This is a genomic window from Hydrogenophaga sp. Root209 (assembly GCF_001428625.1).
GTDB lineage: Bacteria > Pseudomonadota > Gammaproteobacteria > Burkholderiales > Burkholderiaceae_C > Hydrogenophaga.
This window is the reverse complement of sequence record NZ_LMIE01000031.1, coordinates 384711-585261: the sequence shown is the minus strand read 5'-3', so window position 1 is coordinate 585261 and position 200551 is coordinate 384711. Positions and strand designations below refer to the sequence as shown.

195 protein-coding genes and 1 riboswitch are annotated in these 200551 nt (G+C 65.8%); of the genes, 85 read left to right on the top strand and 110 right to left on the bottom strand.

Annotated features, from left to right (window positions below):
- Positions 1 to 779 precede the first annotated feature (779 nt).
- Positions 780 to 1076, top strand: coding sequence for a hypothetical protein (locus ASE11_RS21265; RefSeq protein ID WP_056276322.1), 297 nt, complete (start codon positions 780 to 782; stop codon positions 1074 to 1076).
- A 529-nt stretch (positions 1077 to 1605) separates the two neighbouring features.
- On the opposite strand, the gene ASE11_RS21260 is transcribed toward ASE11_RS21265, so the two are convergent.
- The 10 genes from ASE11_RS21260 to ASE11_RS21215 form a co-directional block, all read right to left on the bottom strand.
- Positions 1606 to 1902: a hypothetical protein gene (locus tag ASE11_RS21260; RefSeq protein ID WP_056276320.1), complete on the bottom strand. Its 297-nt coding sequence runs from the start codon at positions 1900 to 1902 to the stop codon at positions 1606 to 1608.
- Between the two features lie 863 nt (positions 1903 to 2765).
- Complete coding sequence (locus ASE11_RS21255; RefSeq protein ID WP_056276317.1) at positions 2766 to 4826, bottom strand: hypothetical protein; 2061 nt, start codon at positions 4824 to 4826, stop codon at positions 2766 to 2768.
- 7 nt (positions 4827 to 4833) lie between these two features.
- Complete coding sequence (locus tag ASE11_RS21250) at positions 4834 to 5691, bottom strand: TRAFAC clade GTPase domain-containing protein (protein ID WP_056276314.1); 858 nt, start codon at positions 5689 to 5691, stop codon at positions 4834 to 4836.
- A complete protein-coding gene (locus tag ASE11_RS21245; protein ID WP_156406436.1) occupies positions 5691 to 6737 on the bottom strand; it encodes a TRAFAC clade GTPase domain-containing protein in 1047 nt (348 codons plus the stop codon). The genes ASE11_RS21250 and ASE11_RS21245 overlap by 1 nt, the downstream gene beginning before the upstream one ends.
- A complete protein-coding gene (locus tag ASE11_RS21240; RefSeq protein ID WP_056276306.1) occupies positions 6734 to 7801 on the bottom strand; it encodes a GTPase-associated system all-helical protein GASH in 1068 nt (355 codons plus the stop codon). The genes ASE11_RS21245 and ASE11_RS21240 overlap by 4 nt, the downstream gene beginning before the upstream one ends.
- An 18-nt stretch (positions 7802 to 7819) precedes the next feature.
- Positions 7820 to 9154 (bottom strand): metallophosphoesterase, encoded by a 1335-nt coding sequence (locus ASE11_RS21235; RefSeq protein ID WP_162258079.1) that lies wholly within the window; start codon positions 9152 to 9154, stop codon positions 7820 to 7822.
- 635 nt (positions 9155 to 9789) lie between these two features.
- The gene (locus ASE11_RS21230; RefSeq protein ID WP_082585912.1) at positions 9790 to 10947 is read right to left on the bottom strand and encodes a tyrosine-type recombinase/integrase; all 1158 of its coding nucleotides are present in this window, start codon (positions 10945 to 10947) and stop codon (positions 9790 to 9792) included.
- A gap of 205 nt (positions 10948 to 11152) precedes the next feature.
- The gene (locus tag ASE11_RS21225) at positions 11153 to 12064 is read right to left on the bottom strand and encodes a DMT family transporter (RefSeq protein ID WP_056276490.1); all 912 of its coding nucleotides are present in this window, start codon (positions 12062 to 12064) and stop codon (positions 11153 to 11155) included.
- 97 nt (positions 12065 to 12161) lie between these two features.
- Positions 12162 to 12662, bottom strand: coding sequence for a methylated-DNA--[protein]-cysteine S-methyltransferase (locus ASE11_RS21220; RefSeq protein WP_056276296.1), 501 nt, complete (start codon positions 12660 to 12662; stop codon positions 12162 to 12164).
- Positions 12659 to 14179: a DNA-3-methyladenine glycosylase 2 family protein gene (locus ASE11_RS21215; protein ID WP_056276292.1), complete on the bottom strand. Its 1521-nt coding sequence runs from the start codon at positions 14177 to 14179 to the stop codon at positions 12659 to 12661. Before ASE11_RS21215 ends, ASE11_RS21220 begins: the two co-directional genes overlap by 4 nt.
- Positions 14180 to 14287: 108 nt before the next feature.
- Here ASE11_RS21215 and ASE11_RS21210 point away from each other — a divergent pair, with 108 nt between their 5' ends.
- Complete coding sequence (locus ASE11_RS21210; RefSeq protein WP_056276290.1) at positions 14288 to 15670, top strand: phosphomannomutase/phosphoglucomutase; 1383 nt, start codon at positions 14288 to 14290, stop codon at positions 15668 to 15670.
- Between the two features lie 6 nt (positions 15671 to 15676).
- Here ASE11_RS21210 and ASE11_RS21205 read toward each other — a convergent pair whose 3' ends face one another.
- Both ASE11_RS21205 and ASE11_RS21200 read right to left on the bottom strand, forming a co-directional pair.
- The gene (locus ASE11_RS21205; protein ID WP_082585911.1) at positions 15677 to 16948 is read right to left on the bottom strand and encodes a 3-deoxy-D-manno-octulosonic acid transferase; all 1272 of its coding nucleotides are present in this window, start codon (positions 16946 to 16948) and stop codon (positions 15677 to 15679) included.
- The gene (locus ASE11_RS21200) at positions 16945 to 18351 is read right to left on the bottom strand and encodes a 3-deoxy-D-manno-octulosonic acid transferase (protein ID WP_056276287.1); all 1407 of its coding nucleotides are present in this window, start codon (positions 18349 to 18351) and stop codon (positions 16945 to 16947) included. The genes ASE11_RS21205 and ASE11_RS21200 overlap by 4 nt, the downstream gene beginning before the upstream one ends.
- Positions 18352 to 18486: 135 nt before the next feature.
- Between ASE11_RS21200 and ASE11_RS21195 the strand changes: the two genes are divergently transcribed.
- From ASE11_RS21195 to neuC, 4 genes are read left to right on the top strand one after another with little or no spacing between them, the layout of a single operon-like run.
- Positions 18487 to 19176 carry a cytidylyltransferase domain-containing protein gene (locus ASE11_RS21195; RefSeq protein WP_056276284.1) on the top strand — a complete coding sequence of 230 codons (690 nt, stop codon included), beginning with the start codon at positions 18487 to 18489 and terminating at the stop codon, positions 19174 to 19176.
- Between the two features lie 16 nt (positions 19177 to 19192).
- Positions 19193 to 20071: a hypothetical protein gene (locus ASE11_RS21190; protein ID WP_156406435.1), complete on the top strand. Its 879-nt coding sequence runs from the start codon at positions 19193 to 19195 to the stop codon at positions 20069 to 20071.
- A 27-nt stretch (positions 20072 to 20098) separates the two neighbouring features.
- A complete protein-coding gene (locus ASE11_RS21185; RefSeq protein ID WP_056276279.1) occupies positions 20099 to 21151 on the top strand; it encodes an N-acetylneuraminate synthase family protein in 1053 nt (350 codons plus the stop codon).
- Positions 21152 to 21156: 5 nt separating this feature from the next.
- A complete protein-coding gene (neuC, locus tag ASE11_RS21180) occupies positions 21157 to 22278 on the top strand; it encodes a UDP-N-acetylglucosamine 2-epimerase (RefSeq protein WP_056276276.1) in 1122 nt (373 codons plus the stop codon).
- Positions 22279 to 22558: 280 nt separating this feature from the next.
- On the opposite strand, the gene ASE11_RS21175 is transcribed toward neuC, so the two are convergent.
- From ASE11_RS21175 to ASE11_RS21135, 9 genes are all read right to left on the bottom strand, one after another.
- Positions 22559 to 23818 (bottom strand): O-antigen ligase family protein, encoded by a 1260-nt coding sequence (locus ASE11_RS21175; RefSeq protein ID WP_156406434.1) that lies wholly within the window; start codon positions 23816 to 23818, stop codon positions 22559 to 22561.
- 54 nt (positions 23819 to 23872) lie between these two features.
- Positions 23873 to 24976, bottom strand: coding sequence for a rhamnan synthesis F family protein (locus ASE11_RS21170; RefSeq protein ID WP_056276271.1), 1104 nt, complete (start codon positions 24974 to 24976; stop codon positions 23873 to 23875).
- Between the two features lie 15 nt (positions 24977 to 24991).
- On the bottom strand, positions 24992 to 26350 hold the full coding sequence (locus tag ASE11_RS21165; RefSeq protein WP_056276267.1) for a TolC family outer membrane protein: 1359 nt from the start codon (positions 26348 to 26350) through the stop codon (positions 24992 to 24994).
- A 41-nt stretch (positions 26351 to 26391) separates the two neighbouring features.
- Positions 26392 to 26742 (bottom strand): rhodanese-like domain-containing protein, encoded by a 351-nt coding sequence (locus ASE11_RS21160; protein WP_056276264.1) that lies wholly within the window; start codon positions 26740 to 26742, stop codon positions 26392 to 26394.
- A gap of 21 nt (positions 26743 to 26763) precedes the next feature.
- The gene (locus ASE11_RS21155; RefSeq protein ID WP_056276261.1) at positions 26764 to 27471 is read right to left on the bottom strand and encodes a protein-L-isoaspartate O-methyltransferase family protein; all 708 of its coding nucleotides are present in this window, start codon (positions 27469 to 27471) and stop codon (positions 26764 to 26766) included.
- 47 nt (positions 27472 to 27518) lie between these two features.
- On the bottom strand, positions 27519 to 30692 hold the full coding sequence (locus tag ASE11_RS21150) for an efflux RND transporter permease subunit (protein ID WP_056276258.1): 3174 nt from the start codon (positions 30690 to 30692) through the stop codon (positions 27519 to 27521).
- A gap of 10 nt (positions 30693 to 30702) precedes the next feature.
- Complete coding sequence (locus tag ASE11_RS21145; RefSeq protein WP_056276256.1) at positions 30703 to 31863, bottom strand: efflux RND transporter periplasmic adaptor subunit; 1161 nt, start codon at positions 31861 to 31863, stop codon at positions 30703 to 30705.
- Positions 31864 to 31891: 28 nt separating this feature from the next.
- Positions 31892 to 32584, bottom strand: coding sequence for a TetR/AcrR family transcriptional regulator (locus ASE11_RS21140; RefSeq protein WP_056276253.1), 693 nt, complete (start codon positions 32582 to 32584; stop codon positions 31892 to 31894).
- 160 nt (positions 32585 to 32744) lie between these two features.
- Positions 32745 to 33938, bottom strand: coding sequence for an acyl-CoA dehydrogenase (locus ASE11_RS21135; protein ID WP_056276250.1), 1194 nt, complete (start codon positions 33936 to 33938; stop codon positions 32745 to 32747).
- A gap of 104 nt (positions 33939 to 34042) precedes the next feature.
- Here ASE11_RS21135 and ASE11_RS21130 point away from each other — a divergent pair, with 104 nt between their 5' ends.
- Both ASE11_RS21130 and msrA (ASE11_RS21125) read left to right on the top strand, forming a co-directional pair.
- Entirely contained in the window at positions 34043 to 34933 is an 891-nt protein-coding gene (locus ASE11_RS21130; protein ID WP_056276247.1) for a LysR family transcriptional regulator, read from the top strand.
- Between the two features lie 63 nt (positions 34934 to 34996).
- Positions 34997 to 35533 carry a peptide-methionine (S)-S-oxide reductase MsrA gene (msrA, locus tag ASE11_RS21125; RefSeq protein WP_056276244.1) on the top strand — a complete coding sequence of 179 codons (537 nt, stop codon included), beginning with the start codon at positions 34997 to 34999 and terminating at the stop codon, positions 35531 to 35533.
- 305 nt (positions 35534 to 35838) lie between these two features.
- Here msrA (ASE11_RS21125) and ASE11_RS21120 read toward each other — a convergent pair whose 3' ends face one another.
- From ASE11_RS21120 to aztA, 4 genes are all read right to left on the bottom strand, one after another.
- Positions 35839 to 36708 (bottom strand): EamA family transporter, encoded by an 870-nt coding sequence (locus tag ASE11_RS21120; protein ID WP_200959395.1) that lies wholly within the window; start codon positions 36706 to 36708, stop codon positions 35839 to 35841.
- Positions 36709 to 36811: 103 nt separating this feature from the next.
- A complete protein-coding gene (locus ASE11_RS21115) occupies positions 36812 to 37741 on the bottom strand; it encodes a metal ABC transporter substrate-binding protein (protein WP_056276237.1) in 930 nt (309 codons plus the stop codon).
- A gap of 14 nt (positions 37742 to 37755) precedes the next feature.
- Positions 37756 to 38661, bottom strand: coding sequence for a metal ABC transporter permease (locus ASE11_RS21110; RefSeq protein ID WP_056276234.1), 906 nt, complete (start codon positions 38659 to 38661; stop codon positions 37756 to 37758).
- Entirely contained in the window at positions 38658 to 39449 is a 792-nt protein-coding gene (aztA, locus tag ASE11_RS21105) for a zinc ABC transporter ATP-binding protein AztA (protein ID WP_056276231.1), read from the bottom strand. Before aztA ends, ASE11_RS21110 begins: the two co-directional genes overlap by 4 nt.
- An 80-nt stretch (positions 39450 to 39529) precedes the next feature.
- On the opposite strand from aztA, the gene ASE11_RS21100 reads away from it, so the two are divergent.
- The 6 genes from ASE11_RS21100 to ASE11_RS21075 are packed head-to-tail and all read left to right on the top strand — an operon-like array spanning position 39530 to position 43710.
- Positions 39530 to 40036 carry a Fur family transcriptional regulator gene (locus tag ASE11_RS21100; RefSeq protein ID WP_082585910.1) on the top strand — a complete coding sequence of 169 codons (507 nt, stop codon included), beginning with the start codon at positions 39530 to 39532 and terminating at the stop codon, positions 40034 to 40036.
- Positions 40033 to 40689 (top strand): ABC transporter ATP-binding protein, encoded by a 657-nt coding sequence (locus tag ASE11_RS21095; RefSeq protein WP_056276228.1) that lies wholly within the window; start codon positions 40033 to 40035, stop codon positions 40687 to 40689. The genes ASE11_RS21100 and ASE11_RS21095 overlap by 4 nt, the downstream gene beginning before the upstream one ends.
- Positions 40686 to 41909: an ABC transporter permease gene (locus ASE11_RS21090; protein ID WP_056276225.1), complete on the top strand. Its 1224-nt coding sequence runs from the start codon at positions 40686 to 40688 to the stop codon at positions 41907 to 41909. Before ASE11_RS21095 ends, ASE11_RS21090 begins: the two co-directional genes overlap by 4 nt.
- Positions 41910 to 41914: 5 nt before the next feature.
- On the top strand, positions 41915 to 42154 hold the full coding sequence (locus tag ASE11_RS21085) for a hypothetical protein (protein WP_056276222.1): 240 nt from the start codon (positions 41915 to 41917) through the stop codon (positions 42152 to 42154).
- Between the two features lie 26 nt (positions 42155 to 42180).
- Entirely contained in the window at positions 42181 to 42735 is a 555-nt protein-coding gene (locus ASE11_RS21080) for a DUF3299 domain-containing protein (RefSeq protein ID WP_156406444.1), read from the top strand.
- Positions 42736 to 42753: 18 nt separating this feature from the next.
- Positions 42754 to 43710: an AEC family transporter gene (locus tag ASE11_RS21075; RefSeq protein ID WP_082585909.1), complete on the top strand. Its 957-nt coding sequence runs from the start codon at positions 42754 to 42756 to the stop codon at positions 43708 to 43710.
- Between the two features lie 125 nt (positions 43711 to 43835).
- Here ASE11_RS21075 and ASE11_RS21070 read toward each other — a convergent pair whose 3' ends face one another.
- Both ASE11_RS21070 and ASE11_RS21065 read right to left on the bottom strand, forming a co-directional pair.
- A complete protein-coding gene (locus ASE11_RS21070; protein ID WP_056276482.1) occupies positions 43836 to 44291 on the bottom strand; it encodes an NINE protein in 456 nt (151 codons plus the stop codon).
- The gene (locus ASE11_RS21065) at positions 44291 to 44821 is read right to left on the bottom strand and encodes a GNAT family N-acetyltransferase (protein WP_056276211.1); all 531 of its coding nucleotides are present in this window, start codon (positions 44819 to 44821) and stop codon (positions 44291 to 44293) included. The genes ASE11_RS21070 and ASE11_RS21065 overlap by 1 nt, the downstream gene beginning before the upstream one ends.
- Positions 44822 to 45006: 185 nt before the next feature.
- Here ASE11_RS21065 and rpsP point away from each other — a divergent pair, with 185 nt between their 5' ends.
- The 6 genes from rpsP (at position 45007) to ASE11_RS21035 (ending at position 48907) form a co-directional block, all read left to right on the top strand.
- On the top strand, positions 45007 to 45267 hold the full coding sequence (gene rpsP / locus ASE11_RS21060) for a 30S ribosomal protein S16 (protein ID WP_056276208.1): 261 nt from the start codon (positions 45007 to 45009) through the stop codon (positions 45265 to 45267).
- Between the two features lie 16 nt (positions 45268 to 45283).
- Positions 45284 to 45883 carry a ribosome maturation factor RimM gene (gene rimM / locus ASE11_RS21055; RefSeq protein WP_056276205.1) on the top strand — a complete coding sequence of 200 codons (600 nt, stop codon included), beginning with the start codon at positions 45284 to 45286 and terminating at the stop codon, positions 45881 to 45883.
- A gap of 9 nt (positions 45884 to 45892) precedes the next feature.
- Complete coding sequence (trmD, locus tag ASE11_RS21050; RefSeq protein WP_056276202.1) at positions 45893 to 46669, top strand: tRNA (guanosine(37)-N1)-methyltransferase TrmD; 777 nt, start codon at positions 45893 to 45895, stop codon at positions 46667 to 46669.
- A 145-nt stretch (positions 46670 to 46814) separates the two neighbouring features.
- Positions 46815 to 47180: a 50S ribosomal protein L19 gene (rplS, locus tag ASE11_RS21045; RefSeq protein WP_056276479.1), complete on the top strand. Its 366-nt coding sequence runs from the start codon at positions 46815 to 46817 to the stop codon at positions 47178 to 47180.
- A 74-nt stretch (positions 47181 to 47254) separates the two neighbouring features.
- A complete protein-coding gene (locus ASE11_RS21040; protein ID WP_056276199.1) occupies positions 47255 to 47932 on the top strand; it encodes a CoA pyrophosphatase in 678 nt (225 codons plus the stop codon).
- Positions 47933 to 47977: 45 nt separating this feature from the next.
- The gene (locus tag ASE11_RS21035) at positions 47978 to 48907 is read left to right on the top strand and encodes a CobD/CbiB family protein (RefSeq protein ID WP_056276196.1); all 930 of its coding nucleotides are present in this window, start codon (positions 47978 to 47980) and stop codon (positions 48905 to 48907) included.
- An 18-nt stretch (positions 48908 to 48925) separates the two neighbouring features.
- On the opposite strand, the gene rsgA is transcribed toward ASE11_RS21035, so the two are convergent.
- The 3 genes from rsgA to ASE11_RS21020 are packed head-to-tail and all read right to left on the bottom strand — an operon-like array spanning position 48926 to position 51466.
- On the bottom strand, positions 48926 to 49873 hold the full coding sequence (gene rsgA, locus ASE11_RS21030) for a ribosome small subunit-dependent GTPase A (protein ID WP_056276193.1): 948 nt from the start codon (positions 49871 to 49873) through the stop codon (positions 48926 to 48928).
- Positions 49873 to 50193, bottom strand: a complete 321-nt coding sequence (locus ASE11_RS21025; RefSeq protein ID WP_056276189.1) for a 4a-hydroxytetrahydrobiopterin dehydratase — start codon at positions 50191 to 50193, stop codon at positions 49873 to 49875. The genes rsgA and ASE11_RS21025 overlap by 1 nt, the downstream gene beginning before the upstream one ends.
- Positions 50194 to 50200: 7 nt before the next feature.
- Entirely contained in the window at positions 50201 to 51466 is a 1266-nt protein-coding gene (locus ASE11_RS21020; RefSeq protein ID WP_056276186.1) for a M48 family metallopeptidase, read from the bottom strand.
- A 101-nt stretch (positions 51467 to 51567) separates the two neighbouring features.
- Between ASE11_RS21020 and orn the strand changes: the two genes are divergently transcribed.
- Entirely contained in the window at positions 51568 to 52173 is a 606-nt protein-coding gene (gene orn, locus ASE11_RS21015; protein WP_056276183.1) for an oligoribonuclease, read from the top strand.
- Between the two features lie 107 nt (positions 52174 to 52280).
- Positions 52281 to 53876, top strand: a complete 1596-nt coding sequence (locus ASE11_RS21010; protein ID WP_056276182.1) for an inorganic phosphate transporter — start codon at positions 52281 to 52283, stop codon at positions 53874 to 53876.
- Between the two features lie 21 nt (positions 53877 to 53897).
- Here the strand turns inward: ASE11_RS21010 and ASE11_RS21005 are convergent, their stop codons facing one another.
- The 7 genes from ASE11_RS21005 to ASE11_RS20975 form a co-directional block, all read right to left on the bottom strand.
- A complete protein-coding gene (locus tag ASE11_RS21005) occupies positions 53898 to 55229 on the bottom strand; it encodes a four-carbon acid sugar kinase family protein (protein WP_056276179.1) in 1332 nt (443 codons plus the stop codon).
- Positions 55226 to 56503 carry a ribulose-bisphosphate carboxylase large subunit family protein gene (locus tag ASE11_RS21000; RefSeq protein WP_056276176.1) on the bottom strand — a complete coding sequence of 426 codons (1278 nt, stop codon included), beginning with the start codon at positions 56501 to 56503 and terminating at the stop codon, positions 55226 to 55228. Before ASE11_RS21000 ends, ASE11_RS21005 begins: the two co-directional genes overlap by 4 nt.
- A gap of 9 nt (positions 56504 to 56512) precedes the next feature.
- Complete coding sequence (locus ASE11_RS20995; protein ID WP_056276173.1) at positions 56513 to 57055, bottom strand: VOC family protein; 543 nt, start codon at positions 57053 to 57055, stop codon at positions 56513 to 56515.
- Positions 57056 to 57086: 31 nt separating this feature from the next.
- Positions 57087 to 57881: a transporter substrate-binding domain-containing protein gene (locus ASE11_RS20990; RefSeq protein ID WP_056276170.1), complete on the bottom strand. Its 795-nt coding sequence runs from the start codon at positions 57879 to 57881 to the stop codon at positions 57087 to 57089.
- A 68-nt stretch (positions 57882 to 57949) separates the two neighbouring features.
- On the bottom strand, positions 57950 to 58681 hold the full coding sequence (locus ASE11_RS20985) for an amino acid ABC transporter ATP-binding protein (RefSeq protein ID WP_056276168.1): 732 nt from the start codon (positions 58679 to 58681) through the stop codon (positions 57950 to 57952).
- A gap of 14 nt (positions 58682 to 58695) precedes the next feature.
- Positions 58696 to 59367, bottom strand: a complete 672-nt coding sequence (locus ASE11_RS20980; RefSeq protein WP_056276165.1) for an amino acid ABC transporter permease — start codon at positions 59365 to 59367, stop codon at positions 58696 to 58698.
- Positions 59364 to 60056 (bottom strand): amino acid ABC transporter permease, encoded by a 693-nt coding sequence (locus ASE11_RS20975; RefSeq protein ID WP_056276162.1) that lies wholly within the window; start codon positions 60054 to 60056, stop codon positions 59364 to 59366. Before ASE11_RS20975 ends, ASE11_RS20980 begins: the two co-directional genes overlap by 4 nt.
- A 134-nt stretch (positions 60057 to 60190) precedes the next feature.
- Here ASE11_RS20975 and ASE11_RS20970 point away from each other — a divergent pair, with 134 nt between their 5' ends.
- Both ASE11_RS20970 and ASE11_RS20965 read left to right on the top strand, forming a co-directional pair.
- Complete coding sequence (locus ASE11_RS20970; RefSeq protein WP_056276159.1) at positions 60191 to 61219, top strand: LacI family DNA-binding transcriptional regulator; 1029 nt, start codon at positions 60191 to 60193, stop codon at positions 61217 to 61219.
- 379 nt (positions 61220 to 61598) lie between these two features.
- Complete coding sequence (locus ASE11_RS20965) at positions 61599 to 63542, top strand: DEAD/DEAH box helicase (RefSeq protein ID WP_056276156.1); 1944 nt, start codon at positions 61599 to 61601, stop codon at positions 63540 to 63542.
- A gap of 94 nt (positions 63543 to 63636) precedes the next feature.
- Here the strand turns inward: ASE11_RS20965 and atzF are convergent, their stop codons facing one another.
- From atzF to ASE11_RS20935, 6 genes are all read right to left on the bottom strand, one after another.
- Entirely contained in the window at positions 63637 to 65475 is a 1839-nt protein-coding gene (gene atzF, locus ASE11_RS20960; RefSeq protein ID WP_056276153.1) for an allophanate hydrolase, read from the bottom strand.
- Between the two features lie 28 nt (positions 65476 to 65503).
- On the bottom strand, positions 65504 to 69214 hold the full coding sequence (gene uca, locus ASE11_RS20955; RefSeq protein WP_056276149.1) for an urea carboxylase: 3711 nt from the start codon (positions 69212 to 69214) through the stop codon (positions 65504 to 65506).
- 217 nt (positions 69215 to 69431) lie between these two features.
- Complete coding sequence (locus ASE11_RS20950; RefSeq protein WP_056276146.1) at positions 69432 to 70097, bottom strand: urea amidolyase associated protein UAAP2; 666 nt, start codon at positions 70095 to 70097, stop codon at positions 69432 to 69434.
- 10 nt (positions 70098 to 70107) lie between these two features.
- Complete coding sequence (locus ASE11_RS20945; protein ID WP_056276477.1) at positions 70108 to 70806, bottom strand: urea amidolyase associated protein UAAP1; 699 nt, start codon at positions 70804 to 70806, stop codon at positions 70108 to 70110.
- A gap of 368 nt (positions 70807 to 71174) precedes the next feature.
- Positions 71175 to 72026, bottom strand: a complete 852-nt coding sequence (locus tag ASE11_RS20940) for an ABC transporter ATP-binding protein (RefSeq protein WP_056276143.1) — start codon at positions 72024 to 72026, stop codon at positions 71175 to 71177.
- A gap of 142 nt (positions 72027 to 72168) precedes the next feature.
- On the bottom strand, positions 72169 to 73026 hold the full coding sequence (locus tag ASE11_RS20935) for an ABC transporter permease (RefSeq protein ID WP_082585907.1): 858 nt from the start codon (positions 73024 to 73026) through the stop codon (positions 72169 to 72171).
- 59 nt (positions 73027 to 73085) lie between these two features.
- Positions 73086 to 73207, bottom strand: a riboswitch (guanidine-I (ykkC/yxkD leader).
- A 304-nt stretch (positions 73208 to 73511) separates the two neighbouring features.
- Between ASE11_RS20935 and ASE11_RS20930 the strand changes: the two genes are divergently transcribed.
- Positions 73512 to 74156, top strand: coding sequence for a PEP-CTERM sorting domain-containing protein (locus ASE11_RS20930; protein ID WP_056276140.1), 645 nt, complete (start codon positions 73512 to 73514; stop codon positions 74154 to 74156).
- A gap of 76 nt (positions 74157 to 74232) precedes the next feature.
- On the opposite strand, the gene mltB is transcribed toward ASE11_RS20930, so the two are convergent.
- From mltB to ASE11_RS20910, 4 genes are all read right to left on the bottom strand, one after another.
- Positions 74233 to 75264: a lytic murein transglycosylase B gene (gene mltB / locus ASE11_RS20925; RefSeq protein ID WP_056276470.1), complete on the bottom strand. Its 1032-nt coding sequence runs from the start codon at positions 75262 to 75264 to the stop codon at positions 74233 to 74235.
- An 89-nt stretch (positions 75265 to 75353) separates the two neighbouring features.
- On the bottom strand, positions 75354 to 77375 hold the full coding sequence (locus tag ASE11_RS20920) for a transglutaminaseTgpA domain-containing protein (protein ID WP_056276137.1): 2022 nt from the start codon (positions 77373 to 77375) through the stop codon (positions 75354 to 75356).
- Positions 77376 to 77476: 101 nt separating this feature from the next.
- Positions 77477 to 78448, bottom strand: coding sequence for a DUF58 domain-containing protein (locus ASE11_RS20915; protein WP_235501378.1), 972 nt, complete (start codon positions 78446 to 78448; stop codon positions 77477 to 77479).
- 101 nt (positions 78449 to 78549) lie between these two features.
- On the bottom strand, positions 78550 to 79470 hold the full coding sequence (locus tag ASE11_RS20910) for an AAA family ATPase (protein WP_056276132.1): 921 nt from the start codon (positions 79468 to 79470) through the stop codon (positions 78550 to 78552).
- 26 nt (positions 79471 to 79496) lie between these two features.
- Between ASE11_RS20910 and ASE11_RS20905 the strand changes: the two genes are divergently transcribed.
- The 3 genes from ASE11_RS20905 to ASE11_RS20895 are packed head-to-tail and all read left to right on the top strand — an operon-like array spanning position 79497 to position 82652.
- Positions 79497 to 80450, top strand: a complete 954-nt coding sequence (locus ASE11_RS20905; RefSeq protein ID WP_056276130.1) for a histone deacetylase family protein — start codon at positions 79497 to 79499, stop codon at positions 80448 to 80450.
- Positions 80451 to 80485: 35 nt separating this feature from the next.
- On the top strand, positions 80486 to 81298 hold the full coding sequence (locus tag ASE11_RS20900; protein ID WP_056276126.1) for an enoyl-CoA hydratase: 813 nt from the start codon (positions 80486 to 80488) through the stop codon (positions 81296 to 81298).
- 22 nt (positions 81299 to 81320) lie between these two features.
- Complete coding sequence (locus ASE11_RS20895) at positions 81321 to 82652, top strand: mechanosensitive ion channel family protein (protein WP_056276122.1); 1332 nt, start codon at positions 81321 to 81323, stop codon at positions 82650 to 82652.
- Here ASE11_RS20895 and ASE11_RS20890 read toward each other — a convergent pair.
- The 3 genes from ASE11_RS20890 to ASE11_RS20880 form a co-directional block, all read right to left on the bottom strand.
- Entirely contained in the window at positions 82629 to 83924 is a 1296-nt protein-coding gene (locus tag ASE11_RS20890) for a TRAP transporter large permease (protein ID WP_056276119.1), read from the bottom strand. The two genes, ASE11_RS20895 and ASE11_RS20890, sit on opposite strands and share 24 nt — an antisense overlap.
- Positions 83921 to 84451 (bottom strand): TRAP transporter small permease, encoded by a 531-nt coding sequence (locus ASE11_RS20885; RefSeq protein ID WP_056276116.1) that lies wholly within the window; start codon positions 84449 to 84451, stop codon positions 83921 to 83923. The genes ASE11_RS20890 and ASE11_RS20885 overlap by 4 nt, the downstream gene beginning before the upstream one ends.
- 77 nt (positions 84452 to 84528) lie before the next feature.
- The gene (locus tag ASE11_RS20880; RefSeq protein WP_056276114.1) at positions 84529 to 85542 is read right to left on the bottom strand and encodes a TRAP transporter substrate-binding protein; all 1014 of its coding nucleotides are present in this window, start codon (positions 85540 to 85542) and stop codon (positions 84529 to 84531) included.
- Positions 85543 to 85890: 348 nt separating this feature from the next.
- Here ASE11_RS20880 and ASE11_RS20875 point away from each other — a divergent pair, with 348 nt between their 5' ends.
- The 4 genes from ASE11_RS20875 to ASE11_RS20860 all read left to right on the top strand — a co-directional run bounded on the left by ASE11_RS20875 (position 85891) and on the right by ASE11_RS20860 (position 90459).
- Positions 85891 to 86640: an electron transfer flavoprotein subunit beta/FixA family protein gene (locus tag ASE11_RS20875; protein WP_056276112.1), complete on the top strand. Its 750-nt coding sequence runs from the start codon at positions 85891 to 85893 to the stop codon at positions 86638 to 86640.
- 11 nt (positions 86641 to 86651) lie between these two features.
- Positions 86652 to 87584, top strand: coding sequence for an electron transfer flavoprotein subunit alpha/FixB family protein (locus tag ASE11_RS20870; protein WP_056276110.1), 933 nt, complete (start codon positions 86652 to 86654; stop codon positions 87582 to 87584).
- A 78-nt stretch (positions 87585 to 87662) separates the two neighbouring features.
- Positions 87663 to 89453 carry an acyl-CoA dehydrogenase gene (locus ASE11_RS20865; RefSeq protein ID WP_056276107.1) on the top strand — a complete coding sequence of 597 codons (1791 nt, stop codon included), beginning with the start codon at positions 87663 to 87665 and terminating at the stop codon, positions 89451 to 89453.
- Positions 89454 to 89478: 25 nt separating this feature from the next.
- A complete protein-coding gene (locus tag ASE11_RS20860) occupies positions 89479 to 90459 on the top strand; it encodes an NAD(P)H-dependent flavin oxidoreductase (RefSeq protein WP_056276106.1) in 981 nt (326 codons plus the stop codon).
- Positions 90460 to 90537: 78 nt separating this feature from the next.
- Here the strand turns inward: ASE11_RS20860 and ASE11_RS20855 are convergent, their stop codons facing one another.
- Positions 90538 to 92847 (bottom strand): penicillin-binding protein 1A, encoded by a 2310-nt coding sequence (locus tag ASE11_RS20855; RefSeq protein ID WP_056276104.1) that lies wholly within the window; start codon positions 92845 to 92847, stop codon positions 90538 to 90540.
- 125 nt (positions 92848 to 92972) lie between these two features.
- On the opposite strand from ASE11_RS20855, the gene creB reads away from it, so the two are divergent.
- From creB to creD, 3 genes are all read left to right on the top strand, one after another.
- Complete coding sequence (creB, locus tag ASE11_RS20850; protein ID WP_082585905.1) at positions 92973 to 93668, top strand: two-component system response regulator CreB; 696 nt, start codon at positions 92973 to 92975, stop codon at positions 93666 to 93668.
- A gap of 3 nt (positions 93669 to 93671) precedes the next feature.
- Entirely contained in the window at positions 93672 to 95111 is a 1440-nt protein-coding gene (gene creC / locus ASE11_RS20845; protein ID WP_056276103.1) for a two-component system sensor histidine kinase CreC, read from the top strand.
- Positions 95112 to 95206: 95 nt separating this feature from the next.
- Positions 95207 to 96559, top strand: a complete 1353-nt coding sequence (gene creD / locus ASE11_RS20840) for a cell envelope integrity protein CreD (protein ID WP_162258078.1) — start codon at positions 95207 to 95209, stop codon at positions 96557 to 96559.
- On the opposite strand, the gene ASE11_RS20835 is transcribed toward creD, so the two are convergent.
- The gene (locus ASE11_RS20835; protein WP_056276101.1) at positions 96553 to 96840 is read right to left on the bottom strand and encodes a DUF1330 domain-containing protein; all 288 of its coding nucleotides are present in this window, start codon (positions 96838 to 96840) and stop codon (positions 96553 to 96555) included. The genes creD and ASE11_RS20835 overlap by 7 nt on opposite strands.
- A 104-nt stretch (positions 96841 to 96944) precedes the next feature.
- Here ASE11_RS20835 and ASE11_RS20830 point away from each other — a divergent pair, with 104 nt between their 5' ends.
- The 3 genes from ASE11_RS20830 to ASE11_RS20820 all read left to right on the top strand — a co-directional run bounded on the left by ASE11_RS20830 (position 96945) and on the right by ASE11_RS20820 (position 98348).
- Positions 96945 to 97322 carry an ArsR/SmtB family transcription factor gene (locus ASE11_RS20830; RefSeq protein WP_056276099.1) on the top strand — a complete coding sequence of 126 codons (378 nt, stop codon included), beginning with the start codon at positions 96945 to 96947 and terminating at the stop codon, positions 97320 to 97322.
- On the top strand, positions 97319 to 97879 hold the full coding sequence (locus ASE11_RS20825; protein WP_056276097.1) for an SRPBCC family protein: 561 nt from the start codon (positions 97319 to 97321) through the stop codon (positions 97877 to 97879). Before ASE11_RS20830 ends, ASE11_RS20825 begins: the two co-directional genes overlap by 4 nt.
- 115 nt (positions 97880 to 97994) lie before the next feature.
- Positions 97995 to 98348: a GFA family protein gene (locus ASE11_RS20820; RefSeq protein ID WP_056276095.1), complete on the top strand. Its 354-nt coding sequence runs from the start codon at positions 97995 to 97997 to the stop codon at positions 98346 to 98348.
- A gap of 7 nt (positions 98349 to 98355) precedes the next feature.
- Here the strand turns inward: ASE11_RS20820 and ASE11_RS20815 are convergent, their stop codons facing one another.
- Positions 98356 to 99381: a LacI family DNA-binding transcriptional regulator gene (locus ASE11_RS20815; protein WP_056276094.1), complete on the bottom strand. Its 1026-nt coding sequence runs from the start codon at positions 99379 to 99381 to the stop codon at positions 98356 to 98358.
- Positions 99382 to 99560: 179 nt separating this feature from the next.
- Here ASE11_RS20815 and ASE11_RS20810 point away from each other — a divergent pair, with 179 nt between their 5' ends.
- From ASE11_RS20810 to ASE11_RS20795, 4 genes are read left to right on the top strand one after another with little or no spacing between them, the layout of a single operon-like run.
- Positions 99561 to 100100: a gluconokinase gene (locus tag ASE11_RS20810; protein ID WP_056276092.1), complete on the top strand. Its 540-nt coding sequence runs from the start codon at positions 99561 to 99563 to the stop codon at positions 100098 to 100100.
- Complete coding sequence (locus ASE11_RS20805) at positions 100097 to 100588, top strand: TRAP transporter small permease subunit (RefSeq protein WP_056276090.1); 492 nt, start codon at positions 100097 to 100099, stop codon at positions 100586 to 100588. Before ASE11_RS20810 ends, ASE11_RS20805 begins: the two co-directional genes overlap by 4 nt.
- A 4-nt stretch (positions 100589 to 100592) precedes the next feature.
- A complete protein-coding gene (locus ASE11_RS20800) occupies positions 100593 to 101885 on the top strand; it encodes a TRAP transporter large permease (RefSeq protein WP_056276088.1) in 1293 nt (430 codons plus the stop codon).
- Positions 101886 to 101931: 46 nt separating this feature from the next.
- Positions 101932 to 102951 carry a TRAP transporter substrate-binding protein gene (locus ASE11_RS20795; protein ID WP_056276086.1) on the top strand — a complete coding sequence of 340 codons (1020 nt, stop codon included), beginning with the start codon at positions 101932 to 101934 and terminating at the stop codon, positions 102949 to 102951.
- A gap of 68 nt (positions 102952 to 103019) precedes the next feature.
- Here ASE11_RS20795 and ASE11_RS20790 read toward each other — a convergent pair whose 3' ends face one another.
- The 8 genes from ASE11_RS20790 to ASE11_RS20755 all read right to left on the bottom strand — a co-directional run bounded on the left by ASE11_RS20790 (position 103020) and on the right by ASE11_RS20755 (position 111226).
- Positions 103020 to 103679, bottom strand: a complete 660-nt coding sequence (locus tag ASE11_RS20790) for a hypothetical protein (protein WP_056276084.1) — start codon at positions 103677 to 103679, stop codon at positions 103020 to 103022.
- Between the two features lie 131 nt (positions 103680 to 103810).
- Positions 103811 to 104824, bottom strand: a complete 1014-nt coding sequence (locus ASE11_RS20785; RefSeq protein WP_056276082.1) for a hypothetical protein — start codon at positions 104822 to 104824, stop codon at positions 103811 to 103813.
- Positions 104749 to 105378, bottom strand: a complete 630-nt coding sequence (locus ASE11_RS26925; protein WP_056276079.1) for a hypothetical protein — start codon at positions 105376 to 105378, stop codon at positions 104749 to 104751. Before ASE11_RS26925 ends, ASE11_RS20785 begins: the two co-directional genes overlap by 76 nt.
- Positions 105379 to 105394: 16 nt before the next feature.
- Entirely contained in the window at positions 105395 to 106033 is a 639-nt protein-coding gene (gene eda / locus ASE11_RS20775; protein WP_056276077.1) for a bifunctional 4-hydroxy-2-oxoglutarate aldolase/2-dehydro-3-deoxy-phosphogluconate aldolase, read from the bottom strand.
- A gap of 15 nt (positions 106034 to 106048) precedes the next feature.
- On the bottom strand, positions 106049 to 107872 hold the full coding sequence (gene edd, locus ASE11_RS20770) for a phosphogluconate dehydratase (protein WP_056276075.1): 1824 nt from the start codon (positions 107870 to 107872) through the stop codon (positions 106049 to 106051).
- 18 nt (positions 107873 to 107890) lie between these two features.
- Positions 107891 to 108589 (bottom strand): 6-phosphogluconolactonase, encoded by a 699-nt coding sequence (pgl, locus tag ASE11_RS20765; RefSeq protein ID WP_056276072.1) that lies wholly within the window; start codon positions 108587 to 108589, stop codon positions 107891 to 107893.
- Complete coding sequence (gene zwf, locus ASE11_RS20760; RefSeq protein ID WP_056276070.1) at positions 108586 to 110076, bottom strand: glucose-6-phosphate dehydrogenase; 1491 nt, start codon at positions 110074 to 110076, stop codon at positions 108586 to 108588. Before zwf ends, pgl begins: the two co-directional genes overlap by 4 nt.
- Positions 110077 to 110212: 136 nt before the next feature.
- On the bottom strand, positions 110213 to 111226 hold the full coding sequence (locus ASE11_RS20755) for a PfkB family carbohydrate kinase (RefSeq protein ID WP_056276067.1): 1014 nt from the start codon (positions 111224 to 111226) through the stop codon (positions 110213 to 110215).
- Positions 111227 to 111355: 129 nt separating this feature from the next.
- Between ASE11_RS20755 and ASE11_RS20750 the strand changes: the two genes are divergently transcribed.
- The 5 genes from ASE11_RS20750 to ASE11_RS20730 all read left to right on the top strand — a co-directional run bounded on the left by ASE11_RS20750 (position 111356) and on the right by ASE11_RS20730 (position 115847).
- Positions 111356 to 112372: a sugar ABC transporter substrate-binding protein gene (locus ASE11_RS20750; protein WP_056276065.1), complete on the top strand. Its 1017-nt coding sequence runs from the start codon at positions 111356 to 111358 to the stop codon at positions 112370 to 112372.
- Positions 112373 to 112388: 16 nt separating this feature from the next.
- Positions 112389 to 113339: an ABC transporter permease gene (locus ASE11_RS20745; protein WP_056276062.1), complete on the top strand. Its 951-nt coding sequence runs from the start codon at positions 112389 to 112391 to the stop codon at positions 113337 to 113339.
- Complete coding sequence (locus ASE11_RS20740; protein ID WP_056276060.1) at positions 113339 to 114130, top strand: ATP-binding cassette domain-containing protein; 792 nt, start codon at positions 113339 to 113341, stop codon at positions 114128 to 114130. The genes ASE11_RS20745 and ASE11_RS20740 overlap by 1 nt, the downstream gene beginning before the upstream one ends.
- A 3-nt stretch (positions 114131 to 114133) precedes the next feature.
- Positions 114134 to 114586, top strand: coding sequence for an RbsD/FucU family protein (locus ASE11_RS20735; RefSeq protein WP_056276058.1), 453 nt, complete (start codon positions 114134 to 114136; stop codon positions 114584 to 114586).
- Between the two features lie 112 nt (positions 114587 to 114698).
- Positions 114699 to 115847: an ROK family transcriptional regulator gene (locus ASE11_RS20730; protein WP_082585921.1), complete on the top strand. Its 1149-nt coding sequence runs from the start codon at positions 114699 to 114701 to the stop codon at positions 115845 to 115847.
- 15 nt (positions 115848 to 115862) lie between these two features.
- Here the strand turns inward: ASE11_RS20730 and ASE11_RS20725 are convergent, their stop codons facing one another.
- The 5 genes from ASE11_RS20725 to mutL form a co-directional block, all read right to left on the bottom strand.
- Positions 115863 to 116513 carry an ABC transporter ATP-binding protein gene (locus ASE11_RS20725; protein WP_056276053.1) on the bottom strand — a complete coding sequence of 217 codons (651 nt, stop codon included), beginning with the start codon at positions 116511 to 116513 and terminating at the stop codon, positions 115863 to 115865.
- 4 nt (positions 116514 to 116517) lie between these two features.
- Positions 116518 to 117483 carry a tRNA (adenosine(37)-N6)-dimethylallyltransferase MiaA gene (miaA, locus tag ASE11_RS20720; protein WP_056276052.1) on the bottom strand — a complete coding sequence of 322 codons (966 nt, stop codon included), beginning with the start codon at positions 117481 to 117483 and terminating at the stop codon, positions 116518 to 116520.
- Between the two features lie 8 nt (positions 117484 to 117491).
- Positions 117492 to 118736, bottom strand: coding sequence for a Bcr/CflA family efflux MFS transporter (locus tag ASE11_RS20715; RefSeq protein WP_082585901.1), 1245 nt, complete (start codon positions 118734 to 118736; stop codon positions 117492 to 117494).
- Between the two features lie 87 nt (positions 118737 to 118823).
- The gene (locus ASE11_RS20710; protein WP_056276048.1) at positions 118824 to 119690 is read right to left on the bottom strand and encodes an alpha/beta hydrolase; all 867 of its coding nucleotides are present in this window, start codon (positions 119688 to 119690) and stop codon (positions 118824 to 118826) included.
- 137 nt (positions 119691 to 119827) lie between these two features.
- Positions 119828 to 121756, bottom strand: a complete 1929-nt coding sequence (gene mutL / locus ASE11_RS20705) for a DNA mismatch repair endonuclease MutL (RefSeq protein ID WP_082585920.1) — start codon at positions 121754 to 121756, stop codon at positions 119828 to 119830.
- Positions 121757 to 121791: 35 nt separating this feature from the next.
- On the opposite strand from mutL, the gene ASE11_RS20700 reads away from it, so the two are divergent.
- Positions 121792 to 122445: a DedA family protein gene (locus ASE11_RS20700; RefSeq protein WP_056276042.1), complete on the top strand. Its 654-nt coding sequence runs from the start codon at positions 121792 to 121794 to the stop codon at positions 122443 to 122445.
- 7 nt (positions 122446 to 122452) lie between these two features.
- Here the strand turns inward: ASE11_RS20700 and ASE11_RS20695 are convergent, their stop codons facing one another.
- The gene (locus tag ASE11_RS20695) at positions 122453 to 123373 is read right to left on the bottom strand and encodes a LysR family transcriptional regulator (protein WP_056276040.1); all 921 of its coding nucleotides are present in this window, start codon (positions 123371 to 123373) and stop codon (positions 122453 to 122455) included.
- Between the two features lie 130 nt (positions 123374 to 123503).
- Here ASE11_RS20695 and ASE11_RS20690 point away from each other — a divergent pair, with 130 nt between their 5' ends.
- The 4 genes from ASE11_RS20690 to ASE11_RS20675 are packed head-to-tail and all read left to right on the top strand — an operon-like array spanning position 123504 to position 126685.
- The gene (locus ASE11_RS20690; protein ID WP_056276036.1) at positions 123504 to 124490 is read left to right on the top strand and encodes a 2Fe-2S iron-sulfur cluster-binding protein; all 987 of its coding nucleotides are present in this window, start codon (positions 123504 to 123506) and stop codon (positions 124488 to 124490) included.
- A 15-nt stretch (positions 124491 to 124505) separates the two neighbouring features.
- Positions 124506 to 125867 carry an aromatic ring-hydroxylating dioxygenase subunit alpha gene (locus tag ASE11_RS20685; RefSeq protein ID WP_056276031.1) on the top strand — a complete coding sequence of 454 codons (1362 nt, stop codon included), beginning with the start codon at positions 124506 to 124508 and terminating at the stop codon, positions 125865 to 125867.
- A complete protein-coding gene (locus ASE11_RS20680; protein WP_200959394.1) occupies positions 125864 to 126352 on the top strand; it encodes an aromatic-ring-hydroxylating dioxygenase subunit beta in 489 nt (162 codons plus the stop codon). Before ASE11_RS20685 ends, ASE11_RS20680 begins: the two co-directional genes overlap by 4 nt.
- A gap of 9 nt (positions 126353 to 126361) precedes the next feature.
- Positions 126362 to 126685 (top strand): non-heme iron oxygenase ferredoxin subunit, encoded by a 324-nt coding sequence (locus ASE11_RS20675; RefSeq protein WP_056276028.1) that lies wholly within the window; start codon positions 126362 to 126364, stop codon positions 126683 to 126685.
- Positions 126686 to 126687: 2 nt separating this feature from the next.
- Here ASE11_RS20675 and ASE11_RS20670 read toward each other — a convergent pair whose 3' ends face one another.
- Together ASE11_RS20670 and tsaE are read right to left on the bottom strand one after the other, a co-directional pair.
- Positions 126688 to 128142: an N-acetylmuramoyl-L-alanine amidase gene (locus ASE11_RS20670; protein WP_056276025.1), complete on the bottom strand. Its 1455-nt coding sequence runs from the start codon at positions 128140 to 128142 to the stop codon at positions 126688 to 126690.
- Positions 128139 to 128708 carry a tRNA (adenosine(37)-N6)-threonylcarbamoyltransferase complex ATPase subunit type 1 TsaE gene (gene tsaE / locus ASE11_RS20665; RefSeq protein WP_056276023.1) on the bottom strand — a complete coding sequence of 190 codons (570 nt, stop codon included), beginning with the start codon at positions 128706 to 128708 and terminating at the stop codon, positions 128139 to 128141. The genes ASE11_RS20670 and tsaE overlap by 4 nt, the downstream gene beginning before the upstream one ends.
- On the opposite strand from tsaE, the gene queG reads away from it, so the two are divergent.
- Entirely contained in the window at positions 128709 to 129806 is a 1098-nt protein-coding gene (gene queG, locus ASE11_RS20660) for a tRNA epoxyqueuosine(34) reductase QueG (RefSeq protein ID WP_056276021.1), read from the top strand.
- Between the two features lie 95 nt (positions 129807 to 129901).
- On the opposite strand, the gene ASE11_RS20655 is transcribed toward queG, so the two are convergent.
- A complete protein-coding gene (locus tag ASE11_RS20655; RefSeq protein ID WP_056276018.1) occupies positions 129902 to 130339 on the bottom strand; it encodes a MarR family winged helix-turn-helix transcriptional regulator in 438 nt (145 codons plus the stop codon).
- 71 nt (positions 130340 to 130410) lie between these two features.
- On the opposite strand from ASE11_RS20655, the gene ASE11_RS20650 reads away from it, so the two are divergent.
- The gene (locus tag ASE11_RS20650; protein ID WP_056276015.1) at positions 130411 to 131217 is read left to right on the top strand and encodes a siderophore-interacting protein; all 807 of its coding nucleotides are present in this window, start codon (positions 130411 to 130413) and stop codon (positions 131215 to 131217) included.
- Positions 131218 to 131358: 141 nt separating this feature from the next.
- Here ASE11_RS20650 and ASE11_RS20645 read toward each other — a convergent pair whose 3' ends face one another.
- Positions 131359 to 132921, bottom strand: a complete 1563-nt coding sequence (locus ASE11_RS20645; protein ID WP_056276012.1) for an acyl-CoA synthetase — start codon at positions 132919 to 132921, stop codon at positions 131359 to 131361.
- Positions 132922 to 133077: 156 nt separating this feature from the next.
- On the opposite strand from ASE11_RS20645, the gene ASE11_RS20640 reads away from it, so the two are divergent.
- The 3 genes from ASE11_RS20640 to ASE11_RS20630 are packed head-to-tail and all read left to right on the top strand — an operon-like array spanning position 133078 to position 135544.
- Entirely contained in the window at positions 133078 to 133884 is an 807-nt protein-coding gene (locus ASE11_RS20640) for an MlaE family ABC transporter permease (protein ID WP_082585900.1), read from the top strand.
- 5 nt (positions 133885 to 133889) lie between these two features.
- Positions 133890 to 134894, top strand: a complete 1005-nt coding sequence (locus tag ASE11_RS20635) for an MlaD family protein (protein ID WP_056276010.1) — start codon at positions 133890 to 133892, stop codon at positions 134892 to 134894.
- The gene (locus ASE11_RS20630) at positions 134891 to 135544 is read left to right on the top strand and encodes a hypothetical protein (RefSeq protein WP_056276007.1); all 654 of its coding nucleotides are present in this window, start codon (positions 134891 to 134893) and stop codon (positions 135542 to 135544) included. Before ASE11_RS20635 ends, ASE11_RS20630 begins: the two co-directional genes overlap by 4 nt.
- Here the strand turns inward: ASE11_RS20630 and ASE11_RS20625 are convergent, their stop codons facing one another.
- Entirely contained in the window at positions 135545 to 136039 is a 495-nt protein-coding gene (locus ASE11_RS20625) for a CreA family protein (RefSeq protein WP_056276004.1), read from the bottom strand.
- A gap of 25 nt (positions 136040 to 136064) precedes the next feature.
- Entirely contained in the window at positions 136065 to 137039 is a 975-nt protein-coding gene (locus ASE11_RS20620; RefSeq protein WP_235501376.1) for an AEC family transporter, read from the bottom strand.
- Between the two features lie 115 nt (positions 137040 to 137154).
- Between ASE11_RS20620 and ASE11_RS20615 the strand changes: the two genes are divergently transcribed.
- Both ASE11_RS20615 and xerD read left to right on the top strand, forming a co-directional pair.
- The gene (locus ASE11_RS20615; protein WP_056275998.1) at positions 137155 to 138132 is read left to right on the top strand and encodes a tripartite tricarboxylate transporter substrate binding protein BugE; all 978 of its coding nucleotides are present in this window, start codon (positions 137155 to 137157) and stop codon (positions 138130 to 138132) included.
- Entirely contained in the window at positions 138132 to 139049 is a 918-nt protein-coding gene (xerD, locus tag ASE11_RS20610) for a site-specific tyrosine recombinase XerD (RefSeq protein WP_056275995.1), read from the top strand. Before ASE11_RS20615 ends, xerD begins: the two co-directional genes overlap by 1 nt.
- 121 nt (positions 139050 to 139170) lie before the next feature.
- Here the strand turns inward: xerD and msrA (ASE11_RS20605) are convergent, their stop codons facing one another.
- From msrA (ASE11_RS20605) to ASE11_RS20585, 5 genes are all read right to left on the bottom strand, one after another.
- Positions 139171 to 139770, bottom strand: coding sequence for a peptide-methionine (S)-S-oxide reductase MsrA (gene msrA, locus ASE11_RS20605; RefSeq protein WP_056275992.1), 600 nt, complete (start codon positions 139768 to 139770; stop codon positions 139171 to 139173).
- Positions 139767 to 140264, bottom strand: a complete 498-nt coding sequence (gene msrB / locus ASE11_RS20600; protein WP_200959393.1) for a peptide-methionine (R)-S-oxide reductase MsrB — start codon at positions 140262 to 140264, stop codon at positions 139767 to 139769. Before msrB ends, msrA (ASE11_RS20605) begins: the two co-directional genes overlap by 4 nt.
- A gap of 66 nt (positions 140265 to 140330) precedes the next feature.
- Entirely contained in the window at positions 140331 to 141197 is an 867-nt protein-coding gene (locus tag ASE11_RS20595; RefSeq protein ID WP_056275986.1) for a PA4780 family RIO1-like protein kinase, read from the bottom strand.
- Positions 141198 to 141230: 33 nt separating this feature from the next.
- A complete protein-coding gene (locus tag ASE11_RS20590; RefSeq protein ID WP_056275984.1) occupies positions 141231 to 141809 on the bottom strand; it encodes a hypothetical protein in 579 nt (192 codons plus the stop codon).
- A 49-nt stretch (positions 141810 to 141858) separates the two neighbouring features.
- The gene (locus ASE11_RS20585; RefSeq protein ID WP_056275981.1) at positions 141859 to 142113 is read right to left on the bottom strand and encodes a DUF3297 family protein; all 255 of its coding nucleotides are present in this window, start codon (positions 142111 to 142113) and stop codon (positions 141859 to 141861) included.
- A gap of 88 nt (positions 142114 to 142201) precedes the next feature.
- Here ASE11_RS20585 and ASE11_RS20580 point away from each other — a divergent pair, with 88 nt between their 5' ends.
- On the top strand, positions 142202 to 144418 hold the full coding sequence (locus tag ASE11_RS20580) for an ATP-binding protein (protein ID WP_162258076.1): 2217 nt from the start codon (positions 142202 to 142204) through the stop codon (positions 144416 to 144418).
- A 41-nt stretch (positions 144419 to 144459) separates the two neighbouring features.
- Complete coding sequence (locus ASE11_RS20575) at positions 144460 to 144888, top strand: VOC family protein (protein WP_056275976.1); 429 nt, start codon at positions 144460 to 144462, stop codon at positions 144886 to 144888.
- 4 nt (positions 144889 to 144892) lie between these two features.
- Here ASE11_RS20575 and dbpA read toward each other — a convergent pair whose 3' ends face one another.
- On the bottom strand, positions 144893 to 146287 hold the full coding sequence (gene dbpA, locus ASE11_RS20570; RefSeq protein WP_056275973.1) for an ATP-dependent RNA helicase DbpA: 1395 nt from the start codon (positions 146285 to 146287) through the stop codon (positions 144893 to 144895).
- A 16-nt stretch (positions 146288 to 146303) separates the two neighbouring features.
- Entirely contained in the window at positions 146304 to 147149 is an 846-nt protein-coding gene (locus ASE11_RS20565) for a ferritin-like domain-containing protein (RefSeq protein WP_056275970.1), read from the bottom strand.
- 50 nt (positions 147150 to 147199) lie between these two features.
- On the opposite strand from ASE11_RS20565, the gene ASE11_RS20560 reads away from it, so the two are divergent.
- Both ASE11_RS20560 and ASE11_RS20555 read left to right on the top strand, forming a co-directional pair.
- Positions 147200 to 147724, top strand: a complete 525-nt coding sequence (locus ASE11_RS20560) for a gamma carbonic anhydrase family protein (protein WP_056275967.1) — start codon at positions 147200 to 147202, stop codon at positions 147722 to 147724.
- A 50-nt stretch (positions 147725 to 147774) separates the two neighbouring features.
- The gene (locus ASE11_RS20555; RefSeq protein WP_056275963.1) at positions 147775 to 148752 is read left to right on the top strand and encodes an Hsp33 family molecular chaperone HslO; all 978 of its coding nucleotides are present in this window, start codon (positions 147775 to 147777) and stop codon (positions 148750 to 148752) included.
- Here the strand turns inward: ASE11_RS20555 and ASE11_RS20550 are convergent, their stop codons facing one another.
- Genes ASE11_RS20550 through ASE11_RS20530 form a run of 5 tightly spaced genes read right to left on the bottom strand, consistent with a single transcriptional unit; the run spans position 148753 to position 153581 of the window.
- Positions 148753 to 149412, bottom strand: a complete 660-nt coding sequence (locus ASE11_RS20550; RefSeq protein WP_056275961.1) for an AAA family ATPase — start codon at positions 149410 to 149412, stop codon at positions 148753 to 148755.
- A gap of 4 nt (positions 149413 to 149416) precedes the next feature.
- Positions 149417 to 149701 (bottom strand): cell division protein FtsB, encoded by a 285-nt coding sequence (gene ftsB / locus ASE11_RS20545; RefSeq protein ID WP_056275957.1) that lies wholly within the window; start codon positions 149699 to 149701, stop codon positions 149417 to 149419.
- 10 nt (positions 149702 to 149711) lie between these two features.
- A complete protein-coding gene (gene eno / locus ASE11_RS20540) occupies positions 149712 to 150995 on the bottom strand; it encodes a phosphopyruvate hydratase (RefSeq protein WP_056275954.1) in 1284 nt (427 codons plus the stop codon).
- A gap of 44 nt (positions 150996 to 151039) precedes the next feature.
- Positions 151040 to 151897, bottom strand: a complete 858-nt coding sequence (kdsA, locus tag ASE11_RS20535; RefSeq protein ID WP_056275951.1) for a 3-deoxy-8-phosphooctulonate synthase — start codon at positions 151895 to 151897, stop codon at positions 151040 to 151042.
- Positions 151898 to 151910: 13 nt separating this feature from the next.
- Positions 151911 to 153581, bottom strand: a complete 1671-nt coding sequence (locus tag ASE11_RS20530; protein WP_056275947.1) for a CTP synthase — start codon at positions 153579 to 153581, stop codon at positions 151911 to 151913.
- 111 nt (positions 153582 to 153692) lie between these two features.
- Between ASE11_RS20530 and coaBC the strand changes: the two genes are divergently transcribed.
- From coaBC to ASE11_RS20515, 3 genes are read left to right on the top strand one after another with little or no spacing between them, the layout of a single operon-like run.
- The gene (gene coaBC / locus ASE11_RS20525; protein WP_056276458.1) at positions 153693 to 154919 is read left to right on the top strand and encodes a bifunctional phosphopantothenoylcysteine decarboxylase/phosphopantothenate--cysteine ligase CoaBC; all 1227 of its coding nucleotides are present in this window, start codon (positions 153693 to 153695) and stop codon (positions 154917 to 154919) included.
- A 12-nt stretch (positions 154920 to 154931) separates the two neighbouring features.
- On the top strand, positions 154932 to 155699 hold the full coding sequence (locus ASE11_RS20520; protein WP_056275946.1) for a DNA-binding transcriptional regulator: 768 nt from the start codon (positions 154932 to 154934) through the stop codon (positions 155697 to 155699).
- 28 nt (positions 155700 to 155727) lie between these two features.
- Positions 155728 to 156732, top strand: a complete 1005-nt coding sequence (locus ASE11_RS20515) for a ketopantoate reductase family protein (protein ID WP_056275943.1) — start codon at positions 155728 to 155730, stop codon at positions 156730 to 156732.
- Positions 156733 to 156812: 80 nt separating this feature from the next.
- On the opposite strand, the gene ASE11_RS20510 is transcribed toward ASE11_RS20515, so the two are convergent.
- From ASE11_RS20510 to ASE11_RS20475, 8 genes are all read right to left on the bottom strand, one after another.
- On the bottom strand, positions 156813 to 157673 hold the full coding sequence (locus ASE11_RS20510) for a hypothetical protein (protein WP_056275940.1): 861 nt from the start codon (positions 157671 to 157673) through the stop codon (positions 156813 to 156815).
- Between the two features lie 19 nt (positions 157674 to 157692).
- On the bottom strand, positions 157693 to 158412 hold the full coding sequence (locus ASE11_RS20505; protein ID WP_056275939.1) for an HpcH/HpaI aldolase family protein: 720 nt from the start codon (positions 158410 to 158412) through the stop codon (positions 157693 to 157695).
- 7 nt (positions 158413 to 158419) lie between these two features.
- Complete coding sequence (locus tag ASE11_RS20500) at positions 158420 to 159046, bottom strand: flavin reductase family protein (RefSeq protein ID WP_056275936.1); 627 nt, start codon at positions 159044 to 159046, stop codon at positions 158420 to 158422.
- 17 nt (positions 159047 to 159063) lie between these two features.
- Positions 159064 to 160008 carry an amidohydrolase family protein gene (locus ASE11_RS20495; RefSeq protein WP_156406430.1) on the bottom strand — a complete coding sequence of 315 codons (945 nt, stop codon included), beginning with the start codon at positions 160006 to 160008 and terminating at the stop codon, positions 159064 to 159066.
- Positions 160009 to 160058: 50 nt separating this feature from the next.
- Positions 160059 to 161045, bottom strand: coding sequence for a Bug family tripartite tricarboxylate transporter substrate binding protein (locus ASE11_RS20490; protein WP_056275933.1), 987 nt, complete (start codon positions 161043 to 161045; stop codon positions 160059 to 160061).
- Positions 161046 to 161074: 29 nt separating this feature from the next.
- Positions 161075 to 161713, bottom strand: a complete 639-nt coding sequence (locus ASE11_RS20485; RefSeq protein ID WP_056275930.1) for a fumarate hydratase C-terminal domain-containing protein — start codon at positions 161711 to 161713, stop codon at positions 161075 to 161077.
- Positions 161706 to 162578, bottom strand: a complete 873-nt coding sequence (locus ASE11_RS20480) for a fumarate hydratase (RefSeq protein WP_056275927.1) — start codon at positions 162576 to 162578, stop codon at positions 161706 to 161708. Before ASE11_RS20480 ends, ASE11_RS20485 begins: the two co-directional genes overlap by 8 nt.
- A gap of 128 nt (positions 162579 to 162706) precedes the next feature.
- Complete coding sequence (locus tag ASE11_RS20475; protein WP_056275924.1) at positions 162707 to 163840, bottom strand: substrate-binding domain-containing protein; 1134 nt, start codon at positions 163838 to 163840, stop codon at positions 162707 to 162709.
- Between the two features lie 153 nt (positions 163841 to 163993).
- Between ASE11_RS20475 and ASE11_RS20470 the strand changes: the two genes are divergently transcribed.
- From ASE11_RS20470 to ASE11_RS26015, 5 genes are read left to right on the top strand one after another with little or no spacing between them, the layout of a single operon-like run.
- Positions 163994 to 164731, top strand: coding sequence for an ABC transporter permease (locus ASE11_RS20470; protein WP_056275922.1), 738 nt, complete (start codon positions 163994 to 163996; stop codon positions 164729 to 164731).
- Positions 164728 to 165489 (top strand): ATP-binding cassette domain-containing protein, encoded by a 762-nt coding sequence (locus tag ASE11_RS20465; RefSeq protein WP_056275919.1) that lies wholly within the window; start codon positions 164728 to 164730, stop codon positions 165487 to 165489. The genes ASE11_RS20470 and ASE11_RS20465 overlap by 4 nt, the downstream gene beginning before the upstream one ends.
- Positions 165489 to 166301, top strand: a complete 813-nt coding sequence (locus tag ASE11_RS20460) for an extracellular solute-binding protein (RefSeq protein WP_056275915.1) — start codon at positions 165489 to 165491, stop codon at positions 166299 to 166301. The genes ASE11_RS20465 and ASE11_RS20460 overlap by 1 nt, the downstream gene beginning before the upstream one ends.
- Positions 166302 to 166307: 6 nt before the next feature.
- Entirely contained in the window at positions 166308 to 167120 is an 813-nt protein-coding gene (locus tag ASE11_RS20455) for a molybdate ABC transporter substrate-binding protein (protein WP_082585896.1), read from the top strand.
- A complete protein-coding gene (locus tag ASE11_RS26015; RefSeq protein WP_321166270.1) occupies positions 167107 to 167271 on the top strand; it encodes a hypothetical protein in 165 nt (54 codons plus the stop codon). Before ASE11_RS20455 ends, ASE11_RS26015 begins: the two co-directional genes overlap by 14 nt.
- An 84-nt stretch (positions 167272 to 167355) precedes the next feature.
- On the opposite strand, the gene kdpE is transcribed toward ASE11_RS26015, so the two are convergent.
- Genes kdpE through kdpA form a run of 5 tightly spaced genes read right to left on the bottom strand, consistent with a single transcriptional unit; the run spans position 167356 to position 175233 of the window.
- On the bottom strand, positions 167356 to 168048 hold the full coding sequence (kdpE, locus tag ASE11_RS20450; RefSeq protein ID WP_056275913.1) for a two-component system response regulator KdpE: 693 nt from the start codon (positions 168046 to 168048) through the stop codon (positions 167356 to 167358).
- A complete protein-coding gene (locus ASE11_RS20445; protein WP_056275910.1) occupies positions 168045 to 170756 on the bottom strand; it encodes a DUF4118 domain-containing protein in 2712 nt (903 codons plus the stop codon). Before ASE11_RS20445 ends, kdpE begins: the two co-directional genes overlap by 4 nt.
- Before the next feature lie 19 nt (positions 170757 to 170775).
- Positions 170776 to 171417: a potassium-transporting ATPase subunit KdpC gene (gene kdpC / locus ASE11_RS20440; protein ID WP_056275907.1), complete on the bottom strand. Its 642-nt coding sequence runs from the start codon at positions 171415 to 171417 to the stop codon at positions 170776 to 170778.
- 17 nt (positions 171418 to 171434) lie between these two features.
- Positions 171435 to 173501 (bottom strand): potassium-transporting ATPase subunit KdpB, encoded by a 2067-nt coding sequence (gene kdpB, locus ASE11_RS20435; protein WP_056275904.1) that lies wholly within the window; start codon positions 173499 to 173501, stop codon positions 171435 to 171437.
- A gap of 10 nt (positions 173502 to 173511) precedes the next feature.
- A complete protein-coding gene (kdpA, locus tag ASE11_RS20430; RefSeq protein WP_056275900.1) occupies positions 173512 to 175233 on the bottom strand; it encodes a potassium-transporting ATPase subunit KdpA in 1722 nt (573 codons plus the stop codon).
- Between the two features lie 291 nt (positions 175234 to 175524).
- Between kdpA and ASE11_RS20425 the strand changes: the two genes are divergently transcribed.
- Both ASE11_RS20425 and ASE11_RS20420 read left to right on the top strand, forming a co-directional pair.
- Entirely contained in the window at positions 175525 to 175929 is a 405-nt protein-coding gene (locus ASE11_RS20425; protein ID WP_056275896.1) for a DUF3597 domain-containing protein, read from the top strand.
- Positions 175930 to 176038: 109 nt separating this feature from the next.
- The gene (locus tag ASE11_RS20420; RefSeq protein ID WP_056276448.1) at positions 176039 to 176296 is read left to right on the top strand and encodes a PsiF family protein; all 258 of its coding nucleotides are present in this window, start codon (positions 176039 to 176041) and stop codon (positions 176294 to 176296) included.
- Between the two features lie 10 nt (positions 176297 to 176306).
- Here the strand turns inward: ASE11_RS20420 and modC are convergent, their stop codons facing one another.
- Genes modC through modA form a run of 3 tightly spaced genes read right to left on the bottom strand, consistent with a single transcriptional unit; the run spans position 176307 to position 178846 of the window.
- On the bottom strand, positions 176307 to 177413 hold the full coding sequence (gene modC / locus ASE11_RS20415) for a molybdenum ABC transporter ATP-binding protein (protein ID WP_056275892.1): 1107 nt from the start codon (positions 177411 to 177413) through the stop codon (positions 176307 to 176309).
- A complete protein-coding gene (gene modB / locus ASE11_RS20410; protein ID WP_056275889.1) occupies positions 177410 to 178093 on the bottom strand; it encodes a molybdate ABC transporter permease subunit in 684 nt (227 codons plus the stop codon). The genes modC and modB overlap by 4 nt, the downstream gene beginning before the upstream one ends.
- A 6-nt stretch (positions 178094 to 178099) precedes the next feature.
- The gene (gene modA, locus ASE11_RS20405) at positions 178100 to 178846 is read right to left on the bottom strand and encodes a molybdate ABC transporter substrate-binding protein (RefSeq protein WP_056275884.1); all 747 of its coding nucleotides are present in this window, start codon (positions 178844 to 178846) and stop codon (positions 178100 to 178102) included.
- A 74-nt stretch (positions 178847 to 178920) separates the two neighbouring features.
- Between modA and ASE11_RS20400 the strand changes: the two genes are divergently transcribed.
- Positions 178921 to 179694, top strand: a complete 774-nt coding sequence (locus ASE11_RS20400; RefSeq protein ID WP_056275881.1) for a TOBE domain-containing protein — start codon at positions 178921 to 178923, stop codon at positions 179692 to 179694.
- A gap of 74 nt (positions 179695 to 179768) precedes the next feature.
- Here the strand turns inward: ASE11_RS20400 and ASE11_RS20395 are convergent, their stop codons facing one another.
- A complete protein-coding gene (locus ASE11_RS20395; protein WP_056275878.1) occupies positions 179769 to 182168 on the bottom strand; it encodes an MASE3 domain-containing protein in 2400 nt (799 codons plus the stop codon).
- Between the two features lie 426 nt (positions 182169 to 182594).
- Between ASE11_RS20395 and ASE11_RS20390 the strand changes: the two genes are divergently transcribed.
- The 5 genes from ASE11_RS20390 to ASE11_RS20370 all read left to right on the top strand — a co-directional run bounded on the left by ASE11_RS20390 (position 182595) and on the right by ASE11_RS20370 (position 187251).
- Positions 182595 to 182996: a GreA/GreB family elongation factor gene (locus ASE11_RS20390; protein WP_056275874.1), complete on the top strand. Its 402-nt coding sequence runs from the start codon at positions 182595 to 182597 to the stop codon at positions 182994 to 182996.
- Positions 182997 to 183068: 72 nt separating this feature from the next.
- Complete coding sequence (locus tag ASE11_RS20385; RefSeq protein WP_056275871.1) at positions 183069 to 183944, top strand: universal stress protein; 876 nt, start codon at positions 183069 to 183071, stop codon at positions 183942 to 183944.
- A 7-nt stretch (positions 183945 to 183951) separates the two neighbouring features.
- Positions 183952 to 184824 (top strand): hypothetical protein, encoded by an 873-nt coding sequence (locus ASE11_RS20380; protein WP_056275869.1) that lies wholly within the window; start codon positions 183952 to 183954, stop codon positions 184822 to 184824.
- Between the two features lie 112 nt (positions 184825 to 184936).
- Positions 184937 to 185548 carry an N-acetyltransferase gene (locus ASE11_RS20375; protein WP_200959392.1) on the top strand — a complete coding sequence of 204 codons (612 nt, stop codon included), beginning with the start codon at positions 184937 to 184939 and terminating at the stop codon, positions 185546 to 185548.
- 293 nt (positions 185549 to 185841) lie between these two features.
- The gene (locus tag ASE11_RS20370; RefSeq protein ID WP_056275866.1) at positions 185842 to 187251 is read left to right on the top strand and encodes a UDP-glucose dehydrogenase family protein; all 1410 of its coding nucleotides are present in this window, start codon (positions 185842 to 185844) and stop codon (positions 187249 to 187251) included.
- Here the strand turns inward: ASE11_RS20370 and ASE11_RS20365 are convergent, their stop codons facing one another.
- Positions 187252 to 188463 carry a glycosyltransferase family 4 protein gene (locus ASE11_RS20365; RefSeq protein ID WP_056276445.1) on the bottom strand — a complete coding sequence of 404 codons (1212 nt, stop codon included), beginning with the start codon at positions 188461 to 188463 and terminating at the stop codon, positions 187252 to 187254.
- 181 nt (positions 188464 to 188644) lie between these two features.
- Here ASE11_RS20365 and ASE11_RS20360 point away from each other — a divergent pair, with 181 nt between their 5' ends.
- The gene (locus tag ASE11_RS20360) at positions 188645 to 189247 is read left to right on the top strand and encodes a hypothetical protein (RefSeq protein ID WP_056275863.1); all 603 of its coding nucleotides are present in this window, start codon (positions 188645 to 188647) and stop codon (positions 189245 to 189247) included.
- A gap of 5 nt (positions 189248 to 189252) precedes the next feature.
- On the opposite strand, the gene ASE11_RS20355 is transcribed toward ASE11_RS20360, so the two are convergent.
- Positions 189253 to 190905, bottom strand: a complete 1653-nt coding sequence (locus ASE11_RS20355; protein WP_082585895.1) for an aminotransferase class III-fold pyridoxal phosphate-dependent enzyme — start codon at positions 190903 to 190905, stop codon at positions 189253 to 189255.
- Positions 190906 to 190964: 59 nt separating this feature from the next.
- On the opposite strand from ASE11_RS20355, the gene asd reads away from it, so the two are divergent.
- Positions 190965 to 191846: an archaetidylserine decarboxylase gene (gene asd, locus ASE11_RS20350; RefSeq protein WP_056275860.1), complete on the top strand. Its 882-nt coding sequence runs from the start codon at positions 190965 to 190967 to the stop codon at positions 191844 to 191846.
- 20 nt (positions 191847 to 191866) lie between these two features.
- On the opposite strand, the gene ASE11_RS20345 is transcribed toward asd, so the two are convergent.
- The 6 genes from ASE11_RS20345 to ASE11_RS20320 all read right to left on the bottom strand — a co-directional run bounded on the left by ASE11_RS20345 (position 191867) and on the right by ASE11_RS20320 (position 196473).
- A complete protein-coding gene (locus tag ASE11_RS20345) occupies positions 191867 to 192295 on the bottom strand; it encodes an FKBP-type peptidyl-prolyl cis-trans isomerase (RefSeq protein ID WP_056275857.1) in 429 nt (142 codons plus the stop codon).
- 258 nt (positions 192296 to 192553) lie between these two features.
- Positions 192554 to 193135 carry a type II toxin-antitoxin system VapC family toxin gene (locus ASE11_RS20340; protein WP_056275854.1) on the bottom strand — a complete coding sequence of 194 codons (582 nt, stop codon included), beginning with the start codon at positions 193133 to 193135 and terminating at the stop codon, positions 192554 to 192556.
- The gene (locus ASE11_RS20335; protein WP_056275851.1) at positions 193132 to 193869 is read right to left on the bottom strand and encodes a hypothetical protein; all 738 of its coding nucleotides are present in this window, start codon (positions 193867 to 193869) and stop codon (positions 193132 to 193134) included. Before ASE11_RS20335 ends, ASE11_RS20340 begins: the two co-directional genes overlap by 4 nt.
- A gap of 252 nt (positions 193870 to 194121) precedes the next feature.
- Positions 194122 to 194631 (bottom strand): DUF1993 family protein, encoded by a 510-nt coding sequence (locus tag ASE11_RS20330; protein WP_056275847.1) that lies wholly within the window; start codon positions 194629 to 194631, stop codon positions 194122 to 194124.
- An 87-nt stretch (positions 194632 to 194718) separates the two neighbouring features.
- The gene (locus ASE11_RS20325; protein WP_056275844.1) at positions 194719 to 195462 is read right to left on the bottom strand and encodes an ABC transporter ATP-binding protein; all 744 of its coding nucleotides are present in this window, start codon (positions 195460 to 195462) and stop codon (positions 194719 to 194721) included.
- A 6-nt stretch (positions 195463 to 195468) separates the two neighbouring features.
- Positions 195469 to 196473: a Bug family tripartite tricarboxylate transporter substrate binding protein gene (locus ASE11_RS20320; protein ID WP_056275841.1), complete on the bottom strand. Its 1005-nt coding sequence runs from the start codon at positions 196471 to 196473 to the stop codon at positions 195469 to 195471.
- Between the two features lie 191 nt (positions 196474 to 196664).
- Here ASE11_RS20320 and ASE11_RS20315 point away from each other — a divergent pair, with 191 nt between their 5' ends.
- The 4 genes from ASE11_RS20315 to ASE11_RS20300 are packed head-to-tail and all read left to right on the top strand — an operon-like array spanning position 196665 to position 200505.
- Entirely contained in the window at positions 196665 to 197672 is a 1008-nt protein-coding gene (locus tag ASE11_RS20315) for a PQQ-dependent catabolism-associated beta-propeller protein (RefSeq protein WP_056275838.1), read from the top strand.
- Positions 197672 to 198874, top strand: a complete 1203-nt coding sequence (locus tag ASE11_RS20310; protein WP_082585894.1) for a branched-chain amino acid ABC transporter substrate-binding protein — start codon at positions 197672 to 197674, stop codon at positions 198872 to 198874. The genes ASE11_RS20315 and ASE11_RS20310 overlap by 1 nt, the downstream gene beginning before the upstream one ends.
- Positions 198856 to 199698, top strand: coding sequence for an ABC transporter permease (locus tag ASE11_RS20305; RefSeq protein ID WP_200959391.1), 843 nt, complete (start codon positions 198856 to 198858; stop codon positions 199696 to 199698). Before ASE11_RS20310 ends, ASE11_RS20305 begins: the two co-directional genes overlap by 19 nt.
- Positions 199699 to 199707: 9 nt before the next feature.
- Positions 199708 to 200505 (top strand): quinoprotein dehydrogenase-associated SoxYZ-like carrier, encoded by a 798-nt coding sequence (locus ASE11_RS20300; protein ID WP_056275835.1) that lies wholly within the window; start codon positions 199708 to 199710, stop codon positions 200503 to 200505.
- Positions 200506 to 200551: the final 46 nt, after the last annotated feature.

The following is a 200551-nucleotide window of genomic DNA, read 5'->3' as shown; positions in this document are numbered from 1 at the left end:
ACGCATCGCCATCACACCCGAGTCGTCATAATCCGACCGTCCTGCCTGGGGGAATTTGGGGTGGCCAAGGGTGGGGGAATTTGACCTGGCCATCGGGGTATGTGCGACAAAAAATAAGTCCGCGCCTGCGGCGGGAGCTGCGCTCCCCGCTACGCGGCCCCCCAGCGCTTCGGCTGCGCCTGCGCGGGAGGGGTAGTGGCTTCGCCCCTATCCCTCCCCGCCTTGCGGCGGCTCCCCACCCATCCCCAACACCTGTGCGCCGCTTCGCGGCTACCTGGGAGGTTTACCGACCGCGCACTGCCGTGCTTGGGCTCGCGCCTGTGCTCCGCACATCGGAAACCTCCCAGGTAGCCGCGAAGCGGCGCACAGCAGTCCTTCGGACGAGGCTCCCGCCTCCCCGGTGGGCCGGGTGCCCTCCGCACAGGTCTTCGACCGGGCTGCCGCCCCCCGCAAGGCGGGTGCCCCCGAATGCACCTGGCGGCGCATTCCTTCCTCGCCGACCACGCGGCGCATGTTCATGGAGCATCTGCATCGAACATGAACGGAGACTCCACAACCGCGTGGCCGCTCCGCAAACTCTTGAACTTCTTGATCCAGCCAAACCCCCCACATGGCTTCCTTGAGTTCTGGATAGATCGACCTTCTTGGCCTTTTTGAGTTGTGCACATATCCACTGCAGTCACCAAGCAACATCGGTAGAACTTCACTTTCTGTGATGAGCTACCAAGTGAGCAGGAGACTATTCAGTTGAATATGTTTAACTTCAAAGGTATTAAGATATGAACCTCACACTCGATCCCGTGCAACTTTCGGAAACGCTTGAAGACATGGAGGGGTTAATAAGATTTCATCAGCATGGTGAATACGATCATCCTGTGGCGATGCAAATGAATCTGCTTGGATGTTTATTTGAGTCACAGCAGAGAGTTAAGGGATTTAGAGAGCTTCTGCTGCTCTGTAAAACCACCAGCCAACTATTTGATGATGAGTATTTTCATTTACTGGGGCAAGTTGATGATTTCTTGATTTTTGTGCATGCCGAAATAAAATCATTTGAAAAACTGACTGCCAGTTAACCCAATCCCGCTTCGGCGGGATTTTTTCGTTTCTGTATGGACATAAAAAAACCACGACGAATCGTGGTTTTTGGTTGTTGGCTTTGTTGATTTGATGAAAATCTACATTGATTGAAGCTTGCTTAGATTGGCGAATGGATGAAAGTGCAGGTGCAGGTTGTGAACTAAGTCAATTTTCATTGGCAGATCCTCTCAGGCACACTGAGACAACAAGAGATGCAAAAGATAATATGGAGATTATTATTACCTTCAGCCATGAAAATTGCTCATTTATGAAAATAACAAAGAAGAGAGCCCAGACTAAACCGATGGCAATCTTTTCGAACAGATCAGCAAGACCAGTCCGTTGAGCATTGTTGATACGCATAGTAGATTTTTCCTTTAAAAGGTCAGGCACATCGCCATGACTGGAAGGGATATGTATCTACGAAAAAAAGTGCACGAAGCCGTATCAACGGCTCGTTTTGAGGTCCCAGCTTGCGGATCCATGGAGTTGACAAGGAGCCTCCATATCGCAAGGCGGTGTGCCTCACCCATCCAGTAGGAGCATCAACGTGCTGGATGAATAAACCGTGTACGATCCGCTCCCCGCCGCAAGTTCGTGGCGAAGAGGCACCGTGGCAGACATCAACCCCGATCCCAAGCAGGGACCTGACGAGCAATACAAGCGCAGCGTGATCTCCATCGAAGACGCCGCCGTCGAGCAGTGGCTTACCGGCTCGAAGAGAACCACCAGGCGGTCCATGATGTAGATTCGTTTTGCCGAGAAGTCCGATGCCGGCGAGGGGAAGCCCGCGTGCACGCTATTGGCCAGGCTGAACGCCATGAGCGATTCTTACGTGAGCAGTGTGGGATCGGAAAGGGGGTGCATGCGCCGCTTGATGGGATGAATAACTACGGCTTGGTGTGCAGCGCTCGTTCGACCAACAAGCTTGACTGACTGCTGTAGCTGCCAAGCGGGTCTCGGGATCCTGATGGCAGCTCTAGACTGACTGCAGCCGGCTGAGCCAACGCCCCGAACGTGCGATCTGCACCACGTTGCAGACATCCAGGAGTTGGCGATTCGTGGCGAGTGCTGTCAGATGGTGTAGCCCAGACTAGACTGCAGCAATCAGCCTTAGGCGGACTTCCGAGAATGAACACTGGAACAGATCACCTTGCTTACTTTCAGTCTGCATCTACGTTATGGACAACTGACGGAGCCTTCGCAGAGCTCCGTTTGATTGGCCGAGTGAGCGCAGGAAGAAACGAGCTACTCAAAGCATCCGTGCAGGTGGGTGTCAACCCGCAGGTGCCGACGGTAATCGTCCGTACAGATGATCTTCTGATCGCAAAGCGAATATTGGGACCCCTTATCCACCTGGTACGCTTTTCAAGGTCGACTGCAAGGTAACTGATCGCGAAGGTACTTCTTTCTTGTATCGCCACTTCTCATGGCCATATGAAGTCGTCACTCTGGAACAAGCAAAGCAGTTTGTTCAATCGCGATTTGCCACTCAGCCGAAACGGACTGAACGAGCATGAAGTACGCACCGTCGTTGGGCAATCTCTGCGGGGTCGACCTTGGCATGTGGTGGGCAACTTCAGACTGATAGCGGTCAGGTGCAGGCAAGCCGACGAGTGACTGCTCTTGAGGGGAAGCCGACGTCTATGTAGAGGAGGCAGCACTAATTCGACGTACCGCCGTCCCTACTTCCACCAATGTGAGTGCCGGTCTATGTAACTAACTAGGAGTCGGAAATGCGGAATCAACTGTGCCCCAGAAGTTTCCTGTAGTTCTTCGGCGACCTTCTTCAGATAGCGTTGACCACCCCAATGATCCCAAGTTGCAGCCATCAGAGACAGGAACACTTGGTCGTCCGCTGTGATCCCGACATAGTCCTCAGCCGGAACTGGCGCCTCGACGCTTCTCTTCGCCGCGGCAAGTCGCAAGCGCAAAGCAACATCCCAAGCATCGGCTTGTTTAACCCAAGGAAGAGAATCGCGAAACTGCTGCCACCTCGCGTCATTAAATGAGCCGGCTATCGCGGAGCAATGCATGGTGTCGAAGGTCAGGCGCAACAGCGGCCCTGCGCTTCGTGTGCGGTAGCCAAGGGCTCGTCTGAATCCGTAGGCAACAAGCTCGAGCGGCAGAGCCCCCCGACTTTGCAGATCGCTCAGGGCCGTGAACCAGGGGTCGACTCCGTAGTCATTGGGAACTGCGTCCGGCGCAAGTTCATTGGCGATGGCATCGACAAGTTGCACGCTTGGCGCCCTGACATGGGCGAGGAAGCTGGCCGCACCACTAACATCGCGGCAAGCATGCATCACCCACGCTAACGCTTGAGGCAACTCTTGCAAGGTCGTCATGAGTCGCTGAAGTGTCTCGAGCACTGCAAGTGCCCCGAAACCTCGGGCGATTGACTCAATGGCGAACTCATCGTGAAGCCCTAGTACAGCTGACTCCAGCGCGATGTCGCCCTGGAGTTTGATCCCTGCATTTTCGATATCAGATGCGCGCGGCTGTGTTCGCCGCCAGAACTCCGGTGTCTCTGTCAGGTCGGGCCGCACCTGAAGCAAGCGCCGCATCCATCCCTCTCCTGGAACCAGACCCTGGGCGAGTTCATCAACGTCGATGTCCTTTACAGCTTCCCGTATCGCAGCCTGCACGGCCGGACGCTGGTCAAAAAGCAACTCCACCAGTCTTGGCGGCGAACTCGCCCAAAGGCTGCGTGTAAGCCGGTTGGCATGTTGGGCGAGTTCTTGGTCGCTCACAAGGTCCAGGTTTGCTACAACATACGCGAGCGCGTCCGGACTGAGTTCGTTCGAGCGCGAGAGCACGGCGTTGACAACCATCACCCGTGCGACCTTGGAGGAAGACAGAGGTGCATTGGACTGAACCGATGCGATGGCTTCCTCGACGGCCGAAGGCTCATGTCGTGCGAGGACAGCTTGCAAGCTGCAAATCGACCGCATTGCATCGCGCCCTCCGAGCACGTCCGTACCCAGCAAGCGTAGAGCCTCTCGGAAGCCGGTGGCGGAGGGACGGTCGGCGTACTCGACGAGTTGTACTAGCCATGGCTCAATAGAGATCGTATTGGCCTCAATGCCGTCGGCTTGCTGTGCAAACCTCAGTCGTGACAAAGACTCGGCACACAGCTGCAGGTCGAACGGTGAGCCCTCCTGTGAACGGTCGCGCGTAGTCAGGGTACAGAACCTGAACGACCGCCTCAGACGCGGCCACTGCAGGTCCCAAAGCCGAAGTACCACGTCGTCAACAAATCTGTCGCCGGCTCTTTTCGCCCACACCTGCTCGTGCGGATGTTCGTACAGCGCGGTCGCGAGTCGCTGGAACAGCGACACCTCAGTTGGCGTGAGTGCGCAGGAGGCGGGAGCGGCCGCAGTAAGGTCCACACTGACGCCGTAGGTTCTCGACGTTTCGACCGATGGAATCCTGAACAATTGCTCGAGCTGTGACGGACTATCCAACAACGCTAGATCGGCAAACTCGATGAACAGCGTATGCGTCCAGACGCATCCTGGCCTCGGCATCTCTGGCGCCGGCCAGGTGCGCGCCAGGGCATAGAGCCCCGACTCCTGTAGCGGGTAGCCCGTAAGGTAGGAGATGCCTTCCGCGGTCACGCCGGCACCCGATGAATCACTCATGACGAGAACTTGGCGCACGTCGTTGGGCGACAGCTTGGCGGAGCAAGCGAACTGCCGGTGGCCCTCAGAATAGCCGTGCAGAGCTTGATGGACGATGGTGCCCACAACTACCTCAAGCCAGAAGCCACTGAAGTGGCTCCGTCAGGTCATGCGACCTACCACCAGCGGAGACGACCGAGATCCGCTCGGACGGAACGTCCATTTCCCTGATGCGTTGGGCCTCATCTTTTGCGGGCTTGCCCTGTTCATCGTAGACCCCGCCTTGAGCGCTGACCCCAAACACCTTCACGGTCCACGCCTTGTCGAGACCGTGCTTCAGATACTGCTGGAGCAGCGGCAGGTGTGCCGCCAGGTAGTCGTCGGGTTGTCTTCCAGAGCCTGCGGCTTTGTCCCATGCGGAGAGCACAATGGCAACGCGGCGGGGACCAGCGTCCAACGGTGCGGACTGCAGTAACTGAAGGAGGTCGACGAGTTTGACCTGTGTAGGTGCAAGGCGTGCAGACCAAAGAATTGGCTTACCGGGTTCGATGTTCAGCCCCATCGCTTCCGCATCTTCAATGTCGTCGATGATCCAGCCGGGAGGTTTGATTTTGTCCGCATGAACGAACAGCAGCACACCGCTGCTACGCATTGATGCCGCGACCTCATGCGAGCATTCGCGACCCTCCCACATCTCCTGAAACGATTCGCCTGCTAGGTCTGGAAACGACAGTTGAAACTCCGGGTCGCCCCCTGCTTGAAGCCACATCGTTACTGTGCGGTCGCCCGCATGGAGGGTGCGCTCCTGAACCTTGGCCTTGCGCCAAAGGGCCGCAATTTCGTTGAGATGCGCAGATTGGTCAGCCTTCAGCCTAACGAGCTGCAACTTTGTGCTGACTTCGCCGGACGTCAGGAGATGCCACAGCGCTGCGAGAAAGGTCGTCTTGCCTGACCCAGGCAAACCCAACACGACGATGTCTTGTACGGTCATTAAACGGTCCTCGCGGCTATTGGAAGAAGTCTTCCGAACGCGCGCTCCGCAGGCACGGTTTCCTTCGCAATAGCGCTAGGCACATTGCGGCAAGGGTTTGCCATCCAGTATCTGAGAAGCTCAGCCATTCCCTCTCCACGGTGAGCGTTGGTAGTTTTGGGCGAGGCGGCAACCTTGAAATCCTGGACCTGAGCGAACTTGGTGGCGTACTCCAGTCGCACATTAGCGACGAGTGTCTCGAAGTGGCGTAGCGCACCGTCGCGAGCTGCGTCGTCCCTGCGGATCGCGTCGAGCTTTGTGAGGACCAGCGCTAGGCGTTGCCAGGGCGGCGCCACGCCGACCTCCACGAACGCTCTCAACGTCATACGAACCTGAGAGCGCACTTGATGGCGCTCGCCAGCATCGAGCAGCTTGGCGCCGTCAACCAACACAGTCAGCACGTCAGAGCGCTTCAGTTCTGGGTAGCTCTTCGCTCGGTCGAGCTCGTCCTGAACGAGTGTGTACTCCTCCCCCGCACGATTGCCAAACAACGCCGAGCGTTTAGCGTCGCGCTCTTCATCGACTAAATCGACGTGGAAGAAGAGCACCTCGCCTCGCTCAGTGCGCTCCATGTGCGCCTCGCCGCGCTCCGACTCGCGCCTAGAGTCGTGGCAAGCACGTTCAAACGAGTGCATCGTGGACGATCCGGCGAAAGCGTAGCCGCCTACCGGCCCTCGTTGGAGCAGGTCGTACATGCCCGCAATCAGGCTGGTCTTGCCTGAATCGAACGGTCCCACCAAGGAAATCACATTGCACGGACCCTTGCCGAGCAGGTTGGTCGCTTCGCTAATGGACAGCGCCTCAGCGTGCGGCAGTCTCACTCCCTGACGAGCGGAAAGTGCGCCAGTTGGCGCCGCAGCTGGGACGATAGGCACAGCCTTACCGTACTGAGGGCATGCAGTGACCTCGGAAAAACCTTCTAGGCAGCGACCACCGGATGCGATCTTGCATTCGAGATTGGAGCATTGGATCGCGGGAGCTTCGTCTTCCTCCTCCATGGCGCTCATCCCAACGTCACCTGGAGCAGCTCGCGGTACAACGCTTCGCAGAGCTGCAGTGCAGACAACGGCTTCGTCTGGTCGATGCCGGTCACCGTACTCCACACCGAGGCCCACGTATCCGCGCCATCAGCCTCTTGTCGCCGACGGACAGCTTCCAGGATCGGTGTCGTTGTCATGGACACCCTGCCTGTGCGATCTTCTGGCAAAACACGCGCGAGCCACTCCTGCGGCAGGCCTTGTACCGCAGCCGGGATGGTCAGTTGAACGGTGTCATCGACTCCCACACGGACCAGTAACGAAGAAAATGCGGTCGGTCCTGGCAGCACCTTCGTCAGCGCCGCCAGTTCGACGGCGAAGACGATTGGGCGGAATTCAGGCTGAACCTCTGCGAAGGGCAACCCGAAGCGAACGCACTGACCGCCTTGCAGCCACCAGAGGATGTCGAGTTCCTCATCCTGCACCCGCACATAGCCCTGTACGGCTGTCTCGAACGATCGCTGTCTTGCCGCCATAGCAGAAAGAACCTTGGTGGTAGCTCCAGTGAGGGCCTCCAACGCTGCGCGTACCGTAGCGATGTTCCCATCCGCCAGCGCGTTGAGGTTGGCAGCGACATCTAGTTGAGGATTGACGAGCTTTTGCTGCTCGAGAGGTGGCCTGCGGCGCGCGGTTTCCGATAGGTAGGCTTGCGCGTTCAAAGCCATGCCCACGAGGTCCATCGGCTGTTGCAACCCTCGAAGACCAGCGCACGCTGAGCCGGTGACAAGGGCAGCAGCTTTGGCGGCCGTCGTGTCTCTTTCATCAAGAATCAGTGCAAGCGCTACTGCAGCGAGTAGAGCCACTTCCTCATCCTCTAGCGCAGGACCGCCCTCGGCCAACTGAGTGCGGACTTGGCCCGCCTCAGCGGCCAAACCCTGTAGCTTCGTACGAAAGGCCAATCGCGTCAGCACTTCCAGCCTCGTGGCGGTCGGGTTGTTTGCGATGCTTTGGATGCTCGCCCACCGCCGCGAGCGGACATCGGCGTTCTCGCTGAATTCCATCCCGCTATACCAACTGTCGAATTGATCCTGCACGGTCTCCCCCTCCTCGTGTTAATGGCTATTTTCAACGCGTTCGATTTCGCTGGCCAGGTCGGCCAGGAGACCGCGGGTCGCGGCCAGTTTGAATGCCTTCTTGTAAAGCTCTGGCTCCGGCACGCGAAGCTCTGCGACGTCGATCAGATCAAGCTTTAACATGATGTCTCGGCGCTCAGCAATTGATAGGTCCCAGAACCGGAAAATGAGGTTGCGCGGGGACGGGCCTTGCATCGTTGCCTCCGGTTTGGGCTCCGCTGGAACTGCGATAGCGGCGGCCGCATGTATGGCCACCGCTACTGCGGTGGCAGGGTATGGCGCAATCGGTTCAACCCTCGCAGCAGCCTCGCCTAGTGGTGGCAGATGCGGAAGCGGCATGCTGTGCGTCCAAACTTCCTGGAATCGATCTGGTTTTAGTGCGACGAACATCTCAGGTGCCTTCTGAAAATGGCGCACAAAGGCGCGGACATCCAAAGTCCGGTCCAGGCCTTCACCGCGCACGGAGATGTCGAGCAAGTTGTAGCCCGGCTTCCAGTCTCGCTCGTAAACGTCCGGGTTCACAGCTCCAGCCTGGAACCGCATGTAGGTCGGCGTGGGTGTGCAGCGCTGTCGATGCTCATGCCCGAAGAACTGCAGTTTGGCTCGGTCATTTATGTTGTCGTCAGTGTCGTCTCGATCAGAGAACCACAAAGGCGGGTGATGGCAGAGCACCAGATTGACTACATCTTGCTCAGGATTCAGAACCGTCTGCAACCTACCAAGGTACAGGCGTCCTGGGCCATCGTCGCGCCCGCCCAACCCAGAAATGAGAGTCGACGTCAGTCCGAAGAGGCGCAGGCGTACGCCCCTATCCAGTTCGACTTCGTCTGTCCAAAAAGGAAGCTCGGGATACACGCTGCAGTCGAACCCCGCAGCGAACTCGTTGTAGGCGGCCAATGGCTGGAACAAGGCTTGGCCCAAGGTTGCGTCTGCGAGCTGACGTTTCAACATCGATTCACGCTCATCATCCGACGCCTTAGCGATAGCGTCCTGCGCAACGGAAATGGTCAGCGACTTGGCGCATACCCCCCGATCGATGTCGTGGTTGCCTGGGACGACGTAGATGCCTTCCGGTGAACAACCGCATTGATGCGCAAGGCCAAGTAGCCATGCGCGTGCCACACGGTATTCTCCGGGTTCACCCTTGTAGGCAATGTCACCTCCGACCAGAATCGCGTCGACCGGACCGCCTTCGCGGCAGAGCTCGACCGCATCCTGTGCAAGCAGCGTTCGGTACGGGTGATTGCGGTCGGTAGCCAGGGTCTCGCAGTCAGGAGAGCGAAAGTGGATGTCAGACAAATGCAGAAGGCGCATCCTGGGCATCTTAACCATCAGTTACCTTGATCGCTGTCGAAGCGTCTGACTTGCGAGCAACTGGTTTGCTCTGCGCCCGTTCGGCGACTCCCGCGGATATGCTGGACAAGTTCAGTTCTTCTACTCCGGGTCTAAAGACATCTCCTAGCAGCGGCGCGGGCGGCATGGGTGTGGGCACCGGACAAAGCAATGCTCCAAGAGCGCAATCAAACCTACCCAGAGCATTGAACGTTCGCAATAAGCCCCAGTGCCGACATCCAGCTTTAGGGTTTGACTGGCGGCAATCGCTGCGAAGCCGAACACCAGCCTCCGAGCTGGTCCAGTCACCGGTTTTGGTGAAGTTTTGTTTTTCGCACAAGTACTGTCGCCCATAAAAAAAAGTAGCTCCTAAGAGCTACTAAAGAAAACTGATCAGGCGAATGACCGTTATCCTTTTGGGTTTGTTAGGGTGCAATGCACGTCGCCATGTGCGCTAGCGGGCAAACGCATTGACGGGATTGTCATGCTGTTTTTGCCCATGGCCGTTCACGTGAGTGGCGGGTGACTGCTTGGGATATGTCGCCAAAAAATAAAGTCCGTTCGACAGAGTCCTGACCTTTTCAGTCGCGCGGGCCTATACGCCAAAAGGCTTCTTTTTAGTCAAGCTTCTTGGCCAAGTCAGCCGCCCGAGGGTGGTAATACCTTGCAAGCATGCGTGTGGTCTTGTGGCCGGTGACTTTCATGAGTTCATGCATCTCCAGTTTCTCGGCGAGGCGCGTGGTGGCTTCATGACGCAAGTCATGGAAATGAAGGTCGACCATCACCCTGTCGTGCTTGTCGATGTCAGCAAGGTGATTGACCGTCGCTTCACTGGGCGCTCGTTTCTTGAATTTCAGTGCGGTGACTTCGCGCTCCTGGGCCTTTTCGTCAAAACCGTCCTTTTCCAGTAGCACACGGAGCAATCCAAACACATGGGTTCTCCTTGCGCGAGTCACTGCCCGTTCCCAGGACAACTGAAGTGCGTTCTGGCTGAGGGGGAGTACTTTTCCTCGCGTTGCTTTGGGAAGTGAGTTGAGCAGTGCCACAGCCCGCCTCGACAGCGGCGCATCTCGGTACTCATCGCCGTTCTTTGTTTTTCCGCCATCCCGACCACGAATACGTGCAACACGTTTCTCCAAGTCGATCTCTTCCCATTTGAGAGACAGCAGTTCACTTTGGCGGGCACCAGTCTCCATGGCCAGCACTGCCGCAGCATGTGGCCACACGCTGGCACACTCTTTCAGAGCATTCAACAGAAGGTCTTCTTCAAGGCTCTCGAGTCTTCTTGCTCGGTCGTTGTTCGGGCTGGGTTTGCGCACATCCTCGACAGGGTTCCCTTTGGGCAGGGCAATGTTCCAGTCCAGCTTGGCCGCCTTGAAAATTCGGGAGACCATGCCCAACTCGTGCAGCACAGTCTGTGGGCTGACAGCCTTCAATCTCTCGTCCCGGTACGCAGACAGCTTGGCCGGTGTGATCGCGGCAAGGGAGTACGAGCCAAACTCTTCGGTCACGCGCTTGAGCACGTAGCCGTCTTGTTGCTTCCCTCGTTTTGAAGGGAGTACATCTGTCCGGTAGCGCTCAGCAGCTTCGAGGAAGGTGGTTCGTTCGGCGTCGTTTCTGGAGATGAATGAGTCCGTATCCATCTCACGCTCCACCGATCTGGCCCATGCCTCCGCTGCCGCCTTTGTGTCGAACGTTTTGCTTTGTGAGGGCCAGCCCTCACGACGGACTTTTGCTTGCCACTTGCCAGATTCGCGTCGCGTGAAATTTGCCATCGAAGTTCAGTGTCCCGGATTTGTCCCCAAAAAAGAAAAATGGGGAGGAATATGTATAAAACATATTGTAAATCATAGACATATGAGATTTGTATTTACGGCCTGTCACGCCGGGGGTCGCGGGTTCGAGCCCCGTCCACTCCGCCAGTCATGAATCAAATCACCGTGGTCGCAAGACCCTGGTGATTTTTTTTCGTCTGTCCGGTCAGGTTGCTCGCTCCAGCCAGCCCAGGCGAACCAGCCCGGTCGACAGCGCGGTGCCGCAGACGATCACGACACCACAGCCGATCATCCAGGGCGTGATGATCTCGTTGAGAAACACGGCGCCATACACCAGTGCGAACACCGGCACCAGGAAGGTCACCGTCAGCGCGCGGCTCGGGCCGGCCTTTTCGATGATGTGGAAGAACAGGATGTACGCGATGGCGGTGCAGAGCAGGGCGACCGCGGCGATCGCGCCCCAGGCGGTGGCACTCACCGGCTGGCTGGGCCAGAGCCAGATGGTGGGGATGGCCAGGCCCAGGGCCGCGCCGATCTGGCTGCCGGTGGCGGTGGCCAGCGGGTGGGCGCCGGTGAGGTAACGCTTGGTGAAACTCGCCGCGATGCCGTAGCACAGAGTGGCCAGCAGGCAGGCGCCCATGGCCACCAGCGTGGTGCCGGACGAGCCCGCACCGGCCACGCCGGTGGCGCTGAAGCCGGACTTGCCGATCACCAGCAGCGTGACGCCGGCAAAGCCGATGGCCAGGCCGAGCATGCGCGAGCCGCCCGGGCGGTCCTTGAGCCAGAGCCAGGCCACCAGCGCGCCCGAGAGCGGCACGGTGGCATTGAGGATGGAACTGAGCCCGGTCGTGATGTGCAGCACCGCATAGGCGAACAGCGCGAACGGAATGCCCGAGTTGAGCAGGCCCACGAGCAGGATGGGTTTGGCACGCGCGCGGAAGTCGGCCCAGACACCTTTGATGAGGAACACGGGCAGCAGAAAGAGGGCGGCGAGCGCAACGCGCATGCCGGCCGTTGGCAGTGCGCCGAGTTCGGCCGCACCCAGGCGCATGAACAGGAAGGACGCGCCCCACAGCGCGGCGAGCAACAGGAATTCAAGGGCAAGGACGGGGTTCATGGCGTGAAAGTATGCATGGGCGTTCGAGTGCGCAGGAGCGGCATTGATGCCGGATAGGTGCGCCATTGATGCGCGGATCGACTCAATGCCTGGCGCTTCACAGCAGGCGGGCACCTTCGAGCGAGAGCAGCGCGGTCTTGCGATCGAGCCCACCCGCGTAACCCGTAAGCGAACCGTCGGCGCCCAGCACACGGTGGCAGGGCACCACGACGCTGACCGGGTTGCGGCCCACCGCGGCGCCCAGGGCGCGCACGGCTGCCGGCTTGCCGATCGAGGCGCTCAATCCGCCATAACTGGTGGTGGCGCCGGGGGCGATGCCCAGCAGCGCCTGCCACACCTGTTGCTGGAACGGCGTGCCCGCGTTCAGGTCCAGCGGCAGATCGAAGTGCTTGCGCTGCCCCGCGAAATATTCGGTGAGTTGTCCTATCGCTTTGAGCAACAGGGGATTCGAAGGATCGCGGCGCCAGGCCGAGGTATCGGGCCCATGGCGCTGGCCATCGAACCACACGCCACTGAGGCCTCGCGGCGTCGCCGCCAGGGTCATGGCGCCCAGCGGACCTTGCCATGAGGTGAAAACAGTAAGGGGATCGTGTTTCATGTGGAGGCTCCTGTGTGTGTGACATGGCCTGCCGACCAGGCCCGGACGACGGCGTAGCTGCGCCAGGGTTTCCAGGCGAGCGACGCGGCTTCGGCCTCGCGGGCCGGGTGCTTGAGTGCCTGCACGCCCATCACCTTGTGCAGCGCGACGTCGCCGGCGGGAAAGGCGTCGGGCCAGCGCAGCGCGCGCATGGCGATGTACTGCGCGGTCCAGTCGCCGATGCCGGGCAGGGCCTTGAGGGCGGTGATGGTGGCGGGCACGTCGGCGCTGCCGTTGAGCACCAGGCCTTGCTCGGCCACGCCCCGGGCCAGGGCCACGATGGCGGCCTGGCGCTGTTTGACGATGCCCAGTTCGCCGAGCGCATCACCGCCGGCCTGCGCCAGCACGGCGGGGGCTGGAAACAGCCGCGTGAGCTGCGCGAAGGGCGTCACCATGGGCTCGCCGAACCGGTTCACCAGCCGCTGAGCCAGCGTGCGCGCGGCCGCCACGGTGATCTGCTGGCCGAGCACCGCCCGCACGGCGAGTTCAAAGCCGTCGAGCGCACCCGGCACGCGCAGGCCGTCGCCGGCCGGGAACGCGCCGTGCAGCACGGCGTTGATCGATGCCGGGTCGGCGTCCAGGTCCAGCGCGGCGCGCAGGCGGTGGATCACCTGCGGCAGCACCTCGCGCAGTTCGTCGCTCACACGCAGCACGAGCTGACTGCGTTCCTCGTCGAACTCGGCCAGCAACCAGCCGCGGTGGCTGCGGCCACCGATGTCCATGCGCAAGGTCTGCCCCAGGCGCAGTTTGTCGTCTACAAAGGCCACGCCCTCGATCAGGCGTTGGCGGAAGAAGCCCAGCGTGGCAGCCACGTCGTACGGCGGCCGATAACCCAGGCGCACGGTCGTGCCCTGACCCTTGTCCCGGCTTCTGGTGCTGCTTTCTCGCCGCAGCTGGGTCGGGTTCAGCCGGTAGTGTTCGAGGAAGGCCGCGTTGAAGCGGCGCACGCTGCCGAAGCCGCTGGCCAGCGCGATCTGGGTCACCGGCAGGTCGGTGTCGGCCAGCAGTTGTTTGGCGGTGAGCAATTTGCGCGTGAGCAGGTACTGCAGGGGCGAGACGCCCAGCCGCTCCTCGAACACGCGGCGCAGATGCCGGTCGCTCACGCCCAGGCGCGTGGCCAGCCTTTCGCCCATGTTGCCGTCGGCGTCCAGCCAGTGCTGCGGATCGTCGAGCCAGAGTGTGGCCTGCTGCGCGAGGATGGTGGAAGCGTCTTCCCGCGACCAGTGGCGGTCCAGCGGTGCCAGCTCGGGCCGACAGCGCAGGCAGGGGCGGAACCCGGCGTGCTCGGCCTGGGCGGCATGCTCGAAAAAGCGGCAGTTCTCGCGCCGCGGCGTGCGCACGCGACACACCGGCCGGCAGTAGATGCCGGTGGAGGTGACGGCGGTGAAGAACTGGCCGTCGAAACGCGCGTCGTGCGAGCACAGCGCGCGGTAGCAAGCGTCCTGGTCGATGCGGTCGGGTGGATTCATGGGTGTCATGGTAGGCCTTGCACCGGAGGTTCGCTGGTCGTTTCCGGACATATGCCTCCCGACCTCTCCAAACCCCCTCCTACAATCGCTTTTTGCCTGTCACCCAAGGGAGTCCTCATGCAAGTTGCCGCGTCCATCTTCAAGGCCTACGACATCCGGGGCGTCACACCCACCGCGCTCAATGAGGGTGTGGCCGAGGCGCTGGGCCTGGCGTTCGGCACGCGGGCCCTGCAGCTCGGTGAAAAGACGGTGGCCGTGGGCCGCGATGGCCGCCTGAGCGGCCCGGCGCTCTCGGCCGCGCTCATCCGAGGCCTGGTGGCCGCCGGGGTGGACGTGATCGACATCGGCCTGGCGACCACGCCCATGTTGTACTTCGCCGCCGCCACGCTGTGCACCAGCGGCATCCAGGTCACGGGCAGCCACAACCCGCGCGACTACAACGGTTTCAAGATGGTGCTGGCCGGGCGCGCCATCTACGGCGACGACATCCAGGCACTGCGCAAGACCATGGAGATGGAGACGCACCAGCGCGCAGAGGGCGGGCGCGTGCGCCTGATCAACGTGCAGGCGGCTTACCAGGCCCGCATCGTGGGCGATATCAAGCTCTCGCGTCCCATGAAGCTGGTGGTGGACTGCGGCAACGGTGTGGCCGGTGCCTCGGCCCCGGCCATCTTTCGCGCGCTGGGCTGCGAGGTGATCGAACTCTTCAGCGAGGTGGACGGCAATTTCCCCAACCACCACCCCGACCCCAGCAAACCAGAAAACCTGCAGGACTTGATGCGCGTGCTGCGCGAGACCGACGCCGAGCTGGGCCTGGCCTTTGACGGCGACGGTGACCGTCTGGGCATCGTCACCAAGGACGGTGCCAACATCTACCCTGATCGCCAGATGATCCTGTTCTCGCAGGACGTGCTCTCTCGCGTGCCCGGTGGCGACATCGTGTTCGACGTGAAGTGCTCGCAGCGCCTGGCCCCGGCCATTGAAGCGGCCGGCGGCGTGGCCCACATCTACAAGACCGGCCACTCGCTGATCAAGGCGCGCATGAAGGAGCTCGACAGCCCGCTCGGTGGCGAGATGAGCGGCCACATCTTCTTCAAGGAGCGCTGGTACGGCTTTGACGACGGTACTTACGCCGGCGCGCGCCTGCTCGAAATCGTGAGCCGCAGCCCGAACGCCAGCGACGTGCTCAATGCATTGCCCACCAGCTTCAGCACGCCCGAACTCAATGTGGCCTGTGCCGAAGGCGAGCCGCACGCGGTGGTGGAGAAGCTGGTGGCCTTGGCGAAGTTCGACGCGCCGGCCAGGCTGTCGACCATCGACGGCGTGCGGGTCGACTGGCCCGATGGTTTTGGTCTGATCCGGGCGTCCAACACCACGCCGGTGCTGGTGCTGCGCTTCGAAGGCCAGACCACCGAGGCGCTGCACCGCATTGAAGCGGTGATGCTGGCCTTGCTCAAGCAGGCCAAGCCCGACGCCGTGGTGGGCGCCAGCGCGCACTGAGGGGGCTCAGCGCGGCAGCAAGGCCTGCACGCGATCGATCACCGCCTCGGCCTGCTCGTCCACCAGGGCGGTGGTGTCCACAGGCCGGTTGGCGCCCCACACCGCGGCCACTTCGCGGGCCACGTCGGCTTCGCTGCTCACCGGTCGGGCCTGGCGCAGGCTGTCGAGCCGTTCGTAGCTCTCGGCAAAATTCCAGACGTTCGGCCCATGCAGCACGGCACAGCCCAACGCCAGCGGCTCGTGCGGGTTGTGGCCCCCCACGCTGGCGAACGACCCGCCCACCAGCGCTACCGGCGCGAGCCTGTACCACAGGCCCATTTCGCCGATGGTGTCGGCGATGTAGACCGGGGCTTCGGTGGCGATGTGCGCACCAGCGCTGCGCAGGGGGACATCTTTTGACACGGAGGCTGACGCAAGCGCCGCCACCTCAAGACCGCGCGCCGGTGCTCGCGGCGCGATGACCAGCAAGGCATCGGGATGCTGTTCACACAGCCGGGCATGTGCGGCGAGCGCCAGGTCTTCCTCATCCGGGTGGCTCGACGCCAACAACCACACCGGTCGGTCTGACAGTGCCTGCTGCCAGGCATCAAGGTCGTCCGCATCGCATGCCAGTGGTGGCACCAGCGCCTTGATCGTGCCGCTGACCGTGATGCGTTCGCGCGGCGCACCCAGCGCCACCAGCGCGTCGGCGGTGGTCTCGTTCTGCGCAAACAGATCGCGAAACCCGGGCAGCAAGGCCTGGTAGAGCCAACGGCCCCAGCGCCGCTTGGCCAGCGACTCGGGGGACATGCGGGCATTGACCAGCGCGCGCGGAATGGATCGCGCGTCGGTCTCGGCGATCAGCGCGGGCCACAAGTCCATCTCGCACCACAGCGCGAGCGACGGCCGCCAATGATCGAGAAAGCGCGAGACGGCTTCGGGTGTGTCGACCGGGGCGAACTGGTGCTGGCAGCGTGGCGGCAGGCCGGTGCGGCGCAACGCGTCACCCGAGGTGCGCGCGGTGGTGGTGATGAGGAAACTGCAGTCGGGCCGCCGCTCGGCCAGCCGGGCGAACAAGCCCGCCAGCGCCATCGACTCGCCCACCCCCACCGCGTGGCCCCACACCAGCGTGCCTTCGGGACGATCGGCGTACTCGCTGCCCAGCTTCTGCCGCACGCTGCGCGGCGTTTCCTTGCCGCGCAGCAAACGCCGCTGCAAACCCTGGCGCCACACTGGAGCGAGCACCCGGGCCAGGACCAGGTAGACCCGCATCGCCCAGGGCTGGCGCGCTGGCGTCATCGGGCTTCCAGCCAGGGCACGAGGGTGGCCATGTGTTTGGTGGTGGCGCCGCCATGTTCGGCGTAAAAGGCCTCGGCACCGTCAATGGCGCGAGCATATTCGGTGGGCGAGGTGAGCAGTTGCACCAGCGCTTTCGACAGGCTGGCGATTGTCATGTGCTGCTGCAGCACCCCAGCGGCCAAAGCCTCCACGCCGGGGTACTCGATGCCCCAGATGCTGGGCCCGACCATCACCGGTTTCTTCAACGCGAGCGGTTCGATCACGTTGTGCGCGCCCAGCGGCACGAAAGAGGCCCCGACCACCACCACCTGCGACAACGCGAGGTAGAAGTACATCTCCCCCAGCGAGTCGCCCACCAGCACGTCGATACCGCTCATGTCGGGCGCGTCCGGCGTGGGCTGCAGCGCGGCATCCAGCATGCGGCTGCGCCGGGCCACGCGCAGATCCGCGCCCTCCATCAGTTGCACCACGGTGTCGAAGCGCTGCGGACTGCGCGGCACATACACCACCAGCGGTGACGGCAGACCCGCGGCCTGCAGGCCCGCCTGAACCAGGCGGATCGCGTCGATGAACTGCTCGTCCTCGCCCACGATGGCGCTCGCGAAACACACCACGGGCCTGAGTCCCGGCGAAGCCGTGGCGAGCTGCCAGGGCGCGAGCAAGGCGTGGGCCGCAGCCAGCTGTTGCGGGGACACGGGCAGGTCGAAGCGGGTCTCGCCCGCGATCACCACGCGCTCGCAGCCCACGTCGCGAAAGCGTTGGGCATGCGTTTTGGACTTGCACAGCACCAGCTCGTAGGCCTGGAAGATGCCCGCGCGAAAACCCCCCCATTTGCGGTCGCGCACGATGCTCTTTTTCGGGTACTGCGCGTTGGCCATGGCCAGCGGCACACCCTGGCGTCGGATGGTGGCCAACAGCACCGGCCAGGTGTCGATCTCCGTCATGAGCGCCGCGCGCGGGCGCACGCGATGGATCAGGCGGCGCACCGCCCAGCCCAGCTCCAGCGGCACATAGCTCACCTGCAGGCGGCGCTGTGCAATGGCTTCGTCAAACAGGGTGTGGGCGGCGGTGCGGCCCGCCGGGGTGAGGGTGGTGATGAAGACGGGATAACCCGCGGCCAGCAGGGCGCGCACCAGCGGTGCGGCACCGCGCATCTCGCCCATGGACGCCGAATGCACCCACACCGGACGGTCCAGACCGGTGAGAACAATGGGTGAGGCACCGAAACGCTCGTCCCAGTGCGCTCTGTACAGCGGCTCACGCTGGCCGCGCCGCCACAGAAAGAGCAGAAACACCGGCAGTAGCAGGTGCCACAGCATTTCGTACACACCGATGAGCACGGACAGCCGCCAGCTGGGCGGAAATGGACGGGAGGCGGTGTGCTTGGAAGAGAGGGATGCCATCGGTGGGAGCGGTACGGTACGGGCGGGGGTGCCTGCACGTCCCACCGAGGGCTCCGGGCGAAGGCCATTCAGTATAGTTACGCCCTTGAGCAGGCCCTTGCCAAGCGGCCCGCCTCCCACACAGGAACACCACCGATGCCCCTTCCCACGCCGGCCTGGACCGCAGTCATCCCACTGCGCGCCGGATCCAAGGGCCTGCCCTCCAAAAACATCCGCCTGCTGGCAGGCAAACCGCTGTACTGCCACGCGGTGGACCAGGCGCTGCAAGCCGGCGCCCAGCGCGTGGTGATCACGACCGACATCCCCGAAGTGCTCTGGGCGGAACTCCCCACCCAGGTGACGCTGGTGGAGCGCCCCACCGAGCTGGCGGGCGACACCGTGCCCATGGCTCCGGTGCTTCAACACGCTCTGCAGGCCGCCGACTGCCACGGCACGGTGGTGCTGTTGCAGGCCACTTCGCCGCTGCGCCAGCGCACCGACATCGAAGCCGCGCTGTCCGTCTTCGCCGGGGGCTACTTTGAACTCGTCATGTCGGTCACGTCTGCCGACCGCGGTGTGCTCAAGTGGGGCACGCTGCGCGGCAACCGCTTCCAGCCCCTGTCGGATCCGGCGCACTGCTTTGCCAACCGCCAGAGCCTGCCGCCGGTGGTGCGCCCCAACGGTGCGCTGTATGTGTTGAATGCCGAACGCTTCGTGGCCAGTGGCAGTTTCGTCTCGGAGCGCATCGGCGTGGTGGAAATGCCTGCCGAGCGCAGCCAGGACATCGACTCGCTGGAAGACTTCCAGCGTTGCGAAGCCGCGTTGGAGGCCGCGCATGGTCAATGAAATGAACACCGACTACGTGGAGCTTTACGCCGCGCCCACCTGGCAGTGCGTGATGATCTGCTGGGGTACGAAGTACTCGACTTCGCTCATCAACAACCTGGCCCGCAGCATCGCAGACAAGGCCTCGTCGCAACCACGCTTCATCCTCATCTCCGACCGGGAACGCCCCGATCTGGCCGATCGAATCGAGCTGGTGCGGTTTCCCGAGTACTGGTTGGCGCCCCCTCTGAGGACGGCGGGGTGTCACGCGAAACTGGCCATGTTTGAACGCGGCATCGTCCCAACGGACCTGCCCGCGATATACGTCGATCTGGACACCATTGTGTTGGGTGACCTCAGTACCGGCCTGGCCTTGATGAAGAACCGCCAGACCGTGGCCATTCTGCCGAGTGCGATCATTCCGTTTGGTTGGGTTGGAAGGACACTGCATCGCTGGACCAATGGCCGCAAGTACGCGCGTGGCAATTCTTCGTTCGTGATCTACCACCCCGGCGAATGCCACTACATTGCGGAGCGGTTCCGGTCGGTGTATGCGAAGTATCCGAAGATGGAGCTCCGGCCCATGGTGGCCGACGAACGATTCATCAGTTGGTCGGCGCAGGAGCACATGGTGGGCATTCCCGCCTCGTTCGCCGTCAAATTTCCTGGCGAGTTCATGTTCTATTGGGGCTTCTGGCTTTACATCAAAGCCTGGTTGCCCTGGGTGCGCACTCGCCGCCGCAAGCTCGTGGCCGTGACGCTGAACGGGCTGATGATCAAGCCGGAGAAGTTGATGTCCCTCAAGGATGGCGATGTGATCGTCGACGAGAAGGCTCGCAAACTGATCTGGAGCCCCAAGACGCTCGGGCACATGCAATCAAAAATCAAGGCGTTCTGCGCCGGTTCACTCCGGTAAGCGTTCAATCCATTCATCGAGACACCCATGAAAATCGCCCACCGCACCATCTCCCCCGCACACCCCCCGCTGGTCGTGGCCGAAATCGGCATCAACCACGGCGGCAGTCTGGACGTGGCCAAAGGCATGGTGCTGGCTGCGCACCGCGCCGGTTGCGAAATGGTCAAGCACCAGACGCATTTCGTCGACGACGAAATGACCGACGAGGCCAAACAGATCTTCCCGCCCAACGCCGACAAATCCATCTGGGACGTGATGGAAGAATGCGCGCTGTCCAAGGACGACGAGATATCGCTCAAGTCCTATGCCGAGTCGCTGGGCATGATCTACATCTCCACGCCGTTCTCGCGCGCAGCGGCTGATTTCCTCAACGACATCGGCGTGTCCGCGTTCAAGATCGGATCGGGCGAGTGCAACCACGTGCCGCTGATCCGCCACATCGCCAGCTTCGGCAAACCCATCATCATGAGCACCGGCATGCAGACCATTGACGGCATGCGGCCCTCGGTCAAGGCGTTGGACGACTCGGGTGTTGAATATGCGCTGCTGGAGTGCACCAACCTCTACCCCTCGCCACCCGAGATCGTGAGCCTGCAAGGCATCACGGAACTGCGCAACGCCTTCCCGCGCGCCGTCATCGGCTTCTCCGACCACAGCATCGGCCCCGAAATGGCGCTCTCCGCCGTGGCGCTGGGCGCCTGCATTCTTGAGCGCCACTTCACCGACACGCGTTACCGCAAGGGCCCGGACATCTCCTGCTCCATGGACCCGGCCGAACTCAAGTTCCTGATTGACCGCTCGCGCGAGATCCACACCGCGTTGAACAACCCCAAGGTGCGCACCGCGCCCGAGGAAGACGTGTACCGCTTCGCGCGCGGCTCCATGGTGGCCGACCGCGATCTGCCCGCAGGCCACGTGGTCACCCCCAGCGATATCTGGGCGCGCCGCCCGGGCTCAGGTGAGATTTCCGTGCAGCATTTCGACCGCCTCGTCGGTGCGAAGCTCACCCGTGCCGTCAAGCGCAACCAACAACTGCTGTGGAGCGATCTCGACGGCGTGAAGCCTCTGGCCAACAGCTGATTCGAATGAGCGCGAAAAAACTGCTCTTCGTCACCGGCACCCGGGCCGATTTCGGCAAGCTCGAGCCGCTTGCGCTGGCCGCGCAGCAGGCCGGGTTTGCCGTGAGCTTCTTCATCACCGGCATGCACATGATGCGGCGCTATGGTGAAACCCGGCTTGAGGTGAAGCGTTTCCCGGGCGCCGAGTTCTTCGAGTTCGTGAACCAGCGCGAAGGCGACGCGCAGGATTTCATTCTCTCCAAGACCATCCTGGGTTTCTCCGATTTCGTGCACGAACACCGGCCCGATCTGGTGGTGATCCATGGTGATCGGGTGGAGGCGCTGGCCGCGTCCATCGTCTGCGCCATGAAGTACATCCCCTCGGCGCACATCGAAGGCGGCGAGGTCTCGGGCACCATCGACGAAAGCATTCGCCACTGCAACACGAAGCTGTGCGCCGCACATTTCGTGAGCTCCGAAAATGCCCGCCAGCGCGTGCTGGCGCTCGGCGAGTCACCCGAGAGCGTCTACAACATTGGCTCACCCGAACTCGACACCCACGCGCGGCCTTCGGGCGTGACGCTGGCGCAGGTGAAGGAGCGCTATGCCATCCCGTTCGATGACTACGGCATCGCGATCTTCCACCCCGTGACCTCGGAGGCCGACACCATCGGTGCCCAGGCGCAGTCGCTGTTTGCGCGGCTGGAAGCCAGTGGCCGGCATTTCGTGGTGATCGCCCCCAACAACGACCCCGGCACCGAGGACATCTTTGCGGTGCTGGAGAAGTTGCCCAAGGATCGGTTCCGCCAGATACCGTCGATGCGCTTCAACTATTTCTCCGAGCTCATGAAGAACGCCTCCGCCATGGTGGGCAACAGCAGTGCGGGTGTGCGCGAAGCGCCGTTTCTGGGTGTGCCGAGCCTGGATGTGGGCACGCGCCAGAACCGGCGAGCCAGTGGGCCGTCAATCACCACATGCTCGGCGTTTGATACCGAAACCTTGAGTCATTTCCTGTCTGACACATGGGGCCATCGGCTCTCGGCGGATACCACGTTCGGCGTTGGCAATGCGGCGGAGCATTTTGTCGCGGTTCTCCAGTCGGCCGATTTCTGGGCGCGGCCCATGCAGAAGGCGTTTGCGGATGAGTGATGTTCCCGCAGAAGTGGTTCCGGCCAATGGCCATTCCCACGCGGGATCAAGCTGGCATGTTGCAGACCTGGAGGAGGTTGGCACCTGCCCGGTCTGTCGCTCCTCGGAGTCTGCCTTGGTACAAGAAGCTGTGGAGGACTGGGCGTTCGGGAGTGCTCCGGGACGCTGAAGGAATGCGCTGTCTGCCAGTCGCGTATCTGGGTTCAAGCCCAATGCCAGAAGTCATCGGGCGCGCCCCTACCATTTGCTGCACGCTTGCTACCAGTAGGTCAGGATTTCATCAGGCTTCTGGCTTGCAAGATCTGAACTTTGTTGCCGTTATCTGGCTGCCTGAAGGCAGGTTGCTGGCCACGATCAGGCCCAGCATTGTGTAGAAGAAATAGCTTATTGCGCGATACCACAGCGGCACGTTGAACAAGCTGTCCACGGCCAGAACGGCAACCAGCGCGTACAGCACGGCGCTTTCTGACGTCGTGGAATGTCGTGCCATGCCCAGCAGTCGCCACAGCAGCCACAAGAACGCAAGCAAGCCGATCAGACCGTACTCCATCCCGAAGAACAGATACTGGTTGTGAGGGTGTGTGCATGTGTATTCACAGTGGCCAAAATGCTGGGCAGCGATCTGGTGGTATGTGCCCGAACCCGTGCCTGCAATGGGATGGTCCACCATCTGGTCGAGAGCCAATTTCCACATGTTGATTCGAAGGCCGAGTGATGTGCGATCGACCGCCTGGTACGACGCAATGTCTTCATACGCCGTTGTCAGCCGACTTTTCATCAATGGACTCGATGTCACCAGTGCGATACCAAGCAGCGTCACACCCAGGGCGGCCGGCCATCGTCTGGATTTGCGCGTGTGCAATGCCAGGAAAGTAGCCACGACCACGACCACGGCCACCAAGCCGGATCGACCCTGCAAAAGAAAGAGAACGCTGCCAATGGCGACCACCGCGCCAATGGCCCATGCCAGGCGCAATTTTCGGTTCGTAACGCAAAGGGTCTTGTTTAGTGCCATTGCAAGGAAGATCGCTGTCATGACACTTTGAGACACGTACTCCATGAAAACACTGTGGTCGGCGCCAATGCCCAGGTTCTGGGTGCGAGACCAAGGCAGGTTCACGAAGACGTTGGCGTAGGTGGACGCCAGGACGATGATCATTGACAGTGTGAAAGCTGACCAGGCGCGCGCTCGCCAGCGGGCGTCGGCAAAGGTGACGGCGAGCATCAAGACCAGCAACAGCTTGCTGTACACCTTCAGGCTGTTGACGACGTCGCCAAACGGTGCGGGGCTGAACGGTGCCCACAACGCGACGATGCTTGCCAGCAGAACCAGTGGCGCTGCCACTGGTAGAGCCCGAATGAAGGCCAGCTTTGAGCGGTACTGACCCGCGCCGACCCATGCAACGATGAAGGTGAGCGCTGCGACGAGAAACAGGGATCTCGATACAGGGGCTGCGAACACGAGCGCCACAGCGCTCCAGCCACACAGATGGTCGAAAGCTTGCTGCCAGCGAGGTGTAGGCTGGATGGAATTGTTCATGAAAGTGGCGTCGGGCGCCGCGGCCCCGAATCGAATGTGTCTAGGCACGGGAGTTCAACGCAGAACGTCGTCGATGTCCCTAAGGATGTCCGGGTGAGCGCTTGCCATGCGATTAGACCGCATGCGATCACGTATCAAGGTCAGTGCCTTGAGGTTGTTCCAGTCTCGCGACTTTTTCAGATAGGGGACTTCGAAAACCTTCAGCGAGGTGATGGGTGCGGTGGCGAGGACGTTTTGTTTCTCGGTGGCCTCCAAGGCCAACGCTAGGGCACTTCCACGCCAATCGTCGTTGTCTGCAAAGCTGGTGATGCGTTGGGCAATGCCTGCCTCGATGCGTTCATCGATCGTGACGAGATCTTCCAGCAGTTCTTTCAGCTTCAAGTTCGACAGCGAACCGATGTACCGATCCAATGCACTTCGTGTGTACATCGCCTCGCAACGGATGCCCGCATCCATCAGTGCATGCGAGAAGCCCCGTTCTCCGCGGCGGATGGTTTTGTATTTGTTGCTGGTGATGCGATAGCGATCCCAGAAACGAATGAATGCCTTGTGTCGCAGGGCGCCACGCTTGACCATCAGAAAGAAGGAGCCGAAGAACGGCCGCTTCTTGGGTGGCAGGTTTTCGGTTTGTCGTAACGGGTCGAGTTGCAGTGCGCCAACGAAATCGGCGGCGCTGCCCTCCATGCGGTCGATCAAGGTCTCGTTGCCGTGCAGTGGGAACCAGATGCTGTCGTTCAGGATGATCAACACATCGGGGTCGATTTTCCACTGTTGCAGCAGCCAGATCCCGTCACGGTACCCGCCGAAGTCATAGCCGAAGTTGGGTCGTTCGGCCATTCGCCAGATCCATGGAGACAGGCGTGTCCTGTCTTCGCTGCTCAGTGGTGCATTGCTGATGATCAGCGGGGCGTAGCCCTTGTGGACCAAGTGCTGGCACGTCCAGACCGTTGCATCTGAAATGCCTGCGGGCTGGTATACGAGCAACAGCGCGACCTTGGGACCCAGGGCAATGGCTCCGTGATCCGCCTGCAGCATGGCGCCACGTTGGGCATCGTGGCGCTGCCTGCGCAGGGGCTCGGTGAAGAACTCCGGGATGCCCTTGAGTTGTTGGCGAATGCGGTTGAACTCGCGCTCCAGCTTCCAGGTCAGCAGGCTCATCGACTTGGGCTAACGTTACTTCGCCAGCAGCGCATTGATCGGCAGCAGATCCTCGGGCACCAGCTTGCCGCTGGCCTGCTTCAGGCGCAGCCCGCCGAGCAACACGTTGTAGCGGGCCTGGGCCAGATCGCGCTTGGTCTGAAACAGCTGGCTTTGTGCATTGAGCACGTCGATGTTGATGCGCACACCCACTTGGTAGCCCAGGCGGTTGGCGTCCAGGGCGCTCTGGCTGGAGGCTTCTGCGGCTTCAAGGGCCTTCACCTGGCCCTGGCCAGACAGCACGCCGAGGAACGCGCTGCGCGTGGCCAGATCAATACCGCGTCTGGCGGCTTCCAGGTCGGTGCGGGCCTTGTCTTCGAGCGACATGGTTTCCTTCACCCGGTTCTGGATGGCGTAACCGGCGAACAGCGGCATGTTGAACTGCACGCCGATGCTGGCGTTGTTGCTGCGCACCGTGTTCTGCGCCAGGGTCTGGGTGGATGGCGCGCGTGCCACTTGGTACTGCGCCACCAGATCCACCGTGGGCTTGTGGCCGGCCTCGGCCTTGCGCGTCTCCAGCTGCGCAATCTCCAGCCCACGCGTGGCTTGCAGGATGGTGGGGTGCGTCTCGTCGTTGAGCGCCACCCAGGCTTGCGGGTCAGCGGGCAGCAGCGGCGGCAGCACCACCGGCGCCACCAGCGGCTTCGGCGTCACTGCCACCCTGCCTACCAACTGATCCAGCGTCAGTTGCTTGACGCGCAGGTCGTTCTCGGCGGCGATCTCCTGCGCCACCACGAGGTCGAAGCTGGCTTGCGCTTCGCGCGAGTCGGTCACGGTGGTGGTGCCCACCTCGAAGTTGCGCTTCGCTGCGGCGAGCTGTTCGGCCACCGCGGTTTTCTGGGCGCGCACGAAGGCCAGTGTGTCGGTGGCTGCGAGCACGTCGAAGTAGGCCTGCGTGGTGCGAACGATCAGGTCTTGTTCGGCCAGTGTGAGCGTGGCCTTGGCCACGTCCACCGAGAGCAGGGCCTGGTCGTTGATGAGTTTGTTGACCGGGCGGTACAGCGGCTGGCTGGCAGAGAGCGTGGTGCTCTGGCTGTTGCTGCTGGTGTCCGCGCCACCGTTGACCTCGCGTCGGGCCCAACTGGCTGCCGCGCCCAGGCCGACTTCGGGCAACAGGCCGGCTTTGGCCTGGTCTGCGCGGAAGAGGTTGGCTTCGAACTGCGATCGGGCCGACAGATAGGTGGCATCAAAGCCGCGCGCTGCTTCGTAGAGCTCCACCAGGCTCTGGGCCTGAGCCCCCGTGACAGCGCCCAGTGCCAACCAGGTGGCCATGGCCAGACGGCTCACAGCGAAGGATCGACCCGGGGTGGGGGCGGGTGCGTGCAGGTCGGTCATGGAGTTCCTTTGAAACGGATGGCGGGACATGGAGTGGTCGTTCAATAGACCGGGACACCCGGATCGCGTTCCTGCGACCAGGCGTGGATGCCGCCATGGATGTTCACGATCTGCGTGAATCCCTGGTTCATCAGAAAGTTCGCCACCTGCGCGCTGCGCATGCCGTGGTGACACAGGCAGGCAATCGGTTGATCGCGGTCGAGTTCGGAGAGCCGCTCGGGCACGCTGCGCATGGGGATGTGGCGCAGCTCGAAACCATCGGCCTTGACGGAGGCGGTCTGCAGCTCCCAGGGCTCGCGCACATCGAGCACGACCGGCAGGCTGCCCGCCGGTGTTTCGCTGGCCGCCTGCTCAAGCCAGGCGTCGAGCTGTGCGGGCTGAATCGCTTTCATGGACATCCTTGAAGGAACACTTCAGAACCGGAAGCGCGAAGGCTCCGGGAAGTTCAGCAGGCGGGGGGCCACCGTGTCCCAGGGCTGCAGTGTCTGGAACGAGGCGTCGCCGATGCGGGTGACGATGGTGGCGCGCATCACCGGCTCGAAGCCGACGATGGCGGCCAGCCGGCCACCCGGTGCCAGCAAAGCGAGCAGCGCCGGAGGAATCTCGGCCACCGAGCCACTCAGCAGAATGGCGTCGAACGGCCCGTTCACGTTGCAGGCGGCAAAGCCCTGCGCCGCGGCATCGGCCTGCTTGATCTCGACGTTGGCGATACCGGCGTTGCGCAGGTTCTCGCGCGCGGTGCCGGCCAGCACTGGGTCGATCTCGATCGACACCACGCGTTGCGCGAGGCTGGCCAGCAGGGCGGCCATGTAGCCGCTGCCGCTGCCGATCTCCAGCACCTTGTCGGTGGGCTTGAGGTCCAGGTCCTGCAGCAGGCGCGCTTCGACCTTGGGCGCCAGCATGCATTGGCCCTCCACCGCGGGGTGTTTCAGGGGAAGTTCCATGTCGGCGAAGGCCAGCAAACGGTGGGCGGCGGGCACGAAGGCTTCGCGGTGCATGCGCGCGAGCAGGTTGAGCACCTGGGGGTCGAGCACCTCCCAGGGGCGGATCTGCTGTTCGATCATGTTGAAGCGGGCGTGGTCAAAGCCGGTGTGGATGGCGGGGGCAGGTGTGGTGGTCATGGCGGGGCTCCTGGGAGCGTCTGAAGAGACGGGGAAATGCATGAATTTTAAGGAGTGGAGCCCAGCGGCTCGGCCGCATGCGGAGCCATGCCGAGCTTGCGTCGAAACCACTGCGCCAGATCGTCCATGTAGCAGTACACGACGGGCACCACCACCAGGGTCAGCAGCGAGGAGGTGATCACCCCGCCGATGACGGCCTGGCCCATGGGCGCGCGCTGTTCCGAGCCCTCGGTGAGCGCAAACGCCAGCGGCACCATGCCGAAGACCATGGCCAGCGTGGTCATGAGGATGGGGCGCAACCGCACGCGCGCGGCCAGCAGCAGGGCCGACTCGCGGTCCATCGGCGCCTCGCCTGCCAGCCCGTTGCGCGCTCGGATCGCGAAGTCCACCAGCAGGATGGCGTTTTTTGTCACCAGGCCCATCAGCAGCACGATGCCGATGACCGAGAACATGCTCATGGTCGAGCCGAACATGAGCAGGGCCAGCGCCACGCCGATCAGCGTGAGCGGCAGCGCCGTCATGAGTGCCAGCGGCTGCAGGAAGCTCTGGAACTGGCTGGCCAGGATCATGTAGATGAAGATGATGGCCAGGGCGAGTGCCGAGATGGCGTAGCCGAACGACTCCTGCATGTTCTTGGTGGAGCCGCCGAATTCATAGCGGTAGCCGGGTGGAAACGGCGTGCTGTCGAGCACCTGTTTGATCTCGGCCGAGACCTCGCCCGCCGAGCGGCCGAACACGTTGGCGTTGATCGAGACCTCGCGGTTGAGGTTGCGCCGGTTGATCTGGTTGGGGCCGGTGCTGGCCACCACCTCGGCCACCTGGCCCAGGCGCACCACACGCGCGGTGCCGTCGGCTTCGGTGCCGACCATGAAGGGCAGTTGCTCCAGGTCACTCGCGCGCTCGCGCCCGGTGGCGGCCAGTTGCACGTTCACGTCGTAGCTCTCGCCGTTCTGTGCGCGCCAGTTGCCCACCGTGGTGCCGGCCACCAGCGTGCGCAGCGCGCCACCCACCGCGGCCACGTTCATGCCGGCGTCCGACGCCAGCTCGCGCCGCATCTTCACGTCCACCGTGGGCTTGTTGGGCTTCACGCTCGCGTCGAGGTCAACCAGGCCAACGATGGGGCGGATGCGCTCCGTCACGGTTGCGGTCAAGCGCTCCAGTTCGGCCAGATCGTCGCCTTGCAAGGAGAACTCCACCTGCTTGTTGCCGCCCACCGCGTCGAGCAGGCCCACGTGCGTGACCGTGATGCCCGGCACGCTGCGCAGGCGCTCGCGCAGTTGGGCTGACATCGCGTCCGCGCTCAGCGTGCGGTCCTTGCGGTCGACCAGGCGCACATAAACGCTGGCGTACATGGTGCCCTGGGCATTGCCGGTGTTGAGCGTGGACAGCGTGTACTTCACTTCCGGGAACTGGCGCAGGATGGCCTCGACCTCGCGCGTCTTGGCCTCGGTGGCCTGCAACGACGAGCCCACCGGCGTGTGAAAGCTCAGCGAGGTTTCCGAGAAGTCGGCCTTGGGCACGAACTCGGTGCCCAGCAGCGGCAGCACGAACAGGCTGCCGACGAAGGTGGCCAGCGCCACGCCCAGCGTGGCCAGCTTGTGCTTGAGCGACCAGCGCAGGGTGGACTGGTAGGTGTCGGCCAGGTCGTCCTGAAGGCGGTCGAACCACCCGGTGACCCGGCCGACTGTTCGGTCGTACAGAGACCGTTCGCCCTGAGCCTGTCGAAGGGTTGACGGGTCGTGCCACACCGACGACAACATGGGATCGAGCGTGAAACTCACGAACATGGAGATGAGCACGGCCGCCACCATGGTGATGCCGAACTCGTGGAAGAACTTGCCGATGATGCCGCCCATGAAGCCGATGGGCAGGAACACCGCGACGATGGACAGCGTGGTGGCCAGCACCGCCAGGCCGATCTCCTGCGTGCCGTCCATGGCCGCGTTGAACGGCGTCTTGCCCATCTGCACGTGGCGCACGATGTTCTCGCGCACCACGATGGCGTCGTCGATCAACAGACCCACCGACAGCGTGAGCGCCATCAGCGTGATCATGTTGATGGTGAACCCGAAGAGGTTCATGAAGAAGAAGGTGCCGATCAGCGCGATGGGCAGCGTGAGGCCGGTGATGACGGTGGAGCGCCAGGAGTTCAGGAACAAAAACACGATAAGCACCGTGAGCAGCGCGCCTTCGATCAGCGTGCGGCGTACGTTGTCCACCGACACGCGGATGGGCCGCGAACCGTCGGCGATCTGCTCCAGTCGAATGCCCGGTGGCAGCTCGGACCGCAAGGCTTGGACTGCCGCTTTCAGGCCATCGGTCACCGCGATGGTGTTCTCGTCTTGCGACTTCTGCACCTGCAGCAGCAGCGTGCGCTGGCCGTTGTAGAGCGCCAGGCTCTGCACCTCCTCTGTGCCGTCGTTCACCGTGGCCACTTGCGACAGGCGCACGGCCTGGCCAGCGCGGCGGGCGACGATGATGTCGCCAAAATCCTGCGGGTTCTGCAGGCGAGAGAGCATCTGCACCACGCGCTCGGCCTCGCCGGTCTTGAGCGTGCCCACCGGCAGGTCCTGGTTTTCGCTGCGCACGGCGGCGGTCACCTGTTCGGTGGTCACGCCCAGGGCCTCCATGGCCGAGGGATTGAGCTCGATGTTGATGGCGCGTTGTGTACCGCCCACCAAGTTGACCGAGCCCACGCCACGCACGTTCTCCAGCCGCTTCTTGAGGGTCTGTTCGGCCCAGGTGGTCAGCTCCACCGCGCTGGGGGACTTGCCGTTCACGGTTTCCGGAATCACGGCCACCGACCAGATCGAGCGCGCTGCCGGGTCGAAGCGCAGCACGCGTGGCTCTTCCACCTCGTCGCGCAGCAGCGGGCGCAGGATGCCGATCTTCTCGCGCACGTCTTCGGCCGCCTTGCGCCCGTCCACCGTGAGCTGGAATTCGATGATGACGACCGAGGAGCCTTCGTAGCTGCGCGAGGTCAGGGTGTTGACACCGGCGACCGCATTGACCGCCTCTTCGACCTTCTTGGTGACTTCCGATTCCACGATCTCGGGCGAGGCACCGGGGTAGGCGGTGGTGACAACGACCACCGGAAAGTCGATGTTGGGGAACTGGTCCACCTGCAGGCGCTGGAACGAGAAGATGCCCAGCACCACGAAGGCGATCATCACCATGGTGGCGAACACCGGGTTGCGCAGGGAGACCTGGGTGAACCACATGGCGGGCTGCTCAGTTGCCGGCGGTGGCGGGCGCGTTCAGGCGCACGGCGGTGCCTTCGCGGATCAAACCGGCCTGGGCGCGCAGCAGTTGCGTGCCGGCGGGCAAACCCTCCACCGCCCGCATGGGCTCGGTGCCCTGCAGGCCGGTGGCACCGGCTTGCAGCGGCACATGCACCACCGCGCCTTCGCGCACCACCTGAACATAGGGTTGCGGCTTGTCGTTGCGCACGGTGGAGGCGGGCACGGCCAGCGCCGTGACCGAACCGATCACGATGTGGCCCTGCGCAAACAGGCCCTGGCGCATGCCGGGCAGCGCAGGCACGCGCAGGTACACCAGCACGCTGCGGCTGGCCGCCTGCACGCTGGGGTTGATGCGCGCCACGGTGGCCTGCACCGGTTCGCTCAGACCTTCCACGGTCAGGCGCGCTGTCTGGCCCACCTGCACGGCCGCGGCATCGGCCGGCGCAATCGCCGCTTCCATCTCGAAGCCCGAGAGATCCACCACGTCGAGCACGCGCGTGTCGATGCCCACGCGTTCGCCGTTCTGCACCAGCCGGGCCGAAACCTGGCCCGTCAGCGGCGAGCGCAGCGTGGTGTCGGCCAGCGACTTGCGCGCGATGTCCAGCGCGGCCAGCGCGGCCTGGTGGGTGGCTTCTGCGCTGGAGAGGTTGGCGGTGGCGGTCTCCAGCGCGGTGCTGGAGATGAAGCCCTGGCGCACCAGGGCCTGGTTGTTGTCGAAGGTGCGCTTGGCGATCGCCACCTGCGCCTGGGCCGATTCGGCCTGTCGCGCGCTCTGGCGCACGCGCGCCTGGGCCTCGGTGCTGTCGATGCGGGCCACCACTTCGCCGGCTTTCACCGGATCTCCTTCGCGTTTGGTCAGGCCCTGGATCTCACCAGCCGTTCTGGCCTTGATGGAGGCGGTCTGCAGCGCGTCCACCGAACCCGACAAGGGCACGGTCTGGGTGAGTTCGATGGTTTGCACGCTCACCACATCGGTGGGTGAAAGCGTGTAGATCGGGGCTTTCTGCAGTGATTCAGCAGCGCTGCGGGCCGCTTCGCTGGTGGCCTTGCGTTTGCCCAGCGCACGCGTGACGCCCAGCGCAACGCCAAGCACCAGCGCGATGAGCAGCAACCACTTGATCCAGAAAGACAACGAATGGCGTGAGGACATGGTGGTCGGTGCGATTGGTGCGATCTGCTCAGGCGGGACGTTGGGTGGACTGGGGCACCTGCATGCCCGAGAGCAGCAGGTCGACCTGCGCGTCGATGAAGCCGATCGGATCGATCTGCTCGGTCGCCGGGCAGCACGGCGCCATGGAGTGTTTCCACATCAGCAGGAAGATCATCGGCGCGATTAGGCTGTAGACGGCGTATTCCATGGACAGCGGTCGGAAATCGCCGCGGTCGACGCCCCGCTGCAGGATGCGGCGGATCAGGTCGTGCCCGGGTTCGATCACTTCCTTCTGGTAGAAGGCCGCGATCTCGGGAAACATGCCGGCTTCGCTCATCACCAGCTTGGTGATGCCCGAGGCGGGCGTCATGCCGATGCGCTCCCACCACGAGTGCATGCAGTAGCGCACCAGCTCGGCGCTGTCGCCGCTGAAGCGCTCGAACTCTTCGTTCCACTCGGTGAAACGCCCGGCGATGTTCTCGCGCACGACGGCCTTGAACAGCTCTTCCTTGCTCGGGAAATACAGGAAGAGGGTGCCCTTGGACACGCCCGCCATGGCCGCCACTTCTTCCACCCGGGTCGCGGCAAAACCTTTCTCCACAAACAGGGTGAGCGCGGCGTCCAGCAACTCACCCGGACGTGCCTCCTTGCGCCGCGAACGACGTTGCGGAGCGTCGGGTTCGACGGGGTTGCTGGTGTCTGACACGGGGGACGAGGGCATGCGGGTGTCTTTAATGACCGATGGGTTATTAACTATAACCCACCCCCGCCGCGCTGCGCGCGTCCCCCTCAAGGGGGCGCACCCTGGGACCGGCGGAGCCGGATCCTCGGGCGCCCTTGACGCGGCACCTCGCTCCGGCGGCGCCCGATCGCACCTTTTTTCAGTTGAACGCCTGGATGCCGGTGATCGCACGGCCCAGGATGAGCGCGTGCACGTCGTGCGTGCCTTCGTAGGTGTTGACCACCTCCAGGTTCACGAGGTGGCGTGCCACACCAAACTCGTCGCTGATGCCGTTGCCACCCATCATGTCGCGAGCCATGCGGGCAATGTCCAGCGACTTGCCGCAGCTGTTGCGCTTGAGGATGGAGGTGATCTCCACCGCAGCCGTGCCTTCGTCCTTCATGCGGCCCAGGCGCAGACAGCCCTGCAGGCCCAGGCTGATCTCGGTCAGCATGTCGGCCAGCTTCTTCTGGATCAGCTGGTTGGCCGCGAGCGGGCGGCCGAACTGCTGGCGGTCCAGCACGTACTGGCGGGCGCGGAAGTAGCAGTCTTCTGCGGCACCGAGCGCGCCCCAGGCGATGCCGTAGCGCGCCGAGTTCAGGCAGGTGAACGGCCCCTTCAAGCCGCGCACCTCGGGGAAGGCGTTTTCTTCGGGGCAGAACACGCCGTCCATCACGATCTCGCCGGTGATGGAGGCGCGCAGGCCGACCTTGCTGTGGATGGCCGGGGCGGAGAGACCCTTCATGCTCTTCTCGAGGATGAAGCCGCGGATCGAACCTTCGTCGTCCTTGGCCCAGACCACGAACACGTCGGCGATGGGCGAGTTGGTGATCCACATCTTGGCGCCCGACAGGCTGTAGCCGCCGGCGACCTTCTTGGCGCGCGTGACCATGCTGCCCGGATCGGAGCCGTGGTTGGGTTCGGTCAGGCCGAAGCAGCCGATCCACTCGCCCGTGGCGAGCTTGGGCAGGTACTTCTGCTTCTGTTCCTCGGTGCCGAACTCGTTGATGGGCACCATCACCAGCGAGCTCTGCACGCTCATCATCGAGCGGTAACCCGAGTCCACGCGCTCCACTTCGCGCGCCACCAGGCCGTAACACACGTAGTTCAGGCCGCTGCCACCATAGGCTTCGGGGATGGTGGGGCCGAGCAGGCCAAGTGCACCCATCTCGCGAAAGATCGCCGGGTCGGTCTTCTCATGGCGGAAGGCCTCGGTCACGCGGGGCAGCAGCTTTTCCTGGCAGTAGGCGTGGGCGGCGTCGCGCACCTGGCGCTCGTCGTCGGTGAGCTGCTGGTCGAGGTGGAAAGGGTCTTCCCAGCTGAAGCTGGCTTTGGCTTTGGTGGGGGAAAGCATGGTCGGTGTCTCCGTGTGTTGGGGTGGCAATGCGCGCATTGTCCGCCGGCCATGAATACCTGTCTAATATCGAATAGGTATCCGTCGATACAGGGAAACTATTCATGGAGTTCCGCCACCTGCGCTATTTCCTGGTGCTGGCCGAAGAGTTGCATTTTGGTCGCGCGGCGCAGCGTCTGGCCATGACGCAGCCGCCGCTCTCGCTCAACATCCAGCAGCTCGAAGCTTCGGTGGGGGCGCAGCTGTTCACGCGCAACAGCCGTGGCGTGCAGCTCACCGCGGCGGGGCAGGCCTTCGTGCCGGCCGCGCGCTCGCTGCTCGATCAGGCCGGTCTGGCTGCGCGCGAGGCGCGCGAGGTGTCGCAGGGCATGCTGGGCAGCTTGCAGATCGGTTTTGCGGGCACCGTGCTCTACCGCGGGTTGCCGCAGATCCTGAAAGGCTTTGCCGCAGGGCACCCCAAGTTGCGTCTGGTGTTGCGCGAGCTGAGTTCCAGCGACCAGTTGATCGACCTGATGCACGAGCGGCTGGACATCGGCTTCGTGCACACCACGCGCGTGCCGGCCGGCTTCTCGCAGATTCTGGTCTCCCGCCAGCCGTTCGTGGCCTGCCTGCCGGTGGGTCATGCGCTGGCACGGCGCAAGACGTTGTCGTTGGCGCGCCTGCAGGGTGAGCCGTTTGCCGTGGTGTCGCGCGCCGTGTCGCCCGACTACCACGAGCGCATCCTCGGCCTGTGTGCCGATGCGGGGTTCTCGCCGGAGATCCGCTTCGAGTTGCGCCATTGGCTCAGTGTGGTGTCCATCGTGTCGCAGGGCCTGGGGGCGGCGCTGGTGCCGGCGGCGCTGCAGCAGGCCGGCCTGCCCGGCGCGGCGTTCGTGCCGCTGGATGTGGACACGCCACCCTACGAGACCCACTGCCTGTGGAAGACCGACAGAGACCAGGCGGCGCTGGGGGCATTTCTGGGTGCGGTGCGCGCATTTGCCCAACCACTAAAGTGAAGCACTGAAAGAATTCTGTGTCTGGAACGACCAACACAGGAACAAACACACATGGAGAACGCAATGAGCGACAGACAGGTGCTGGTGTTGGGTGGTGGCTGTTTCTGGTGCACCGAGTCGGTGTACGTGGGGGTCAAGGGCGTGACCGATGTGGAGTCGGGCTACAGCAATGGCCACGTGAAGCAGCCGAGCTACGAGGCCGTGTGCACCGGCACGACCGGGCACAACGAGGTGGTGCGGCTGGAGTACGACCCTTCGCAGATCAGCACGCGCGAGATCCTGGAGATCTTCTTCGTGATCCACGACCCGACCACACTGAACCGCCAAGGCAACGACGTGGGGACGCAGTACCGCAGCGGCATCTACTTCACCACGCCGGAGCAGCAGGCAGTGGCGCAGGGTTTGATCGACGAGCTCACGAGGGACGAGGCGTTTGGAAAGCCGATCGTCACCGAGGTGAAGCCGCTGGACAACTACTCCGCTGCCGAGGAATACCACCAGGATTTCTTTGAACGCAATCCCAACCAGGGCTACTGCATGATGGTGGCGGCGCCCAAGGTGGCGAAGTTTCGCAAGACGTTTGCGCGGTTGGCCAAGTAGCATCCTCCAGGCATTTCTTGCCTGCACCTCGCGGGCTCACAGACGCACGGCGCTCTGCTCCGCGAATGTCCTCCGGACCGGCTGCGCCGGTCCTCCCCCTTGATTTCGCTGCGCAGAACGCCATGCGTCCGCGAGCCTGAAGGGATCCTGTCGCGCAGCCGTCCGCGCGCAAATGAGGTCATCGGTGATCGGGTGGAACGGCGCAGCGAAATCAAGGAGGAGGTGGCCGCAGGCCGCCGGGGGACATTCGCGGAGCCGTTTCGCCCGGTCGCCGATGACCGCTTCAGCCGGAGAAGAAGAGACCGTCAGCGCCCCGGTCGCCACCGAGGCCAAAGAACGATCACCGCCAGACCCAGAAGCACCAGCGCCGCAGCACCGAGCTTCCAGTCGGGAAGTGATTCACCCAGGGACAGAGCAGAGGCCCCCATGCCGAACACCGGGATCAGCAAGGCGAGAGGCGTCACCGTGGCCGCCGGGTGGCGCGCGAGCAGCCAGTTCCACACGCCGTAGCCAAACAAGGTGTTGCCCACCGCCTGCCACAGCACGCTGGCCCAAACCAGACCTCCCGCCTGTTCAACCGCCGAGCGCATGAGCGCAGGCCCTTCAATGAACCACGACAAGGCGAACAGCGGCGGCACCGCGAACAGACTGCTCCAGACCATGAAGTGCAGCATGTTCACCGGCCCGAGCGACTTCACCACCAGGTTGGCCAGTGACCAGAAGAACGCCGCGCTCAGCACCATGCCGATGCCCGCCATCGTCACGGTGGCGTCGAGATTGGCCGCGATCACCCCCAGGCCGCAGAGCGCGAGCAGCAGTCCGACGATCTGGAAACCCCGCACGCGCTCGCCCATGAGCCACAGCGACAGACCGATGGTGAAGAACACCTGCAACTGCACCACCAGCGAAGCCAGACCGGGCGAGATGCTGCTGCGCATGGCCAGGAACAGCAGGCCGAACTGTCCCACGCCCAGCAACACGCCGAAGGCCGCGAGCTTGCGCCAGGGCGCCGTGGGGCGGGGAATGAACAGCAGCCAGGGCAAGGCCGAGAAGGCGAAACGCAGCGTGGCGAACAGGAACGGCGGCAGTCCGTCGAGCCCCCAGCGGATCACCACGAAATTGGTGCCCCAGACGAAGACCACCGAGAGGGCGAGCAGGAGATGGGTGGTAGGCAAGGTGGTCCTGAGGCGAGGGTTGGGCGCCAAGTGTAGCCACGCCCACCCCGAGCACCCTGCCCACCATGGGTTGCCGGGTCCGGCCGGCGACAGTGTTGACCCGTCACTCGCCGCGCACGGCCGTGGTCAGCGCGCGGGTGTTGAACCGCATCATGTCGATGTAGGTGGGCGCCGTGCCGTCCGCAGCCGACAGCGAGTCGGAGAACAGTTCTCCCGAAGGTTTCACCCCGGTCTCGCGTCCGATCTGCGCGATCAACCGCGGATCGGAAATGCTCTCGACGAACAAGGCCTTGATCTGCTCCTGCTTGATCTGACGCACCAGCCGTGCCACTCCCTTGGCCGACGCCGCGCTTTCCGTGCTCACACCCTGCGGTGCGAGGAACCTCACGCCGAAGTCCCGCGCGTAGTAGCCAAAGGCATCGTGCGAGGTGATCACCTTGCGCTGCGCGGCCGGGATCGGTGCCCAGGCCGCGCGGATTTCGGTGTCCAGCGCGTCGAGTTGGGCCACATAGGCAATGGCGTTGCGGTCGTAGACGTTGCAGCCCGCCGCATCGGCACGGCACAGGCCCTGAGCAATGTTCTTCGCGAACAGCCTGGCGTTGCCCACGCTCTGCCAGGCGTGCGGGTCGGTCTCGCCGTGGTCGTGGGCGTGCCCGGCTTCTCTGAGCGGCAGGATGCCCTGACTGACCACCACTTGCTGACCCTTGTAGCCGGCGGACTTGAGCAGGCGGCTCATCCAGCCCTCGAAACCCAGGCCGATGGAGAACACCACTTTCGCCTGGCCCACCAGGCGTGCCTGCGCGGGCGTGGGCTGGTACACATGGGCGTCGCTGCCGGGGCCGACCAGCACGTTGACCTGGACGCGTTCGCCACCGACCTGGCGAACCAGATCGCCCAGGATGCTGAAGCTCGCCACGACAGGGATGGGTGCCTGCGCCTGCGCCTGTGCCGGTGTCGACAGGGTTGCGATGGTCAGCGCCACCACGGCGAGGAGGCTGCGGCATTGAACGAATGTGGGTGTGGGCAAGGTCATGAGGATCTTTCGGTTCAGGCTTTGAGGTGGAGGGAAGCGGGCCGCTGGTGGCGCAACAGGCCGTGCGGCCCGAACACCAGCGAGAACAGGTAGCCTGTGCCCAGGCTGAGCACGATCACCGGCCCGGTGGGCCAGTCGGCGTGGTACGAGAGCAGCAGGCCGGCCGCGCAGGCCAGCAGGGCGAGCAGCACGGCCAAGCCCAGCAGCGGGCCGAGGCGGCGCACCCAGAAGCGCGCCGTGGCCGCGGGCAAAACCATCATCCCGACCGCCATCAGCGTGCCCAGGGCGTGAAAGCCGGCCACCAGGTTGATCACCAGCAGCGCCAGAAAACCGTAGTGCGCCGCGGCACTCCAGCGGCTGTTGCCGCGCAGGAAGCCGGGGTCCAGACAGTCCAGCACCAGGGGGCGGTAGAGCACCCGCAGCGACACCAGGGTGACCACAGCGATGCCGCCCAGCAGGGTGAGCGCCGCGTTGTCCAGCGCGAGCACGGTGCCAAACAGCACATGCAGCAGATCGACGCTGTTGCCACGAATGGAGACGATGAGCACGCCCAGCGCCAGCGACAGCAGGTAGAAGGCGGCCAGGCTGGTGTCTTCGCGCAGCACGGTGTTTCGTGCGACCAGGCCCGAGCCCACGGCCACCGCCAGGCCCGCCACGATGCCGCCCACCGTCATGGCGCCCAGCGACAGGCCCGCCACCAGGTAGCCGATGGCCGCACCCGGCAGGATGGCGTGCGCCATGGCATCGCCGGTGAGGCTCATGCGCCGCAGCATCAGGAACACGCCCACCGGCGCTGCGCTCACCGCCAGGGCCGCGCAGCCGAGCAGGGCGCTGCGCATGAAGCCGAACTCCATGAAAGGCCCGAGCCACAGATGGGCCCAGAGCAGGTGCGTCGTCACAGCGCCGTCCAGCGAGTTCATGCCGATGCTTCCTGGAGGTGTGCGTGACCGGTTGCCGGTGCGCACAGGGGCGCGTTCTCGTCAAACGGCTCCTGCATGCGCAGCGCACGCTGCCAGTGCGATTCGGTCAGCACCTCGGCTGTGGCGCCCCAGGCCACGGGTTCGCGCGCCAGCAGCAAGGTGAGCGGAAAGTGCGCGCGCACCTGCGCCAGGTCGTGCAGCACCGCCACCACCGTCTTGCCGTGCGCGTGCCAGCGGTGCAGCAGGTGCAGCAGGTCGTCGGTGGTGCGCTGGTCGACCGCGGCGAAGGGCTCGTCGAGCAGCACCACGGGTGCGTCCTGCAGGATCAGGCGGGCGAACAGAGCCCTCTGCATCTGGCCGCCCGAGAGCGTGTCGATGCCGCGCTGCTCGAAGCCCAGAAGTCCCACGGCATCCAGGGCCTCGTGGCAGGCCGCGCGGTGAGCCCGGGTGAAGCGCCCCAGCGCGCCCACCTTGCGCCACAACCCGAGCATCACGAGTTCCTGCACCGAAACGGGAAAGCTGCGGTCGATGCCGCTGTGCTGCGGCAGCCAGGCCACGTGCTGGTGTTCAAGGCCCTCGACCCGGCCCTCGATCGGCCGCAGCTGGCCTGCCAGCGCCTTGATCAGGGTGGACTTGCCCGCCCCGTTGGGTCCGATCACGGCCACCAGTGACCCGGGATCGATGGTGATGGCGAGGTGGTGCACGGCCGGGTGCTGTTCGTAGCCCAGCGTGACGTTGCGCAGTGCAATGGCCGGCGGGCTGCCCAAGGCGTGTGGATTGGCTTGCACAGGGGTCCTTGTGGCGACGATAATGCAACTGACTTGCGATAGCAGGCATCATAACGCAACAAAGTTGCGATAATGCGGAGATGCGTTCATTGACTACCAGCAAACCCAAAGAACTCCTGGGCGTTCCACCCGAGATCCAGTCGAGGCTGGAGAAGGCCGGGCTGCGGCGCACGCTCGCCACCCGCGCCGTGCTCGGCCTGTTCCTGGCCCGTCCTGCCGGTGGTCTGACCCATGCGCAGGCACTGGCTTCGCTCACCGCGCGCGGCCTGAACATCAACCGCGTCACGCTCTACCGCCTGCTCGATCGGCTGGCCGGCTGCGGGGTGCTGCAGCGCCAGGCCGACGACGCGCGCACCTGGCGTTTCAGTCTGGCCCTGCCGGAGCCCGATGCGGTGGAAGAGGGCGCCCTGCCGCGCTTTGAATGCGATGCCTGCCACCGGCAGTTCCGGCTCACGGATGCGAGTGAACCCACCCGGGCCGTGACGCACGATCTCTTTGCGGCGCTGGCACGGCTGGGCCACCACGGCGAGCGGGTGGACGTTTCGATCCATGGCACCTGTGCGGGCTGCGCGGAGCCGGTTGCGTGATTGACTGCAGCGGTCTGCAATACACCTACCCGCGCAGCGAGCCGCTGCGGTTTGGTGACGTGACGGTGGAGCAGGGTGGCAAGCTGCTCTTGCGCGGGCCCTCGGGCGGCGGCAAGTCGACCTGGCTGGCGCTGGCCAGTGGGCTCCTCACGCCCAGCGCGGGCGAGGTTCTGGTGAGCGGGCAGTCGGTGGGTGCATTGCCTGCCGCCGCGCGCGACCGCTGGCGTGCGCGACACATCGGTTTTCTGCCGCAGAAGCTGCACCTGAGCGAAGCCTTGTCGGTGGCAGACAACCTGGGGCTGGTGTTCTTTGCCGCTGGTCTTGCGCTGGACAAGGCCGCTGTCGCAAAGACTTTGCACGCTTTGGACATCGCGGCCCTGGCTGCGCGCAAACCTTCGCAGCTCTCCGGCGGCCAGGCCCAGCGCGTGGCGCTGGCCCGCGCGCTGCTGCTGCGCCCGAGCGTGATCCTGGCCGACGAGCCCACCGCCAGTCTGGACGACGAGGCCTGCGCGGCTTCGCTGAACCTGTTGAGCACTTGCGCGAGCGGACTGAACGCCACGCTGGTGATCGCCACGCACGATGCTCGGGTGTTGCAGGCACTGCCGCTGGCGCGCCAGCTCGGATTCAATACCGCTGCGCAGGTCGCCGCATGAACGTGTTCGGCCTGTCCTGGCGTTATCTGTGGTCGCGCCCGCTCGCCACCGCGCTCAACCTGCTCTTGCTCGCGCTCGGCCTGGCGTCCATGGCCTTCGTGCTGATCGCGCGCGACCAGATCGACCGCGCCTTCGAGCGTGACCTGGCCGGTATCGACGTGGTGGTGGGTGCCAAGGGCAGCCCCATGCAGTTGATCCTCGCAGGCGTGTTTCACATCGACGTGCCACCGGGCAACATCCCGCTGGCCGAGGTGCAGCGGCTTGCGCAGCACCCACAGGTGGCCAGGCTCATCCCGCTGAGCCTGGGTGACAACCTGCAGGGTTTCCGCATCGTGGGCACCACGCCCGATTACGCAGCCCACTATGGCGTGCAGGTGGCTCAAGGGACCTTGTGGTCCAGGCCCATGCAGGCGGTGCTGGGTGCCCAGGTGGCCGGCAGCACCGGTTTGCAAACGGGTCAAGCATTCGAGGGCGCCCACGGTCTGGGTGCGGGCGGCGCCATGCACGGCGAAACGCCCTACACCGTGAGTGGCGTGTTGGCGCCGTGCGGTTGCGTGATCGACCGGCTGGTGCTCACCGCGACCGAATCGGTCTGGCAGGTGCACGACGACATGCACGCAGGCGACAGCATGGACGAGGCCGAGCGCCTCGAACTCGCCCAGGCGCTGGCCGATGAGCGTGAGGTCACGCTGGCGCTGATCACCTACAACACGCCCATGGCCGCGGTGAGTTTTCCGCGCTTCATCAACAGCACCACATCCATGCAGGCCGCCGCGCCGGCGGTGGAAATCACGCGGCTGCTCGGCATGGTGGGTGTGGGCACGAAGGTGCTTCAGGGGCTCGCCGTCGTGCTCCTGGGCGTGGCCGCCCTCTCGGTCTTCATTGCCTTGTGGGGCGCGGTGCGCGAGCGCCGGGGCGACCTCGCCATGCTGCGCATGCTGGGCGCGCCAGCGGCCCGCGTGGCCGTGCTGTTGCTGTGCGAAGCCCTGTGGCTGGCTGCACTGGCCTGCGTGCTCGGCCTGCTGGTGGCGCATGGCCTGGCGGGGCTGCTGGGCTCCATGGTGATGGACAGCCAGTCGCTGGCCATCCATGGCTGGCAATGGGTTCCGGCCGAAGGCTGGGTGCCCGCGCTGGCCCTGGGGGTGGCGGTGGTGGCGGCGCTGGTGCCGGTCGTCAGTGCCTACCGTGTCGACGTTTCCCAACTTCTCAACTCAAGGTGATCCCGATGAAAAAAGCCCTTCTGCTCCTGACTGCCGTGCTTCTGTCCGGCGCTGCCCTGGCCCAACATTCCGACCAGGAAACGCAGGAAGACGTCAAACGCCACCGCGGCATGGCCGCTGCGCACGAAGGAGCGGCCAAGTGCCTGGAAGCCGGCAAAGGAGAAAAAGTCTGCATGGAGGAACTCCAGGCCGCCTGCAAGGGTCTGGCGCTGGGCAAATACTGCGGCATGCGTCACGCCCATTGACACACCGTGCAACCACCATGAACCCGATGTCGATGCAAACCCTCTTCAGCGCCCTGTGGCTGAGCAGTGCCATGGTGGTTGGTGTGTCCGCGCAGACGCTGAGCTCACCGCTGCCACCGGGCACTCCGCCACCCGCCAGCGCGGCTGATGGCTCGGCCTTGCCACACGGGCAGGGTGCTGGCGTGCACAGCCCGCTGAGTCCGTTTGCGCCGCTGCCCAAGCGCACCGACGTGGTGGCCTGGTCTACCCTCACCGACATCACCACCCGGGTGGAAAAAAAGCGGATCGTGCCGGTGTATCCCGCGCCGGTGGCCGCGCTCAACCAGAAGACGCTGCGCCTGCAAGGCTTCATGATGCCGCTGGAGCCGGGCGAGAACCAGCGCCACTTCCTGCTCGCTTCGGTGCCGCTCACCTGCGGTTTCTGCACGCCCGGCGGGCCGGAGAGCATGGTCGAGGTGCGCACAAAAACGCCGGTGAAATACAAGCTGGAAGCCGTGGTTGTCGAGGGCACCTTTCATGTGCTGAACAACGATCCCTACGGCCTGTACTACCGCATCACCAACGCCGTGGGCGTCCCCTAGCGCGGATACCATCGGTGGGTGAACCTTGCTGCCCACCCCGCCGTCGCGTCGCTGACCCCCGTCTTCCTCCTGATGGCCATCGGCTTCATCGCCGGGCGTCTCCAATGGATCCGCGACGCCGCGGTGAAGGACCTCTCCAACCTCGTGTTCCTCGTGCTGATCCCGGCGCTGCTGTTTCGCACCATGAGTGCGGTGCAGTTCGAAGAACTGGACCTGCGGCCGGTTTTGGCCTATTTCCCCGCCGCGCTGTTGCTGCTGGCGGTGTCCATCGCCTGGCGCGGTTTCAACCGCGCCAGCGTGGTCATGGCCATGGCCGGCGTGTTCTCCAACATGGTGATGATCGGCATCACGCTGGTTGAACTGGCCTATGGCAAGGCCGGCCTCGTCACGCTCCTGACGCTGGTGTCGGTGCATGCGCTGATCCTGCTGACCACCGGCTCGGTGGTGTTGGAACTGGCCGTGGCGCGTGAGGCGCGCGCGGGCGGTGAGCGGGCGCCGCACCTGCTGCAGACAGCGACCTCGGCCATCAAAGGCGCGCTGATCCATCCCATTCCCCTGCCCATCCTCAGCGGCCTGCTGTTCTCACAGACCGGCTGGAGCTTGCCCACGGTGATCGACAAACCCCTGCTGTTGCTGGGCAACGCCTTTGGTCCGCTCTCGCTGGTGCTGATGGGGGTGACGCTGGCCAGCACCCCCTTGAGAGGCCACCTTCGCGATGCGCTGTGGATCTCCTTCTCCAAAAACCTGCTGCTGCCCGTGATGGTGGGGCTGAGCGCCTGGGCGCTGGGCATCACCGGCCTGCCGCTGACCGTGATCGTGGTGGCCGGCGCCCTGCCCATCGGCGCCAACGTGTTCTTGTTTGCGCAGCGCTACGACGTGGCCCAGGAACTCACCACCGCCAGCATGGGCATGACCACGCTGGTGTCGCTCTTCACGCTGAGTTTTTTCATGCTCGCCATGTCCTGGCTGACCTGATGCACGACAGCCTTGTCGGCGGCAGCAGTTTCAAGCCAGAACACCGCGGAACCGGCTTTGCCGGGCCGCAGGTGTGCCCCCTGAGGGGGTGACGCGCGACAGCTCGGCGCGGGGGTGGGCCAAAGTCATTGGCTTATCTTGCGGGCCTCTTCGATCTGGTACTCGAAGTAGCGCTGGATGCCGAAGGCCAGGCTGCCCATGAAGGCCACGGTGCCCATGAGGAGCGCGAGCACCAGCGTCCCGATGGTGAGCCAATGGGTGGCGCCGGCGTTGGCGTCCACCGGCAGCGTTGGGTTGAACCAGCGGTTCCATTTTTCGCGATCAGTCAACGCATAGACGATGCCCGTGAGGCAACTCGCGGCAATGGTCATGCCCAACAGTGGGATCAGCACCCACGAGAGCTTGTCGTCCTGCCCGTAGGTGAGCACGCGGTCCACGCCCCACCAGCCCAGCGCCGCGGGGATGGGGTGCAGCCAGCCAATCCAGTCGCCCAGGCCGCGCAGGTAGAAGCGGTGCAGCCCGAGCGTGCCTCCGAGCACCGCCAGCACCGCTGCCAGCGTTTTGTTCTTGCCTCGGCCGATCACGCCGCGCTTTCGGGTGGCGTGGTGTCACCGGCACCCAGTGTTTTCTGCATCAGCACGATGTCGAGCCAGCGGTCGAACTTCCAGCCACACGACTGAACAACGCCCACGGTCTCGAAACCCAGCGCTTTGTGCACACCGATGGAGCCCGCGTTGGCGGAGTCGCCGATCACGGCCATGACCTTGCGCACGCCGCCGCGCTCCAGCGCGGCCATCAGCTCGGCCAGCAGGGCGCGGCCCAGGCCCTTGCGGTGGGCGGCCGGGTCCATGTAGATGGAATCCTCCACCGAGAAGCGGTAGGCTGGTCGCGGCTTGAACCAGTTGCCGTAGGCAAAGCCCACCACTTGCCCACCGTCTTCGGCCACCAGCCAGGGCAGTCCCTTGGACAACACGTCGGCGCGACGCGTGATCATGTCGGCCAGGCTGGGCGCTGTGGTTTCGAATGTGCCGGTGCCGTGCAGCACGTGGTGGCCGTAGATGCGGGTGATGGCGTCGAGATCGTCGTCTCGGCTGGGGCGAATCGTGGGCATGGGGCGTATCAGAACGAACAGAGTGGAGTCGGTGACCTGGGTGGCCACAGACGGGCTATAATCGCGGGTTTCGTGGCGTTTCGCTGACCGGGTGGTCAGTCGTGTGTCTCAAGCGCTGCAGACAAGCGGATCGCAAGATCCAGTGATGTGCCAATTTCGGCACCTCTCCACCCGAAGGATAAATCATGGTCGTCATTCGACTTTCCCGCGGCGGCTCCAAAGCCCGTCCCTTCTACAACATCGTCGTTGCAGACAAGCGCAACCGCCGCGATGGCCGCTTCATCGAGCGCATCGGTTTCTACAACCCCCTGGCCCGTGGCGGCGAAGAGCCTCTGCGCATCGCCCTGGATCGCCTGACCTACTGGACCGGCGTGGGTGCCACCCCGTCCGACACGGTGGAGCGTCTGGTCAAGCAGAACGCCGCCAAGGCCGCTGTCGCGGCCTGATTCTGCTGACCGCACGGTGAGCAGCCCCGCGTCTGGCGCCTTCACGGCGTCGTCCCTCCCGGCCGATGCGGTCGAGTTGGGGCGCATACAGGACGCGTGGGGCATCAAGGGCTGGGTCCGAATCCTGCCCTACAGTGCCGACACTTCGGCCCTGATCGCTTCCCAACAATGGTTCCTGGAGCCGCCCGAAGCCCGCTTCGCGCGCGGCTTTTCGGCGTTTTCGGGCTGCGTGAGCGTTGGGCTTGTTGAAGTCAAACCCCACACCGATGGACTGGTCGCACAGATTGAAGGCGTGAACGATCGCAATTCGGCCGAAGCGCTCAAGGGTGTTCGCCTTTATTTGCCACGCAGCGCCTTTCCGGCCACGCCCGAGGGCGAGTACTACTGGGTCGACCTGATCGGTCTGGACGTGGTCAACCGCGAGGGCGTGCATCTGGGCGTGGTGCGCGACCTCATGGCCACCGGGCCCAATTCGGTGCTGGTGCTCGAATACACCGACACGGTCGACGGGGTCGAGCAGGTGGCCGAACGCATGATCCCGTTCGTGGCGGCCTACATCGACGATGTGGACAAGGCGAAGCGCCGCATCACCGCCGACTGGCAAACAGACTATTGATTCGTCCTGATGCGCTTCGACGTCATCACGCTGTTTCCTGAACTGTTTGCGCCGTTTCTGCAACACGGCATCAACCGCCGCGCTTTTGAATCCGGGCTGGTCGACGTTCACCTCTGGAATCCGCGCGACTTCGCCGAAGGCAACTACCGCCGCGTGGACGACCGTCCGTTCGGGGGGGGGCCAGGCATGGTCATGATGGCCGAGCCACTGTGGCAGTGCCTGCAGGCGGTTCGCGCCGAACGCGCGGAGCCAGACGAGGCATGCGCGCCAGTCGTGTTGTTCTCCCCCATTGGCAAAGCCCTCACCCACACCGGCGTTGAACGCTGGTCTGCCAGCCAGGGTGCCGTTCTGCTGTGTGGCCGCTACGAGGGCATTGACCAACGTTTCATCGACGCCTGCGTTGATCAGCAGATCAGCTTGGGCGACTTCGTGCTCTCGGGTGGCGAAATCGCGGCCATGGCTTTGCTGGATGCGGTGGCGCGTCTGCAGCCCGGCGTGTTGAGCGACGAGGGCAGCCATCAGCAAGACAGCTTCAACCCTGCGCTCGACGGGTTGCTGGACAGCCCGCATCACACACGCCCCGAGGTCTGGCAGGGGCCGAAGGGCCCGATGCCCGTGCCTGAGGTGTTGCTGGGTGGGCACCACGAGCGCATCGCACGGCATCGCCGCGAACAAAGTCTGGCGATCACCGCCCGCCAGCGGCCTGACCTGCTGGCTCGTGCCAGGGAGCAGGGTTTGCTCGATGCCGCAGACCTGTCTTTCCTGCGCGCCCAGGGATTGCTATAATCCAAGGCTTTTCGATCCTCTACCGGCCGCCGCGACCGGGTCAGCCCGCAATCCTCGAGCAGAACGTCTGCAAGAGGTTGGACAGGGCCCCTGCCGGATTCGTGGCCTTTAGTGCAGCGCGGGAATGATCGACGAACAGGAAACCATGAACCTCATCCAGACCCTAGAGCAAGAAGAAATTGCTCGCCTCGGCAAAGTCATTCCGCCGTTTTCTCCCGGTGACACGGTCATCGTCAGCGTGAACGTGATCGAAGGCACCCGCAAGCGTTTGCAGGCCTACGAAGGTGTGGTGGTTGCCCGCCGCAACCGTGGCCTGAACTCCAGCTTCATCGTGCGCAAGATCTCCAACGGTGAAGGTGTCGAGCGCACCTTCCCGCTGTACAGCCCGCTGATCGCCAAGATCGAAGTCAAGCGTCGTGGTGATGTGCGCCGCGCCAAGCTGTACTACCTGCGCGATCGCAGCGGCAAATCGGCACGTATCAAGGAAAAGCTGGGCAGCAAGGCTGCATAAGCCTGCGCTTGCTCTCCCAGTGGAAAGCCGCTCTTCGGAGCGGCTTTTTTGCGTCTGGCCTATGCTGTCTCGACATGACCCAACTGCTGCCCGCCTTCGACCCGCGACTCGTGCCCATCGTCAACGCCGACGAAATCACGCACCCCGCCCATCCCGAGCGCCTCACCGCCAGCGGGCTGCGCGAGCTGTTCGCCAACCCGCCGCTCTGGACACCCGAGCTGGTGCGCGAAGTCAAGTTTGCCGACCGCGCGCCCGCCCATGCGGCCGTGCTGTTGCCGCTGGTGATGCGCGACGAACTCACCTTGCTGCTGACCCAGCGCACCGCCCACCTCTCAACGCACTCGGGTCAGATCGCCTTGCCCGGCGGCAAGCTCGATGCCACCGACGCGGATGCCACGGCGGCCGCGTTGCGCGAAACGTTTGAAGAGATCGGTTTGCCACCCGAACGCATCGAGGTGCTGGGTACGTTGCCGGTGTACGTCACGGGCACCTCGTTCATCGTCACGCCGGTGGTGGGACTGGTGCAGCCGGGCTTCGAGCTGTTGCCCAACCCCGACGAGGTGGACGACGTGTTCGAGGTGCCGCTGTCATTTCTCATGAATCCGCTGCACCACCGCCGCCATGCGTTCGACTTCGAAGGCGTGGTGCGCGAGTGGTACTCCATGCCATACCAGGACGGGGATCAGGAGCGATTCATCTGGGGCGCCACCGCCGGCATGCTGCGCAACTTCTACCGACTGCTCAGCGCCTGATCTTGCTTCGCTGGTCCGCGCCGCGCGGGCCACTATGATCGACCCATGGGTTTCTTCGCCATCCTCATTGCCTTGCTGCTGGAGCAGGCGCGTCCACTGGCCTACGACAACGTGGTGCACGCCGCGCTGCGCGGTTGGTCCCGCGCGGTTCGCCGCAACCTTGATGCGGGCGAGTCCTCGCACGGCTGGGTGGCCTGGGGGCTGGCCGTGGGGGTGCCCGCGATGCTGGTCGCGCTGGTGCACTGGGGCTTGTGGTGGTTCAGTTCGGTGCTGGCCTTCGTGTGGATGGTGGCGGTGCTGTATGTGACGCTGGGCTTTCGCCAGTTCAGCCACCACTTCAGTGAAATCCGCAACGCGCTGGAAGAGGGCAACGATGCGCTGGCGCGCGAGAAGCTCGCCGCCTGGCTTCGGGTGGACGCCTCCAGCCTGCCGCGCAGCGAGCTGCTGCGCCAGGTGATCGAACACTCGGTGCTCTCTGCACACCGCCATGTGTTCGGTGTGCTGGTGTGTTTTGTGGTGTTCTGGGCCTTGGGGCTGGGGCCGGCTGGCGCGGTGTTCTACCGGTCGGCCGAATACCTGTCGCGCAACTGGCGCGCACGCCCCGATGGCACACCGAGTCTGGCCTTGCAACGCGCGGCTGCGCGCGCCTGGGCCTTTGTCGACCATGTGCCCGCCCGCGTGACCGCGCTAGGCTTTGCCGTGGTGGGCAATTTCGAGGAAGCCGTGGCCAGCTGGCGCGGCGACGCCGAGCGATTTGCGCCGGGCAGCGACGGGGTGGTCCTGGCGGCCACATCAGGCGCACTCAACGTGCGTCTCACACCTCAACCGGACCCCACACTGCTGATCGACGAAAGTGATCCTGGTAGCCGACCCGAGCCGCAGCTGGCCCACCTGGACAGCGTGGTGGGCCTGGTCTGGCGTGCGGTGGTGCTGTGGATGCTGCTGCTCGCACTCGTCACGCTCGCGCGCTTCTGAGCCAGCTCAGTACTTGCCTCAGTACTTGCGCTTGTCCGACAGCTCGGCGAACAGCTCTCGGTAGAGCCGGTAACGGTTCTCGCTGATCGCCAGCGGATCGCCTCCGGTGACTTCTGCACCACCCGTCTGCACATGCGCCACCACCGCACAACCTGGCTCGTGCAGGTGGGTGCAGTTGTAGAAGCGGCAACTGCCCAGCGTCGCGTTCAGATCGGGCATCAGGTGGGCCAGCTGCATCGGTTCGATGTGGTTCAGGCCGAATTCCTGGAAGCCTGGTGAATCGATCAGTGCCGTGCTGCGCTCGGTGTCCACCCAATACCAGGTGGTGCTGGTGGTCGTGTGTTTGCCCGAGTTCAGTGCGCGCGAAATCTCGCCGGTGAGCGCCTTGGCCATGGGCACCAGCCGGTTCACCAGCGTGCTCTTGCCCACACCCGACGGACCGAGCACCAGCGTACGTTTGCCGGCCAAGCTTTGTTGCAGGGCATCGAGGCCGTCGTCCCCCCCAGCGTCCTGGCCTACTGCCTTGAGTCGAAGCGGCATCACCGTGCAACCCATGCGGCGGTAGGGATCCAGCCGTGCCCAAGCGCGGTCGAAGGCGGGTTGCAGATCGCTCTTGTTGAGCACGATCAGCACCTCGATGCGCTCTGCCTGCGCGGCGATCAAGGCGCGTGCGAGCTGGCTTTCGGAGAACTCCGGGTCGGCCGCCACCAGCACAAGCACCTGGTCTAGGTTGGCTGCAAACGACTTCGTGCGCATCTCGTCCTGCCGGTAGAACAGGTTGCGCCGCTCTTCCACGCGCTCGATGCTGCCTTCGTCGCCGGTGATCTGCCATTGCACCTGATCACCGACCACCACCTGGCTCTTCTTGCCCCGGGGATGGCAGATGCGGCGTTCGCCGTCGGTGCTTTCCACCATGCAGTGGCGCCCGTGGGCCGCCACCACCAGGCCGGTCTGGAGATCGGCCATCAGGCCTTTTGCAGTGCGTCCACCGCGCCCGCGCAATGGAAGTCGCTCACCGAGATGCCACCCACGTCGTGCGTGTTGAAGCGCACCGTGCAGCGGCTGTAGCCCAGGGCCAGGTCGGGGTGGTGGTCCTCGCGGTGGGCGATCCAGGCCACCGCGTTCACGAAGGCCATGGTTTCGTGGAAGTTGGCGAAGGTGAAGGTTTTCTCCAGCGCGCCATCGATCAGTTTCCAGCCCTGGGCGGATTCGCCATTGAGCTGGGTGAGCTGGCTCACGATTTCGGTGGCCGAGAGGGCGCGGCGGTTCTGGTGGATGGGGTTCATGGGTATTTCAAGCAGCGGCTTGCAGGCGCGTCAGGCGCTCGCTGGCCGGTGGGTGGGAGTAGTAAAAGCGCGCGTACACCGGGTCGGGCGTGAGCGTGCTGGCATTGTCCTTGTAGAGTTTGAGCAAGGCGCTGGCGAGATCGGCCCCGTTGGTCTGAGCCACGGCGTAGGCATCGGCCTCGAACTCGTGCTTGCGCGAGAGCTGCGCCATCAGCGGCGAGAGGAAAAAGGTGAGCAGTGGGACGACCATCATGAAGAGGATGAGCGCCAATGCGTTGTTGGGCGCGTCCAGGGAGGGCATGACGCCCAGACCGGTGAAAAACCACGCCTGGCTGGACAGCCAGCCCAGCAGCGCGAAGCCGGCCAGGCTGAGCGCGAACATCAGCCCGATGCGCTTGATGATGTGGCGGCGCTTGTAGTGGCCGAGCTCGTGCGCCAGCACAGCGTCGATCTCTTGCGGGCTGAGCTGCTTGAGCAGGGTGTCGAAGAACACCACGCGCTTGGCCGCGCCGAAACCGGTGAAGTAGGCGTTGGCGTGGGCGCTGCGTTTGCTCCCGTCCATCACGAACAGGCCCTTGGCCGCGAAGCCGCAGCGCTGCATCAGGGCGTTCACACGCGCCTTCAGGGTTTCATCAGCCAGCGGCTCGAACTTGTTGAAGAGCGGCGCGATCACCGTCGGGTAGAGCACCAGGGCAAGCAGGTTGAAGGCCATCCACACGCCCCAGGCCCACAGCCACCACGCCGGCCCGGCCGCGCCCATGAGCCACAGCACGAGCGCTGCAATCGGCAGGCCAATCAGCGTGCCGACCAGCACACCCTTGAGCAAGTCGCCCAGCCACAGCGAGAGCGTCATCTTGTTGAAGCCGAAGCGTTCTTCAATGCGGAAAGTGGCATACCAGCCCAACGGCAGCGTGATCAGGCCGCCGATGACGGCGAACGATCCGAGCAGCGCGAGCTGTTGCACCATGCCGCCGCCCAGGGCTGCCAGCAGGGCCTGGTTGAGCCAGTCGAGGCCGCCCAACAGGGTCCAGCCGGTCAGCAACGCGGCTTCGATGGCGATCTCCAGCATGCCGAAGCGCGTCTTGGTGACGGTGTAGTCGGCCGCCTTCTGGTGGGCTGCCACTGAAATGGTGTCGCTGAACGCCACCGGCACGGTGCCTCGGTTGCGGGCCACGTGGCGGATCTGCCGACTCGCAAGCGCGGTGCGGATGACCAGCCCCAGCACCAGCAGGGCGCAGAAGAGGGCGGTGAAGGCAAGAGATGCGGTGTCCATGGGGTGGAGTCTATCGAAGACGGCCGCTGTCGCATGCCCTTGGGGGCTTGGTCGAACCGTCCTGTTTCAGGACGTCGCGGCCGATCGGTGAAAATCCCGGCATGACTTCTGCCCCCACTCCGGCCGATACGGCCCTGGCCCCCGCCACCACCGACACCCCCACCCTCGCCAAAAGTGACCAGAACCTGGTCTGGATCGACTGCGAGATGAGTGGCCTGGACCCCGAAAAGGAACGTTTGCTGGAGATCGCGGTGATCATCACCGGCCCGCAGCTCACGCCGCGCATCGAAGGCCCGGTGCTCGTGATCCACCAGAGCGACGCGGTGCTGGGTGCCATGGACAACTGGAACAAGGGCACGCACGGCAAGAGCGGCCTGATCGACAAGGTCAAGGCCAGCACCGTGACCGAGGAGCAGGCGCAGGCCGAGCTGCTGGCGTTCATCGGCAAGTATGTGCCCCGCAGCGGCTCGCCCATGTGCGGCAACACCATCAGCCAGGACCGCCGATTTCTCGTGAAGTACATGCCCAAGCTCGAGGCGTACCTGCATTACCGGTGTCTTGATGTCAGCACGCTCAAGGAGCTGGCCAAGCGTTGGCGGCCCGAGGTGTACGACGCCTTCAAGAAGCACCAGAAACACACCGCGCTGGCCGATGTGCACGAGTCCATCGACGAGCTGGAGCACTACCGCAAGCACTTCCTGCGCTGAGCGCAGGTGCCCTTTGCCGAGAGTGCAGCGCCCAGGCGGATCGGCCCTTGAGCCGATGGGCGTCCCTGATCAACATGACAAAATCGTGACATTCACGCGAGATTCACATGCCCAAAAAAGCCCGTAGCCGCTTCATCTCCAAGCACCAGGAGGCCCTTCAACTGGGCGCCGCAGTGCTGTTCCTCATCCTGGTGGGGGTGTATGCCTCGCTCACCGGCGCTTCCACCATCGGCCTGACCTCATCCGCTGTCTGGCTGCTCATCGTGGCCGCCAGCGTGGGCGCCTACATGGCCATGAACATCGGTGCCAACGACGTGGCCAACAACATGGGGCCTGCCGTGGGTTCGGGCGCCATGACCATGGGCTGGGCCATCGTGGTGGCTGCGGTGTTCGAGGCGTTGGGCGCCATCGTCGCGGGTGGTGACGTGGTTGGCACGATCAAGGGCGGCATCATTGACCCGGCCGCCATCTCCGACCCCGCCCTCTTTGCCTGGGTCATGTTCTCGGCCCTGCTGGCCGGTGCGCTCTGGCTCAACCTGGCCACTGCCGTGGGCGCACCGGTGTCCACCACCCACTCCATCATCGGTGCCGTCATGGGTGCGGGCATTGCCGCTGGCGGCTGGGGCCTGGTCAACTGGGACACCATTGGCGCCATCGTCATCAGCTGGGTGATTTCGCCGCTGATGGGCGGCGCGATGGCCGCTGCCTTCCTCTACCTCATCAAGCGCAGCGTGACCTACCGCGCCGACAAAACCGAGGCCGCCAGTCGTGTGGTGCCGGTGCTCATCTCGCTGATGGTCTGGGCGTACACGACGTACATGCTGCTCAAGGGGGTGAGCCAACTGGTCAAGATCGGGTTCCTGGCCGCCCTGGCCATTGGCCTGGTGGTGGCCGTGGTGGTGTGGTGGCTGATCCGCAAGCCGATTGCGCGCATGGCCATCCGTCAGGACAACAGCAAGGATGGCGTGAACCGCCTGTTCACCTGGCCACTCATCTGTTCGGCTGCGCTGTTGAGCTTTGCGCACGGCGCCAACGACGTGGCCAACGCGATCGGACCGCTGGCCGCCATCTACGAAGCGGTGAAAGAGGGCGCCATCGCCACCAAGGCCGGCACGCCGCTCTGGGTCATGGTGCTCGGCGCGTTCGGTTTGTCAGTGGGGTTGGCGCTGTATGGCGCGCGTTTGATCCGCACCGTGGGCAAGGAAATCACCGAGCTGGACAACATGCGCGCCTACTCCATCGCCATGTCGGCCACGCTCACCGTGATCGTCGCCTCGCAGCTCGGCATGCCGGTGTCCACCACGCACATTTCCATCGGCGCGGTGTTCGGCGTGGGGTTCCTGCGCGAATTGCTCAAGGTGAACTACGCCAAGATGGAAGCGGTGGTGTTTGCCGGCCACCAGGGCGCCGATCGTGCCGAGGTCGAGGCCTACCTGCACCGCTTCGAAGCGGCCGAGGTGCAGGAGAAGAAACGCATGCTCGCCGAGATGAAGCGCCGCACCAAGCAGCGCGAGGCGATCGAAACCGCCGAGGGTGCCTTGCTGGCCAAAAAAGAACAGCGGGCCATGAAGAAGGCGATCAAAAAGGAGATCGTCAAACGCTCGGCCGTCATGCGCATCGTGGCCGCGTGGATCATCACCGTGCCCGCCACGGCAGTGCTGGCGGCCATCCTTTTCTACATCGTTCGCGCCGTGCTCAGTTGAACCGCGCACCGGGCCTGCGGATCAGTCCCGGAGGCCCCAGACAAGTCGTTCGAACACCTCGGGCGGCCCCATTTGCCCCCCCTTGAGCATGAGCTCCAGCCCATTCAGACTCGCGTGGTCGCTGTGTGCTCTGCTCAGTGTTACCCCCGGGGCGAGCACGCCCTGGCAGCTCAGTCCCCAGATGCCGAGTTTCTGAACGGCGAGGCTCGAGGTGTCGCCGCCGGCAATGCCGATCCGCCGCAGGGGGCGGCCTTGGCTGGCCCGCATCCCCACGATTCGGGCCACAAGATCGCCGGTGGCCGAGGCCACCGCCAGCGAGTCGAGATCGGCGTGACGGGCGCTGGCTTGGGTGTGGAGCAACACGTGATGTCCTCCGTCAAGGCCCGCAAGCACGGCCTCGGCGCAATCCGCCGCGTGGCGGGGTTCGCACAACAGCCGGCGAACGTCCAACGGTGTTTTCCGGTACGAACTGGCGGCAGCGACCTGCGTCTCCGTCTGAGGGGAAAGGCTTCCCGCGAAGGCGAACACCGGGCCATCGGCGGGGCGGGGCATATCCAGGGTCGATGCGACTTCCGTGTTGCCCCAATGGGCAGCGAGCGCCTGAACAACGCCACTGGACCCCACGGCCAGCACGGTGGCTTGTCGGGCATCGCGCCAGATGAGACGGCCCACGGCAGGCAGGTCTTGGGGGCCTGAAACATCCATCAGCACCGCGTCGGGTTGTTGCGCGAGCAGCCGTTGCAGCGCAGCGTCCTGCGCGTCTGCGCTCAGGGCGTAGCCCGGATAGTGCAGCGCCGCCACACGATGCAGTCCCTGCGCCTGAAGATGCCGGCGGAGATCGGCCTCGGTCATGGGCGTCACAGGATGCTGGCACATCGTGGGGTGGCGGTCGATGCGGTGCACCTCGCCCTGGGTGCCGGCTGCAGCGAACAACTGGCTGAAACAGCAGTAGCGACCGATGTTGGGTTGGCCGCCGACAACGGGCACCCAGGCGCTGTTGATGTGTCTGTTGAGCGTCCGGATGGCCACCCCGATGTTGCCCACATGGGGGGCGCTGTCAAACGTGGAGCAGCACTTGTAGTGGACCACCGGCGAACGCAACGAGGCGAAGAAGCGGCCCACGGGCTCCAGCTCTTCCGCCATGGCCTGCGGGTCCATTGCACGCGCCGCGCCGGCGATGCCGATGGCGTCCAGCGGCCCGGCTTGGTTCAGGTGCCGCTCGGCCGGCACGCCGAGGAACAGCAGGCTTCGCAGTCCCGCCTGCGCGGCGGTGGCCAGCGTGTCGGTGGCGCCTGTGAAGTCGTCACCGTACCAAGCCAGCCGTGGCGGTGGGTTCTCCGTCGTGAGGCTCACTTCGTTCTGGGACCGAAAAACGCCAGGGCGGCGGCGAGTTCGGGGGCGTCGCGCGCGGCGGCGTCAAGCGACTGGCCAGCGCGCGTCGCGGACCAGGCCTGACGGATGCTCGCCACGCCCGCCTCGGGTCCGCCCGGGTGCGCGAGGATGCCGCCGCCGGACATGAAGAGCAGGTCGTCCGTGCCGGTGGCGGCCCAGGTGGCAGGAACGGTGCCCGCCCACTGGCCGGAGGAAAAAGCGGGCATGACGGTGTCGTTGACGCCGTCGGCCAAGGGCAGGAGGCAGTCGCGGGCAGACTCGGTCACTTCGTCATCGGGCTGGGAGAACTTGCCCTGGAGACCATGCACGTGCATGTGGTCCACGCCGGCCAGACGCCACAGCGTTTGATAGGCCTGAAACCCGATGCCCAGCAATGGGTGTCGCGAGAGCGCGCCAAAGCCATTGCGATGGCCGTGCAGGGCCAGCGGGGTGTGCCGGCGCAAGGTTTGCAGCGCCGAGTAGCCACACCAGTTCAGGCTGGCCATCACGCAGGAGCCGCCCTCGCGCTCCACCAGGTCCGCGTGGCGGCGCATGGCGTCGGTCTCGTCGGTGATGTTGAAGGCCACCATCACATGTTTGCCGGTGCGTTGCTGGTGCTCTCGCACGGCCGCCATGACGGCAGGTATGCGCTGGGCCAGGGGGGCGTGTGCCGGGTCCGCGCAGACCTCATCGTCCTTGATGAAGTCCACACCCGCCGCGCAAAGGCGTGTCACGAGTTCGGCCGTCTGTTCGGACGAGAGGCCTACGTTGGGTTTGATGATGGTGCCCACCAGCGCGCCGCTGCTCACGCCGGTGCGCGCGCGCGTGCCGCTGGTGCCCAGCAGTGGCAGGTCGAATCGCGCGCGGTACGCCGCGGGGAGCCGCAACGACTCCAGCCGCATGCCGGTGACCTCGCCCAGGTCGTACAGGTTGCCACTCACGGTCGCGGCCAGCGTGGGCAGGTTGGCGCCGATGTTGGCGGTTGGAAACGCAATGCGCACGCGCGCGCGCCGCCAGGGTCCCCCGCGGCCCTGCCGCTCCAGCCAGGCGTTGGGCAGGCTGGGGGCGGGGGCATCGGGCAGCGCCTCGATCTGTTCCACCGTGGCCCGTGCGCGTTCGCGCAGGGCATCGGTTTCGCCATGCACGCGGGTGAAGGTGCCGCAGGATTGTTCGCCCGCCATCACCTCGGCCACTTGCGCGGGGTCCAGCGGCGTCTCGATCAGGTAGGTCGCCTCCAGGCGTTCGTGATGCGTCATGAGTGGGGGTCAGAGGGTGGTCAGGTCGGGAAAGGGGCGCACCGGGTCCGTGATGCCGTCCCAGGACCGGGAAGACTCGCGGATCAGGTCGAACATCCGACCTTTGGGGCCGGCCACTTCAGAGAGTTCGATCACCGTGCCCGGGTGGAACTCGGTGTCGAAATAGATGAAGCGGCCGCGTTCACCGACTTCGCCCTGCATCTTCGGTTTGAAGCCCTGCGTCAGCAGGCGCTTCAGGTCCGCGTCGTAGTCGCTGGTCCAGTACGCCACGTGCTGCAGCCCGGTGCGCCCGGCCTGGAGAAAGTCGCGGTACATCGACGGCACGTCGTTGCGGGTCTGGATCAGCTCCACCTGCACGAAGCCCGAGTTGGCCAGCGCCACCGAGTTGTGCGGCTCGTAGTCTTTGCCGTCGTACTGGTAGTTCTTGATCGGCACGCGCGGGTTGTAGTACCACGGGCCCACGCCCAGGGTGCGGCTCCAGTGGTCCATGGCGGCCTCGATGTCGTGCACGACGTAGCCCAGTTGACGAATCTCTCCGAAATGGCGGCTCATGGAATGTTCTTTCCGGTGGGGTGCATGGCGATCACTTGGCGCCGTCGATGATGTCCTTGGGGATGGGCACGCCCGCATGCTTGACGTGGATGTCGTTGAGCTTGCCGTTGGCCAGATTGGTCTTGACCCAGCCATTCACCCAGTTCATCAGCTCCGGCTGGTTCTTGCGCATCGCCACCCCCAACTGGTAGGACTGCAGCACGAACTTGACTTCGAACTCGCGCGCCGGTGCCCGCTTGGCGATGGCCGCGATGATGGGTGGCGTGATGGCCACGATGTCGGTCTGGCCACTGGCGGCCGCCGTGATCGAGGTCGCTTCGTCGTCGAACCGGACCACCTTGGCCTGGGGTGCACGCTCTGTGACCATCTTGTCCTGCGGACCGCCCCGCGTGACGGCCACGGTCTTGCCGGCGAGGTCTTCAACGCCAGTGATCTTCATGCTCTTTGGCGCGCCCACGGCGGCCTGGATGGCGCCATAGGGAATGGAGAAATCCACGGCCTTCTGGCGGTCGGGCGTGATCGACAGCGAGGAAATGATGAGGTCGGCCTTGTTCGACAGCAGGTTGGGGATGCGCGCCGAGTTCGTGGAGTTCACGATTTCCAGCTGCACCCCAAGGTCCTTCGCCAGCAACTGGGCTGCCTCCACATCGGAGCCTGCTGGGTTCACCTTGTCGTCCACGTAGCCATAGAAGGGCGCGCTCAGATCGACGCCGATGCGGATCTTGCCGGCGGCCTTGATGTCGGCGAGATCGGCCAGCGCCGGCAGTGTCAGTGAGCCAAGGGCAGCGACCAGCACAGTGCGGCGCAGGATGGGGAATGTGGACATGGTGTATCTCCTGTTGCGTTGTAGGAAGGGACGGGAAAAGGGATGGGGTGACGCGGGGGTGCGGCGGGTCAGAGACCGTGCGAGAGGAATTCGCGCAACTCCGGCGTCTTGGGATCGCGCAGCATGGTGCCGGGGCCGGTCTCCCAGACCCGGCCTTCATGCATGTAGATGACGGTGTCTGCGACGCGCGCGGCGAAATCCATCTCGTGCGTGACCAGCACCATCGTCATGCCGCCTTCGGCCAGCTGCTCGATCACGCGCAGCACTTCGCCTGTGAGTTGGGGATCCAGCGCCGAGGTGACCTCGTCGAACAGCATCACCTGCGGTTCCATGGCCAGCGAACGCGCGATCGCCACGCGCTGCTGCTGTCCGCCCGAGAGCTGCTCGGGGTACGCCTGCGCCTTCTCGGCCAGGCCGACCTGGTGCAGGGTTCGCTCGGCCACGGCGCGCGCGTCTGCCGCGGACATGCCCTTCACCGCCCTGGGCGCGAGCATGATGTTTTCAGCCACCGTCAGGTGGGGGAACAGGTTGTAGCTCTGGAACACGATGCCCACGTCCATGCGCAGGCGACGCAGGTCGATCGCACTGGCGTCGTGCACCGCGTGACCGCACACCTGGATGCGGCCGCTGTCGATGATCTCCAGCCGGTTGATGCAGCGCAGCGCGGTGCTTTTGCCCGAGCCGCTCTTGCCAATGATGGCCGTGACCTGGCCCTTGGGGATGGCGAAGGACACGCCCTTGAGCACCTGATTGGTACCGAAGCGCTTGTGCACGTCATGGAGTTCGACGACCGGTGGCATAGGGGTGGCTTCTTTCATGTCTCGCTCTGAATGCGGGTGCCAAATTGCAGGCGCTGTTCCAGCCGACGACTCCAGACCGACAGCGGGTAGCAGATCGCGAAGTAGAGGACGGCGATGATCACGTAGACCATGAAGGGCTGGAAGATGGAGTTGTTGATGAGCTGCCCGGCGCGCACCAGCTCGATGAAGCCGACGATGGACGCCAACGAGGTGTTCTTGACGATCTGCACCATGAAACCCACGGTGGGGGGCGTGGCGATGCGAAGCGCTTGCGGCAGCACCACCAGGCGCATGCGTTGCGAGCGCGACAGCGCCAGGCATTCGGCCGCTTCCCATTGCGTTCGCGGCACCGATTCGATACAGCCACGCCAGATCTCGCCCAGGTAGGCGCTGACGTAGATCACCATCGCGATGCTGGCCGCCACCAGGCCGGGCAGTTCCAGGCCGATGATGCTCAGACCGAAATAGCACACGAACAACAAGACCAGCAGCGGCGTGCCTTGAATCAACTGGATCCAGCCGATGGCCAGCCAGCGCAAGGCCTTGATCGGGCTGATGCGGCCCAGCGCCACCACGCCGCCGACCAGGCCGCCGCCGACGAAGGCGATCACCGACAGGCACACGGTCCACATGAGCCCCACCAGCAGAAGCTGGGCGTGGTACAGGTTCAAGCCGCCTTCGATCATCGGGCCACTCCATCCGTGCCCAGACGGCGCTTGCGCGTGAAGACGAACTGTCCGAACAGCCACAGACCCACGCGCATGAGCAGCGAAAGCATGAGGTAGGCCACCGCCACCAGGATGTAGGCCTCGAACGGCCTGAAGGTTTCGGACTGCACGCGCGCGGCGATCGCCGTGAGCTCTTCCACCGAGATCTGCGAGGTGATGGATGTGGCCAGCATCAGCAGCACGAATTGGCTGGTCAGCGCCGGGTACACCTTCTCCATGGCCGGGCGCAGGATCACGTGCCAGTAGATTTGCCGACGCGTGAGCCCCAGGCACTCCGCCGCCTCGAGCTGACCCTTGTGGATGGAGTCCATGCCGGCGCGCATGATTTCGCAGGAATAGGCCGCCACGTTGATCACCAGGGACACCAGGGCCGCCGCGAAGGCCGACACCTTCCAGCCCAGGCTGGCCAGGCCAAAGAAGACCAGAAACACCTGCACGAGCAGCGGCGTGTTCCGGACGACCTCGACGTAGGCGCCACACAGCGTGGACAGCCATCGCACCTGACCACGCCGGCCGATCGCACACATCGTGCCGATGGCGAAGCCCAGCACTGTTGCCGGGAAAGACAGCTGGATGGTCAGCCAGGCCCCTTCAAGAAACTGGGGCCAGGCGGCGAGCACGCTGGCGAAATCGAATTCGTAGTCCACTTGTCTCCAGATTCTTGTTGGTATCTGATCTGATTTGATTTGATGTTTTGATGCATCAAAATCAGCAGCGATGTTATCTTTGAGCCCTCGAAGATGCCAGTTTTTGAGTTGATGGTTTTTGATTGATTTGTCGCATGTCCAAAATCGCTCGCATTCCCGACATCGCCCGCGTGGCGGGCGTGTCCACCGCCACCGTGGACCGCGTGCTGAACCGGCGCGCAGGCGTGCGCCGTGCCACGGTCGAGCGTGTGATGCAGGCCGCCGAAAGCCTGCAGTACCTGCCCGATGCCGACCTGCGGGCCGCGCTGCAACCACCGCCGATGCAACTGGTGTTTCTGTTGCCGGCGGGCAGCAACCGCTTCCTGCGCATGCTCGGCGACACCATTGGCTATTCGGAGCAGCACTGGACACCCTACAACGTGCGCTGTCGTGTCGAGTGGGTGGAAGGGTTCAACCCCGAGGTGCTGGCCAAGGCCCTGCTGCGCCACGGCGCACGCGCCGACGGCATCGCCTTCATGGCGCTGGAGCATCCCCTGGTGCGCGACGCCGTGGACCTGCTGGCTGAGCGCGGCGTGCACACCGTGACCCTCATCTCCGATCTCTCGGGCGCGCGACGCGCAGCCTACGTGGGGCTGGACAACCGTGCTGCTGGCCGAACCGCGGCCTACCTGATCGCCCGCTTCATCGGTGAACGACCCGCTCAGGTGGCCATGATCGCGGGCAGCCTGAGCTACCGCGCCCACGAAGAGCGCGAAATGGGATTTCTTTATCTGTTCAAGGAGTCCTTCCCCCACATCGAGGTGGTGGGCCTGCGTGAAGGCCACGACGACGCCGAGCGCAACCACGCGTTGACGCGCAACCTGCTCGACCAGTACCCCGACCTCGCCGGCATCTACAACATCGGTGGCGCGTCTGATGGTGTTGGCCGCGCGCTCAAGGAAGCCGGTCGTGACCAGAAGGTGGTCTTCATCGGGCATGGCCTGTCGCCCGACACGCGTGCCCTGCTGATCGACGGGACCATGGATGCCGTCATCAGCCAGAACCCCCAAGGCGCGATGCTGACCTGCGTGCGCATTTTCGCGAACCTGCGCGACGGGCGCGATGCGCTGACCGGGGTGGAGGCGGTGCGTGGACAAATCATGTTCCGCGAGAACCTCCCTTAAGGGTCAACCTGCATCCGCCGAAGAAAATTCAGGGTTTTCCCTGAAGTTCAGGCTATAATCAGCGGCTTCGCAGGCAACTGCGATGATTTGTGCATCTGCCTCACACAAGGCCCCCCGATTGCAACGGTGGCGCAGTCCTTCAAAAGACCGCAACACCCGCCAGACTCTTCAGAGCCTGGCCAACGGATGGGGACCATTCGCTCCCCAGCGTCACCGGATTCTTCCCAAGTGACCCCAGGCGCGTAGACCGTTTGATGGTTGATGTTTTGTAACCACGAACGGATCTAGCGCCATGGAGCGGCCACCCCCTTGCGGGTCGGCTGACCTTCCCAGCGTCTTCATTCGATCAATTGCGCATTTTTTTGGCGCATGGACGAACATGAGCGACTCTTTTGAAACGATGGGCGACTTCACGCCTGAAATCCTCTCTGCCGACATCGACGCAGAGATTTCTTCCACCGACACCAACGAGGCCACGCAGCCCGAAGTGCCTGCAGCACCCAACGGCTTCCAGCTGCTGGGTCTGGCACCCGAGCTGGTGCAGGCCTGTGCCGACCTCGGCTACGTGCAGCCCACCCAGGTGCAGAACAATGTGATTCCCAAGGCCATGCTGGCCGAAGGAGAAGCGCGTTTTGCCGACCTGATGGTCTCCAGCCAGACCGGCAGCGGCAAGACCGCCGCCTTCCTGCTGCCTGTGCTGCACACCCTGCTGCAACAGCGCGCCGATGCCGACGCCAAGGAACGCGCCGAGCGTGAGCGCCTGACCGCCGAAGCTCTGGCCCGCGGCGAAGCGCCGCCCAAGGCGCCCAAGCGCAAAGACCCCACCAGCTCGCGCAATTTCAAGGCTGCCACCCCCGGCGCCCTGATCCTGTGCCCCACGCGCGAACTCGCCCAGCAGGTGGCCAACGACGCCATCGACCTGGTGCGCCATTGCCGTGGCCTGCGCGTGGCCAACGTGGTGGGTGGTATGCCTTACCAGTTGCAGATCGCCAAGCTGCAGAACGCCGACCTCGTGGTCGCCACCCCCGGCCGCCTGCTCGACCTGCAGCGCTCGCAGCAGCTCAAGCTCGACCAGGTGCAGTTCCTGGTGGTTGACGAAGCCGACCGCATGCTCGACCTGGGCTTCTCCGACGACCTGGCCGAAGTCAACGACCTCACCAGCCAGCGCCGCCAGACCATGATGTTCAGCGCCACGTTCGCGCCGCGCATCCAGCAGCTCGCCATGCGCGTGATGCACGAGAACGGCAAGCACGTTCAAAAGGTGCAGATCGACAACCCGCAAGAGCAACACGCCAACATCAAGCAGGTGCTGTTCTGGGCCGACAACGCCGATCACAAGCGCAAGCTGCTCGACCACTGGCTGCGTGACACCGGCATCAACCAGGCCATCGTGTTCGCCAGCACCCAGATCGAGTGCGATGGCCTGGCCAACGACCTGCAGCAAGAAGGCTTCTCGGCCGTCGCGTTGCACGGTGCCCTGAGCCAGGGCATCCGCAACCGCCGCCTGATGGCGCTGCGCGCCGGCCAGGTGCAGATCCTGGTCGCCACCGACGTTGCCGCCCGCGGCATCGACGTGCCCACCATCACCCACGTCTTCAACTTCGGCCTGCCGATGAAGGCCGAGGACTACACGCACCGCATCGGCCGCACCGGCCGTGCCGGCCGCGATGGCCTGGCCATCACGTTTGCCGAAGTGCGCGACCGCCGCAAGATCTTCGACATCGAGGCTTACACGCGCCAGCGCATCAACGTTGAAACCGTGACCGGTCTGGAGCCACGCCAGCGCGCGCCTCAGGCCGAAACCTTCGGCCGTGGTCGCCCGGCAGGCCGCTCGAACGACCGCTTTGGCGGCAACGATCGCTTCGGTGGCAACGACCGCCGTGGCCCTGCGCCGCGCTTCGAAGCCCGCGCCGAGGCGCCTCGCGTCGACCACAGCCGTCCCGGCACGCGCTTTGACCCGCGTTTCGAAGGCCGTGCCGAGCCGCAGCGTCCTGAAGGCCGCTTCGACAACCGCGGTGAGAACCGTTTCGGTGACCGTGGCGAGAACCGTGGCGAAGCCGGTGGCTACCGCCCCGACACGCGCCCCGCTGCTGGCCGCAACTTCGCCGATCGTGCACCCGCGCGCCCCGGCTTCGGCCCCAAGCCCGGTGGTTTCTCCAGCTTCGGCCGCAGCGACAAGCCCATGGGTGATCGTGGTGCAGAACGTGGTGGCTTCAGCGACCGTGGCAACGCCGAGCGCGGTGCCATGCGCGGTGGTGAATTCGCACCGCGCCGTCCTGAAGGCGCACCGTCGCGCCCCATGGCCCGCCGCAGCCCGCGTTAAGCCAGTTCAGGCCTCAACGGCCTGACAAAAAAACCAGACTTTCGAGTCTGGTTTTTTTTCGTCTGCGCGCCGCCTCGACGTCTGATCGCTCGCGTCAGCGCGGCGCACCCGCCGCCAACCACGCCCGCCAGCCGCCGAAATGTGTGATGTCGGTCGCGCCGGCGATGCCTTGCCCTTCGCAGATGAAGCCGGGCATTTCGCTGCCATCGGCCAGCTTCACCTTGCCGATGCCCAGCGGCGCCGGGATGCCGGCCACGAAGCTGCCGAAGTGCGCGGCGGGCACTTCCCACACCTCCAGGGCGATGGCCGATCCGCCCGAGGCCACGCGCACCATGCCGGGCCGCTGCACCGGACCGCCGGCCAGGGCGTGCAGCTGGTATTCGGGGGCCGAACGCAGGCTGCCGATGAGGCGTGCGCCGCGCGAGGTGAGCTGGTGGTTCAGGGGCAGGCCCGAGAGGTGGGCGCCGCACACGGCCACGCGCACGGTGCCGCTGCCGGCCGTGCCCACCTCGCCCGAGGGCAGGCCGGTGCAGGCCGGTGCGCCGGCCAACGGCGTGGGCGTGGCGCCGAGCGTGAAGGTCTCGGCGCGGTGGAAGCGGTCGGCCAGGCGCAGCAGCGGGATGTCCTTGAACGCGGGCGCGGCCAGCGTCACGCCCCAGGGCAGGCATTGCGCCGGGCCATCGGCCAGAAAGCCCGAGGGCACCGCCACCGCGCTGTAGTCCAGCAGGTTCATGAAGTTGGTGTAACGGCCCAGGTTCGAGTTGAGCTGGATCGGATCGGCCTGCATCTCCGCGATGCGGTAGATGGTGCCCGCGGTGGGCGTGAGCAGGCAGTCGATGTCGTTCCACACCGCGTCGCACACGCGCTTGAGCGCCTTGAGGCGGTAGCTTGCCGCGAAGGCCTGGGCGCCGGTCACGCCGCGACCGCCTTCGATGATGTTGCGCACGGGGGGAAACACCGCCTCGGGTTGCGCGTTGATGAAGTCCTGGATGGCGACATAGCGCTCGGCGACCCACGGGCCGTCGTACAACAGAAGCGCGGCTTCGAGGAACGGCGTGAGGTCGACTTCGACCGGCGTGCCGCCCAGCGCCTTGAGCCTCTCCACCGAGGTGGCGAACAGTTTCGCCGCCGCATCGTTGCCGAAGAATTCCAGGTCTTGCGCGCGCGGCACGCCAAAGCGAAACGGGCCTTGTGAGAAATCCACGCCGAAGGGCTGGGCCGGGCGGCTGTAGGCATCGGCCGCATCAAACGCGGCTGCCACGCCCAGCACGGCCTGCGCATCGGCGGCCGTGAGCGCAAAGATGGACACCGTGTCCACCGAACGGCAGGCCGGTACCACCCCGGTGCCGGACAGCAGACCCAGCGTGGGCTTGAGGCCCACCAGGTTGTTGAACGACGCGGGCACGCGGCCCGAGCCGGCGGTGTCGGTGCCCAGTGAAAAGGTGGCATACCCCTTGGCCACGGACACGGCCGAGCCCGAACTGGAGCCTCCCGAGATGAAGTCCGGGTCGAACGCGTTCTGGCAAGCGCCGTAGGGCGAACGTGTGCCGTTGAGCCCGGTGGCGAACTGGTCGAGGTTGGCCTTGCCCACCGGCACCGCACCGGCCGCCAGGAGCTGCTGGATGAGGAAGGCGTTCTCGGTGGGTGTGTAGGCAAATTCGGGGCAGGCGGCGGTGGTGGGCACGCCCGCCAGATCGATGTTGTCCTTGATCGCGAATGGCACGCCGAACAGCGGCAGGCTGGATGGGTCCACGCCATCGAGCCGCGCCACATGGGGCGCCACCTCCGCATCGCTCAGCACGTGGATGAAGGCGTGGTGCGTGTCGGCGCGGCAGCGGTCCAGCGCTTCGGCGATCACCTCGCGCGCGGAGGTGCCGCTGCGGTAGGCGGCTTGCAGGCTGGCGAGATCGAAAGAGAGTTGGCTCAGTGACATGGAAACACTCCGTTGTCGTTCTAAAAGTTCAGATGGCTTCGTCGATCAGCACCAGCACGTTCTGCCCGGCCGACACCGCTCCACCTTGCGCACACATGAGGCTGTGCACCGTGGCGTTGGCCGGTGCCAGCAAGTTGAATTCCATCTTCATGGATTCGATCACCAGCAGCACGTCGCCGGCCTGCACCTGCTGGCCCACGCTCACCGCCACCTTCCACACATTGCCCGGCACGCTGGTGGCAAGCACGCGGCCGCCTTCGGGCAAGTCCACCTCGTCGGCCACGCCGGCGCTGGCGGCTGCGTCTTCGCTGGTGTAGTCGGCCTGGCCGGCGGCCACCCAGCGTTCGCGCTCGGCTTCAAACGCGGCCTGTTGGGTGGCCTTGAAAGCCGCGATGCTCTCGGCGTTGTCAGCCAGGAACCGCCGGTAGTCCTTGAGGCTGAAGGTGCCGTCTTCGGTGCGCAACGCATGGCCGCCGTGCGGAAAGTTGGCGCGAATGGTCTTGAGCGCGTCTTCGCTCACCGGCTCGAAGCGGATCTGGTCGAAAAAGCGCAGCAGCCAGGGTTGTTCGAAGGCGCTCCCCGGCGTGCCGTGGCGCCAGCGGTTCCACATCTGCAGTGTGCGGCCGACGAACTGATAGCCGCCCGGGCCTTCCATGCCGTACACGCAGAGGTAGGCGCCGCCGATGCCCACCGCGTTTTCCGGCGTCCAGGTGCGCGCGGGGTTGTACTTGGTGGTCACCAGGCGGTGGCGCGGGTCCAGCGGTGTGGCCACCGGTGCGCCCAGGTACACGTCGCCCAGACCGAGCACGAGGTAGCGCGCGTCGAACACGATGTTGAACACGTCCTCGATCGAATCCAGCCCGTTGATGCGGCGGATGAACTCGATGTTGCTCGGGCACCAGGGCGCGTCGGGTCGCACCGACTGCATGTATTTTTCGATCGCCAGTTTCGTCTGCGGGTCGTCCCAGCTCAGCGGCAGCACCACGGTGCGCGAGGGCACGACCATCTCGTCCACGGGCGGCAACGCGTCGTCCACCGCGCTGATGGTGCGCAGCAGCTCGTCGCGCGGCAGCAGGGCAGGGTCAAAGTGCACCTGCAGCGAGCGGATGCCGGGGGTGAGGTCGATCACGCCCTTCAGTTGACTTGCTTTGAGGCCGTGCAGCAAGGCCTGCACGCGCATGCGCAACTCCAGGTCCAGCGTGAGCGGGCCGAACTCGATCAGCACGTAGCGGTCACCGGCCTGGCGGATCACGCGGCGCGGGCGGTCGCCCTGCTCCGCGCGGTCGTCGAGGATGGGCGAGCGTTGGTGGGTGAGGGCTTCGACAGGCTCAGCCCGAACGGAGGTGGGCTCAGCCCGACCCCATCCCTCCCGTTCGCCCTGAGCTTGTCGAAGGGCATCCAAGCACATCACGTGTTCGTGTGACACCCGGTGAAACCGCACCGTGTCACCAGGCCGCAACTGCCCGACCTTCCACAGCTCTTCGTGCAGCACCACGGCCGGGCACACAAAGCCGCCGAGGCTGGGGCCGTCGGGCCCGAGGATCACCGGCATGTCGCCGGTGAAGTCGATCGCGCCGATGGCATACGCGTTGTCGTGGATGTTGGACGGGTGCAGGCCGGCCTCGCCGCCATCGGTGCGCGCCCACTGGGGCTTGGGGCCGATCAGGCGCACGCCCGTGCGGCTGCTGTTGTGGTGGATCTTCCAGTCGGTGCCGAAGAACATGGTGATGTCGTCGGGCGTGAAGAAGTCGGGTGCGCCGTGCGGGCCATAGAGGACCTTGATGTCCCAGTGGTGGGTGTACTCGGGGGCTTCGACAGGCTCAGCCCGAACGGAGGTGAGCTCAGCCCGAACGCCAAACCCCTCCGTTCGCCCTGAGCCTGTCGAAGGGCTTGCCAACCCTGTGGGCGGGGCTTCGACAGGCTCAGCCCGAACGGTTGATACATGCAGCACATCCCCCGTGCGCAGATGCCGCCCCGCGTGACCACCAAACTGCCCCAGCGTGAAGGTGCTTCGGCTGCCCAGGTACAGCGGCACGTCCAGCCCGCCCGCGACAGCCAGGGCCAGGCGCACGCCGCGCTCGCAGCGGCCCACGGCGAGTGTGGCGCCGGCCGGCACCTTGATGGCCTGCCACATCGGCGCCGGCTCGCCATTCAGCGTGAGCTTGGCCGGTGCCCCTGTCACCGCCACCACGGTGGCGGTGTTGAAGCGCAGCGTGGGCCCAGCCAGCGTGATTTCCAGTGCTGCCGCATCGGCGGTATTGCCCACCAAGGTGTTGGCTGCGCGGTGCGCGTGCATGTCCATGGGGCCGCTGGGCGGAACGCCCACGTCCCAGTAACCCTGACGGCCCGGCCAGTCCTGCACGCTGGTCTGCACACCGGGCTCCAGCACATCGATGGTGGCCGGGTGGTAGGCGAAGGTGGAGAGAAAGCGCGTGACCTGTTTGCCCTCGCGGAACACCGGATCGCGCACCACCTGGCGCAGGTAGCCCAGGTTGGTTTCGATGCCGGCCAGGCGCGTTGCATCGAGCGCGTCTTCCATTTTCTTCAGGGCTTCTTCGCGCGTGTCGGCCGTCACGATCAGCTTGGCCAGCATCGGGTCGTACCAGGCGGGCACCTCGGTGCCGCGCTCCACCCAGCTGTCCACGCGCGCATTGCCGGGGAACACCACCTCGGTCAACAAGCCCGCGCTGGGCTGGAAGTTTTTCGCCGGGTCTTCGGCGTACAGCCGCACTTGAATCGAGGCGCCTTTGGGCACTGGTTGCAGCGTGTGCAAAGGCGGCAGGTCGCCAGCCGCGAGCTGCAGCATCCACGCCACCAGGTCCACGCCACACACCTGCTCGGTCACGCCGTGCTCCACCTGCAGGCGCGTGTTCACTTCCAGAAAGTAGAAAGCGCCGGTGGAAGCGTCGTAGACAAATTCCACCGTGCCGGCGGATCGGTAGTTAACCGCCTGCGCCAGCCGCACGGCGGTGGCGTGCAGTTCGCTGCGCTGCGCGTCGCTCAGGCCGGGCGCGGGGGTTTCTTCAATCACTTTCTGGTTGCGCCGCTGCACCGAGCAGTCGCGCTCGCCCAGCGCGATCACGCCGCCCGCGCCGTCGCCGAACACCTGCACCTCGATGTGCCGAGCCTGTTCCACGTATTTTTCGATGAACAGGCCCGCGTCCTTGAAGTTGGCCTGCGCCATGCGGCCGACGGAGTCGAACGCATCGGTGAGTTCGGCCGCGTTCCACACCAGCCGCATGCCGATGCCACCGCCACCGGCCGTGCTCTTGAGCATGACCGGGTAACCCACGCGCGTGGCCTCGCTTTGCGCCTGCGCCACATCAAGCAGCAGACCCGAGCCCGGCAGCAGCGGCACGCCACGCGACTGCGCCAGATCGCGCGCGGTGTGCTTGAGACCAAAGGCGCGCATCTGCCCGGGCGCGGGGCCGATGAAGGCGATACCCGCAGCTTCACACGCCTCGGCAAACGCCGGGTTTTCCGAGAGGAAACCGTAGCCAGGGTGAATGGCCTGGGCGCCGCAGTCCTGTGCAATCTGCAGGATGCGGTCGGCCCGCAGATAGCTCTCGGCCGCCGGAGCCGGGCCGAGCAGGTAGGCCTCGTCGGCTTCGCGCACATGGCGGGCCTGCGCGTCGGCTTCGGAGTACACGGCCACGCTCTGCACGCCCAGGATTTTGAGCGTGCGGATGATGCGGCAGGCGATGGCGCCTCGGTTGGCAATCAGGACTTTGGTGAACATGGAATTGTTTCTTTGTTGCTCTACACACCGTTCGCTCTGAACTCAGCCACCGTTCGCTTTGAGCTCTCCCACCGTTCGCCCTGAGCTTGTCGAAGGGCATCCCAGTTCTGCTGGCGAGGCTTCGACAGGCTCAGCCCGAACGGAGTGGGACTCAGCCCGAACGGAGTGGGACTCAGCCCGAACGGAGTGGGACTCAGCCCGAACGGAGTGGGTGGGTTCAGGTGGGGTCCCAGACGAGCAGTTGAATCGGCGTGGGGTTGTAGGCGTTGCACGGGTTGTTCAGCTGTGGGCAGTTGCTGATCAGTACCCACACATCCATCTCCGCGCGCATCTCCACGTATTTGCCCGGGCCCGACACGCCGTCTTCAAAACTCAGCGCGCCATCCGCTGTCACCGGCACGTTCATGAAGAAATTGATGTTGGGCACCAGGTCGCGTTTGCCCAGGCCCACGTCGGCGTGCTGCAGGGCGATGAGGTAGTTGTCTCGGCAGCTGTGCATGAACTTCTTCTGCAACGCGTAACGCACGGTGTTGCTCTCGGCCGCGCAGGCGCCGCCCAGCGTGTCGTGGCGGCCGCAGGTGTCGGCCACGATGGTGAGCATCGCTTTGCCGTCGTTGCTGCGAATGACGGAGCCCGTGGTGAGGTAGATGCCGCCCTGGCGCTGCATGGTGTTGGTGGCGCTGTAGTGTTCGGCCGGGTCGTGGCGGTTGTAGAACAGCACGTCGGCGGCCTGGTTGCCTTCGAGGTCGACGATGCGCAGCGTCTGCCCGCGCTTCACTTCAAACAGGATGGGCTCGCCCGCCGGGTGGCGCTGGTTCATCACCGCGTGGGCCGGGTCGAGGGTGCTCTCAAGGATGCGGATGTCGGTGGCTTCGGTGGTCATCAAAGGCTCCTCACAGGTACAGCATGTCGGTGTTGTGCAGGGCGCGCGCGTTCTCCGGGCGGAAGGCGCGGCACACATCGTTGGCCGGCGCGGCGCCGCAGCGCCAGGCCAGCAGGCCCACCCTCTTCGGCGCGTAGGCAGGCGCGGTGTCCAGCCCGTGCGGCGCGGTGCTGATGGCCACGATCACGTCCATGTCGAAACGCAGCTCCACAAAGTCGCCCGCCTTGGCGTGATCCGGCACAAAGGCGAAACGCCCCTGCGCGTCCACCCCCACCTTGCTGAAGAGGTTCACCGGCGCAATCAGGTCGCGCTTGCTCAGGCCGTACTTGCCGATCTCGATCAGCAGGCCGTCCTTGCCGGATCGGTGCATGGCGTTGCGTGCGTGTTCGTAGCGCTTCTCGCCGTATTTCTGCTGCATCAGCTCGGCATCCAGCAGGGCGCCCAGCGGGTCGTGCCAGCCCAGGCTGTCGGCCGTGAAGCTGGCCATGCTGCGGCCCATGTCGCTCATGAGCACATGGCCTTGTGTGTAGTGCGCTGTGTGCTGCGCCTTCAGGCTGTCGGGCATGTTGTAGCGCTCCAGCTTTTCCAGCGCGCTGTAGAGCACCAGGCTCACGTTGGCCCCGGCCTCCAGCGCCACAAAGCGGATGGCGCTGCCGCGCGGCATGCGCCAGCTCCAGTGGCTGCCGCCGGGCACCACCTCGCTCCACATCACTTGGCTCGTGTCCACACCGGCCAGTGCCGGTGCGGGAAAACGTTGCCAGAAGGCGGGCGCGTCCACCGGCGCGGCCTGGGGAGGATTCGGTGGCGCCACGGTAAAGGGGTCTGCAATGTCTTGTGGATTCATGCTTGTCTCCTGTTGATTGAAATTCGATGGGGCTGAACCAACCCCTGTTCGGGTTGAGCCAACACCCATTCGGGCTGAGCCAAAACCCGTTCGGGCTGAGCCAACACCCGTTCGGGCTGAGCTTGTCGAAGCCTTTCCAGCGTTGTTGGTGAGCCCTTCGACAGGCTCAGGGCGAACGGAGATGGGCTCAGGGCGAACGGGTATTCGTTCCAGGCGAACGGAGCTCGCATGGTTCAGTTCTCCGCGCCCACGCCAGAGAGGCGTTGCAGCTGCTCCAGATCGGTCTTCATGCCCGAGGTCTCGCGGATGCGCTCCAGGATGTCGCGCTTGAGGCGCACGAAGGCCGGTTCATGCTTCAAGTCCTGCACGCGCTGGTCGCCGAAGGGCACGTCGTAAATGGTGTCGATGCGTCCGGGGCGCGGCGACATCAGCACCACACGCCCGCCGAGGTACAGCGCTTCCTCCACGTCGTGCGTCACGAACACGATGGTGGCTTTCTCCAGCTTGTGCACGTAGCGGATCAGGTCGTGCATCACCTCGCGCGTCTGCGCGTCGAGCGCGCCGAAAGGCTCGTCCATCAGCACCACGTCGGGGCGGCCCATGAGCGCGCGTGCAATCGCCACGCGCTGCTGCATGCCGCCCGAGAGCTGGTTGGGCCAGGCGTTGGCCACCGGCTGCAGGCCCATCAGGCGCAACAGCGCGTCGGCCCGGCCCGAGGCGGCTTCCACGTCGGCGGATGTGCGGTTGTCTGTGTGGGCCTTGAGTTGGCGGCAGAACTTGATGTTCTCCATCACCGTCATCCACGGGTAGAGGCTGTAGTGCTGGAACACCATGGCGCGGTCGATGCCCGGGCCGTCCACCGCGCGGCCGTCCACCAGCAGGTCGCCAGTGGTCTGCGTTTCCAGCCCGCCGATGGTGCGCAGCAGCGTGGACTTGCCGCAGCCCGACGCACCCACGAAGGTGACGAACTCGTTCTCGGCGATGTCGAGGTTGATGCCTTCCAGCGCGTTGATCGGCGCGCCGTCAAACCGCTTGCTGAGGCTGCGGATAGCGATCTTGGGCAGGGGAATGTGGGCGGTGCTCATGAGCGGCCTTTTTGAATGGATGCCTCGAATGAAGGAACGCCTTTCAGACGTACCGCGGAACTGGCTTTGCCAGGCCCCAGGTGCGGTCCCCCTCCGGCCGAAGGCCAGAGAGGGGGAAGACGCGAAGCGGCGCAGGGGGTGCTCATTTCAGATACAGCCAGGGGAAGGCGCGGCGGTGCCCCCAGCGGAAGAGCTGGTCGGTGACCAGCCCGATGAGGCCGATGACGATGATCCCGGCGAAGATGGTGTCGGTCTGCAGGAAGCGCTGGGCGCGCAAGATCGCGTAACCCAGGCCCGAGTTGGCGGCCACCAGCTCGGCCACCACCAGGTACGTCCAGGCCCAGCCCATGGTGATGCGCAAGGTGTCGAGCAGCGCCGGCTTGGCGCTTTGAAAGATCACCTTCTCGATCAGCTCCAGCCGGTTGGCGCCCATGGTTTGCGCCGCCTCCACCTGCGCGGCCGGCACGCGGCGCACATCTTCGGCCACCATCAGCACCATCTGGAAAAAGGTGCCGATGAAAATGATGGCGATCTTGGAACCCTCGCCAATGCCCACCCACAGCATCACCAGCGGAATGAAGGCCACCGCCGGCATGTAGCGGATGAAATCGGTGAGCGGCTCCAGCAGCGCCTGCACCGAGCGGAACGAGCCAATCAACAGCCCCAAGGGCAGGGCAATCACCGCCGACAGCAGGAAGCCCGCCACCACGCGGTAGATGCTGATGCCCATGTCTTCCAGCAAGCCGGTTTCAGTGGCCCAGGTGAAACTTTTGGTGAGCACCTGCAGCGGCGCCGGCATGAACACCGGATCGATGCCACCCCACAGGCCGACGCCCGCCCAAAGCACCAAAGGGGTGAACAGCCCGGTGAGCGCAAGCACCCAATAGGTGCGCCGCGAGATGCCGGCGCGCACGGTGAACAGCTTGGAACGCCGCTTGGGCCGGGTTGGTGCGCCAGCGGCGCGCGGCGCCGTGGCAGTGGGGGCAAGGGGCAAGGACATGCGGGGCTCCTGAGCGGGGGGACAAAAAGGCGGAGAGGCATGTGCTTTGCAGCGCAAGCGTCTCCCGGGCTTTTGTCCCTCCGTGGAACCACGCGATGGTGGCCGACTGCTCTCGGACCAGACGGCTCCGCGTCAGTCGGTGGTCAACTGCGCGGAGCCCGGAACCCTAGCGGTCTTCAAGGCTGGCGTGTGTGTGGGCACAGCGCCTCTCTGGTTCAGGGTTAGCAAATTCGGTGCCAGTAGCGAAGCTCAATGCGCGCGCAAAGCGTTCCCGTTGGTCTTGCGCCTGCACATTCGCATTTGGTGAGGCGTGAACTCCATCACAGTCGCCCATTTCGGAACTGTCGGAATCGTTTACATGCTTACCGTTCAATGCCAACGCACCCCATACAGGCCCTTGATTCATATAGAAAACACTATGCGGCACAGAAACTGCATAGTCTTTAACATCTCGGTACAAATCAACCCAGTTGGAAACAGTTCACATGACCTTCTCGTTCAAGCACATCGTTGCCACCCTGTCCCTGGCCGCAGCCGCTCTGGCCCCGGCCGGTGCCTTCGCTGCTCCCATTTCCATCTTCAACACCGGCGTGAATGCAGCTGGTCTGGGTCTGGGTGGTCTGGCCCTGGGTGGTTCCGATACGCACTACTCCACCGGCTTGATCACGGCGCCAATCGTGGTGAGCAACGCTGCCTATGTGGCCAACAACGCCACGTCGCAGTGGATCTGGGGCAACACCCTGGGTGGCAACCAGACCTTCACCTTCACCACCACCTTTGACCTGACCGGCCTGGACGCCGCCACCGCTGTGCTGAACGGCCTGTGGGGCGCCGACAACCAAGGCCTGGACATCCTCCTGAACGGCGTGAGCACCGGTGACCAGCTGTTGGGCGTGGTCGTGGCCAACTTCAACCAGCTGCACGCGTTCACGCTGGACAGCGGTTTCATCGCCGGCCTGAACACGCTGTCGTTCGTGATTCAGAACAACGGTGGCCCTGGCGCCTTCCGCGCTGAGTTCGTTGGCACCGCTGACGAAGCTTCGAGCGCAGTGCCGGAACCCGGCACGCTGGCCCTGGTGGCTGTGGCCCTGCTGGCCGCGGGTGCCCTGCGCCGCCGCAAGCAAGCCTGAATCGGTTTGATCGCATGACCAACGGGGGCTTCGGCCCCCGTTTGCATTGGGTAAAGGCTTTTGCCGTGGTGGGGTGTCAGCGGCTGGGCACCAAGGCCCGCACCGCATCCCCCAACTCGATCACCGCCAGCGCGTAGTAACTGCTCCAGTTGTAGCGCGTGACCACGTAGAAGTTGTCCGTGCCGGCCACGTAGGTGGGCGGGGCGCCGGCGTTTTCCAGCAGCACCAGCGCGAGCTTGCCGGGGTGTTGCAGGGCTGGGCCTTCGAGCACGGCGCCTTTGGCGGTGAAGCTCTCCACGCCGAAGCTGGGCAGTATGTCGGGGGCGAGCAGGGTGTCCAGGTCGAGCTTGCTGGTGTCGAAGCTCACCGGGTAGTGGGTGGGCATGCCGGTTTGCCAGCCGAAGGCCTTGAAGTAGTTGGCCACCGAGCCGATCACGTCGGCCTGGCTGTTGAACAGATCCACCTTGCCGTCGGCGTCGAAGTCGATGGCGTATTTCACCCAGCTGCTGGGCATGAACTGCGGCCAGCCCATGGCGCCGGCGTAGCTGCCGCGTGGGGACAACGGGTCGGTGCCGGTGCGCTCGGTCAGGCTCAGGAATTGTTCGAGTTCACTTTTGAAGAACTCCGTGCGCGCGGCGGCGCGCGGGTGGCTGGCGGGGAAGTCAAAGGCCAGCGTGCTGAGCGCGTCGATCACACGGTGGTTGCCGGTGTGCTGGCCGTAGAGCGTTTCCACACCGATCACGCCCACGATGAGGCTGGCGGGCACGCCGTATTCGAGCTCGGCGCGGGCGAGTGTTTCGCGGTTGTCTTCCCAGAACCTTTGCCCGGCGCGCAGGCGAATGGGTTCGATGAAGCGGGCGCGGTAGGCGGCCCAGTTCTTGGGTGTGCCGGTGGGCGCGGGCTGCATGAGGCGCACGACGATGGGCAGGCGCTGCGCCTGGCCGATCTGCTGGCGCACCCAGGCGGGGTCGAGGTTGCGGCGCACGGCGAGGTCGGTGGCAAAAGCCATGGCGGCTTCGCTCTGGTCGTAGGTGAAGACGGGCGCGGCCTTGGCTGCCGTGTTGGGCCGGGCCTTGGCGGGTGACTGGGCCAGGGCCGGTGCGGCCATCAGGAGGGCGGCGGCCAGCGCGGAAAGAAGACGGTTCACAACTTGCAATGGGTGCCTTGATCAGGTGTCGGTGGGGTCAGGTGTCGGGGTCAGGCGTCGGTGTTCCGGGGCCACGCCAGCCGCTGAAACTCGCGCTGCAGGCGGGAGAGCGTGGCGTCGCCAGAGCCGGGGCGCGCATAGCGCTGGGCTTCGAGCTGAAGCAGCCATTGTGCAAGCCGCGCGGCGGCACCGGCGTCCACGGTGTCATTTTTCCAGCGCTGTTGCACGCGCAGGGCCAGTTCGCGCGGTGGGGTGTGGTCGGTACTCTCCAGGCCGAGCTTGTGCAGCCGGTCGCGGGCGCGCCGCAGCAGGCGCAGCCAGGGGTCGTGTTGCTGGCGCTCCCACAGCGTCCACGCCGCGCCAAGCAGGCTCACCGCCATCACCACGCCGATGAGCACATAGGCCAGGTCGGTCCAGCTGGGGGAGCTGAAGCCCAGGTTTTTCAGCAGGTCGAGCTGGCGGCCCTGGGTGTAGTTCAGCACCCACTGGTTCCAGCTGTTGTTCACGGCTTCCCAGGCGGCGCGCAGCTGCGCGGCGAGGTTGGGGTTGAGGTTGCCGATGGCGCCGGCCAGCGCGCCCTGGGGTGCACGCAGGCGTTCGAACGAGCCGATGCGCCCGGGCGCCACGGCAGAAGTGGGGTCGACGCGCACCCAGCCCTGGCCTTGCAACCAGACCTCGGCCCAGGCGTGGGCGTCGCGCTGGCGCACGGTCCAGTAGCCGTCCACACCGTTGATTTCGCCACCCTGGTAGCCGGTGACGATGCGCGCGGGGATGTCGAGCGCGCGCATGAGGATGACGAAGCTGCTGGCAATGTGTTCGCAGAAGCCTTCGCGCTTGTCGAACCAGAATTCGTCGGCGGTGTTCTGGCCGTACAGGCCGGGGTCCAGCGTGTAGCTGTAGCCACCGGTGCGCAGGCGGTTCATCACAGCGTCGATGAGCCGGGGGTTGGCCTCGGGGCCAGTGCCGTGTTCGCGCCGCAGCGCTTGCGCCAGCGCCAGGGTGCGCGGGTTGAAGCCGCCGGGCAGTGCAATCTGGTCTTGCAGGGCCACCACCTGGCTTTGTGGACCGTAGCGGAACGTGGGATAGCTCTCGGCGCTGTAACGCACCAGCGTGTTGATCGGGCGCTGCGTGAACCACTGCAGCTCGTTGCTCATGCGCACCGCGTTGTCGGGCACCTCGGGGCCTTGCGGGGTGGCTTCCAGCACGAACAGCCAGGGCCGGCGGTTGGGCTCCATGGTCACCTGGTAGCGCACGGGCTCGCCCGAGACGCGCAGGTCGGTGGGCAAGGCCATGGACTGCGAGAAACCCGAGCGCAGCGCGCGCCATTCGACGCCGTCGAAATCGCTGAGCACCGGGCCGCGAAAGTACAGCTGGCCCTGCGGTGGCGGGCGGCCTTCAAAACGCACCCGCAAGGCAATGTCGTCGTCGAGCACCAGCTGGGCGATCTGGCCCACTTTCATGGAGCCCGAGAGGCCGCTGCGCCCGGTTTCGTCTTGCCCCGGCATGCCCCAGAGCGGCGACAGGCGCGGGAACAGCAGGAACAGCACCAGCATGATGGGCGCACCCATGAGCGCCATGCCCCCGGCAATGCGCGCGGCCTGCGACAGTGGCGGGCGGCCCACGGGCATGTGGGCATTGACCAGCGCGGTGAGCAGGCCCAGCAGCGCCACCAGAATGCCCGCGGCCGTGAGCAGCGACTGCGAATAGAAGAAGTGGGTGAGCAGCGTGAAGAAGGCGAGGAAGAACACCACGAAGGCGTCGCGCCGCGCGCGCATCTCCAGCGTCTTGAGCGCGAGCAGCACCACCACCAGCGTCACGCCCGCGTCGCGCCCGATCAGGGTGCTGTGGGTCATGAAGGTGGCTGCCAGCGTGAGCACGAGCAGGCCCACGCGCACCGGCCAGCCGGGCAGGGGCAGACCGCGCAGCGCGAGCGTGGTGCGCCACACCAGCACGAGGGCGGTGAGCGCCGTGCACCACCAGGGCGTGTGGCCGACCTGCATGAACGCCACCCAGCCGATGACGGCGAGCAGAAAGAGCGTGTCGCGCGTGTCCCGAGGTAGTGAGGCCCCCACGCTCCACCGCTGCGCGGGTCGCTGCCCCCCGGGGGGGCTGATCCGCCTTGGGGCGGCCCGGCGGCGGATCGGCTCGTCTCCGTCACCCGATATTGGCGTGTTCAACATATGGCCAACGCCTCCAGGCAGCGTGCGCGGTGGGCCGAGCCCTGATCGGGTGGTATCTCGCGGCCGGGAACGCGCAGGCCGAAGTCGAGCCCCTGGCGGTCGGCCATGAGCACCCAGGCCGTCAAGCGCGACAGCCGCGCTTCCAGGCCCGCGCCGCCGCACTGCGCGTGGTCCAGCCAGAGCTGCTGGCGCTGGTGCGACAAGGCGTCGCGGCTGACGAGATCGTCACGCCCGCTTGAGAACGCCTGCGCCGCCTTGCGCCACACCACGGCCTTGAGCGGATCACCCCGGCGGTAGGCGCGCACGCCGTCGAACTCACCGGTGCTCTGCACGCGCGCCGCGCCCGAGCTGCCGGCCTGCGGCTCGCCCGGGGGTAGCGGTGGCGGATGGCTTTCGGGCTCGGGGTAGACGAGCACACCCGAGGCCGGGCGCCACACGGTCCACACGCGAAAGGTGCCGAGCGGAAACAGGGTTTGCGCGCTCAGCGGCGGCAGCGGGTGCAGGCCGCGTTCGGGCGACGGAAAGCTCACCTTCAGCTGGGCGCTGCCTTGTGCGGGCACGTCGGTCCAGGCCAGCGGGGCGTGCGTGGGGTCGGCACCGATCACGCCCATGCCGATACCGTAGCGCGTGTGCTTGCGTTCGCTGGACAGGCGCACGGTCAGCGTCACCGCCTGGCCGGCGTGCACCGGCTCGGGCGGCGTGAGCAGCAGCGTGATGCCGCGCAGGTTGCTGTGGCACACATGCATGCCGACCACCGCGCTGCCGGCCAGCAGGAAGGTGAGCAAGTAGCCGAGGTTGAGCTGGTAGTTGATGCTGGCCACCAGCAGCAGCAGCAAGGTGAAAGCCAGCATCCAGCCCGGGCGGGTGGGCAGGATGTAGACGTTGCGCTGGGTCAGGGTGAGCGTGTCGGACTTGGGCAGGCGGTTGTGCCACCAGGTCTGGAGGTGGGCGCGTATGTATCGCAAGGGGTGCCTCCAACCCAGAGCACCGCGGAACTGGCTTTGCCAGGCCGCAGGAGCTGCCCCCGGGGGGAGGCGCCGAAGGCGCTTCGGGGGGTGTTCATTCGTCACGGGAGGGGTATGGCTTCCAGCATGGCGCGGACCTGCTCCACCGGTCCGCGCCCCGCATCACGCACCGGAATCAGCCGGTGCGCCACGGTCTGCGGCAGGATGGCGGCGATGTCGTCGGGCGCCACGTAGTCGCGTCCGCTCAAGTAAGCCTGTGCCTTGGCCGAGCGCACCACGGCGAGCGCGGCGCGCGGCGACAGGCCTTGCGCAAACCACTGCCCGTTGCGCGTGGCGGCCACCAGGTCTTGCAGGTACTCCAGCACGGGCTCGGCGGTGTGCACCTGGCTCACCGTGTGCTGCAGGGCCGCGAGGTCGGCAGGGGTCAAGGCGGCGGAGAGTTTGTCGAGCATGTCGCGACGGTCCTGGCCGCGCAGCAGTTCGCGCTCGGCCGCGCGGTCGGGGTAGCCGATGGACAGGCGCATGTGGAAACGGTCGAGCTGCGATTCGGGCAGCGCGTAGGTGCCCAGCTGGTCGTGCGGGTTCTGCGTGGCGATCACAAAGAAGGGTTCGGGCAGTGCGCGTGTTTCGCCTTCCACCGTCACCTGCTTTTCTTCCATGGCTTCGAGCAGGGCACTCTGGGTCTTGGGGCTGGCGCGGTTGATCTCGTCGGCCAGCAGCACCTGGGCAAACACCGGCCCAGGATGGAACACAAACGCTTCGCGGCCACGCTCGTAGATCGACACGCCCACGAGATCGCTGGGCATGAGGTCGGCGGTGAATTGCACGCGCGAAAACTGCAGGCCGAACGAGCGCGCCAGTGCGTGCGCCAGGGTGGTTTTGCCGACGCCAGGCACGTCTTCGATCAGGAGGTGTCCACCGGCCAGCAAGCAGGCCACGCAGTCGGAAACTTGCTGGGATTTGCCCACGATCACCGTGTTAAGCTGATTCAGCAACTGTTGGATTTTTGTGTCGGCTTGCATGCCGCGAACCTTACCGTAAAACCGCCATGGGACAGGCCACCGGGTATTTCACCCACAAGGATTGTTGGAGGCACGAAATGGGCGCCGGTCACCCGGAATGCCCTGAGCGTCTGGACGCGATCGAAGACCGTTTGCTCATGAGCGGGCTCGACGTGGCGCTGGAGCGCCGCGAGGCCACCGCCGCCTCCATGGCCGACCTCGAACTCGCGCACGGCCGCATGCACCTGGCGTCGCTGCGCGGCCTGAGCGACAACCTGCGCGACGAGATCAAGGCCGGCGGCCCGAGCCACGCGCAAGTCGACCCCGACACCTCCATCAACATCCACAGCTGGGACGCGATCCTCATGGCAGCGGGCGCCGCCATCGACGCCACCGACGCGGTGATGGCTGGCGAAATGCACAACGCCTTTTGCGCCGTGCGCCCACCCGGCCACCACGCCACGCGCAACCAGGCCATGGGCTTCTGTTTCGTGAACAACGTGGCCGTGGCCGCCAAGTACGCACTGGAGCGGCACGGTTTGAAACGCGTGGCCATCATCGACTTCGACGTGCACCACGGCAACGGCACCGAGGACATCGTCGCGGGCGACGAGCGCATCCTCATGTGCAGCTTCTACCAGCACCCGTTCTATCCGCTGTGTGAACACGCCACCGCGGCCAACCTGGTCAATGTTCCGGTGCCGGCCTACACCAAGGGCATGGACATCCGCGAGCTGATCGACATGACCTGGATGCCCCGGCTCGATGCCCACAAGCCGCAGATGATCTTCATCAGCGCGGGCTTCGACGCCCACCGTGAAGACGACATGGCACAGTTGGGCCTGGTGGAGCAGGACTACGCGTGGATGACGATGCGGGTGAAGGAAGTCGCGCAGCGCCACGCCGAGGGCCGCATCGTGAGCTGCCTCGAAGGCGGATACGCCCTGAGCGCGCTGGGGCGCAGCGTGGAAGCGCACTTGCGGGTGCTGGCCGACGTTTGAACCTGTGCGGCGGACGGGCGTCCGATAATGTTCTGATGACCCACCCCGCATCTTCTCCATCCCCAACGGCCGACGGCGCAGTGCTGCTGCACACCTGCGATGCGCGCGGCGTGCACACCCTCACCCTCAACACCCCGCGCAGCTTCAATGTGCTGTCCGAAGCCATGCTTGCCGCGCTGCAGGCGGCACTGGATGCGGTGGCCGCTGACCCGCAGGCGCGGCTGGCGGTGATCGGCGCCAACGGCAAGGCTTTCTGCGCCGGGCACGACCTCAAGGAAATGCGGGCGCACCCCGAGCTGGCGTATTACCAGGCGCTGTTTGCGCGCTGCTCGCGCCTGATGCTCGCCATCCGCAAGCTGGAGGTGCCGGTGATTGCGCGCGTTCACGGACTGGCCACTGCCGCGGGCTGCCAGTTGGTGGCGCAGTGCGATCTGGCCGTGGCCAGCGAGAACGCTAGCTTCGGTGTGAACGGCATCGACGTGGGCCTGTTCTGTGCCACACCGGGCGTGGCCTTGTCGCGCAACATCCTGCCCAAGCAGGCCATGGAGATGCTGCTCACGGGTGACTTCATCTCCGCCGACGAGGCTTGTACCCGGGGCCTCGTCAACCGGGTTGTTGCCACCGACGCGCTGGACGCGGAAGTGGCCGCGCTGGTGGATCGCATCCTCGCCAAACCGCCCGAGGCCATCGCCATGGGCAAGGCACTGTTCTACCGCCAGCTGGAGACCGGCATCGAGTCGGCCTACCAGCTCGCCGGGCAGACCATGGCCTGCAACATGGCGCACGACGTGGCGCAAGAAGGCGTACAGGCCTTCATCGACAAACGCGCGCCGAGCTGGCGCGCCTGAACTCTCAACCTGTTTTCTTCCCATGGCCACCACCCCTACCACCGCCCCGAAGCCCATCGACGACTTCAGTCTCTGGCTGTCGGCCTTCGCGCAGCCCACCGTTCTGACCGAACTGGGCGCACTGGCGGTGTGCATTGCGCTGGCGCTCGGCATCACCTGGCTGCTGCGTCGCGCGCTGCGCATGCAGGACGAGAAGACGTCGGTTCTGTTTGGCCGGAATCTCATTGATGGCGTGATGTTTCCGCTGCTGCTGCTCACGCTGGCCTATGTGGCGCGTGCCTGGCTGGCGGCCGTCCTGCCGTTGGCGGCTTTCAAGGTCGCCATTCCCGTGCTGGTGTCGCTGGTGGTGATCCGGGTGGGTGTGAAGGTGCTGCAGGTGGCCTTTGCCACCGCACCGTGGGTGCGTGTGCTTGAGCGCACCATTTCCTGGGTGGCGTGGCTGGCCATGGTGCTGTGGGTCAGCGGACTGCTGCCGGTGGTGCTGGCCGAGATGGACCAGATCACCTGGAAGATCGGCGCCACCACGCTGAGCCTGCGCACCATGATCGAAGGCATCCTCACCGCCGGTGCGGTGTTGATTCTTTCGCTGTGGGTGTCCTCGGCCATCGAGACGCGCCTGCTGCGCAAGGCGGTGGGGGGTGACCTGTCGCTGCGCAAGGCGGTGAGCAATGCCACGCGCGCGCTGCTGATGTTCTTCGGTCTGATCATCGCGCTGTCGGCTGTGGGCATCGACCTCACGGCACTGTCGGTGCTGGGTGGCGCCATCGGCGTGGGCATCGGCTTTGGCCTGCAGAAGCTGGCGTCCAACTATGTGAGCGGGTTCGTGATCCTGGCCGAGCGGAGCATGCGCATCGGCGACAACGTGCGGGTGGACAACTTCGAAGGCATCATCACCGACATCAACGCTCGCTACACCGTGATCCGATCCACCACGGGACGCGAGTCCATCGTGCCCAACGAGCTGTTGATCATCAACCGGGTGGAGAACCTCTCGCTGGCCGACGACCGGCTGTGGCAGTCCACCGTGGTTTCGGTGGGCTACGAGAGCGATGTGGAACAGGTGATGGAGTTGCTCAGGGAAGCTGCTCTGACCCAGGACCGCGTGCTCAAGGACCCGGGGCCATCGGTGGCCTTGTCCAACTTCGGCGCCGACGGCCTGGAGTTCACCCTGGGCTACTGGATTGCCGATCCGGAAAACGGCACCCTCAACATCCGATCGCTGATCAACCGCAAGGTGCTGCAGGCTTTGCGCGAAAACCAGATCCAGATTCCCTACCCGCAGCGCGTGCTGCACATCAAGCCACCGCCCGGTGGACTTGACGCAGCCGCTTCAGCGGTTCATGAATCCCGGTAGCCAGAGGGAAATGGCAGGGAAGGCGATCAGGATGGCCAGGCGCACGATGTCGGCCATGACGAACGGCCAGACGCCCTGGAAGATGTGTTTGAGCTTGACCAGCGGCAGCAGCGAGTTCATGACGAAGAGGTTCATGCCCACCGGCGGCGAGATCATGCCGATCTCCACAATGGTCACGATCAGAATGCCGAACCACACCGGGTCGAAGCCCAGGCCGGTGATCACTGGAAAGAACACGGGGATGGTCAGCAGCACCATCGACAATTCTTCCATCACCAGTCCCAGGGCGATGTAGATCGTCATCATCACGACCACCACCATGATGGGGTGCGGACTGAACTGCAGCAGGAAGTCACGCAGGTCACCCGGCATGCTGGTGAAGTTGATGAAGCTGGTGAAGACCATCGCACCGATCAGGATGGTGAAGAGCATGGCCGTGGTGCGGGTGCTCTCGACCAGGATGTCGAGCAGGATGCGTGGCGTGAGCGCACCGCGGAACAGTGCAAAGAAGAAGGCCCCGGCCGCGCCCACGCCCGCGCCCTCGGTGGCGGTGAACACGCCGCCGTAAATGCCGCCGATCACCAGCGCGAACAGCATGCCCACACCCCAGATGCCGCGCACCGCAGCCATCCGCTGCGCCCAGGTGAAGCGCTCGGCGGGTGGGCCGGCAAGCGGGTCGCGCCACGTGATGTACACCACCGCGAGGCACAGGCAGATGATCGCGACCAGACCGGGCAGGATGCCGGCGATGAACAGCTTGCCGATGTCGGTCTCGGTGATGATCCCGTAGATGACGAGGATGGTGGACGGCGGGATCAGGATGCCCAGCGTGCCGCCCGACGCAATGGCGCCGGTGGCCAGCGTGTCCTTGTAGCCGTGGCGTTTCATCTCGGGGTAGGCCACGCGCGTCATGGTGGCGGCGGTGGCGATCGACGAACCACAGATGGAGCCGAAGCCGCCCGAGGCGATGATGCTGGCCATGGCCAGCCCGCCCTTGCGGTGGCCCACGAAGGCGTTGGCCGCGGTGTAGAGCTCGCGCGCCATGCCGGCGCGGGCGACGAGGTTGCCCATGAGGATGAACAGCGGGATCACCGACAGCACATAGGCGAAGCCGGTCTCGAAAATCACCTGGCTGGTGCTGGCAAATGCCGGCTGCCAGCCGCGCATGAGGCCCAGACCCACCACACCGGCGATGGCCATGGCCAGCGCCAGGGGAATGCGCAGGAAGGCCATCGCGAAGACGGCCAGGAAACCCAGTGCCGCCTCGGTCATGGCGTGGCTCCGTCCAGATCGGCGGGCAGCTCGGCGGGCGGTGGGTGGTGGGGCGACGGCACGGGCACCACAACAAACACGAACAGCAGATGCACGGCCGCCGTGGTGGCCAGGAAGAGCGCCATCATCCAGGCCACGGGCGCGATGGAGACCTGCAGGTAGACGGTGGTGTCGCCATATTCGGCAAAACGGTCGGCGCGTGTGCTCATGAGGTAGGCGAGGAAGCCAAAGCCAGCCGCGCAGATCAGGTTGACGAGGCGCGACTGGATGCTGCGCACCCAGTCGGGCAGGAAGGTGTCGAGCGAGTCGAACACCACGTGTTCATTGCGCCACGACACCATGGGCAGCGCACCGAAGATCACGATGACCATGAGAATCTCGGTGATCTCCAGGCCGCCGGGCACCGAATGGTCGAAGAAGCGCCGACCGGTCACGTCCACCAGTGTGAGCCACATGATGGCAAACAGGGCCATGGCGGCCATGAGTCCGGTGGACCAGCGCAACCCGCGATCAATCGTCTTGAGCATGATGAATCTTGATGTGAAAAGGCCGGCTGTGCATTCTGCTCAGCCGGCCCGGCAAGGCCACGTGGGTGGCACGAAAGTTACTTCACCTTGGCGATCTCTGCGCGGAATTCGCTCAGCACAGCCTTGGGATTCTGCAGTCCCTTGACCTGGGCGCTGGCCGCCCACTTGGTCTCCAGGTAGTCCTGCTTGTCCATCACGGCTTTCACGAATGCCTTGTCGGCGGTGATGCGTGCGACGCCCTGGCCTTTCTGCATTTCGCGGCTGGCCGCGTCCACCTTGTCCCAGCCTCCACCGAACAGGCGTGCGGCCGGCTCACCCGAGAGTTTGTCGACCACAGCCTTGTCCTGCGCCGACAGGGCGTTGTACTTGGCCGGGTTCATCATGAAGACGAAGCTGGTGTTGTACAGGCCACCGGGGAAGTCGGTGGCGAACTTGATCATGCTGAGCTTGAACGAGGCGATCGATTCGTCTGGGAAAAAGGTGCCGTCCATCACCCCGGTGGAGAGCAATTCGAACGACTCGGGCGCGGCCTTGAGCGTGGTGTTCCAGCCCATGGCCTTGGAGAGTTCATTGATGTTGCCGCCGCCGATGCGGAACTTCAGGCTCGCGGCCTCGGCGGCCGAGGTCACCGGCTTTTTGCTGTTGAAGATCACGCCCGGGCCGTGGGTGAACACCGCCAGCACCTTCACGCCGCGGTGCTCGCCCAGGGGGGCGAAATACTTGCTGTAGACGCGCTGGTAAGCGACCGAGGTGGCCACGGCGTTGTTGCCGAGAAACGGAAACTCGGCCACCTGGGTGTTGATGAAGCGACCGGGGGTGTAGCCGTCCACCGTATACGAGATGTCGGCCAGGCCGTCGCGCACGGCATCAAATGTGCCGGGTGCCGCCACCACGCCCTTGGGCAGGATGTTGCATTTCATGCGGCCAGTGCTCTCCTTCTCCAGCATGTCGCACCAGGTCTTCTGCGAAGTGCTCAGCGTGTGGCTGGGCGGCAGCCAGCTGGAGACGGTGAAGACCGTCTGCGCCGACACCAAGCCGCTGGCCAGCAGGGTGGACGTCAAGGCGAGGGAAACCAGGGTGCGTGAGGGCATGCGAAAACTCCTGTACCGGCAAATTAAATGGTTACTCAACATAAATAAAAACGCAAAAGAAATATAGGCCAGATCCCTCATTCGGCGTCTCATGGCTTACCCGAATTCACCGACTAAGCGGTCGGTGAATTCGCCGCGGCAGTCGCTTGCCAGGGGCAGGAAATTAGGGCTTTGTGGGTGCGGATCGTTCTTCTATAATCTTCAAAAAGCACGACCGTTCGTTTTTTTGCCGGTCCTGATTTGTCCCTTGCCTGACCGTCCTCGATAGGGGGTGGGGCATACAATCCTCGGGTTGACGTGCACGTCAATTCGTGACGCCATTTTTCCAATCATCAGGAGCAACCCAATATGAAGGTCATCGTCCCCGTCAAACGCGTGGTGGATTACAACGTCAAGGTGCGCGTGAAGAGCGACGGCAGTGGTGTGGACATCGCCAACGTCAAGATGAGCATGAACCCGTTTGACGAAATCGCGGTGGAAGAGGCGGTTCGCCTGAAGGAGAAGGGTGTGGTCACCGAAGTGATCGCCGTCTCCTGTGGTGTCACGCAGTGCCAGGAAACCCTGCGCACCGCCATGGCCATCGGCGCGGACCGCGCCATCCTGGTGGAAACCACCGTCGAATTGCAGCCCCTGGCCGTGGCCAAGCTCTTGAAGGCCCTGTTGGACAAGGAACAGCCGGGTCTCATCATCCTGGGCAAGCAGGCGATTGATGACGACTGCAACCAGACCGGCCAGATGCTGGCCGCTTTGGCTGGCCTGCCGCAGGCCACGTTTGCTTCCAAGGTGGAAGTGGCCGACGGAAAAGCCACCGTGACCCGCGAAGTCGACGGTGGTCTTGAAACCCTCTCCATCACGCTACCAGCCGTCATCACGACCGACCTGCGCCTGAACGAGCCGCGTTACGTGACGCTGCCCAACATCATGAAGGCGAAGAAGAAGCAGCTGGACATCGTCAAGCCCGAAGACCTTGGCGTGGACGTGACGCCGCGCATCAAGACCCTGAAGGTCAGCGAGCCGCCCAAGCGCGGCGCGGGCATCAAGGTGGCCGATGTGGCCGCGCTCGTCGACAAACTGAAAAATGAAGCCAAAGTGATCTGAGGAACCGACACATGACCGCACTCGTTATTGCCGAACACGACAACGCCAGCCTCAAGGGAGCGACCTTCAACACCGTGGCCGCTGCCGCCCAATGTGGCGGTGAGGTGCACGTGCTCATCGCCGGGCACAACGCCGGTGCAGCCGCCGCCGCCGCCGCGCAGATCGCGGGCGTGGCCAAGGTGATCCACGCCGACGCGCCGGGCTTCGAACACGGCCTGGCCGAGAACGTGGCCGCGCAGGTGCTGGCCATCGCGGCCAACTACAGCCACATCCTGTTCCCGGCCACCGCCAGTGGCAAGAACGTCGCGCCCCGCGTGGCCGCCGCACTCGACGTGGCCCAGCTCTCCGACATCACCAAGGTGATTGCCGCCGACACCTTCGAGCGCCCGATCTACGCCGGCAACGCGATCGCCACCGTGCAGGGCCTGGACGCCACGCACGTGATCACCGTGCGCACCACCGGCTTTGATCCGGTGGCGGCCACCGGCGGCAGCGCGGCCATCGAAACCGCCACAGCATCGGCCGACGACGGTAAAAGCAAATTCATGGGCAGCGAGATCGCCAAGAGCGACCGCCCCGAGCTCACGGCGGCCAAGATCATCGTCTCGGGTGGTCGCGCGCTGGGCAGCGCCGAGAAGTTCAACGAGGTGATGACGCCGCTGGCCGACAAGCTCGGTGCCGCGCTGGGCGCCAGCCGCGCCGCGGTGGACGCGGGTTACGCGCCCAACGACTGGCAGGTGGGCCAGACCGGCAAGATCGTGGCACCGCAGCTCTACATCGCCGCCGGCATCTCGGGTGCCATCCAGCACCTGGCCGGCATGAAGGACAGCAAGGTGATCGTGGCGATCAACAAGGACCCCGAGGCGCCGATCTTCTCGGTCGCCGACTACGGCCTGGAGGCCGACCTCTTCGAGGCTGTGCCTGAATTGATCAAGGCGCTCTGAGCCCTCTGAACAACACAAGGGCATCGTTCGCGATGCCCTTGTCGTATCTGCATCCCTGAATTCCGTGGAGACAAGACCATGAGCTACACCGCCCCCCTCAAAGACATGCTGTTCGACATCGAACACCTGGCGCGCATCGACCAGGTCGCGCAGATGCCGGGCTTCGAAGACGCCGGCCTCGAGACCGCGCAAGCCGTGCTCGAGGAGTGCGCCAAGCTCAACGAAGGCGTGATCGCACCACTGAACTTTGAAGGCGACAAGAACCCGTCGTCGTTCAAGGACGGCGTCGTCACCACCACGCCTGGTTTCAAGGACGCCTTCAAGCAGTACGCCGAAGGCGGCTGGCAGGGCCTGCAGCACCCGGTGGACTTTGGTGGCCAGGGCCTGCCCAAGACCATCGGCGCGGCCTGCGGTGAAATCCTCAACAGCGCCAACATGAGCTTCGCGCTGTGCCCGCTGTTGACCGATGGTGCCATCGAGGCGCTGATCACCGCGGGCAGCGACGATCTCAAAGCCATCTACCTGGAGAAGCTGGTGAGTGGCCAGTGGACCGGCACCATGAACCTCACCGAGCCACAGGCCGGCTCGGACCTGGCGGCCGTGCGCAGCCGCGCCGAACCGCAGCCCGACGGCAGCTACAAGGTGTTCGGCACCAAGATCTTCATCACCTACGGTGAGCACGACATGGCCGAGAACATCGTGCACCTGGTGCTGGCGCGGGTGACCGGCGCGCCCGAGGGCGTGAAGGGCATCAGCCTGTTCGTGGTGCCGAAGTTCATGGTGGGCAAAGACGGCGCGCTGGGCGCGCGCAACGACGTGCACTGCGTGAGCATCGAACACAAGATGGGCATCAAGGCCAGCCCCACCGCCGTGCTGCAGTACGGCGACCACGGCGGCGCCGTGGGCTACATCGTGGGCCAGGAAAACCGCGGCCTGGAGTACATGTTCATCATGATGAACGCCGCGCGTTACGCCGTGGGCGTGCAGGGCATCGCCGTCGCAGAGCGCGCCTACCAGAAGGCCGTGGGCTATGCGAAGGACCGCGTGCAGAGCCGCCCGGTCGATGGAACGCTCTCCGCGGCCGCGCCCATCATTCACCACCCCGATGTGAAGCGCATGCTCATGACCATGCGCGCGTTCACCGAAGGCTGCCGCGCCATGGCCGCTGTGGCTGCAGCCGCGTACGACGCCGCGCATCACCACCCCGATGCCGACACGCGCAAGCAGAACGCCGCCTTCTACGAATTCCTGGTGCCCTTGGTCAAGGGCTACAGCACCGAGATGAGCCTGGAAGTCACCAGCCTGGGCGTGCAGGTGCACGGTGGCATGGGTTTCATCGAAGAAACCGGCGCGGCGCAGTACTACCGCGACGCCAAGATCCTCACCATCTACGAAGGCACCACGGCCATCCAGGCCAACGACCTCGTGGGCCGCAAGACCGCACGCGACGGCGGCACCGGTGCCAAGGCGATTGCCGCGCAAATCGAGAAGACCGAAGTGGAACTCGCGAAGCGCGAGAGCGCCAACGCCAAGGCCGTGCACAAACGCCTGAAGGCCGCGCGCGAGGCCTTTGTGGACGTGGTCGAGTTCATCGCCGCCAACACCCGCAGCAATCCCAACGCTGCGTTTGCCGGCAGCGTGCCTTACCTGATGCTCGCCGGCAACCTCATGGCGGGTTGGCAACTCGCGCGCTCACTGATGGTGGCCGAAGACCTGTCAGCCAAGGGACAGGACACGGCCTTCATGCAGGCCAAGATCACCACCGCGCGCTTTTACGCCGACCACATCCTCAGCCGCGCACCGGGCGTGCGCGACAGCATCGTGGACGGCGCCGAGGCCGTGACCGCACTGGCCATCGAATCGTTCTGATCTGCCCCCATCACCCGGAGACAACATGACCGCACCCGCCCGCAGCTTGCCGCCCGTTCTCAAGAACATCAAGTTTCCCGTGATCGGCTCGCCGCTGTTCATCATCAGCAACCCCAAGCTTGTCATCGCCCAGTGCAAGGCCGGCGTGGTGGGTGCGATGCCCGCGCTCAACGCCCGCCCGGCCGCGCAGCTCGACGAGTGGCTGGCCGAGATCACCGAGGCGCTGGCCGCGCACGACCAGGCGAACCCGGACAACAAGGCCGCGCCGTTCGCCATCAACCAGATCGTGCACAAGAGCAACGACCGGCTGGAGCACGACATGCAGCTGTGCGCCAAGTACAAGGTGCCGATCATCATCACCAGCCTGGGCGCGCGCGAAGACGTGAACCAAGGCGTGCACAGCTGGGGCGGCGTGGTGCTGCACGACGTGATCAACAACGTGTTCGCGCACAAGGCGATCGAGAAGGGTGCCGATGGCCTGATTCCCGTGGCGGCCGGTGCCGGTGGCCACGCCAGCGTGAAGAGCCCGTTTGCCATGGTGCAGGAAATCCGTGAGTGGTTTGGTGGCCCGATCGCGCTCTCGGGCGCCATCGCCTCGGGCGGTGCTGTCCTGGCCGCACAGGCCATGGGCGCCGACTTTGCCTACATCGGCTCGGCCTTCATCGCCACCGAGGAAGCCCGTGCGGTGGACGGCTACAAGGAGATGATCACCCAGTCGAACTCGGACGACATCGTCTACAGCAACTTCTACACCGGCATCCACGGCAACTACCTCAAGGGCAGCATCCAGAAAGCCGGCATGGACCCGGACAACCTGCCGCAAAGCGACCCGAGCAAGATGAACTTCGCCACGGGTGAAGGCGCCAACGCCGCCAAAGCCTGGAAAGACATCTGGGGCTGCGGCCAGGGCATCGGCGCCATCCGCGAGGTGGTCCCCGCAGCCGATCTGGTGGCGCGCTTCAAGCGCGAATACGCGGAAGCCAAAGCGCGCATCTGCGCAGGCTGATCAGGCCTCTTCGCTGACAAAAAAAGGCCGGCTTGAAGAGCCGGCTTTTTTGCGTCTGCGGAGCAGTCTTCGTCAGGACTACCGTTCGCCTCTCAACCAGGCACCGAAGCTGCTGAGGGCTTCGCCAATGGCCGCCCCCGGCGTCTGCGCGTACTGCACGCCGCCCACGTCCGAGATCTGTGCCACCGAGCCACTGCTCTGCCACTCGGCGTACATCCAGTCCTCCCCCACACGCGTGAGGCCGTCGGGGACGGCGGGAGCCTGCGCCACCGGCGTGCCCTTGAGCGCAGCACCCATGTAGTCGATCCAGATCGGCAGCGCGATGCGCCCGCCAGACTCACCACCACCCAGGCTGCGTGGCTTGTCGTAGCCCACCCACACGGCGGTGGCCAGGCTGGGCTGGTAGCCGGCGAACCAGGCGTCGACGGCGTCGTTGGTGGTGCCGGTCTTGCCGTACACGTCGGAGCGCTTGAGCGTGGCCTGCGCACGCGCGGCCGTGCCGCTGCGCGTCACTTCGTTGAGCAGGCTGGACATCACGAAGGCGTTGCGCGCGGGAATCGCGCGGTTGGCCTCGGTCAGTGGCTCGGGTGGTGGCGCTTCAAACAGAACCAAGCCCCGCGCATCGGTGATTTTCTCCACCACCACCGGCGCCACCTTCCAGCCGCCGTTGGCCACCGTGGCATAGGCCTGCGCCATCTGCAGCGGCGTGACACTGCCCGTGCCCAGGGCCAGCGTGAGGTCGTTGGGCTGGCGCGCGGGGTCCAGGCCGAAGCGGGCGGTCCAGTCGCGCGCGACCTGGGTGCCGGTGTGTTGCAGCACGCGCACGCTGGCGATGTTGCTGGACCTGGCCAGTGCTTCACGCAGCGTGATCGGGCCGGCGTACTGCCCATTGCTGTTGGTGGGGCTCCAGCCATTGGCGGCGGTGAAGGGCAGGTCGTCGACCAGCGTGCCCGGCATCACGCGGGCTTCGAGCGCGGCCGAGTACAGCAGCGGCTTGAGCGCCGAGCCCGGCTGGCGCCAGCCCTGGGTGACGTGGTTGAACGGCTGACGGGTGAAGTCAAACCCGCCCACCAGCGCGCGCACGCGGCCTGTCTGGCTGTCCATGGCCACCAGCGCGGCTTCGGCTTCGGGCCATTGTGAGATGGCCCAGGCCGGCGTGCCCTTCACCTTGCCCGCGCTCACCACCCTCACGATGGCGCCACGCACGATCTTCAACGGTGCCTTGGCTTTGGGGTCCAGGCCTTTTTGCGCCCAGCGCAGCCCCTGGCCCTGCAAGGTGATGCGCTCACCGCTGGCCAGTTGCACCTGCATGGCCTTGGGGCTGGCCGCGAGCACGATGCCCACGCGCAAGGTTTCGTCGTCGCGGTGGTCCTTCAAGGCCTCGGCGGCCGCGCGCTCCACGTCTGCGCCATTGCCCGACGGGAGTGCCTCAAGGTCTTCCGGTCCACGCCACGGGCCGCGCCGGTCGAAGGCCAGCACACCGCGCTGCACGGCGGCATACGCCGCGCGCTGGTCGGCTGCGCGCAACGAGGTGGTGACGCGCAGGCCATTGGAATAGGCCTCGGTCCCGAAGCGCTCCACCACCGCGCGACGTGCCATTTCGGCCACGTGGGCGGCGTGCACGCTGCGCAAGCCGGGCGTGCGCAGGACGAGCTTTTCAGCACGCGCGGCGGCCAGTTGCGCGTCGGTGATCGAATCGGTGGCGCGCATGCGCTCCAGCACCACGCGCTGGCGCTGCGTGGCGCGTGCGAAGTTGGCCACCGGGTTCGCGTAGTAGGGGTTTTGCGGCAGGCCGGCGAGCATGGCGGTTTCGCCAAGCGAGAGCTTGTCCAGCGGTTTGCCGAAATAGGTTTGTGACGCGGCGGCGAAGCCGTAGGCACGCTGGCCCAGGAAAATCTCGTTGAGGTAGATCTCCAGGATGCGGTCTTTGGACAGTTCGTCTTCCAGTTTCAGGGCCAGCCAGATTTCCTTGGCCTTGCGCTCGGCAGAGAACTCGCGTGTGAGCAGCATGGTGCGCACCAACTGCTGCGTGATGGTCGACGCACCCTGTTTGCGCCCACCGGTCACGGCCGCCACCAGCGCGCGCGCCATGCCCCGGGGGTCCACGCCGTTGTGTTCGCGAAACCGCGCGTCTTCCACCGACAGCACCGCGTCCTGCAGCAGCTTCGGCGTGCGCGACAGCGGCAGGTACTCGCGCCGTTCGGTGCCGAACTGCGCGATCTCCACGCCATCGGTGGTGAACACCTGCAAGGGCAGCTTGGGCTGGTAGTTGACGATGCTGTCCAGCGGAGGCAGATCGAAGGTCGAGGCCTGCAGGGCAGGGGCCACGAAGGCGGCGGGCGCCATGGCCAGGGTGAGCGTGGTGCGACGAAGGAAAAGCATGAGCATGGGGTGAGATTGTCCCGGATCGGTGCGCCGTGCATGTGCAGGCTGTGCGTGAGGGTGGTAACCACCTGTGTCTGACCCCACGGGTAAGATGGCCAGCCGCCCCTGGCCCACCTGTGAAATCGCCCATGCGCAAGCGCATTCTGTTGCTGGAAGACGAACAAGCCATCGCGGACACCTTGCTCTATGCACTGCAGAGCGAGGGCTTCGAGGTGCAGCATGTGCGCCTGGCTGGCCATGCGCTGGAGGCGTTCCGCGCGCAGGCGCCAGACCTCGCCATTCTCGACGTGGGCGTGCCCGACGGCAACGGCTTCGATGTCTGCCGCGCCATTCGCAAGACCAGCGAAATGCCCATCGTGTTCCTCACCGCGCGCCATGAAGAGATCGATCGCGTGCTCGGTCTTGAGCTGGGGGCAGACGACTACGTGGTCAAGCCGTTTTCACCGCGCGAGGTGTGCGCGCGGGTGCGCGCGATCCTGCGGCGCAGCGCAGCGCCGCCAGTGGCGGCTTCGCCTGAGCAGGCGTCTCGGGGCCCGCTGTTGCAGCTCGATGAAGCCGCGCAGCGCATCCGCTGTGGCGGCGAGTGGCTCGTGCTCACGCGCTACGAATTCCAGCTGCTCGCCACCCTGCTGCGCCGGCCTGAGCGCATCTTCTCGCGCGTCGAGCTGATGGATCTGGTCTGGGGTGGTGCGCTGGACACATCGGACCGCACGGTGGACGCGCACGTGAAGCTGCTGCGCGCCAAGCTGCGCGCGCTTGGCGTGGGGGCCGAGCTGATCCAGACCCACCGCAACATGGGCTATTCGATCCGCGCGGTGGACTGAGCCATGCGCATCGGTCTGCGGCTGCTGCTGGGGTTTTTCCTCGTCCTGGGCGTGGCCCTGGTGGTGGTGCTCAACGTGTTCCTGCAAGAGGTCAAGCCCGGCACGCGCCTGGCCATGGAAGACAGCCTGATCGACGCAGCCCATGCGTTTGCCCAGCTGGCCGCCGCCGACATGAAGGCCGGCACCATCGCCACCGGCGGCTTCGCGCGGGCGCTGCACGCTTATTCGGGCGCGCAGCCCGGCGCCAGCATCTGGGGCTTTCAGAAGAACAGCGTCGACTACCGCATCACCATCACCGACGCGCAAGGCATCGTGCGCTTCGACACGCGGCAAGAGGCCGTGGGGCAGGATTTTTCGCGCTGGAACGACGTGCTGCGCACGCTGCGCGGCGAGTACGGCGCACGCTCCAGTCTGGCCAATCCGAACGATCCGAACAGCACGGTGATGCACGTGGCCGCGCCCATCCGCGATGGCGATCGCATCATCGGCGCGCTCACCGTGTCCCGGCCCAACCGCAGCCTGGAGCCCTACATCGAACGCAGCCAGCAACGCATCCTGCGTTGGTCGTGGGCGCTGCTGGGGCTGTCGCTGTTGATGGGTGTTCTGCTCAGTTGGTGGATGGCGAGCTCGCTCTCGCGCCTGCGGGGTTATGCCAACGCGGTGGCCGGCGGCGAGCGGGTGGCGCTGCCGCGCTTCGGGCGCCTGAGTGGCAACACCGAGTTCAACGATCTGGCGCAGGCCGTGGAGCGCATGCGCGTGAAGCTCGAAGACAAGGCGTACGTGGAGAACTACGTGCACACGCTCACGCACGAACTCAAGAGCCCGCTGGCCGCGATCCGGGGCGCAGCCGAACTGCTGGAGGAAGACCTGCCCGGGCCGGAGCGCCAGCGCTTCGCCGGCAACATCCAGCGCCAGACCGAGCGCCTGCGCCAGCTGATCGACAAGCTGCTGCGCCTGGCCGATGTGGAGCAGATGCGCTCACTGAGCAAGCTTGAGCCCGTCGACCTGAGCGCACTCACACGCGAGCTGCTGCAGCGCGCCGAGCCCCGCCTGCGCCTGAAGGGATTGCGTGTGCGCGACGAGCTGGGGGAAGGCCAGATGGTGCGCGGCGATCCGTTCCTGCTCGGTCAGGCGCTGCAGAACCTGCTGGACAACGCGATCGACTTTTCGCCGGAGCAGGGCGAGCTGTGGCTGCGGCTGACCAACGACGGTGGTGCGCTCGTGTGGTCGGTGCGCGACCAGGGTCCGGGTGTGCCCGACTATGCGCAGGCGCACATCTTCGAGCGCTTTTACTCGTTGCCCCGCGGCGAGGCGCAAGAGAAGAGCTCGGGCCTGGGCCTGTGTCTGGTGAAGGAAGTGAGCGACCTGCACCACGGAGACATCCAGGTCGGCAACGTGAGCGATCCGCCCGGTTGCCTGGCGCGTTGGCGCCTGCCGCTCTGAGCCGTTTCACATTCACTGCACAAAACGCCGTGGCACTGCACGGCCGCTGCACACCCGCTTGAGAGACTGGCGCGGTCCCCACCATGGAGCCCGCCTTGAACAAATACCCGTTGCTGAGCAAGTTGCTCGTGATCTTCTCCTTGATGCTGTTGCTGTCGATCCCGTTGTTGATGGTGTTCGACACGATCCAGGAGCGCAGCGCCTACCGCGCCGAGGCCGCCACCGCGGTGGCGCGTGCCCACGCTGGTGCCCAGATCGTCACCGGTCCGGTGCTGTACGTGCCCTATACAGAGACGTTCACGCGCACCGTGCCGGTGGAGGGTGGGCGCGGCGAGACGCGCGAGGAGCGGGTCACGCAGGCCCACGTGGCCTTGCGGTTTCCCACCCGCCTGGACACGCGCAGCCAGCTGGAGACACAAACCCGCTGGCGCGGCATCTTCCCGGTCACGGTCTACACCAGCACCCACCAGAGCACCGGGCGCTTCGTGTGGAGCGGTGTGGAGCCGTTGGAGAAGAACGGCCAGATCACCCTCGGGCAACCGCGCATGATCCTGGGCGTGAGCGATCTGCGCGGCCTGCTCAGCGCACCCCAGCTCACGGTGGCGGGCCAAGCCTTGACCATGGCGCCATCACCCGCGGCGCAGAAACTGCCGCTGCCCCTGGCCGCTTCGGTGAATGTGGCGCTGCTCAAGCCCGGCGCCGCATTCGACTTCGCCCTCAACGTGGAGCTCGCCGGCACCGGCCGCATCGGCTGGGTGCCGCTGGCCGACGAGAACAGCGTGAGCCTGCGATCCAGCTGGCCTCATCCCAATTTCGGCGGGGACTTCTTGCCGCGCACACGCAACGTGAGCGACCAGGGGTTTGACGCCACCTGGAGCGTGCCTTCGCTGTCGACCCAGGCGCAGCAGCAGTTTGTGCAGCAGGGCGAGCGGCGCTCCGCACCCGACAGCTTCTCCGTGGCGCTGGACAACCCGGTGGACGTGTACCGCCTGACCGAGCGCGCCACCAAGTACGCGCTGATGTTCATCGTGCTCACCTTCGCCGCGTTCTTCGTGCTGGAGATGGTCAAGCGCTGGCGCATCCACCCCATGCAGTACCTCATGATCGGCGCGGCGCTGGTGCTGTTCTTCCTGTTGCTGCTATCGCTCTCCGAGCACCTCGATTTCGCCTGGGCGTATGGGCTGGCGAGTGCGGCCTGCATTGGCCTGCTGACGCACTACCTGCGTCATGTGCTGGGTGGCTGGCGGCCCGCTCTGGGCATGAGCGCCATGCTGGTGGCGCTGTACGGCGTGCTCTACGGCATCCTGGTCTCGGAGGACAACGCCTTGATGATGGGTTCGCTGCTGCTCTTCGGCGTGCTCGCGGCCATCATGGTGGTCACCCGCAAGGTGGACTGGTACAGCGTGATGGGCACAGCGCCGCAGACTACCCGGCAGCAGCCTCAGTAGCCTTCGATGGCGAACAGCGTGCCGGTGGAGGCGCGCTGGCGGATCTGGATCAGGCGCTGGTACTCGGGCGAGGTGTAGAAGGCCTGCAGGTGCGCCATGTCGGGGAACTCCAGAATCACCTGGCGGTGCGGCACGCCGCTGCCTTCGAGCACGCTGACCGCGCCGCCGCGCACCAGGTATCGCCCACCGTGGGCGGCGATCAGCGCAGGCACCTCGCGGCGGTATTCCTCGTAGAGGGCGGGGTCGGTGATTTCAACATTGCCGTAGATGTAGGCGGGCATGGGGTCTCCTGTGGGGTGGGTTGCCCTTGAGCTTAAAGCCCGAGTTGCATCGAAGTACAACTGAATGGTTGACCGTTGGATGTGCCGTCGATATATTCAACCACATGATTGAATATAAACCCGCCCAGCTCGACGCCGTGTTTCATGCTCTGGCCGATCCGACGCGGCGCGCGATGCTGCATACCCTGTCTGCGCAGCCGTTGCCCGTGGGCGAGCTCGCGGCGCCGTTCGACATGTCGCTGGCCGCTGCTTCCAAGCACATCCAGGTGCTCGAGCGCGCGGGGCTGGTCCAGCGCAGCATCACCGGCCGAACCCACCTGTGCCAGTTGAACGCGGCACCGATGCACGCGGGGCTGGAGTGGATGCGCCACTACGAGCAGTTCTGGCAGCAGCGCGTCGATGTGCTGGAGGCCTTGCTCAAGGCCGAGGACAAGGCTCGCAAACCGTCCAGACCCACCCACAACCCAAGGAGAAAACCATGAACGACGACTATGGCGTGCTCACCGCCCCCGACACCGTGCGCATCGAGCGCCTGCTGCCCGGATCCATCGATCGGGTGTGGGCCTGGATCACCGAGGAAGACAAGCGCGCCCGGTGGTTCGCGGGCGGCACGATGGAGCTGCGCGTGGGGGGCCGGGTGGCGCTGGCGTTCCGCCACAGCGAGCTGACCCATCCCGACGACCCCGCACCCGCGAAGTACGCGGACATGGCCGACCACGCCGAGCTGCGGGGTCAGGTCACCGTGTGCGAGCCGCCGCATCTGCTGGCCCACACCTGGGGCGGGCAGGGCGAGGTCCGGTACGAATTGTCTGAAACCGCGGGCGGCGTGCGGCTCGTGATCACCCACCAGCGTTTGCCGGGTCGCGACGACGTGCTCAGCGTGTCGGCGGGCTGGCACGCGCACCTCGCCTTGCTGGTTGCGCAGCTTCAGGGTCGCGAGCCGCCGCGGTATTGGCAACTGCACACGCGGCTGGAAGCCGAGTATGCGGCGCGCATGGCTCGGACCTCGTTCGAGCCGCGGAAACGGGTCAGCGACTGACGGCGCAACGCCGATCTCTTGTCGCCACCGTTTCACGACGATCTTGTTACTCCCCGTCGCACGGCCGTTTGACTAGAGTCGGATCTCCCTCCAAACCCACCGAGAGCCAACACCCATGACCACCACCTACACCGGCAGTTGCCACTGCGGCAACATCGCATTCGAAGTCGAAGGCACCATCGACAGTGGCCTGGCGTGCAACTGTTCGATCTGTTCACGCAGGGCGTCGCTGCTGTGGTTTGTGCCGCGCGCGAGCCTCAAGCTGAAGACGCCGGATGCTGCCGCAGGCACCTACCTGTTCAACAAACACGTGATCAAGCACCGGTTCTGCGCCATCTGCGGCATCCACGCTTTTGGCGAAGGCACGGATCCCAAGGGCAATGCCGTGGCCGCCGTCAATCTGCGTTGCATCGAGAACATCGACCTCGCCGCGATCCCGGTGCAACAGTTTGATGGCAAGGCCTTGTGAGGCCCGGTCAGCTGCTCCCGCGCACCATCATCTCGAACCCCAGATCCACCGAATTGCGCACGGGCACCTCTCCGCGCATCAAACCCAGCAGCATCTGCGCACTCGCCTCGCCCATCGCGCGGCGTGGTGTGCGCACCGTGGTCAGCGGCGGCACCATCTGGTCGCTGCCCGAGAGGTCGTTGAAGCCGGCCACGGCGATGCGGCCCGGCACGTCCACACCCAGGCGCAGGGCGGTGAGCAGGCCGCCCTGGGCCAGGTCGTCGTTGCAGAAGAACACGGCGTCCACCTCGGGGCGGGCGCGCAGCAAATCCTCCAGCAGTTCACCACCCAGACGCATGGACGACGGCTGCGGGCTCAGCAACTCAAGCCGCGCGTCATACAGGCCGTGCTCGCGCAGGCAGCGGCGGTAGCCCTCGGCGCGCTGCATGGTGCGCGGGTCGAGCTGGGCGGCCACGAAGGCGATGCGTTTGCGCCCGCGCTGCACCAGGTGCCCGGTGATGGCATGGCCGGCCTCGATCTGCGAGAAGCCCACGCAATACACATTGGGCGCTTGCGTGAGCTCCATCAAATACACACAGGGCACACCGCTGGTGGCGATCATCTGGCGCGCGGCTTCGGTGCGGTCAAAACCCGTGAGCAGCAGACCGGCCGGGCGGTGCGCGAGGTAGCTGCGCAGCAGTTGTTCTTCTTCCTGCGGCTCGTAGTGCGTCACGCCAATCATGGGCTGGTAGCCGTGGGGCAGCAGCGTGCGGTGCACCGCTTCGAGCACGTCCACAAACAGGGCGTTGGACAGCAGGGGAACGAGCACCGGCACCTGCGTGCTGCGCTGCGAAGCGAGGGCGCGCGCGGCCGGGTCGGGCACATAGCCGAGTTGCGCGGCGGCACGCTTGACGCGCTCCACCAGATCGGCGGCCACGCCCCGCTCGCCGCGCAGCGCGCGCGACGCAGTGATGGGGCTGACTTCGGCGGCCTGCGCCACGTCGCTGAGGGTGGTGCGCCCGCTGTGGCGGCGCTTGCGTTCGGTCGGTTCCAAGGGTTTTCCCGGTATTTGGTGCGGATCGTGTGGCGTTAGGATAGCGCTGTCCGTGGCCTTGTGTCACCCGAATTTACCCTGAATCGCGCCGCAGGTAGCCGGGAATTCAACCGGAAAGAGCAGCGATGCCACACAGGGAATTCGCCCATTTTTTTGATTCATCGGGATAGCGCTACCAAATGAACATCCGGCCCGAAAACACCTTCCTCGTCGTCATGGGCGTGGCGGGTTGCGGCAAATCCAGCCTGGGCCAGTTGTGCGCCGGGTCCCTGGGCGTGCCGCTGCTCGAAGGCGACGACTTCCACTCTGAGAGCAACGTGGCCAAGATGCGCAGCGGCACACCGCTGAGCGACGAGGACCGCGCGGCCTGGCTCGACACCCTGGCCGCCCAGCTGCAGGCCCACCCGCAAGGTGTGGTGCTGACCTGCTCGGCGCTCAAGCGGCGCTACCGCGACCGCTTGCGCGCCGCCGCGCCCGGCCTGCGCTTCGCGTTTCTCGACCTCACGCAGGAGCAGGCGCGCGAACGCGTGGCCGCGCGCCCCGCGCACCTGTTTCCGGTGAGCCTGGTGGCCAGCCAGTTCGCCGCGCTCGAAGACCCGCGCCATGAACCCGGTGTGCTGCATCTGGACGCCACCGAGCCATTGGACCAACTGGCCACGTCCGTTGCGCGCTGGGTTCAGGCCGCGCCGGCCACCGCCATCCTGGAGAACCGCTCATGAAACCGGGCCCATTTTTGAAGCACGGGGCCGAAGCCCTGCTCGCGCTGTGCCTGGCCGGCATGGTCGTCTGCGTGTTTGGCAACGTGGTGCTGCGCTACGGGTTCAACAGCGGCGTCAACGCCACCGAGGAGCTCTCGCGCCTGCTGTTTGTGTGGATGGTGTTCCTGGGCGCCACCGCCGCTTACCCGCTGGGCCAGCACATGGCCTTCACCAGTCTGGTAGGTGCGCTGCGCGACAAGCCCGCGCTCTTCGCCACCGCCACGCTGGTCATCCGCCTGCTGGTGCTGCTGGCCTGTGTGTTGCTGGGTCGGGGCGCCTGGCAGCAGGTGGTGGTGGGCATGGACAGCCATTCGGTGGTGCTCGGCTACCCGGTGGCGCTGCTGCCACTGCCCGCGCTGCTGTGTTCGATGGCCATCGGCCTCATGGTGCTGATCGAGATCGTTCAGCGCACGCCGCTGGACCTGGGCCATCAGGCCGAGATGGAGTGATGTGATGACCGTTGAAGCAATGGCCTTCGTGGTCTTCATCGCCGGCATGGTGGTGCTCATGGGCATCGGCATGAACATGGCTTTTGCCCTGTTGCTCACCGGGGCCGCCATGGCCTGGGTGATGGATTTCTGGGACACGCAACTGCTGGCCCAGAACATGGTGGCCGGCGTCGACAGCTTTCCGCTGCTGGCCGTGCCCTTCTTCATCCTCGCGGGTGAGCTCATGAACTCCGGCGGCATCAGCAAACGCATCATCGACATGGCACAGGCCTGGGTCGGCCACGTGCGCGGCGGGCTCGGTTATGTGGCCATTGGCGCGGCGGTGCTGCTCTCGGCCATGTCGGGTTCGGCGCTGGCCGACGCGGCGGCCATGTCGGCCATCTTGCTGCCCATGATGCGCAAGCACGGCTACCCCGTCGCTTCGTCCGCCGGCCTCATCGCCGCGGGCAGCGTGATCGGCCCGATCATCCCGCCGTCCATGGCCTTCGTGATCTACGGCGTGACCACCAACACCTCGATCTCGGCGCTGTTCATCTCGGGCATCGTGCCCGGGCTGATCATGGGCGTTGCGCTGGTGCTGGCGTGGCGTGTGGTGCTGCGCAAGATGACGCTCACCAGCTCGCCTCCGGTGCCCATGGCCGAGCGCCTGCGCCTCACTGCCCGCGCGGCCTGGGCGCTGCTCATGCCGGTGATCATCATCGGCGGCATGAAGAGCGGCGTGTTCACGCCCACCGAGGCCGCCGTGGTGGCAGCCGCTTATGCGCTCGTCATTGCACTCTTCGTGCATCGCGAGATGCGACTGCCCGATGTGTACGGCGTGCTGGTGCGCGCGGCGAGCACCACCTCGGTGGTGATGTTCCTGTGCGCGGGCGCGGCGGTGGCGAGCTACATGATCACGCTGGCCGATTTGCCATCCACGCTCACCGGCTGGCTGGGCCCCTTGGTCGAGCACCCCCGCGTGCTGATGATCACCATGATGGTGGTGCTGGTGCTGATCGGAACCGCGCTCGACCTCACACCCACCATCCTGATCTTCGCGCCGGTGATGCTGCCCATCGCCGTGAAGGCGGGCATCGACCCGGTGTATTTCGGTCTCATGTTCGTGCTCAACGGCGCCATCGGCCTGGTCACACCGCCCGTGGGCACCGTGCTCAATGTGGTGGCCGGTGTGGGGCGCCTGCCCATGCACCAGGTCATCAAGGGCGTGAACCCCTTTCTCTTCACGTACATCCTCGTTCTCGCCCTGTTCATCGTGTTCCCGCAGATCGTCACCGCGCCCGTCGCGTGGATGCGTTGACGCTCAACCCCAGCCCATCCGTTTCACCCACTCCAAGGAGACTGTCATGACCCTGTTCCGTCGCACCCTCATTGCCGCCACCGCCGCGGCAGCATTCGCCGCGCCTTTTGCTGCGCTCGCGCAAGACATCAAGCCGCGCATCATCCGATTCGGCTACGGCCTGAACGAAATCTCCAACCAGGGCCGCGCCACCAAGGTGTTTGCCGACGAAGTCGAAAAGGCTTCGGGCGGCAAGATGAAGATCCGTGCCATCGGCGCCGCGGCGCTCGGCTCGGACGTGCAGATGCAGCAGGCCCTCATTGGCGGCGCGCAGGAAATGATGGTGGGCTCCACCGCCACACTGGTGGGCATCACCAAGGAAATGGCAATCTGGGACACGCCTTTCCTGTTCGACAACGCCAAGGAAGCCGACGTGGTGCTCGACGGCCCGGTGGGTCAGAAGGTGATGGACAAACTGCAGGAAAAAGGCCTGGTCGGTCTCGTGTACTGGGAGAACGGTTTCCGCAACCTCACCAACAACAAGCGCGCCGTCACCAAGCTCGAAGACATGGACGGCATCAAGCTGCGCGTGATGCAGAACAACGTGTTCATCGACAGCTTCAAGACCCTGGGCGCCAACGCCGTGCCGCTGCCGTTCTCCGAGCTCTTCACCGCGCTGGAAACCAAGACGGTCGATGGCCAGGAGAACCCGTACAACACCATCCTCTCCAGCAAGTTCTACGAGGTGCAGAAGTACCTGACCGTGACCAACCATGTCTACAGCCCCTGGATCGTGCTGGTGAGCAAGAAGTACTGGGACGGCTTGAGCAAGGACGAGCACAAGGTGCTGCTGGACGCCGCCAGGAAGAGCCGCGACTTCGAGCGCCAGGACACGCGCACCGAGGCCGACAAGGCGCTGGCCGACCTCAAGGCCAAGGGCATGCAGATCAACCAGCTGTCGCCGGCCGAAGCCAACCGCATGCGCGAGAAGCTGGCTGCCGTGAACACCGGCATTGCGGCCAACGTGGGTGAAGACCTGTGGAAGGAAACGCAGGCGGCGGTGGCCAAGGCGCGCGCTGCGAAGTAAACGCCCAGGCGCCTCCACTGAAGAGCCGATCCCTTGCGGGGTCGGCTTTTTTCATGGCGGTGCGAAGCTCACCGGGCGGGTGGCGCGTGAGACAGCAGTTCGGCATCCAGCACGCCGGGCCCCTGTGCGTGCGTGGCGGGGCGTTCGACATGGCGTTTGACCGTGGCGACGCCCTGCGCCGGGCTGATCCAGCGGGTTTCGGTTTCGCCCGTGCTGTCCTTCCACGACAGCTTCCAGGCCTTGAAGGTGCCGGCTGGCACGGTCACGTCCTCGAATGCCTCGACCTTGAAGTCGCGCTTCATCGGCACCTTGGCGCCGCTCGGGTAGAGCGTCACGGCGTACTGCGTGCTCCAGGTCTGGCCGACGGTCAGCGGCCAGGCGTAGTCGATGGGTGGGTCGAATGCCATGACGGGTTTGCCGTCGGCGGAGAGCATGGCCCGGATGGCGAAGCTCGCCGGATCGTGCAGCGCCACGCCGGCTTGCGGCGCGCCGAACGCAATGACCGGCTGGCCTTGCCAGGTGGCGGGGGCATGCGTCCACACCACCTGACCGTCGTAGGTGCCCAGGCTGCCCGAGCTTTTGCGGTGGTAAGTGAGGACGGTGCCCATGGGCGAGATGACCATGCGCTCGGCCACGGGTGGTGGCGTGGCGCAGCCTGAGACGATCAGGAGGGTGGACCCGGCAAGACCCAGCAGGGCGGCGTACAGCGCGTTGCGTCGTGTGTTCATGGTGGCTCCAGAGTGGTTGGTTTTCAGGGGGGCCATTGCCCCTCTGGGAACCACTCTAGGCAGGAACCGGTGTCGCCCACTGAGCCAACTCAATCACCCGCCGCATGGCTGCCCGGCGGGTTTGATCTGCGTCAAACCTTGCGCTGCTCCATCGCCTTGGCCATCGTCTTGCCCAGCTCCACACCCCATTGATCAAAAGCGTTGATGCGCCAGATGGCGGCCTGGGTGAACACCTTGTGCTCGTACAGCGCGATCAGCGCGCCCAGGCGCATGGGGTCCAGGCGGTCCAGCCACAACACGTTGCTCGGGATGTTGCCTTCGAACGTGCGGTGCGGTGCCATGGCCGCCGCATCGGCTTCATTCAGCCCGTCCTTCATCAGCGCGGCTTGCGTGTCCTGCAGCGAACGGCCGCAGGCCATGGCCTGTGCCTGCGCGCGCAGGTTGAGGTTGACCACCGCGTGGTGCGTGGCGGCCATGGGCAGCGGTGTGTCCTCGTTCTGCACGCCGATGAAGTCCACCGGCACGGTGTGCTGGCCCTGGTGGATGAGCTGGAAGTAGGCGTGCTGCCCGTCGATGCCCAGGCCGCCCCAGACGATGGGGCCGGTGGCCACCGTGGCGGGTGTGCCGTCGGTGTGGGTGCGCTTGCCGTTGGACTCCATGTCCATCTGCTGCACGAAGGGCGTGAAGCGCACGAGCCGCGAGGCGTAGGGCACGATGAGTTGCGTGGGCATGTGCAGGAAGTTGCGGTTCCAGATGCCGGCCAGCGCGAGCTGCATCGGCAGGTTGTGTGCCGGCAGTGCGGTGCAGAAGTGCTCGTCCATGGCGCGCGCCCCGGCGAGGAAGGCGCGGAAGTTTTCCGGCCCGATGGCAATGGCCAGTGGCAGACCGAGCGCCGACCACACCGAGTAACGCCCGCCCACCCAGTCCCAGAACAGGAAGGTGCGTTCGGGTGGATAGCCCAGCCTGGCGGCTTGTGCCGGGCTGGCGGTGATGGCCACCAGGTGTTTGGACAAGGCCTCGGGCGGGCAGCCGTGGTCGGTCAGCCAGCGTTGTGCGCTGGCGGCGTTGGTCAGCGTTTCCTGGGTGGTGAAAGTCTTGCTGGAGACCACGAGGATGGTGCGTCTGGCATCGAGCCCGCGCAGCACGCTCCACAGAGCCCAGGCGTCCGGGTTGGAGACGCAGTGCACGCGGATGCCGGGCACGGCGGGGGCGGCCAGTCGATGGCCATGCGCGGGCCGAGGTCGGAGCCGCCGATGCCGATGTTCACCACGTCGGTGATGGCCTCGCCGGAGAAGCCGAGCACGGCGCCGGCGGTGAGCGCCTGGGCGAACTCGCAGACCCGCGCCAGCTCCCGGTGCACATCGCCCTGCACGGCGTTGCCCCAGGGGCCAGCGTGCAGCGGATCGCCGCGCAGCGCCACGTGCAGCACGGGGCGGTCCTCGGTGGTGTTGATGGTGTCGCCACGGAACATGGCATCGCGCTGCGCCGCCACGTCGGACTGCTCGGCCAGCTCGAGCAGTGCGTGCTGAATGGCGGGCGTGAGGCGCTGGCGGCTGGTGTCGAGCGTGATGCCGGCGGCGGTCGCGCTCATGCGTTGGGCTCGGTGCGGGTCGGCGAGCAGTTCGCGCAGGTGCGGCGTGGGGTTGCCGGCCAGCGTCTGCAGCTCTTGCCAGGCGGGCAGGGTGGTGGGCAGTTTCATGGGTGTGGTTTCCCTTTCAGTGGGGGGCGGCCATCGCGGTGGCCTCGCGTGCCAGCCGCGTGATGCCGGCCCAGTCGCCATGGCGCACGAGATCGGCTGGCGTGAGCCAGGAACCGCCGGCCATGGCCACGTTGGGCAGTTTCAGGAAGTCGCGCAGATTCTCCACGCTGACGCCCCCGGTGGGGCAAAAGCGCACGTCGGGCAGCGGCGCGCCCAGCGCCTTGAGCATGCCCAGGCCACCGGCCTGCGAGGCGGGGAACAGCTTCATCAAGGTGAAGCCGTGGTCGCGCGCGCGCATCACCTCGCTGGGCGTCATCACGCCGGGAATGAAGGGCAGCCTGGCCTCGCGCACGGCGTGCACGAGTTCATCGGTGCAGCCGGGCGACAAGGCAAAGGTGGCGCCAGCGGCCATCACCTGCTTGACCTCGGCCACGCGCGTGACGGTGCCCGCGCCCAGGTGCATCTTCGGCACGGCGCGGGCCACGGCTTCCATGGCCTGCAGCGCCACGCCGGAGCGCAGGGTGATCTCCATCACGTCGATGCCGCCTTCGAGCAGGGCGTGGGCCAGGGGAACGGCATGGGCTGCGTCGTTGAGCACGATCACAGGGACGACGCGGGAAGTGAAGGCGGGGCGGGTGACGCAGGTGGTGGTCATGGTGTTCCTTGTGGTTCAGCCAAACAGCGGTGAGGCGCCAAGCTCGGCCACGCTGGCGTGCTGGCGGAACATGGCGAACAGTTCGCGCCCGGTGCCGTGCTGGTTGGCGCTGAGGTCGGGGTGGTGCAGTTCTCGCGCGTTGAAGGTGGCGACATCCACCTCCAGTTCGAGCACGCCGCGCTCGCAGTCCAGCGTGATCCAGTCGCCGTCTTTCACGCGGGCGATCGGGCCGTTGGCCAGCGCCTCGGGGCTGACGTGGATGGCCGCGGGCACCTTGCCCGAGGCGCCCGACATGCGGCCGTCGGTGACGAGTGCCACCTTGAAGCCTTTGTCTTGCAGCACGGCCAGCGGTGGCGTGAGCTTGTGCAGTTCGGGCATGCCGTTGGCGCGCGGTCCCTGGTAGCGCACCACGGCGATGAAGTCGCGTTCGAGCTGGCCGGCGTTGAACAGCGCCAGCAGGTCTTGCTGGTCACTGACCACCACGGCCTGTGCCCGCACCACGCGGTGTTCGGGCTTCACCGCCGAGACCTTCACCACGCTGCGGCCCAGGTTGCCCTGCAGCAGACGCAAGCCGCCGTCGGCGCTGAAGGGCTCGGCCACGGGGCGCACCACCGAGGTGTCGCCGCTCTGCATGGGTACGGGGCGCCATGCCAGTTGGCCATCGTCCAGCCACGGCTCTTGCATGTAGGCCTGCAGACCGTGGCCCATCACGGTGGCCACGTCGGCGTGCAACAGGCCGGCATCGAGCAGTTGCCGCATGAGGTAGCCCATGCCACCGGCGGCGTGGAAGTGGTTCACGTCGGCGCTGCCGTTGGGGTAGACGCGCGCCAGCAGCGGGATCACGTGCGAGAGCTCGGCGAAGTCGTCCCAGTCGATCAGCACACCGGCGGCGCGCGCCATGGCCACCAGGTGCAGCGTGTGGTTGGTCGAGCCGCCGGTGGCCAGCAGGCCGATGATGCCGTTGACCAGGGTCTTCTCGGTCACGATGTCGGCCATGCAGATGGCGGCTTCACCGGTGCGCCCGGTGTTGACCAGGCTGCGCTTCACGGCCTCGGCGGTGAGCGCGTCGCGCAGCGGCGTGCCCGGGTTCACGAAGGACGCGCCGGGCAGGTGCAGACCCATGATCTCCATCAGCATCTGGTTGCTGTTGGCGGTGCCGTAGAAGGTGCAGGTGCCGGGGCTGTGATAGGCCTGCGACTCCGATTCGAGCAGGGCCTCACGCCCCACCTGGCCCTGTGCGTACTGCTGGCGCACCTTGGCCTTGGCGTCGTTGGACAGGCCCGAGGTCATGGGGCCGGCGGGCACAAACACATTGCTGAGGTGACCGAACTGCAGCGCGCCCATGAAGAGGCCGGGCACGATCTTGTCGCAGATGCCGAGGAAGAGCGCGGCGTCGAACACGTTGTGCGAGAGCGCCACCGCGGTGGAGAGCGCGATCACATCGCGCGAGAACAGCGAGAGCTCCATGCCGGCGGCGCCCTGGGTGACGCCGTCGCACATGGCGGGCACGCCGCCGGCCACTTGCACCGTCACGCCCAGCCCGTGGGCGATGGAGCGGATCTGCTGCGGGTAGGTCTCGTACGGCTGGTGGGCCGAGAGCATGTCGTTGTAGGCGGTGACGATGCCGATGTGCGGCGCGCGCTCGGCGTGGATCTTGAGTCTGTCGGCCGCCGGCAGCGCGGCCGTGGTGTGGGCCATGTTGGCGCAGCCCATGCCGGTGCGTTGCGTGCCGCTCTTGCGTTGTGCGGCCATGGAGGCCAGGTAGGCGGCGCGTGTGGTGGCGCTGCGTTCAGTGATGCGGTCTGTGACGCGTTGCAGCGTCGGGTGCAGTGTGGTCATGATGTTCTCCGATTCAGTTCAGGCTATCCAGACACTCACGGGCGTCTGGTGCTGGTTGAGGATGAGGGACACCGGCAGCGCTTCGTCGGCGCCCAGGCGGGCTTGCTGGAACACGGCCAGCTTGCTGGCGCCACTGATCGACAACGCGAGTTCACGCGTGGCCAGCAGGGCGGGCAGGGTGAGGGTCAGGCGCGCGTGGGGCGCGGTGGCCGGACGCACCCAGGCCACCGGGCCGCTGCTGTGCAGGGCCTGGCGCAGGCCGGGTGCGCCGGGGAACAGCGAGGCGGTGTGGCCGTCTTCGCCCATGCCGAGCACCGCCATGTCCATGGGCCAGGGCTGGGTGGCCAGTCGCCGGTTGGCGGCATCGGCCAGCCGGTCCAGAGCTGCGTCGTCCAGGGTGTCTGGCAGCGTCTCGAAGAACGGCACGAAGGTGGCGGCCGCGGCCGCGTCCTGCAGCAGATGGCGGCGCACCAGCGCGGTGTTGCTCTCGGCGTGGTCGTGTGGCACGCAGCGTTCGTCCACCAGCAGCACGGTCACGCGCGGCCATTCGAGGGGCAGCCGGCGCAGCGCTTCAAACAGCGCGATCGGTGACTTGCCGCCCGAGACCGCCAGCACCGCGTGGCCCCGCAGCGTGATGGCGGCGTGCAGGCGCTCGGCGATGGCGTCGGCCAGTTGCCAGGCCAGCTCGGCCGTCGAGTCACAGACGTGTTCGTTCATGATTCCTCGACCCAGGCGGAATTCTCCCGGGCCATCAGGGCCGACGAGGCGGCCGGGCCCCAGCTGCCGGCGATGTAGGCCTTGGGTTTTTCATTCAGGTTCTTCCAGCCGTCCAGGATGGGCTCGACCCAGGTCCAGGCGGCTTCCAGTTCGTCGCGGCGCATGAAGTGGGTCAGGCGGCCTTTGATGACGTCCATCAGCAGACGCTCGTAGGCTTCGGCGCGGCGCGCGCTGAAGGCGGATTCGAGGTCGAGGTTCAGGCTCACCGGGCGCAGGCGCATGCCGCTGCCGGGTTCCTTGGCCATCATCTGCAACTGCACGTGTTCCTCGGGCTGCAGGCGGATCATCAGGCGGTTGACCGGCTGGCGCGGCGCGTCGGGGAAGATGGTGTAGGGCAGGTCGGCGAACTCGATCACGATCTCCGAGCGGCGCTCGGCCATGCGCTTGCCGGTGCGCAGGAAGATAGGCACGTTGGCCCAGCGCCAGTTGTTGATGTGCGCGCGCAGCGCCACGAAGGTCTCGGTGGTGCTGTCGGGCGGCACGTTGTCCTCTTGCAGATAGCCCACGGCCTTGTCGCCATTGGCGCTGCCCGCAGCGTACTGGCCGCGCACCGTGTCGCGCGCCACGTCGGCCACGGTGAGCGGGCGCAGCGAGCGCAGCACCTTGAGCTTTTCGTCGCGCACGGCGTCCGGGTCGAGCGAGACCGGCGGCTCCATGGCCACGATGCACAACAGTTGCAACAGGTGGTTCTGCAGCATGTCGCGCAACGCGCCGGTGCCGTCGTAGAAGCCGGCGCGGCTGCCCACACCCACCGATTCGGCCACCGTGATCTGCACGCTCTTGATGAAGGGGCTGCGCCACAGGGGTTCGAAGATGGTGTTGCCAAAGCGCAGCACCATCAGGTTCTGCACGGTCTCCTTGCCCAGGTAGTGGTCGATGCGGAAGGTCTGGGCTTCGCTGAAGTAACGGCCGACTTCCTCGTTGATCTGGCGCGCCGAAGCCAGGTCGTGGCCGAGCGGTTTTTCGAGCACCACGCGCGAGCGGGCGTCGATCAGGTTGGCGCTGGCGAGATTCGCGCAGATGCCGGTGAACAGCGTGGGCGCGGTGGCCAGGTAGTACACGCGGTCGGAGCCGTGCTGCATCGCGGCGCCCAGCGCCGCAAAGTCGTCTGGCTGGGTCGCGTCCAGACACACGTAGCCCAGGCGGTCCTTGAAGGCGGTCCAGGCCGTGTTTTCGAGGGCTTCGGGTTCGATGAAGCCGCGCACCTTGTCGTCGATGAAAGTGGTGAAGGTGGCGCGGTCCCAGGGCTGGCGACCCAGCGCCAGGATGCGCGTGGCCTCGGGCAGGTTGTGGTGCAGGTGCGCCATGTAGAGCGCGGGCAGCAGCTTGCGCACCGAGAGGTCGCCCGCGCCACCGAAGATCACCAGGTCGAGCGGGCCCGGGGGGGTGGAGGAAGCAGCGGCAGCGGTGGGGCTTGAGGTGACCATGAATCTAATCAAGTTACTTGAGAAAGTGGAATGTTAATGTAATTAAGTTACATCACGGGTACAGGATGTCGGCGCTGGCTGGCGAGCCCTCGGGGGCCTTGCCTCCACCTTAACCGCCCCACTGGCGCGTGCCCAGTCAGAGGGCGCGAAAAACCGGCGGATGGGCGGTGGTGCGGGCCACCACCTCGGGCAGGCTGGGCGGTGTGCAGCCGGTCTGCATCACGCACAGGCTGGCGCTGGCCACGGCGTGGGCCAGCAGGTGGTGCGCGTCGCTGGCGTCCAGCCGCAGTGCGTCGGCATGCGTGCTCTGCTGCAGCGCGGGGCGCTGCAGCAAGGCCACCAGCAGGCCGGCCAGAAAGCAGTCGCCCGCGCCCACGGTGTCGACCACCGTCACCGGGGCCGATTCGGCACAGTGCCAGGCGTGGCCGTCGCGCGCCAGCAGCACCGCGCCGCCCGCGCCCAGCGTGAGGGCGAGCCATTGCGCGCGTGTGCTGGCCAACAGCGCACTGGCCCTGGTGAGGGCGTCCGCTCCCGGCTCGCCCAGCGTGTCGAGGTCGTCGTCGCTCACCTTGATGAGGTGGGCTTGCTGGAGCGCCGCCATCACGCTGCTGCGGTAGGCGCTCATGTCCGGCACGATGGCCGGGCGCAGGTTCGCGTCCACCGCCACCAGCCGCCCCGCCGCGCGCTGGGCCTGCAGCCAGGGCAGGTACTTCGCGCTGTCCTCGGCCACCAGGGCCAGGCATCCGGTGACGGCGATGCGCAGACCCGGCAGAGCTTCGCAGGCGGCCATCAGGCCGGGCGCGGACACCTGCCGGTCAGCCACGCCCTCGCGGTAGAAGCTGTAGCTGGCCTTGCCCTGCGCGTCCAGGCCCACCACCGCGAGCGAGGTGGGCTCGTGCACCGGTTGTGGCTGTGCCAGGACCACGCCGGCCTGCGCAATGCCCTCTGCCAGCAGGCGACCGAAGCGGTCCCCCGCGAGCGGATTGAGATAGAGCGTGCCCACGCCTTGCAGGCCGAGCGCGCGGGTGAGGTTGTAGACCGCGCCGCCCGCGCAGGGGCGCAGACGCCCGTCGGACTCTTCGATCAGGTCGATGAGCGCTTCGCCGGCGGTGGCGACTTGCAGGGTGTCCGGAAGACTAGGGAAAACCATAACTAAATCCAGTTGATTTATTAACCTGACTCGAAATATAGTTCAACCACACCGCAACGGGCCTCGTGAAAACCCCAAGTGTCTGGCGGCGTGATTCCTGAGACATCCCTTCCACCTGAGGAGACAAACATGACCATCCGTGCTTCCACTCTCGCCACGTCCGCCGGTGCCTTGGCCGTGCTCGCCCTGGCCGCATCGCTGGCCCATGCGCAGGCCCAGCCCGTCATCGGCCTGATCACCAAGACCGATTCCAACCCCTTCTTCGTGAAGATGAAAGAGGGCGCCGACGCCGAAGCGAAGAAGCTCGGCGCCAAGCTGTTGTCGGCTGCCGGCAAGACCGACGGTGACAACGCCGGCCAGGTGACGGCCATGGAAAACATGATCGCCGGTGGCGCCAAGACCATCCTGATCACGCCCAGCGACGCCAAGGCCATCATCCCCGCCATCAAGCGCGCGCAGGCGCAAGGCGTGATGGTGATCGCGCTCGACAGCCCGACCGACCCGGTCAGCGCGGTCGACGGTCTGTTCGCCACCGACAACTACAAGGCCGGCGTGCTGATCGGCCAGTACGCGAAAGCCGCGCTCGGCGGCAAGGCCCCGGTGATCGCCACGCTCGATCTGTTCCCCGGCCACCCGGTGGGCGCGCAACGCCACAACGGCTTCCTGCAGGGCTATGGCCTGAAGTCGCTGGATGCCAAGAGCAACGACCTGGCCAAGCCGGCCGAGGTGGTGTGCATGGCCGACAGCTTCGGCGACGCCGCCAAGGGCCAGACCGGCATGGAGAACTGCCTGCAGAAGAACCCGGGCATCAACGTGGTCTACACCATCAACGAACCCGCCGCCGCTGGCGCCTACAAGGCGCTCAAGGCCGCCGGCAAGGACAAGGACGTGGTCATCGTCTCGGTGGACGGGGGCTGCGCCGGCATCAAGGACGTGGGCGGTGGCGTGATCGCCGCCACCTCGCAGCAGTACCCGCTGCGCATGGCCGCCATGGGTGTGGCCGCGGGCGTGGAATACGCCAAGACGGGCAAGAAGGTGAGCGGCTACACCGACACCGGCGTGGCCCTGATCGCGGCCAAGCCGGTGGCCGGCGTGGACAGCAAGGACGTGAAGACCGGCATGGACCTCTGCTGGGGCAACAAGTAACGCCAGGGGCCCGGACATGAAAGCCAAACTCCCCCCGTTGGGCACGCTCGGGCCCTTCATCGCCCTGCTGCTGGCCTGCACCTTCTTCGCCACACAAAGCGACCGCTTCCTCACGCTGCAGAATTTCTCGCTGATCCTGCAGCAGGTGATGGTGGTCGGCACCATCGCCATCGGCCAGACCTTGATCATCCTCACCGCGGGCATCGACCTCTCGTGCGGGATGATCATGGCGCTGGGCAGCATCGTGATGACCAAGATGGCGTCCGACTTCGGTCTCTCGGCCCCGGTGGCCATTGCCCTGGGCATCGCCGCCACCACGCTGTTCGGCCTGGTCAACGGCCTGCTGGTGACCAAGGCCAAGCTGCCGCCCTTCATCGTCACGCTGGGCACGCTCAACATCGCCTTCGCCATCACCCAGCTCTACAGCGGCTCGCAGACCATCACCGACGTGTCCGAGGGTATGACCTGGCTCGGCAACTCGTTCCGCATGGGCCAGACCAACGTGCTCTACGGCGTGGTGCTCATGCTGGCGCTCTATCTCATCACCTGGTTGTTCCTGCGCGAAACCGCACCGGGGCGCCACATCTACGCCGTGGGCAACAGCCCCGAAGCCACGCGTCTCACGGGCATTTCCACCGACAAGGTGCTGCTCGGTGTGTACATGCTGGCCGGCGTGTTCTACGGCCTGGCCTCGCTGCTCTCCGTGGCGCGCATCGGCGCCGGTGACCCCAACGCCGGGCAGACCGAAAACCTCGACGCCATCACCGCGGTGGTGCTGGGTGGCACCAGCCTGTTCGGTGGTCGCGGCATCGTTCTCGGCACCCTGGTGGGGGCGCTCATCGTGGGCGTGTTTCGCAACGGCCTCACGCTCATGGGCGTGTCCTCCGTTTATCAGATTCTTGTCACCGGCATCCTCGTCATCCTGGCCGTGGCCACCGACCAGATGTCCCGCAAAGGAGTGCGCTGATGAACCCGAATGCACCTCTGGTCATCCAGGCCAAGGGCCTGGTCAAACGCTACGGCCAGGTCACCGCGCTGGACGGCGCCGACTTCGAACTGCGCGCTGGGGAAATCCTGGCCGTGATCGGCGACAACGGCGCGGGCAAATCGAGCCTGATCAAGGCGCTCTCGGGCGCGACCATTCCCGACGATGGCCAGATCTATCTGGATGGCAAGCCCATCCACTTCAAGAGCCCGATCGACGCGCGCCGCGCCGGCATCGAGACCGTCTACCAGGACCTCGCCGTGGCGCCCGCCATGACCATTGCCGAGAACCTGTTTCTCGGGCGCGAGATCCTGCGCACCGGGTTCTTCGGCCGCTTCCTGCGTCTGCTGGACAAGAAGCAGATGCTGGCCGAGAGCATCTCGCGCATGAACGACCTCAAGGTCGGCATCCGCTCCATGACGCAGGCGGTGGAAACGCTTTCGGGTGGGCAGCGCCAGTGCGTGGCGGTGGCGCGAGCTGCCGCCTTCGCGCAGCACGTCGTGATCATGGACGAGCCGACCGCCGCGCTCGGCGTGAAGGAGGGCAACATGGTGCTCGAACTCATCCGCTGCGTGCGCGACAAGGGCCTGCCGGTGATTCTCATCAGCCACAACATGCCGCACGTGTTCGAGATCGCCGACCGCGTCCACATCGCTCGTCTGGGCAAACGCGCGGCGGTGGTCAACCCCAAGGTGATCAGCATGAGCGACACCGTGGCGGTGATGACCGGCGCCAAGCTGGCCGAAGAACTGCCACCCGAAGCGCTCGCCTGAACCATGCTCAAAGGCATCGACCCCCTGCTCAGCCCCGAGCTGCTGAAACTGCTGGCCGAGATGGGCCACGACGACGCGTTGGTGCTCGCCGATGCGAACTTCACCGCCATGAGCCTGGGCGCGGGCAAGACGGTGCTGCGCCTGCCCGGTGTGGGCATGGCACGCACGGTACAGGCCGTGGCCAGCGTGCTGCCGCTGGCGGCTGACGTGCCGCAGCCGGTGGCCTACATGCAGGTGGGCGGTACCGAGGCGCCGTACCGCTCGGCCCTGCAGCGCGAGACGCTGGCGGTGCTGGCCGCTGAAGGCCTGGTCGAGGGCCAGGCCGAAGCGGTGGAGCGTTTTGCCTTCTACGAGCGTGTGAAGAAGGCCTACGCCATCGTGGTCACCGGCGAGCTGCAGCCTTGGGGCAACTTCATCCTGCGCAAGGGTGTCATCGGCGACACTTTGCGCACCTGAACCCGACACCGAAGCCGACGCAGTGAAACCCAACGACGCCACCGAAGCCGTTCCCGATGTTGAGCCGGGCGATCAGCCGCGCCTGCGACCGCGGGGCTCCAACCAGGTGGGCATGCGCCAGTTCAACGAGCGCGTGGTGCTGCAGGCGCTGCGCGTGCACGGCAGCCTGGCCAAGGCCGACATCGCGCGCCTGACCGGGCTCACCGCCCAGACCATCGGGCTGATCACGGCCCGACTCGACGAAGATCAGTTGCTGCGCCGCGAGGCGCCGGTGCGCGGGCGCGTGGGCCAGCCCTCGGTGCCGCTGGGCCTGCACCCCGACGGCGCGTTCGCCATCGGCATCAAGATCGGCCGGCGCAGCGCCGACTGGTTGCTGGTGGACTTCACCGGCCAGGTGCGCGAGCGCCTGGTGCTGGACTACGCCTTTCCCGACATCCCGGTGCTGCTGCCCGCGATCAAGACCAACCTCAACCGCCTGCTGAAGAAGCTCGGTCCGCTGAGCGACCGCGTGGTGGGCGTGGGCGTGGCCGCGCCGTTCCAACTGGGTGGCTGGCACCGCATGCTGGGCCTCACGGCCGAACAGTCGCAAGCCTGGAACCAGATCGACCTGGGTGCCGAGGTGCAGAAGCTCACCGATCTGCCGGTGAGTTTTGCCAAGGACACCTCGGCCGCCTGCGTGGCCGAGCTGCTGCAGGGGCGAGGGCGCGACATCCGCAGTTTTCTCTACCTGTTCATGGACACCTTTGTCGGCGGTGGGCTGGTGCTCGACTCGCACCTGCATCGCGGCATCCACGGCAACGCGGGCGCTGTTGCCTCACTGCCCCTGCGCGTGGCGCAAGGCGGTGAGCCGACGCCTCAGCTCATCAGCGAAGCGTCGCTGTGGGACCTGGAGCAGCGCTTTCGCCAGCACGGGCTGGACCCGATGGCCGCCTACGACGCGCGGGCCCTGCAGGCGCCCTGGTTGCCGTACAGCCACGATTGGATAGCGCGCGCAGCGCCGGCGCTGGCGCAGTGCGTGGTCTCGGGCACCGCGTTTCTCGATGTGGAGGCGGTGGTGATGGACGGGGCGATCGCACCCGATCTGCTGCGCGCCCTGTGCGAGCGAACGCGCACGGCGCTGGCGTCCTACAGCTGGGAAGGTCTGCACCGCCCGCGCCTGGAGCTGGGCAGCATCGGCTCGGACGCGCGGGCTCTGGGCGGTGCGCTGTTGCCGTTGCACGCCTGCTTCGCGCCCGACCACGACGTCATCCTCAAGGTCTGAGCGCTCGCTGAAGCCTCAGGCAGGTTGCAGTCCGTTGGCGGTGAGGTGCAGCACCCGCTGTGCCCGTGCTGCGGCTGTCTGCGAGTGGGTCACCAGCACCAGCGCGGCGCCGCTCTCCCGAGCCTGTTGCTCCAGCACGTCCATCACCTGCGCGGCGGTGGTGGGGTCGAGGTTGCCGGTGGGCTCGTCGGCCAGCAGCAGGCTGGGGCGGTGCACCAGCGCACGGGCAATGGCCACGCGCTGCAGTTGGCCACCCGAGAGTTCGGCCGGCAGCCGCGCGCCCAGGTCGCCCAGGCCCACGGCGTCCAGCATGGCTTGCACGCGCGCGGCATCCGGCCGGCCCAACAACAGCAAGGGCAGGCCCACGTTCTGCGCCACGTCCAGGTGGGGAAGCACATGAAAGGCCTGGAACACAAAGCCCAGGTGCGCACGGCGCCAGTGCGCGCGCTGCGTGTCGCTCAGGGCTCCCAGCTCCACACCTGCGTGCGTGATGCGGCCTTCGCTCCAGTCGTCCAGCGCGGCCAGGCAGTTGAGCAGGCTGGACTTGCCCACACCCGATTCGCCCACGATGGCAATGAACTCACCGGGCGCCACCGTGAGGTTCACACCGCTGAAGACGGTGGTGGAGCCGTAGCGTTTGCCGAGCTGTTCGACGACGAGTGACATGGGTTCAGGTGGGTGCGCCCAACAGGGCTTGCACCGATTCGATCACGCGCGCCAGCGCATCGGGCGCGTCGCACGCAATGACCCGGCGCTGCGGCATGGAACGCAACCAGGTGAGCTGGCGCTTGGCGAGCTGGCGCGTGGCTGCGATGCCGAGTTCGCGCAGCTCGGCGAGTTGCGCGGGGGCGAGCGTGTCGCCGTGGCCGTCGAGCAACTCCCAGGCCTGCCGGTAACCCACGCAGCGCATCGAAGGCAGGTCGGTGCCCAGGTCGCCGCGCGCGCGCAGGCGCTTCACTTCATCGAGGAAGCCCTCAGCCAACATCGCATCGAAGCGCTGCGCGATGCGCGCGTGCAGCCAGGCGCGGTCAAGCGGCTCCAGCGAGATCAGTTGCCCGGGTGCGAGTGGGCTGTCGGGGTTGTGCGTGCGCCCGGTCTGAAAGCAGGAGAGCGGCCGACCCGAGACCTCGAACACCTCGAGGGCGCGCTGGATGCGCTGCGAATCGTTGGGCGGAAGGCGCGCGGCCGTGACCGGGTCGACCCGCATCAGCTCGGCGTGCAGCGCGGGCCAGCCGAGTGCCTTGGCCTGGGCATCAATGCGCTCCCGCACCGCGATGTCGGCTTGCGGCATGTCGTCCAGGCCCACCAGCAGCGCCTTGAAATACAGCATGGTGCCGCCCACCAGCAAGGCGGTGCGCCCGCGCTGGTTGATCTCGGCCACCAGCCGGAGGGTGTCGCGCACGAAGTCGGCGGCGCTGTAACTCTGCAGCGGGTCAAGGATGTCGATCAGGTGGTGCGGCACCTGCGCCTGTTCGGCCGCGCTGGGTTTCGCCGTGCCGATGTCCATGCCGCGGTAGACCAGCGCCGAGTCGACACTGATGATCTCCACCGGCCAGCGCCGCGCGATGGCCAGCGAGGCTGCGCTCTTGCCGCTGGCGGTGGGCCCGGCCAGGCCGATGCAGGACACGTGGGGCATGGACCGGGTCAGCCTTGCGTCACGCTGCCCGGTGCCGCGCGCTCAGGCCCGGGCCGGCTCTCGCCAAAGCGCTGCACCAGCGTCCAGGCGGTCAGGGAGATGAACACGCTCCAGAACCAGATGCCGTTGGTGAGCGGCAGCACCGTGCCGGTGCCGGATTGAATGGCCGCCAGGCTTTGGCCCAGCCAGCCACCCACCAGAAACGCCGCGATCATCATGATGAAGCCGGCCAGCGCCGATGCCGCGCCGGCGGCCTGCGGAAACGGGCCCACCGCGCCACTCTGGCCGCAGGGCTGGTGCACACCGTGGCCCATCATGAACAGGTAGAACGGCAACATGATGGCCCAGGCGCTCTGCACGCCCAGCCAGGCCAGCACACCCATGCAGGTGCCGCCCACCAGCGTGAACACCGCGGCCACGGCCACGGTGCGCCGCACGCCCAGAAGCAGCAGCAGACGGCGGCAGATGAAGGTTCCCACGATGTAGCTCAGCGACATCGTCATCATCATCAGGCCATAGCCCGTCTTGGTCATGCCGAGCACCTGGATGAACACGAAGGGTGAGGCCGCGAGGAAGGTGAACAGGCCGCAGTACGAGGTGGCGGAGAGCAGTGCAAAGGCCCAGAAGGTGGGATGGCGCGCGATCTGCACCCAGGTGCCCAGCAGCATGCCGGGTTGCAGGGCGCGGGAGTTCTTCGCGAGCAGGGTTTCCTCGAACCGCCAGGCGATCACGCCCAGCGTGATGGCACCGAACACGGCCACCGCCATCAGCGACAGGCGCCAGCCCAGCAGGTCGGACAGGAAGCCGCCCAGCGGCGCGCTGGCGCAGGCGATCACGCCCAGGCCGGTGAGCCCTTTGGACATCATGCGCGCGCCTTCGGTGGGCAGGTACAGGTCGCGCACGATGGCGCGCGCGCACATCACGCCCGCGCCCATGGCCGCGCCCTGCACCGCGCGCCAGACGATGAGCTGTTCGATGGAGGGCGAAAAGGTGCTGCCGACCGACGCCACCACGAAGGCGCTCATGCCGATCAGCAGAACAGGCCGCCGGCCAAAGCGGTCCGACAGCGGACCCCAGAACATCTGCGACACGCCAAACGCCAGCAGCAGCGCGGTGAGCGTGAGTTGGGCCTGCGACATGGCCGCGCCAAAGCCGGCCGTGAGGGCGGGCAGGGCGGGCAGGTACAGGTCGGTGGCGATGGGCTGCAGGCCCAGCAGAAGAGAGAGCGCCAGCACGACGAGACCGGGTGACATGGCTGAAGAGGATGGCGTTGCGGGCATCCGGTCGAGGGTAGCAGAAGCCCTTCGGATTTTCCCGGTGCTTCCACCGCACCGGCAGGCTCAGCGCTTGACGACGCGGGTCGAGTCGTCCAGGCCGAACAGGGCGGCCAGCGCGGTGCGGTACTGCGCCTGCCCGACGGAGTTGGTGTTGTGGTGCGATCCACCCTCGACCAGCACGAAGGCCTTGCGCACATTGGCAGCTTCGTACAGCTTGCGCCCCAGCTCGGGCTGGATCAGGCGGTCTTCGCCACCATGCACCACGAGCAGCGGCGAGCCGATGTCGGGCACGCGCTTCACCGCTTCAAAGCGCTGGGTGATCAGCAGACTCACCGGCAGCCAGCCCCATTTGAAGGTGCTCACCACGTCGGGGATGGAGGTGAAGGTGCCTTCGACCACCGTGCCGGCTTCGTCTTTCACTTGAGCCGCGAGTTCAATGGCAATGGCGCCGCCCAGCGAATGGCCGAAGATGTAGCGCGGCCGCCCGGGGTACTTTTCGCCCAGCCAGTCCCAGGCGGCGCGGGCGTCTTCGTAGGCCTTGGTCTCCGAGGGCAGTTCGTTGGTGCTCTTGCCGAAGCCGCGGTAGTCGATGGCGAGCACCGAGAAGCCGAGTTCCTGCATGCGTTGGGCGCGAAAGGCCGAGCCGGTCACGTTGAAGCGCGCACCGTGCAGGTAGAGCATCACCGGTGCATCGGCGCGCGCGGCGAAGTTGTCGTTCTGTGCCCACAGCCCGTGCAGCTTGACGGGTTTCTCGGTGACCTGCGAGGTGAAGTCGATCCACACGTCTTCCATGCTCTCGGCCGCGTGGGTGCCGCCGGCCCAGCTGCGGTCCGACGGTTGGAAGATCCAGGTGCGCTGCTGCTCGTCGAGCGTGGCGCAACCGGCGAGCAGTGCCAGCGAGGCCAGCAGGAGGGCGAACAGGCGTTTCATGACGGGTATGGAGCGGCTCGCTGGGCAAAAAGTTCAGACTTCGCTGCGCGCACGTTCCATGCCAGCGGGGAGGCCCATCATGGCTGGGGACGGGATTTCTCGCCGAATTCCCGACCAAAGGCCCGGGACGGGCCCGTTCAGCGCCCGCGCAGGAACAGCGCGTCCAGCTCTTTCATGCCCACCTGGCGCCAGGTGGGGCGGCCGTGGTTGCACTGGTCGGAGCGCTCGGTCACTTCCATCTGGCGCAGCAGCGCGTTCATCTCGTCCAGCGTCAGGCGCCGGTTGGCACGCACCGCACCGTGGCAGGCCATGGTGGCCAGCAGCTCGTTGCGCGCGCGTTGCACCACGGTGCTCGCATCATGCAGGCCGAGCTCGGCGAGCACGCTGCGCGCCAGCTCCACCGGGTCGCCCTGGGCCAGCGTGGTCGGCACGGCGCGCACGGCCAGCGTCTTGGGCGAGAGTGCGGTGACCTCCAGGCCCAATGTCTTGAGCACCTCGGTGCAGTCTTCGGCGGTGGCCACCTCGTCGGGCGTGGCGGAAAACGTGGCCGGGATCAGCAGTGGCTGGCTGGCCACCTGCTGGTCGTCAAGCTGCTGCTTGAGCCGTTCGTAGACGATGCGCTCGTGCGCGGCGTGCATGTCGACCACCACCAGGCCCTGGGTGTTCTCGGCCAGGATGTAGACGCCTTGCAACTGGGCGATGGCGCGGCCGAGTGGCCAGTCGCCGGTAGGCAGAGGCTGTGGGTGGGTGGGGGCTTCGACGGGCTCAGCCCGAACGGAGTCGAGGTGGTCAGTCGAAACGAAGTCCGTTCGGGCTGCAACCCGCTCATCCTGAGCTTGTCGAAGGATCGAAGCCTCGCCAGAACCGTAGCCCCACAGGGCGGCCACGTCGCTCACCCGGTGCCCGATCTCGGGCTCGCGAGGCCGGAACGCAAATCCATCCTGCCGTGCCGGTGGTGTCCACGCCGGTGCGGGCACTGTGTCCACCGGCTCAGGGGTTGTCCCCGAGCGCGGCACAGCCAGTGCCGCTTCCACCGCATGCCGCACACCCTGGTGCACTTCGCGTCCATCGCGAAACCGCACCTCGATCTTGGTCGGGTGCACGTTCACGTCCACCCGCGTCGGGTCGAGCGAGACGAACAGCGCATACACCGGCTGGCGGTGGCCGTGCAGCACGTCTTCGTAGGCGCTGCGCGCGGCGTGGGTGATGGTCTTGTCGCGCACGTAGCGACCGTTCACGTAGGCGAACTGCCAGTCGGCGCGCGAGCGCGCAGCGTCGGGCACACCCGCGAAGCCCCACACGCGCAGGCGCTGCGCTCCGGCGTCGTCCGGCGCGTCCATCGGCCAGTTCAGCGCCACGGCCTGCTGCACGAAATCGTCGCCCAGCACGTCGGCCAGGCGCTGGCGCAGCGCATCCATGCCGCCACCGGCCACCGCACGCCACTGCGCGACCAGCTTGCCGTCGTGCCAGATCGCAAAGCCCACGTCGGGCCGCGCCAGCGCGTGGCGGCGCACGGCCTCGATGCAATGGGCCAGCTCGGTGGCGTCGGTCTTGAGAAATTTGCGCCGTGCCGGCGTGGCGAAGAAGAGCTCGCGCACTTCCACCGTGGTGCCGGGTGCGCGCGCCGTAGGTTGCAGTTCGCCGCTGCGGCCATCGAGCAGCCAGCCGTGGGGTTCGTCGGGTGTGTCCACGCGCGTGAGCAGCGAGACCTCGGCGATGGAGCAGATGGCGGCCAGCGCCTCGCCACGAAACCCCATGGTGCCCACCGATTCGAGGTCGGAGAGGCTGGCGATCTTGCTGGTGGCGTGGCGCTTGAGTGCGTTGGGCAGCTCGCTGCGCAGGATGCCGCTGCCGTTGTCTTCCACGCCGATGAGCCGCACGCCGCCGGCCTGCAGACGCAGCGTGATCTGCGTGGCGCCGGCGTCCAGCGCGTTGTCCACCAGTTCGCGCACCACCGAAGCCGGCCGCTCCACCACCTCGCCAGCGGCGATCTGGCTGATCAGTTCATCGGGGAGCTCACGGATGGGCCGGCGAATCGGCTGGAGGGTGCTGGGTGGGGTTGTCACGATCAAATTGTAGGCGGCAGGGATAATCCCCCTCCATGGAACTGATTGCCTTTCTCATCGACTTCATCCTGCACGTCGACCAGCACCTGCAGACCTTTGTTCAGAACTATGGCGCGTGGGTCTATGCCCTGTTGTTCCTGATCATCTTCACCGAGACCGGCGTGGTGGTCATGCCCTTCCTGCCGGGCGATTCGCTGCTGTTCGTGGTGGGCACGCTGTGCGGCGCGGGCCTGATGAGCCTGCCGCTGGCCATGGGCCTGCTGGTGGCCGCGGCCGTGCTGGGCGACCAGACCAACTATTCGATCGGCCGCTACTTCGGACCAAAGGTGTTTCAGTGGGAGAACTCCCGGATCTTCAACCGCAACGCCTTCAACCAGGCGCACGCGTTCTATGAGAAATACGGCGGCGTCACCATCATCCTCGCGCGCTTCATGCCCTTCATCCGCACCTTCGCGCCCTTCGTGGCCGGTGTGGCCGAGATGACGCGCACCAAGTTCACCGCCTACAACGTGATCGGCGCGCTGATCTGGGTGGTGGGCCTCACGGCCGCGGGCTACTGGTTCGGCAACCTGCCCTGGGTGCAGACGAACCTGAGCAAGATCATCTGGGCCATGATCCTCATCCCCGGTCTGATTGCCCTGTATGGCGGTTGGAAGGCCAGCCGCGAGGCCAAGCGCAACCCCGTCTGAACCGGGCTCACGGCTGTGCGCCCACGCGGTCGGCGTGCAGCTCGAAGATCAGGTTGCGCAGCCATTGGTTGGCCGGGTCCTTGTGGTACTTCGCGTGCCAGAACAGGTTGATCGCGATTCTGGGCAAGTCCACCGGATGTGGCAGCTGCTTCAACCCGAAGGGCTGCACCATGCGCTCGGCCAGGCGCTCGGGCACGGTGGCAATCAGGTCGGTGGACTGCAGGATGTGGCCGATGGCCACGAAGTGCGGCACTTTCAGCTTCACGCGTCGCTGCGGTGAGTGGTTGTCGAGAATCTCGTCCACTTGCCCATGCCCCGTGCCGGCCGAGACCACGGCCACATGCTCGGCGGCAAAAAAATCGGCCGCCTTCATGCGCTTGAGATCAAGCGCGTGCCCCTGCCGGAACAGGCACACATAGCGCTGCTCGAACAGGCGCCGCTGAAAGAAGCCGGCCTTGAGTTGCGGAAGCAGGCCGATCGCCAGATCGACCTGGCCAGCCTCCATCGCGTCGCGCAAGTGCAGCGAGGTGTTGCGCACCGTGCTGATGGTCACCGAGGGCGCCAGCTGCCGGATGCGCTGCATCAGCAGCGGCAAGAAATAGATCTCGCCAATGTCGGTCATGCCCACGGAGAAGCTGCGCTGGCTGGTGGCCGGGTCGAACGAGCTGCGTGCGTTCACGGCGCTGTGGATCATGCCGAGCGCATAGCCGATCGATTCGGCCAGTTGCTCGGCAAAGGGTGTGGGCTGCATGCCGTGGGCGGTGCGCAGAAACAGCTCGTCGTCGAACAGCTTGCGCAGCCGCGCCAGCGCGTTGCTCACCGCCGGCTGACCCAGGCCCAGGTTCTCGGCCACCCTGGAGACCTTGCGTTCGGTCAGCAACTGGTTGAACACGACCAGCAGGTTCAGATCGATCTCTTCGAGCTTCATGGCGGGTCTCTGAGGTGGGTTCGTCAATATTGATATGAATGATAGTGTCAATCGATTTCATTGCATTGACTGATTTTCATCCGGTCGTGATCATGGCCCCAGTTCCCACGAAAACCAGAGACACACCACGATGGACATTCATGTACGCCCGCTGCAGCGCACGCTGCGTGTCGACGCGGGCGTGAACCTGCTGGAAGCGCTGCGCGCCAACGACATCCCGGTGTCGTACAGCTGCCTGGCGGGCCGCTGCGGCACCTGCCGCTGCAAGGTGATCTCGGGGCATGTGCTGGAATCCGGCCGCGAACAGCGGCCACCGCAAGCCCTGGACGACGCGACCAGCGTGCTCGCCTGCCAGACCTTTCTCACCGAGCCCTGCACCGTCGAGATTCCCGAACCCGACGAGGTGGTGGTGCACCCCGCGCGCATCATCAAGGCCACCGTGGTCGCGATCGAGTCGCCCACGCACGACATCCAGCGCCTGCGGCTCAAGCCCGCCAAGCCGCTGGAGTTCTCGCCCGGGCAGTACGCGCAACTGCAGTTCACGCCCGACCACATCCGCCCCTATTCCATGGCCGGCCTGTGCACCGATGGCGAGCTCGAATTCCACGTGCGGCGCGTGCCCGACGGCCGCGTGACGGGCTACATCGAGCGCGATCTGAAGGTGGGCGATGCGGTGCGCGTGACCGGCCCGCTGGGCTCGGCCTACCTGCGCCGCAAGCACACCGGGCCCATGCTCTGCGTGGCCGGCGGCACCGGGCTCGCACCCATCCTGTCCATCGTGCGCGGCGTCGTCGCATCGGGCATGCACAACCCCATCCACCTCTACTTCGGTGTGCGCTCCGAACGCGACGTGTACGGGCAGGACTGGCTGGCCGAGCTGCAGCAGCAGTACCCGAGGCTGCAGGTGCACACGGTCATCGCGTCTGGCCGCGCGCCGGGCTGCCGCACCGGCCTCGTCACCGACGCGATCGAGCAGGACTGGCCCGACCTGCAAGGCTTTCGCGCCTACCTCTGTGGTGCGCCACCCATGGTGGAAGCCGCGTCGCGGCTCGTCCAGCGCATGGGCGTGTTGCCCGGGCAGATTTACGCCGACGCGTTCTACGCCAGCGGCACCTAGACCAAGGAGACAACGATGAGCAACCCATCCGAAGACGCGGGCACCTTCCCCGAACGCATCCACTGGGAGTCCGACGGCACGAGCCGCATTCCCTTCATGGCCTACACCGATGCCGAGCAGCACAAGAAGGAACTCGAGCGCTTCTTCTACACGAAGCACTGGAACTACGTCGGCCTTGAAGCCGAGGTGCCCAACGCGGGCGACTACAAGCGCACGGTGGTGGGGGAGCGCTCGGTCATCATGGTGCGCGATGCCGATGGCGGCATCGGCGTGGTGGAGAACGTGTGCGCCCACCGGGGCATGCAGTTCTGCCGCGAGCGCCACGGCAACAAAAAGGAATTCGTCTGCCCGTACCACCAGTGGAGCTACACGCTCAAGGGCGATCTGCAAGGTGTGCCGTTTCGCCGGGGCGTGAAGCAGGACGGCAAGGTCAACGGCGGCATGCCGGCCGATTTCAAGACCACCGACCACGGCCTGAACCAGCTCAAGGTGGCCACGCGCGGCGGGGTGGTGTTCGCCAGCTTCGACCACGGCATCGAGTCGCTGGAGGAATTCCTCGGCCCCACCATCCTGGCCTATTTCGACCGGCTGTTCAACGGCCGCAAGCTCACCATCCTGGGCTACAACCGCCAGCGCATCCCGGGCAACTGGAAGCTGATGCAGGAGAACATCAAGGACCCCTACCACCCGGGCCTGCTGCACACCTGGTTCGTCACCTTCGGCCTCTGGCGCGCCGACAACAAGAGCGAACTGAAGATGGATGCGCGCCACCGCCACGCGGCCATGATCTCCACGCGCGGCCAGTCGGGCAAAGCCGATCAGGTGACCCAGGTCTCCAGCTTCAAGGAGAGCATGCAGCTGCACGACCCGCGTTTCCTGGACATCGTGCCCGAGCCCTGGTGGGAAGGGCCGATGCCGCCGGGCCGCCCCAAGGCGTCCGACGCCCCCTCGGGGGGCAGCGAAGCGCGCGAAGCGGCGAGCGTGGGGGCACCTGTTCCCACGGCGGTGATGATGACGATCTTTCCCAGCATCATCCTGCAGCAACAGGTCAACAGCGTGTCGACGCGGCACATCCAGCCCGATGGTCACGGCGCGTTCGACTTCGTCTGGACGCACTTCGGCTTCGAGGACGACAGCGCCGAGATGACGCAGCGCCGGCTGCGCCAGGCCAACCTGTTCGGACCAGCGGGCTTCGTCTCGGCGGACGACGGCGAGGTGATCGAGTTCTCGCAGCTGGGTTTCGAGCAGAAACCATTTCACCGCACGTTGGCCGAGCTGGGTGGGCGTGAGGTGGGCGACACCGACCACATGGTCACCGAGACATTGATCCGTGGCATGTACCAGTACTGGCGCGAAGTGATGGAGGACCAGACATGAGCGAAGCACCCGATGTGCGATTCGAGGACCACCTGGCCATCTCGCGCCTGTACGCCGACTACGCCCAGGCGGTCGATTCGGGCGACTGGGATCTCTGGCCCGAGTTCTTCATCGATGACTGCATCTACAAGCTGATTCCGCGCGAGAACCACGAGCGCGGTTTCCCGCTGGCCACGCTGTTTTTCGAGAGCAAGGGCATGCTCAAGGACCGGGCCTACGGAATCAAGGAGACGCTGTTCCACGACCCCTACTACCAGCGCCATGTGGTGGGCGCACCACTGGTGCACAAGGCCGAGGCCGACCGTTTCGAGGTCGAGGCCAACTACGCGGTGTTCCGCACCAAGCTGTCGCACGAATCGACGGTCTTCAACGTCGGGCGCTACATCGACGTGATCGTGCGCACACCGGCCGGCCTCAAGTTCGCTTCGCGCCTGTGCGTGTACGACAGCGAAATGATCCCGAATTCCATCATCTACCCGATCTGAGAACACACCATGAGCAACGAGCCAGAATGGCTGGACGCCAGCGATGAAGCCGACGTTCCCGAGGACGACGTGATCGGGGTGCAGGTCGCCGGCCGCGACATTGCGCTCTACAAGGTGGACGGCAGCGTGTTCGCCACCGACAACACCTGTACCCATGGCCACGCGCGCCTGTGCGACGGCTTCCTCGATGGGCACGAGATCGAATGCCCGCTGCACCAGGGCAGGTTCGATATTCGCGACGGCAGTCCCACCTGTGCGCCGGCCACCGAGGCCATCCGCTGCTACCCGGTGCGCATCGAAGGCGGGCGGGTGTTCCTGCAACTGCAGGGCTGAGTTCAGATCTGGCGGTTCCGCGCCAGCGGCGGGTTCTTGCTGAAGTACGCCACGATGCCGCGCAGCAGCGCATCGGCCAGGTCGTCCTGGTACTTGGGGTCGTTGAGCCGGGCTTCTTCATCGGGGTTGCTGATGAAGGCCGTTTCCACCAGCACGCTGGGGATGTCAGGAGCGCGCAGCACCGCGAAGTTGGCTTGTTCCACGCGCGGCTTGTGCAGCTTGCCGACCCGCTTCACATGGCCGAGCATGGCGCTGCCGAGCTTGAGGCTGTCGTTGATCTGCGCGGTGGTGCTCATGTCGAGCAGGGCTCTCTGCACCGTGGCGTCCTTGGCCTTCACATTGAGGCCGCCCACTTGATCGGCCGCGTTTTCCTTGTTGGCCATCCAGCGCGCAGCGGCACTGCTGGCGCCTTTGGTGCTGAGCGCGTACACGCTGGCGCCTTGCGGGCGTGGCGTGAAGAAGGCGTCGGCGTGCAGGCTGATGAACAGGTCGGCCTGCACGCGTTGGGCCTTCTGCACGCGCACCTGCAGGGGAACGAAAAAGTCTTTGTCGCGCGTCATGTAGGCGCGCATCGGGTTGCCGTTGACGCGCGTGTCGTTGATGCGGTCGCGCAGTTTCTGTGCGATCTGCAGCACCACCTTCTTCTCATGCGTGCCGCCTGGGCCGATCGCGCCCGGGTCTTCGCCTCCGTGGCCGGGGTCGAGCGCGACGATGATGAGGCGCTCGGTCTTGCCCTTGCCGCCGGGAGGCTGCTTGGCGGGGCTGCCCTTGTCGGGCCTGGCGCCGGCCACGGCAGTGTCGTCGTCGACCGATGGCTGGGGCGCAGGTGAGGTCGGGCCGGGGCCGTGATTCGGGTTGCCGGGGGGCTTCGGCCGCTCGCGTCCCGCGATCAGTTCGCCCAGCGGGTCGTCTGTCCGCGTCGCCGGCTTGGTGACTTTGTCGGCCTCCAGGCCCAGCAATCGCGCGGCGCGTTCGCTGGCCGCGTCCATGTCCTTCATGCGCTGGGCAATCAGTTGCTCCAGCGGATCGGGCGCGTTCACCGGGTACAGGTCGAGCACCAGGCGATGCTGGTACGCGGCCACCGGCTCCAGGTTGAACACCTGCGGCTTGATGGCCTGTTTGAGGTCGACCACCAGCCTGACCACGTTGGTCGCGTTCTGCGCCACGCGGATGCTGCCGATGTTCGGGTCGTCCGATTTCAACTTGCCCACCAGTTCGCGCAGGCCGGGCAGCAGGTCAATGCCTTCGATGTCCACCACCATGCGGGGTGGGGTTGTCACGAAGAACTTCTGAGCCCTGAGTTCACCGTCGGATTCGATGGTCACGCGGGTGTAGTCCTCGGCCGGCCAGATGCGCACCGCCAGCACACTGGCCCCGCGCGCGATGTGCTGCACGCCAAGCAGCAGCACCAGCGTGCCGGCGCGCAGCAAGCTGCGGCGACTGACGGGTCCCGTCATGCCAGCGCCTCCAGCAGACGCTGGCCCGTGAGGGTAAGGGCGGTGGCGCGCACGGCGCGGGCGCTGTCGTGTTCCGGGTCGGTGTGTGGATTCATGTCGTCGGGTTGGATGTCGATCTGCAGATCGACCGCCGGCAAAAACGCGCCAGCGCGTTCGGGCCACTCCACGAGCTTGAGACCCGGGCTGGCAAAAAGTTCGCGAAAGCCCGCGTCTTCCCATTCGCGCGGGTCGTTGAAGCGGTAGAAGTCGAAGTGCCAGACCGACAGCGGCTCGCCCGCGGGCATGACCGGGCAATCCATGGCGCTGTGCGGCTCCACCACCGCGTAGGTGGGGCTTTTGATGCGACCACGCACGCCGAGCGCACGCAACAGGTGCCGCGCCAGGGTGGTCTTGCCCGCGCCCAGGTCGCCTTGCAGGGTGAGGGTGGCGTGGGCAATGGCCGGCGACAGCGCGAGGCGTTGGGCAAAGGCCCGGGTGTCTTCTTCATTGGTCCAGCGGCCTTGCCACTGTTGCGGCGCCGACGCCGATCCCGCAGGCACCGAACCGGTTCCTACAATGCTCGTCACATGAATGTCGTTCTGGATGCCGCTCAACTCGTCTCTCGGATTCAGGCCTGGGGCCAGGAACTCGCATTTTCCCAAATTGGGGTGGCTGGTGTGGATTTGTCGGCTGCCGAGCCCGGATTGTTGGCCTGGTTGTCGGCTGGATGTCACGGTGACATGGCCTACATGGCCGCGCACGGCCTCAAACGCGCACGTCCGACCGAACTGGTGCCGGGCACGCTGAGCGTGATCACCGCCCGCATGGACTACCTGCCACGCGCCACGCCCGAGGGCTGGCAGAGCATCGAGTTCGAGCGGCTCGACCGGCCGCAAGAGGCGGTGATCTCGATGTATGCGCGTGGACGGGACTACCACAAGGTCCTGCGCAACCGTCTGCAGACGCTGAGTGAGCGCATTGCGGCGACCATCGGCCCGTTCGGCCACCGCGTGTTCACCGACTCCGCCCCGGTGCTGGAGGTGGAGCTGGCGTCCCGAAGCGGCATCGGCTGGCGCGGCAAGCACACGCTGGCGCTGCACCGCGAGGCGGGCTCGATGTTTTTCCTGGGCGAGATCTGTGTGGACCTGGCGCTGCCGCCCACCGAGGCCACCAGCGAGCACTGCGGCAACTGCACGGCGTGCATCGACGTCTGCCCCACTCAGGCCATCACCGGTGCGCAGCGGGTGGACGCGCGGCGCTGCATCAGCTACCTGACCATCGAACACGCCGGCGCCATTCCCCTGGAGCTGCGTCCGCTCATGGGCAACCGCATCTACGGCTGCGACGATTGCCAGCTCATCTGCCCCTGGAACAAGTTCGCGCAACGCTCACCCTTGCCCGATTTCGACGAACGCGCCGGGCTCTCGGGCGCGGCGCTGGTCGAGCTGTTCTCCTGGAGCGAGGCCGAGTTCCTGCGCCGAACCGAAGGCAATGCGATCCGGCGCATCGGCCACGAACGCTGGCTGCGCAACATCGCGGTGGCGTTGGGCAATGCCTTGCGCGCACGGCACGACGAGAGGGCCTTGCGCGCGCTGCAGGCCCGTGCAGACCACCCCAGCAAACTTGTGCGCGAGCACGTGGCCTGGGCGCTCTCTCAGACACACAATCCCCTCCGTTCGCCCTGAGCTTGTCGAAGGGCTCACCAACACTGCTGGATGGGCTTCGATCCTTCGACAAGCTCAGGATGAGCGGGATTGCAGCCGAACGGTGGTTGGCACTCTCAACCCTCGCCCACGTTCTCCTGCAAGCGGCCCAGCAGGGCCAGCAGGGTGGCGCGCTCGCTCTCGCTCAGGCCCGCGGTCATTGACTTCTCGAAGCGCACCCGGTGCAGTTGCATCTTGCGTTGCAAAGCCTGGCCCTCGGGCGTGACGCTCACGCGCTGACTGCGGCCGTCGTTCGGGTCGGGCTGGCTTTGCAGCAGGCCGCGCTCGTGCAGGGCCTTGACGATGCGAGCGATCTGCGCCTTGTCGCGCCCCGAGTGCTGCACCAGATCACGTTGTGTGGCGCCAGCGTGACGCAAAAAATAGCCCAGGCAGCGAACCTCCATCGGCCCGAGGCCGTCGCCGTCCTGCCTTGCGGCTTCCTGCAGGTGGCGCCGCAGGCCGTGCATGAGCGTGTGCAAGTGATCCAGCACTTCGGTTTTTGCTTGTTTCGTCATCGTGGGGTCTTGTGGTTGACAGTATCATCCAATGCGGGCATGATGGTTGTCATTATCAACCAGTCTCACCTATGAACACAAGCCAGATTTCTTCCCTCGCCGTCGAACGCGCGCGCCATCCGCTCCAGGTGCGCCGCCTGGAGGTGAAACGCATCGATCGCATCAGCGCGAGCTTCCTTCGCATCCGCTTTGCCGGTGATGCCCTGCACAACTTCGTGAGCGCATCGTTCGACGACCACGCCAAGCTCATGCTGCCGCCCGAGCCTGGCCAGCCCCTGGTGTTGCCCGAACCCGGCCCTGATGGCCTGGCGCTGCCACCCGGTGCGCAAAGGCCGGCCATGCGCGACTACACGCCGCGCCACTTCGACGCCGCGGCCCGTGTCCTCGACATCGAATTCGTGTTGCACGGTGACGGCGTGGCTTCGCGCTGGGCGCAGGCGGCCAAACCCGGCGACGAGGTCGGTCTGGGTGGGCCGCGTGGCTCGTTCGTGGTGCCCATAGGCTTTGACTGGCACGTGCTGGTGGGCGACGAAACCGCCATTCCGGCCATTGCGCGGCGGCTTGAAGAACTGCCCGACACCGCGCAGGCGATCACCGTGATAGCGACCGCTGACGTGGGCGACCGGCGCGCCTTCAGCACCCGCGCGCGTCTGCAGACGCACTGGATCGAGACCGGCTCCACCGATGCACTGGCGCGCCAGGTGGCCGCGTTGACGCTGCCGGCCGGGGAGGGCTTTGCCTGGGCAGCCGGCGAGGCGGCCAGCATGGCGGCGGTGCGCCAGGCCCTGGTGGACGGACACGGTCTGGACAAGGCCCGCGTGCGCGCCTCCGCCTACTGGAAACGCGGCAGCGCCGGCCACCACGAGACACTGGGGTGAGGAACACCCCCCTGCGCCGCTTCGCGGCTTCCCCCCTCTCTGGCGCGCCCTTGGCGCTGGGAGGTGGAACGGCTCCTTGGGCCGGCGAAGCCGTCCCTCGGTGCCTCTGGAGTGGGTCACTTCTTTTGACGTGGGGGGTGTTCAGGTCGCGTAGTGCTGGCGCAGCTCGCGCTTGAGCAACTTGCCGCTGGGGTTCTTGGGCAGGCTGTCGGTGAACACCACGCGCTTCGGGCTCTTGAACGTGGCCATGTGCTGGTTGCAGTGCGCGATCACGTCGGCCTCGGTGAGCTGTTGCCCGGCCTTGACCACGATCACCGCCGTGACCGCCTCGACCCACCTGGCGTCGGGCAGACCGATCACCGCCACCTCGCTCACGCCGCTCAGGCGGTAGATCATTTCCTCCACCTCGCGGCTGGCCACGTTCTCACCGCCTGTCTTGATCATGTCCTTCTTGCGGTCCACCACGGTGATGTAACCCTCGTCGTCGATCACCGCGAGGTCGCCGCTGTGGAACCAGTCGCCTTCAAATGAAGCCTCGGTGCGCTCGGGGTCGTTGAAGTAGCCCAACATGAGGTGGGGCGAGCGGTGCACGATCTCGCCGACCTCACCCACGACCACGTCTTCCATGGTGTCGTTGACCACGCGCGTTTCCACGTTGAGCACGGCCTTGCCGCAGGAGCCGGGTTTGCGCAGTTGGTCCTGGGGCCCCAGCATGGTGGCCAGTGGCGCAATTTCGGTCTGTCCGTACAGGTTCCACAGCCGCACCGCGGGCAGGCGCGAGGCCAGTTCCTTGAGCACCTCCACCGGCATGATGGACGCGCCGTAGTAGCCCTTGACCAGGCTCGTCAGCTTCGTGGCATCGAACAAGGGCGAGCGCAGCAGCGCGATCCATACCGTGGGCGGCGCAAAGAAGCTGGTGATCTGCATGCGCTCGATCAGCGCCAGCAGGTTGTCGGGCACCGGCTTGGCCGTGATCACGTTGCTGCTGCCGATGTAGATGGCGGGGCCGAAGAACACGTCGAGCTGGGCGCAGTGGTAGAGCGGCAGCGCGTGCAGCGCCCGGTCTTCCTCGGCGATTTCGGCGTTGATCACGCAGCTCACGTACTGCCACAGCACCGCGTCGTGCGTGAGCATGGCGCCCTTGGGCGTGGACTCGGTACCGCTGGTGTAGACGATCTGTGCCAGATCGAAACTGCCCAAGGTCACCTCGGGCAACGGGTCTGCGCAGGCGGCGAGGTGGTCAAAGCGGTGCATGGAGGCGTCGGGCTCGCTCGGGTCTTCGCTGGGCAACCAGATGAATCGCTCCACCACGGTGTCCAGGGCAGCAGCATCGCGCGCCAGCGCGGCCAGGCCGCTGTCGGTGGCCAGGGTCCTGGCGCCCGCGTGGCGCAGGATGTAGGCAACCTCGTCGGCCTTGAGCATGAAGTTGATCGGCACCAGCACCGCGCCGCGGCGCGCCAGGGCGAAGCGCAGCGCTGCGAAGCCGTGGGAATTGCGCGCCAGAACGGCCACCTTGTCCCCCTGATCCACGCCCAGGCGAGCCAGACCCGCGGCCAGGCGGCTGACCAGCGCGTCGAACTCGGCGTAGGTCCATTGGGTGGTGCCGCAGACGATGGCGGTCTTGCCCGGCAAACGCAGGGCGGTGCGGTGCAAGGCGTCGGCAATGGTCTGGCGGCGCACCACCGGGTGAAGGGACGAGGACATGCGTGGGCTCCTGGATGGATGGACGTTGGCGTTGGCAAGTGGTCTGATTGAAGCCGAATCGCCGGCCATGGCCATGCGCGTTTTCACCAGCCTGCTGTCACCTTTGTACACGGCATGCTCGCTGAACCTTCACAGACCGAGGACTATCATCAAACGATGAACCCCGTCTCCGCCTGTCAGACCCTCATGACCCGCTGGGGCCACCGGGTGCGCCTGTCGTGGATCACCTGGTGGCAGGTGGTCATGCTCGGCGCGCAGATCCTGGTGATGGCGCTCACGCCGTCGAGCTACGCCGCCGGTCCGCGTCGCCAGAGCGTGCTGCTGCACGTCTACAAGGCCACTGCGCCGCTGCTGACCGGATTTCTGGTGCTGTCGGCGCTCATCAGTCTTGTGCTGATCCGCATCGTGGTTGCCACGGCCTACAGCTATGGGCTGTCGCAGTACGCGCTGGAGGTGCTGGTGCGCACGCTGGTGCTCGAACTCATTCCGCTGTATGCCGCCATGTTTGTCGCGGTGCGTTACGCCATGCCGGGTGCCCAGCTGGTGCGCGAGCAGTTGTCCACCCACCAGCGGGCAGGCCATGAGCTGGGCCATGGCGTGTTGTTGGCCACCGAGCTGCTGCCGCGCGCGCTGGCATCGGTGTTCTCGGTGCTGATGCTCGCCGCCCTGAGTTGCCTGATCGCGCTGGTGCTCACCTACCTCACGGTTTACGGCTTTTCGCACTGGGGCCTGCCCGGCTACACGCGCAGCGTTGGCCAGGTGTTCACGCCAGCGGTCACCTTGATCTTTGCGCTCAAGACACTGTTCTTCAGCCTGGCCGTGGCGGTGGTGCCGCTGGCCGGCAGCGCGCAGCAAGATGCGCAGGGCCTGTATGCCCAACGCAGCGACATCTCCGAATTCGCCCGCCTGTTCTCCGTGGTGCTGCTCATTGAAGTGGTCTCGCTGGTGGGCAACTATTACTGAACACCATGAACCCCACGCCCGACGAACCCGCCGCTCCCGATTCGCCCGAGGTGAAAAACCTCGAGTTCAAGGCCGCGCTGCTGCTGTTGGCCCTGCTCGTGCTCGTGATCGGCTCGGGCCTGTATGTGATGTTTGCGCGCGGCATGTTCGAGGACACGCAGCGACTGGTGCTCATCTCCGACGACTCCGAAGGCGTGGTGGTGGGCATGGACATGACCTTTGCCGGCTTCGCCATCGGGCGCGTGGCGCGCATCGAACTGGGCACGGACGGCACGGCCCGCATCCTGATCGACGTGCCGACCAAGGAAGCGAAGTGGCTGCGCACCTCCAGCATCTTCACCATGGAGCGCGGCCTGGTGGGCGGCACGCGCATCCGTGCCTACAGCGGCGTGCTGGACGACCCGGCCCTGCCCGATGGTGCCGAGCGCACCGTGCTGCGTGGCGACACGGCGGCCGAAATTCCGAAGCTGGCGGCGAGCATGCGCGAGGTGCTGGAGAACGTGGCCGCGCTCACCAAAAAGGATGCCGCGCTGGATGTGGCGCTGACCAACGTGCAGAGCGCCACCGAGCGACTCAAGGGACCGCAGGGTGCCATGGGCGTGCTGATGGGCAACGACGAAGACGCGAAGAAGCTGGTGATCACCGTCGAACGCGCCAACGCCTTGCTGGCGCGCGCCGAAACGCTCACCGCGCGCATGGACAGTCTGGTGAGCAATGCCAACAAACAGGTATTCGGCCAGGGCACGGACCAGGGCGGGCTGGTGGCCGATGCGCGCGTGACGGTGCAGCAACTCAATGGTCTGCTGGCCGAGGCACGCACCAGCCTGCAGAAGGTGGATGCGGTGCTGGTGGAAGCCCAGGGCATTGCCGGCAACACGCGCGAAGCCACCACCGATCTGGGCGTGTTGCGCGGTGAGGTGGAGTCCAGCCTGCGCAAGGTCGACGGGCTCATCAACGACATCAACCGCAAGTGGCCGTTTGCGCGCGACACGGAAATTCGACTGCCATGAACACAAGAATTTCCATCGTCGTGTGCGCGCTCATGGCGCTGACCGCCTGCTCCAGCCATCCACCCGCACCCGACTGGCCGGGCGAGGCCAAGGGCAGCAGCGAGCGGGCCACCGAAGCCTGGCTCAGTGGCAACAGCCGCATCGAGATGGCGGAGTTCAACCGGGCACGCGCCGAGGTGGCGCGCACGGGGCAGGTGGCGCTGGTGGCGCGGCTGGAGCTGCTGCGTTGCGCCACGCGCGTGGCCAGCCTGGTGCTGGAGCCCTGTGTCGGCTTTGAAGCGCTGGCGCAAGACGCGGCGCCGGCCGAGCTGGCCTATGCGCGTTATCTGGCGGGCACCGCGCAAGCGGCGGATGCGGCGCTGTTGCCCGAGGTGCACCGCAGCCTGGTGGGCAGCGCAGCGCCCGATGCGGCCGTGGCCGCGATCCAGGACCCGCTCTCGCAACTGGTGGCCGCCGGTGTGTTGTTTCGCAGCGGCCGCGCCACGCCCGGCGTGATGGCGCAGGCGGTGGAGACCGCGTCGGCGCGGGGCTGGCGCCGGCCATTGCTGGCCTGGTTGCAGGTGCAGCAACAACGCGCCCAGGCAGCAGGCGACGCCAAGGCAGCGGCCCGCTTGCAGCGGCGCATCGACCTGGTGGCGCCGGCCCGTTGATCAGCGCATGGGAATCGTGGTGCCGGGGGGCAGGGGCACGGCGGTGATGCTGTTGTCCGGCGAGCCTTCGATCACGCGGTCAGAATAGCTCAGGTAGACCAGGGTGTTGCGGGTCTTGTCGACCATGCGCACCACCTGCAGCTTCTTGAACACCAGCGAAGTGCGCTCGGTGAACACCACTTCCTGCTGCCTCAAGGGATCGCCCACAAACGACACGGCGCCCACCTGCTTGCACTCGATGCTGGCGTCCGACTTGTCTTCGGCCAGACCGAGCCCGCCCTTGATGCCACCGGTCTTGGCGCGCGACACGTAACAGGTGACGCCTTTGACCTTGGGGTCGTCAAACGCGTCGACCACGATCTTGTGGTCGGGGCCCAGCCACTTGAACACCGTGTCCACCTCGCCGATGGCCTGGGCGTGGGCTGCAGAGGTGGCGAAGGAAAGACCCAGCACCAGGCCGGACAGGAGTGCAGGGGGACGGTGGAACGGGTTCATGGTGGCCTTCTTGAAAGAACGTTGATCATGCGCCGGCCATGGGCCTGAGCACGCCCAAGGCAAATGGCAGGCTCACGATACCCAGCAAGGTGGACAGCGTGACCAGCCCGGCCACATAAGGTCCGTTGTAGCCCATGCGCGCGGCCAGCACATAACAGCTGGACGCGGTGGGCACGGCCGAGAACATCAGCAGGATGGTGGTCTGGGTCGGGTCGAGCCGGAACAGCAACGCCAGCCCGAGCGCCAGGAGCGGCATGCCCAGGTGCTTGACCGCCAGCACCAGGCCGCCCAGCGTCTTGGCACTGGCCAGCATGCCGAACTGCATGCCCGCGCCGGCAGCCATCAGGCCCAGCGCCAGCGAGGCCTGGCCGATGCGGTTGACGGTGGGCTCCAGCCAGAACGGCATGGAAAAGCCCAGCAGGTTGGCCACCAGGCCCGAGACGGTGCCGATGATGAGCGGATTGCGCAGCAGCTCGCGCATGAAACCCTTGTTGGCGTGCCGTGCCATGGGCCAGACCGCGCCCACGTTGAACAGCGGCACACACACGCCGATGAGCACCGCAATCATGAGCAGGCCCGGCGGGCCGGCCATCTTCTCGGCCAGTGCCAGTGCAATGAACGAGTTGAAGCGAAAACCCACCTGGGCGCTGGCCGCGTGCAGGCGCACATCAAGCCGTTTGCCGATCCAGGGCCAGTGGGGCAGGGAATACGACAGCGCGATGCCGCACAAACCCAGCGCAATGCCCGCACCCATGAGGCTGGAAGCCTGGCCCAGATCGAGCGGGCTCTTCACGATGCTGTGGAACAGCAGCACGGGAAACAGAAAGTAGTACACCAGGCTCTCCACCTGCTCCCACACCTTGCGGTTGAGGGCGGTGAAGCGGCAGACGAGGTAGCCACAGAGGATGAGCGAGAAGTCGGGGAAGAGGAGTTGGGCGAAATTCACCGGGCGAGCATAGCGTGCCGGGGGTTTCCACTTATGTAGTTGTCCCATGGTCATGGCGGTGCTCAGCGGCTACATTGCAGGCTCGCATCGTGCGAGCCGTACCCCGATCGCGCGCAACAGGCTGACCCCGGCCTGCCTTTATCGATGTCTCAAGCAAGGAGCAAGTGTCATGGTTTCTCGTCGTCAACTGGTTGCAATCGGTCTGGCCACCGCCTCGGTGGCTGTGGGTGGCACCGCGTGGGCCCAGGCCTACCCCAACAAGGTCATTCGTCTGCAAGTTCCGTTTGCACCCGGCGGCACCACCGACATCATTGCCCGCGTGATGTCCGAGTCGCTCGGCAAGGCGCTGGGCCAGAGCATGATCGTGGAAAACAAGGCCGGTGGCGGTGGTGTGGTGGGTGCGCTGGAACTCTCCCGTGCCCCGGCCGATGGCTACACCCTGGGCATGGCCACGGTGTCGACCACCGCGGCCAACCCGGCCATCAACGGCAAGATTCCCTACAACACGCTCACCGATTTCACGCCCATCATCAACATCGCGGCCACGCCCAACGTGATCGCCGTGCACCCCAGCTTCCCGGCCAAGGACTACAAGGGCTTCCTGGCCGAGATCAAGAAGAACCCCGGCAAGTACAGCTACGCCAGTTCGGGCACCGGCGGCATCGGCCACCTGCAGACCGAGCTCTACAAGAGCCTGACTGGTGCCTTCATCACGCACATTCCGTATCGCGGTGCAGGCCCCGCGCTCAACGACACCGTGGGTGGCCAGGTGCCGATCATCTTTGACAACCTGCCCTCGGCCCTGCCGCACATCAAGGCCGGCCGCCTCATCGCCATCGTGGTGGCCGCGCCGCAGCGCGTGGCGGTCTTGCCCGACGTGCCGACCTTCAAGGAAGTGGGCCTGGAGCCGGTGAACCGCATGGCCTACTACGGCATCATCGGCCCCAAGGGCCTGCCGCAGGAAGTGGTGGACAAGGTGTCGAACGCGACCAAGCAGGCGCTCAATGACCCGGCCGTCAAGAAGCGCGTGGAAGACACGGGCTCGCTGATCGTGGCCAATTCGCCGGCCGAGTTCACGGCGCAGATCAAGGCCGAGTTCGAGGTCTACAAGCAGGTGGTGGCCAAGCAGAAGCTCAAGCTGGAGTGATGGACCCGGCCCTGGCATCGACCAGCGAGGACCTTGCCGGGGCTTTTGTCGACGCGCTCTGGCTCGAAGAGGGCCTCTCGCGCAACACGCTGGACGCGTACCGGCGTGATCTCGTTTTGCTCGGCCAGTGGCTGGCCGGGCAGGGCAAGACCCTGCCCGAAACCACCGAGGCCGATCTCAACGGCTACTTCAGCGAACGCCACAGCCAGACGCGCGCCACCACCGCCAACCGACGGCTCACGGTCTTCAAGCGCTACTTCCGTTGGGCGCTGCGCGAACGTTTCATTTCCGCCGACCCGACGCTGCGCCTCTCACCGGCACGCCAGCCGCTGCGCGTGCCCAAGACAATGTCTGAGGCGCAGGTGGAGGCCTTGCTGAACGCGCCCGATGTGAGCACCCCGCTGGGCCTGCGCGACCGCTGCATGCTCGAACTCATCTACGCCAGCGGCCTGCGCGTGAGCGAACTCGTCACGCTCAAAACCTGGCATGTGGGCATGAACGAACATGTGCTGCGCATCACCGGCAAGGGCAACAAGGAACGCCTGGTGCCGTTCGGGCAGGTGGCTGGGCAGTGGCTGCTGCGTTACCTGGGGCAGGCGCGCGGCGAGATATTGAACGGCCTGCAGAGCGAAGACCTGTTCGTCACCTCGCGCGGGTCTCGCGCCGGCGAGGCCATGACGCGCGCGATGTTCTGGCAACTGGTGAAGAGGTACGCGCTGGCCGCGGGCATCACCTCGCCGCTGTCGCCCCACACGCTGCGACACGCGTTTGCCACGCACCTGCTCAACCATGGCGCCGATCTGCGCGCGGTGCAGATGTTGCTCGGCCACGCCGACATCTCCACCACCACGATCTACACCCACGTGGCGCGCGAACGCCTCAAGACCATCGTCGCGCAGCACCACCCGCGAGGGTGACGACGTCAGATTCGTCACACCATCAAGCCGTTCGCCCTGAGCCTGTCGCAGGGCAACGAATGCAGACCTGGGTGAGGGCTTCGACAGGCTCGGTCCGAACGGTGATTGAACTGTGGGTCTGTCATTGTTTTCCCCAGAGCTGCTGCAAACGCGCATCGCGCCCGCAACTCGTGCGGTAGTACTTGTAGCGAATGGGGTTCTTCAGGTAGTAGTCCTGGTGGTAGTCCTCGGCCGCGTAGAACGGGGTGGCGGGCACGACCTGCGTGACGATCGGTTCCTTGAACGGTTTGGATTTTTCCAGCGCCGCCAGCGAGCGTTTCACCACCTCCGCTTGCGCCGCATCGTGCGTGAAGATGACTGTGCGGTAGGGGTTGCCGGCGTCGCAGAACTGCCGGTCTTTGGTGGTCGGATCGATGGTGCGCCAGAACTTTTCCACCAGGGTGGCGTAGCTGACCTTGGCCGGATCGAACACGATCTCCACCGCCTCGGCGTGGCCCGTGTTGCCGCGGGACACCTGCTGGTAGGTCGGGGTGGCCACCGTGCCGCCGATATAGCCCGAGGTGGTCGAGAGCACGCCGGGGACCTTGTCGAAGTCGGCTTCTACGCACCAGAAGCAGCCACCGGCAAACGTGGCCTTGGCGGTGGCGGGCGTCGTTTGAGCTTGTGCAGCGCCAGCGGACAGCAGCACTGAAGCCATGAGGGGCAGGAGGTACGCGTTCATGCGGCCGCCTTGAAGGTGAGCGCCACGCCGTTGTTGCAGTAGCGCTTGCCGCTGGGCTTGGGGCCGTCGTTGAACACGTGGCCCTGGTGGCCATCACAACGCACGCAGTGGTATTCGGTGCGCGGAAAGATCGCCTTGAAATCGGTCTTGGTGCCCAGCGCGCCGGCCAGCGGCGTGTGGAAGCTCGGCCAGCCGGTGCCGCTCTCGTACTTGGTGTCGGACGAGAACAGCGGCAGATCGCAGCCGGCGCAGTGGTAGGTGCCCGTGCGCTTCTCTGCGTTGAGCGGACTGCTGCCCGCTCGCTCGGTGCCTTCTTCACGCAACACGTCGAACTGGGCAGGCGTCAGGCGCTTCTTCCACTCGGCCTCGCTGAGTTTCCAGGGATCGGTAGCGGCCGCGGCCTTGACCGCGGTGGTGGCGGCCTGTGAACCCAGGCCAAGCAGGGTCAGCAGTTTCATGGTCTGGCGGCGGTTGAGGGTTGGACGGGTGTTCATGAGCATGAGTCGACCACAGCCGGCATTCCTTACACGGCCACACGGGCAATCGAAACCAAGACCTGGTTACGTCTGCGCCATGCGCAGCCGGCGCGCTGCGTCTTCGTCGCGCGCGTCGTCGATCTCGCGCATCACGCTGCCCAGGTCCACCGCGCCCGGCGCGCGCTCGTAGCGGCCACTCAGCACCGTCTCGTTGCGCAGCAGACCACTCTGGTACAGGCTCCAGATCTCGGGTCCGAACTGCGTCTTCAGCAACTCGGGTGCGAACTGGCCGAAGAAGTCGCGCAGGTTGGCCACGTCGCGCAGCAGCATGCGCTGGGCGTGGTTGTTGCCGGCGGCGTCCACTGCTTGCGGCAGGTCGATGATCACGGGGAAGTCGTCGGTGTTGTCTTCGCCCGAATGCGCCAGCAGGATGTTGAACTCCGAGAGGTCGCCGTGCACCACACCCGCGCACAGCATGCGCACGACCTCGCCAACGAGCGTGGCGTGGTGCTGGCGCGCCTGCTCGGGCGTGAACGACACGTCGTTGAGCCGGGGTGCCGCGTCGCCCTGCGCATCGGTCACCAGTTCCATGAGCAACACGCCTTCGGAGAAGTTGAAGGGCTGCGGCACCCGCACGCCTGCGGCGGCCAGCCGGTAGAGCGCGTCCACCTCGGCGCTTTGCCAGGCGGCCTCTTGCGCCTCGCGGCCGAACCTGGTGCCCTTGGCCATGGCGCGCGCCTGACGAGAGTTCTTCACTTTGCGGTTCTCGGTGTAGTCCACCGCCTGACGAAAGCTGCGGTTGTTCGCTTCCTTGTAGATCTTGGCGCAGCGGGTCTCAGTGCCACAACGCACCACGTACACCATGGCTTCCTTGCCACTCATGAGCTGGCGCACCACGGTGTCGATGAGACCCTCTTCAACGAGGGATTGCAGTCGGGGAGGAGCTTTCATCGGGCCATTTTGCGCCCGCGCCTCACAAGGGCTTCAAAGTGGCTTCAACACGAACGCGATCACCAGGCCCTCCCGCGTCACTGTGATGGGGCCGGGTTGCATGCCCATCGCATCGGCCATGCGCAGGTCTTGCGGCTTCAGCCGGTGCAGCACCACCTCTCGCAACGATTGCTCGGCCAAGGCCGGGCCGTAGGTGTTGAGCAACTCCACCACGCTCGGCTGCAGGGTGGGAAAGCGCAGTCGGTCGATGCGCAGCTGGTGTGCGCGCAGCGTGCGGTCGCTCGCCTCATAGCGCAGTGCAAAGTCCAGGTCGAAGCTGCCCCGGTGGCTGCGGTTGAGCGCCGGGCCGGCGGCCTCCACCGCCATCTCGGCGCGCAGGCGGTTCTGCTCGGGCAACAAGCTCAGGCGCGGCGACTGAAGGTCCAGGTTCAGCAGCCCCTGCACCGGGTAGCGCATGGGAAAGCGCTCTGCCACCGAGCGCTGCAGCACGTCGGTCGACACGGTGTAACCGGGTGGCCCGGAGGGCCGGTCGTCGGCTTCCACCGGCTGAGCCCATGCCTGTCGACCCAGGGTCGCGCACAAGGCAGCGGAGAAAAGGAATCTGCGGCGCATAGGCTTGTATCGAGTCGATCGCTCACCACGCGTTCAGGGCAAATGGTCTCTATTTGTAGAAGACCTCGACCTTGCCCTTGAGTTGAATGAGCAGCGGCTGCCCCTTGCGGTCCACTGTCTTGCCCGAAGGCACCTTCACCCAGCCTTCGCTGATGCAGTACTCGGACACGTCGAAACGCTCCTTGTCGTTGAAGCGGATGCCGATGTCGTGCTCGAACACCGCGGCCACATGGTGCGGGCTGCGGGCGTCGATGGAGAGGCGGTCGGGCAAGGGAGGAGGGGTGGTGGGGGTGGATTCGCTCATGGCTGGATTGTCGGCCAGAACGTGGAAATGGCCGTTGCGTGCCGTTTGTCACTTCACTTTCCCGCGAAAGGGTCGATCTCCTGTGACCATGAAACTACAGCACAAGGCTTGGGCCTTGATCCTCGCAGCCGTCGCCGTGTGCGCGGGCGGCGGGATGCTCGGCGCTCGCTACCTCGTGCAGGACTCGTTCGCCCGACTGGAGGCCGAACACGCGACGCACGAGGGTGAACGCGCCAAGCGTGTGTTCGCCCAACAGGTGCAGGCCTTGAGGGCCACCACCCAGGACTACGCCTACTGGGTTGATGCGGTGAATTTTGTTCGCGGCAAGCTACCTGAGTTCATCGCGGACAACTTTGATGCCGACAACATGGGATACCTGCGCATTTCCGAGGTGCTGGTGTTCGATGACCGTGGTCGCGTGCTGGCCACGGTGAAGCGGGAAGGGGAGGGGCCACTGTCCAAGCTGGGGGCGGAACGCATTGCGCCCCTGCGGGAGCTGACCGAGCTCGTCCTGGCAGGTAAGGATCCCAAGGCGGTGCTCCAGACCCTGCGCCTGGCGGACGGTGGGCTGGAGATCGTGATCGCAGCCGGCATTCGTCCGCCCAACCAGACCACTGGGGTGGTACAGGGAGTCATGGTCATGGTGCGCCGTTTTGACGAAGCGGAGGTTCATCGCCTGGCCGACGTTCTGATGATGCCGGCGCGCTTGTCGTTCGAGACGCCTGGTCACACGAACGCGCCCATTCACGTGCAGCGGGGGAATGCCGAACTGGACGATCTGCATGTCTTGCTGGAAGACCACCAAGGTCTTCCCGTGGCAGAACTGGTCCTCGGGCTGGATCGCCACCTGCAGGAGCAGGGCCAGGCGCTGAACCGGCAGGGCATGATGGCGGTCGGCCTGACGGCGTCGATGGCCAGCCTGCTGCTGGTGCTCATCCTCGACCGGTTTCTGCTCAGACGGCTTCAGCGCCTCTGCACCGACATTGAAGTCATCACCCGAGACGGCCCCACCTCGGCGCCGCCTGTGCTCGTGCAGGGGCGTGACGAGATCAGTTCACTCGCATCGGTCGTCAATCAGCTGTTGCAGCGTGTGCGGTCGGATGCGCAAGAGCAGCAGCGTTCCTTCGAGAGGCAGGAGGCCATTCAGGCGCAACTGATGCAAAGCCAGAAATCCGAGGCACTCGGCCGGCTGGCCGGTGGCATCGCTCACGACATCAACAACTCGCTGGCGGCTGTGACGGGCTGGGTGCGGCTCACGATCGAGGATCTCGAAGAGAAGCATCCCGGTCATGAGTCGCTGGGACAAGCGTTGAAGGCCACGAAGTACGCCGACGGCCTGATACGCCAGTTGCTGGCATTTGGCCGCAAGACAGCGCCAAAACTGCAGCGGCTGCACCTGCGCAGCCTGGTGGAAGACACGCGCCGGCTCGTGAGCGCCGGTCTGACACGCGAGTCCGAAATCGTCGCGATCCATCGCGTGGATCCTGACGTCGTTGAAGGCGACCCGACGCAATTGCAACAAGTCCTGGTGAATCTCTTGATCAACGCTTCAGACGCGATGGAGGGCAAGGGCCGAATCGAGATCACCATCGACGAGATCTTCCTTCCGCTCGGGGGGGATGAGAACCCGCCGCCGGGCATCGCCCAGCTGGGCGAAGGGCGCTTCCTGACGATCGAGGTGCGGGACTTTGGCCCCGGGATGGCGCCCGATGTGGTCGACCGGGTGTTCGAGCCCTTCTTCACCACCAAGAGCGTGGGTCGCGGAACCGGGCTGGGGCTGTCGGTTGCGCAGGGCATCGTGGCGCATCACGGCGGCCACATCGGCCTGTCCAGCGTGGTGGGGGAGGGGTCCCATTTCTGCCTGTACCTGCCGGCCAGTGCCGACGAGGCAGCCGCTCCTCCTCCCACAACGGCTCCCGACTCAGAGAAGCGCAGGCGTGAACTGCTGTTCGTCGACGACGACCAGTTGGTGCGCCAATCGTGGAGCGCATTGCTGGAGCGCAAAGGCTGGAACGTGACGCGCGCCCGGGACGGCGAAGAGGCCTGGAGCTACCTGGTGCAGTCCGCCCAGCGTTGGGACGTCGTGCTCACCGATCTGTCGATGCCGCGGCTCGACGGTGTGGGCCTGGGTCAACGCATGCGCTCGATGGACCAACCGCCGCCGGTGGTCTTGCTGAGCGGCAATCTGGACGAGGCGCACGAGCAGCACCTGAAGGCCTTGTTTGCAGTTGTGCTGCGCAAACCGGTCGAAGCCGGCGATCTCGATCGTGTGCTCAATGACGTGGTTCGGGGTGCAGCTCGCTAGGATGTTGTCTCCTTTCATCCGTTGAGTAACAGGAGCTCACCATGGAAACACAGGAACTGCACCGAGGTCGGCTGATCGACCACATCCAGCTCGTCGTGAAGGACCTCCCGGCCAGCCAGGCGTTTTATGAAGCCGTGTTCAAGGTCCTCAAGGTGCCGATGGGCGGCGCTGGCGAGGGTTATTTCTGGGCCGACGAACTCTTCGTCTCCACAGCCGGGAGCGGGGCCGCGAACGGCGCACTCACCGGACGCCATCACCTGGCTTTTCAGGCACAGGATCGCGCCACGGTCGATGCATTTCACAAAGCCGCGCTGGCCGCAGGCGGCAAGGACCACGGCGCGCCGGGTGAACGCAAGTACCACCCAGGCTACTACGCCGCCTTCGTCATCGATCCCGACGGAAACAACATCGAAGCTGTGTTCCACGGCGAGGCGCAGCGCAGCGCGCCGTCGGTCAAGGTGACGTTCTGAGGACTCAGTCCTCCAGCACCCGCACCTTGACCGCCTTGCCCTTGATGCGACCGTCGTTGAGCCGGCTGGCCACCTGCTGGGCAATGTCGCGGTCCACCGCCACATAGGTCGACCATTCGTTCACGTTGATCTTGCCCACCTGTTCTCGGGTGTAGCCCAGGTCGGCGGTGAGCGCACCCAGCACGTCGCCGGGGCGGATCTTCTCCTTGCGCCCGCCCTGGATGTGCAGCGTGACCATGGGTGGCACCAGCGGCCCCTGGCCGGTGGGCACGAGTTCGCTCAGCGGGTGCCACTTCGATTCACGGCCCTGCAGCTGCTCGATCTTGCCCACGCTGCCCATCTCGTCCATGCTGACCAGGTTGAGCGCCAGGCCGCTTTCGCCCGCACGGCCGGTGCGGCCAATGCGGTGGATGTGCACCTCGGCGTCGGGCGTCACGTCCACGTTGATCACGGCGGCCAGGCTGGTGATGTCGAGGCCGCGCGCGGCCACGTCGGTGGCCACCAGCACCGAGCAGCTGCGGTTGGCAAAGCGCACCAGCACCTGGTCGCGCTCGCGCTGCTCCAGCTCGCCGAACAGCGCCAGTGCGCTAATGCCCTGGGCCTGCAGCACGGCCACGAGGTCCCGGCATTGCGCCTTGGTGTTGCAGAAGGCCAGCGTGCTGGCCGGGCGAAAGTGGGCGAGCAGCTTGCTGACCGCGTCCAGGCGTTCGGTGTCCTTCACCTCGTACCAGCGTTGTTCGATCTGCGCGCCCGCGTGCTGTGCCTCCACCTTCACGGTGACGGGCTCACGCATGAACTGCGCGCTGAGCTTGGCAATGCCCTCGGGGTAGGTGGCGGAAAACAGCAAGGTCTGGCGCGTCTTCGGGCACTGCTTGGCCACGGTCACGATGTCGTCGAAGAAGCCCATGTCGAGCATGCGGTCGGCCTCGTCCAGCACCAGGGTGTTGAGTGCGTCCAGCGGCAGGCTGCCGCGCTCCAGGTGGTCCATGATGCGGCCCGGTGTGCCCACCACGATGTGCGCGCCGTGCTCCAGCGTGGCCAGTTGCCCGCGCAGCGGCACACCGCCGCACAGGGTGACGACCTTGATGTTGTCCTCGGCGCGCGCCAGGCGCCGGATCTCGGTGGTCACCTGGTCGGCCAGCTCGCGCGTGGGGCACAGCACCAGGGTCTGCACCGCAAAGCGGCGCGCGTTCAGGTTGGACAGCAGGGTGAGGGCGAAGGCGGCGGTCTTGCCGCTGCCGGTCTTGGCCTGGGCAATGATGTCCTTGCCCAGCAGCGCGGGCGGCAGCGCTGCGGCCTGGATCGGCGTCATTTCCAGGTAGCCGAGCTGCTCCAGGTTGGCCAGCGTGGCGGGGGAGAGGGGGAGGGTGCTGAAAGCGGTCGGGGGTGCGGAAGTCATCCCCGATTATCGGGGCTCAGGCCTGATGCATGGCGGTCAGCTCGGCGTCGCTGAAGCCTGCCGCCCGTCGCGCGGGTTCGTTGAACGGCGGCTTCAGGCGTGGCGCCGAATGCTCACGCGCCAGGCGCCGGTAGTGCGCCAGCGGCTCAATGCCCTGCCGCTCGCACAGCCAGCCATACCAGCGGTTGCCCACCGCCACATGGCCGATCTCGTCGCGCAGGATCACGTCGAGGATCTCGACCGCGCGCAGTGCGGCCGGCGTGCCCACCTTGCGCAGCCGTGCCTGCATGGGCGGCGTGGCGTCCAGGCCGCGGGCTTCCATGGTGCGTGGCACCAGCGCCATGCGGGCCGTCACGTCGTGCTGCGTTCGCACGCACATTTCCCACAGGCTGTTGTGCGCCGCGAAGTCGCCATAGTCGTGGCCCAGGGTTTGCAGGTGCGCGCGCAGCAGCCCGAAGTGGATGGCTTCTTCGTGGGCCACGCGCATCCAGTCGGTGTAGTACTCGGCAGGCATGTCGCGGAAGCGCCAGACGGCATCCAGGGCCAGATCGATCGCATTGAATTCGATGTGCGCCACTGCGTGCAGCAGCATCGCAAAGCCTTCCGGCGTGAACACCGAGCGTTGGGGCACGTCGACCGGCGCAATGAGCACGGGCCGCGCTGGCCGCCCGGGCAGGGATCGGGAGGCGTCGGGCGTGAGGAGCTCGGCTGGGTCCAACGATGTTCCGCCCGCTTGCAGGGCCTCAAAGAGCGCATGGGTGGCCGCCACCTTCTGGCCTGGCTCGCTGGTGCACAGCGCCTGCAGGGCCCCTGCGCGCAAAGATGCGGAAGGAAGATGCGACAGGTCGGCGGGGGCTTGCATCCCTACAATTCTAGGAAGCATCCCCAAATCAGCCAACGGAGACAACAGACATGGCCCTTTACGAACTCGACGGCACCGCTCCCCGCGTGGCCGAATCGGCCTGGGTGGCCGACAACGCCCAGGTGATCGGCAATGTGGTGCTGGGTGAAGACAGCAGCGTGTGGTTCGGCGTCACGGTGCGTGGCGACACCGAAACCATCACGATCGGGCGCGGCAGCAACATCCAGGACGGCAGCGTGCTGCACGCCGACGTGGGTCTGCCGCTGAACATCGGCGAAAACGTGACGGTGGGCCACCAGGTGATGCTGCACGGCTGCACCATCGGTGACGGCTCGCTGATCGGCATTGGCGCCGTGGTGCTCAATGGCGCGAAGATCGGCAAACACTGCCTGGTGGGCGCCGGCTCGCTGGTGACCGAAGGCAAGGAGTTCCCGGACGGCACGATGATCCTGGGCAGCCCGGCGCGCGTGGCCAAGACGCTTTCGCCCGAGCAGATCGAAGGCCTGCGCATGAGTGCCCAGCATTACACCGACAACGCCGCGCGTTTTCGCAAGACCTTGAAAAAGATCGACTGACCCCGATCTGCCACGATTGCGTTTTTTCGAACGATCCCTGAAAGCCCCGCTTGTCCGAACTCCACAAATTCGTCTTTGAAGGCATGCCCGTGCGCGGCATGCTGGTGCGCCTGACCGACGCCTGGCAGGAGATCCTGCAGCGCCACCGCGACGGCGGAGGCTACCCCACGGCCGTAACCGAACTGCTGGGCGAAATGACGGCTGCGGCCACGCTGATGCAGGCCAACATCAAGTTCAATGGCGCACTCATCATGCAGATCATGGGTGACGGGCCGGTGAAGCTGGCCGTGGCCGAAGTGCAGCCCGACCTCACCCTGCGCGCCACCGCCACCGTCATGGGTGACGTGGCCCCGGACGCTGCGCTGTCGCACATGGTCAACGTGACCAACCAGGGTCGCTGTGCCATCACGCTCGACCCCACGGACCGCCTGCCCGGCCAGCAGCCCTACCAGGGCGTCGTGCCCCTGTATGGCGACCAGCGCGAGAAGCTGGAGAAGCTCAGCGAGGTGATCGAGCACTACATGCTGCAGAGCGAGCAGCTCGACACGCGGCTGGTGCTCGCGGCCAACGAACACGTGGCCGCTGGCCTGCTGATCCAGCGCTTGCCGCTGCAGGGCAGTGGCAACCTCGCAGGCCAGTCGGGCGCGCGTGACGAAGACCAGATCGGCCTGAACGAGGACTACAACCGCATCGCCATTCTGGCGTCCAGCCTCAAACGTGAAGAGCTGCTGACGCTGGATGCCGACACGATCCTGCACCGCCTGTTCTGGGAAGAAGACGTGCGCCGCTTCGAACCCATGACGGGCGAAAACGGCCCGCGCTTTGCCTGTACCTGCTCGCGCGAGCGTGTGGGCAACATGCTGCGCAGCCTGGGTCGCGACGAGATCGACTCCATCCTGAGCGAGCAGGGGCAGGTGGAGGTGGGCTGCGAGTTTTGTGGCGCGCAGTACCGGTTTGATCCGGTGGACGCGGCGCAGGTGTTTCTGCAGCCAGCGCAGCAGGCACCTGCGAGCGACCAAAAACACTGATCAACCCGGCCGGTTCGTCACGAGCCCACTGAACAGCCGCCGCTCGCATTCGGGGTCGCTGCAGTTCTCGCAGGTCCATCGGCCGGTGCCGGCTTCCAGCAGCGGGTCGTGTGCCACGAGCGGGCGCTTCAGCAACACGCCCACCGCGCGCAGCGCGTGCCGCAAACGAGCCTCTGCCGTTCCGTAGACGGTCTGGAACGGGATGCCGGCCGACTGCAGTTCGCGTCGCAGCACAGCATCGATATCGGCCCGCATGCCGGGTCCTTCGCGGAACAGGCCGTCGGCCTGCCAGGGCAAGTCCAGGCCCATGAGCAGCGAGAGGTCGAGCCGTTTCTGCGCCACCAGCGAGGCGGGCAGGAGCGATAGATCGTTGAACACGCGCTCGCTGTACGCCGCGACCACCAGCGCCGTGGTGTCGGCCACCACCACCTGCACGCCGCTCTGCGCTGCGGAGTCGATGAGTCGGGTGTGTTCGTCGGCGATGGCTGCCTGCTCGTGCGCCAGCGGGGCGCGGCCTTCGCGTTCACACCACGCGCGCAGGTGCTCGGGCACGAACGTGGTCGGCACGTTCAGGGTGTTGAGGTGGTCGGCGAGGGCCAAGCCCAGTGTGGTCTTGCCGCTGGACTCGCCGCCGAGCAGCGTCACCGTGACGGCCGCCATGGCGTCAGCGCTTGTTCTGCGCGATCTGCACGAAGATTTCGTTGGGCTTGACCATGCCGAGTTCAGCGCGGGCGAGTTCCTCGACCATGTCCAGGCCCTCTTGCAGGTCGCGCACCTCGCTCATCAACTGGTCGTTGCGCTGCTGCGCGTCGCGGTTGGCCTGCTCCTGCGCGACGAACTGCTGCTTCATGCTCGTCACCCGCGGCACACTGCCCCGCCCGAACCACAGCTGGGCGTGCAGCACCAGCAGCAGCGCGATCAGCAGGGCAGGGATGAGACGGTTGGCCATGGGTCAGAAATCAGCGCAGGTTGTAGAAGGCAGCGCGACCGGGGTACACCGCCACTTCACCCAGGTCTTCCTCGATGCGCAGCAGCTGGTTGTACTTGGCCATGCGGTCCGAGCGCGAGAGCGAGCCGGTCTTGATCTGGCCGGCGTTGGTGCCCACGGCGATGTCGGCGATGGTGCTGTCTTCGGTCTCGCCCGAGCGGTGCGAAATGACGGCGGTGTAACCCGCGCGCTTGGCCATTTCGATCGCGGCGAAGGTCTCGGTCAGGGTGCCGATCTGGTTGATCTTGATCAGGATCGAGTTGCCGATGCGCTTGTCGATGCCTTCTTTCAGGATCTTGGTGTTGGTGACGAACAAATCATCGCCCACCAGCTGCACCTTGCTGCCCAGGCGTTCGGTCAGCACCTTCCAGCCGTCCCAGTCGCCTTCGGCCATGCCGTCTTCGATGCTGATGATGGGGTACTTGTCGACCCAGGTCGCCAGGATGTTGGTCCAGTCTTCGGCGCTCAGCACCAAGCCTTCGGCATCCAGGTGGTATTTGCCGTCCTTGTAGAACTCGCTGGCGGCGCAGTCCAGGCCCAGGGCGATCTGCTCACCGGCGGTGTAGCCGGCGTTGCTGATGGCTTCCAGAATCATCTGGATCGCGGCTTCGTGGTTCGCCACGTTCGGAGCAAAGCCACCTTCGTCGCCCACGGCAATGCTCATGCCCTTGTCGTGGATGATTTTCTTGAGCGCGTGGAACACCTCGGCACCCCAGCGCACGGCTTCGCGGAAGCTCGGTGCGCCCACGGGGATGATCATCAATTCCTGCAGGTCCAGGTTGTTGTTGGCGTGTGCGCCACCGTTGACCACGTTCATCATGGGCACGGGCATCTGCACCGCGCTCATGCCGCCGAAGTAGCGGTAGAGCGGCAGGCCAGCTTCTTCGGCCGCAGCGCGCGCCACCGCCATGGACACGGCCAGCATTGCGTTGGCGCCCAGGCGGCCCTTGTTGTCGGTGCCGTCCAGGTCGATCAGGGTCTTGTCCAGGAAGGCCTGCTCGGAGGCGTCCAGGCCCAGCACGGCTTCGGAGATTTCTGTGTTGATGTGCTCCACCGCCTTGAGCACGCCCTTGCCGAGGTAACGGCTCTTGTCGCCGTCGCGCAGCTCGATGGCTTCGCGCGAGCCGGTGGACGCGCCTGAAGGCACGGCCGCGCGGCCCATCACGCCGCTTTCCAGCAACACGTCGCATTCGACGGTGGGATTGCCGCGGCTGTCCAGGATCTCGCGGCCAACGATGTCAACGATTGCGCTCATGGGGTCATTACCTCTGGGTCAAAAAACAAAAAAGTGAATGGGGTTCAGGCGTTGAAATGGTCTTCAAGGAAGCCGTTCTTCTTCGCCACGGCGTCCAGCGCCAGCAGCGTTTCCAGCAGCGCCTTCATGTGTTTGAGCGGCACAGCGTTCGGGCCGTCGCTCATGGCCTTGGCGGGGTCGGGGTGGGTTTCCATGAAGAGGCCGGCCACGCCGACTGCCACTGCTGCACGCGCCAGCACCGGCACCATCTCGCGCTGGCCGCCGCTGCTGGTGCCTTGCCCGCCGGGCAACTGCACGCTGTGGGTGGCGTCAAACACCACCGGGGCACCGGTCTCGCGCATGATGGCCAGCGAACGCATGTCGCTCACGAGGTTGTTGTAGCCAAAGCTCGCGCCGCGCTCGCAGGCCATGAAGTTGTCTTCATTCAGGCCCAGTTCTTTCGCCGCCGCTCGCGCCTTGTCGATCACGTTCTTCATGTCGTGCGGCGCGAGGAACTGGCCCTTCTTGATGTTCACCGGTTTGCCGCTCTGCGCAACGGCTCGGATGAAGTCGGTCTGGCGGCACAGGAAGGCGGGCGTCTGCAGCACGTCGCAGACTTTCGCGGCTTCTGCGATGTCGTCTTCGCTGTGCACGTCGGTGAGCACCGGCACACCCAGCTCTCGTTTGACTTTGGCCAGAATCTCCAGACCCTTCTCGCGGCCGGGGCCGCGGTAAGTGGTGCCGCTGCTGCGGTTGGCCTTGTCGAAGCTGCTCTTGAAGATGAACGGGATGCCCAGGCTGCCGGTGATTTCTTTCAGCTGGCCCGCCACGTCCATCTGCAACTGCTCGGACTCGATCACGCAGGGGCCGGCGATCAGGAAGAAGGGCTGTTTGAGGCCGATGTCGAAGCCGCAGAGTTTCATGGTGGGAGCTCGATCAGGCGGTGGCCACGGCCGGGGTGTTTTTCGCCTGCTGGACCAACGCGGCTTTCACGTAGGCGTTGAACAGCGGGTGCCCGGCCCAAGGTGTGGACTTGAATTCGGGGTGGAACTGCACGCCCACGTACCAGGGGTGCACGCTCTGGGGCAGCTCCACCATTTCGGTGAGCTGCTCGCGCTGCGTGAGCGCCGAGATCACCAGACCGGCCTTGCGCAGCTGGTCGAGGTAGTTCACGTTGGCTTCGTACCGGTGGCGGTGGCGCTCGGTGACCACCGGGCCGTAGATCTGGTGGGCCAGCGTGCCAGGGGTCACGTCGGAGCTTTGTGCGCCCAGGCGCATGGTGCCGCCGAGGTCGGAGTTCGCGTCGCGTTGTTTGATGCTGCCGTCGGCGTCTTTCCACTCGGTGATGAGCGCAATGACGGGGTGCGGCGTGTCGGCCTCGAACTCGGTGCTGTTGGCGTCCTTGAGGCCGGCCACGTGCCGCGCGTACTCGATGGTGGCGACCTGCATGCCCAGGCAGATGCCGAGGTAAGGCACCTTGTGCTCGCGGGCGAAGCGCGCCGCGCAGATCTTGCCTTCGATGCCGCGCTTGCCGAAGCCGCCGGGCACCAGGATGGCGTCGAAACGGCCCAGCACCTGGGCCACGTTGGCCGGGTTGAGGGTTTCGGAGTCGATGTACTCGATCTGCACCTTGGCGTGGTTCTTCATGCCGGCGTGGCGCAGCGCTTCGTTGAGCGACTTGTAGCTGTCCGACAGGTCGACGTACTTGCCGACCATGGCGAGGTGCACCGTGGCCTTGGGGTGTTCAACTTCGTAGACCAGGTCGTCCCAGCGCTTGAGGCTGGCCGGTGGCGTGTTCAGTCGCAGCTTGTCGCAGATGAGGCCGTCCAGGCCCTGCTCGTGCAGGATGCGCGGCACCTTGTAGATGGTGTCCACGTCCCACATGGAGATCACGCCCCACTCGGGCACGTTGGAGAACAGGCTGATCTTGGCGCGCTCTTCGTCGGGAATGCGGCGGTCGGCGCGGCAGAGCAGGGCGTCGGCCTGGATACCGATGGCGCGCAGCTCCTTGGCGGTGTGCTGCGTGGGCTTGGTTTTCAGCTCGCCGGCGGCGGCGATCCAGGGCACGTAGCTCAGGTGCACGAACGCCGAGTTGTTCGGGCCCATGCGCAGGCTCATCTGGCGCACGGCCTCCAGGAACGGCAGCGACTCGATGTCGCCCACGGTGCCGCCGATCTCGACGATGGCCACGTCCACCGCGTCGGGCGTGCCGATGCCGGCGCCGCGCTGGATGAATTCCTGGATTTCGTTGGTGACGTGCGGGATCACCTGCACCGTCTTGCCGAGGTAGTCGCCCCGGCGTTCCTTCTCCAGCACCGACTGGTAGATCTTGCCGGTGGTGAAGTTGTTGGTCTTCTTCATGCGCGTTTCGATGAAACGCTCATAGTGACCCAGGTCCAGGTCGGTCTCGGCGCCGTCGTCGGTGACAAACACCTCGCCGTGCTGGAAGGGGGACATGGTGCCCGGATCCACGTTGATGTACGGGTCGAGCTTGATGAGGGTGACTTTGAGGCCGCGGGACTCAAGAATCGCGGCCAGGGATGCGGAGGCTATGCCTTTGCCCAGAGAGGACACCACACCGCCGGTGACGAACACAAATTTGGTCATGTCTCGGGCGAGCCAGATGCTCGCAGGAGGTGGAAATGGCGATTATAAATGCCGACCCCTGCCCCCACCCGGATGGCCGTGTGGACAGGGCCCAACTGCTACATTGCGCCCATGAACGAACTCACTGGAAAACACATCGTCCTGGGCCTCTCGGGCGGCATTGCCTGCTACAAAGCGGCCGAGCTGTGCCGGGCGCTGGTGAAAGAGGGTGCCACGGTGCAGGTGGTCATGACCGAGGCGGCCGAGCAGTTCATGACGGCAGTGACGATGCAGGCGCTCTCGGGCCGCCCGGTTTTCACCTCGCAGTGGGACGCGCGCACCTCGGGTGGCGCCGACAACAACATGCCGCACATCAACCTCAGCCGCGAGGCCAACGCCATCGTGGTCGCCCCGGCCAGCGCCGATTTCATGGCCAAGCTGGTGCACGGCCGGGCGGACGAACTGCTTTCGCTGATGTGCCTGGCGCGCCCCATCGAGAGCGTGCCGCTGATCCTGGCCCCCGCCATGAACCGCGAAATGTGGGCGCACCCGGCCACGCAGCGCAACATCGAGCAGTTGCGCACTGACGGCGCCACCGTGCTCGACGTGGGCGCGGGCGATCAGGCCTGTGGTGAAACCGGGGACGGCCGCATGCTGGAGCCCGACGAGCTTCTGTACGACCTGGTCCGCTTCTTCAAGTCCAAGGTGCTCGCGGGCCAGCAGGTGCTGGTGAGCGCCGGCCCCACCTTTGAAGCCATCGACCCGGTGCGCGGCCTGACCAACCTCTCCAGCGGCAAGATGGGTTTTGCCATCGCGCGCGCCGCGCACGAAGCGGGTGCCCATGTGACGCTGGTGGCCGGCCCGGTGGGCCTGCCCACGCCGCGCGGCGTGGGGCGAATCAACGTGAAGTCGGCGCTGGACATGAAGGAGGCGCTGGACCACCTGGCGCAGACCGCCACCGTGTTCGTCTCGGCCGCCGCCGTGGCCGACTGGCGCCCGGCGCAGACGATGGACCAGAAGATCAAGAAGGACGGCTCGGGCGAAGTGCCCACGCTGTCGTTCGTGGAGAACCCCGACATCCTGGCGGGCATTGCAGCGAGCCCGCGCGCGCAGGGCGGCGCGCTCTACTGCGTGGGTTTTGCCGCCGAGAGCCACGACCTGCTGGCCCACGCCCAGGCCAAGCGCGCGCGCAAGGGTGTGCCGCTGCTGGTGGGCAACATCGGCCCGGCCACCTTCGGCCAGGACGACAACGCGCTGTTGCTGGTGGACGCGCACGGCACCACCGAACTGCCGCGCGCGTCCAAGCTGGTGCTCGCACGCCAGCTGGTGGTCGAGATCGCGCGACGTTTGCAGGCCTGAAGGCCGCCGTCCGTGCCGTCCTACGCCCCCATCCGTGCCGTCGAGCGGGCGCTCGACGTGCTGCTGGCGCTCAACCGCCAGCCGGTCTGCCCGCTGGACCTGCTGCACCAGCAGACGCGCATCCCCAAGCCCACGCTCGTGCGTCTGCTGGAGACGCTGCAGGGAAAGGGCCTGGTGGTCCATTCACCGCAGTACGGGGCCTACAGCCTGGCGTCGGGCGTGAAAACGCTGTCCGCCGGCTACCACGGCGAGCCGCGCATCGTGGAGGCGACGGCCGCGCCGGCCGACGCCCTCACGCGCAAGATCAAGTGGCCCCTGGCCCTGGCCGTGCCCGACTACGACGCCGTGGTCGTGCGCTACAGCACCATCCCGAACTCGCCGCTGGCCCTGCTGCACTCGACCATCAACATGCGCCTGTCGCTGGTGGGGCGTGCGCTGGGGCGCGCCTACCTGGCGTTCTGCGGGCGCGAGGAGCGCCGAGCGCTGCTCGGCATCCTGCGTCTCTCGCCCAACGAGGAAGACGCGATGGCGCAGGACAAGGCCGCGCTGCAGGCGATGTTGCGCAAGATCCGCCAGCAAGGCTATGCGCTGCGCGCACCCGGCATCCGCCCGGTGTCGGGCACGCTCGCCGTGCCGGTGTTCGAGGGCCCACGCGTCGTGGCCACGATCGGCATGACCTGGATCGCCTCGACCTTCAGCAACGAGCAGGCGGTGGAGCGCTACCTCGAACCGCTGCAGACCCTGTCGCGGCAGGTGAGCGAGCGGCTGACCGCGCTGTGACACGAATCCCATCCCGAGACACCCTCCCATGACCATTGCCACCGCCCATCCCCGCCGCATCGGCATCGTCGGCGCCGGCGCCATCGGCGGCCACCTGGCCGCGCGGCTCGCGGGCGCGGGGCACGACGTCACGCTGCTGGCGCGTGGCGCCACGCTGGAGGCCCTGCGCACGCACGGCCTGCGCTACACCACCGGCGGCCAGCCAGAGCAGCGCATCGCGGTGCGCGCCGAATCCGCGCCGCAGGCCATGGGTCCGCAAGACCTCGTGGTCCTCGCGCTCAAGTCGCAGGCGCTGCCGACCGTGGTGCCGACCCTGCAGCCCCTGCTCGCGACCGATACGCCCGTGCTGACGCTGAACAACGGTCTGCCCTGGTGGTATTTCCTGGTGCCGGGCCAGCCGCTCGAAGGTCAGCGCCTGAGCCGCGTCGATCCGCAGGGCGAGACCGAACGCGCGGTGGAACTGTCACGTGTGCTGGGCGGCACCATCATGGCCTCGTGTTATTGCCCGCAGCCAGGCGTGGTGGTGCACAGCGCCGGTGCGCGCCTCGCGATCGGCGAGCCCGCAGGTGGCGTGAGCGAGCGCGCTTCGCTGTGGAGCGGTGTGCTGGCCGAGGCCGGCCTCGGCGCGGTGGCCAGCGCGCAGATCCGCAGCGACATCTGGCTCAAGCTGTTGGGCAACGTGTGCGCCAACCCGCTGAGCTTGCTGACCGGCGCCACGACCGACCGCATGCTCGACGACGCTGGTGTGAGCGCGCTGTTCGCGGCCATGATGGAGGAGTGCATCGCGTTGGGCCGGCGTCTGGGCCTGACGCTGGAGACCACGACCGGGCAGCGCATGGCGCAGACGCGCCAGCTCGGTGCCATCCGCAGTTCCATGCTGCAGGACCTGGAGGCTGGCCGCAGCGTCGAGCTTGATGCCATCCTGGGCGCGGCAATCGAATGCGCGCAGGCCGTGGGGCAGCCGGTGCCTCGGCTGCAGGACGTGTTCGCGCTGGCCTGCCTGCGCGCCCGCAGTGCGGGGCTATACCCCTAGCAAAAAACCGTTCGCACTGAGCTTGTCGAAGTGCATGCGCGCACACGGCTTCGGCAGGCTCAGCCCGAACGGGGATGGAGTCAGCCGGTTACAGGTTCCGGCGGCATCGGGTATTCGTCGCCGTTGCAGACCACGCCCTTTTTCGAGAAATCCCAGCGCGGTGGCGCGAAGATGTCCACCAGCACGCCCGGGGCGTCGATGTTGCGGCTGGTGTGCACGACCTTGGGCGGCACGACCAGCAGCGAGGGGCTGCCCATCTGCTCGGCCTCGTCCCCGCGCCACTGCGTCATGTCGGGTCCCCAGGGGAAGCGCAGGTGGTGCACGTAGGTGCCCGACAGCGCCAGCGAACCCTGCTCGAAGTCGGCGTGGCTGTGCGGGCTGAGCTTGTGCACGTCGCGCGCCACGGTGCGCTTGAGCAGCGGGTTCACCATCAGCTTGCGGGTGCGGAAGATGCGCATCTGGCTGCCTTCGGTGGCGAAGTCGGCCAGCCGGTAGTGGCGCAGCTTGTAGCCGCCCACGGGTTCGGGCCAGGCCACCAGCGGCGCGGCGTCCGGGTTGGGTGTGGCGTAGGCGGCGTGGTTGTCGGCCAGCGCGAGCAGGTCGGTCACGTCGCTGGAAAACACGCGCACCAGCAGGCCGCTGCCGCTCACGCGCAGCGTGCTCGGGCCCGGCGGCACGATGGTCAGGCTGTCAGGGTCGGTCTGCAGCGATGAGCCGCCGGCCTCCACCTGCACCGACAGACCCGGCGTGTCGGGCAGCAGCAGCACGTACTCGTCGGTGTTGTCGCGTTGCAGCGTGTCGCCCGGCTGCACGCGCGAGACCACGACGACGAAGTTGGCGCCGCGCGTGATCCACGCAGGGCAACTGTCGCCCGGCACGGCGCGAGGCGCGTGGTCGTGGTGGCGGGCGTAGGTGGCGAGTTGGGAGGGCAGCAAGGGCATCTTGAAATTCCTCGGTGGGTCAGTTGGCGTGCGCAATGGCTTGGGCGGCCTGGCGCAGCAGGGTCTGGTCGGAAGAAACGATGAACCAGTTGGCACCGAGCGCGGCGAATTCGTCGCGTTCCGCATTGCCGGCCACGAACATGCCGGCGAACTTGCCGGCCTTTTGGGCCGCGGCCAGCACATGGCGAGTGGCGTCGAGCACGCGCGGGTCGCGCGGGCTGTCCAGGCCCATGGAAAGGGCGAGGTCGGCGCGGCCCACGAACAGGCCGGCCACACCGGGCACCGCGGCGATGGCCTCGGCTTCTGTCACGGCGGCCCCGGATTCGATCTGGCAGATCACCTGGGCCTCGTCACCGATGCGCAGCGCCTCCTTCATGCCCAGGCTGCCGTAGCCGGCAAAGCGTGGCGAACTGGAATAACCGCGCACGCCGCCGCGGTAGCGCGCCATGGCGACCACGTCGCGCGCTTGTTCGGCGCTGTCGACGTGGGGAACCAGCAGGCCGGTGGCACCGAGGTCAAGGCACGACAGCACCACGGAAGGACTGGCCTCGGCGATGCGGATGAAGGCCTGCAGGCCGCTGGCGCGCGCGGCCAGCACCATCAGGTCCAGCATGGCACGGTCCAGCGGCGCGTGTTCGGCGTCCAGGCAGACAAAGTCGAGCCCGGTGGTGCCCAGCACTTCGACGATGTGAGGTGAGGCGGTCTTGACGAACGTGCCCAGTTTCAGTTGGCGGGTCATGGTGGGTTCACTTCGGGGGTTTCTGCAGTTGCGGGCGGTTGTGCAGCGCGCCCAGCTCGGCGTAGAGCGGACCGCCCAGTCGGGCGATGGGGCGCAACTTCACGCTGTCGACATATCGGCCGTCGAACACGGAGGACGAGAGGTGGAACAGCAGCACCTCGCCGATGTAGAGCGTGTTCAGGCCCCGGCCCAGCGTGATCGCGCGCTCCAGGCGGCATTCCATCTGGATCGGCGAGATCGCCACGCGCGGGACCGCGATGCGTTCACCGGGCAGCAACTCGATGCCCAGCGCCTCGATCTCGCTGGTCTCGGCGGGATAGTCGGCGCTGCAGCCGTGCATCAGGTCCATGGCGTCGAAGGTGGCCACGTTGACCACGAACTCGCCGGTCTCGACGATGTTGCGCGCCGTGTCCTTGAGCTGGCCGTCCTTGGTGCCGATGTTCACGGCCACCATGGGCGGGCTGTGGGCCACGTAGTTGTAGGAACTGAACGGCGCGGCGTTGACCACGCCGCCCTTGCTGCGGGTGGTGATCCACGCCACCGGGCGCGGCACCACGGCACCGACCAGCAGCCGGTAGGCCGTGGCCGTGTCCATGGTGGTGGCGTCCAGGGTGGTGAAGTCGGGTCGGGACATCGTCACTGGCCCTGGATTCAGGCGCGGCGGCCGCTGCCGCCCTTCTGGAAAATGCGGCGACCGGTGTCGTGGAACAAGGCGCGCTTCTCCGCTTCGGTCAACAGCGTGGCGGAGTCGATGGCGCGTTGCACCATGTCCTTGTAGGTGCCTGACGAGGTGCCGATGTCCGAGCCCCACATGAGGCGGTCGGCTCCGTAGAGGTCGACCGCGCGGCGCAACACCTTGTCGGCGGGGATGCCCTCCTCGCGGCAGATGTCGAGGTTGATCGATGTCCACTTGAACGAGATGTTCTGGATGGGCGAGAGCGTCTCGTAGCGTTCGTCGAGACCGAAGTGTTCGCCTTCTTCCATCTCGGGCTCGAGCAGGTGGTCGAGCACGATGTTCACGTTCGGGTACTGCCTCGACAGCTCGATCAGCGCCGGGATGGAAGGGCCGCCACCACCGATGGACAGCACCTCCAGGTTCATCACCAGGCCGAATTCGTTCGCCACTTCCCAGGTCTTGAGCGCCATCGGCGAGTTGAGCCAGGGCATGCTGCCGTCGGGTTGGCGGCCACCGAAGAGGCGCACGCCGGCCAGGCCGTGGTTGGCGATCCAGTCGCGCACCAGCGGCGCGGTGCCCGCATCCTCGGCGTCCAGGATGACCACGGCGGAGAAGATCTCCGGGTGGCGGTCCGACGAGTCGAGGATGTAGCTGTTGTCGTAGCGGTAGACCATGCGCTTCTGCACCGCCACCGCACCGCCCACGTTCTCTTCCTTCATCCACACCAGCATGCGCGAGACGTCGGGCACTTCGTTGATGGGGTTGGGGCCGTGGTGGCCGCCGGGTGTGCCGATCACACCGGGCAGGCGGGGCGGCGCGTTGGCTGCGCGCTGCATGGGTTTGCGCGGGTAGGCGGTCTGGTCATCGGCAACCAGGTGGGCGTGGGCATCGAACAGCAGGGGGCGGGAAGAGGCGCTCATGGGGATCCGGAAAAAAAGTGGGCGGCCCGCAGGCCACGGAGGGAAGGGCGTCAGTTGAGGGTGACCTTGGCGGTGGCGATGACCTTCTGCCACTTCTTGGAGTCCTCATCCATCATCTTGCGCAGCAGGGTCGGCGGGCCCACATTGACCACGGCGCCGTACGTTTGCAGCTTGGCTTTGCCATACGTGGAACTCACGATGTTGTTGATTTCGGTGTTGAGCGACTTGATGATCTCGGGCGACAGGCCGGCCGGGCCGACGATGGCAAACCACACCGTGGCCACCATGTCGATGCCCTGTTCCTTGGCGGTCGGGATGTTGGGCAGACCCGGGTAGCGCGTTGCCGAGGTCACCGCCAGGCCGTGCAGCTTGCCCGAGGCGAGGTTGGGTATGAAGGCGGTGATGGGCGCCGAGAGGGCCTGGATGCTGCCGCCGAGCAGGTCGGTCAGGGCCGGTGTGTCGCCACGGTAGGCCACGGTGGAGAGCTTGGTGTTGGTCACCAACGAGAGCTGTTCCAGCGCCAGGTGGCCGATGGTGCCGTTGCCAGGTTGGCCCACGGTGTAGGCGTCTGGGTTGGCTTTGGCCTGCTGAATGAATTCCTTGAGGTTCTTGGCGGGGACCTTGGGGTTGCTGGTCAGCACCAGCGGGATTTCGCACACCAGCGCGATCGGAGCAAGGTCTTTGTCCGAGTTGAACGGCATCTCTTTGTAGAGGAACTTGTTGTTCACCAGCGGGCCAGAGGTGGACAGGCCGATGGTGTAGCCGTCGGGGGCGGCTTTGGCCACCGCGTCGGTGCCGATGTTGCCGCCCGCGCCGCCGCGGTTGTCGACGATGAACGCCTGGCCGAACTTCTCGCTCAGGCCCTGGGCGATGAAGCGCGCCACGAGGTCGGTGCTGCCGCCGGCGGGGAAGGGCACGACGATGCGCACTGGTTTGGCGGGCCAGTTGCCGCTCTGCGCCAGCGCTGGCGCGCTGCCCGCGAAGCCGGCGGCGAGGCAGGCGGTGGCAAGTACGGTCTGGAAAGTTCTGCGTTGCATGGTGTCTCCTGGGTGGGGTGGGATCAAAGTCAGCCGGCTTGCCTCGCCCGCCGCAGGCGGTCGAGGATGTCGGGCATGCGGGCCTGCGCGCGCTCGCGCAGTTGGTCGTAGGTGCTGCCACCGTGCGCGTCGATCGCCACCGTGGCCGGACCGAGCGCCGCGACGTCCAGCGTCAGCAGGCGGAATTGCGAGATGTATTCGTTCCAGTGCGAGCTGCGCACGCCGCGCAGCGCACGCGACAACAGCGGGCTGCCGCCGCCCAGGAAGGACAGGTAGGCGCAACCGCAGTCGCGCAGCGCGGCCACGCTGGCATCGTCCAGCCCGCCCTTGCCGCCCACCAGCCGCAGACCCAGGCCGCGCACGATGTCGGGCATCCAGGCGTTGTAGCGCGTGCTGGTGCTGGGGTTGAGGTAGAGCGGCACCGGGGTGCCGTTTTGCTCGCGCACATAGGTGCTGAGGTGGAAGAAGGCGCCGCCCCGCAGGTCCACCGGCAGCGCGTCGCCGTTGCGCGCGGCCTCGGCCAGGCGTTTGTGGGTGGGGATGCCGATGCTCACCGTCACCGCACCGGTGAGCGTGACCATGTCGCCCACGCGCAGTTCGCGCACGCGCTCTTCCGACAGGGGCAATGTCAATTCGTGCAGGCGGCTCACGGCGGGTGCTTCAGTCATACAGCATTTCCACGCGTCCATCGCCGTGGATGCGCGCGGCCGTGCGGCGGTTGATCCAGCAGTTCAGGCACACCGCCACCGGCACGAAGCCGTGGCTGGCCGAGTAGTCCACGTTCACCGCCATGGCGCTGCAGTCGCCGCCGGTGCCCATGGCGCCAAAGCCCATCTGGTTGATCGCGTCGAGCAGGCGTTGCTCGATGCCGGCCAGCAGCGGGTCGGGTTGGGGCTTGCCATGCGGGCGCAGCACCTGTTCCTTGGCCAGACGCGTGGCCTGGTCGAAGGTGCCGCCGATGCCCACGCCCACGACGATGGGCAGGCAGGGCTGCGACCCGGCGCGCAGCACCACGTCCAGCACGTACTTCTCCACATCCTCGACGCTCGGGTAGACGAAGGCCTCCACCGCTTCCCAGCGGCCCGTGCCCATGGCCTTGGGCGCGCAGACGATGTCCATGTAGTCGGCGTCGTCGATGACGTCGAAGGTGACGATGGGAATGTCCTTGCCCGCGTGGCTGCGCTCGTGCGTCAGCGGGTGCGTGACCATCTTGAGAATGGGCGGGTCGATGTTGGCCGCCATGTCGGCCAGGCCGTCGACCATGGCCTGGCGCACCGGCCCGCTGAACTGCACGCGGGTGCCGATCTTCACGCTGTAGGTGGGAATGCCGACATCGCTGCAGACCAGCTGGCCGCTGCGCGCGGCGGTGTCCGCGCTCTCCAGCATCATCGTGAAGGTGCGGCGCGCCGTCGGGTCCGTTTCGCGCTCGCCGGCACGCGCCAGCACGGCACGCGTGTCGTCGGGAATCTTCTTGAGTGACCGCTCGTAAAGCGAAGCGGTGACCGCCCTGATCGTGGCGCTGGGGATGGGCATCTTGTCGTTGAACCGGTGTTGTCTCCGGCCCGGATCATGCGCCCCCGTCTGCGGTGCTTCAAGTCAAATTCTTCGATGTTTCAACAGTTGAAAAGTTGGACGCAACCAGAGGACAAGCCAGTGATCCGTCACACCGCGTCCCACCAGGGCAGGAGCCGCTTCATCGCGGCCACTTCACCGCAGTGATCGGGCGCATAACCCGGCAGGCCCGCCAACTGGTCGTGCCAGGCGCGGCTGCGCAGGCGCTGCAGCAGGCGTTGCACGGCGGGCTGTTCCAGCGCGGTCTTCAGGCACACCAGCAGGTAGCGCTCCTCGGTGAGCGGCACAAAGCCCAGACCCTGGGTGCGGGCGGCGTACTCGGTGCCCAGGCCCACATCGGCCGTGCCGCTGGCCACCGCCTGGGCCACCGCGGCGTGTGAACTCTCCACATGCTCGAAGCCGGTGATGTCTTCCGGCATCAGCAGGGCCTGGGTGAGCAGTTCGTCCATCAGCAAACGTGTGCCGGTGCCCAGCGCACGGTTGACGAAGCGAGCCTGCAGGCGCGCCACGTCGTTCATGTCGTGAAGCCGCAGCGGGTTGCCGGGCGCCACCATCAGGCCCTGGGCGCGGCGCGCGAAACCGATGATCTTGTGCAGCCCGGGCTTGAGCAACGGGCGGTAGGTGCGCGCGCTCTGGCTGCCCGAGGCGGCGAACGGCTGGGTGTGAAAGCCAGCCAGGGCGCAGCGGCCTTCGTTGAGTGCCCGAATGGCGTCCACGCTGCCGCAGAAGCGGATGTCCAGGTGCAGACGGCCCGTGTCCTTGCCCCCGGGTGTGCTGGTGGCGGCAAATTCCTGCAGGGCGCTCAAGGCGTGGTCGTGGCTCGCGTACAGCGTGAGCACCTCGCTGTCGCCTTCCTCCCCGGCGTCGTCGAAGGCTCGGGCGAATGCGCGCTCCAGCTCGGCCCGCAGGCCTTCAATCTGGGGCCCCAGGCGCGCCTGTGCCAACCGCTCGGCCATCAGCAACCGTTCGCCAAACGGCGTGAGGCGCGCTGCCTGGCCGCGTTCCCAGAACACCAGCGCCTGGCCCAGGGCCGCTTCCCAGTCCTTGAGCTGCCCCCAGACATGGCGGTACGACAGGTTCAGCTGTCGCGCAGCGGCCGAGATGGAGCCACTGGTGTGCACGGCCTGCAGCACGTCCATCATCGGATTGCGCAGCAGCGCATGACCGCTGGAACGGCCCGGTGCGCGGGCGGCGAACGCGTACGACAACTGGATCTGTTTCATGGTCCGCGAGTGTGCCCCAAGCGCGCTGTGTCTCCGCCAGGCCAGGCGCCGTGACCACTGCAACGTATGAAATGAATTGCCTATGCAAGGCGGTTCATACCGCGTCAGTACGTAGCTGCCCGTGGGGGTATCTCCCCTATGCTCAGCGTCCACATGAACACCTTTTCCGATAGCGTCACCACCGCACTGCAACTGGTGGTTTCGGGCGATCCGGGTCTGTGGTCGGTGGTGAGCCGGTCCCTGTCGGTGAGCGCCATGGCGTGTCTGCTGGCCTGCGGGCTGGGCTTGGTGCTGGGTGCCTGGCTGGCGGTCTCGCGTTTCCCGGGTCGCGGTGCCGTGCTCACCCTGCTCAACACGTTTCTGGCCGTGCCTTCGGTGGTGGTCGGTCTGGTCATTTATCTCTTGCTGTCACGCTCGGGTCCCTTGGGATTCCTCGGCTGGTTGTTCAGCTTCCAGGCCATGGTGCTGGCGCAGGCCTGTCTGGTGCTGCCGCTGGTCACGGCGCTCACGCGCCAGGTGGTGGAAGACGCCGACCGCAACCATGGCGAGCAACTCTCGTCCCTGGGTGCGGGGCCGGTGCTGCGCAGTCTGCTGCTGGCCTGGGACGACCGCTACGCCCTCATCACCGTGTTGCTCACGGCGTTTGGCCGCGCGGTGTCCGAAGTGGGCGCGGTGATGATCGTGGGCGGCAACATCGAAGGCTTCACCCGCGTCATGACGACCGCGATCGCGCTGGAAACCAGCAAGGGCGATCTGCCACTGGCGCTGGGCCTGGGCCTGGTGCTGCTGGCCGTGGTGCTGGTGCTCAATGCCCTGGTGTCGCTGGTGAGCCGCTGGCGCGAGCGTGCCGACAGCGCCGATGCGACGCGCCTGAAGCTGGTGACCCCATGACCGGTCTGCCCGTCAACGCAGTGGTGCCCGCGGTCTGTTTTGACCTGCGCAACGTGCAGGTGCACCTGGGCCCCGCCGGACGGCTGCATGCCCTGGCCGATATCTATCTGCGCATCCAGGCCGGCGAGCGCGTGGCACTGGTGGGCGCCAACGGCAGCGGAAAGAGCACGCTGCTGCGCACCCTGCACAGCCTGCAGCGCATCAGCGGTGGTGAACTGCATGCGTCGAGCCAGCAGCGCGTGGCCATGCTGTTTCAGCGACCCCACATGCTGCGGCTGAGCGTGCGGCTGAACATCCAGCTCGGGCTCTGGCTCAAGGGCGTGGCCTGGCGCGAAACGCGTGCCCTGGCGCTGGCCGCGCTGGACCGCGTGGAGCTGGGCCACCTTGCCGAGCGCAATGCCCGCGCGCTCTCGGGCGGGCAGCAGCAGCGCGTGGCACTGGCCCGCGCCTGGGCCTTGCGGCCCGACGTGTGGCTGCTCGACGAACCCACCGCCAGCCTGGATCCACATGCCAAACGCGAGGTGGAAGCACAGATCGCCGAGTTCACGCTGGGACACCCACAAGCGTCTGGTGAGCGCCCACCCACGCTGGTGTTCAGCAGCCACAACCTCGGTCAGGTCAAGCGCCTGGCCAGCCGCGTGATCTACCTCGAGCAGGGGCGGCTGCTGGCCGACCTGCCGGTGGCCGATTTTTTCAACCGCGACCTGTTGCGCACACTGTGCCCGCAGGCCCATTTGTTTGTCCAAGGAGAAAGTTGATGAATGCATTCCGCCGCCTGACCCTCGCCGCCGCCCTCGGCACCGCCTTGCTGGCCAGCGCCGGTGCCATGGCGCAAAGCATCGTGGTGGCTTCCACCACGTCCACCGAGCAGTCGGGGCTGTTCTCGTACCTGTTGCCCGAATTCAAGAAGGTCAGCGGCATCGACGTGAAGGTCGTTGCCCTCGGCACGGGCCAAGCCATCGACATGGCGCGCCGGGGCGATGCCGACGTGCTCTTCGTGCACGACAAGCTGGCCGAAGAGAAGTTCGTGGCCGACGGCTTTGCAGCCAAGCGCCGGGAGGTCATGTACAACGACTTCGTGCTGATCGGCCCCAAGGCCGACCCTGTGCAGGTCAGGGGCAACGACATCGTGGCCGCGATGAAGAAGGTGGCTGCGGCCAACGCATCCTTCATCTCGCGCGGCGACAAGAGCGGCACGCACGCGGCCGAGCTGCGGTTCTGGAAGATGACGGACACCGATGCCAACAAGGGCACCGGCTACAAGGAATGCGGCTGCGGCATGGGCCCGGCGCTCAACATCGCGTCCAGCGCCGGCGGCTACGTGCTGGCCGACCGCGGCACCTGGCTCAACTTCAAGAACCGCGCCGATCTCGTGGTGCTGGTCGAAGGCGACAAGCGCCTGTTCAACCAGTACGGCGTGATGCTGGTGAGCGCCGCCAAGCACCCGCAGGTGAAGACCGCCGAAGGCCAGAAGTTCGTCGACTGGGTCACCGGACCGGCCGGGCAGGCGGTCATCGCCAACTACAAGATCGGTGGCGAGCAACTGTTTTTCCCCAATGCCTCGAAGTGAAGTGCCATGCGCCGCAGCAGCCTGATGACGGTCGTTGCCCTGGTTGCGCTGGCCGGCTGTGCTTCGCCTGAGGCTACCCCCCTGATGAAGGAACCCTTGCAGGTATACGCCGCGGGCAGCCTGCGCGAGGCGCTGACCGAGATCGCGCGCGACCACGAGGCGCGCACCGGGCAGAAGATCGCGCTGACCTTCGGCGCTTCGGGCCTGCTGCGCGAGCGCATTGAAAAAGGCGAGGGCGCCCAGGTGTTCGCCTCGGCCGACACGCAGCATCCGCAGCGCCTCGCGGCCGCCGGTGGCTGGGTGCCGCACACCGTGTTCGTGCGCAACAGCCTGTGCGCGCTGACGCAGGCCAGCGTGAACACCACGCCGCAGAACCTGCTGGAGACGATGCTCGACCCGGCCGTGAAGCTGGGCACCTCCACACCGAAAGCCGATCCCTCTGGCGACTACGCGTGGGAGCTGTTCCGCAAGGCCGAGACGGTGCGCACTGGCGCGTATGCCGCGCTGGAGGCCAAGGCACTCAAGCTCACCGGGGGTCCCGACTCCCCCAAGCCACCTGCCGGCCAGGGCACCTACGCCTGGGTGATGGACCAGGGCCAGGCCGATGTGTTCCTCACCTACTGCACCAACGCCGTGGCCTCGCAAAAAGAGGTGCCGCGTCTGAAGGTGGTGCAAGTGCCAGCCGCCTTGCAGGTGGGCGCGTCGTACGGTCTCACCGTGCGGCGTGGAGCGCCTGCGTCGGCCGAAGCCTTCGCCAAAGCGCTGCTGGCGCCGCCCGCGCAGGTCACGTTTGCGCGATACGGCTTTGGGCAGCCCTGATGATCCGGGTCCGCGCCGACACGAGCTGCTGCTGAGCGCGACGGGCGCGCAGGCCAACGTGCTGAAGATCCGCCCGCCGCTGGTTTTCCAGCGCGAGCACGCGGACCTGCTGGTGGAGCGGCTCGACGAGGTGTTGACCACCATCGGTTGAGATGAGCCCGCAGAGGTTGCTGTCTGAGGCGCCGGGTCGGCACATGGGCGGTCAGCCGCCGATGCCGCCGAGCACCCACGACGCTCAGGCCACGAAGCGGTAGCCGATGCCGGTCTCGGTGATCAGGTGGCGCGGCATCGAGGGCTGGGCCTCGATCTTCTTGCGCAGGTTGGCCATGTGCACGCGCACGTAATGCGAATCTTCAAGGTGGCCCGGGCCCCACACCGCCTTGAGCAGTTGCGCGTGGGTGATCACGCGGTCGGGCTGCGAGGCCAGGTGCGTGAGCAGCTTGTATTCGATGGGCGTGAGGTGCAGCGCCTCGCCCGCGCGCTCGACCAGGCGCCGCACCAGGTCGATGCGGACGTCGCCGAAGTGGATCTGCGGCGCGCCGCCCGGCGTCTGCTGCTGGTGGCGGCGCAGCTGGGCGCGCACGCGCGCACTGAGCTCACCCGAACCAAAGGGCTTCACCAGGTAGTCGTCCGCGCCCGCGTCGAGTGCGGCGATCTTGCTGCTCTCGGCGCTGCGCGCCGAGAGCACGATCACCGGCATGGTGGACCACTGGCGCAGCTCGCGGATCAGGTCCACGCCGTCGCCATCGGGCAGGCCGAGGTCGAGCACCACCAGGTCGGGCCTTCGCGTGCCGGCCTCGATCAGGCCACGCTGGTAGTTCTCGGCCTCGTGCACGGTGTGGCCCTCGGCCTCCAGCGTGAGGCGCACGAAGCGGCGGATGTGGGCCTCGTCTTCGACGATCAGGATCTGGCTGCCGGCGGTGCTCATGGCGTGGGCGCTTCCTCGGTGGCGGTGGTGGTCCCCAAGTCGGCCGGGGGCGTGCCGCGGGGCAGGGTGATGACGAAGCGCGCGCCCTGCACGGCGCCGTTGTGTTCGCGGTTGTGGCCTTCGATCGTGCCACCGTGTGCCTCGACGATGGCGCGGCAGATCGCCAGGCCCAGGCCCACGCCGGGCGTGGCGCTTTCGCGCTGGCCGCGCTCGAATTTCTCGAACACGCGCGCCTCGCGGCCCTTGGGCAGGCCGGGGCCGTGGTCGTCCACCAGGATGGCCACGGTGTCGCTGCGCGCGCGCGCAGCGATCTCGATGCTGCTGTCCGCCGGTGTGTACTTGGTGGCGTTCTCCAGCAGGTTCACCAGCACGCGTTCGATCAGCACCGTGTCCAGGTGCAGCAGCGGCAGGTCATCGGGCAGGTCCACGCGAATGTCACGCCCGGTCAGCAGGGTGCCGCAGGCGGCCAGCGCGCTGCCCACCACCTCTTCCAGCGGCTGCCAGGCGCGGTTGAGTTGCACCGCGCCGGCCTGCAGGCGCGCCATGTCGAGCAGGTTGTTCACCAGCGCGTTCATGCGCTGGGCCGATTGGCGCATGGCGCCCGCCACCTCGCGCTGCGCCTCGCTGAGCGCCGGTGGCGTGAGCTCGAGCGCATCGGCCAGGCCCACCAGAGAGGCCAGTGGCGTGCGCAGGTCGTGCGAAATGGCCGACAGCAGCGAGTTGCGCAGCCGCTCGGACTCGATCTGCACGGTGCTGGACTGGGCCACCTCGATGTAGTGGATACGCTCGAGCGAGATCGCCAGCAACGAAGCGCAGGTCTGCAGCAGCCTGCGTTGCTCGATGCCCCAGGCGCGCGAGTCGATGGGTTCGACCACCAGCACGCCGCGCACACGCATCGGGGCCTTCAGTGGCAGCACCAGGCAGGCGCTGGCGGGCAGCGTGTCGGTGCCGCGTCCGGCTTCTTCGCCGCGGTCGAAGGCCCATTGCGCCACGGCGGTGTCCACCGGCGCGCTGCCGCCTTCCATGGCTTGCAACCGGTCGTGTTCGTCGGCCACCAGCAGCGCTGAGCGCGCGCCGAACTCACCGGTGAGAAAGCGCGCACCGATCTCGGCCACCTGTGTGTTCAAGAGCGCGGCCGAGAGGTCGCGCGACATGTCGTACAGGCTGCGCACGCGGTGTTCGCGCTGCGTGGCGGCTTCGGCCTGGAGCTTGAGGCCGGCTGTGAGCTGGCCCACGACCAGCGCCACCACCAGCATCACGCCAAAGGTGACGAGGTATTCGACATCGCTCACCGCGAAGGTGAAGCGCGGCGGCACAAAAAAGAAGTCAAACAGCGCCACGCCGAGAAAGGCCGCCAGCACCGCCGGACCGCGTCCGTGGACCAGGCTCACGCCCACCACGGCCAGCAGGAACAGCATGACGATGTTGCTGAGTTCGAGCACGTCCAGCAGCGGCGTGAGCAGCAGGGTCGTGAGACCGCAGACTGCCGTGGCCCAGCCGTAGCCGCGCCAGGGCAGGTCACCGCGTTCAGCGCTGGGCGCGGTGCGGGCCCGCGCGGCCGTGGTCGCGGGCAAGCCGACCTGCACCAGGTCCAGGTCTTCCGCGCGCTCGGCGATGCGGTCGGCCACGCTGCGCTGCCAGGGCCAGCGGCGGGCGCGCCGGCCCAGCACCAACCGCGCCAGGTTGTGCTCGCGCGCGTAGCGCACCAGCGCGGTGGCCGTGTCGGGGGCGGAGAGCGTGGCGGTGGTGGCGCCCAGGCCCTCGGCGAGTTGCAGCGCGCGCTGCGCGACCTCGCCCATGGGCCGACCGGGAATCTCCACATGCACCGCGTGCCAGGGCACGTCCAGCTGGGCCGCCATGCGTGCGGTGCTGCGCACCACCTTCTCGGCGTGCGCGCCCGGCCCCACGCCGGCCAGCAATGCCTCGCGGTTGGGCCACACCGGCTTGTCCGCGCTGCCCGCGCGGTAGGCGCGCATCTCGTCGTCCACCCGGTCGGCGGTGCGGCGCAGCGCGAGCTCGCGCAGAGCGAGCAGGTTGCCTTTGCGGAAGAAGTTGGCGGCCGCGCGTTCGGCGCGGTTGTCGTCGGCGCGCGGCAGGTAGACCTTGCCGGCCTTGAGCCGTTCCAGCAGCTCGTCGGGCGGCAGGTCCACCACCACCACTTCGTCGGCGTCGTCAAAGAAGCGGTCGGGTACGGTCTCCCAGACGCGGATGCCGGTGATGCCGCTGACGATGTCGTTGAGACTCTCCAGGTGCTGCACGTTCATCGTCGACCACACGTCGATGCCCGCGGCCAGCAGCTCTTCGGCGTCCTGCCAGCGCTTTGGGTGGCGCGAGCCGGCCACGTTGCTGTGCGCCAGTTCGTCGAGCAGCACCAGGGCGTTTTCGTGCTGCGCACCGAAGGCCAGCGCGGCGTCGATGTCGAATTCGTGCAACTGGTGGCCCCGGTAGGGCACCGATCGCAGTGGCAGGCGAGGCAGATCGCGCGCCAGCGCCTCGGTCTCGGGCCGGCCATGCGTCTCGACCACGCCGATGGTCACCGGTGTGTCCTGGGAGCGCGCCGCGCGCGCGGCCGAGAGCATGGCGTAGGTCTTGCCCACGCCCGCCGATGCGCCGAAGAAGATCTTCAGGCTGCCGCGGCGCGAGCGGGCTTCGGCTTCCTGCACCTGGGCGAGCAAGGCATCTGGATCGGGGCGGGCGGGTTCGGACATGGGGCGTCGGGCCTGCGCTTCAGGAGGGTTCGCGCCGGTGGGAGGCATTGTCACCTGTGTCGAGCGCCAGGTTCAGCGCCAGCACGTTCACGCGGGGCTCGCCCAGAAAGCCGAACAAACGGTGCTCGGTGTGCTGGTCCACCAGCGCGTTCACCGCTTCGGGCGCCAGGCCACGCACGCGGGCCACGCGCGCCACCTGGTAGCGCGCGGCGGCCAGGCTGATGTGCGGGTCCAGGCCGCTGGCCGAGGCGGTCACCAGGTCCACGGGAACGGGCGCGGTGTTGCCCGGGTCGACGGCGCGCAACGCAGCGAGGCGAGCTGCCACCGCCTCAGCCAGCATGGGGCTGCTGGGGCCGAGGTTGGAGCCGCTGGAGGCGCCGGCGTTGTAGGCCATTGGCCCGGTGGCGGACGGGCGGCTCCAGAAGTGCTCGGGCTGGGCGAACGGCTGGCCGATGAGCGCGGAGCCCACGGGCTGGCCGTCGCGCTCGATCAGGCTGCCGTTGGCCTGGTGCGCAAACACCGCCTGTGCCACACCGGTGACGAGCAGCGGGTAAAGCAAGCCGGTGACCAGGGTCAGCACCGCCAACAGCACGAGGGCCGGGCGCAGCACCGGGCCTTGCGAGGCCGGCTCGCTGGGGATGGTTGGAAGTTTCGTGTTCATGACAGGTCCTTGGAAATTCAGGCGAAGCCGGCGGCGGAGATCAGCAGATCGATCACCTTGATGCCGATGAAGGGAACGACGATGCCGCCCAGGCCGTAGATGGCCAGGTTGCGGCGCAGCAGCGAGGCCGCGCCCACCGCGCGGTAGCGCACGCCCTTGAGCGCCAGCGGGATGAGGGCCACGATGATCAGCGCGTTGAAGATCACCGCCGACAGGATGGCCGAGTTGGGGCTGGCGAGTTGCATCACGTTGAGCGCCGAGAGCTGCGGGTAGGTGCTGACGAACGCGGCGGGCACGATGGCGAAGTACTTGGCGATGTCGTTGGCGATGCTGAAGGTGGTGAGCGCGCCGCGCGTCATCAGCATCTGCTTGCCGGTCTCCACGATCTCGATCAGCTTGGTCGGGTTGCTGTCGAGGTCGACCATGTTGCCCGCCTCCTTGGCGGCTTGCGTGCCGGTGTTCATGGCCACCGCCACGTCGGCCTGCGCCAGCGCGGGTGCGTCGTTGGTGCCGTCGCCGGTCATGGCCACCAGCCGGCCCTGCGCCTGGTGCTCGCGGATCAGCTTGAGTTTGGCTTCGGGCGTGGCCTCGGCCAGGAAATCGTCCACGCCGGCCTCGGCGGCGATGGCTGCAGCCGTCAGGCGGTTGTCGCCGGTGACCATCACGGTCTTGATGCCCATGCGGCGCAGCTCGGCAAAACGCTCTTTGATGCCGCCCTTGACCACGTCCTTGAGCTCGACCACGCCAAGCGCACGCTCCCGGTCGCTCACCACCAGGGGTGTGCTGCCACGGCGCGAGACCTCGTCCACGGAGGCCTGAAGCGCTGCCGGGAACGCGCCGCCCAGCGACTCCACATGCTTGCGGATCGCGTCGGCCGCGCCCTTGCGCAGCGTGCGACCCTGCGGCAAGTCCACACCGCTCATGCGTGTCTGCGCGGTGAAGTGAACGAAACTCGCCCCCAGGGCCTCGACCTCGCGTTCGCGCAGCTGAAACTTCTGCTTGGCCAGCACCACGATGCTGCGGCCCTCGGGCGTTTCGTCCGCCAGCGAGGCGAGTTGCGCGGCGTCGGCCAGATCGGCTTCCCTCACGCCGGGTGCGGGCAGGAAGGCACTGGCCTGGCGGTTGCCCAGGGTGATGGTGCCGGTCTTGTCGAGCAGCAGCACGTCCACGTCACCCGCGGCTTCCACCGCGCGGCCCGAGGTGGCGATCACATTGGCCTGCATCAGCCGGCTCATGCCCGCCACGCCGATGGCGCTGAGCAAGCCGGCGATGGTGGTGGGGATCAGGCACACCAGCAGCGCCACCAGCACCACCAGGCTCACGGGCTCACCTGCGCCGCTGGCCTGCACGCTGAACAGCGAGAACGGCAGCAAGGTGACGACGACGCCGAGGAACACGATGGTCAGTGCCACCAGCAGGATGGTCAGCGCGATCTCGTTCGGCGTCTTCTGGCGCTTGGCGTTTTCCACCATCGCGATCATGCGGTCCACGAAGGTCTCGCCCGGGTTCACCGTCACGCGCACCACGACCCAGTCGGACAACACACGGGTGCCGCCGGTCACGGACGAAAAGTCGCCACCGGATTCGCGGATGACCGGGGCGGATTCGCCGGTGATGGCGCTCTCGTCCACCGAGGCCACGCCGTCGATCACCTCGCCGTCGGCGGGCACCGTGTCGCCGGCCTCGACCAGCACGATGTCACCCTTGCGCAGGTTGTCGGCCTCCAGTGGCAGCCATTTCATGTCCGTGCGCGGTGTGTTGCGGTCGTAGCTTCCTTCGAGCCTCTTGGACCAGGTCTGGCGCTTCAAGCCGCGCAGCGACGCCGCCTGCGCCTTGCTGCGGCCCTCGGCCAGGGCCTCGGCGAAGTTGGCGAACAGCACGGTGAACCACAGCCACAGCGCCACCGCAATCGTGAATGCGTTGGGCTGTTGCATGGCCAGCACAGTGGTGAATGCGCTGCCGAGGTAGACGACGAACATCACCGGGTTGCGCCACTGCGTGCGCGGGTCGAGCTTGCGCAGGGTGTCGAACAAGGCGGGACGCACCAGCGCCGGGTCGAACAGGGTCAGGGTTGTGCGGGTCATGTTGGTTCTTTCAGCGGGCCCACAGCATCAGGTGCTCGGCCACCGGGCCCAGCGCCAGTGCAGGCACATAGTTCAACAGGCCGACCAGCAACACGGTGCCGATCAGCAGGGCCACGAACAGCGGGCCGTGGGTGGGCAGGGTGCCGTCGGTGGCGCTGGCGCGTTGCTTGGCCGCAAGCGAGCCGGCCATGGCCAGCACCGGGACGATCACGCCAAAGCGGCCGAACACCATCGCCAGGCCGAGCAGCACGTTGTAGAACGGCGTGTTGGCCGACAGGCCGGCAAAGGCGCTGCCGTTGTTGTTGGCGGCCGAAGACAGCGCGTACAGCACCTCGGTCAAGCCGTGCGCGCCCGGGTCCTGGATGCCGGCGCGACCGGCCTCGGTCATCACGGCCACGGCCGCGCCGATGAGCACCAACAAGGGCGTGACCAGGATGGCAATGGACACCATGCGCATCTCGTGCGCCTCGATCTTCTTGCCCAGGTAGGCCGGGGTGCGTCCGATCATCAGGCCGGCGATGAACACCGCCATGATGGCGAACACCAGCATGCCGTAGAGGCCCGCACCGACGCCGCCGAAGACCACCTCGCCGAGCTGCATCAGCACCAGTGGCACCATGCCGCCCAGTGGCGTGAAGCTGTCGTGCATGGCGATCACGGCGCCGCAGCTCGCGGCGGTGGTGATCACCGCGAACAGGCTGGAGGCGTTGATGCCGAAGCGCACTTCCTTGCCTTCCATGTTGCCGCCGGATTGCAGGGCGCTGGTGGCCTGGTCCGCGCCGAGCGCGGCCAGCACCGGGTTGCCCTGGTGCTCGAAGGTGGTGGCGGCGACCACGAAGGCCACGAACAGCACCGTCATTGCGGCCAGCACCGCCCAGCCTTGCCGGCGGTCACCCACCATGCGACCGAACACGAAGCACAGCGCGGCGGGGATCAGGAAGATGGCCAGCATCTGCACGAAGTTCGTCACCGCCGTGGGGTTCTCGAAGGGGTGCGCCGAGTTGGCATTGAAGAAGCCACCGCCGTTGGTGCCCACCATCTTGATGGCCAGCTGCGAGGCCACGGGGCCCATGGCCAGGGTCTGCGTGGCAGCACCATCGGCTGCCACCTCCAGCGTGTGCACCGGGGTGTAGGGCGAGAAGTTCTGGATCACGCCCTGGCCCGCGAAGAACACCGCCAGCACCAGCGACAGCGGCAGCAGCACCCACAGCGTGGCGCGGGTCAGGTCGACCCACACATTGCCGATGGATTTCACCGAGTGGCGCGAGAAGCCGCGCACCAGCGCGATCACCACCACGATGCCGGTGGCGGCCGAGAGAAAGTTCTGCACCGTCAGGCCCAGCATCTGGGTCAGGTAGCTCAATGTGGACTCGCCGCCATAGCCCTGCCAGTTGGTGTTGCTCATGAAGCTGATGGCGGTGTTGAAGGCCGAGTCGGGCGTGACGGCGCCAAAGCCCTGCGGGTTCAACGGCAGCACATGCTGCAGGCGCTGCAGCGCATACACCGCGAGCACGCCCAGGCCGTTGAACACCAGCAGGCCGAGCGCGTAGCGCAGCCAGCCCGATTCGCGCTCGGGTTGCACGCCTGCCAGGCGCCACAGCGGTGCCTCGATGCGCCGGCCCAGCGCGAAGCGGCCCGCCATCACCGCATCGATGGCGCGCGCCAGTGGCCAGGCCAGTGCCAGCAGCAGGGCGAGGAACGCCGCGAGTTGGAGCCATGCAGGGGTGCTCATGAACGCCCCTCACCGGTGGGTTGCAGGCGGTGGCAGACGAGTGCCAGCCCCCAGACGGCCAGGCCGCATGCCGCAGCCAGGCCGATGTAGATGAAGTCCATGTGGTTCTCCGTTCAAGACAGTCCACCGATGCTAGGAACGGCGGCGTCAAGACGGGCGCAAGAGTTGGGGGGTGGGTGTCAAGAACGCATCAAGATGACGCGGCGTGCGGTCATCTTTATGGCCTATGCTTGTGCGCAGCGCGCCGCCACCCGGACTCCGGCGCGCCCATCCATCCACAAGGAGAAAATCATGGGTCTCTTCAGCAACATCCTCGAAAAACTCGGCATGGGCTCCCCCAAAGTGGTGCCTCAGCCGCCAGCCGCCGCACCCGCGCCATCGGCGGCACCCGCGCCCGCGGCAGCGCCGTCACCCGCGCCTGTGGCCTCCATCACCATGGTCGACGTGGTCGCCCTGATGGAGAAGAAGGCCGCGGCCAACCCGCAAAAGCTCAACTGGCGCACGTCCATCGTCGACCTGCTCAAGCTGCTCGACATGGACAGCAGCCTGGCCGCGCGCAAGGAGCTGGCCAAAGAGCTCTACTGCCCCGACGAACTCATGGATGACTCGGCCAAGATGAATGTGTGGCTGCACAAGAACGTGCTGGCGCACATCGCGGCCAATGGCGGCAACATCCCCCAGGAACTGCTCGATTGATACTTTCGATGCTGGGATGAACCCGAGGCGGGGCCCCAAACCCGCCTCGGCGCATTGACAGTGTTTGCCGGCTGACCTTCAATGAATTTTTTCATTCATGGAGATCTGCATGCGCACCATCTGGTTGGGTTCCTGGGTTCTGGCGGCCCTGTTGCCGCTGACTTCGTTTGCCGAAGGTGCGAGCTGCACGGCGTCCGCCACCGAGAAAAAGCTGGCCGGCGCGGCCAAGACCTCGTTCATGAAGAAGTGCGAGAAAGACGCCACCGCCACCTGTGATGCCGCGGCGGTCGAGAAAAAGATCTATGGTGCGGCCAAGAACAGCTTCACCAAGAAGTGCGTGAAAGACGCCGTGGGCTCGGCGGGCTGAGGCGCTGGCCTCAACGCACCATCGCCACACCCTTGATCTGCGCAAACACCGCCTGACCTGGCGCGATGCCCAGGCGGCGCGCGGAGAGCTGGCTGATGCGCGAGAGCAGGCGCACAGGCCTCGGGCCGTGGCCCAGCTGCAGCTGCAGCCCCACCAACACCTGGCCGGGCGTGTCGTCCACCACATCGACCACCGTGGCGTTGAGCACGTTGAGCACGCTGCTGTGCTCGGGTGCCTGCAGCGACAGGCTCACGTCGCGCGCCTGAATGCGCACGCGCACCGGCGTGCCCTTCGGCAGGGCAGCGTTGCTGGCTTGCGGCAGCAGCAGGCGCCCGCCGTCGAACGCCAGTTCGCTCAGGCAATCGGCAGGCGAATGGTCCACAGCGCGCGCTTCGATCAAGGCGGCGGCCGCGTCGCCGCGCGCCAGCGGCATGTCCAGCCGCGTCATGAGCTCGGTCACCGGCCCGCTGCACAGCGCGCGGCCCTCGCTGAGCAGCACCACGTGATCGGCCAGGCGCGCCAGCTCGTCGCTGGAGTGGGTCACGTACACCACGGGGGTGTCCAGCCGCTCGTGCAGTTGCTCCAGCCACGGCAGGATCTCGTTCTTGCGCGCCGCGTCGATGGCCGCCAGCGGCTCGTCCATCAGCAGCACGCGCGGGCTCGTGGCCAGGGCGCGGGCAATCGCCACGCGCTGGCGCTCACCGCCGGAGAGTTCGTGGGGCCTGCGTTGCAGCAGGTGGGCAATGCCCAGCAGTTCCAGGCCGTGGTCCCACGCGTGGCGGCGCTGGGCAGGCGGCGTGCGCTTGAAGCCGAACATCAGGTTGTCGCGCACGCTCAGGTGCTCGAACAGGCTGGCCTCCTGGAACACATAGCCCAGCGCGCGCTGGTGCACCGGCAGCATCACCTGTTGCGCGCTGTCCTGCCACAGCTCCCCATCCACGCGCACCACGCCCTGGGCCATGGGCTCCAGCCCCGCGAGCACGCGCAGGCATGAAGTCTTGCCCGAGCCCGAGGGGCCGAAGAGCACCGAGACGCCACGAGCGGGCAGACGCAGATCCACGTCGAGCAGGAAGCCGGAGCGCTGCAGGCGTGCGGTGAGTTGTAGATCACCGCTCATCCGAGGCCCTTGCGCTGACGGTGGTTGTAGAGCTGCAGCGCCAGCAGCACCAGGAACGAGAAGCCCAGCATCACTGCGGCCAGGCGGTGCGCATCGCTGTACTCCAGCGCCTCCACGTGGTCGTAGATCTGCACCGACACCACGCGCGTCACACCGGGGATGTTGCCGCCCACCATGAGCACCACGCCAAACTCGCCCACCGTGTGCGCGAAGCTCATGATGACCCCGGTGACCAGGCCCGGCCGGCACAGCGGCAGCACCACCGAAAAGAACGTGTCCAGCTTGGAGGCGCGCAGGCTGGCCGCGGCTTCCAGCGGGCGTTCACCGAGCGCCTGCATGGCGTTCAAGACCGGCTGCACCATGAAGGGCAGCGAATAGAACACCGAGGCGATCACCAAGCCCGCGAAGCTGAAGGTGAGAACGCCCAGGCCGAGCGCCTGTGTGAGCCCACCCACCGGGCCGTTGGGGCCCATGAGCACCAGCAGATAAAAACCCAGCACCGACGGCGGCAACACCAGCGGCACCGACACCAGCGCACCCACTGGCCGACTCCACGCCGAGCGGCTGCGCGCCAGCCACCAGGCCAGCGGCACGCCCAGCACCAGCAGGATGCCGGTGGTGAGCGCGGCCACTTGCAGCGTCAGGCCGATGGCCTGGAGATCGGAAGGTGTCAGGAACACGGCGGGTCAGATGTCATATCCGTAGGAGCGGATGAGGTCTTTGATGCTGGGACTTTGCAGCAGCTTCATGAGCGCCAGCGCTGCTTCGTTGTTGGCGCCGGTTTTCAGCAGCACCGCGTCTTGCCGGATGGGTGCGTACAGATGTTGCGGCACCACCCACATCGAACCACTTTTGAGCCGCCCGCCTTCCAGCACCTGCGACATCGCCACGAAGGCGACTTGCGCGTTGCCGGTGTAGGCGAAGTTGTAGGCCTGGCCGATGCTCTCGCCCTGCACCAGCTTCGGGGTGAGCGTGGCCGAAAGGCCCAGCTTGTTGATCACCTCCACCGCCGCCGCGCCGTAGGGCGCCGTCTTGGGGTTGGCGATGGCCAGCTTGCGAAACTCATCGCTTCTGAGCACCACGCCCTGCGCGTCCACCTTGGCCGCGTCCGCCGACCACAGCACCAGCTTGCCGGTGGAGTAGGTGAAGCGGGTGCCCGGCTGCGCCAGGCCATCGGCCTCCAGCTGCGCGGGCGCTTGGGTGTCGGCCGAGAGCAGCACGTCGAACGGTGCGCCGTTCCTGATCTGTGCATACAGCCGCCCAGTGGCGCCCACCGTGATCTTGAGCTTGTGGCCGGTGGACTTCTCCAGCACCGCGCCAATGGCCTTGATGGGCTCGGCGAAGTTGGCCGCCACCGCCACCTGGGTCTCGGCGGCATGTAGCGCGCCGGCCATGAAAAACAGGCATGCAAACAGCAGTGAACGTGCGAACATCGGAGCGATCCTTTCGAACAATATCGCTATTCCGATCAGGAATAACGGTGAGTATAGACGGCACCTCAAAACCCATGGCCTCCAGAAAAGACACCTCTCGCTCGCCTACCGATCTGCCCCATGCCCTGACCGATGCCAGCGCCGACAAACGCCTGGACGTGTTGCGCCACGTGGCCGCCGGCTGCTCCATCTCGCAGGCGGCGCGCCAGGTCGGCATCAGCTACAAGGCCGCGTGGCAGGCCATCGACACATTGAGCAACCTCAGCGGTGTTCCGCTGGTGGAGCGCACCGTGGGTGGCGTGGGCGGCGGTGGCGCACGCATCACGGCCGATGGACTGCAACTGCTCGCACTCGCCGCCGAGCTGGCCCGCGCACGCCAGCAGGTGCTGGCCCGCTTTGCGGGTGGTGCCCTCATTGAGGGTGGCCTGGGCCTGCGCACCAGCATGCGCAACCAGCTGCGTTGTCGCGTGCTGCGCTGCGCACCACTCGCCCCGGGCGACCCGACGGTGGAGGTGACGCTGGCCACGGCGGGCGGCGCGCAACTGGTGTCCAGCATCACGCAGGAGAGCGCGGATCTGCTGGGCCTGGCGCCGGGGCTGGCCGTGCTGGCCTTGTGCAAGGCGACGGCGGTGGAGGTGTCGCTCGCTGCTTCAAACGTTGCCGCTGGCGCACTCACCGGCCGCATCGAGCGCTGTTCGCCCGGTGCCCGGCAAGACGAGGTGGTGCTGGCGCTGGAGGGTGGGGGTCACTGGGTGGGGTTTGCGCGGCATCCGTTCAACGGGCGGGTGGGAGATGTGGCTGTGGCGGCTTTGATGCCGGCGGCCCTGGTGATTGGGCTTGCGGGTTGAGAGGACCGAACTGGAGTGAAGTAGGAGTGCCACTTGGACTCGCGACCAATACAACGTGGAGAGGATGGTGTCGGCTATCGTGTGCCTTCAAGGCATCTTTCGATGGCTGCTGTCAGCTCATCCAGGGACTTCTGCTTCTCCAAGACAACACCCACGTTTTGACGTTGACACAGTTCGCGCAACTCTTCACTCACATATCCGGAAATCAGAATGGCCGGCAAGTCTGGGCGAATCACCCGTGCCGCCTGGATCAGTTCCAGCCCTGACAAGCCGGGCATGTTGTAGTCGGTGACCAGTACGTCGTAAGCGTCGGGTCGCTCCTTGAGCAGGATGGATGCGACATTGGGCTCGTGCACCACGCTGACATCGAAGCGTGCACGCTTGAGCAACCGTTCGACCATGAGGGCCATCACGACATCATCGTCGACATAAAGAACGCGCTCACCGTTGCCCATGACGTTGGGCATGCCTTCATGGACTGCTGACGCAACGGACGCTTGAGGGCAATCACATGCGGGAAGGAAGACATCGAATGTCGTGCCGCGGCCCAAACTTGACTCGAGGGTGATGGCTCCATCGTGAGAGCTGACGATGCCGTGCACCACGGACAATCCAAGACCTGTCCCCTTGCCTGGGCTCTTGGTGGTGAAGAAAGGTTCGAAGATGCGACGTCTAGTCGCATCGTCCATGCCGCAACCGTTGTCCTCGACTCTGATTTGCACGTACCTGCCAGGCAGCAAAGCGCCAATCGGTGCCGCAGTGGCACTGACCGAAACCAACGAGCTGCTCACAGCAATCCGCCCACCCTTGTCGCCTATCGCATGCCAGGCATTGGTGCAAAGGTTGAGCAACACCTGCTCGATCTGGGTGCGATCAATCAGCGCACACGCGTTTTGATCATCCAGCCTCTCATCCAGCGTCACGTTGCGGGGAATGGTGGAGCGCAGCAGCGTGATTGCCTCTTCGATGATCGGCCGCACAGGCTGAACGCTGCGAAACAATGCCTCACGCCGCCCGAAGCTCAGTATCTGGTTGACAAGGGCACGCGCCCTTGAGCCCGACTTGCGAATCTGGGCCAGACCAACCAGCGCTTCACCCTTCTCGCCGCGCTGGACATCCTCTATTGCCATGTTCGCGTTGCCCAAGATGGCAGCGAGCACGTTGTTGAAATCGTGGGCAATACCACTCGCGAGCGTGCCGATAGACTCCATCTTCTGTGCTTGGTTGAGTTGCGCTTCCAGCGTCTTGCGCCTCTCATCAGCCTCGATCCGCTCGGTGATGTCCGTCGCAACGCCGTCCCAGACAATCGCGCCATCATCACGCCTGCGCGGCGCGGCCACAAAGTGCATGTGCCGCTGCGTGCCATCGCCACGCAGCATGCGCACCACGACGTCAAAGTTGCACAGGGATTCCAGCGAACTTTTCTCAGCCGCCTGAATTAAACGCTGATCCTCCTTGATGACCATTTGCGCCCACCGCTTGGGCTGCTCATGCAACTCGGCGGCGCTCACACCACAAATGCGCTCGATCGAGTCCGATACCTCGGTGTAGCGCAGGTCACCATCGGGGGATCTGGTCACCTGGTAAATCACTGAATTGATCAGGTTCGCTCCCAAGGTGCGCATGCGCTCCTGGTTCTTGCGGATCACAGCCTCGGAGGCCTGCAAGGCGTCAAAGGGCGCCCGGATGCTGGTGATGAAAATAGCGCGGTACAGCAAGGCATAGGCCGCCACCTTGTAGAGGTGGCCTGCAATGTTTTGAATGTCTGATGGCGCGGTGTACTGCGTGAAGGCCATCCCGCCCAGTCCCATGAGGAAGCTGGAGAGCCCCAACAATCGCTTCTCTTTCGAGGCTTCGCGGCGAGCTTGACGCCACAACATCAGCGCGAGTGCAAAGTTGCTGGCGGACAACACGTATTCGTAGCCGGCCTTGAACGGCGTGACGCCCTTGCCTTGCACAAAGGTGGCCGGGAAATACTCCAGCCCAAAGGAACCGAACAGAACCAGCCCGGACGCGATCATCAACGCCACCGCAAGAGACGCGAGGTGAGACCAATTCAGAACGACCGAGAATGCAATTGCGGCAAGTGTGAGCATCTCCGCGCTGCGGCCCATCAGCCAGAAGAAGATGGCTTGCGGCGTGGAACTTTCCGTGACGAACGCAGGCATTCCCTTGTAGGTCAGCACGTGCATCACGTCACAGGCCATCACCACCAGAAAGCCGACGATGAACACCTGTGCATTGGACTGTTTGGCTCGATCCAAGGTGTGCCACGCTGAGGCGACAACCAGACCCGAAATCAGAATGGCGAACAGCTCCAGAATGGTATGAACTGCCAGCATGCGCGAAGTCAGCCACACGGGTGACATTCCAGGGTGCGTCATCATCAACAACAGCAAGCCCAGCACCGCAACACCGCAGATGATCCAAGTGCTCAGTGGTTCTTTGTTTCCTCGGACTTCAACAGTCGTCATTCGGATGCGCCTTCAGATGAGACTCTATTTTCATGGATCCTGCTCTGAATGGGACGTGCAACCCCCTTCTGATTTACCCGTGGTCATTTGCTGACAGGTCCGTCTTGCGCGTTCGCTTGCGCATGCCCTCGGGCAGCAACTGACACTTGTATCAGATAGCTCCGATGCGTCCTACAATAGCGGTAATGGCTTCCTACCCCACCATCACTGCCCTCACGGCAGCTCGTTTGCCCCTCGCGGCAGGCGGCGCTGTGGCTGGTCGCAAGCTGATGGGCTCGGCGGGACTGCGCCAGCCGGCCGCACATTCTTAAGCCCGGCGATACCCCTTCCCTCCTTTTTGCGCAATCCAACCATCGCCGGGCCCCAAGCCAGCGCGATCGCGGGCGCTGCCTTTTTCGGGCAGGCTTGCACCAGTTGGAGTGCCACATGCACAAGAACCTTGCGGGTGAGCGGCTGCTCACCGAGATTGACTCCGCACGCCTGAACAAGCTGCGCGGTGAACATTTTCCGCCCGAGCTGGTCGATACGCTCGAATCCCTGGACCTCGTGCCCTCGCGAGAGATCCCATCCGACATCGTCACGATGTACTCGCAAGTGATCGTCGAAGACCTCGACTCACACCAGCGACAGAAGCTCACTCTGTGCTATCCAGCTGATGCCGAGCCACACCTGGGCTTCATCTCCGTGCTCTCCCCGGTGGGGGCCAGTCTGCTCGGGCAGCGAGTGGGTGCCATCGCCCGCTGGCGCACGCCCAACGGGGACGCGTGCGCGGCGGAAATTGTCTCGCTGCTGTTTCAGCCCGAAGCCAGCGGCGACTACACGACCTAGCCGCCTCATGCCGTCGATCACGCCCCCAGCCGCTGCGCTGCGGGGTTGGCCCTCGTTCGTCCAGGAATTCCCATGCACTTTGAATCCATCCTTGCCGTCTCCGACTTCTCGGCGCTCTCTGAACACGCGCTGGAGCGCGCAGCCCTGCTCGCTCGCCAACACCAGATCACGCTGCGGCTGATCCTTCTTGACGAGGGTCCGAACATCTACCTTGCCGATCCGATCGCGCGCCTTGGACAGCGGGCACGCCAGCTGGCCAGGCGCTACGAGATCTCGGTGCATGCGATCGAACGCTCGGCGTCGCTCGACGCGGTACTGGCGGAGGCCGGTGCCACGACCCTGCTGGTGATGGGGCCGCTCTCGCAGCGGAGCTGGAAACGGTTTCACCGCGGCACCACGCTCGACCAGGCGGTGCACGGCAGCTTGTGTCCACTGCTGGTGGTCAAGCAGGCGCCAACCCGTCCCTATGGACATGTGCTCGTGGCCGTCGACCTGTCGCCACGATCCAGACCCTTGATCGACTTCGCCGACCGGTTCTCGACGCCCACGGTGCTGAAGGCGTTTCACGCCATCGACACGATTGAAGACAGCAAGCTGCGCTCGGTCAACGCATCGCCGCAAGCGATTCAGGCCAACCGCTTCGGCTCGCGCCAGCACGCCAGGGACCGGCTGGCGCAGCTCATCGGCGCGCTGGACGCGACGCCGGAACCGTCACGCAACCCGGTACTGGCCTTTGACGTCGGCAATGGCGACCCGGCTTACTCAACCGCGTTGCACCAGCTGTCCACACAGGCCGACCTGGTCGTGGTGGGCAAACGACCCAGTTCGCCACTGGCTCAGTTCTTCACCGGCAGCGTTGCCCAGCGACTGGCCAAGTGGGCCGCGGGCGATGTGTTGATCGCTCCATTTGATCAACTGAACGTGGCCACGACGGCAGACCGCTTCTGAGAACGACATGGACCTCACCAAAGACTTCATCAAGATCAAACAGCCATGTGCCGATGGATTCCGATGGTTCTTGCGGCACCACCATGAGGGGAGCAACTACCAGGACCTGCTGGACGCCCTGGTCCAGGCAGATCGCGTCAACGACGCCTGCTGGCTGCTCGACCAGTTCGGCCCCACCAACGAGACCTTGATCCTGGACCATCTCTCGGCCAGCGCCATCGTGTTCGCCGGCTCACTGCGGGTGCGCGGCAACGTCGACGTGGATTCGGTGGTGCGAGTGGGTCGGCGCATCGACGTGGGTGGCAGCATCGTTGTCGGTGAATCGCTGGTGTCGGGCGACGACATCCGCTGCGAAGGAAATGTTCGAAGCAACGGCAGACTGGAATCGGGCGGGCGTCTCAAAGCTGGCTGGGGCATCGAAGCCAACGGCGACATCACTGCAAAGGCAGACCTGCGAGCGGCATGGGACGTTCGCTGCGCAGGCCAACTCAAACTCAACGGACAGGCATCCGTGGGTCGCGACGTGAACGTGGAAGGTTCCATCACCTGTGCAAAGAGTCTCTTGGCTGGAGGCGCCCTGGTTTCAGGCGGCACCGTCCAAGCTGTCGAAGGCATCTCGGTCCTCTCGGACATCGATTGCGGCATGCACCTGGAGGCGGGTTGGGGCATCAAGGCGGGTGGAGCCATCCAGGCCAGGGGCGCGATACGCGCTGGCGAAAGTCTGAGTGCGTTCGAAACCATCATGGCAGGCGCCGGCTTTGGCGTGTTTGCAGGCCTGAATGTGCAGATGGGGTCCTGGGAATCGAGCGCCCGCGTGTGCGCAAGCCAAAAGCCCGCCAGCTTGATGAGCGGCTGGTGGGCAGGAGCACGGGATGTTTGAACCATGGATGTGTGCCCTCTTGGCATTTCCCTTCATCACCCCTGGACCAGCCCTTCTCCGCGAGCGGCCTGCAAGGCACCGCGATGCGCAGCCCTGTGCCCAGCGGCACACCATGGAACTGCGCGTGGACGTGCAATGGAGCGCAGCGTCCGTTGACGATGAATTGAAGTCGCTGCATGCACGCCTTGAGCGCTCGGGCCTGCTCAAAAGCGGCACGGGCATCTTCACAACCCAACTCCCTGGCCTGATCCTTCGCCACCGTGAAGCCGATGGGGAGCACTACATCTACGTGGAGGACGTGGCTCGCGGCCGTCTGGCCGGCTACACGGTCTTCAACCGATTGATCGAAGTCAATCGCCGGCTGGATCGATTTGTCCGGGCTCCGCATTCCAAGTACGCGGTCGAGTACCAGCGAAGGGGCATCGCTACCGCGGTGTATGAGTGGGCGCTTGATCAGGGGTTTTGCCTGGTCAGCGGCGCCCGCCAATCCCAAAGTGCTCATGCGCTGTGGATATCCCTCGCAACACGTCATCGACTGGAATACGTCGAGGTTCGAAACAAGAGTCTTCACTTGTTGGCGTCACCTGTGGATCCGAAGACGCGCGACCGACTCCAGACCCGCATGGTGTTGTTGGGTAAGGGTTGGGTGGTCGAGGCCGACTCGCTCAAGCCGCCAACCGAGTGTGCCAGTTCCATATCGGGGCGCCCGCTCGAGATGCAATGAAGCGCTCACTGGAGGAGCCAACTCCCTCGCGAAAGGCCCAAGGCTGGAATGAGGTGCATCGCTGCCATCCGTAGCCCGCCCAACGCAAACCTGGGCGGGGGTGGTTTGCTGTGGCCAGCAGCGCAGCACGCCGTGTTTGTGAAGATCGGGCTGGCTGAGGCGGAGTTTCCACGCGGTGGCGCGCACGCGGGCCCTGTCCTTGCAAGCCCCCCGTTTCACCGTTCTGTCATCGCTTCGCCAAGGCAGTTTCATCTTGGGCTTGCAGCATGTTCTCCAACCAACGGAGAACAGCCATGAAGATCGCAGTGGTGGGTGCAGGGTATGTGGGTCTGGTCACCGCGACCTGCCTGGCGGAACTGGGCAATGACGTCATCTGCGTGGACCGCGACCACGGGCGCGTCGCGGTGCTGCAAGCCGGCGGTGTGCCGATCTTCGAGCCTGGTCTTGAAGACCTGTTGCAGCGCAACCGCCATGCCGACCGGCTGCGCTTCACCACCTCGATAGCGGCTGCGGTGCGGCATGCCGAGGTGATCTTCATCGCGGTGGGAACGCCTCCGCAGGAAGACGGATCGGCGGACCTGCAGCATGTGCTGGCCGTGGCCGCGCAGATCGGCCAGCACATGGCCGACTTCAAGGTGGTGGTCAACAAGTCGACCGTGCCGGTGGGCACCGGAGGGCGTGTGGAGCAGGTCCTGCGCAGCGCCCTGGCGGACAGGGGGCTTGCAGCGCTGGATTTCGCGGTCGTGTCCAACCCGGAGTTCCTCAAGGAGGGCGCCGCGCTGGACGACTTCATGCGCCCGGACCGCATCGTCATCGGCCTGCCCACCGGGGACGCCGGCGAAGCGGCCCGTCGCCTGATGACCCGGCTCTATGCGCCGTTCAACCGCCACCACGAGCGCAGCCTGTGGATGGATGTGGCCAGCGCCGAACTGACCAAGTACGCCGCCAACGCCATGCTGGCGACGCGCATCTCGTTCATGAACGACATGGCGCACCTGGCCGACGCCGTGGGTGCCGACATCGACTCGGTGCGCCGGGGCATCGGCTCCGACAGCAGGATCGGCCACGGCTTCCTTTACGCCGGCACGGGCTATGGGGGCAGTTGCTTTCCCAAGGACACCCGCGCGCTGATCCACGAAGCGGCCGCGCATGGCTTGCGCATGCGCGTGGTCGAGGCCACCGAGTCGGTGAACCACGAGCAGAAGCAGGTTCTGGTGGATCGGGTCTGCGCGCATTTCGGCTCTGATCTGCGCGGGCTGCGCCTGGGTGTGTGGGGGCTGGCCTTCAAGCCCAACACCGACGACATGCGCGACGCTCCCAGCCGCATCGTGATCCCCGAGCTGCTGAGCCGGGGTGCCGAGGTGCTGGTGCACGACCCGGTGGCTTTGAACGAGGCGCAGCGCGCGCTCAGTGCCGATCTGGGGCGACCGGTGAGCGAGATGGACGGCCTCACATTCGTCGAATCCCCACTCGATGCGGTGGCCGGCGTGGATGCCCTGCTGGTGCTGACGGAGTGGAAGTGTTTCCACAACCCCGACTTCGACGCCATGGCGCGGTGCATGCGTGGGCGCGTCATCTTCGACGGCCGCAACCTCTACGACCCGGCCCTGATGGATTCGCTCGGCTTCGTCTACCAAGGCATCGGTCGGCGCGGCCATCACCAGGCTGCCCACCCGGCGCGGGAACTGCCGCAACCCGCTTGATCAGGCCTGCGCGCCGGTGAGGCGCGCGGCCACCAGGTGGTGCCAGACGCCCTCGACCTGGCGCACGATCTGCTCCCAGTCCTGCGTGAGCGTGGTGGCGCGGCCGCGCTCGCGCAACTGCTGGACGAGCCCGGGGTTGCTCATCAGTTCAACCGCGTTCCGAAGGAAGGCCGCCTCATCGCCGCGGGGCGCGAGCAAGCCGTTGTCGCCATGCCGGATCAGCTCGGCCGCTGCGGCGTAGTCGAAGGCCAGCACCGCCAATCCGCTGGCCAGCGCCTCGGGTGTGACATTGCCGTAGGTCTCGGTCACGCTGGGGAAGACGAACAGGTCGGCGCTGGCGTAGTGGCGAGCCAGCCCCTCGCCACTCTGCGCGCCCACCATCAATGCATCGGGGCAGGCCTGTGCCAGGGCGTTGCGCGAGGGCCCGTCGCCCACCACCACCAGCTTGAGATCGGGCCGCACGGCGCGCATCGCGTTCCAACTGCGCGCCAGCAGATCGAGGTTCTTTTCGCGGGCGAGCCGGCCCACCGAGAGCAGCACCGGCTGATCGGGCGCCACACCCCACTGGGCGCGCAGGGCTTCGCTGCGGTGCACCGGTGAGAACCTGGCGGCATCCACACCCCGGGCCACCACCATCAGCCGCTCGAAGCCTTGGGCGGACAGGTCTTGCAGCAGGTCGCTCGACGGCACCATCGTGCAATCCGCGAGGTTGTGGAATTTGCGAAGGTAGGCCGCGATCGGCTTGCGCAGCCAGCCGATGCCGTAGTGCTGGCTGTAGGCGTGGAAGTTGGTGCGGAAGTCGGTGCTCAGCGGCAGCCGCAGCTTGCGGGCGGCCTGCACGGCCGACCAGCCCAGAGGGCCTTCCGTGGCCACGTGCACCAGGTCGGGCCGTTGCCGGGTCCATTGCGCGAGCAGTGCGCGCTTGATCGGCATGCCCAGGCGAAGCTGCGGGTACCGGGGAATCTCCAGCCCCCGAACCAGCAGTTCGTCCGAGGTGGTGTCGCGATCCTTGTCGGTCAGGGGCTGGCGTGGCCGGATCAGCTGGATCTGGTGGTTGCTGGCCTGCAGCCGCTGCACCAGCTGCTGCAATGTGACGGCCACACCATTGACCTCGGGCGGGTACGTCTCGGTGACCACGGCAACCCGCAGACTGGGTCGCGGCACGGGCAGGTGTTCGACCAGCAGGGCGTCGCAGACGTCGGATGTGTTCATGGGGGCGATGTTCATCGCTTGCGATAACAGTTGTGTGACACGCGGTCCGCTGCACAACAGCCTGTCGTGTCATTGCAATGTCTCGGTTGATGTCACGGCCGTTTCATGTGGCCGCCTGAGCATCCGATGCAGGACCGCTCATTGTGATCGGGCCCGTCCGTGACTGAACAAGAGGAATTGAATGAACACGTTTTTCAAAGAGCTCGAGACACAGCGCTGGGACGACCACCGCTACTACCACCACAGCCGCATCAACCAGAGCCTGCACCTGCTCAGCGCCCTGAGTTTCCTGGTGGCCTACGCCTTGTTGTTCGCCGATCCGGCGCTGGCCGCTTTGGTGGCCTGGCTGGTGTCCATGGTGAGTCGCCAGGCCGGTCACTTCTTTTTCGAACCCAAGGGTTACGACGAGATCAACCAGGCCACGCATGCGTACAAGGAGGCCGTCAAGGTGGGCTACAACCTGCAGCGCAAGGTGGTGCTGATGCTGATCTGGGCAGCGTCGCCGCTGCTGCTGGTGGCGCAGCCCGACCTCTTCGGCCTGATGGAGCCCCACACCGACTGGCTGGGCCTCGCGCACAACGTCGGCTGGATGTGGCTCTGGGTGGGTGTTGGTGGTCTGGCATTCCGCGTCATGCAACTGTGGGTGTTGAAGGATCTGCGCACGGGACTGGTGTGGGCCATCAAGATCGTGACCGACCCGTTTCACGACATCAAGCTGTACCACCGCGCGCCGCTGCAGCTGTTGCGCGGGGAGTGGATGGAGCCGGGGCCGCGGGCCAGCTGAATTCCTCAGGCGCGTCCGCTCCAGCGGGCGCGCCACATTTCCTTGAACACCTGCCGTTGCAGATCCCGGGCCGTTGCCCCGGTGGGGTTGGCCCACCAGCCGTCCTCGGTCATCCGCTGACAGGCCAGCACCAAGCGGCGCAGCACCTCGGCCATGTCCTGCTCGCTGTAGTTCAGGCTGAAGACCATGCGGCCGGTGCCCACCCAGCTCAGCGCCAGGCCTTGCTCGCGCAGGTAGAACTGCAGCATCCAGTGGTAACGCGAGGGCGCCGTGAAGTTGACGGTCCAGATGCTGGAGAGCCCAGCCACCCGAACCGGCACATCGGCCTGCTGCAGCGCGTGGTTGAAACGTGTGAGGTGGTTCTGCCAGCGCTCGTCCAGGCCTTCGTAAATGGCTTGGACTTCAGGTGTCTCCAACCGCCGCAGAAACGCGTTCATCGCTCCCATGACGTAGGGGTGCGCATTGAAGGTGCCGCGGGCAAAGCAGATGTCGGCCGGGCGCTCGGGGCGAAACCGCTGCATCCAGGCGGCCTTGCCGCAGACCACGCCCACCGGCAGACCACCACCGAGCGTCTTGCCGTAGGTGACCAGATCGGCCTGCACGCCGTAGTGTTCCTGCGCTCCACCGCGCGCCAGCCGAAACCCCACGAAGACCTCGTCGAAGATCAGCGCAATGCCACGTGCGGTGCAGACCTCGCGCAAACGCGCCAGCCACTGCGCGTAGGCCTTTTGATCGGCGGGATCGCTCTGGCGTGCGGTCATCACCGTCGAGTCGCCCGGTGCATTGCGGTTCGGATGCAATGCCTGCAGCGGGTTGACCAGCACGCAGGCGATGTCTCTTCGGGTCCGCAGCACGTTCAGGCTGCGTTCGTCCATGTCCTTGAGCGTGTAGGTGTGGCCCGGCGGCATCGGGTTGCCGGGCCCGGGCTGCACGTCGTCCCACCAGCCGTGGTACGCGCCGCAAAAGCGCACCAGCTTCTTGCGGCCGGTGTGAAAACGCGCGAGCCGTACCGCCTGCATCACCGCTTCGGTGCCGGACATGTGGAACGACACGGCATCCAGGCCCGAGATGGCTTTGAGCCGCTCCACGTTGTCGGCCACGCAGGGGTGGTAACCGCCCAGCACGGGGCCCAGTGCGGCGCCCAGCTCGGAACCTTCGGCCATGGTGGCCTTGTAGAAGTCGACACCGAAGACGTTGACGCCGTAGGAGCCGGTCAGGTCGAAGCAGTGGTTGCCGTCGATGTCGGTCAGGCCAACGCCTTCGGCGTGCGCCCAGAACGCGGGCAGCGCCAGGTGTTGACGCACCAGCTCGCTGAACTGGAACGGCACGCGGTACCGGCCGGTGAACTGCAGGTCTGGCAGCCCGGCGCGCAGCTGTGCGGTGAGTGCCAGCCCTTGCGGAGCCTTGGCGTTCAACTGGGCCGAGAGCCGATGGAAGGCCGCCTTGCGCTGGGCCGCCACGCCGGGCGGTGCACCGTCGGCCGCGAAGAAGCGGTCTTCGGTGTAGCTGTAGCCGGGCAACCAGCGCGCCAGGCGCTTGGCCATGAGCGAATGCCCGGCCAGCGAGCGGTGCTTCGCCCGCGACAGCTGGATGCGCTGGTGAACAAAAGGAAAGGACGCTGCCAGTGCGCTGGCTGAAAGAACCCATGCGGTGGACATCTGACACACACCTGAAAAGTGAAGGTGTGACATTTGTAGAACATTGCTTTGACAGAACCATGAACAAAAACGCCTGGCGCGAAAAATTCCTTCTCAATGAAGATCTCAACTTCCTGTTCACCAACCGCATACCGCGTGTGGCGGCCACCCGTTTCATGGGCTGGTTCAGCCGCATCCAGAGCCCTGTGCTCACGCGGCTCTCCATCGCGGTGTGGCGGCTGTTCACCGACCTCGACCTGAGCGAGGCGAAACAGCAAAGCTTTCAGAGCCTGCGCGACTGCTTCACGCGGGAGCTCAAACCCGGCCTGCGCCCTTTTGATCCCGACCCAGCCGTGGTGTGCAGCCCCAGCGACGCCATCGTGGGCGCCTGCGGGCCGATCGATGGCACCGATGTGCTGCAGGCCAAGGGCTTCCCCTACCCGTTGCGCGAGTTGCTGCGCTCCGAAGACATGGCGCAGCGCATGCAGGGCGGGCGCTACACCACCTTGCGCCTCACCTCGGCCATGTACCACCGCTTCCATGCCCCGCATGCGCTGGCGGTGGACCGGGTGACTTACATCAGCGGCGACACCTGGAACGTCAATCCCATCGCGCTCAAACGCGTTGAGCGCCTGTTCTGCAAGAACGAGCGCGCCGTCATCGAATGCCGCTTGCCCGGTCTGGGCGATGCCCCGCTGATCCTGGTGCCGGTGGCCGCGGTGCTGGTGGCGAGCATCCGCCTGCATTGGCTCAATATCCTGCTGCACCTGCGCTGGCCCGGCCCCAACGTGATTCCCTGCGCCGCCAGCATGACCAAGGGAGAAGAGATGGGCTGGTTCGAACACGGCTCGACCATCATCGTGCTCACACCGCCCGGCCTGGACCCGGCGCCGGGCATCGAGAGCGGTGTGCGCATCCGGGCTGGCCAGGCCTTGCTGCGGCAACGGGTCGATGGATCGTAGGCAGGCCAGAGCGAAGCCGGTTACTTCCTCTTCACGGACAGCAGTTGCACCTGGAACGCCAGAACGCTGTTGCCCGGGATCACGCCGGGAATGCCCCGCTCGCCGTAGGCGGTGGCCGGTGGGCAGGTTATGTCAGCCGTGTCGCCCACTTTCATTTCCTGCAAAGCTTGCGTCCAGCAGGGCACGACGCGGTTGAGCGGGAAGGTGGCGGGCTCGCCGCGTTTGAAAGAGCTGTCGAACTCTTTGCCGTCGGTCAATGTGCCGCGGTAGTGCACCTGCACGGTATCGGTGGCCAAGGGCTTTTCGCCCGTTCCGGCCGTGGTCCATTTCAAAGCGACGCCCGATGGGAGGACTTTGTTGGCTGGGAGGGCAGGCGTCGTTTGGGCATGAACAGAAGAGATGACCGACAGGGTGGCCAGGAAGGCGGCGATTTGAAGACGTGTTTTCATGGGGCAAAGGGTGGGGAAAGAAGAGAGTGCACAGGCACTGTTGGGTGATCGGTCCGACTTTAGCCGCAGCGATTGCTGCACGGCAGAACTTCGACGGATAGGTCAGCTTCAGACTGGTTGCGGAAGTGTGATCTAGGTATCCACTAAGTCGCTTCTGGCGCCGAGCCCCGACCTTGCCAGCGACCTTTCAAGTCGGTCTATTCAAGAAATGGGAAGAACCGGCAAGACCGGCGCGGCGGATTCCGGGCTGCCGGCGTCCTACTTTGAAGCCGGGGGTTGGTTCCTGGCTGCGAGCCTAAGCCGCCGGACGCCCGGTTGAACTGGGATAGCCGGGGTGAAAAGAACCTCATCGATATGGACTTGAGCCGCCCATGCAGGCAGGGGCAAGTCTTCAACCGAGATACACGGCATCCCTAGCGCTATAGCGATCCTCGGAATGTCCCCATCGGTCGAGATGATCCGATCGACCTTCAACACTCTAGCGATCGCGACAATCTGGCGATCGACCTTGACCTTCTGCCAGCTGACCTCTCGAGTGAGTGGCGCCCGCTTGTTGCCGGAGGCGATGGCGGTCTTGTCCATCATCGCGCATTCGACGGCTGCCACGTGGTCAAAATTCGCGACCTTGATCCGGCGATTGCCCAAGAGCTTTGCCAGCACTTCTTGCCCTGCTTGATCCGCGCCGCTGATGTACTCGCCGACGACCTGAACCGGGATGATCAATTGCCCGTTGGTCCGGTCAATGTCTTCCAGCAGCCCTTTGAGCCGAGCCGACACTTCGAATGCGGTTCGAGGGTCCAGCAGCTTGATCAGCGCGTTCGTGTCGATCAGCACCTTCATGAGTGGTCCTCTCGGTGCTTCTTTGCCCACTCGGCAATCGGATCTTCCAACTTATGCCAGTGGTTGTTCGGCACGCGCCTTAGAGCCTCAAATAGCTCCACCAGCGACGTACTATCAGTCTCTTCGAATGAGAGCACCTCCATGGCGCTGCAAGTCCATTGGCCCTCTTCGTCTCGGGTCCAGGTGGCATTCCCATTGACCTTGATATCCGCACCGAACAGGTGCTGGGCCAGCTTCCTCGCTTCGTCCCGCCCCTTGACGTTCACATCAACGAAAGCGCCATCCGGCGTCTTGAGCGTCATCGGTACAGAGTCGTCCCTGCCTCCAATCTTGATCACTTGACCGATCAGGGAATCAGTCTGGTAGACAGTTTGAACTTGCTCCGGCTTCTTTTGGGGTGTACCCGGGAAGGCGATGATCACGCCACCCTCTGCATTCTTGAGTTCGCCCCGCCACCCTTTCGACCCAAGGTAGTCGTTCAGCTTGGTGATCTTCGCGGGGGCAACCCCGAGCCGCATCTTTACGAGTTGCAAGACAACGTCTTGGCGGGCGGATTGCTCCACCTTTGCCAAGATCCGGGCGCTGCCATCTTTCAGGGCGCCGAAATGGACACGCTCCTGCTCGCCGAGTAGATCAGCGAGCCTCTTCGCCAAGTCGGCGAAGTCGTCTAACGACAGCGTCTTCTTCGACGTGCCGAGGACGTGCAGTTCGTATTGCCAGTCGAGCGGTTTCATGATGTTTCAGCGATTGATTCTGCCATCTGAAGCTTGAAGCCCAAAGCTAACCCAATACTGCATGTGCATCCCGAATGATTTCGGCCATGCGAGTGCGGGTCAAATTGAGACGAAAACAGGGAGGCGCTTCGAATGGCCGTAGGCCAGCAACCTGCCGTCATTCGTGTCCTTCGGTTCGGAGGACCGCTCCTCGCTGCAATACCGCCTCCACATACCGACGTTGAACGCCCGAAACGCGTCGGGTGTCCAGTGTCAGTAAGCACCCATGTAGTCGCGTTTACCGATCTCAATGCCGCTGTGGCGCAAGATGGCATAGGCGGTGGTCACGTGGAAGAAAAACTGCGGCAGGCCGTAGTGCAGTAGATATGCGGTGGCCATCAGCTTCTTTTCCTTGGGGGTGCCGGGGCGCAATACGATCTCGCGGCTCTCACTTGCATCAAATTGATCAGGCTTGAAGGAGCCGATATGGGCCAAAGCCTTGGTGATCAATGCTTGCAAATCCACGAAGCTGACCTCGGTGTCGGGCCAGGACGGCACCTCGGCACCAGCCAGGCGGGAGGCAATGCCCTTGGAGAAGTCTGCGGCGATCTGTACCTGACGTATCAGCGGCAACATGTCGGGAAACAGGCGCGCCTGGAGCAGAGCATTGGGATCGATATTCTTTTGCGTGGCGTGGTCTTCGGCTTTCTTGAGCACATCCGACAAGGCGTGCAGCATCTGCTGCAGGACGGGAACGGAGGCGGTGTACAGCGGGCTGGTCATGATGAATTCACTTTCAAATGGGGCACGATTGGCCGACCAAGTGAGGCTAACAGCATTGGTCCAACCCTCGCGTGTGCCCACTCTCTCTCAAACCGTCCCTCGCCCCAACTGCTTCAACACCTCCGCCTGAAAATCCCCGCCCTCGCTCTGCGCCATGAACTCGGCGATGGGGCCTTCAAAGCGCACCGCGCCCTGGTGCAGCAGCATCAGCCGGTCGGCGTGTCGGGTTTCTTCAATCAGGTGGGTGGCCCACAGCACGCCCATGCCGCGGCTCTGGCACAGGCCGCGCACGGTGTCCAGCAGTTGCTGGCGTGAGGCCGGGTCCAGGCCCACGGTGGCTTCGTCCATGAGCAGCACGCGGGGCTCGTGCAGCAGCGCGCGGATCAGTTCGATCTTGCGGCGCGTGCCGCCCGAGAGGCTGCGCACCACGGCCCGGGCCTGGTCGGCCAGGCCCATGGTGTCCAGCAGCGTGGCGATGCGTGCGTTGGCCAGCTTGCGCGGCATGCCGTGCAGATCGGTGTGGAAGTGCAGGTTGGCCATCACGCTCAGGTCCATGTCGAGCGCACTTTGTTGAAACACCACGCCCAGGCCGGCGAGCGCACGGCTGGGGTGCTGACGCATGTCGTGGCCGAGCACTTCGATGCTGCCCTGGTCGGGCGTGAAGAGACCGGTGAGCAACTGCAGCAGCGTGGACTTGCCCGCGCCGTTGGGGCCGAGCAGGGCCACCATTTCACCGGCGCGCAGGGTCACGTCCACACCCTTGAGCGCGGGCTTGGCGCCGTAGGCCTTGTGCAGGTGGTGGGCGTGGAGCAGGGTGGCGGGTTCGTTCATCGGGGATCAGGCGCCGTGGGCTCTGGCCAGCAGGTTCATGCGCTGCAGCAGGCGCTTCTCGCGCTCCACCGTGTTCAGCACGGCCTGGCGGTAGTCGCGGGTGTTGAGGTAGTCCAGCGTCTGGTCGTAGCGGGCCAGCTCCTGCAGGTGGCGCTCGCTCTGCATGGCTTTGGCAAACGCGTCGTGCAGGCGCTGCACCACGGGCTCGGGTGTGCCGTGCGGCGCGGCCAGGCCCCAGGGCGAGGTGTAGACGGACTGTTCGTAACCCAGCTCGCGCAGCGTGGGTGCATCGGGCCAGCGTGGGCTGCGCTGCGCGCTGAAGATCGCCAGCACGCGGACCTTGCCCTGGTCCACCCAGGGCGCGAAGCCGGTGGAGTTCACACCCGCCATCACCTGGCCGCCGGCCACGCCGAGCATCTGGTCGGCCGTGCCGCGGTAGGGCACGTGCACGTAGCGGATGTTGTTCTGCAGCAGGATTTCTTCGGTGGCCAGGTGGGCGGTGGTGCCGATGCCGGTGGAGCCGAGGATGAGTTCACCCGGGTGCGCCCTGGCCCAGGCCAGCAGGTCGTTGAAGCTCTTCCACGCGCTGCTGGCCGGCACCAGCACGCCGAAGGTGGTGCCCGAGACCTGCACGATGGGGCTGAGGTCGACCACCGGGTCCCAGGGCACCTTGTTCATGAGTGCGTGGCGGTACACGGTGATGGGCACCTGGCCGATGGTGTGGCCGTCGGGCTCGGCGGCCTTGAGCAGCGGCGCCACCTGGGTGCCCGCCGCGCCGGGCTTGTTGATGACCACGATGGACTGGCCCAGCAGCGGCGCGGCTTCGTCGCAGAGGATGCGCAGCGTGAGGTCGGTCGCGCCACCGGCGGGCCAGGGCACGATCAACTGGATGGACCGCTGCGGAAATGCGCCACCGGCCTGCGCGATGGCGCCGTGGGCGAGGCCTGAAACACCCAGCGCGCCGCCAGCTCCCCAGGCCAGGAACTGCCTGCGCGAAACAAGCGACTGCATGGAGCAGGGTGGTGTGGAGCGGTGTGTCATCAGGTGTGCCGTTTTGTCTCAGGGTTTGTCTCTAGCAAGGGGTCCGACTGCGCTGGAACCCCGCTTTTGCAGGGGTTTGCAGGCAATTTCCAGGCCTGTTGCGCTGGCACTGTTTTTGCAGACCATCACCGCGCACCCCACAAATCCATGGAGACAAACCAATGACGCGTTCCGCACTTTCAGCACCCGCTGCGCAAGGCCTTCGTGCGCTGGCCTGGGCCGCCGTGCTCGGCTGCGCCTTGGCCGCCCCAGTGGCCGCGCTGGCGCAGGGCAAGGTGTACGTCTCCAGTGAGAAGGACAACAAGATCCACGTGTTCGATGCCCTGGGCGAGCGCCTGTCCGCCATCGACACCTGTGAGCGGCCGCGCCACATGATGTTCAACGCCAACCGCAGCCAGATTTATGTGTGCTGCGGCGACAGCAACCAGCTCGGCCTGGTGGACACGGCCACCGGCAAGATGACCGGGACTGTTCCATTGGGGGACAGTCCGGAGATGTTTGACCTCAGCCCCGACGGCAAGACGGTCTATGTGTCGATCGAGGACGAGAACGTGATGGCTGCCTACGACCTGGCCACGAGGAAGCCGCTGTTCGAGGTGAAGACCGGTGGTGAGCCCGAAGGCGTGCTGGTCACGGCCGATGGCAAGTTCGCCTATGTCACCTCCGAGGTGGCTAACGTGGTTCACGTCATCGACCTCGCTCAGAAGAAGGTGCTCAAGAACATCAAGGTGGGCAAACGCCCACGCCGCTTCGTGCTGGCCGAGGGCGGCGCCGAGCTCTGGGTCACCAACGAGCTCGACGCCACGGTGAGCGTGGTCAACACCAAAGACCACAGCGTGAAGGCCACCATCAAGTTCGCGGTGCAGGGCTTGCGCGAGGCCGACATCACGCCCGTGGGCATGACGCTGAGCCCCGACGGCAAGACCATGTGGGTGGGCCTGGGCAGGGCCAACCACGTGGCCGAGGTGGACGTGGCCAGCAAGAAGGTGGGCCGCCAGGTGCTGGTGGGCAAGCGCGCCTGGGGTCTCACCATGCACCCCGATGGAAAGACGCTGTATGTGACCAACGGCCTGTCGGACGACATGACGCTGATCGACACGGCGGGTGCCAAGGCTGTTCGGACCGTGGCCGTGGGCCGCGTGCCGCACAGCGTGCTGGTGCAGCCCTGATGCCTACGTTGCTCATGCGCCGGATGGTGACCACGCTCACACTGGCCACGCTGCTGGCCTGGCCGGCGGTGCAGGCCGCCACCACGCAGATGACGATGGCGGTGATCTCGCTGGCGGGTGACGCACGCTACGCCAACCGCCGCATGGAGCGCGGCTACCCCGGCCATCCGCAGGGCAGGGCTCTGCAGGGCGTGCAGCTCGCTTTGGATGAGGCCGCGTTCGAGCTCGACACGGCCGGCATAAAGCTGACCGTGCGCGACGTGGTGCTGCCCGACATGGCTGCCCTGCCCAAAGCGCTGGCCGAGCTCAAGGCCGCCAAGGTGCAGCACCTGGTGGCCGACCTGCCGCTGGCCGAGCTGCAACAGCTGGTGCAGGCCGCACCCGCCGCGCTGGGCGGCGCGGTGGTGTTCAACACCGGGCTGGACGACGACAGCCTGCGCGCGCAAAACTGCGCCGCGCACCTGCTGCACACACTGCCCAGCGCCAGCATGCGCGCCGACACGCTCGCGCAGTACCTGGCCGCGCGCAACTGGCGCAAGGTGTTGCTGCTGCAAGGCCCGGAGCCGGGCGACGTGTTGATGGGGGAAGCTTTCAACCGCGCGGCCAAACGCTACGGTCTGAAGATCACGCAGACCAAGGCCTTCAAGCTCAGCGGCGATCCGCGCGAACGCGACCTGGCCAACACCCGCCTGCTCACCGGCGATCGCGAGCACGAGGTGGTGGCGGTGATGGATGCCAACGGCGAGTTCGCCCGCACGCTGCCTTACGCCACCCAGTGGCCGCGCCCGGTGGTGGGCGCCAGCGGTCTGGTGGCGCAGGCCTGGCACCCGCAGTGGGAGCGCAACGGCGGCCCGCAGCTCACGCGACGCTTTCAGAAGCTCGCACAGCGCCCCATGCAGAGCCACGACTGGGCCGCCTGGGCGGCGGGCAAGGCGGTGGCCGCGGTGCTGGTGCACGACCCCAAGGCGGCAGTACCGCAGCAGCTCAAGCAGCTGCGCTCGGGCACGGTGGTGATCGACGGTTTCAAGGGCCCGCGCCTCAGCTTCCGCGCGTGGGACGGACAACTGCGCCAGCCCATGTTTGTCAGCCATGTGGACGGTGTGGTGGGCCTGGCCCCGCTCGACGGTGTGTTGCATCCCAGGGAAGTGCTGGACACGCTGGGTGTGGACGAACAGGAGAGCGCATGCAGACAACGACCCTGATCCCGCCGGCTGGTCAGCCTTCCATGCCCGTGCACCTGGCGCGCGCGCTGCGTGCCGTGGTGGGCCGCGAGATCGGGCGCTTCCTGCGCCAGCCTTCGCGCCTGGGTTCGGCGCTGGTGCGCCCGCTGCTGTGGTTCGTGGTGTTCGCGGCGGGTTTCCACAACGTGTTCGGCGTGGCCATCATCCCGCCCTACGAGACCTACATCGAATACAAGGTCTACATGGTGCCCGGCCTGCTGGGCATGGTGGCGCTGTTCAACGGCATGCAGAGTTCGCTCTCCATGGTGTACGACCGCGAGATGGGCGTGATGCGCCTGCTGCTCACCGCGCCGCTGGCGCGCGGCTGGTTGCTGGCCTTCAAGCTGCTCGCGGGCACCTGCCTGTCGGTGCTGCAGATGGTGGTGTTTCTCGCCATCTCGTGGGCCTTCGGGGTGGACATCGCATGGCTGCACCTGCCGGGCCTGCTGGTGGCCATGGCGTGTGGCGCCACGCTGCTGGCCGCCCTCGGTCTCATGCTCTCGGTGTACGTGAAGCAACTGGAAAACTTCGCCGGCACCATGAACTTCGTGATCTTCCCGATGTTCTTCATCAGCCCCGCGCTCTACCCGCTGTGGAAGCTGGAGGAGTCGGGCGCGCACTGGCTGCTCAAGCTCGCCGAGTTCAACCCCTTCACGCATGCGGTGGAGGCCATGCGCTTTGCGATGTATGGGCAGTTCAACGCCACGTCATGGGCGGTGGTGGGGGTGTGCAGCATCGCCTTCTTTGTGCTGGCGCTGTGGGGCTACGACCCGCAGCGTGGCTGGATCCGCCAAAAAGGTTCCTGAAAGTTTTTCATGTCACCAGACAACACCCGCCGCCTGTTCCTGGGCGCTGCGCTGGGCGCGGCGAGCACTGCGCTGTGGGCCGCTGACGACCCCACCGGCGGCGACCCGCTGGGCTCCATGCAGTGGCCCGGCCTGCGCAAGCAGTACCTGGGCGATGCGCCCATGCGCTTCTCCAGCGCCGTGGTGGTGAACGGCCCGGCCTTTGCCGATGACGCGATGAACGTGCCGCTGCTGGTGGACGCGCGCGCGCTCGGCAACACCGGCGGTGGCGTGGCGCGCATCCAGGTGGTGGTGGACCGCAACCCGGTGCGCGAGGTGCTGGAGTTCGAACCGCTCAAGGCCTTGCCCATGCTGGCGTTTCGCATCCGCATGGAGCAGGCCTCACCCGTGCGTGCGCTGGTGCAGACACGCGACGGTGCCTGGCACGTGGGCAGCACCTGGGTGCAGGCCGCCGGTGGCGGCTGCACGGTGCCCGGCGCCACCCGCGCCGACGGTTCGTGGAGCCGCACGCTCAACCAGGTGCAGGCGCGTTTCTTCAACAACGTGCTCGAAGGCAGCCGCCGCCTGCGCGTGCGCGTGATGCACCCCATGGACACCGGCCTGGTCGCCGGCATCCCGGCCTTCTACATCGAGCAGCTGCAGCTGGTGGACGGCGCGGGCGCGCCCTGGTGGCGCCTGGCGTTGCACGAACCGGTGTCGGAGAACCCGCTCATCACGGTCGAGCTGCCGCCGCAGACCACAGGCGGCTTCCGACTGCTGGGGCGCGACAACAACGGCAACCGCATCGACGCCGAGGTGAGCGCTTGAGAAGCCTGCTGCTGTGGCTCGCCGCGGCGTGGGCCAGCGCCGCGAT

Bases quoted from the DNA above. Each gene is read 5' to 3' on its own strand.
- coaBC (WP_056276458.1), top strand. From the start codon at position 153,693: ATGAACGAACTCACTGGAAAACACATCGTCCTGGGCCTCTCGGGCGGC.
- ASE11_RS20810 (WP_056276092.1), top strand. From the start codon at position 99,561: ATGAACATCCGGCCCGAAAACACCTTCCTCGTCGTCATGGGCGTGGCG.
- ASE11_RS21215 (WP_056276292.1), bottom strand. From the start codon at position 14,179: ATGACACCCATGAATCCACCCGACCGCATCGACCAGGACGCTTGCTAC.
- ASE11_RS20390 (WP_056275874.1), top strand. From the start codon at position 182,595: ATGCACAAGAACCTTGCGGGTGAGCGGCTGCTCACCGAGATTGACTCC.
- queG (WP_056276021.1), top strand. From the start codon at position 128,709: ATGAATGTCGTTCTGGATGCCGCTCAACTCGTCTCTCGGATTCAGGCC.
- ASE11_RS20670 (WP_056276025.1), bottom strand. From the start codon at position 128,142: ATGACGGGACCCGTCAGTCGCCGCAGCTTGCTGCGCGCCGGCACGCTG.
- eno (WP_056275954.1), bottom strand. From the start codon at position 150,995: ATGAGCGCAATCGTTGACATCGTTGGCCGCGAGATCCTGGACAGCCGC.
- ASE11_RS21065 (WP_056276211.1), bottom strand. From the start codon at position 44,821: ATGCCCACGATTCGCCCCAGCCGAGACGACGATCTCGACGCCATCACC.
- kdpA (WP_056275900.1), bottom strand. From the start codon at position 175,233: ATGAGCACCCCTGCATGGCTCCAACTCGCGGCGTTCCTCGCCCTGCTG.
- ASE11_RS20475 (WP_056275924.1), bottom strand. From the start codon at position 163,840: ATGAAACAGATCCAGTTGTCGTACGCGTTCGCCGCCCGCGCACCGGGC.
- neuC (WP_056276276.1), top strand. From the start codon at position 21,157: ATGAGCGCGAAAAAACTGCTCTTCGTCACCGGCACCCGGGCCGATTTC.
- ASE11_RS20380 (WP_056275869.1), top strand. From the start codon at position 183,952: ATGGACCTCACCAAAGACTTCATCAAGATCAAACAGCCATGTGCCGAT.
- ASE11_RS20550 (WP_056275961.1), bottom strand. From the start codon at position 149,412: ATGGCGGCCGTCACGGTGACGCTGCTCGGCGGCGAGTCCAGCGGCAAG.
- ASE11_RS20635 (WP_056276010.1), top strand. From the start codon at position 133,890: ATGAACCCCACGCCCGACGAACCCGCCGCTCCCGATTCGCCCGAGGTG.
- pgl (WP_056276072.1), bottom strand. From the start codon at position 108,589: ATGAACGAACACGTCTGTGACTCGACGGCCGAGCTGGCCTGGCAACTG.
- ASE11_RS20875 (WP_056276112.1), top strand. From the start codon at position 85,891: ATGAAGGTCATCGTCCCCGTCAAACGCGTGGTGGATTACAACGTCAAG.
- ASE11_RS20950 (WP_056276146.1), bottom strand. From the start codon at position 70,097: ATGACCACCGAAGCCACCGACATCCGCATCCTTGAGAGCACCCTCGAC.
- ASE11_RS20320 (WP_056275841.1), bottom strand. From the start codon at position 196,473: ATGCAGTCGCTTGTTTCGCGCAGGCAGTTCCTGGCCTGGGGAGCTGGC.
- asd (WP_056275860.1), top strand. From the start codon at position 190,965: ATGAACAAAAACGCCTGGCGCGAAAAATTCCTTCTCAATGAAGATCTC.
- ASE11_RS20900 (WP_056276126.1), top strand. From the start codon at position 80,486: ATGACCCACCCCGCATCTTCTCCATCCCCAACGGCCGACGGCGCAGTG.
- uca (WP_056276149.1), bottom strand. From the start codon at position 69,214: ATGTTCACCAAAGTCCTGATTGCCAACCGAGGCGCCATCGCCTGCCGC.
- xerD (WP_056275995.1), top strand. From the start codon at position 138,132: ATGGACCCGGCCCTGGCATCGACCAGCGAGGACCTTGCCGGGGCTTTT.
- ASE11_RS20420 (WP_056276448.1), top strand. From the start codon at position 176,039: ATGCGCACCATCTGGTTGGGTTCCTGGGTTCTGGCGGCCCTGTTGCCG.
- ASE11_RS21040 (WP_056276199.1), top strand. From the start codon at position 47,255: ATGACCCAACTGCTGCCCGCCTTCGACCCGCGACTCGTGCCCATCGTC.
- kdsA (WP_056275951.1), bottom strand. From the start codon at position 151,897: ATGAAACTCTGCGGCTTCGACATCGGCCTCAAACAGCCCTTCTTCCTG.
- ASE11_RS21010 (WP_056276182.1), top strand. From the start codon at position 52,281: ATGCCCAAAAAAGCCCGTAGCCGCTTCATCTCCAAGCACCAGGAGGCC.
- ASE11_RS21000 (WP_056276176.1), bottom strand. From the start codon at position 56,503: ATGACGCATCACGAACGCCTGGAGGCGACCTACCTGATCGAGACGCCG.
- ASE11_RS21150 (WP_056276258.1), bottom strand. From the start codon at position 30,692: ATGTGGTTCACCCAGGTCTCCCTGCGCAACCCGGTGTTCGCCACCATG.
- ASE11_RS20585 (WP_056275981.1), bottom strand. From the start codon at position 142,113: ATGAGCGAATCCACCCCCACCACCCCTCCTCCCTTGCCCGACCGCCTC.
- ASE11_RS20700 (WP_056276042.1), top strand. From the start codon at position 121,792: ATGGAACTGATTGCCTTTCTCATCGACTTCATCCTGCACGTCGACCAG.
- kdpB (WP_056275904.1), bottom strand. From the start codon at position 173,501: ATGACCCGCACAACCCTGACCCTGTTCGACCCGGCGCTGGTGCGTCCC.
- rpsP (WP_056276208.1), top strand. From the start codon at position 45,007: ATGGTCGTCATTCGACTTTCCCGCGGCGGCTCCAAAGCCCGTCCCTTC.
- msrA (WP_056276244.1), top strand. From the start codon at position 34,997: ATGAGCGACAGACAGGTGCTGGTGTTGGGTGGTGGCTGTTTCTGGTGC.
- ASE11_RS20835 (WP_056276101.1), bottom strand. From the start codon at position 96,840: ATGCCCGCCTACATCTACGGCAATGTTGAAATCACCGACCCCGCCCTC.
- miaA (WP_056276052.1), bottom strand. From the start codon at position 117,483: ATGCCCCACGTGTCCTGCATCGGCCTGGCCGGGCCCACCGCCAGCGGC.
- ASE11_RS20680 (WP_200959394.1), top strand. From the start codon at position 125,864: ATGAGCGAAGCACCCGATGTGCGATTCGAGGACCACCTGGCCATCTCG.
- creC (WP_056276103.1), top strand. From the start codon at position 93,672: ATGCGCATCGGTCTGCGGCTGCTGCTGGGGTTTTTCCTCGTCCTGGGC.
- modC (WP_056275892.1), bottom strand. From the start codon at position 177,413: ATGAGCGGTGATCTACAACTCACCGCACGCCTGCAGCGCTCCGGCTTC.
- ASE11_RS21250 (WP_056276314.1), bottom strand. From the start codon at position 5,691: ATGACCGTACAAGACATCGTCGTGTTGGGTTTGCCTGGGTCAGGCAAG.
- edd (WP_056276075.1), bottom strand. From the start codon at position 107,872: ATGACCACACTGCACCCGACGCTGCAACGCGTCACAGACCGCATCACT.
- ftsB (WP_056275957.1), bottom strand. From the start codon at position 149,701: ATGGCCAACCGTCTCATCCCTGCCCTGCTGATCGCGCTGCTGCTGGTG.
- ASE11_RS20355 (WP_082585895.1), bottom strand. From the start codon at position 190,905: ATGTCCACCGCATGGGTTCTTTCAGCCAGCGCACTGGCAGCGTCCTTT.
- ASE11_RS21210 (WP_056276290.1), top strand. From the start codon at position 14,288: ATGCAAGTTGCCGCGTCCATCTTCAAGGCCTACGACATCCGGGGCGTC.
- ASE11_RS20885 (WP_056276116.1), bottom strand. From the start codon at position 84,451: ATGCTCAAGACGATTGATCGCGGGTTGCGCTGGTCCACCGGACTCATG.
- ASE11_RS21100 (WP_082585910.1), top strand. From the start codon at position 39,530: ATGCGTTCATTGACTACCAGCAAACCCAAAGAACTCCTGGGCGTTCCA.
- ASE11_RS20805 (WP_056276090.1), top strand. From the start codon at position 100,097: ATGAAACCGGGCCCATTTTTGAAGCACGGGGCCGAAGCCCTGCTCGCG.
- ASE11_RS20940 (WP_056276143.1), bottom strand. From the start codon at position 72,026: ATGAGCACCGCCCACATTCCCCTGCCCAAGATCGCTATCCGCAGCCTC.
- ASE11_RS20565 (WP_056275970.1), bottom strand. From the start codon at position 147,149: ATGCAAGCCCCCGCCGACCTGTCGCATCTTCCTTCCGCATCTTTGCGC.
- ASE11_RS20395 (WP_056275878.1), bottom strand. From the start codon at position 182,168: ATGACGACTGTTGAAGTCCGAGGAAACAAAGAACCACTGAGCACTTGG.
- ASE11_RS20675 (WP_056276028.1), top strand. From the start codon at position 126,362: ATGAGCAACGAGCCAGAATGGCTGGACGCCAGCGATGAAGCCGACGTT.
- ASE11_RS21130 (WP_056276247.1), top strand. From the start codon at position 34,043: ATGGAGTTCCGCCACCTGCGCTATTTCCTGGTGCTGGCCGAAGAGTTG.
- ASE11_RS20620 (WP_235501376.1), bottom strand. From the start codon at position 137,039: ATGACCATGGGACAACTACATAAGTGGAAACCCCCGGCACGCTATGCT.
- ASE11_RS21230 (WP_082585912.1), bottom strand. From the start codon at position 10,947: ATGGCAAATTTCACGCGACGCGAATCTGGCAAGTGGCAAGCAAAAGTC.
- ASE11_RS20310 (WP_082585894.1), top strand. From the start codon at position 197,672: ATGCCTACGTTGCTCATGCGCCGGATGGTGACCACGCTCACACTGGCC.
- ASE11_RS20980 (WP_056276165.1), bottom strand. From the start codon at position 59,367: ATGATCGAAGGCGGCTTGAACCTGTACCACGCCCAGCTTCTGCTGGTG.
- ASE11_RS20625 (WP_056276004.1), bottom strand. From the start codon at position 136,039: ATGAACCCGTTCCACCGTCCCCCTGCACTCCTGTCCGGCCTGGTGCTG.
- ASE11_RS20305 (WP_200959391.1), top strand. From the start codon at position 198,856: ATGCAGACAACGACCCTGATCCCGCCGGCTGGTCAGCCTTCCATGCCC.
- ASE11_RS20575 (WP_056275976.1), top strand. From the start codon at position 144,460: ATGGAAACACAGGAACTGCACCGAGGTCGGCTGATCGACCACATCCAG.
- ASE11_RS20905 (WP_056276130.1), top strand. From the start codon at position 79,497: ATGGGACAGGCCACCGGGTATTTCACCCACAAGGATTGTTGGAGGCAC.
- ASE11_RS20860 (WP_056276106.1), top strand. From the start codon at position 89,479: ATGACCGCACCCGCCCGCAGCTTGCCGCCCGTTCTCAAGAACATCAAG.
- ASE11_RS20655 (WP_056276018.1), bottom strand. From the start codon at position 130,339: ATGACGAAACAAGCAAAAACCGAAGTGCTGGATCACTTGCACACGCTC.
- kdpC (WP_056275907.1), bottom strand. From the start codon at position 171,417: ATGAACACGAAACTTCCAACCATCCCCAGCGAGCCGGCCTCGCAAGGC.
- ASE11_RS20490 (WP_056275933.1), bottom strand. From the start codon at position 161,045: ATGCAACGCAGAACTTTCCAGACCGTACTTGCCACCGCCTGCCTCGCC.
- ASE11_RS20970 (WP_056276159.1), top strand. From the start codon at position 60,191: ATGTCCAAAATCGCTCGCATTCCCGACATCGCCCGCGTGGCGGGCGTG.
- ASE11_RS20335 (WP_056275851.1), bottom strand. From the start codon at position 193,869: ATGAAACCGCTCGACTGGCAATACGAACTGCACGTCCTCGGCACGTCG.
- dbpA (WP_056275973.1), bottom strand. From the start codon at position 146,287: ATGACTTCCGCACCCCCGACCGCTTTCAGCACCCTCCCCCTCTCCCCC.
- ASE11_RS21020 (WP_056276186.1), bottom strand. From the start codon at position 51,466: ATGGACACCGCATCTCTTGCCTTCACCGCCCTCTTCTGCGCCCTGCTG.
- ASE11_RS20725 (WP_056276053.1), bottom strand. From the start codon at position 116,513: ATGTCACTCGTCGTCGAACAGCTCGGCAAACGCTACGGCTCCACCACC.
- ASE11_RS21110 (WP_056276234.1), bottom strand. From the start codon at position 38,661: ATGAACTCGCTGGACGGCGCTGTGACGACGCACCTGCTCTGGGCCCAT.
- ASE11_RS20400 (WP_056275881.1), top strand. From the start codon at position 178,921: ATGGCCTCCAGAAAAGACACCTCTCGCTCGCCTACCGATCTGCCCCAT.
- mltB (WP_056276470.1), bottom strand. From the start codon at position 75,264: ATGGCCGCACCGGCCCTGGCCCAGTCACCCGCCAAGGCCCGGCCCAAC.
- ASE11_RS20755 (WP_056276067.1), bottom strand. From the start codon at position 111,226: ATGGTTTTCCCTAGTCTTCCGGACACCCTGCAAGTCGCCACCGCCGGC.
- ASE11_RS20825 (WP_056276097.1), top strand. From the start codon at position 97,319: ATGAACGACGACTATGGCGTGCTCACCGCCCCCGACACCGTGCGCATC.
- ASE11_RS21225 (WP_056276490.1), bottom strand. From the start codon at position 12,064: ATGAACCCCGTCCTTGCCCTTGAATTCCTGTTGCTCGCCGCGCTGTGG.
- ASE11_RS20895 (WP_056276122.1), top strand. From the start codon at position 81,321: ATGGCCACCACCCCTACCACCGCCCCGAAGCCCATCGACGACTTCAGT.
- ASE11_RS21260 (WP_056276320.1), bottom strand. From the start codon at position 1,902: ATGGCGTTCAGCCTGGCCAATAGCGTGCACGCGGGCTTCCCCTCGCCG.
- ASE11_RS20800 (WP_056276088.1), top strand. From the start codon at position 100,593: ATGACCGTTGAAGCAATGGCCTTCGTGGTCTTCATCGCCGGCATGGTG.
- ASE11_RS20910 (WP_056276132.1), bottom strand. From the start codon at position 79,470: ATGCAAGCCGACACAAAAATCCAACAGTTGCTGAATCAGCTTAACACG.
- ASE11_RS20470 (WP_056275922.1), top strand. From the start codon at position 163,994: ATGAACACCTTTTCCGATAGCGTCACCACCGCACTGCAACTGGTGGTT.
- ASE11_RS21025 (WP_056276189.1), bottom strand. From the start codon at position 50,193: ATGAACCCCATCCACCAGAACCGCCGCGCCCTCTCGGCCACCGAAATC.
- ASE11_RS21115 (WP_056276237.1), bottom strand. From the start codon at position 37,741: ATGACCTTGCCCACACCCACATTCGTTCAATGCCGCAGCCTCCTCGCC.
- ASE11_RS20745 (WP_056276062.1), top strand. From the start codon at position 112,389: ATGAAAGCCAAACTCCCCCCGTTGGGCACGCTCGGGCCCTTCATCGCC.
- ASE11_RS20500 (WP_056275936.1), bottom strand. From the start codon at position 159,046: ATGTCCCGACCCGACTTCACCACCCTGGACGCCACCACCATGGACACG.
- ASE11_RS20460 (WP_056275915.1), top strand. From the start codon at position 165,489: ATGAATGCATTCCGCCGCCTGACCCTCGCCGCCGCCCTCGGCACCGCC.
- ASE11_RS20365 (WP_056276445.1), bottom strand. From the start codon at position 188,463: ATGAACACATCCGACGTCTGCGACGCCCTGCTGGTCGAACACCTGCCC.
- ASE11_RS20375 (WP_200959392.1), top strand. From the start codon at position 184,937: ATGGAACTGCGCGTGGACGTGCAATGGAGCGCAGCGTCCGTTGACGAT.
- msrB (WP_200959393.1), bottom strand. From the start codon at position 140,264: ATGAACACCCGTCCAACCCTCAACCGCCGCCAGACCATGAAACTGCTG.
- ASE11_RS20855 (WP_056276104.1), bottom strand. From the start codon at position 92,847: ATGCTCATGCTTTTCCTTCGTCGCACCACGCTCACCCTGGCCATGGCG.
- ASE11_RS20645 (WP_056276012.1), bottom strand. From the start codon at position 132,921: ATGTCCTCGTCCCTTCACCCGGTGGTGCGCCGCCAGACCATTGCCGAC.
- ASE11_RS21155 (WP_056276261.1), bottom strand. From the start codon at position 27,471: ATGACCACCACACCTGCCCCCGCCATCCACACCGGCTTTGACCACGCC.
- ASE11_RS20325 (WP_056275844.1), bottom strand. From the start codon at position 195,462: ATGAACGAACCCGCCACCCTGCTCCACGCCCACCACCTGCACAAGGCC.
- ASE11_RS20730 (WP_082585921.1), top strand. From the start codon at position 114,699: ATGCGCCAGTTCAACGAGCGCGTGGTGCTGCAGGCGCTGCGCGTGCAC.
- ASE11_RS20965 (WP_056276156.1), top strand. From the start codon at position 61,599: ATGAGCGACTCTTTTGAAACGATGGGCGACTTCACGCCTGAAATCCTC.
- kdpE (WP_056275913.1), bottom strand. From the start codon at position 168,048: ATGAGCACCGCCGGCAGCCAGATCCTGATCGTCGAAGACGAGGCCCAC.
- msrA (WP_056275992.1), bottom strand. From the start codon at position 139,770: ATGAACGCGTACCTCCTGCCCCTCATGGCTTCAGTGCTGCTGTCCGCT.
- modA (WP_056275884.1), bottom strand. From the start codon at position 178,846: ATGTTCGCACGTTCACTGCTGTTTGCATGCCTGTTTTTCATGGCCGGC.
- ASE11_RS21135 (WP_056276250.1), bottom strand. From the start codon at position 33,938: ATGCTTTCCCCCACCAAAGCCAAAGCCAGCTTCAGCTGGGAAGACCCT.
- ASE11_RS20880 (WP_056276114.1), bottom strand. From the start codon at position 85,542: ATGCCCTCACGCACCCTGGTTTCCCTCGCCTTGACGTCCACCCTGCTG.
- ASE11_RS20740 (WP_056276060.1), top strand. From the start codon at position 113,339: ATGAACCCGAATGCACCTCTGGTCATCCAGGCCAAGGGCCTGGTCAAA.
- ASE11_RS20425 (WP_056275896.1), top strand. From the start codon at position 175,525: ATGGGTCTCTTCAGCAACATCCTCGAAAAACTCGGCATGGGCTCCCCC.
- ASE11_RS20315 (WP_056275838.1), top strand. From the start codon at position 196,665: ATGACGCGTTCCGCACTTTCAGCACCCGCTGCGCAAGGCCTTCGTGCG.
- creB (WP_082585905.1), top strand. From the start codon at position 92,973: ATGCGCAAGCGCATTCTGTTGCTGGAAGACGAACAAGCCATCGCGGAC.
- ASE11_RS21165 (WP_056276267.1), bottom strand. From the start codon at position 26,350: ATGACCGACCTGCACGCACCCGCCCCCACCCCGGGTCGATCCTTCGCT.
- ASE11_RS21085 (WP_056276222.1), top strand. From the start codon at position 41,915: ATGAAAAAAGCCCTTCTGCTCCTGACTGCCGTGCTTCTGTCCGGCGCT.
- ASE11_RS20650 (WP_056276015.1), top strand. From the start codon at position 130,411: ATGAACACAAGCCAGATTTCTTCCCTCGCCGTCGAACGCGCGCGCCAT.
- ASE11_RS21170 (WP_056276271.1), bottom strand. From the start codon at position 24,976: ATGAGCCTGCTGACCTGGAAGCTGGAGCGCGAGTTCAACCGCATTCGC.
- ASE11_RS20580 (WP_162258076.1), top strand. From the start codon at position 142,202: ATGAAACTACAGCACAAGGCTTGGGCCTTGATCCTCGCAGCCGTCGCC.
- ASE11_RS20345 (WP_056275857.1), bottom strand. From the start codon at position 192,295: ATGAAAACACGTCTTCAAATCGCCGCCTTCCTGGCCACCCTGTCGGTC.
- ASE11_RS20945 (WP_056276477.1), bottom strand. From the start codon at position 70,806: ATGTGGAGCGAGGTGGTGCCCGGCGGCAGCCACTGGAGCTGGCGCATG.
- ASE11_RS20750 (WP_056276065.1), top strand. From the start codon at position 111,356: ATGACCATCCGTGCTTCCACTCTCGCCACGTCCGCCGGTGCCTTGGCC.
- ASE11_RS20985 (WP_056276168.1), bottom strand. From the start codon at position 58,681: ATGCCACCGGTCGTCGAACTCCATGACGTGCACAAGCGCTTCGGTACC.
- ASE11_RS21145 (WP_056276256.1), bottom strand. From the start codon at position 31,863: ATGTCCTCACGCCATTCGTTGTCTTTCTGGATCAAGTGGTTGCTGCTC.
- ASE11_RS20385 (WP_056275871.1), top strand. From the start codon at position 183,069: ATGCACTTTGAATCCATCCTTGCCGTCTCCGACTTCTCGGCGCTCTCT.
- ASE11_RS20590 (WP_056275984.1), bottom strand. From the start codon at position 141,809: ATGCGCCGCAGATTCCTTTTCTCCGCTGCCTTGTGCGCGACCCTGGGT.
- ASE11_RS20595 (WP_056275986.1), bottom strand. From the start codon at position 141,197: ATGAAAGCTCCTCCCCGACTGCAATCCCTCGTTGAAGAGGGTCTCATC.
- ASE11_RS21140 (WP_056276253.1), bottom strand. From the start codon at position 32,584: ATGCCCTCGTCCCCCGTGTCAGACACCAGCAACCCCGTCGAACCCGAC.
- ASE11_RS20300 (WP_056275835.1), top strand. From the start codon at position 199,708: ATGTCACCAGACAACACCCGCCGCCTGTTCCTGGGCGCTGCGCTGGGC.
- ASE11_RS26925 (WP_056276079.1), bottom strand. From the start codon at position 105,378: ATGAAACTGCCCACCACCCTGCCCGCCTGGCAAGAGCTGCAGACGCTG.
- ASE11_RS20495 (WP_156406430.1), bottom strand. From the start codon at position 160,008: ATGAGCGCCTCTTCCCGCCCCCTGCTGTTCGATGCCCACGCCCACCTG.
- ASE11_RS21245 (WP_156406436.1), bottom strand. From the start codon at position 6,737: ATGAGCGCCATGGAGGAGGAAGACGAAGCTCCCGCGATCCAATGCTCC.
- ASE11_RS21080 (WP_156406444.1), top strand. From the start codon at position 42,181: ATGTCGATGCAAACCCTCTTCAGCGCCCTGTGGCTGAGCAGTGCCATG.
- orn (WP_056276183.1), top strand. From the start codon at position 51,568: ATGACTTCTGCCCCCACTCCGGCCGATACGGCCCTGGCCCCCGCCACC.
- zwf (WP_056276070.1), bottom strand. From the start codon at position 110,076: ATGGTCACCTCAAGCCCCACCGCTGCCGCTGCTTCCTCCACCCCCCCG.
- ASE11_RS20515 (WP_056275943.1), top strand. From the start codon at position 155,728: ATGACCATTGCCACCGCCCATCCCCGCCGCATCGGCATCGTCGGCGCC.
- ASE11_RS21265 (WP_056276322.1), top strand. From the start codon at position 780: ATGAACCTCACACTCGATCCCGTGCAACTTTCGGAAACGCTTGAAGAC.
- ASE11_RS21160 (WP_056276264.1), bottom strand. From the start codon at position 26,742: ATGAAAGCGATTCAGCCCGCACAGCTCGACGCCTGGCTTGAGCAGGCG.
- ASE11_RS20795 (WP_056276086.1), top strand. From the start codon at position 101,932: ATGACCCTGTTCCGTCGCACCCTCATTGCCGCCACCGCCGCGGCAGCA.
- ASE11_RS21090 (WP_056276225.1), top strand. From the start codon at position 40,686: ATGAACGTGTTCGGCCTGTCCTGGCGTTATCTGTGGTCGCGCCCGCTC.
- ASE11_RS20930 (WP_056276140.1), top strand. From the start codon at position 73,512: ATGACCTTCTCGTTCAAGCACATCGTTGCCACCCTGTCCCTGGCCGCA.
- ASE11_RS20330 (WP_056275847.1), bottom strand. From the start codon at position 194,631: ATGACCAGCCCGCTGTACACCGCCTCCGTTCCCGTCCTGCAGCAGATG.
- eda (WP_056276077.1), bottom strand. From the start codon at position 106,033: ATGACCACCACCTGCGTCACCCGCCCCGCCTTCACTTCCCGCGTCGTC.
- trmD (WP_056276202.1), top strand. From the start codon at position 45,893: ATGCGCTTCGACGTCATCACGCTGTTTCCTGAACTGTTTGCGCCGTTT.
- ASE11_RS20560 (WP_056275967.1), top strand. From the start codon at position 147,200: ATGGCCCTTTACGAACTCGACGGCACCGCTCCCCGCGTGGCCGAATCG.
- ASE11_RS21220 (WP_056276296.1), bottom strand. From the start codon at position 12,662: ATGAAACACGATCCCCTTACTGTTTTCACCTCATGGCAAGGTCCGCTG.
- ASE11_RS21205 (WP_082585911.1), bottom strand. From the start codon at position 16,948: ATGACGCCAGCGCGCCAGCCCTGGGCGATGCGGGTCTACCTGGTCCTG.
- ASE11_RS20455 (WP_082585896.1), top strand. From the start codon at position 166,308: ATGCGCCGCAGCAGCCTGATGACGGTCGTTGCCCTGGTTGCGCTGGCC.
- ASE11_RS20870 (WP_056276110.1), top strand. From the start codon at position 86,652: ATGACCGCACTCGTTATTGCCGAACACGACAACGCCAGCCTCAAGGGA.
- ASE11_RS20360 (WP_056275863.1), top strand. From the start codon at position 188,645: ATGAACACGTTTTTCAAAGAGCTCGAGACACAGCGCTGGGACGACCAC.
- ASE11_RS20615 (WP_056275998.1), top strand. From the start codon at position 137,155: ATGGTTTCTCGTCGTCAACTGGTTGCAATCGGTCTGGCCACCGCCTCG.
- rsgA (WP_056276193.1), bottom strand. From the start codon at position 49,873: ATGGCCGATCTCCAGACCGGCCTGGTGGTGGCGGCCCACGGGCGCCAC.
- ASE11_RS21235 (WP_162258079.1), bottom strand. From the start codon at position 9,154: ATGCGCCTTCTGCATTTGTCTGACATCCACTTTCGCTCTCCTGACTGC.
- ASE11_RS20370 (WP_056275866.1), top strand. From the start codon at position 185,842: ATGAAGATCGCAGTGGTGGGTGCAGGGTATGTGGGTCTGGTCACCGCG.
- ASE11_RS20820 (WP_056276095.1), top strand. From the start codon at position 97,995: ATGACCACCACCTACACCGGCAGTTGCCACTGCGGCAACATCGCATTC.
- ASE11_RS20640 (WP_082585900.1), top strand. From the start codon at position 133,078: ATGAACCCCGTCTCCGCCTGTCAGACCCTCATGACCCGCTGGGGCCAC.
- ASE11_RS21035 (WP_056276196.1), top strand. From the start codon at position 47,978: ATGGGTTTCTTCGCCATCCTCATTGCCTTGCTGCTGGAGCAGGCGCGT.
- ASE11_RS20445 (WP_056275910.1), bottom strand. From the start codon at position 170,756: ATGTCCGAACCCGCCCGCCCCGATCCAGATGCCTTGCTCGCCCAGGTG.
- ASE11_RS20505 (WP_056275939.1), bottom strand. From the start codon at position 158,412: ATGACCCGCCAACTGAAACTGGGCACGTTCGTCAAGACCGCCTCACCT.
- ASE11_RS20995 (WP_056276173.1), bottom strand. From the start codon at position 57,055: ATGAGCCGCCATTTCGGAGAGATTCGTCAACTGGGCTACGTCGTGCAC.
- ASE11_RS20630 (WP_056276007.1), top strand. From the start codon at position 134,891: ATGAACACAAGAATTTCCATCGTCGTGTGCGCGCTCATGGCGCTGACC.
- ASE11_RS20695 (WP_056276040.1), bottom strand. From the start codon at position 123,373: ATGAAGCTCGAAGAGATCGATCTGAACCTGCTGGTCGTGTTCAACCAG.
- ASE11_RS20790 (WP_056276084.1), bottom strand. From the start codon at position 103,679: ATGAACACACGACGCAACGCGCTGTACGCCGCCCTGCTGGGTCTTGCC.
- ASE11_RS20685 (WP_056276031.1), top strand. From the start codon at position 124,506: ATGAGCAACCCATCCGAAGACGCGGGCACCTTCCCCGAACGCATCCAC.
- ASE11_RS20710 (WP_056276048.1), bottom strand. From the start codon at position 119,690: ATGAAACGCCTGTTCGCCCTCCTGCTGGCCTCGCTGGCACTGCTCGCC.
- ASE11_RS20340 (WP_056275854.1), bottom strand. From the start codon at position 193,135: ATGAAGGTGCTGATCGACACGAACGCGCTGATCAAGCTGCTGGACCCT.
- ASE11_RS21185 (WP_056276279.1), top strand. From the start codon at position 20,099: ATGAAAATCGCCCACCGCACCATCTCCCCCGCACACCCCCCGCTGGTC.
- ASE11_RS20715 (WP_082585901.1), bottom strand. From the start codon at position 118,736: ATGTCACCCGGTCTCGTCGTGCTGGCGCTCTCTCTTCTGCTGGGCCTG.
- ASE11_RS20830 (WP_056276099.1), top strand. From the start codon at position 96,945: ATGATTGAATATAAACCCGCCCAGCTCGACGCCGTGTTTCATGCTCTG.
- atzF (WP_056276153.1), bottom strand. From the start codon at position 65,475: ATGTCACTGAGCCAACTCTCTTTCGATCTCGCCAGCCTGCAAGCCGCC.
- ASE11_RS20480 (WP_056275927.1), bottom strand. From the start codon at position 162,578: ATGCCCATCCCCAGCGCCACGATCAGGGCGGTCACCGCTTCGCTTTAC.
- ASE11_RS20890 (WP_056276119.1), bottom strand. From the start codon at position 83,924: ATGACCGAGGCGGCACTGGGTTTCCTGGCCGTCTTCGCGATGGCCTTC.
- ASE11_RS20735 (WP_056276058.1), top strand. From the start codon at position 114,134: ATGCTCAAAGGCATCGACCCCCTGCTCAGCCCCGAGCTGCTGAAACTG.
- ASE11_RS20485 (WP_056275930.1), bottom strand. From the start codon at position 161,713: ATGACTGAAGCACCCGCCGTGAGCCGCCTGCACGAATTGACATTGCCC.
- ASE11_RS20990 (WP_056276170.1), bottom strand. From the start codon at position 57,881: ATGTCCACATTCCCCATCCTGCGCCGCACTGTGCTGGTCGCTGCCCTT.
- ASE11_RS20465 (WP_056275919.1), top strand. From the start codon at position 164,728: ATGACCGGTCTGCCCGTCAACGCAGTGGTGCCCGCGGTCTGTTTTGAC.
- ASE11_RS20530 (WP_056275947.1), bottom strand. From the start codon at position 153,581: ATGACCAAATTTGTGTTCGTCACCGGCGGTGTGGTGTCCTCTCTGGGC.
- rplS (WP_056276479.1), top strand. From the start codon at position 46,815: ATGAACCTCATCCAGACCCTAGAGCAAGAAGAAATTGCTCGCCTCGGC.
- ASE11_RS21175 (WP_156406434.1), bottom strand. From the start codon at position 23,818: ATGAACAATTCCATCCAGCCTACACCTCGCTGGCAGCAAGCTTTCGAC.
- ASE11_RS20935 (WP_082585907.1), bottom strand. From the start codon at position 73,026: ATGTCCTTGCCCCTTGCCCCCACTGCCACGGCGCCGCGCGCCGCTGGC.
- ASE11_RS21195 (WP_056276284.1), top strand. From the start codon at position 18,487: ATGCCCCTTCCCACGCCGGCCTGGACCGCAGTCATCCCACTGCGCGCC.
- ASE11_RS20865 (WP_056276107.1), top strand. From the start codon at position 87,663: ATGAGCTACACCGCCCCCCTCAAAGACATGCTGTTCGACATCGAACAC.
- ASE11_RS21200 (WP_056276287.1), bottom strand. From the start codon at position 18,351: ATGGCATCCCTCTCTTCCAAGCACACCGCCTCCCGTCCATTTCCGCCC.
- ASE11_RS20690 (WP_056276036.1), top strand. From the start codon at position 123,504: ATGGACATTCATGTACGCCCGCTGCAGCGCACGCTGCGTGTCGACGCG.
- ASE11_RS20510 (WP_056275940.1), bottom strand. From the start codon at position 157,673: ATGCCCTTGCTGCCCTCCCAACTCGCCACCTACGCCCGCCACCACGAC.